Source organism: Roseateles sp. GW821-FHT03B02 (assembly GCF_059421025.1).
The window spans coordinates 384,054-549,833 of record NZ_JBWKUV010000003.1 but is presented as its reverse complement, the minus strand read 5'-3'; the positions used below and the strand labels follow the sequence as shown (position 1 = coordinate 549,833).

Below are 165,780 nucleotides of genomic sequence, written 5' to 3'. Positions count from 1 at the left end.
CGAGACGCCCCTCGGCTCAGGCTCAAGTGGCCGGTAAATGCCGATCGCAAGTGGCCGGATTACGCCGATCAATGACAGATGGAGTCCGTCGAGAAGGCGGTCACCGACTTCGTAGCGAACCATGGCCTGGTCCTTCGTCGGACCGAGCGTGAACTCTCGGCGTCCTTTGAGATTGGATGCTTTCATGCCGTGCTTACTTTCTACGAGCGCCAAGGCTATGCCGCAACGCTGTGCAATCTCGAGAGCGGGGCGTATCGGTACCTGACAGCCCCCACTGGCAACCCCGCGAACTTCTCGTACGTTGAGCTGCATGGCCATGACGGCAGCTTCGAACTTCGCCAACAAGTCAGGGTGCAGTCGCACCTGGATGCGGAAATCCGCTTCACGCCGGACATGCTTGTGCTGCGCAGCGGTGCGGCAATCGGCGGTGATAAGAACGAGGACTATGCCGGTGGCAAGCGGGCCTTCTTTGTCGTGGATAGCAAGGATGTCGTGGCTGCCCACGAATGCAAGTCGACAAATGTGTTTCCGGAGCTCCTGGTCTCCTTCATAGGCATGCTCGTGACTGCACACGCCTGGCACCCGGATGAAGCTGAGGTGACGCTCACCAACGAAGCTGGGCACTTGGCGCCGACGTTGTTCGTCGGCGGCGCGCCCAGTCGCCTTCATGCAAAGATGATTTCTGCGCTGTCAAAGAACTTCAAGATGAACGTCATCGCCGGATTGCATAGGGGAACGTGGAGCCTCACCGACGCCAAGAATCGCCTGCTCTGGGGAAAGCACGCGCTTCCCTCGGCGCCGTCCTTCATGAGCTTCTGACGCTCGAAAGTTTTCAGGCAATCGCTCCATGTTCACAACCTATCACAACGCCCCGGTCCCCGCGCCCCTTCAGCAACTGCTGATGGAAGACAGCGCTGCGACGTTCTCCCTCAAAGCGGTCTTGGTTAAAGACGTGGTGACGCAGGAATGGAGCGTTCTGGGAGCAGTGGTACGACCCGCGCCAGACGTAGTCGTCGAGCGCTCGACTCGCAGTTACCCGCAGGCGATATTGGCCTCGATGCCGATGACTGCCCAAGAAGTGCTCGAGCTGCTGAGCCCAATTTCCACCGGCTACGTCCGCCTCTTCGGCCAGCAAATCAATTTTGCAGCTGTGAAATCGAGCAGCTCGATTCAGGTCTCCATCGAGAACTACTGGATGGCGGAGGCTGGGGTCGTGTACGACATACAGGTGCATCCACAAGTCAACGTCTCGCTTCAAGAGCGGCTGGTCGGTGTCGACCAGCCTTACTACCCGGACGCGTTTGAGGCGGCACGGGATTGGCTTGGCATCCGTGAGCATCACGGTTCGTCAGATGGAAATCGTGGCCATCTAGTGGTCCTGGTCCCTGAAGCTAGGGCGTACTTCAAAGAACTGAGCTTGAAGGACGACAGGCTCGAGGTGGTGGTCGGTGGCAGCCTTTTGGGTTCCAGTGCGATTCGCATCTCCGGCGCATGGTGGGCAGGCAAGAGCATCAGCCACCTCACTGCTCGGTTGTTAGATGGGCGTGCGGCCCTGGAGATTCCTGAGCAGGCGGAACGACTCGAGCTGTTGATAGTGGACGAGGAAGGTGTCGTCTACGACTTCCACAAGGAAGAGGTCGGGTATTCGAACGGTAGTCGCTCCCTGCTCGCCGGGCGGCGCTCCAAGAAAGCGGACTCGGAGTTGCTGAAGGACGTACGAGCAGGCGAGGGCCTTCGGATTGAATTCAAGGAATTCTTGGACATTCCGAAGTCTGCAACCCCGCCTGACAAAAAGAGCAAGCTTCAGCAGGTGCTGAGGACCGTCGCTGCGTTTGCCAATACCGAGGGCGGCACGATTTACTTCGGCGTATCCGACGACTGCCAGATACTTGGCACGGCCGACCATATCGCCAAGTGGGCGAGTGAAAAGGCGGCCCCATCTGTTTTCGACCGCTACATGGGTGCGCTGCGAGCAAAGGTCCAAGATGAAGCCTATCCCGCCGTGAGCATCGAGACTCGGGCCATCTATCACAAGGACCTTCTTGTCATCGCCCTAGATGTGAAGCCATCTGGGGCCACTGTGTCCTTGCTGCACGACCCGAGAATTTTCGAGCGTCGTGGGTCAACTAACGCTGCAGTTTTACCGTCGGACTGGAAGGCCAGAGAGTCTTCAACGTTTGGACGCTAGGTGGCAGCAGCCGACCTGCGGCCTCAGCCGCCCTTTAGGCTCTTGAGCTGCTCCTGGGTTGGAGGCTGGAACTCGGTCCTTGTGCCAAGCGCCTTCAACGTCCCTGCGTCCAGCGCAAAGACGGTGGTGTGATGGAGGCAGCCGCCGAATCCGCCGAGCGACGCGCCCAGGTCCATATTTCCATAGACATTCTTCTCCCCAGCCAGAACCCAAACGGGCTCAAGGTCGGCGCTCCCAAGTTTTTCGAGGAAGTAGTCGCGAGAGGCTAGGGCAGCTCCAGCGCCGCGCGTATGAAGCGACGGGTCCTGCCACCTGACGAGACCGTTGACATCAACGTACTCGGGGACTTTTCCACTGCGCAGGTGCAGGCCCAGCGCTTTGATGGCGCCGGAAGATGGCAGGTAAAGCGAGAAGGTGGCATCGACAGAGTTGTCCTTGCCGTTGCTCTCGGCGCTAAAGGAATCCACGATGCCCGCGTATCGCGTCGTGATGCCGGCGCTGGTGTTCCTGCGCAGCTTGATGTCGCGCGCGTTTCGCCAGCCATGCTCACCTAGGAAGACCTCAAGGCTTCCACTGTCACGGAGCCGCGTGGCGTCACCTCGGTGCTCGGCAAGCAACTCTTTCGCAAGCGCTTCGCCAGTACCCTTGGCGGCGACCAGGCATGTGATGGTCGACCAAGCATCGGCGTGGTTGCGCTTGTTCTGGCCCGGGACGGACCAACGGCGTGAACCATGCACTTTCAGCCAGCGGTGGTCGTCAGGGTCGACAACCTCAATTTGATTGGCGTCGTTGCACAGGTCACTCTCGACAGCCACCCATTCAAGCAGCAAATCGGTGTTTCCGGACGGCAGCCACGGAGCTGATGGGTTCCACCAGGTGATGGGCGTCGCAGCCCAGCCGGACTCCTTTGTGCTGCGGACAAGTAGCGACGGGTCCAGGTCATCCTTCATGTCGCGCCCATGCGGGCCGTACTCGAACTCCCGCAGCATCCCTTCGTCGTCAAACGAGCAGACTGCAAGGTTGTCCGTCAGGCGTGCGACGGCTTCCGAAAGCGCGATGTATTGGTACTTCTTGCCGATGCGCTCCACACGATGGTTGCCCATGCGGTCGTGGCTGATATGCCCGCTGCTCTCAAACTCGTCGAACAACGCCTCAGTCCACCCAAGCTTGTGCGCGCGGTCGCAAATCCATCGTCTCACGGGGCCGTGGTCAACATCTCGCGGCCGGACGGTGTCCCTGCTCATGCGTGTCGACTCGAGGAAATGGTGTTCGGCGAAGGGCGTGTACTCGGCCAGCTGCTCAGCCGACAGCAGGGCCTTGAAGGCCTCATGCGCCTTACAGAATTCGCCCCACAGGTCATCGGACTCCTTCGTGCCTCCGTCGAGCCAATCTCCTCGGGGGCGCTGCCGATAATCGAGCGCCAGGCGCATCAGCTCTAGACGCGACGTCTGCTGCGGATACGTTGCCGAATCAAAGAACGCTCTTTGCCAGTGCTCAAAGAGGTCCTCGGTTGTGTTGCCAGCAAGCGCCCGGGGCACGGTGACGATGTCGTGCAGCCAGCCTCGGACGGTGTAATGGCCGAAGTCGCCGTGCTGGTCCGTTGATGAGCAGATGGCGTCCCCGTACCCCCTGCCGCTGTACTGCTTGAGGTCCTCTTCCGTGACGGTTTCCAGCGGCCATGCAGACCTGAACTTGGCCTTGCATGCATCGAGGTCAACCTCAGTGGGCAGCTGTCCAGTGGCCTTGGCGTAAGCGAGGATGCCCCACGCATAGTCGCGCGCGAGGACGTTCAGAGGCGGCAGCCGGTCGTCAGAAAAGTAGTTCTTCCAGACCGAAGCGGCCAGCACCTTGCAGTCCGCCTGGTCCATGCCCTGCATTGCCGCCCCATAGCAAGCCGCCAGCAGGCGCTCGGAGATGTACGGGTCGTCCACTTCGGCGAACTGGTCGACCAGTGCAGCAGCGTGGCCCAGTCTGTGAGTCAGGAGATTTGCCAGTGCCTTCGTCGAGCGGTCGCGCACTGCCCGGCTGCTTGTCGAGAGGAACCAGGTAAGCGTGACGGCCGCTAGCCACAGGCGCTGCTCATCAACTTCTTTGGCGTCAGCCTCTAGAGCCCAGTCCACTAGGGATTCGACGGAGCCACCCTCGCTCAAGTTGTCCTGGGCCAAGAAGACGGACCATGTCGCGTCCCTTTGCGGCATCGGGAGAGCCCAGAGGTGCTTGTGAAGCCATTTCGCGTTGAACGAGTTCTCGGGCTCAGTGCTCACCAACAGCATGAGCCCGTAGGTCGAGCGCCCAGAGAGCTTGCAGAGCGTTTCTATCCATCCAGCGGTGCGGCCCGTGAAGGCCTTAGGTGCCCGCCAGGCCAGAGAGCTCTCAAATGCGTCGCATAGCGACTGGTCTTCGATGGCCTCCTTCGGGAGCACGTCGAAAAGTTCGACCCCGAACTCTTCAGGCAGCTGGACTGCGAGCGCTTCGATGACTCCTGCGTATTGCCAGCTCTCAAACGGGTCGAAGTAGGCGGCCAGCGGTTCTCGACGGAAGGAGCCCTCGATGTCCGCCCGGTCAATCTGGCCTATCAGCCTTTCCGCACGCAGGTGGTCCGACAGCCGCTCAAAAGTGAATCTGACGATTTCCTGGTGGGTGTCGTCGTCTTGCCATTCGACATCTTGGGAAAGGACGCCCTCCGACAGGAATGCCGAGAAGAGGCTCTTATCCGCGTAGTGGCCTGAACTGTGAACGCCCTCGAGCAGCTCGATGGTGTCCTCCAGCGACAGACTTCCGCCGTCGTCGCTGGCGCTGCAGGCATCCAGAAAGCGGTTCAGCGCCTTCCGAGGAATCTTCAGCTGCGGAACCAGCCCCAGCTCCTCCTCCACCTTCTTGGCTATCGCGTTCAGGTAGAAGTCAAAGACGGCGGTGACGCCATCCATGCCCTTGGGCAGCTGCTTAAGCTTCTGTGCGTCGAGGTACGCGCAGCAGGTTCGAAGGAAGAGGGGATTCTCGAATTCGCGTGCCAGGTTAGGCGAACTTGGGCGGGCGATGCCTCTTCGGTCGAGGTACGCCTTGGCTGCGGCGCCCGCGTGACCCGCAAACCCACGGTGCGCCACCTGCTCAAGGCCTGCAAGGGGAAGGTAGTGCAGATACGTGCTGCGCACCGTCAGCACCAGCGCGAGCCGAGGAAACCTCTGGACATCGCCGACGAACCCTTGAAGCCGAGGCCTCCAGAGAGCGACGCCGTGTCTTTCGTTGAGGGCGTCGATTGCAAGCACGGCCCTGCATCCAGCGGCCTCGGCCGCGGCATCGAGCGCACCCAGAAACTCGTCGTTGGAGAGACGCGCTAGGTCCAGCTGGCCCCGAATTTGCGCCCAAGGGTCGCCGTCCGTCAGCGTGCCGCTGAGAATCAGGATGAAGGGGCGCCCGGCTTCCAACTGTTTGTGTCCAAAGTCGGCGACGAGGTGCGACTTTCCGATGCCACCAGGACCGGTAATCAACAGTTCGCGCTTATTCGTCAGCCAAAAGCGCTTGTTGGCAAGTTCCTTGCGCACATGGTCGACCTCTGAATAAAGGTCAACGAGGTCTTGGCGAACCCGGCCTCGGCTCTGCTCTGGAACCTTGTCTTTGACTTCCTTCAGTGCTTCGTAGATGACATCGAGCGCTGAAGCGGTGAGGGTCGCCCAGGTCTCCAGAGGGACTTGTGCATCCAGGGTCACTGGAGATGCGCCGAGGGCCTGCAGCAGCAATCCACAGGTTTCGCGAACCTGCGCAGCGCAAGCCGACAGCCCTTCTAGCTGCAAGCGGCCAGTCGCTCCGTCCAGCACGTAGGTAATCTCTGCCGCCCAGGCAGCCGGTCTTGTGAGCCACTCAGGGGCGCGCGCCACTGATTGCAGGGCTTCTTGGATAGGCAATTCGACGTGGCTCTCTGGGCTGTAGCGGTCACCCAGGTTGCGGCGCTGCACCTCTAGCTTGTCACGGAGCCAGGTCGTGCTGAACGTCTGCGCGTCAAACCAGTAGCGGGCCCGTCCTGAGTAGGCGGGGCTGTCGCGACCGAGCCGCTCGACGATGGTCGAATCGCTCCACAGTTGGATGTCAAGTTCACGACCGGCCTGGGCGGCAGCCGCGATGCTCCTTGCGCGCCACCGTTCGTAGCGTTCAGCTTCACTGGCCTTCTTTCCAGACCGGTTGTCGCTGAGGTTAATTGGTAGGCAAACGACGAATGTCGTCAACCGAGGATGGGCTTTGAGAGCACGCTGAAGCGATGCGTTGAGGTCGGAGGCTTGCCCTTCCCCGAAGCCGTTGATGAAGTACTTGGCCTGCCACCCGACCTCGTGCCCATCTGCGTAGGTGCGGTAGCACTCAAGGCCTTGGTCAGGCCCTGGCCCTTTTCGAAGGAAGCTCGACCCTCTCGCGGGGTCTTCCAGGGCAGCCAGCTGGCAGCAGAGTTCCTCGAAGCCGCCGTTCTGCGAGCCTCGATGCTCACGAATGTTCTTGAAGTCCAAACGCAGCGCCAAGTGAGTCTCCGTCTTATTGGCGCAACCTCGCTTCTTTTGGGCTCGCCTCCCCTTTGTCGAACACTCTAACGGACCCGCCGCTGGTCGCGCTCCTCAGCGGGGGATGTTCGGCAAGTCGTTGGCCACCACCACGACTTCGCCCACCACCGTGACGAAGCCGCAAGCTGCCCAGTATGGGTGGCCCCTTTTCTCAAGGGTGTTCAGAAGGTCTCCGTATCTCCATATTTGGCCGGACGCATCAGTCAGCCCAGCATCGAGGCCATCTCCCTGGCGGTGACGAAGCGCGCTTCACCGTCTGCCGCAATCTCCTTCGGCTCGATGACCGACAACCCGCTGAACCCAAAAAAGAGCGAGTTCTCCAGAACGTTCATCCCGTTTGGAATGGCCGAGCCCACCTGTATTGCTGAGAAGAAGTCGTAGGTGTTCGGCAAGGCAAGTAAACCCGGAGCAAGAGCGCCCTTGACCATCGCATTGGCAACAAGGACTGCGTCGTCGTCGGGCAGGTCAATTTCGAACCCAAACCCTGGCGCGTCAGGCGTCTCGATGAAACCCGCCAATCGGTCGTTTTGCGGCTGCAAGTGCAGCTTCCAGCGCTTCCGCCAAGCCCAGAGCTGCGCCAACAAGGCGACATGCATCATCGGTTTGGCCAGCTTTAGCACAAGCGTCGGAACGGCGTGCTGCCGCCGTGAGCTGTAGACCCCCACCATCGTGCCTAGGACGTCAACGTCACCCTCGAGCCAGGGCGCCTTCACGTCCTCGCTGAAGGCGATGTCTCGAACATGCCGAATAGGCAAGCCAAACAATGGGTTGAGCGTGCTCGTGTCGAAACTCTTCAATCGAACGAACGGCTGCTCACTCACGCGTGTCGCAAATAGCACCGCCCGGGCCTCGTCGGCCCAGTCCTCTGGAACCACGATGCGAGAGTCGCTGTTGCCCATGCGGACAAAACGAGGGGGGGATGGCTCGGCGAGGTTATTGCTCATGGCTGTGTCATGTAGGCAGGCAAGGTGCATGCGTCTAGCAACGGCGAGGGCACCCGGCCAGATTTCATGACCTCCACCGAGACGTCATCGAAGAATAGCGGTGTGCATTTATCCCAGTCGTGGGAGTCATCAAGCCTCTCGGTCTCGGAGAAGTGGTGCTTGTGCCGAAAACCGAAACCATGGTCGTGGCCAACGTGATATGCCACGACGCGATGCTTGCAATCTGCGGGGGCGATGGAGTCGTCGATGTAGTTGAGATTGAATTTCGGAGGACTGTCGGCGGGTTCGTCCCATTGCACATGAATTCGGCCGGGTTCCCCCTTCGCCGGGACAAAGAAGAAGTAATGGCGCAGTCCTCCATCCAGCTCGTCTGGGGCTGACTTCTTTCGACTCTTGCTCATCAGTCTAGGTCTCTGGGAACTGTGGTGCGTCAGCGCTTAGCGGCGACGGAAATTTGTGGAATGGCCACCGGGGTAGCCGTTGAGCCTTTCACACCTTTGTCGGCCCCCGTGGCGGCCGGCACCGGTGGCGGTCTTCAGCCGTCTCCCTTCACCCGTTTTCTGGCGCCTGCGGCGGCACGTCATCGGCACTTTCGTCAGGTTTCTCGGCTGGTGCTGCGGTCGGCGCTTCCGGCGCCGGCAGCTGAGCTTGGCTTCTCAGCTGCTGTTGAGCCAAAGGGGTCGACCCGACGCAATAGCGCAGGAGGAGCCACCAGGCGTAGAAGACCTCCGTGCTGAACATGGCGTTGTCCGGCATCAGGCCATGCAGGGCCTCGTTGCGCAGGTTGGCACCCAGCGTGTCGACAAACACGTCCATCATCTCGAAGACCGCGTCTTCACCGAAGGCCGTCTTTGCTTCCTCGAGTTCGAGGAGCGGCTTGAAGATGCGCTCGGGCTGCAGTCCCGTGGGACCAAGGATGGAGGTATCCGCTCCCATGCCCTCCATGATGTGACGGAGCATGGCCTCGAACTTTGGCGGCACGAGGTGCGCGACCAAGAGCATGTCACCATCGAATCCGGCGAGCAGGGCGCGGAGAAAGCTTTCGCCGTGGCCTTTCGGGATGGCGGCGCTGTATCGGATGAGCTCCGCGATGTCGTGACGCGTTGGGCGGTGCTCCTCGCAGATTTCTCGCAACGCTGGAACAAGGATGGCGGAAACGTTGAGGTCACGCTGCCTGCGCGCGTCGTGGAACATGCGGCCGCGCAGCCCGTCGTCGCTGATGTCCTGGGCGTCAGCGTCAAGCGGCGGAATGATTGCGACGGTGCGCCCGCGATAGTTCATCACGCTCAAGGGCATCATGCTTCCAAGGATGGCTACCTTGGCTGTCTCCTTAACCTGGGTTCTGAGGGAGCCAATTGTTGGCGGGCCCACAAGGCGGCAAAGGGTCAGGACGGCATCACGGAAGGGCTTCCCGCGAACGGCCTCGATGGCTCGGCGAGTCAGGTCCGTCACGTCCAGTCGCGTTGAGACCATCCCCAGCTGGGCCAGCGATTGGGTCTGCCATTCGAGCATGCGGTCGTGCATCTGGGCAGCTCGCGCGGAGCCGCCGGCCTGGCGCATGGCGGTGACGGCATCGCCCATGATGGAAGCTGCGGCTATGGCGCCTTGGCTCGGCCGCAGGAAGGCCGCCTCTGCTTCGCTGGCAAGGGCCTCCGCGGCGGCCCGCTGCTCCTGTGCGCATGAGGCGCTGTCGTCGGCTTTGGCGAAGCAATCTGCAGCCAGGGAGTGGGCGTCTTTGGCTTGGAAGAAGTGGCTTTTCGCGCTGGCTGCAGTTCCGATGGCGGCTGCGTGGTTCCCAAGCGCTGCGGGGTCGCCGTGGTTGAACTCAAGCAGCAGGCCAATGAGCCGACGCCTAAGCGGGGTGCCATCGTCTGGCTGGGCCACGACGTCACAAATCTCGGTCAACACCTCATCTTTGAGTGCGATGCCGCCCTTGCCAAGGCTCGCTGCCAAGCGAAGGCCGCGCTCGAGGCGCGCCTCGCGTTGGAACCAGTCGTCGGCGGTAGGGTGGAGCTTGGATGCGGCCACATAGGCACGGACGGCGCCCTGCGCGGCCGGAAAGTGGCGGGCCTGCATCCAGATGACGTCCAGAGTCCTGGCGCGCAGCTCTGGGTCTATGACCTTTTCCGCCCAAGGGTGGATGCGAAGCAGCATGTCCTTCGGCATGTCGGCCGGAATCCAGGACCGCTGTCCTCCGAGCACGAACATCGGCCCGTAGGGTTCGAGAGCGTTGGCATGCCTCAACACCATCTGGAGCATCCCCTGCAGGAACCCGATACAGGCGAACTGTGCAGGCTGCCAACGCTTCTCGTCCGCGAGCATTGGGGCCAAGACCGTGCTGTAGGCCAGGGCCTCCCGTTCCGTCGAGGCAGCCAAGAGCGCTTCAACGTCCAGCGATTCCAAGGCTTCGGGCGTGACCAGGGACCAGTCCAACGTCATCTTTACTCCAAACAGGGCGCGACATTTTCTAAGGGGATGCTTGGCAAGGAGCCGGCCTTCGAGGGGAAATTGACCATGGCGCTCCGTGCTATGCCCGATGTAGCGGGGTCTCCAGACCAGTTGGAAACGACTTTTTGTCCTTGGGGGCGACATCGGAATCGACTTTTTGTCACCGTGAGGCGCAAACCCGCATGGATGTTGGAGGGCACCAATTCGCTGGTGCGTGGGCTGCCTGAAAGGGGCAGTGCCGGCCGGCCGCGGCGGGTGGTGCACGTGGGTGTGCGAGGAAAGTGCTGTGAGCGACGCTGGAAGCGGCGTCGCGCTATAGCATTGACTCCCACCTCAATTCGAAACGCCTTTATTGGCAGCTCGGAGGCTTGGGCTGGCTGCCGCCGAAACGACTATTTGTCGCGCCCCGCATCGGAAACGACTTTTTGTCTGGCGAAGCGACTTTAAAGACGGCGACCAGACGGCGGCTCGGGACTGGCGACAATCGTGCCATGGACAGCCAGCAATTCCGCGCCGCCCTCGGCATGTTCGCCACCGGCGTGACCATCGTCACTGTGCGCTCCGCGGACGGCGGCCTCGTGGGCCTGACCGCCAACTCCTTCAACTCCGTGTCGCTGGACCCGCCGCTGGTGCTGTGGAGCCTGGCGCGCCGCGCCGGCTCGCTGCCGGTGTTCTCGCGCGGCACACATTACGCGATCAACATCCTTGCCGCCGACCAGATGCAGCTCGCCCAGCGCTTCGCCATGCGCGACATCGACCGCTTTGCCGGCGTGCCCTGGCGCGAGGGCGCTGGCGGCGCGCCCGTGCTGGACGGCGCCGTGGCCACCTTCGAGTGCGCCAACCGCAGCCAGTACGAGGAGGGCGACCACGTCATCTTCGTCGGCGAGGTGGAGCGCTGCACGGCGCGGCCGGGTGCCCAGCCGCTGATCTTCCACGGTGGGCGCTATTTCACCGAACTGCCGCTCTGACTGCGGGTTTGCTCGGGGTTTGCGCCGTCGAACCCGCTGCGCTCTGATCGTCGTGCAGGCAGAGGGTCGTCCTCTGCCCATCCCCCTGGAATTCCAATGAGCGCCACCCAGACCATCACCCTGCACCGCGTGCTGCGCTGCCCGCCCGAGCGCATCTGGCGCGCCTTCACCACGCCCGAGGCGTTCGCCAAGTGGCTGCCGCCGCACGGCTTTTACGCGACTGTGCATGCGATGAACCCGGTCGTGGGCGGCGAGTGGCGCATGTCCTTCACCAACCTCACCACCGGCAACTGCCACAGCTTCGGCGGCCGCTACCTGGAGCTGGAGCCGGGCCGCAAGCTGCGCTACACGGCTACCTTCGACGATCCCAACCTGCCCGGCGAGATGACCACCACGGTCTGGCTGGAGTCTGTGTTCTGCGGCACCGAGATGCGCGTCGAGCAGAGCGGCATCCCGGCCGTCATCCCGGCCCAGGCCTGCTACATGGGCTGGCAGGAGTCGCTGACGCTGCTGGCCCAGCTGGCCGAGCCGGAAATCCAGCAGTAGTTGCCTGGCGCCTGGTGTCGGCCGCGAGGGCCGCTTTCAGGCCAGCCGGCCGGCTGGCAGCGCGGTGGGCTGGGTGTCCAGGCGGCGCCAGCGCCACCTGCCCCAGAGCGCCGTGGCGGCCAGCAAGGGCAGGGCGAGGGCGGGCATGGGCAGCGCCAGCAGCACGCAGGCCAGGTGGCCGAGCCCGGCCGTCAGGTAGAAGGCCATGAGCGGCACGAGGGTGGTCAACGCCGTTGGCGCGCGCATCCGCGCCGGCGAGCGTGTCATGGTCCAGATCGCCCAGGGCATGGCCACGATGGGCAGCCACAGCAGCTGCCGCTTGTCCGTCGCCCAGCCCAGGGGCAACAGCGCCGCGCCCGTCAGCAGGGCGGCCAGCAGCGCGTGGCGCAGGCCCAGCCAGGCGACCGCCCGGTTCAGCGCCGGGCCTTGCGGCATGCCGGGCAGCAGCCGCAGCAGGGCCTGCTCGCGGCGGGTCTGCCACAGCATGGGGCGGGCCAGCGTCGGGTTGACGGCCATGCTGGCCAGGCCGATGCCCATGCCCCAGGCGCCGTGTTCGAGGATTTGGGCCAGCGAGGCCGGCGTGAAGTGAACCACCAGCGCGAGGCTCGTGGCGACCAGCACGACCACGGAGATCAGCGTCAGCAGCTGGTAGGTCCAGTGCTGGCTGCCGTGCAGCACGAGCTCGGCCCGCGCCAGCACGCTGGCGCGGCGGCTGTTGTCGGCGCGGCTCACGACATGGCGGCGCCAGGCCGACAGCAGCACGTCGAAGGGGCGGCTGAACCTTTCCAGCCAGCCGAAGGCCTGGGCGGGGGTGGCCAGCCGGCCCTCCATCTGCAGGCGCTGCGCCTGGCGCACCAGGCGCTGGCGCTCGTAGCTCTTGCGATGGCGGGCGCCGCCGCGGCCGAAGGCGGCCGCCACCAGGCCGGCCAGTGCCAGCAGAGATAGCGCGAGCAGGCCATCGGTCTGCGCCTGCCACAGGGAGCGCGCCGCTGTCAGCATGGGCGCCACGGTCTTGCTGAAGGCGCCCAGCAGCGGGAAGTAGATGGCCATGCCCAGCCATAGCCACCAGGCCCGGATCGACCACAGCAGGAAGGCCGCCATCACCGCATTGCCCAGCAGTAGCGTCTGCCATGTGAGCCCCGGCGGCAGCGTGGCCCACAGCATCAGCGTGCCCACGGCCGTGCACAGCGCCCAGCCCAGCAGGCCGGCGCATCGCAAGGCGCGCAGGTGGCCGGGCACGCAGCGCGCGGCGGTCGGGTGGTTCTGTTCCTGCAGGCTGGCGCCGACCACCATCCATGCGCCGTAGAGGACGACGAGCAGGATGGCCATCGCCACGATCCCGCGCCCCGGGCCTGGCAGCAGGATCAGGCTGGCGATGGTGGACAGGACGACCAGCGCAGCGATCAGCCAGCGGCCCCAGGGTGAGGCGCGGTCGCGCTGGCGCCAGGCGGCCAGCAGGGTCTGGGAGAGCTGGGCGGTGTTCATCAGGTCAGCTCCGTGAACAGGTCATCTAGGTTGACGCGGTCGGCCGCCACGCCGGCTGGCAGTGCCGCGTCGGCCGGCAGCCTTGCCAGCACGCGCTCGCGGCCGGCTTCCAGCGGCGTGCGCTTGAGCGGCTCGGCGCCCAGGCGACCCATCAGCGTGGCCATCTCGGTGACGCTGCCGGTGAAGGCGCGCACCTGGTCCAGCAACTCGTCCAGCGGCGCCTGCAGCGCGATGCGGCCTTGCGTGAGGAAGGCGACGTTGAAGGCCACGCGCTCCAGGTCGGACAGGATGTGGGTGGAGAACACCACCGTGGCGCCGCGGTCCAGCACCTGGCCCACCAGCTCGCGCAGGAAGTCGCGCCGGCCGGCGGGGTCCAGGCTGGCCACGGGTTCGTCCAGCACCAGCAGGTCGGGCTCGTGGGCCAGCGCGCGGATGATGGACAGGCGCTGCTTCTGGCCGCCCGAGAGCTTGCGGATGGCCTGGTCGCGCGGAATCTCCCAGCGCGACATCAGTCCCTCCACCTTGGCCTCGTTCCAGCGCGGGTAAAAGCTGCGGAAATAGGCCAGCAGCTGGGCCGGCGTGAAGCCCTCGAAGAGGTCGCTCTGCTGGGGCACGTACCCGATGCGGGCGCGCACCGCGTCGTCGAGTCGCTGGGCATCCTGGCCGAGCAGAGTCACCGTGCCGGCATCCGGCTCGCGCAGGCCCAGCAGGGTTTCCAGCAGCGTCGTCTTGCCGGCGCCGTTGCGGCCCAGCAGGCCCACCACCTGGCCGGGCAGCAGCTGCCAGTCGAGGCGGTCCAGCACCGTCGGGCCCTTGGGGTATTGCAGCGTCACGTTGTCAAGGGCGGCGCTGGCGGTCTCGGTGTGGGGGAAGTGGGCAGTCATGCTTGCGTCTCGTCGAGGAGTTGGGTGAGCAGGCCGATGACCTCGGCCGCGGGCAGTTCGAGCTGGCGCGCCTCGTCGGCCGCCTTTTGCAGCGTGGGCCGCAGCAGCTCGATGCGAGAGGCCGACGACTGGGCGCGCCGGTGCTGGGCCGCCACGATCATGGACAGGCCGCGCCGGCGCTCCAGCACGCCTTCCATCTCCAGCATGGAATAGGCCTTGGAGATGGTCATGGGGTGCACGGCCAGCGCCTGGGCCAGCTCGCGCACCGAGGGGATCTCGTCGCCCGCCTTCAGCTGCCCGGCCGCCACGCGGCGCCTGACCTGCTCGATGAGCTGGCGGTAGATGGGCTCGGGCGAGCCGGTGTTGATCTGCACGAAGTGGGTCGGGTTCATCTTTACTGCCAATGTGTACTAGTACGATAGTACACATGGGTGAGCGGCGTCAAGCGCGGCGCCGCACAATGCGGGCGTCATTGCTTTTTCTTCCTCGCCATGCGCCGCCTGCTGCTTGCCTCCGCCGTGTTCCTGTCCTTCGCCGCCCAGGCGCAAATCAAGGTCGACGACCCCTGGGTGCGCGCCACCGTGGCGCCGCAAAAGGCCACCGGCGCCTTCATGCAGCTGACCTCGGTCAAGCCGGCCAAGGTCGTGGCCGCCAGCTCACCGGTGGCGGCCATGGTCGAGATCCACGAGATGAAGATGGACGACGGCGTCATGAAGATGCGCGCCGTCGACGCGCTGGCGCTGCCGGCCGGCCAGGCCGTGGCGCTCAAGCCGGGCAGCTACCACGTCATGCTGATGGGCCTGAAGAACCCGATCAAGGCCGGCGAGACCGTGCCGCTGACGCTGACCGTCGAGGGCGAGGACAAGCAGCGCACGACCATCGAGGTCAGGGCGCAGGCGCGCTGACGCACGGCGACGTGCCGCATCGAGGCCGACTCGCCGCAGGCCCGGGGCGCCGCGGCGGGCGGCCAGCAGCGGCGTAAAAATCGCTCAAGTTCGCGGCCCGTCTGCCGATTGCACAGACGAGCCCCCGCAACCCGCCATGGTCAACGCCATCAACCTCGCCACCAATGTCCCCACCGCCTTCGGCGCGGGGAGCGGTGCTGCGCCACTGCGTCGGGCGGAGGTGGGCCAGGCGGCGGCCGTCGTCGTCACGGTGTCGGCCGCTGGCGCGCGTGCGGCCGCCTCGCAGGATTCGGCCAAGGTGGCGACGGGCATCGTTCACGCCAGCGCCGACGTCAACCGCGACGGCACCGTCTCGGCGCAGGAGCAGCAGACCGAGGCGGCTCAGGCCGCCCTGCAGAAAGCGCTGCTGGAGGGAGGCAGCAACCTGGACGAGGCCCTGCAGGCCTACCAGACGATCGCGTCTCTCGCCGACGCGCAGCGCTGAACCGGGTCAGGCCTGGCCGGCGATGGCGCCGACCGCGCCGGCCAGCCGCGGCCACAGCGGCTCGGGCAGGTCGTGCCCCCAGCCGGGGATGATCTCCAGCCGCGATCCATGGATGCGCCTGGCGAGGTCATGCGCCGCAGCCACCGGGATCAGCGCGTCGTCCTTGCCGTGGATGACGAGGGTCGGCGTGCTGATGCGTGGCAGCCGTTCCGCGCGGTGCGTGTCGGCCGCGATGGCGACGAGCTGGCGCGCCACTGCCTGCGGCCGGAAGGCCCGCTTCACGCCGCGCGCGATGCGCTCGCGCAGGGCATCGGGCTCGGGTGGATAGCCGGGGCTGCCGATGACGCCGTACAGGCTCACGTAGTGGTCGAGGATGTTCTCGAACTTCTGCTCGGCCGTGGCGGCCGGCCGGGGCCGCGACAGCATGGCGCGGCGCACCTTAAAGCTCTCCGCGGGCAGGCTGCGATGGCCGCTGGTGGTCATCATCAGCGCCAGGCTCTTCACCCGCTGGCCGTGGGCGAAGCCCAGGTGCTGGGCGATCATGCCGCCCATGGACGCGCCGCAGACATGCGCCCTGGCGATGCCCAGCGCGTCCAGCACGCCGACGGCATCGCGCGCCAGGTCGGCGATCTGGTAGGGCGCCTTGATGGGCAGGCGGAAGGTGTGCAGCAGCGCTGCCAGCGGAATGTTGGGCACGCCCAGCCCGTCGAAGGACTGCGACAGGCCCACGTCGCGGTTATCGAAGCGGATGACGCGAAAGCCGCGGTCGACGAGTTGCTCCACCAAGCCATCGGGCCAGGCGATGAGCTGCATGCCCAGGCCCATGATCATCAGCAGGGGCTCGCCGTTGGCCGGCCCCTGGATGTCGACTTCGATCTGGACGCCGTTGGCGGAGACCTGCATCAGCCCAGGTCGGTCTGCTTCTCGATCACGCGCGAGACCAGGCCGTACTCGATGGCCTCGGCGGTGCTCATCCAGAAGTCGCGCTCGATGTCCACGGCCACGCGCGACAGCGGCTGGCCGGTCTCCTTGGCGATGGTGGCGGCGATGCGCTCGCGGGTGCGGATGATCTCGCGGGCCTGGATGGCGATGTCGCTGGCCTGGCCGCCGGCGCCGCCGGCCGGCTGATGGATCATGAAGCGCGTGTTGGGCAGCGCAAAGCGGCGCTCCTTGGGCGCGGCGAGGTAGATGTGGGTGCCGGCGCTGGCCACCCAGCCGGTGCCGACGACGTTCACCGGCGCGCGCACGAAGCGGATCATGTCGTGGATGGCGTCGCCGCTCTCCACATGGCCGCCGGGGCTGGAGATCAGCAGCGTGATCGGCGCGTCGGAATCCTGCGCGAGCGCCAGCAGGCGGCGGCAGGTGGCATGGGCCATCTTGTCGTCGATCTCGCCGAAGATCATCACGAAGCGGCCCTTGAAGAGCAGCTGCTCTTCCATCTTCTCGGGGGCTTCCTTCTTGGCGGCCTTGTCTTCGGCGGCGAGGGTGTGGTGTTGCATGTCGGGTCCTTGCGGGTTCAAGCCGCAACCATACAGGCTGTTTACGCGTGGCTCTTGGGCGTGCGGTAAAACCACCTGCGCGCCCCCTTGGGCTCGAAGTGCTGCCACTCGCCTTCGGGCTGGGCCAGCCGGTCGGCCAGCGCGTACAGCGCGATGGGGTTCACGCCCAGGCCGATGTGGCTGGCCTGCACCTCGATGTTCTCGGCCAGCGGCGAGGGCTCGTTGACGCTGCAGCGCCAGGCGACGACGCCGTCGGTCCTGGAGTAGATGGACGTCGTCGGCACCGGGGGCGCCTGGCGGATGGCCTCGATCAGATCGGGGTCGTTGGACGCATGGCCGCTGACCAGCTCGAAGAAGCGCCAGGCGTTGGTGGCGCGCGGATGGCCGGTGAAGGGCGTGCCGAGGGTGATGACGCAGCGCGTCAGCTCCGGGCACTCCTTGGCCAGCTCGCGGGCGTAGATGCCGCCCAGGCTCCAGCCCAGCAGGCTGACCTTGCGGTGGTGGCGCCGGTACAGGGTCTGCAGGTCGTGCTTCATCTGCTCCAGCACGCCGGCGCGCGGGCCGAAGTTGAAGCCCTGGCCCCAGGGCTGGGTGGCGTAGCCCAGCGAATCCAGCATGGCACGCAGCGGCGCCGTCGTCAGGTCGTTGGCGCCCAGACCGGGGAAGACGAGGACGGGGTGGCCGTCGCCGTGCGGCAGCTTGCGCAGCCAGGGCGTGGCGGCCAGCAGCGCGGCGTACTCCCAGGGCGCGCGGCCCTCCAGCATCAGCAGCCAGGCGTTGGGGGCGCGCAGGTCTGACCAGTCGGGCTGGGTCTGCGCAGAGGACTGTTGCCAGCGCAGGAAACGGGAGGATGGGCGCGGCGAGCGGAGGCTGGACATGCGGAGGATGGGGTCTGGTGCAGCCCCGTCATTGTTAGCCAGGCCGGGCGGCTGCCCGGAGCGTGCTTGCCCGGGGCGGTGGTGTCGCGTGGGTGACGTTGCCGCTAGCGCGCGGGCCCCTGTTCGTGCGGCCCGCGCACCCGCTCCACCGCCCGCGCCAGGTCGTCGTTGCCCTGGGCCCAGAAGCGCGCGGTGCCGATGATGTAGCGGTGCGGATTGGCCGCGTCCTGGCGGCTTGTCCAGGCGGCGCGCAGCAGCGGCGCGTAAAGCAGGCTGACCAGCGCCAGCCCCAGCAGCAGGCGCGGCCAGCCCGCGGTGAACAGCTGCACGGCGATGACGCCGGCGAAGGCTGCGAGCACCAGCCACCCGGGCAGGGGCCTGGCGTGGCGGTCACGCAGCGGCGTGTCGCAGTGTGGGCACTGCAGCCGCATCGTCGTGGGCCGCCACCAGGGCACCTTGGGCGGCCAGGGCACCGGCGCGAGGGAGGAAAACCGGCCCTGGCAGTGCGGGCAGACGTAGCGGCCCGGCGACGAGGGCGGCGCGGACAACTCGGCCTCGCAGCGCGCGCAGACGGCATCGGCGCTGGCCAGCGCGGTGCCGCAGCCCTCGCAGCGAAGGGCGTCGCTCATGCCGCCTTGGCGGTGCGGCGCCGGGCCGGGGTGGCGGTGGATTTCGCGGCAGCCTTCCTGGCCGGTGCCTTCTTCGCCGCGGCCCTCTTCTTCGCTGCCGGTGCCGGCGCGGCTTCCACGGCCTGCGCCATCGGCAAGGCCTGGAACTCCATGAAGGCCGCCTCCACGTAGGCCGCCAGCTCGGCCGTCTCCGGCAGCGCCTCGCCGCAGGCCATCAGGCCGATGTCCAGCGACTGGTTGTAGGTCTGCACCGTCACGTTCAGCGCCAGGCCGTGCACGGCGATGGAGGTGGGGTAGTTGGTCAGCATCTCGGCGCCGGCCAGGTACAGCGGCACCTGGGGGCCCGGCACGTTGGAGATGACGACGTTGGCGATGACGGGCAGCTTCTCGGCCACCCTGGCGCGGCCGTAGAGCATGGCGCCGGCCTGCATCAGCCAGGGGATGCCCAGGGAGGGGAAGTCGGTCGGCATCAGGCTCTTGAGCTCGCTCATCTGTGCCTTCATGGCCCGGCTGGAGGCCATCACGTGGGCCAGGCGCTCGCCCGGGTTGGCGAGGTGGGTGCCCAGGCTCATGAAGGTCATCGTGGCCTGGTTGTTGGACGTGGTGTCGCCGGCCGCGCGCGTGGACACGGGCACCGCGGCGACGAGGCTCTTGCGCGGCAGCGGGCCGTGCTTGGCGAAGTAGCGCCGCAGCGCGCCGCCGATGACGAAGAGCACTGCGTCGTTGAGGCTGGCGCCGTGGCGCTTGCGGGTGCGGTTGAGCTCGGCCAGCGGCAGCGTGACGCCGGCGAAGGAGCGCGTGTCCGACAGGCTGACGTTGAAGCGCGTGCGCGGCGCCGGGCCGAGGCTGGACACGGCCTTCCTGCCGCGCACGACGGCGGTGGTCTGCTCGGCCACGCTGGAGAGCAGCGCGCGCAGCTTGTCCACCGAGGCCTCGGCCGCCGCACCGCCGAGGGACTTGACCGCCATGCCGCCGAGGATGGTGGCTGCGTTGGGCAGCGAGCGGGCCAGCTTGACGGTCTGCTTCCATTGCTGCGACACCGCCGCGCGCAGCATGCCGACGGTGCCGAGCTGGCCGCGCTTCTTGCCGCGCGCAGCGATGGTGTCGATGGCGCGCGGCTCGGGGCTAAGGTCCAGGATGACCTGGGCCAGCGCGACGGCGGCCTGCCCATCGACGGCGGCGTGGTGGAGCTGGGTGTACAGCGCCACGCGCGGCTGGCCTTCGGGGCCGGATTCCAGGCCGGTGAAGACGTGGAACTTCCACAGCGGGCGGCTGCGGTCCAGCAGCACGGGGTGCAGGGCGCCCACCTGGGCCTCCAACTCTGCCATGCCGCTGCCCTCGTGCAGCGGGATCTCGACGATGTGCTCGTCGAGGTCGGGATCGGCGTCCACCCAGCCGGGGTTGGACAGGCCCAGCGGCATGGCCAGCAGGCGACGGCGCAGGGCCGGCAGCAGCGGCATCCGGGCGCGCATGTGCTCGCGCAGGTCTTCGACGAAGTCGCCGTCGTAGCCGACGGGCAGCTGGAGCAGATGCAGGGCGCCGACATGCATCGGCATCTGCGGCGTTTCCAGGTACAGGAAGCTGGCGTCGAGGCCGGCGAGCTGTTTCATCGGGGCGTCTCCGTGTTGTCGAGGCAGCATACCTGTCCGACTTGAGGAGGCCCTACAGGGCCGACCCCTCCAGCGGCGCCCCCTTGAGGGGGCCGGCGAAGCCGGCAGGGGGTGGGCTTTACTCCTCCGGCACGAAGATCCACAGCAGGATGTAGAGCAGCACACCGCTGCCGAAGGCCAGGAAGAGCACCGTGAAGATCAGGCGCCAGACCCAGGAGTCCAGCCCGGTCGCGCGGGCGATGCCGCCGCAGACGCCGCCGATCCAGCGGTCCACGCGGGCGCGGCGCAGGCCGTTGACGGCGCCGACGTTGGGGCCGGCCGTGGCACCCGAGGCGCAGGCAGCCTGGCCGCCCAGCACGCGGGCCTTGGCCTTGGCGAACTCCTCGTCGCTCAGCACGCCACGGGCATGCAGATCGGCCAGCTTGTTGAGTTCTTCAGCGTCGTTCATGTCGGGCTCCTCTCGGTGTTGATGAAGCGAAGCCTAGCGACTGGCCGCTGGCTCGCCATCCCCTTGCGACAGTCGGTTGAAATCGTGGCATGCCGCCGCGGAAATCACCGGACAGGCTGCTTGGCGGGATCGATGTCGACGAACTGCCAGAAGTCCTGCCAGAACAGCGGGCGGCGGAATCCGCTCATCCAGGGCTGCTCGATGTCCGTCAGCAGACGATGCACGTGGATCTTGTAGGCCATGTAGGTGACGGCCAGGCGCTTGGCCTCCTTGAACAGGGCCTCGCGCTCCGGCCCGTCGGGCATGGCCTGGATGCGGTCGTAGAGCGCGTCGAAGCGGGCGTCCTTGAAGCGCGGCAAGTTCTGCGTGCCGCTGGCCGGGCCGTAGTAGCGCTGCAGCGCGCCGGCACCGTCGGGCTGCGCCGCGGTGGAGCCGACCTGCCACATCTGGTAGTTGCCGGCCTGCGCCGCCTTCAGGTTCTCCGGCCACTGCTGGATCTTGATCTGCAGCCGGATGCCGATGGCGCGCAGCGCCTTGTCCCAGAGCTCGTCGATGGAGCGGTTCAGCGAGTTGGGCTCGCTGTTGCGCACGATGACCAGGGGGCTGCCGTCGGGCAGGTCGCGCCAGCCGTCGCCATCCTTGTCGACATAGCCGTACATGTCGAGCAGGGCCTTGGCGCGGGCCGGGTCGTAGTCGCCCATCTCGCTCTTGAAGGCGGGGTCGAAGCCCGTCGTGTGCGGCACGATCGGCGCCTGCGCTGGCACGCCGCGGCCGCGACGGGCGTTGTAGATCTCGCGCTGCACGTCGTAGGCCAGCGAGATCGCGCGGCGCAGCGCCACCTTCTCGGGCGCCATGCCGCCCACCACCGGGTCCTCCATGTTGAAGGAGGTCATGGTCATGTCCGGCGCCAGCGTGAAGACGGCCTGCATGCCGCGCTTGGCGAGGTTGGGTGCGAGCTTGCCGCCGGGAGCGGCCTGGGTGATGAACTCCTCCGGCACGCGCTCGATGAAGTCGTGCTCGTTGTTCAGGAAGGCCAGCCAGCGCGGCTGGCGCTCGACGATGACGTCGACGACGACGCGATCGACCATGGGGATGCGCCGGCCCTTGAACTTCGCCAGGATGGCCTGGCCTTCGGCGTCGTCGGGGGCGGGCTGGGCCTCGTAGTGGCGCTCGCGGTAGCCGGGGTTGCGCTCGAACACCATCTGCGAGCTGCGCCGCCATTCCTTGAGCATGAAGGGGCCGGTGCCGACGGGGTGCTCCATGATCTTGTCGCCGTAGAACTCGACGACCTCGCGGGCCACGGCGCCGTAGAGGTCGTTGCCGGCGAGGATGGATTCGACCAGGCGCGGCCTGGGCTCCACCGTCTTGAACTGCAGCGTGTAGCGGTCCAGCGCGCGCGCGCCTTCGACCTCCTGCTCGTAGGGGAAGGGCTTCTTGCTCTTGATGACCTGGCTGCGCAGTTCGCCCAGGCCGACGAGGCCGGCGTCCTCGTAGCTGATCCAGCCCTGGGCGTTGTTGGCCGGGTCGGCGTAGCGCTTGATGGCGTAGACGAAGTCCTGGGCCGTGACCTCGCGCTTCTTGCCCTTGAAGGCCGGGTCGTCGGCGAAGTAGATGCCGGGGCGGACCTTGATCCTGAAGGTCTTGTAGTCGGCGCTGATCTCGGGCTCGCCGTCGGCGATCAGCGGCACGATGCGGGTCGGTCGGGCCAGCGGGTCGTAGGTGTAGAGCGACTCGAAGATGTGGGCCGTGACGGAGCGGGAGTAGATGTCGGACAGCCGTACCGGGTCGAAGCCGGTCTCGGCGACCAGGAAGGCGTAGCGCAGGGTCTTGACCGGCTCCGCGGCGCGGGCCATGGGCGTGGACAGGCCCAGGCTGAGGGCGAGGGCCGCGACGGCGGCGAGCAGTTGCTTCATCACTTGGCCTTGGGTTGGGCGGCGGGGTCGACGTCGATGTACTTCCAGAAGTCGCGCACGAAGATGTTGCGGCTGTAGCCCTTCACCCAGGGCTGGGCCATGTCGGTCCAGATGCGGTGGACGTGGAACTTGTAGGGCGCGTAGGCGACCAGCAGGCGCTGGCCCTCGGCCATCAGGGCCTGGCGCTCCGGGCCGTCGGGCAGGGCCTTCTGCTTTTCGTAGATGGCGTCGAAGGCGGCCAGCTCGAAGCGCGGCTTGTTGGCGTGGCCCTTGGCCTTGCCGGAGCCCAGGGCGAGGAAGGTGTCGCCGTCGGGCGTGGTGCCCACCCAGCCCACGCCCCACATCTGCAGCTTGCCGGCGTTGGCGGCCTTGAGCTGCTCGGGGAACTTGCCGATCTTGAAGCTCATGCGGATGCCCAGGGCCGCCATGTTCTTCTGCCATTGCTCGGCGAGCTGGCGGCGTTCGCCGTCGGCCAGCGTGGAGTATTCGATGGCCAGCGGGCTGCCGTCGGGCTGCTCGCGCCAGCCGTCGCCGTCCACGTCCTTGTAGCCGTACATGTCCAGCAGGGCCTTGGCCTTGGGCAGGTTGAACTCGGTCATCTCGGACTTGAAGGCCGGGTCGTAGCCGAACACGGTGGTCGGGATGGGACCCTGGCTCTTGAGTGCCTGGCCGCGGCGCACCAGGCGGATCTCCTTGTCCAGGTCCACGGCCAGGTTGATCGCACGGCGCAGCGCGATCTTCTGCGGCGTGTAGCCGCCGACGATCGGGTCTTCCATGTTGAAGTAGCTGACCGAGATGTCGGCGCGCGGGTAGCGCGTCATCGTGATGCCCTGCTTGGCCAGGTTGGGTGCCAGGTGGTTGCCCGGCATGGCGATGCCGGCGAAGTCGATCGGCACCTCCTCGATGACGTCGGCCTCGCCGCGCAGGAAGGACAGCCAGCGCGGCTGGGCCTCCTCGATGATGTCGATGACGACGCGGTCCACCAGAGGCAGCCGCCGGCCCTGCAGCGCGGCCACCTCGGCCTGGAGCTTGTCGCTGGCGTCGGGCGGCGCGGTCTCGGCATAGCGCACGTCGCGGAAGTTCGGGTTCTTCTCCAGCACCATGCGCGAGCTGCGCCGCCATTCCGCCAGCCGCCAGGCGTTGGTGCCGACCGGGTGCTCCATGATCTTGTCGCCGTAGAACTCGACGACCTCGCGCGCGACAGCGCCAAGGAAGCCGGCGTCGCTGAACTGGTAGACGAAGCGCGGGTCGGGCACGCCCAGCTTGATCTGCAGGGTGTAGCGGTCCAGCACCTTCAGCCCTTCGACTTCGCGGTCGTAGTCGAAGGGCTTCCTGGCCTTCATGAGTTCCTTGCGGAGCTCAGAGAGCCCGAGGATCCTGGCGTTCTCCAGGATGTAGAGGTTGCCGCTCTTGAACTTCGGGTCGTAGTGGCGCTTGACGCTGTAGACGTAGTCGGCCGCCGTCAGCTCGCGCTTCCTGCCACCGAAGGCCGGGTCGTCGTTGAAGTAGATGCCCGGCTTCACGCGCATCGTGATCGTCTTGAAGTCGGCGCTGACCTCGGGCATCTCGGCCAGCGTGGCCGGGCGCAGCCTGAAGGGGCGGGCGCCGAAGTCGTACTCCAGCGGTGCGTCGAAGATGCCGGCGGCGATGGCCTTGGAGTAGGTGTCGGTGATCTGTGCCGGATCGAAGCCCGTCTCCGCCACCTTGAAGGCATAGCGCAGCACCTTGTCCTGGGCCTGGGCGGAGGTGAACGTGCAGGCCAGCAGCAGGGCCGTCAGCAGGGCGGGAAACTTCATCGCGGTGCGAGGGGGGCGGGAAAGTCGCGGAGTCTAGTGAAACCGTCAGGGCAAAGCTGAAGTCAGCTCGCATAGACTCCGGCCCGTTTCTCGGTGTAACCCCGCACCTGCTGCGGGGTTTGCAGTTTTATGGAGCCCCGATGGCGGCCTATCTCGTCCGACGCCTGTGGCAGATGATCCCGACCCTGCTGGGTGTCGTGCTGCTGGTGTTCTTCCTTTTCAAGTATTTCGGCAGCGACCCGGCCGTCGTCCTCGGCGGCCTGAACGCCAGCCCGGAGCAGATCGAATCCATCCGCGAGCAGCTCGGCCTTACCAAGCCGGTCTGGGAGCAGCTCTACATCTTCGTCAAGCAGATCGTCACCTTCGACTGGGGCAAGAGCTGGGTGACCAACGAGTCGGTGGCCAACCTGTTCGCCACGCGCCTGCCGGCCACGCTGACCGTCACGGTGCCCATCCTGGTGCTGGAGGTGCTGCTGGCCATCCCGTTCGCGCTGGCGGTGGCCACCGTGCGCGGCAGCCTCACGGACCGCGCCCTGATGGTGTGCACGACGGTGGCCGTGTCCATCTCGCTGCTGGTCTACGTGATCCTGGCGCAGTACGTTTTCGCCTTCCGGCTGGGCTGGTTCCCCGTGCAGGGCTGGACGGGCAACCACTGGACCAACCTGACGACCTACGCGCCGCTGCCGGTGCTGGTGGCGGTGGCGGTGTCGCTGGCGCCGCAGATCCGCCTGTACCGCAGCTTCTTCCTCGACGAGATCGGTCATGACTACGTGCGCACCGCGCGCGCCAAGGGCATGACGGAGGGCACGGTGCTGCTCAAGCATGTGCTGCGCAACGCCATGATCCCCATCCTGACCAATGTGTCCGTGCTGCTGCCGGGCGTGCTGGTGGGCTCCTTCCTGCTGGAGGTCTTCTTCTCCATCCCCGGCCTGGGCCGCGAGCTGCTGCTGGCGGTGAACCGCAGCGACTACCCGGTGCTGCAGGCCTTCGCGATCTATCTCGCCGCGTTGACGATGAGCTTCAACCTCCTCGTCGACCTGCTCTACAAGCTGGTCGATCCGCGCGTGGTGCTGAAATGAGCGCGGTCTCCAACTCCTCCGGCGGTGTCTGGGCCGCCTCCTGGCGCCGCCTCAAGACCGACCGCGTCGGCATGGCCTGCATGGCCGTCGTGGCCCTGTTCCTGGTGCTCGTGCTGCTGGCGGCGACCAATCTCGTCGCCGCCGGCTGGCAGAAGGAGATCGGCGTCCCGAACGCGCCGCCGACCCTGCTCGGCCCGCAGCCGGCCGAGGACACCGGCGTCATCGCCGCGCCCAAGGGCCCCAACGTGGACCTATCCGACATCGACCCGCTCGCGCCGCGCTACGCCGAATGGGCCGAGCGGGCGAAGAGCTTCAAGACCGAGGAGCTGGTCAAGGCCGAGACGCTGCCGCTGGGCGGCGACCGCCTGGGCCGCGACGTGCTGGCCAAGGTGGTCAAGGGCGCCGAGGTGTCCATCTTCGTCGGCCTCGCCGCGGCCCTGGTGGCGACACTGATAGGCACCGTGCTGGGGGCCTTCTCCGGCTTCTTCGGCGGCAAGGTCGGCGACCTGCTGGAGTGGGTCTACAACGTCTTCACCGCCATCCCCAGCATCCTGCTGATCTTCGCGTTCGCGGCCATCTTCCCGCGTGGCATCGGCGCCGTCGTCTGCATCCTGGCGCTGACCGGCTGGACGGGCATCTACCGCCTCATCCGCGCCGAGTTCATCAAGCACCGCGTGCGCGAATACGTGCGTTCGGCCGAAGCCATCGGCGCCAGCCAGTGGTCGCGCATGTTCAAGCACATCCTGCCCAATGTGTCGCACGTGGCGCTGGTGCAGCTGTCGTTGCATGTCGTCAGCTTCATCAAGAGCGAGGTCATCCTCAGCTACCTCGGCCTGGGCGTGGGGGTCGATCAGGTCAGCTGGGGCACGATGCTGGCCGAGGCGCAGAACGAGATGATCCTGGGCTACTGGTGGCAGCTTGCCGCCGTGACGGCCTTCATGGCTGTCTTCGTCACCGCCTTCGCGCTGTTCACCGACGCGCTGCGCGATGCGCTGGACCCGAAACTGCGAGGCCTGGAGTGACCATGCTGCTCTCGATCCAGGACCTGAAGGTCGCCTTCCGCATGGGCAAGGTCGACGGCGTCATGCAGCGCCAGCTGGCCGTCAAGGGCATCAGCTTCGACGTGCCCGAGAACAGCACGGTGGCGCTGGTCGGCGAGTCCGGCTCGGGCAAGAGCGTGACGGCCATGTCGGTGCTCAACCTGCTGCCCAGCAACGCCGAGCGCGAAGGCCGCATCCTGTTCCAGGGCCGCGACCTGCTGCAGACGGGCCTTCGCGAGCTGCAGGCCATCCGCGGCAAGGAGATCGCCTGCGTCTTCCAGGACCCGATGAGCTCGCTCAATCCGGTCTTCGACGTGGCCACGCAGATCTGCGAGCCGCTGATGAAGCACATGGGCATGAGCCGCCGCCAGGCCCTGGTGCGGGCCGAGGAGCTGCTCCACGAGGTCGGCATCCCCGAGCCCCGGCGGCGCCTGAAGGCCTACCCGCACGAGATGTCCGGCGGCCAGCAGCAGCGCGTCATGATCGCCGTGGCCCTGGCCTGCAGCCCGAAGCTGCTGATCGCCGACGAGCCGACGACGGCGCTGGACGTGACCATCCAGCGTCAGGTCATGGAGCTGATGGCCCGGCTCAAGCAGACTCACAAGATGAGCCTGCTGTTCATCTCGCACGACCTCGGCGTCGTCGGCGAGATCTCCGACCAGGTCGTCGTCATGCGCCACGGCCAGGTGCGCGAGAACGCCCCGGTTGCGCAGATCTTCGCCAACCCGCAGGACGCCTACACCAAGGCCCTGCTGGCCTGCCGCCCGTCGCTGACCGAAAACCCGGCGCGGCTGATGGTCATCGACGACCACATCGCCGGCCGCGCCGCCGCCGCCGCTGTCAAGCCCAAGGACGCCGACGCGCCCGTCGTGCTGGAAGCCACCGGCCTGCGCAAGAGCTTCTGGCTCAAGGAAGGCCTGTTCGGCAAGCGCGAGTTCCAGGCGGTCAAGGGCGTCAGCTTCAAGCTGCGCAAGGGCCACACGCTGGGCGTCGTTGGCGAGTCCGGCTCGGGCAAGACCACCATGGGCCTGACGCTGCTGCGCCTGCACGAACCGACCGGCGGCCAGGTGCTGTTCGAGGGCAAGGATCTCCTGAAGATGAGCGGCCACGACTGGCAGCAGATGCGCCGCCGCATCCAGGTCGTGTTCCAGAACCCCTATGCCTCGCTGAACCCGCGCTTCACCATCGGCCAGACGCTGCGCGAGCCGATGGACATCCACGGCATCGGCAAGGACACGGCCGAGCGCGAGGCGCGTGCCGTGGCGCTGCTGCAGCGCGTGGGGCTGGACGATTCGGCGATGGGCAAGTACCCGCACGAGTTCTCCGGCGGCCAGCGCCAGCGCATCGCCATCGCGCGCTGCCTGACGCTGCAGCCCGAGGTGCTGGTGCTGGACGAGGCCGTGTCGGCGCTGGACGTTTCGGTGCAGGCCCAGGTGCTGAATCTGCTGAAGGATCTGCAGGACGAGTTCGGCCTGAGCTACATCTTCATCAGCCACGACCTGGCCGTCGTCAAATTCATCTCGGACGAGGTGCTGGTCATGCAGAACGGTGACGTCGTCGAGCAGGCGGCCACGCAGGAACTCATCAAGGCGCCGCGTGAGGAATACACGCGCCGGCTGCTGGGGGCCGTGCCGCGCGGTTACAGCGGGGCTGCCGCCCCGGCTGCCTGACCGGGCTAGCGTGCAATTTCAACGGTCTCGGGCGTGGCATCCGCGACAGGGCCGATGAACCGCGCTGAAATCTCGCCGGCGGGCGGTACAAGCACCCCGCTCTCGACCTGATGCACCCATTTCTGGCTTCACGATCCACGCTGTGCGCGGCGCTGGCCGCGCTGGCGCTGCTCTGCGCCTGCTCGCCGGGCGGGGGTGCGGACGCGCCGGCGTCGTCGGCTTCGGCGGCCCTGGATGACAGCCTGGCGCACGACCTCGAACGCATCGAACGCGCAGCCCGCGCCAAGCCGGCCCAGCTCGAACTGGAATTGCGCGCGCGCAGCCAGGCCCTGGTGGCCGGCAGCGCCGCCGCGCTCGACGTGCTGGCCCTGCGTGGCTGGCTGGCCGCCCTGGCGCGCGACCGCGCGCTGAGCGAGCAGATCGGCCAGCAGCTGCGCGACTGGCCGGCCGGCGAGCTGCGCGCGGCCGCCGTCGTCGCGGCCGCCACGGCCGGCGCGGAATACCTGCGTGCACACGGCGACCTGCGCGAAGCGCGCAAGACGCTGCTGGCCGTGGAGGCCGCCCAGGTCAATGCCGCCGCGCCGGTGTTCCGCTGGCGCTATTACGACCAGCTCGCCTCCATCAGCAGCGACACCGGCGAGCTCGACGCCTCGCTGAACTACGGCCACACGGCCCAGCGTCTGGCCGAGCAACTGGGGCAGCCCTGGCGGGTGGCGCTGACGCTGGTGGACCTGGCCTTCACCTCCGACCGCGCCGACACGCCGGCGCGCGCGCGCCAGCTCATCGCCCAGGCGCTGGCCGAGGCGCAGAAAGACCCCGACCCGATGACGTTGAACCGCGTCTACACGATGCGGGGCATCGTCTATTCGGGCGACAGCGACTCCAGCATCACGCTGCAGGCCAACACCGACGCGCTCGAGCAGGCCACGCGGGCCGGCGCCGATTCCGTGCGCGCGCTGGGCCTGGCCAACTTCGCCGACTACCACCTGCGCCAGGGCCACTGGGCGCGTGCGCTGGAGCTGGCCGAGCAGGCCCTGCCGCTGGCGCGCGCCACGCGCAACATCGGCGCGGAGAGCGTGGCCCGCTCCAACATCGGCCTGGCCAAGATCGCGATGGGCCGGTTGGCCGAGGGCCGCGACGACGTGCGCGCCGGTATCACGCTGGACGAGCAGCAGGGCGCACTGTCCTACGCCTCGGCCGGCTGGGAGGAGCTGGCCGGCTACCTGGAGAAGGCCGGCGACCTGTCCGGCGCCGTGACGGCCTACCGCGAGCACCGCCGCGTCAGCGAACGCGTGCTGCGCGACGAAACCCGCAAGCTGCTGCTGGAAGCCCAGGAGCGCCAGGACGCCGAGCAGCGCGCGCGCGACATCGAGCTGCTCAATCGCGACAACGCGCTCAAGGCCGAGCAGGTCCACCAGCGCAACCTCGCGCTTGTGCTGTGGGCGGCACTGGGCGGCTGCGTGCTGGTGTCGCTGGGCCTGCTCTACCAGGCCTTCCGCCGCGTGCGCCGCACCAACGAGGCGCTGGCCCACAGCAATGCCTCGCTGAAGCGCCAGAGCGAGACCGATCCGTTGACGGGCTTGGCCAACCGGCGCCACTTCCAGGCCGCCATCAAGAGCCTGGCCAACGGCGAGGGCCTGGCCGCCAGCGTCTTCCTCATCGACATCGACCACTTCAAACGTATCAACGACAGCTTCGGCCACGCCGCCGGTGATGCCGTCCTCGTCGACATCGCCGGGCGACTGCGCCAGGCGGTGCGCGACGACGACCTCATCGTGCGCTGGGGCGGCGAGGAGTTCCTCATCGTCGCGCGCAGCCACGAGGGGCTGTTCGCGCCCCAGCTCGCGCAGCGCCTGCTCGACCTCATCGGCAGCCAGCCGGTGCAGCAGGACGGTCGCCCCATTCCTGTCACCGCCTCCATCGGCTTCGTCAGCCTGCCGGTGCCGCCGCATGGGCTGCGCCTGTCGTGGGAGCGCGCCATCGACCTCGTCGACACCGTCATGTACATCGCCAAGGCTCATGGCCGCAACAAGGCCTACGGCGTCGAGCGCATCGACGCTGAGGACTCGCTGGCCGCTGCCCAGCTGACGGCGCGCCTGGAGGCCGCCTGGAGCGAAGGACGGGTGGGCCTGCAGGTGCTCAGCGGCCCCGGCGTCGGCCGCCCGACCGAGGTCAGCACATGACGAGGCTGCCGCTCGCCCTGCTGCTGGCCCTGTGTCTGGCCGCGGCCCGGGCGGCGCCCGTGACGGCGCCGGACCCGGCGTCCGAGGACACCCTGCTGGCCAACATCACGCGCCGTTCCTTCGATGACCCCGAGGCCATGCTGGCCGAGCTGCGCCAACGCTGGCCCACCCACGCCGAACCCGGCCAGCCGCGCGAGGCGGCCTGGCTGATGGCACGCGGCCGCGTACTGCTGAACGCCGGCCAGGTCGAGGCCGCCGATGCCGTGGCCGGGCAGCTGATGGCGCGCGAAGACGGCGTGGACCGCAGCTGGCTGCTGCGCGGGCTGGCCCAGGAGCGGGCCGGCAAGTCGGCCGGCGCGCTGGCCACGCGTGCGCTGAACGGCCTGAACAAGCGCTGCCCGACTGGCGACGAGAAGCGCGCCGTGCGGGAGCTGGGATGCGACTTCCGCAGCGCCTGGGAGGCCCTGCGCCTGCTGCAGCGCGAGCAGTATGTGCAGGGGGCCTTCGTCGCCGCCGAGGGCAGCACCCGGCGAGCCCTCGCGCTGGCCCGCGCCGGCGAGGACAAGCATCTGGTCGCCATCAGCCTGGGCATGCTGGCCTTCACGCTGCAGGCCGAGGAGCGTCTGGACGCCGCGCGCACCGAGCTGCACGCCGCCGAGGCCGAGGCCGCAGGCGATCTCGTGGCCGGCGCCCGCGTGCGCAGCTACGAGGCCGCCATCGAGCGCCGTGCCCGCGACATGGTGGCCTCCCGCAGCGCCTTCGAGGCGGCCCTGCTGCTGGCCGAGCAGGCCGATGCGCCCCACCTTGCTGCGCAGTTGCGCTCCAACCTCGTCGACTCCTACATGCACCTCGGGCTGTTGAAGGAGGCCCTCGCTGCCGGCCAGCGCGCCATGCCCGTGCTGCAGCGCTTCGGCGACCGCTTCTACGAGCGCAGCCTGCACCACAACCTCGCCGTTGCCTACATCAAGCTGCGCCAGTTCGACCAGGCGCGCCAGGAGCTGGCCCGCGTCGGCGAGTTCGGCGCCGACCCGGCCGACCTCGTCTACCGTGCCCGCGAGCTGCGCGAGCTGGCCGATACCTGGGCCGAGGCCGGCCAGTACAAGGAGGCGCTGGGCGCCCTGCACGCCGAGCGCGAGCTCAACGCCCGCGCCAACGAGCGCAACCGCGCCGCCGCCCTGGAGGAGCTGGGCCGCAAGTACGACAGCGCGGCCAAGCAGCGCGACCTCGACCTGCTGGCCCGCGACGGCCAGCTCAAGGATCAGCAGCTGGCCAACCAGCAGCTGGCGCAGAAGGTGGGTTTCGCCGTCGGTGCGCTGCTGCTGCTGTCCATCGCGCTGGTGGGCGTCACGCTGGTGCGCATGCGCCGCGCCCAGGCGCGTCTGACGGCCAACCAGAGCCTGCTGCGCGCCCAGAGCGAGCGCGACCCGCTGACCGATCTGTCCAACCGCCGCCACTTCCTGGCCGTCATGGACCAGCGTACCCGCGACGAGCCCGGCGCGGGCTTCCGCGGCGCGCTGATGATGATCGACATCGATCACTTCAAGAACGTCAACGACTGGCATGGCCACGCGGCCGGCGACGCTGTCATCGTCGAGGTGGCGCGCCGCATCCGCTCGGCGGTGCGCGACACCGACCTTGTCGTGCGCTGGGGCGGCGAGGAGTTCCTCGTCTTCTCGCCCGCGCTGCCCGGCGACGACCTGGCGCTGATGGCCGAGCGCATCCTGCGAGGCATCGGCAGTCTGCCCGTCGAGACGCCCGAAGGCCCGCTGCGCATCACGGCCTCCATCGGCTTCGCCAGCTTCCCCCTCGGCGGGGCGGGCGGGCCGGGCCTGCATCTGCACTGGGAGCAGGCCGTCAACTGGGCCGACATGGTGCTCTACAAGGCCAAGGCCGAGGGCCGCAACCGCGGCGTCGGCATCACGGCCGTCGAGGCCCCCGACGCGGATATGCTCGCCGCCCTCCTGCAAGACTTCGACGCTGCCTGCATCAACGGGCAGGTGCAACTCAGACAATTGCCCGGTCCCGCATGACCGTCCACCTGCAACGCCGCGGCCTGCTGCTCTGGCTGGCGGCATCGTCGGCGTCCGCCCAGCCCGGCAATCCGCCCTGGCCGGGGCGGCCGCTGCGCATCGTCGTGCCCTATGCGCCCGGCGGCGCCGCCGACGTCGCCGCACGGCTGCTGGCGCCGGAGCTGCAGCGCAGCCTGGGCCAGCCCGTCCTCGTCGACAACCGGCCCGGCGCCGACGGCAACATCGGCAGCGCCGAGGTCGCCGGCGCCATCGACGGCCACACGCTGCTGATGGGCAGCGTCGGCACCCACGTCATCAACCCGCTGCTGTCGCGCCGCCTGCCCTACGACGCCGTGAAGGACTTCGCGCCCGTCTGCCTGGTGGCGACGGTGCCGCTGGTGCTGGTCATGAACCCGGCCGTGGCGCAGAGCCTGGGCGTGCGCCGGCTGACCGACCTGTTGCACGCGGCCACCGCCCAGCCCGGGCGCCTGAACATCGCTTCGGGCGGCAACGGCAACCCCTCGCACCTGGCCGGCGAGCTGTTCAAGCGCCTGACCCAGACCTACATGCTGCACTTCCCCTATCGCAGCACGGCTTCGGCCCAGCAGGACGTCATCGCCGGCAACATGGACCTGATGTTCGACTCCCTGCCATCGGCCCTGCCGCAGATCCGGGCCGGCCGCCTGCTGGCCCTGGGCGTCACGAGCGCGCGGCGCAGCCCCAGCCTGCCGGAGCTGCCCACCGTCGAGGAGGCCGGCGGCCCGGTGCTGAAGGGCTACGAGGCCAGTGCCTGGATCGGCCTGTTCGCGCCCGGCGGCCAGCCGGCCGAGCAGCTCGCACGTCTGCAGCGCGACAGCCTGGCCGCGCTGGCCAGCCCCGCGCTGCGCGAGCGGCTGACGAGCCGTGGCATGCTTGCGCAAGGCAGTGGTGGCGCCGGGTTCGCCGCCCTCATCGCTGCCGAGACCGAGAAATGGGCGCGCGTGGTGCAGTTGTCCGGCGTCAAGGTCGACCGCTGAGCCGCCCGCAACGACAGGAGACCGCCATGAGCCTGAATCGCCGCCAGGTCACCGCCTGGGCCGGCAGCCTCGCGCTGCCGGCCGCCGCTCAAAGCCCCTGGCCGACCAAGCCGCTGCGCCTGGTCGTGCCTTTCACGCCGGGCGGCACGACCGACCTGCTGGCGCGGGCCATGGCCCCCGAACTGCAGCAGCGCCTGGGCCAGGCCGTCGTCGTCGACAACCGGCCCGGTGCCGGTGGCAACATCGGCTCGGCCGAGGTGGCCAAGGCGACCGACGGCCACACGCTGCTGATGGGCACCGTCGGCACGCATGCCATCAACGCAGCCCTCTACCCGAAGCTGCCCTATGACCCGGTGAAGGACTTCGCGCCCATCACGCTGGTCGCGGCCGTGCCCAACGTGCTGGTGCTCAATCCCGCCAACGCGGCGCGCTACGGCATCCACAGCGTGGCCGACCTGATCCGCGTCGCGCGCGCCAACCCGGGCAGGCTCAACATGGCCTCCAGCGGCAACGGGACCTCCATCCACCTGGCCGGCGAGCTGTTCAAGAGCATGACGGGCAGCTTCATGCTGCACTTCCCCTACCGCGGTTCGGGCCCGGCGCTGCTGGACCTCATGGCCGGCAACATGGACCTGATGTTCGACAACCTGCCGTCGGCTCTGCCGCACATCAAGGCCGGCAAGCTGCTGGCGCTGGCCGTGACGAGCGTCCAGCGCAGCCCGGCGGTGCCCGAGCTGCCGACGGTGGCGGAGGCGGGCGGTGCGGTCCTGAAGGGCTTCGAGGCCAGCTCCTGGTTCGGCCTGCTGGCGCCCGCCGGCCAGCCGGCCGAGCAGGTGACGCGGCTGCAGCGCGAGGCCGCCGCGGCACTGAACACGCCGACGCTGCGCGAGCGCATGGCGGGACAGGGCGCGGTGGCCGGTGGCGGCTCGTCGGCCGAGTTCGCCGCACTGATCGGCGCCGAGACGGCCAAGTGGGCCCGGGTCGTGAAGGCGTCCGGCGCCAAGGTCGACTGATCCGGCCGGTTTCGCTCGCCCATGCTGCCCAAGCTCCCCGCCACCTGGCGCGCCGACCTGATGGCCGGCGCCGTCGTGGCCGTGCTGCTGATCCCGCAGAGCCTGGCCTACGCGATGCTGGCCGGCCTGCCGCCGCAGGTGGGGCTGTACGCCAGCCTGCTGCCGCTGCTGGCCTACGCCGCGTTCGGCTCCAGCCCGGTGCTGGGCCTGGGGCCCGTGGCGGTGCTGGCGCTGATGATTGCCCAGGCGCTGGGCGCGCTGCCCGCGGGTGTGACGGCGACCGAAGGCGCCCTCGTGCTGGCCGCCGAGGTGGGCCTGGTGATGGCGCTGGCGGCATTGCTGCGGCTGGATGCGCTCGCCTCGCTGCTGTCGGTGCCGGCGCTGCGTGGCTTCGAGAACGGGGCGACGCTGATGATCGCGGCTGGCCAGCTGCCGGTGCTGCTGGGCAGCGCCGCCGCCGGCTTCACGCTGCCGGACCTGCTGGCCTCGGCCGTGCACTGTGGCTGGCGGTGGACGAGCGCCCTGTGGGGCGGGGCGGCCATCGTGCTGCTGCTGGCCTCGCGCCGCGCCGGCTCGCGCCTGCTTGCGCGGCTGGCGCCGCTGCTGCTGCTGGTGGCGGCGATGGGGCTGTCGGCCCTGACGCCAGCCGCCCGCGGCGTGGCCCAGGTGGGGGCGTTGCCCTCGCTGGCCCTGCCGCTGGGCCTGCCGCGGTTCGACGTGGCGCTGTGGCTGCAGCTGCTGCCGCCGGCGGCCCTGGTCGCACTGATGGGTTTCGTGTCCAGCCTCGCGGTGTCGGAGTCGCTGGCCCAGAGGCGCGGCGAGAAGCTGCTGCCGGCGGCCGAGCTGCGTGGCCTGGCGGCGGCCAATCTGGTGGCGTCGGTCAGTGGCGGCATGCCGGTGGCAGGCAGCTTCTCGCGCAGCATCCTGCTGCACGAGGCCGGCTCGCGCAGCCGCTGGAGCCTGGCCTTCGTGGCCGTCTTCATGTTCCTGGCCATGCTGATGCTGGCGGAGCCGCTGGCCCACCTGCCCAAGCCGGTGCTGGCGGCGACCATCGTCGTTGCCGTGCTGGGCGGCTTCTCGCTGCAGCCCTACCGCGAGGCCTGGCGCTACGCGCCGGCGGAAGGCCTGCTGATGCTGGCCGTCACGGCGGCCGTGCTGCTGTGGAGCATTGCGGCAGCGCTGGCCATCGGCGTCGTCGGCTCCGTGGCGCTGCTGATCCAGCGCACGGCACGCCCCCACGTGGCCCGCATCGGCCGCGTGCCGGGCACGCAGCACTACCGCAATGTCGGGCGCTACGCGGTCGAGTGCCGGCCCGAGGTGGTCGGGCTGCGCGTGGACGAGAGCCTTGTGTTCACCAACGCTCGCGGCCTGGGCGACGCGGTGCTGGCGCGCGTGCGCGAGCACCGCGAGCAGGTGGGCAGGCCGCAGCGCGTGCTGATGCTGATGGCGCCGGTCAACCACATCGACGTGTCTGGCCTCACGGCGCTGCAGGAGCTGCACTCGGCGCTGGCGGCCGAGGGCCTGCGGCTGGAGTTCTCCGAGGTCAAGGGGCCGGTGCTGGACAAGCTCAAGGCCGTGGGTTGGCTGGAGCGCTACGACGTGTCGCTCTACCTCAGCCACCACGAGGGCATCCAGGCCGGCGAACATGCCCTGAGGCCCAGCCTGGCTGACCACGACGCTCCCGGGCAGCTGTAGCCACGTTCTGCTACCGTTCCGGCCCAATCAGTGGTCCCCGGACGCCATGAACGACAAAGAGACATTGCTCGGCATCCGCCGCGGCATCGAGAAGGAAAGCCTGCGCGCCCTGCCCGGGGGCGGCCTGGCGCTGACGCCGCATCCGCTGGCCCTGGGTGCGGCGCTGACGCATCCGCACATCACGACCGACTACAGCGAGTCGCAGCTGGAGCTCATCACTGGCGTGCATGCCGGCGTCGAGGACTGCCTGCAGGAGCTCACCGAGATCCACCAGGCCGTCTACCGCGCTCTGGCCGACGAGCGGCTGTGGGTGGGCTCCATGCCCTGCGGCCTGCCGGCCGACGAGACCATCCCGATCGGCCGCTACGGCAGCAGCAACGTCGGGCGTGCCAAGAGCATCTACCGCATGGGCCTGGGCCAGCGCTACGGCCGGCGCATGCAGACGATCTCGGGCATCCACTACAACTGGTCCATCCCCGGCGTGGGCACCGACGGCTACCTCGGTGCCATCCGCAACTTCCGCCGCGAGGGCTGGCTGCTGCTGTACCTCTTCGGCGCCAGCCCGGCGCTGTGTGACAGCTTCGTCGCCGGCCGCGAGCACGGCCTGCAGCGCCTCTCGGGCCACACCCTCTACCTGCCGCACGCCACCTCGCTGCGCATGGGGCGGCTGGGTTACCAGAGCGACGCCCAGGCCAGCATCGCCGTCAGCTACAACTGCCTGGAAAGCTACGCCGCCTCGCTGCAGGCCGCGCTGAGCCGGCCCTACGGGCCTTACGAGGCCATCGGCGTGCAGACGCCGGGCGGCGACTACAACCAGCTCTCCACCAGCCTGCTGCAGATCGAGAACGAGTTCTACAGCACCATCCGCGCCAAGCGCGTCATCCGCTCCGGCGAGCGGCCGCTGCACGCGCTGCGCGAGCGCGGCGTCGAGTACATCGAGGTGCGGCTGATGGACCTGGACCCCTTCGAGCCGGTCGGCATCGGCGCCGACACCATCCGCGTGCTGGATGCCTTCCTGCTGCATTGCCTGAACAGCGACAGCCCCGACGACACGCCGGCCGAGATCGCCGCCAATGCGCGCAACCAGCACAGCGTGGCCGCGCGCGGCCGCGAGCCGGGCCTGATGCTGGAGCATTGGCGCGGCGGCGAGCGAGCCCTGTCCGACTGGGCGGCCGAGATCCTGGCTGCCTGCGCGGTGCAGGCCGAGGCCCTGGACGCGGCCCATGGCGGCGGCGCCTACCGCGCGGCGTTGCGCCGCGTGGCAGAGCGCCTGCAGCGGCCGGAGCTCTGCCCCTCGGCCCGCGTGCTGACCGTGATGGCCCAGGACTTCGACGACAGCTACGTGGGCTTCATCCGCCGCCAGAGCGACGCGACGCGGGCGGCCCTGCTGGCCCTGCCTTTCCCGGATGCGCTGCAGCAGCGCTTCGAGAAACTGGCGGCCGAGTCGCTGGCCGAGCAGGCCCGCATCGAGGCGGCCGACACGCTGGACTTCGAGACCTTCCGCCGCTTCTACGTCGCCCCCGAGCGCATGGCCGTCTGAAAGACCGGCCTCGCGCCACGCCGGGGGCCCTGTGACCGGCAAAAAAAGACCCGGTCAGCAAGCTGCCGGGTCCTGAAGCCCTCGGGGTCGAGGGCGTCGTTGGGATGAATCGACTGTAGGCCGTCGGCCCGCGATGTGGTGGGCACTATTCACGGCGCCCTGCCGATAATCCGGTCATGCCCCACCCCGCGCACCGTCCGCCCGAAGCCCTGTCCGAAGTCGACCTGGAGCGCCTGCAGGCCCTGCTCGACGCCCTGCCCGCGCCGCTGGAGCCGCTGGACGTCAGCATGGCCGATGGCTATCTCTGCGGCGTGCTGCTGCAGCCCGAGCCCGTGCCGCTGGCTGCCTGGCTGCCGCCGCTGCTGGACAGCGAGGGGCACCCGACGCCGGCGCGCGTGGACGATGAGCTGCTCGCGCTGCTGCGCCGTCGCCACAAGGAGCTCAACGTCGCCATCGCAGGCCGGCAATGGTTCGACCCCTGGATCTTCGAACTGGACGACGACGCCGAGCCCAGCGAGACGGTGCTGCCCTGGGTGGCCGGCTTTGCCCACGCGCTGGACGCCCATCCCGGCCTGATGCGCCTGCCCGAGGAACCGCTGCTGGAGCCGCTGGCGGCCATCTACCTGCACCTGGACCCGGACGACCTGGAGGATGCCGACGCGCTGCTGGAGGAGATCGAGTCCCTGGAGCCGCCGGCGGACCTGGAGGAAGCGGTGGAGGGCCTGGTCAGCGCGGTGCTGATGCTGGCCGATGTCTCTAGGCCGCTGAAGCCCCAAACAGGCGCCGGGCGTGCAAGCCCAGGCCGGTCGCGACCGAGGCAAACCGGTCGCCGCTGACGCGCGCGGCCTGCGGGAAGCCCGCCGCCATGCCGTCCACGAGCAGGCGCAGCCCGGTGGAGCCGCCGGTGAAGTAGAGGGCGTCGATCTGTCCGGGCCTGAGGCCGGCCAGTGCCACCGTCTCGTGGGCCGTGGCGATGATGCGGTCGAGGTCAGTGCGCAGCGCGTCCACGGCGGTCTTCTCGCTGAGCGGCAGTACGAGGCCGGGCTCGACATGACCCAGGTCCACCGTCGTGTCGGCACCGCCCGAGACGGCGATCTTGGCGCCCTCGGCGCGCGCGGCCAGCTCGTGGCCCAGGCGCTCCTCCAGCACCGTCATCAGCCGGGCGTGCTGGCGCACGTCGTTGAACCAGCTCTTCATGCCGCGCCACTCGGCCACGCGCAGCGGCGCGTAGCAAGTGTTGATGAGGTGCCAGGTGGCGAGGTCGAAGTACAGGCCGCTGGGCACCTCGCGCCCGCTCGGGCCGGTGGCGCGGTAGCCGAAGGCCTGCAGGATGCCGGCAAGCTCGATGTGGCGGTCGAAATCGGTGCCGGCGATGTGGATGCCGTGGCTGGCGAGGATGTCGTCGCGGCGCGCCAGGCGCTGCATGCGCTCGGGGCCCACGCGCACGATGGAGAAGTCGCTGGTGCCGCCGCCGATGTCGGCCACCAGCACGATCTGTTCGCGCGTGGCCTGCTGTTCGAAGTCGAAAGCCGCCGCGATGGGTTCGTACTGGAACTGCACGTCCTTGAAGCCCGCGGCCCGCGCGCAGGCTTGCAGCTGGTCCTGGGCGGCGGCGTCGCGCTCGGGCTCGCCATCGACGAAGAAGACGGGGCGGCCCAGCACTGCCCGTTCCGGCTCGCCGGCCAGGCGGCGCAGCCGCTTCAGATAGCCGGCGACGATGTCCGAATACCTGGCGCCGCGGCCGCCGCCGACGTCGGTGGTCTGGTCGATGAGGGGAGAGCCGAGGATGCTCTTCATGGAGCGCATCAGCCGGCCGTCGTGGCCGTCGACGTAGGAGGCCACGGCGGCGCGGCCGAAGGCGCGCGGCGGGCCGTCGGCGTCGTGGGAGCCTTCGGTGAAATAGAAGACCGCCGTGGGCATCGTGCGCTGGCCGGGCTCCAGCTCGATGAGGTGCATCTCGCCAGCGGCATCCGGCACGGCGACGGCGGAGTTGGACGTGCCGAAGTCAATCGCGCAGAAGGGGGGAGGGGCAGTCATGCAAATTACCGGCCTTGGGGCCATACCTGAGAGGGGGCGCGGATTCTAGGAACACAATCCGCGCCGACAAGGAGACCCCATGAAATCGCGCCGTGCCCTCGCCCTGATCATGCTCGCCGCCCTGGCGGCCTGCGGACAACGTTCCGAGCAGGATCTGCTTGCGTCGGCGCAGAAGCGCATGGAGCAGAAGGACGTCGCCGGCGCCGTCATCGAGCTGAAGAACCTGCTGCAGCAGAACCCCGACAACGCCACGGGCCGCTACCTGCTGGGCAAGTCGCTGCTGGACGGTGGCGACCTGGCGGGCGCGGAGATCGAGCTGCGCCGGGCCTGGGAGCTGGGCGCGCCGCGCGACGAGCTGGCACCGCTGCTGGCCCAGGCCCTGCTGCAGTCGGGTCAGTCGCGCAAGGTGATTGGCGAGTTCAGCGACCAGAGCCTGGCCGATCCGGCGGCCATGTCGACGATGCAGCGGCACCTGGCGCTGGCCTTCCTGGCCCAGGGCAATCTGAGCGAGGCCAAGGCGGCATCGACGCGCGCCCTGCAGCTGAAGCCTGATTCCGAGGACGCCGTCATCGTCGGCGCCCGCGTCAAGCTCGCCGCGGGTTTTGCCGACGAGGCGCTGGCGGCACTGGACGAGCTGCTGCTGAAGAACGCCAAGGCGATTCAGGCGCTGCAGCTCAAGGCCGAGGTGCTGCTGTCGCGCGGCAAGCTGGAGGAGGCCGAACCGCTGCTCAAGGATGTGCTTGCGTTGGACCCGAACTCCTATGAGGCGCGCTCTCTGCTGGTCCGCATGGCCTTCGGTCAGCAGAAGCTCGATGTCGCCACCAAGCTCGTCGACGAGATGCCGCCGGCGCTGGCCAAGAAGCCGCAGGGCCGTTTCCTGCAGGCCCAGTTGGCGCTGGCCAAGGGCGACGCCGCCAAGGCGCGCGAGCTGGCGCTGCCGCTGGTCAAGCAGATGCCCAACTTCCTGCCGCTGCTGAGGCTGGCCTCCGGTGCCCACCAGCAGCTCGGCGAACTGGCCGATGCGGAGAACCTGCTCAATCAGGCCCTCAAGCTCGCCCCCGAGGACTTCGCGCTGCGCCGCCAATTCGCCGGCCTGCAGTTGCAACGGCGTGCGCCGGCCAAGACGCTGGAAACGCTGCGGCCGGTGCTGGATTCTGGCAAGGCCGACGCCGAATCCCTGCTGCTGGCCGGCAAGGCGCAGCTGATGCAGGGCAATTTCGAGGCGGCCGACCAGGCCTTCGGCGCGGCCGCCAAGCTGCGGCCCGACGATGCCAAGACCGGCGCCGCGCTGGCGCTGTCGGCCATCGTGCGCGACGGCACGGCGCCCGGCGGCGCCAACCGCGCCAAGGCCGATGCCGCGGTCGCCCAGTTGCGCGACATCGCAGCCAAGGACAGTGGCAGCAACTACGACCTGATGCTGGTCAATGCGCTGATGCGCCGCAATGAGTTGCCGGCCGCACTGGCTGCCATCGACAAGCTCGCGCCCAAGATGAAGGGCAGCCCGGTGCCCGATGGCCTGCGCGGCCGCATCCATCTGGCACGCAAGGACACCGCCGCCGCCCAGGCGGCCTTCGAGGCAGCGCTGAAGGCCGATGCAGGCTATCTGCCGGCCTTGCTGGGCCTGGTGGCGCTGGACACGCAGGAGGGCCGCAGTGATGCCGCCGTCAAGCGCCTGGAGGGCTTCGTGGCCAGCCAGCCCCGCTCGGCGCAGGCCCGCCTGGCGCTCGCCGACATGCTGGCCCGGACGGGCGCGCCGGCCGGACGCATCACCGAGGTGTTGTCGGCCGGCATCCGCGAGGAGCCGACCGAGGCCGGCCTGCGCATGGCCCTGATCGACCACCATACGCGTCAGGGCGACACGCCCAAGGCGGCCCAGGCGGCGCAGGAGGCTTCGGTGGCCCTGCCGCTCAACCCGGACCTGCTGGAGCGCCTGGGGCGCAGCCAGCTGGCGTCGGGCGACAAGTCCCAGGCGGCCAAGACCTATTCGCGCCTGACGGTGCTGGCGCCGACGCGCGCTTCGGGCTGGATGGGCCTGGGCCAGCTGCGCTTCATCGAGAAGGACTACGCCGGTGCCGAGCGCGAGGTCAAGCGTGCGCTGGAGGCCGAGCCGAGTTCGGTGCTGGCGCAACGCCTGCTGATCCAGCTCGCCATCCGCCAGGGCCGCGTCGACGAAGGGCTGGCCGCGCTGCGCGAGCGTCAGAAGAAGTACCCGCAGGAGGCCTATTCGCTGATCGCGGAGGCCGATGTTGAGGCTGGCCGCCAGCATCAAGACGTCGCCGTTGCCGCGCTGCGCAAGGCCACCGCGCTGCGCGATCCGGCGGATGCCGCGCCGCGCCTGTTCACGCTGCTGCTGGCGCAGAAGAAGCGCGACGAGGCGCTTGCCTTCGAGAAGCAGTGGCTGGCGACGCATCCTCAGGACGTGGCCTTCCCCGCGGCGGCGGCCGACGTGCTGCTGTCGCGCGGCGAGTTCGAGCCGGCGCTGGCGCGCTATGAAGCCCTGCTCTTGCGTAGCCCCGACGTGCTGCCGGTCCTCAACAACGTGGCCTGGCTGCGCAGCCGGCTCGGCAAGCCCGGCGCACGCGAGCTGGCCGAGCGCGGCCTCAAGATCAACGCGGAGTACGCACCGCTGCGCGACACCTATGCCACGGTGCTGGCCAACGAGAAGGAATTCGGCAAGGCCATCAGCCAGCAGCGCCAGCTAGTCGGCGAGCAGCCCGACCAGGCGGCCTACCGCATCAACCTGGCCGAGATCCTGATCCAGTCGGGCGACAAGGCGGCCGCCAGGATCGAGCTCGAGAGCCTGGCCAAGCAGGGCTCCAAGCTGCCGCAGCAGGCGCAGGTGCAGGCGTTGCTGAAGTCGCTCTGAGCGCAGGCTTCAGCGCTCGGCCACGTCGCCGTAGAAGCCGAAGGCCATGTCCGGCCGGCGGCCGGCGATGAGCTCGGCCATTGCGTGGCCCGAGCCTGCGCCGTGCGTCCAGCCCAGCGTTCCGTGGCCGGCGTTGAGCCACAGGTTGCGGGCCTTCCTGCTGCGGCCGATGTAGGGGATATTGGTCGGCGTGCTCGGGCGCAGGCCGGTCCAGTAGTTGGGCTCGGAGAGGTCGGCCACGCCGGGGAAGAGCTCTTCGTAGCGCCGCACCAGGGCCGCGCAGCGCACCTTGGCGGTCGCGGATTCGAGGGTGAGGTCGAAGCCCGACAGTTCGGCCGTGCCGGCGATGCGGATGTGGTCACCCAGGCGCGAGATGGCGATCTTGCGCGTGTCGTCCAGCAGGCTGACGACGCTGGCGGCCTCGGGCTTCTTCAGGCGCAGCGTCGCCGAATAGCCCTTGGCGGGATAGATGTTGAGGCACTCGCCCAGCGGCTTGACGAGTTCGGGCGTGTAGGAGCCCATCGCGGCGACGAAGGCGTCGGCCTTCAGCGTCTTGCGCTCGCCGCTGCGCACGTGGGCGATCTGGACCGACTCGATGACGTCGCCCGCGCGCTGCAGGCCGAGGATGTCGTGTTCGTAGAGGAATTGCGCGCCGCGCTCGGCGCAGCGTTGGGCGAGCTTCTGCGTGAAGACCTTGGCGTCGCCGCTTTCGTCGCTGGGCGTGTAGGTGCCGCCGAAGACCTTGGGACCGAAGCTGGCCAGCGCGGGCTCGACCTTGAGCACCTCCTCGCGGCTGAGCACACGCCGGTCCACACCGTGGCGGCGCATGATTTCGGCGCCGGCCGCGCCGCTGTCGAAATCGGCCTGGCTGGAGAAGAAATGCAGGATGCCGCGCTCCAGCCGGTCGTACTCGATGCCGGTGCGCGCGACCAGCTCCTTCAGCGAGGCGTGCGAGTAGCGGCCCAACTGCACCAGCTCCTCGACGTTGCGCTCGAAGGCGGTGTTCGTGCATTGCATCAGGAAGGCCAGGCCCCAGCGCCACTGGTTGGGGTCCAGGCGCGGGCGGAACAGCAGCGGCGAGTCGTCGCGCAGCAGCCATTTCGCGACCTTGAACGGGGCGCTGGCATTGGCCCAGGGCTCGCAGAAGCTGACCGAGATCTGCGCACCATTGGCGAAGCTGGTTTCCAGCGCGGCGTCGGGCTGGCGGTCCACGACGATGACCTCGTGCCCCTCGTCGAGCAGATACCAGGCGGTGGCGATGCCGATGATGCCGGCGCCGAGAACGACGATCTTCATGGCTGTCCTTCGAGTTCTTAGAGGGGTTGCAGGAGGAGTTGTAGACCCAGGCCGGTCATCAGCAAAGCGACGAACGCATCGATGACCCGCCAGGTGTGGGCGCTGCGCAACCGCGGCGCGGCGGCCGCCGCGCCGAAGCCCAGCAGGCCGAACCACATGGCCGACGCCAGGCCTGCACCGGCGGCAAAGGCCGCGCGCAGTTCAGGCGGCTGGCGCGCGCCCAGGCCGCCGAGCAGTACGACGGTATCCAGGTAGACGTGGGGGTTCAGATAGGTGAAGGCGAAGGCGGCCGACAGCGTCGCGCCCAGGCTGCTGGCCTTGTCGGTGGCATCCAGCCCGGAGGTCGGCCGCCAGGCACGTCGCGCTGCGAGCAGGGCATAGCCCAGCAGAAACGCCGCACCACCGAAGCGGAAGCACTCCAGCAGCAAGGGCCGGCCCTGGATCAGCGCACCCAGCCCGAAGACGCCCAGCGCGATCAGCAGCCAATCCGACAGCGTGCAGACCGCGACGACGGCGCCGACATGCTCGCGCCGCAGGCCCTGGCGCAAAACCAGCGCGTTCTGCGCGCCGATGGCCAGGATGAGGCCGGCACCCATGACCCAGCCCTGCGCAAACACGGCAGGCGCAGTTGCTGGGGCTAGGGCGAAGGCGGGCATCGGCGGATTCTCCGCAGCCACCCTGGATTTAAGAAATGGCATTAATATTATTGGCAGTGCATTAAATTTACTTATGAATGAATTCGACCCCGCCGCGTTGGACTGCCTAGCCGCACTGGCTGACGAGTTGGGGTTCGAGCGCGCCGCGCAGCGCCTGGCGATCACGCAGAGCGCCGTGTCGCAGCGGCTGCGCTCGCTGGAGGCGCAGGTGGGTCAACCCCTCGTCGTGCGTTCGCGGCCTCTGCGGCTGACCGAGGCGGGCAAGGTGCTGCTGCGCTTTGCCCGCCAACTGCAGGCCCTGCGCGTGGACGTCGCCCGCGAACTGGGCGAGCGCGTGGCGCCGCAGTCGCGCCTGGCCATCGCCGTCAATGCCGACAGCCTGGCCACCTGGGTGCTGCCGGCGCTGGACGGCCTGGTGCAGCAGGGGCTGCGCGAGGGCTACGGGCTGGAACTGGTCGTGGATGACCAGGACTTCACCCACGACAGCCTGCGCCAGGGGGCGGTGCTGGGGTGCGTGTCGACCGTGGCAGAGGCTCTGCAGGGCTGCCGCGTGCAGCCCCTGGGGGTCATGCGCTATGTTGCGGTGGCCAGTCCGGGGTTTCTGGCGGCGCAATTGCCCGAGGGCCTGCATGCAGGGAACTTCGCCGATGTGCCGTTTCTCGTCTTCAACCGCAAGGACGACAGCCAGTCACAGTGGGTGTCACAGGCCTTCGGCGTGCGCTTGCCGCGCTTGCGCGAGCGCTTCGTGCCCTCCAGCGAGGCCTATGTGCGCGCAGCCACGATGGGCTGGGGCGTGGGCGTCGCGCCCGAGATCCAGGTTCGGCCCCTCGTCAAGGCCGGACAGCTGGTCGTGCTGAGGCCCGAGGTCGGCGTCGACGTCACCCTGTACTGGCATCAATGGCAGCTTCAGGGGCGGGATGCATTGCTGGACCGTATCGGTCAGGCCCTCGCGGAGGGGGCCCGCCACGCACTGACCTGATCAGCGCGCGGCGGTGGCTGGCGCGGACGCTGCGGTGGCGGGCGCGACCTGGGCAAGCATCAGGCTGGGGCTGCCCTGTTCGGGATGTATGGCGTGGGCCATCCACAACGTGCTCGCCAGCACGACGGCGATCAGGCCGCTGGCGATCCATTTCAACAGTTCTGAACTCATGCAGGAGCCGGGGGGGGCTTGGAGGTGGCGCAGCTTAAGCGGCGAACCCTCTGACCCTATCCTCAGCTCTAGGGAGCGGGGGAAAAGAATTGCAAAACAGCAACGCCCCCTCGAATTGAGGGGCGCAGGCCGGAAGGCCTTGCCACCGCTGGGAAAAGCAGGCCTTGCGCCCGTGCGGTAATGCCAGTGGAGGCAATATTTACTCACAGATAAGAGATCCGTTTGTCACATGAATCCCTCACACTGAGTCCGCGATGCCAATGTGGTTGTTGGCATCGTCAAGCCAGAGGGGTCTGCCATGCGATTCGTTCCAGCGCTGCGTTTTTTCCGCCGTGACGTCGCTGCGCGCAGCGAGCCGGATCCGGCCGACCTCGGGACCGCCTTCGGGCTTGACGCCTGCCTAGATGGCGGCGACATCAGCGAGTACCGCAGCCAGCCGCCGAGCGAGTTACTGGAGTCTCAGTCGGGTCGCATGATGCAGGAGTCGCCGCTGAGCTGGCTGTCGCGCCGGCCGGCTTGAAGATCCGGGAAGCCAGGTCAGGCTCCCTGTCGCGCGGCACATCGCCAAGGCCTGGGTCGCAGGTACGTGGCGTACCTGCCTATCGCACGTCCTTTGAACCGGAGCGCCTTTTCACCCTGATTCGGGGGGGGCGTCTGGCGGGACTCCAACTGATAATTTGAGCGCGAGCGCTTGGCTTGCACACCAAAGGCACGCAGGGGAATTGCATGAACAAGAATCGGCTCGAAGGTGATCTGGGTTCGCCGCCCAGCCAGCCGCAAGTTACCGGCGCCGCATTGGCGACGTCCGTGAACGTCGGGCGTCGGCGCTTGTTCCGTGGTGTCGGCGGCGGAGCCGGTGTGCTGCTGGCCGTCAGTGCCAAGTCGGCGCTGGGCGGCGGAGTCTGTCAGAGCCCTTCCGCCATGATGAGCGGCAACACCAGCCCGCGGCCAGGGACTGGCACCACCTGCTCCGGCGGCCTCTCGCCTGGCTACTGGGTCCAGCCTCAGCACTCGCCGAACTGGGCGATTGCCGGCGGCGTTTTCCCGCAGTTCAACGGCCAGGTCGTCCTCTGCACGACGAGCCTGAACAAGGTTGTGTTTACCGACATCACCAGCCAGGGAACGACCATCCAGAGCATCTTTACGGGCTGGGTCTCGAAGAGTTCCTACCAGGGCCCCGCGAGTATCTGGTGGGCCATCAATGCGCCCAATGACGCCATGTTCGGCGGGCCGGGCGGCGTGGGCCAGTTGTTGCGGCACCTGAGCTGCGCTTGGCTGAACGCCGGCTATTTCCAGAATTCCACCGCCAAATACCCGCTCACAAAGGCTCAGGTCGTCGACATGTGGGTGCAGCTGAACACCAAGGGCACGTACTGCCCGGGCTCCCTTACCTGCAGCAAGCCGTGGACGGCTACCGACGTGATCACGTACATCAGCAACATGTATGACGTGAATGCGCCTGTCGACAACCTGTGCAAGCAATAGCGGATCAGAGCGCTTCTGAGCCGGCTTTTTGGGCCATTCGCTCGGGGCGTCTGCTTCGTTTCGGGCCGGACTGGCCGGAGTCGAGTGACCGGTTGGCCTTTGATGCCTGCTCGGGCGACTACTGGGTGCTCGATGCCCTCGGCCATCGTGTGGTGCGGTGCCTGCTCGACGCAGGCGCTCAATCGACCGTGCAACTGCAGGTCGAGCGCGGTCAGGTGCCGGGACTCAGCAGCGACGTGGACGATCTTGAGCCAGCGCTCGCGCGGCTGTTCGAGGCGGGGCTGATACAACCGGTGCATGCATCCGCCCCTTGAGTGACGGTGTTCGACGCCACCCTGCACATTCCGCCTTTCAACGTCCGGCTCCGTTCGCCGTTGGCGGCCGTGCGCCGGCACGTGGAAACCTTCTACCCACAGGCCATCCTGCCGCCCGACCGGTCCACCTTCGTCGACTTTGACGTCGAGATTGTTCCGGGGCGAGGGTTGCGCAGGTTCTGGCGGCCCCAGGTGCGCTTCCTGCTGGACGGTACTGAACCGTTCTTCCCGCTGCCTGCTGCACAGGCTGCACCCATGTTCGAGTGGGGCATGAACTGGTGCGTCGCGCAGCGGCCGCTGGGCTGGCTCGTCATGCACGGGGCCGTGCTGGCGCGGGATGGCGCCGCGCTCGTCATGCCCGGCTTTCCGGGCGCCGGCAAAAGCACTCTGTGCGCGTCGCTGGCATTCATCGAAGGTTGGCGGCTGCTCTCGGACGAACTCACCGTGCTGGATCCCGGCGACGGTCTGCTGGTGCCTCACCCCCGGCCGATCAGCCTGAAGAACGCCTCAATCGACATCGTCGCCGCCTTCCCGGGAGCGCACCTCGGCCCGATCTACCGCGACACGCGCAAGGGAACGATCACCCACGCAGCCTGTCCACCGACCTCGATGGCGAACGCTGGGGAGCGCGCGCGGGCCGCGTGGATCGTCTTCCCGCGGTTCGAGGCAGGCGCCTCGCTGCACGTGGAACCGCTCAGCCGCGTCGAGGCTTTCACGCTGATCTCCGAGCAGTCGTTCAATGGTGAGCGCATGGGCGCACCCGGCTTCGAGGCCTTGTGCGCAATGTTCGACCACGTCACCTGCCACGAGCTGGTCTATGGGTCGACGGCCGAAGGTCTTGAGGGCATCCGACGGATCTGCGCCTCATGAGCCCGCGCATCGCGTTGCTGCAGACGCTGCGTGAGCCGCAGCGCGCGCGGATGCTCTCCCCCGCCGGCTGGTCGGATCTGGTGGCCGCTGCGCGCGACGCCAATCTGCTCGGCGCGCTGGCCAAGCGGCTGGATGCCGCCGGCGTGCAAGCCTGCGCGCAGGCCCAGCTGCATCTGGAGGGTGTGCGCAGGATGGGCGAGCGGCAGCATCTGTCGATCCGCTGGGAGGCGCATCAGCTGCAGTCGGCGCTGGGCGCGCTCGACATGCCCGTCGTGCTGCTCAAGGGCAGCGCCTACGTCATGGCCTACCCCGAGATCGGGCGCGGACGCCTCTTTGGCGACGTCGACATCCTGGTGCCGAGGGAGGCGCTGGGCGACGTCGAGAGCCGCCTGATGCTGCATGGCTGGGTCAGCGCCAAGAACGATCCCTACGACCAGCGCTACTACCGCGAGTGGATGCACGAGCTGCCGCCGATGAGCCATGTTCATCGCGGAACGGTGCTCGACGTCCATCACAACATCCTGCCGCTTACGGCCCGCAACGCGCCCAGCCCCGCAGCCATCATCGGACGGTCGCAGCCGCTGCCGGACCTGCCAGCGCTTCGCATCCCCTGCCCCGAGGACCTGCTGGTGCACTGCCTCACGCACCTGCTGCACGAGGGCGAGCTGCACAACGGACTGCGCGACCTGCACGATGCCGACCAGATGCTGCGCCGCTTCGCGGAGGAGGCGGGTTTCTGGGGCCGGCTGCAGGCCGTCGCCGCCGGCAACGACCTGGCCGGGCCGGTGGCCCTGGGACTGCGACTCGTTGCACACTTTTTTGGCACGCCCTTGCCGGCCTCTTTGGTGAGCGACCTCGAAGCCTCGCTGGCGTCGCCCAATTCCTGGAGCCGCTGGCTGCCCACCTACGAGGCCGCCCTGCTGGAGCCCTTCGGAGGTGGCGTGAGCCTGCGCGCGGCATGGGCCCGGCAGCGGATCTATGTGCGGTCCCACTCGCTGCGCATGCCCACGGGCCTGTTGATCCGTCATCTCGTGCGCAAGGCCTGGATGCGCAAGCGCGCGGAGGTGGCCGAGACCGGTGAGGCCTGACGCAGCGGCGTGACCGCCGGATTCCGGTGCCGCCCCCGGGGCGGCAACCTCCCTCAGAGCGACGCAGTGCCGAACGTGTCGCAGGCCTTCAGCTCGCCGGCCTCCAAGCCCCGCTTGAACCATCGCACCCGCTGGGCGCTGCTGCCGTGGGTGAAGCTCTCCGGCACGACACTGCCGCGCGAGCGCTTCTGCAGCGTGTCGTCGCCGATCTGGGACGCGGCGTTCAGCGCTTCCTCGACGTCGCCCTGCTCCAGCCAGCCCTTGCCGCGCTGCGACAGAGTGGCCCAGACGCCCGCGAAACAGTCGGCCTGCAGTTCCAGCCTGACGCTCATGGCATTCATCTCCCGTTCGGAGACCCGCCCGCGGGCCTGATCCATCTTGGCCGTCGTGCCCATCAGGTTCTGCAGATGGTGGCCGACCTCGTGGGCGATGACGTAGGCCTGGGCGAAGTCCCCAGGCGCACCCAGGCGCTGGCGCAGCGTGTCGTAGAAGCCCAGGTCGATGTAGACCTTGCGGTCGGCCGGGCAGTAGAAGGGGCCCATGGCCGCCTCGCCGGTGCCGCAGGCGGTGGGCTCGCTGCCGCGGAAGACGCGCAGCCTGGGCGCGGGGTACTGCTGGCCGCTGCGCTGAAGGTAGGCGCCCCAGACATCCTCGGTGTCGGCCAGCACGACCTTGACGAAGCGGTAGGCGGGATCCTGCGCATGGGAGTCGCCGGCCTGCGTCTGAACCGGCGCGCCGCCGCCACCGCCGCTCAACAGGCCCAGCATCGTCAGCGGGTTCACGCCCAGCACCCAGGAGGCCAGCAGCGCGACGACGATGCCGCCCAGGCCGAGGCCACGCCCTCCGATCGGCAGGCCCCGGCCGCCGCCGTCCCGCGCGTCTTCGACGTTGTCACTCTCGCGCTGACCTTCCCACTTCATGCTGGTTCTCCTGCTGGTCGGCCCATCCTACGGCCCATGACCGCAAAAGCGCAGTCCATCGCCTGCCGCGGGTGCAAGAGGTTGTCGCTGGCCACACTGCCGCCCCATCGACGAACCGGGAGCCCGCCATGAAGCGCCTCGCCCTGCTGACCCTTGCCGCCGCCTTCGCCACCTCTGCCGCCTTTGCCGGCGACAACGACTGGCATCTGCGCATCAAGAAGGAGTCCGACGGCTGGTCGGCACATTTCAGCGGTCCGATGGACTACGGCAGCAGCAGGAACCGCGTGCGCGGCTCGGGCGTCAAGGTCGAGAAGCAGCGCACCCTGGCGGCCTTCAGCAAGCTGCGCATCGACGGCCCCTTCGACGTGAAGCTGGCCCAGGCCGGCAGCGACCAGGCCACCGTCGTCGCCGACGACAACATCGAACCCCTGGTCGAGACGGTGGTCGAGGGCGACGCCCTCGTCATCCGCATGAAGCGCGACGCCGGCTTCACGACGCGCTCGGCGCCGACGGTGCGCATCAGCGCCCGCGCGCTGCAGGCCATCGCCATCCACGGCTCGGGCGACTTGAGCGTCGACACCTTCAAGGCCGACAGCCTGGGCCTGAACGTCGTCGGTTCGGGCGATGTTCAGTTCGGTCTCGTCGAGCTGAAGGACCTGAACGTCAGCCTCAGCGGCTCGGGCGACGTGCGCCTGGCCGGCCGGGCCGACCAGCAGAGCTGGACTGTCAGCGGCTCGGGCGATGTCGATGCGCGCGCCCTGGCCGGGCGTGTGGCCAAGGTCAATATCCACGGCTCGGGCGACGTGGCCCTGGGCGTGACGGAACAGCTGGATGCGCAACTGAGCGGCTCCGGCGACCTCAGCTACGCCGGCCGGCCGCAGTTGCGCCAAAGCGTCAGCGGTTCGGGCGAGATCCATCGCCGGTGAGCCCGGCGGCCCAGAATCGGGCCGTGGTGAACCAAGACGACCTCTGGTGGCAGACGCTGACGGCCGGCCCGCTGCTGCTGGCCCTGTTCGATGCGGACGACCGTCTGCAGCGTGCCAATGCGGCCTATCGCCAGGCCTGGGGCCTGGATGCCGACGCGCTGCCGGCCTGGGCCGAGATGGTGGAAGCGGCGCGCCGCGTCGGCATCGGCCCGGCCGACACCCCCGAGCGGCGCAGCCGCATCGCCCAGCGCGGCTACGAGCAGGCCTGGCGCGATGGCCGGCGGCTGTGGTGGGTGGAGCAGCGCACGGCAGATGGCGGCCTGGCATTGACGGGCGTGGACATCAGCGCGCTGGCCGGGCCGCGGCCATTGACGGGGCAGCTGCTGTCGGTCCAGGCGGGGCGCGAACTGCTGCAGACCTTGCTGGCCGACCCGCGTGCCTGGCCGCTGTCGGTCGCGACGTTGCCGCCCGGGTCCGACCCCGTCGAGCTGCTGGCCCGCATCCGCGGCGAGGACGGCTGCATGCGCCTGGACGACGGCCGCCTGCTCGTCATGCTGCCGGCCACCGGCCCGGCCCAGGCGGCCGCGCTCGGAGCCCGGCTCGGCGTGCTGGTGCTGACCGAGGCCGTCTGGGGCGAGACGGCGGCAGCCCTGCTCCTCAGGGCCTGAGCTTCAGGTCGCGGCCCTGGGCCTGGGCCGGCGCGGGCAGGCCGGCAATGGCGGCCAGCGTCGGGGCCAGATCGGCCACTTCCACCCGCGCCATCACCTCGCCCTGGCCGACGTAGCCCGGCCCCCAGAACAGCAGGGGCACATGGGTGTCGTAGTCGTGCGGGCTGCCGTGGGTGCTGCCGCCGGCCCGGTAGCTGAAGATCCAGTGGGGCTTCAGCACGATCTGCAGCTGAGCGGCGCGCGTCGGGTCGAAGGACTTGCGCATGGCCTCCAGATAGGGCGTCGCGGCGTCGCTGCCGAGCAGCTGCTCGCGCGTGAAGACGGCGGCGACGCCCGGCAGCTTCAGCAGCTCGTCGCGGGCAGTGGCCTGCACGTTGGCGAAGTTCAGGCCCTTGTCGGCGGCCAGCTTCTCGTTGAGCAGCAGGCCCGAGGCCGAGAAGTTCCAGGCCAGCTTGTCCACGCCGAAGCGGGCGGCCAGCGCGGCGTTCACGGCGGCCAGCGACGGCCCGTTGGTGAAGCGGCCGGCGTCGCGCCCCTGGGTGGCGGCCCATTCCGGCGTGTCGGTGAAGCCGTGGTCGGCCGTCAGCGCGAGCACGTAGTTGCCGGCCCCCACCTGCCGGTCCAGGAACTGGAAGAAGGCCTGCAGATGGCGGTCCAGGTGCAGGGTGTGGTCATGCGACAGGCGCGACTCGGGGCCGAAGGCGTGGTTGATGTAGTCGTGACTGGACAGGCTGACCGCCAGGATGTCCTGCACGCCGCGCTGGCCCAGCTTCTCGTTCTGCACGGCGGCGCGGGCGAAGGCCAGCGTCAGCTCGTCGCCGAAGGGCGAGGCCAGCAGATTGCCATAGAAGCGCGGGCCGGGCCCGTCCATCTTGTCGCCGACGACGGCCGGCAGCCGGTTGCCGTTGCCGCTGGCGATCTGCCAGGACTGGCCATCGGGCACGGATCGCGCATAGGCGGCTTCGGGAAGCAGCGGCACCCAGGTCTTCTTGAAGAAGGCGTCCGCCGGCTTCGCGGCGTTGAAGTCGGTCACCCATTGCGGATGGGCGGCCATGTAGTAGGTGCTGGAGGCGAAGCGGCCCGTCTCCGTCATGTACATATAGGCCGTGCCCTTGTGCCCGGCCGGCAGGATGGCGCCGCGGTCCTTGCCGGAGATGCCGATGACCTTGGAGGCCGGCGAGCGCGTGCGCAGCACGTCGCCCAGCGTCTCGACCTTGAGGTTGCGCGGGCTGGTGCCGGAGAGCGGCGCCGTGGGGCTGTCGATGTACTGGTAGTCGGCGTCGCCGGTGTTGTAGACCGGCTCGCCGGTGGCCGGGTTGCGCCACTCGTTGCTGATGATGCCGCTGCGCTGCGGGTAGGCGCCGCTGAGCATGACCGAATGGCCGGCGGCCGTGACCGTGTGGCCATGGCCGTAGTGGGCGTCCGCGAACCAGCGGCCGTGGTCCAGGAAGCGCGCGAAGCCATCGGGTGCGAGCTGGTCGCGGTAGCCGGTGACCTGGCGCATCGGCAGGCCGTCGATGGCGACGAGGACGAGCAGCTTGGGCGCCTGCGGCGCGGCGGCGGGCGGCGGGGTCGTCGTGCAGGCGGCGAGGAGGCTGGCGAGGGCCAGGCCCAGCAGATGGCGGCGGGTGTGCAACATGACGTTTTTGTGTCAGCGGGAGCGCGAGCTTACGTCGTCACAATGTCCGGTTTGTAAAGCCATGACCGAGCCAGAGCACTTCCATCCCGCAGCCGCCCTCGACGGCGGCTGCGCGCGCCCATGAGCAGCGGCCAGGCGCCCCTGCTGGACGTGGCCGGCGGTGTTGCGCGCATCACGTTGCGCCGGCCACGCCAGGCCAACCGCCTGGCCGTGGACGACCTTGCCGTGCTGCGCGGGCTGCTCGACGAGGTCAACGCGAACGACGCGGTGCGTGTGCTCGTGCTGGCCGGCGAGGGCCGGCACTTCTGCAGCGGCTTCGACCTCGGCGCATTGGGCGCCATCGACGCCGGTGCGCGTTTTGGCGAGCTGGCCGACGCGCTGGAAGTCGCCCGTCCAATCACCATCGCCCGCTTGCATGGCGGCGCCTACGGTGGGGCCGCCGACCTGGCCCTGGCCTGCGACTTCCGACTCGGTGCGCCGGCCGTCGAGATGTTCGTGCCGGCGGCGCGCATCGGCCTGCACTTCTATGCCGGCGGCCTGCAGCGCTTCGTCGATCGGCTTGGCCTGGCGACGGCCAAGCAGGTGCTGCTGGCCGGGCGCACGTTGGATGCCTCGGCGCTGCTCGGCTGTGGCTACCTGGACCAGTTGCTGCCTGATGTCGACACGCTTGACGCGGCGCTGCAGGCCCTGACGGGCGAACTGCTCGGCATGGCGCCTCTGGCCCTGCTGCCGATGAAGCAGCATCTGAACGCGATTGCGGCCGGTCGGCTCGATGCGGCGCAGCTCGCCGCCGACATCATTCGTGCCCGCGATTCGGCCGATCTTGTCGAGGGGCAGGCGGCCTGGGCGGGCAAAAGACCGGCGCAATTCAAGGGGGGTTGAAAGCCCTAGGCCGGGGCTTTCGCCACATCGTGGAAAATACGGGGCCTCGACGCCTGCCCGGCGCCCCCCTTTAAACACTCTTCGACAGGACCAGCGTGGCCAAAGAAACCACCAAGACCACCATCGAAGCGGATGGTCTGCGCTACCGCTCCAAAGCCCCCGGTTCGCCCTTCGCGGCAACCTCCTCCTTCGGCGCAGCGACGATGTCGTGCTTCCTCTGCGGCAAGCATCGCCCTCGCGCGATGCTCAAGTCCAAGAAGCTGCTGGGCAAGTCCCAGCCCGTCTGCTCGCCGTCCTGCAAGGAACTCGACGCCCAGATCGCAGCCAAGTGAGGCTGGCGGCCCACGCCTTGCGCGAGGGCCATGAACGACCAGGCGCCGCCACGGGTCCGATCCCATGGTGGCGCCTTCTTGTTTTCAGCCCTGGCGGAAGCAGCGGCCGCAGACGGAGCGATAGCGTGCATTGCCACCGATCTCCACCTGGGCGCCCTCGGTGACCTTGCGGTTGCTGGCGTCCACCCGCATGTTCATCGTCGCCTTGCGCCCGCAGTCGCAGATGGTCTTCATCTCGTCCATCTCGTCGGCCAGGGCCAGCAGCGTGGCCGAGCCGGGGAAGAGCTCGCCCTGGAAATCGGTGCGCAGGCCGTAGCAGATGGCCGGCAGGTTGCGCAGATGGGCCATCTCGTGCAACTGCTGCACCTGGCGCTTGGTCAGGAACTGGGCCTCGTCGACGAGGATGCAGGCAATGCCCGGGGTTTCGCCGATCAGGGCCAGGAAGTCGGTGTCGGCATCGAACTGCTCCACCTCGCGCTGCGGGCCCAGTCTCGAGGTGACGAAGCCGCGGCCGTAGCGGTCATCCAGGCGGGCCGTGAAGATGCGCACGCGGTGGCCGCGTTCCTCGTAGTTGTGGGCCACCTGCAGCAGGGCGGTGGACTTGCCGGCATTCATCGCGGCGTAGCGGAAGAAGAGCTTGGCCATGTGGGTCGTTGCGAACGGACCGGCATTGTCCTCGCTGGCCGATCCCGCGGATCGGGGCAGGGAAAGCCCGTGGTTTGACGGCTTTTCGTCAGCAACCAAGGGCTTGCGAGATGGCGCTGTCATCTTCGCCGTGCGTCAATTCTTCTTTCGTCCCGACCTGTGCCGAAGAATGAGCAAAGACACCGTCACCGCGGTCCGCCAGGATGGCTTGCGCTACCAGTCGAAAGTGGGCGGTTCGCCCTTCCTCGGCAGCGGCCATACCCGCTCCTGCTTCAAGTGCGGCAAGCACCGCGCGCCGGCCAGCCTGCAGTCCATCCGGCTGCTCGGCCGCAACGAGGTGGTCTGCAAACCCAACTGCAAGACCCTGCCCTAGCCGGCACCTCCCCGAGAAGGCCGCGTCCGTCGCGGCCGCTGTCCCGCCGCCCCTGAATTCCCGTTTTAGGTCCACCCTGGACAAGCCGTCAGTCAATGTATAGCATGGTATGCATATCGGATGACGGGAGTTGTCGTGGTCGAGGACGTTGTCAGGGAGCTGGGATATCTGAGCCTGGGTACGCGGTTCAGGCGCATCGGCGAGATGCTGCAGGCCCAGACGCAGGCGGTGCTGGCCGCGCATGGCTTCGAGCAGCCGGCGGCCTGGTTTCCGCTGTTGGCGGCACTGGACCGGCTCGGGCCGCTGAGCGTGGGCGAGCTGAGTCAGGCGGTGGGCGTCAGCCAGCCGGTCGTTACGCGTTCGCTGAAAGGCCTGGAGCATGAAGGGCTGGTCGGCTCCGAGGCCTCGGAAGCAGACCGGCGCGTGCGCCGCGTCGCCCTCAGCGGCAAGGGGCAGAAGCTGGTGGAGCGCTCTCGGCGCGAAGCCTGGCCCGCCATCGAGGCGGCCGTTGCCCAGGCCTGCGCGGGGCTGGAAAGCGATCTGCTGGCCCAACTTGCGGCGCTGGAAGATGCATTGATCGAAGCACCGCTGATGCAGCGGGTGCCGTCATGAGCGGGCTCGACCGTCCCGTCTGGGCCAGCCTGCAGCATCAGCCGCACTGGGGCATCGGCGACGAGCGCGCGCGGCGCTTCAAGTGCGACATCAATCGCTTTGCCGCGACGCCCGACGAGAGTCCAGCCAGCCTGGCAGCGCTCGCTGCGTTGGTTCAGCCGGGCGATGACGCCGTCTTCCTGGCCCAGGTGCCGCCTGTCGTCGTGCCGCCGGGTCTGCTGGCCGTGAAGGAGGCGCTGGGCGTGCAGATGGTGGCAACGCGCCCGCTTGAAGCCGATGAGAGCCTGGAAATGCTCAGCGATGCCGATGCTGCCGAGATGCTGGCCCTGGCGACGTTGACCGAGCCTGGGCCTTTCCTGCCACGCACCCACACCATGGGTCGTTTCATCGGCATCCGCATCGACGGGCGGCTCGCCGCGATGGCTGGCGAGCGCATGCGCTTTGCCGGTCATGTCGAGGTCAGCGGCGTCTGCACCCACCCCGACTTCCGCGGCCGCGGGCTGGCGCGCCGGCTGTCGGCGGCCGTGACGGCCGACATTCAGCGCCGCGGCGAGCAGCCCTTCCTGCACGCCTGGGCGACGAATACCGCCGCGATCGCGCTCTACGACAGCCTCGGCTTCGTCACACGTGCGGCGGTGAACATCGCCGTCCTCAAACGCCAGCCACCTTGACGGCCGTTGTCTCGCTCCAGCCGCCACCCAAGGCCCGGATCAGGCCCACCGTGGCCTGGTATTGGGCCGAGCGGACCTGCAAGGCGGCGCGCTTGTTGGCGAGCTCGCTGCGGCGCGCGTCCAGCAGTTCGAGCTGGCTGACCAGACCGTTGCGGTAGCGCGTGTCCGACAGCTTCAGGGCCTGGCCGGCCGCGCTGACGGCGCGGGCATTGGCCTCGCCCTGTCGCTGCAACAGCGTCAGAGCGCCGAGCTGGTCCTCCACATCCTTCAGCGCCAGCAGGAACTGCTCGCGGAAGGCGATTGAGCTGCCGTCCAGCTGCGCCTTGGCGGCATTGACGCCGGCCTCGCGTCGGCCGCCATCGAAGATCGGCAGGGCCGCCAGCAGACCGATGCCCCAGGTGCTGGCGCCACTCTTCAGCAGGTTGGACAGCTCGCTCGACGCGCCGCCGCCCTGGGCCGTCAGCGCCAAGCTGGGCCACCAGGCGGCGCGCGCCTCGCCGACGCGGGCTTGCGCCGCTTCGAGCTGGCTGCGCGCGGCGGCGAGGTCGGGGCGGCGCTGCAGCAGCTCGGAGGGCAGGCCGGCCGGCACCGTGGGCAGGGTGGTCGTCCAGTTCGTCGCCGTCAGGCGGAAATCGGAGGCCGGCTCGCCCAGCAGCACGGCCAGCGCCGTTTCCAGCTCGATGCGACGGCGGTCCAGCGACAGCGCCTCGGCCTCGTTGGCGGCCAGTTCGGCGCGCACGCGGGCCAGGTCCAGGTCCGCGACGTCGCCGGCGCGGGCGCGCTTCTCGGTCAGCGCCAGCGTCTCGGCGTAGGCCGCGACGGTGCCCTGCACGATGTCGCGCTCGGCGTCCAGCGCGCGCAGCGCCAGGTAGCCGCGGGCGACGTTGGCCTGCACCAGCAGGCGGGCGTCGGCCAGCAGCTGCTCGCGGGCCCGCAGGTCCAGCGCGGCGGCATTGCGCTCGTGCAGCAGGCGGCCGCCCAGGTCCAGCTCGTAGGCCAGGTTCAGGCCGGCGCTGTACTGCGTGATGCCTTGCGCGCCCGGGTCGGCCGCGCGGCCGGCACCCGCGGACAGGCCCAGCTGTGGCAGCCGCGCGGCCTGCGCCGAGCCCAGCGCGGCGCGCGCCTGCGCCAGCCGGCTGGCTGCGGCCTGCACGCCGGTGTTGGCGGCCATGGCGCGGGCGACAAGGTCGTCCAGCACGGGGTCGGCAAACGGCTGCCACCAGCTGGCGGTCAGCGTGGTGGTGCCGTTCGCGCCAGCGGCTTTGTAGACAGCGGGCGCCCGCGGCAGCTGGGCTGGGTCGACGCTGCCGCTAGAGGCGCAGCCCGCCAGCAGCAGTGCTGCGAAAAGTGGGGTCAGGTTCAATTTCATGATGTTCACTTGCCTCGTTGCGGCAGGGCGTCTGCGATAGGCGCGACGTGCTGCGTGGGGAGTTCGGAAGCGATCGGCGTGGCCACCTGCCCACCGTGGTGGCGCAGCGGTGCGTTGCCGGTGATGCGGCGCACGATGACGTAGAACAGCGGCGTCAGGAACAGGCCGAACAGCGTCACGCCGATCATTCCGGCGAACACCGCGATGCCCATGGCCTGGCGCATCTCGGCGCCGGCACCGGCGCTGAGCACCAGCGGCAGCACGCCCATGACGAAGGCCATCGACGTCATCAGGATGGGGCGCAGCCGCAGCCGTGCCGCCTCCAAGGCCGCCTGCATCGGCGTGCGGCCGGCGAACTCCAGCTCGCGGGCGAACTCGACGATCAGGATGGCGTTCTTCGCACTCAGGCCCACCAGCACGATGAGGCCGATCTGCGTGAACACGTTGTTGTCGCCATGGCTGAGCCACACACCCGTCATCGCCGCCAGCAGACCCATCGGCACGATGAGCAGGATGGCGATGGGCAGGGTCAGGCTCTCGTACTGCGCGGCCAGCACCAGGAACACCAGCAGGATGGCCAGCGGGAACACCCACGCGGCGGAGTTGCCGGCGATCTTTTCCTGGTAGGTCAGGTCGGTCCACTCGTAGCCGATGCCCGGGGGCAGGGTCTCGGCGGCGATGCGCTCGACAGCGGCCTGGGCCTGGCCCGACGAGAAGCCGGGCGCGGCGCCGCCGTTGATGTCGGCGGACAGGAAGCCGTTGTAGCGCAGCGCGCGCTCGGGGCCGAAGCTTGGCGTGACCTTCATCAGCGCCGACAGCGGCACCATCTCGCCCGACGACGAGCGCACCTTCAGCGCGCCGATGTCCTCGGCCCGGGCGCGGTAGGCGGCATCCGCCTGCACGCGGACCGAGTAGGTGCGGCCGAACTTGTTGAAGTCGTTGACGTACAGGCTGCCCAGGTAGATCTGCATCGTGTCGAACACGTCCGTCACGGCCACGCCGAGCTGGCGGGCGCGGGTGCGGTCGAGGTCGGCGAACAGCTGGGGCACGTTGACCTGGTAGCTGGAGAACAGGCCGGCCAGCTCTGGCGTCTTGTAGGCCTTGGCCATGAAGGCCTTGAGCGCGCCGTCCAACGCCTCGTAGCCGAGGCCGCCGCGGTCCTGCAGCTGCAGCTTGAAGCCGCCCGTCGTGCCCAGACCCTGCACGGGTGGCGGCGGGAACATGACGATGAAGGCGTCCTCGATGGCGCCGTACTGCGCGTTCAGCTTGCCGGCGATGGCGCCCGCGGACAGGTCCTTGGTCTTGCGCTCGTCGAAGGGCTTGAGCGTCGCGAACACGATGCCCGAGCTGGAGCTGTTGGTGAAGCCGTTGATCGACAGGCCGGGGAAGGCCACCGCGTGCTCGACCCCCGGCGTCTTCAGCGTGATGTCGGTCATGCGGCGGATGATGTCCTCGGTGCGGTCCAGCGTGGCGCCGTCGGGCAGCTGGGCGAAACCGATCAGGTACTGCTTGTCCTGGCCCGGCACGAAGCCGCCGGGCACGGCCTTGAACAGGCCGGCCGTGGCCGCGACCAGCGCCAGGTAGACGACCATCATGACCGTCTTGCGCGACATCAGCGCCTTCACGCCGCCGCCGTACTTGTTGGAGCCGTTGGCGAACAGCTTGTTGAAGCCACCGAAGAAGCGGCCCAGCACCCGGTCCATGCCGCGGGTCAGGGCGTCCTTGGGTTCGTGGTGGTCCTTCAGCAGCATCGCGGCCAGCGCGGGCGACAGCGTCAGCGAGTTGATCGCCGAGATCACCGTCGAGATCGCGATGGTCAACGCGAACTGCTTGTAGAACTGGCCGGTCAGCCCGGTGATGAAGGCCAGCGGCACGAAGACCGAGATCAGCGTCAGCGCGATGGCGATGATGGGGCCCGAGACCTCGCGCATCGCCTGGTAGGTGGCATCGCGCGGCGAGAGGCCGGCGGCGATGTTGCGCTCCACGTTCTCCACCACGACGATGGCGTCGTCCACCACGATGCCGATGGCCAGCACCAGCCCGAACAGGCTCAGCGCGTTGATCGAGAAGCCGAAGCCGTGCATGACCGCGAAGGTACCGATGATGGACACCGGCACGGCCAGCAGCGGGATGATGGAAGCGCGCCAGGTCTGCAGGAACAGGATGACGACCAGCACCACCAGGGCCACGGCTTCCAGCAGCGTGTGGATGACGGACTCGATGGAGGCGCGCACGAACTGCGTCGGGTCGTAGACGATGGTGTAGTCCACGCCTTCGGGCATGGCCGTCTTCAGGTCTTCCATCGCGGCGCGCACGTTGGCCGAGATGTCCAGCGCATTGCCGCCGGGGGCCTGGAAGATCGGCACGGCGACGGCGGACTTGTTGTCCAGCAGCGAGCGCAGCGCATATTCGCTGGCGCCCATTTCGACGCGGCCCAGGTCACGCAGCCGCGTGACGGCACCGCCTGAGCCCGTCTTCACGATGATGTCGCCGAACTCCTCGACCGACTGCAGCCGACCCTGCGCGTTGACGGACAGCTGCAAGTCCACGCCCGCCAAGCCCGGCGACGCGCCGACGACGCCGGCCGCGGCCTGCACGTTCTGACCGCGGATGGCGGCCACCACGTCGCTGGCCGACAGGCCATGCTCGGCCACCTTCTGCGGGTCCAGCCAGACGCGCATCGCGTAGTCGCCCGAGCCGAACATCAGCACCTGGCCCACGCCGGGTATGCGCGCGAGGCGGTCCTTGACGTTGAGCAGCGCGTAGTTGCGCAGATAGGTCATGTCGTAGCGGCCGTTGGGCGAGGTCAGGTGCACGACCATGGTCAGGTCGGGGCTGCTCTTGACCGTCGTCACGCCCAGGCGCTTGACCTCCTCGGGCAGCCGCGCCTCGGCCTGGCTGACGCGGTTCTGCACCAGCTGCTGGGCCTTGTCGGGGTCGGTGCCGAGCTTGAAGCTGACGGTCAGCGTCATCAGGCCGTCGGTGGTGGCCTGGCTGCTCATGTAGAGCATGTCCTCGACGCCGTTGATGGCTTCCTCCAGCGGCGTCGCCACGGTTTCGGCGATGACCTTGGGGTTGGCACCGGGGTACTGGGCGCGCACGACGACCGAGGGCGGCACGACGTCGGGGTATTCCGAGATCGGCAGCGCGCGGATCGACAGCAGGCCGCCGATGAAGATCAGCAGCGACAGAACGCCCGCGAAGATCGGGCGGTCGATGAAGAATTTGGAGAGATTCATGGGGGCTCCTGGCGCGAGCGCTGCGGTTTTAGGCAACAGCACGCCCCCCGCGGGCCGGTGGTGCCGGCCCGCAGACAGCGCTCGCGGGTGGGGTTTAGGCTTCTTGGATCAGGAGGTCTTCGCGGCGGCTTGCTGCGCCGCGAGTTCAGGTTTTGCGTCCATCGCGACGTCCTTGGGCGCAAGCACCGAACCCGGCCGCACCCGCTGCACGCCGCCGACGACGATGCGCTCACCGCCCTTGAGGCCGCTGGTGACGACGCGCAGTCCGTTCACGCTGGCGCCCAGCGTCACCGGCCGCCACTCAGCCTGGTTGCCCTGGCCGACGACGATGACATAACGCTTGTCCTGGTCGGTTCCCACGGCGCGCTCGTTGACGAGCAGGGCCGGCTCGTTCTTCACCTGGCCCATGCGCAGCTTGGCGAACTGGCCCGGGATCAGCCGGCCGTCCTTGTTGTCGAACACGGCGCGCACGCGCAGCGTGCCGCTCTTGGCATCCACCTGGTTGTCCACCAGCTGCAGGCGGCCGGTGAGGGACTCGCTGCCGGCGGCCATCTCGACGGGAATGCGGTCCAGGCCACGGCGATCCACCGGAAGTGACGCGAGAGCGCCGCTGACGATTTTCTCGTCGGCGTCGAAGCTGGCGTAGATGGGGCTGACGGAGACCAGCGTCGTCAGCACCGGCGCACCGGCACCGGCGGCGACGAGGTTGCCGGCCGTCACCTCGATCTTGCCGACGCGGCCTGCTACCGGGGCGCGCACCTGGGTGTAGCTCAGCGAGAGCTGCGCCGTCTGCAGCGCGGCCTGGGCGGCGCGCAGGTTGGCGGCGGCCTCGCGGGCGGCGTTGTCCTTCTCGTCGAACTCGCGTTTGGCCACGGCGCGCTCTTCCAGCAAGGCCTTGGCCCGCTGGGCTTCACTGAGCGTGTACGTCACGCGGGCCTGAGCGGCGGTCACCTGCGCTTCCATGCGGGCCACCTCGGCCTGGTAGGGCGCGGGGTCGATGGTGACGAGCAGGTCACCGGCCTTCACGAGGCTGCCCTCGCGGAAGTGCACGGCCTGCACGGCGCCCGACACGCGGGCCCGCACGTCCACGCGGTCCACGGCTTCGAGCCGGCCGGAGAACTCGTTCCAGGCCGCCACGTCCTGGCTGACGACCTGGGCGACGGAGACCGGTGTGGCCGGCGGCGCGGCGGGGCCGGAATTGGCTTGAGCCGGCTGGCCGAACTGGCCCAGGCCGACGGCACCGAGGGCCACGAGGGCGGTGGTACCGGCGATGAGGCCGAGGCGGCGATTGAAGCGGTGGGTGGATGGCATTTCGAGTTCTCTCCGAGGGACAGGCAAGGTTCAAGCAGGAAGCGACAGCGCACGGCGGGCCGCGTCGCGCAGGAATTCGTGGATGGGGTTCAGCGTCTGTTCGGGCGCGAGGGCGGTGAGCGTTAGGTCGCGGGCGCTGCCACCGTGCTCGCGCAGCGCGGCGGCATAGCGGCGGGCTTCGTCGTTCAGCGGGTGGCCGGCCAGGCTCAGCACCAGGGCGGGCGCCAGGCCCGACAGGCGGCTGGCGTTCAGCGGCGTGGCGTAGGGGTGGTCGGCGCGGATGCAGTCGCCCAGGTAGGCCTTCCAGCCCTGGGCGTAGATGCACTCGCAGCCGCCGCATTCGCCTTCGCGCATGGAGGCGCTGCCCAGCTGCGGGTCCAGCATCGGCGAGATCAGCAGCTGGCCGGCGAGGGCGGGGGCGTGCTGGTCGCGGGCCATCAGGGCGAGTGCCGCGGCGATGTTGCCGCCGGCTTCCTCGCCGCCGACGAACAGCGCCGTGTGCGTCGAGCCGGTCAGCCTGGCAGGCCTGGCGGCGATGGTCTGCAAGGCCTCGAAGGCGGCGCTCAGGCCGGTGGGGAAGGGGTGTTCGGGGGCGAGCGGGTAGTCCAGCGTCACCACGTCGGCGCCGGCATCGGCCAGCATCTCGCTGCGCGCCTGGGCAGACGCCAGCGAGCCGCTGTTGAAGCTGCCGCCATGCAGCCACAGCAGCAGCGCGCGGCGGTCGCCGTCCAGCGGGCGTCGCGCCGAGTAGACCTGCGCCACCAGGCCCGGCGCGGGGCCGAGTCGCAAGGTGGCAGGAGAGGCGATCTTGTCCATGGACCGAAAGATAGAGATTGACGGCCTAGGGATAAACGGCTCGGAAAGCGACTCACTTTTCCTTCGCGTGGAACAATGAAGTCATGGACCGCCTCCAAGCCATGCAAGCCTACGTCCGGGTCGTCGAGGCCGGCACCTTCACGAAGGCCGCCGACTCGCTGGACCTGCCCAAGGCCACCGTCACGCGGCTGATCCAGACGCTGGAAACGCATCTGCGCACCAAGCTGCTGAACCGCACAACGCGGCGCGTGACCGTCACGCCCGACGGCGCCGCCTACTACGAGCGGGCGATGCGGCTGCTCTCCGACCTGGAAGAGCTGGAAGGCAGCATGAACCAGGCGCGCGTGACGCCGCGCGGCCGCATCCGCATCGACGTGCCCGGCGTGGTGGGCCGCGAGATGATCATTCCCCACCTGCCGGACTTCTACGCCAAGTACCCCGACATCCAGATCGAGCTGGGCGTCAGCGACCGCACGGTGGATCTCATCAGCGACAACATCGACTGCGTGATCCGCGGCGGCGAGCTGACCGACCAGAGCCTGGTGGCGCGGCGCATCGCCGAGTTCCGCTTCATCACCTGCGCCACGCCGGAATACCTGCGCCGCCACGGCACGCCGGCCCACCCGCGCGAGCTGGGCGAGGCGCCGCACCGCATGGTGGGCTACTTCTCGGCGCGCTCGGGCAAGGTCCTGCCCGACACCTTCCAGCGCGGCGAGGAGAAGGTCGAGATCGTAGGCAACCACGTCATCGCGGTGAACGATGCCAACGCCTATCTGAACGCCGGCCTGGCCCACCTCGGCGTGGTGCAGGTGACCTGCTTCATGGCCGGGCCGCTGCTGCGCGGCGGCGGGCTGGTGCGAATCCTGGAGGACTGGGACGCCGACCCGGTGCCCGTCTACGTGGTCTACCCGCCCAACCGGCACCTCAGCAGCAAGCTGCGGGTGTTCGTCGACTGGGTCGTCGAGCTGATCGGCCGCGAGGCGATGGGCGGGGTGAAGCTGCGCTGCAGCGACTGAGTAACCGTCGCCGGCCTCAGGCCGGCTCGCTGCTGGCCGTGACGGCGGCCGCCTGGCCGAAGTCCTCGGCCGAAGGCACCGGCGCGCTGATCGCCAGCAACATGCCCGCCGCCAGCGCCGTGACAGCCGTCGCGGCGGTGATCAGCGTGAAAAGGGATCGGGTGTTCATGGTGACTCTCCTTGGCCGGCGCCCTTCTCCTCTTGGTGGGGATGGGGTGTGCCGACAGGTTGTCACTGTAGATATTCAGCCCGGCGCGAAAAAGCCGTCCGGATAGAACGGCGAGTTGCTGGGAGCGGAACAATCGGCGCCGTCAGAAGACGGTCGTGCCTCCCACGTTGCCGCCCAGGCTCAGCGGCATGAACTGGGCCGTGGGTTGGCTGTTGCCCTGCAGCACGTTGGCTCGCATCGTGTCGGGCGGGGGCGCATTGCCGACGAGGTGGCCGTAGCCGTAAAGCTTGTTGTGGGACAGCACGTTCTCGAACAGGTTGTTGGCGCCCTGGCTGAACAGGCCTGAGCCGAAGTTCTGCGACAGCGAGCTGTTCTCGATGGTCATGCCGTAGCCGTAGACGCCGGCAACCCCGTTGCGCACGGCCATCACGCGGCGCAGGACGGCGGGCATGGTGTCGGTCTTGACGTTTGCGGGCGGGCTGTGGCGGTAGGCACCGGCCTGGTAGTTGTCGTTCAGCGTCAGGTCTTCCAGCACCACCTGGAAGTTGGGGAAGAACACGCCGGCGTAGTCGAAGCCGCTGATGCTGCCGTTGCGCACCGTCACGTTGGCGCCGTTGATCCAGACGCCGCTGGCCTGGCCGGAGCCTGGGCAGTAGCTGCCGCAGAAGCCGGCGCCCTTGATCGCGAAGCCGTTCAGGTCGAGCACCACGTTGGAGGCGGTGATCTTGATGCCGTGCGTCTGGGCTGGCACGTTCAGCTGGGTGCCGAGGCGGTAGTGGCCCGGCTGGTCGATGACGATCGGGTAGGCACGGGGCGTGCCGATCATCGTCTGGGCTTGGGTGGTACCGGCGGCGAGAGCCAGTGCGGCGAGAAGCAGGTGGTGGCGGGGCATGACGGTCTCCTTGTTGGAAACCGTCAGTGTTGGTGGCCGCTGTTTCAGCGCCGCTTCGGCGTCGGTTTCATTTGTTGTCGGCGCCGTCTGCACGTCGCGGAGCGACCCGCCCGCGCTCTTCCAGCCAGGCTTTGGCCGTCGAGAAATGCCCGCAGCCGATGAAGGGCCGCGGTGGCTTGAGGGCCGACAGCGGCGACGGGTGGTTGGCCTTCAGCACGAGGTGGCCCTGGCGGGCCGCCTCGATCAGCGGTGCCTTGGCCTGGGCGTAGCTGCCCCAGAGCATGAAGACCTTGGGCGCCGGGTCCTCGGCAGCGGCCTTGATGAGGGCGTCGGTCAGTTGCTCCCAGCCCCGGTTGGCGTGGCTGGCGGCCTGGCCAGCTTCCACGGTCAGCACGGCGTTCAGCAGCAGCGTGCCGCCCTCGGCCCAGCGCACCAGGCTGCCGGTGGGCGGGAAGGGCTTGCCGAGGTCGCGCTCGATCTCCTTGAAGATGTTGCGCAGGCTGGGCGGGAAGGGCACGCCCTCGGGCACGCTGAAGGACAGGCCCTCGGCCTGGCCGGGGCCGTGGTAGGGGTCCTGGCCCAGGATGACGACGCGGGTGCTGGCCAGCGGCGTCAGGGCCAGCGCACGCAGCGGCTCGGGCGGGTAGATGGTGGCGCCCGCGGCGTGGCGCTCGGCCAGGTAGGCCAGCAGCTTCTGGCCCACGGGGCTGGCGGCCCAGGCGTCGACGACGGGCCGCCAGTCGGTGTCGGGCAGGCGCAGCGGGAAGTTCATCCGAACAAGTGTGCCAGTGCGGCTCCCGGGTCGGGCGCGCGCATGAAGGCCTCGCCGACGAGGAAGGCGTGCACGTTGGCGTCACGCATGCGCTTCACGTCGGTCGCGCCGAGGATGCCGGATTCCGTGACCAGCAGCCGGTCGGCCGGCACGCGCGACAGCAGGGAGAGCGTGGTGTCCAGCGTCACGTCGAAGGTGCGCAGGTTGCGGTTATTGATGCCCACCAGCGGCGTCTTCAGCCTTAGCGCGCGGTCGAGTTCCTCGCCGTCGTGCACCTCCACCAGCACGTCCAGCCCGATGGCGTGGGCGGCGGCTTCGAGATCGGCCATCTGGGCGTCGGCCAGGCAGGCGGCGATCAGCAGGATGCAGTCCGCACCCATCGCGCCGGCCTCCATGACCTGGTACTCGTCGACCATGAAGTCCTTGCGCAGCACCGGCAGCTCGCAGGCGGCGCGGGCCTGGCGCAGATAGGCAATGGAGCCCTGGAAGAAGCGCTCGTCGGTCAGCACGCTCAGGCAGGCCGCGCCGTTGCGGGCATAGCTCTCGGCGATCAGCGCGGGCTGGAAGTCCTCGCGCAGCACACCCTTGCTGGGGCTGGCCTTCTTGATCTCGGCGATGACGCCGGCATGGCCGGCGGCGATGGTGGCACGCAGCGAGCGCTCGAAGCCGAGCTGCTCGCCGCGGCGGGCCTCGGCCTCCTCACGCTGGGAGGCGAGGGAGCGCTTGACCTTGGCCGCTGCGACCTCTTCCCACTTGACCTCGACGATGCGGTTCAGGATATCGGCCATCAGCTCTTCCCCAGCTCCTGCGTCTGCTTGACGAAGGCGTCCAGCTTGGCGCGCGCGGCGCCACTGTCCAGGGCCTGGCGGGCGCGGGCAATGCCGTCGGGCAGGCTGCTTGCGACGTTGGCGGCGTACAGCGTCGCGCCGGCGTTCAGCAGCACGATGTCTCGCGCCGGGCCGGTCTGGCCGTCGAGCACACCGATCAGCATCTCGCGCGACTGCTCGGGCCCTTCCACCTTCAGGCTGCGGTTGCTGGCCATCGGGAAGCCGAAGTCCTCGGGGTGGATTTCGTACTCGCGGATGGCACCGTCCTTCAGCTCGCCCACCAGCGTCGTCGCGCCGAGGGAGATCTCGTCCATGCCGTCCTTGCCGTAGACGACCAGGGCATGCTCGGCGCCCAGGCGCTGCAGCACGCGCACCTGGATGCCGACGAGGTCGGGGTGGAAGACGCCCATCAGGATGTTGGGCGCGCCGGCCGGGTTGGTCAGCGGGCCCAGGATGTTGAAGATGGTGCGCACGCCCAGTTCGCGTCGCACCGGGGCGATGTTCTTCATCGCCGGGTGGTGGTTGGGCGCGAACATGAAGCCGATGCCGCATTCGGCCACGCTCGCGGCCACCTGGCGCGGCGTGAGCTGGATGTTGGCGCCCAGCGCCTCCAGCACGTCGGCGCTGCCGGTCTTGCTGCTGACGCTGCGGTTGCCGTGCTTGGCGATCTGCGCGCCGGCCGCGGCGGCGACGAACATCGAGCAGGTCGAGATGTTGAAGCTGTGCGCGCCGTCGCCGCCGGTGCCGACGACGTCGACGAGGTGGGGCAGCGGGCCCAGCGGCACCTTGTTGGAGAGCTCGCGCATGACCTGCGCGGCGGCGGTGATCTCGCCGATGGTTTCCTTCTTCACGCGCAGGCCGGTGATCAGGGCCGCGGCGATGACGGGCGACATCTCGCCGGCCATGATGCGGCGCATCAGCGTCAGCATCTCGTCGTGGAAGATCTCGCGGTGCTCGATGACGCGGGTCAGGGCTTCGGTGTCGGTGATCGGCATATCAGGCCTTCTTGTCGAAGAATTCGCGAGCGGAGGCGATGGCGTGGTCGATGCCGGCGGCATCGACGTCCAGATGCGTCACGAAGCGCAGGCCGATGAGGCCGGTGGCCAGCACGCCGCGCGACTTCAGGTGCTCCAGCAGCGCCGGCGTGCGGCCGCCGCTGACCTGAGCAAAGACGATATTGGTCTGCGGTGGCGTGACCGTGACACCGGGCAGCGCGGCCAGGCCTTCGGCCAGGCGCCGGGCCAGTGCATGGTCGTCGGCCAGGCGCTCGACGTGATGGGTCAGCGCATGGTCGGCCGCGGCGGCCAGCAGGCCGACCTGGCGCAGGCCGCCACCCACCATCTTGCGCACGCGGTGGGCGCGGTGGACGAGCTCGCGCGTGCCCGCCAGCATGGAGCCGATGGGGGCGCCCAACCCCTTGCTGAAGCAGACGGAGACCGAGTCGAAGTGGCGTGCCAGGTCGGCCACGGTGCGGCCGGAGGCCACCGCGGCGTTGAAGAGGCGGGCGCCGTCCAGATGGGTGAAGAGGCCGCGCGAATGGGCCAGCTCGCAGGCGTCCGCCACGTAGCTGGCCGGCAGCACATTGCCGCTCCAGGTGTTCTCCAGCGCCAGCAGCCGCGTGCGCGCGAAGTGCGGATCGTCGGGCTTGATGGCGGCGGCGATGTCGGCCAGCGCAAGCGTGCCGTCGGGCTGGTTGGGGACGGGCTGGGGCTGGATGCCGCCCAGCACCGCCGCGCCGCCGCCCTCGTAGCGGTAGGTGTGGGCCAGCTGGCCGACGATGTACTCGTCGCCGCGCCCGCAGTGCGCCAGCAGGCCGCAGAGATTGCTCTGCGTGCCGCTGCTCATGAACAGCGCCGCTTCCTTGCCCAGCAGCGCTGCGACGCGTTCCTGCAGCGCGTTGACGGTTGGGTCGTCGCCGAAGACGTCGTCGCCGACGGGGGCGCGGGCGATGGCCTCGCGCATGGCCGGCGTCGGCCGGGTGACGGTGTCGCTGCGCAGGTCGACGATGGCATCGCCACCGCCTCCCGAGGACGGGGCGTAATCGCTCATGCCCGCAGCTCCAGGAAGTTGCGCAGCATGGCGTGGCCATGCTCGCTGAGGATGGATTCGGGGTGGAACTGCACGCCCTCCATCGGCGTGGCCGTGCCGGCCAGCTCGCGGTGGCGCACGCCCATGATCTCGCCGTCGTCGCTGCGCGAGGTGATCTCCAGCGCCGCCGGGCAGCTCGCCTCCTCGATGACCAGCGAGTGGTAGCGGATGACGGAGAAGTCCTTGGGCAGGCCGGTGTAGACGCCGCGCTGGTCGGTCGTGATGGTGCTGGCCTTGCCGTGCATCTGGCGCTGCGCACGCACGATCTTGCCGCCCAGTGCCTGGCCCATGGACTGGTGGCCCAGGCACACGCCCAGCAGCGGCTTCTTGCCGATGAAATGCTGGATGGCCTCCACGCAGACGCCCGCCTCGTTGGGCGTGCAGGGGCCGGGCGAGAAGACGATGTGGTCGGGGTTGAGCGCGGCCATCTCGGCGACGGTGATCTCGTCGTTGCGCACCACCTTCACGTCGGCGCCCAGTTCGCCGAAGTACTGCACGAGGTTGAAGGTGAAGCTGTCGTAGTTGTCGATCATCAACAGCATTTAGAAGCCCTCCTCGACGAGTTCAGCCGCACGGAGCAAGGCGCGCGCCTTGGCCTCTGTTTCCTGCCATTCCATTTCCGGAATCGAATCCGCGACAACGCCGGCTGCCGCCTGCACATACAAGGTGCCGTTCTTGATGATGCCGGTGCGGATGGCGATCGCCAGGTCCATGTCGCCGGCAAAGCTCAGGTAGCCGCAGGCGCCGCCGTAGATGCCGCGCTGCACCGGCTCCAGCTCGTCGATCAGCTCCATCGCGCGCACCTTGGGCGCACCGGTCAGCGTGCCGGCGGGGAAGGTGGCCTTCAGCACATCGAGCTGGCCGACCTCGGGACGCAGCACACCCTCAACGTTGGAGACGATGTGCATGACGTGGGAGTAGCGCTCGACGACGAAGGCCTGCGTCACCTTGACGCTGCCGGTGCGGGCGATGCGGCCGATGTCGTTGCGCGCCAGGTCGATCAGCATCAGGTGCTCGGCGCGTTCCTTGGGGTCGGCCTGCAGCTCGGCTTCCAGCGCCAGGTCGCGCTCTGGCGTCGCGCCGCGCGGGCGGGTGCCGGCCAGCGGACGGATGGTGACCTTGCGGCTGCCGTCGCCGGAGTGCTCTTCACGCACGAGGATCTCGGGGCTGGCGCCGACGATCTGGAAGTCGCCCAGGTCGTAGAAGTACATGTAGGGGCTGGGGTTCAGCGCCCGCAGTGCCCGGTACAGCGCGATGGGCTCGGCCTTGTAGGGCTTGGAGATGCGCTGGCCAACCTGCACCTGCATCAGGTCGCCGGCGGCGATGTATTCCTTGGCCCTGGCGACGGCGGCCAAGTAGTCGGCCTTGGCGAAACCGCGGTGAACCGGGTGGGCCTCGCTGCGCGGCACGCGTGGCACGCTGACGGAGTAGGTCAGCTTGTCGCGCAGCTGCGAGAGCCTCTTGGTGGCGCGGAAGAAGGCCTCGGGCTGGCGCGGGTCGGCCCAGACGATGAGGTAGAGGCGGCCGGAGAGGTTGTCGATGACGGCCACTTCCTCGGACAGCAGCAGCACGATGTCCGGCGTGCCCAGGCCCTCGCCCTTGTGCTCGCGGTCCAGGCGCTTCTCGATGGCGCGCACGGCCTCGTAGCCGAAGTAGCCCGCCAGGCCGCCGCAGAAGCGTGGCAGGCCGGCGGGGACCTTGGGCTTGATGCGCTCCTGGTAGGCGGCGATGAAGTCCAGCGGATTGCCTTCGTGGGTCTCGACGACGGCGCCGTCGGTGACGACTTCGCTGAGATGGCCGGTGGCGCGGATCAGCGTGCGCGCCGGCAGGCCGATGAAGGAGTAGCGCCCGAAGCGTTCGCCGCCGACGACGGACTCCAGCAGGAAGCTGTTGCGGCCATGGCCTGAGCCGGCGCAGAGCTTGAGGTAGAGAGACAGCGGGGTTTCAAGATCCGCGAAGGCCTCGCTGATCAGCGGGATGCGGTTGTAGCCCTCGGCGGCGAGGCTCTGGAATTCGAGTTCGGTGATCACGTTTCAAACCTTGAAAAGACGGTTTTCAGGGCTTGGCGTGCAGCCCGATGGAGCACGGGCAACGCGGAAAACAGCGCGTCAGGGCGCGCCAAGCAGCATCAGTCGGCAGTGAACCAGCGACGCCAGGGCCAGGCTCCCCGGTCGCTCGACCCCGTGATGTACTTCCGCGTGATGAACATGATCGGGTCAGTGTATCAGCCGGGTTTTCGTCGTGTCGCGCCATACTTCGGCTCACGAAGATGCCGCCATCGCGGCACGACAACGGAGCGAGACATGCGCGCATTCATCGTCGCGGCCCTGGTGGCCATGGGCAGTCTGGGGGGGGCGGGGGCCTGGGCCGAAACGGTCGAGGTGGCCAACGTGAAGTACGAAACCACGATGGATCTGGCCGGCCAGAAGCTGCAGCTCAATGGCGCCGGCATCCGCTACAAGTTCGTCGTCAAGGTCTACACGGCGGGGCTCTACCTGACGCACAAGGCCGGCACCACCCAGGAGGTGCTGACGGCGCCCGGCCCCAAGCGCATTCACATCCAGATGCTGCGCGAGATCGATGGCAACGAGTTGGGCAAGCTCTTCACCAAGGGCATGGAGGCTAACGCCCCGCGCGAGGAGTTCGTCAAGTCCATCAACGGCGTGCTCAAGCTCAGCGAGGTCTTCGCCAGCCGCAAGCAGCTCAACAGCGGCGACAGCTTCTCGGTCGACTTCGTGCCCGGCATCGGCTCCACGCTGCTGCTCAACGGCAAGCCGCTGATGACGGAGCCGATCAAGGAGCCCGAGTTCTTCACCGCGCTGCTGCGCATCTGGCTGGGCGACAAGCCGGCCGACGACGGCCTGAAAGACGCCCTGCTCGGCATCAAGAAGTCGCGCCGCGGATCCTGATCTGGTCCAGCCGCCCCAGGTGCTGCAGGGCGGGCACGGCGCGGATGTCTTCGCCATGGTTGTAGCCATAGGTCACCAGCACCAGCGGGCAGCCGGCCGCGCGCGCCGCCTCGGCGTCGTTGCGCGAGTCGCCCACCATCCACGTTGCTGACGGCGGCTTGCCCAGCGCCTCGCAGGTCTTGATCAGCGGCAGCGGGTCGGGCTTCTTGCGCGGGAAGTCGTCGCCGCCGAAGACGTGGCGGAAATAGCGGTCCAGCCCCTTGCGCCTGAGCAGCTCGCGCGCCGGTGCGGCGGGCTTGTTGGTCAGCACGGCCAGCGGCAGGCCGGCGGCATGCAGCTGCTCCAGCCCCTCGACGACTCCCGGGTAGACGGCGGCGTGCGCGCCGTTCACCGCGGCGTAGTGCTGTTGGTAGAGCTTCCAGGCGTGGTCGAAGAGGCCCGGCTCGGCGCCGACGTGGGCCAGGGTCTGGCGCACAAGGTTCTCGCCGCCGCGGCCGATGGTGTGCTCCACGAATTCGCGGCTCACGCCAGGCAGGCCCAGGTCGGCCAGCGTCAGGTCCAGCACGGCCACGAAGTCGCCGAGCGTGTCCACCAGGGTGCCGTCGAGGTCGATGATGCAGGCTTGAGGCGCCGTCGTCATGGCTTCAGCACCCCATCCGCCTTGAACATCGCCTTGATGCCGCGCACCGCCTGGCGGATGCGCGACTCGTTCTCGATCAGCGCGAAGCGCACATGGCCGTCGCCGTGGTCGCCGAATCCGATGCCGGGCGACACGCAGACCTTGGCCTTCTCCAGCAACTGCTTCGCGAACTCCAGCGAGCCCAGCTCGCGGTAGGGCTCGGGGATGCGCGCCCAGATGTACATGCTGGCCTTGGGGCAGTCGACCTGCCAGCCGGCTTCGATGAGCCCTTTGTAGAGGACGTCGCGGCGGCGCTGGTAGCTGGCGGCGATGTCCTTCACGCATTGCTGGTCGCCCTCCAGCGCGGCGATCGCCGCGACCTGCAGCGGCGTGAAGGTGCCGTAGTCGTGATAGCTCTTGATGCGGGCCAGAGCGGCGACGAGGTCGGGGTTGCCGACCATGAAGCCGACGCGCCAGCCGGCCATGTTGTAGCTCTTGCTGAGCGTGAAGAACTCGACTGCGACGTCCTTGGCGCCGGGCACCTGCATGATGGACGGGGCCTCATACCCGTCGAAGACGATGTCGGCGTAGGCCAGGTCGTGCACGACGAGGATGTCGTGCTTCTTGGCCAGCGCCACGACGCGCTCGAAGAAGCCGATGTCCACGCACTGCGCCGTCGGGTTGGACGGGAAACCGAACACCATCATCTTGGGCTTGGGGTAGCTGCCGCGGATGGTCTTCTCCAGCTCGGCGAAGAAGTCGACCTCGCTGCTGACGGGGATGGCGCGGATGTCGGCGCCGGCAATCACCGCGCCGTAGATGTGGATGGGGTAGCTGGGGTCGGGCACCAGCACCGTGTCGCCGCGGTCGAGTGTGGCCAGCATCAGGTGGGCCAGGCCTTCCTTGGAGCCGATGGTGACGATGGCCTCGGTGTCGGGGTCGATGGCCACGCCGTAGCGGCGCTGGTACCAGTGCGAGATCGCGCGGCGCAGGCGCGGGATGCCCTTGCTGGCGGAGTAGCCGTGGGTGTCGGGGCGCTGGGCCACCTCGGCGAGCTTGGCGACGATGTGCGCCGGCGTGGCCCCGTCGGGGTTGCCCATGCTCATGTCGATGATGTCCTCGCCACGCCGGCGGGCCGCGAGCTTGAGCTCGGCCGTGATGTTGAAGACGTAGGGAGGGAGGCGGTCGATGCGCGCGAAGCGGCGCTTGCCACCGGAAGCGGAGGAAGAGGTCATGGCAGTGTCACGTGAGCGCCCGGAACCGTCCGAGCGACGTGGGCGGCGTGGCGCCGCGCCAGGGTTGACTCTAGCGCACGACGGCCGCGGGCCTGGCGGCGGCTGGCGTACCGCGGGGAGGTCGGCAGGGCGCGTCAGTGGCGAAGCGCGCCGCCTCATGCCATCCGGCTTGCAGGCCGCATGTCCTTCGGCAGGCGTCGAACAGCGCGCAGGCGCTGTTCTCGTTCCTGCCTCAGTGCGTGCGCTCGATGGCGCCCTGGGGGGCGAAGCTGTGGGCGCTGGCCAGCGGCCAGTAGATGCGGAAGGTGTTGTGCGTGAGTTCGCCGCGCAGCACGGCGCCGGGCTCGACGAAGGGCAGCAGGTTGGCCAGCAGCCGCACCTCGTGCTTGTCCAGCCGGTGCACGATGTGCTGGGCCGTGATCTCCTGCGGGTGACACAGGCCGGCGGCCTCCACCAGTTCCTTCAAGGCCTTCAACGTGCCCTCGTGGAAGTTGGCGACGCGCTGGGCCTTGTCGGGCACGACGATGGCGCGCTGGCGGTGCGGGTCCTGCGTCGTCACGCCGGTCGGGCAGTGGCCGGTGTGGCAGGCCTGGGCCTGGATGCAGCCCAGCGCGAACATGAAGCCGCGCGCCGAGTTGCACCAGTCGGCGCCCAGGGCCATCAGGCGCACGATGTCGAAGGCCGTCGTCACTTTGCCGGCGCAGCCGAGCTTGACCTTGTCGCGCAGGTTCAGGCCGATCAGCGTGTTGTGGACCAGCAGCAGCCCCTCCTGCACCGGCGCGCCGACGTGGTTGGTGAACTCCAGCGGTGCAGCACCCGTGCCGCCCTCGGCGCCGTCGACGACGATGAAGTCCGGCGTGATGCCGGTCTCCAGCATGGCCTTGCAGACGGCAAACCATTCCCAGGGGTGGCCGATGCAGAGCTTGAAGCCGGTGGGCTTGCCGCCGGACAGCGTGCGCAGCCGCTCGATGAACTGCATCATCTCGATGGGCGTCGAGAAGGCGCTGTGGCGGGCCGGCGAGATGCAGGCCTGGCCCACCGGCACGCCGCGCGCGGCGGCGATCTCGGCCGTCACCTTGGGGCCGGGCAGCACGCCGCCGTGGCCCGGCTTGGCGCCCTGGCTGAGCTTGAGCTCGATCATCTTGACCTGCGGGTCGCGTGCACCGGCCTCGAATCTCTCGGCGCTGAACGAGCCGTCGTCGTTGCGGCAGCCGAAGTAGCCCGAGCCGATCTCCCAGATCAGGTCGCCGCCATGCACGCGGTGGTGCACGCTGATCGAGCCCTCGCCGGTGTCGTGGGCGAAGCCGCCCGTCTTCGCGCCCTTGTTCAGCGCCAGGATGGCGTTGGCGCTGAGGGCGCCGAAGCTCATCGCCGAGATGTTGAAGACGCTGGCCGAGTAGGGCTGGGCGCGCTCGGCGCCGATGGTGATGCGGAAGTCGTGGCTGGTCAGATGCGTCGGTGCCAGCGAATGGTTGATCCACTCGTAGCCGCGCGCGCCTACATCAAGCTGGGTGCCGAATGGACGCTGGTCGGCCTCGCCCTTGGCGCGCTGGTAGACGATGGAGCGCTGCGCGCGCGAGAAGGGTGCGGCGTCGTTGTCGCCCTCCAGGAAGTACTGGCGGATCTCCGGGCGGATGAACTCCAGCAGGAAGCGCAGATGCCCGATGACGGGGTAGTTGCGCAGGATGGAGTGGCGCTGCTGGCGCACGTCGCGCAGGCCCAGCAGCGTCAGCGCTAGGAAGACGAGGGTCAGCACGCCGTCGCTGAGCCCGCCCATCCAGCCGACGGCGAAGAACAGCGCCAGCAGGCCGCACAGCATCCAGGTCAGGTAGCGCAGCGGGAAGTGCTCATTGATGCGTCGCATCCAGCCGGGCCAGGCAAGCATGCAGAGTCCTTACAAACGTGACCGACGGATGCTAAGCCCGATGGCCTCCACAATCGCCCGCATCAACCCTCGAGGTCGCCACCCATGAAGTCCCTGTTCTCCGCCATCGGCTGGTTGTTCACCAAGGCCTGGTGGCTGCTCGACGGCACGCGCCGTGCGCTGATGAATCTCTTCGTGCTGCTGCTCGTCGTCGTCTTCGTGACGGCCCTGCTGACGCGCGGCCCCAAGCCCCTGGCCGACAAGACCACGCTGGTGCTCAAGCTCGACGGCAGCCTCGTCGAGCAGTTCTCCGGCAGCCCGCGCGAGCAGCTGCTGGCCCAGGCCCAGGGCCGCGGCACACCCAAGCAGACGCGGCTGCGCGACGTGCTGGCGGCGCTCGACCAGGCTGCGAAGGACGACAAGATCAGCGCCGTGCTGCTGGACGTGGACGACCTGAGCGGCGCCGGCCTGGCAGGCCTGCATGAGGTCAGCGCCGCGCTGCAGCGCTTCAGGAAGAGCGGCAAGCCCGTGCTGGCCTATGCCGACAGCTACAGCCAGCGCGGCTACTACCTTGCGGCTCAGGCCGGCGAGGTCTATCTGCACCCCATGGGCCTGGTGATGCTGGAGGGCTTCGGCCGCTGGCGCACCTACTACAAGGATGCGCTGGACCGCCTGGGCGTCACGGCCCATGTGATGAAGGTCGGCACCTACAAGAGCTTTGCCGAGCCCTACACCGCCAACGGCCCCAGCCCCGCGACGCTGGAAGCCGAGGGCCTGGTCTACGGCGAGCTGTGGAGCGGCTTCACGACCGCCGTCGAGACGGCGCGCAAGCTGGAGGCCGGCAGCATCGGCAGGAGCATCGACCAGATCCCGCAGCTGCTCGTCGCCGTGAAGGGCGACGCCGCCCAGATGGCCCTGCAGGCAAAGCTGGTCGACGGCCTGAAGACGCGCGACCAGATGCGCGAACTGCTGATCGCCAAGGGCGCCAGGGACGAGGAGAGCAAGAGCTTCCGCCAGGTGTCGCTGGCCCAGTACCTGGCCTATGTGAAGGAGGGCAGCGCGCCGAACAAGCTGCAGCCGGGCGTGGGCATCGTCGTGGCCGAGGGCGAGATCGTCGACGGCGATGCCGGCCCGGGCCGCATCGGCGGCGACTCCACCGCCCGCTTGATCCGCAAGGCACGCGAGGACGAGGCCATCAAGGCCGTCGTGCTGCGCGTGAACTCGCCGGGCGGCAGCGCCTTCGCGTCCGAGATCGTGCGCCGCGAGCTGGAGCTGACGCGCCAGGCCGGCAAGCCCGTCGTCGTCTCGATGGGTGACGTGGCGGCCTCGGGCGGCTACTGGATCTCCATGGCCAGCGACGCCGTCATTGCCGACGCCGGCACCATCACCGGCAGCATCGGCGTGTTCGGCATCCTGCCCACGGCCGAGGGCCTGATGAACAAGCTGTCGCTGCACACCGGCGGCGTCACGACCGCCTGGCTGGCCGGCGGCTACGACCCGCGCCGCCCGCTGGACCCGCGCTACCAGGCCGCGGTGCAAGCCGGCGTGGAGAACATCTACGCCCGCTTCACCGGCCTCGCGGCGCAGGCGCGCAAGAGCACCCCGGAGAAGATCGACGGCGTGGCCCAGGGGCGCATCTGGACGGGCGCACAGGCCAGGGAACGCGGCCTGGTCGACCGGACCGGCAGCTTCGACGACGCGCTGCAGGCAGCCGTGCAGCTGGCCAGGTTGGAGGTGAAGGCCGGTGAGAAGCCGCGCGTGGCCTACGTTGAGCGTGACCTCAGCCGCGGCGAGCGCCTGCTCGCCTCTTTGACCGACGTGCTGGCGCCGCCGCTGGCCCTGGCCGTCGGGCAGTCGCTGGGGCTGGATGCTTTGCCGGCGCCTGTCGTCGAGGAGCTTGCGGTGTTGAAGGAGCTGTCCAGGGTCGCGGCGCGCGGCCAGCTCGACAAGGCCGCGGCCGTTCACTGCCTCTGCGGCGCGCCCTAGTCCAGCGTCTGGCGGTAGCGCAGCAGCGCCACGCCGCCGGCCACTGCCAGGAAAGCCAGCATCGGCCACAGCTCGGGCGCCAGCTCAGCCGCGCCCGAGCCCTTCAGCATGACGCCGCGAACGATGCGCAGGAAGTGGGTCAGCGGCAGCGTCTCGCCCAGCCACTGCGCCCACACCGGCATGCCGCGGAAGGGGAACATGAAGCCCGACAGCAGCATGGACGGCAGGAAAAAGAAGAAGGTCAGCTGCAGGGCCTGGAGCTGGTTGCGGGCCAGCGTCGAAAACGTGAAACCCACGCCCAGGTTGGCCAGCATGAAGACGCCGATCATGGCCAGCAGCAGCGTCACGCTGCCCACCATGGGCACGCTGAACAGCAGCCAGGCCGCGCCCAGGATGACGCCCAGCTGCACATAGCCCAGCACGACATAGGGCAGGATCTTGCCCACCATGACCTCGATGGGACGCACCGGCGTGGCCAGCAGGTTCTCCATCGTGCCGCGCTCGCGCTCGCGCGTCATGGCCAGGGCCGTCAGCATCACCATGGTCATCGTCAGGATGGTGCCCACCAGCCCGGGCACGATGTTGTAGCGGGTCAGGCCCTCGGGGTTGTAGCGGCGCTGGATGCGCACCTCGAAGGGCGGTGTCTGGGGCGCGCGCCCGGCCAGAGCGCCGCGCAGGTCACGGTTCAGCGCGGTCTGGCCCAGCTGGCCCAGCGCGGCGATGGCGTTGCCGGAGGCGGACGGGTCGGTCGCGTCGGCGGCGATGAGTACGGCCGGCTTCTCGCCACGCACGATGCGGGCGCCGAAGTCGGCCGGCACGATGACGAGGAACTGGATGTCGCCGCGCTGCAGCAGTGCGTCGCCACGGGCTTCCGCGATGCCGCTCTCGACGACGCGGAAGTAGCCACTGGTCTGCAGCGCCGCGACGAAGCTGCGCGCCATCGGGCTCGTGTCCTGCGCCACGACGGCCGTGGGCAGCCCCTTGGGGTCGGTGTTGATCGCGTAGCCGAAAAGCACCAGCTGCAGGATGGGCACGCCGACCGCCATCGCGAAGGTCAGCTTGTCGCGCAGCATCTGCTGCACTTCCTTCAGCGCGATGGCGAAGGTGCGCGCCAGGGCCTGCATCAGGCGGCCTCGCTGAAGTTGTCGGTGGCCTGGCCGACGAGGCGCACGAAGGCGTCCTCGAGGTCGCTGGCACCCGCGGCCTGCACGATGGCCGCCGCCGTGCCGCGCGCCAGCACACGGCCGTAGGCGATGTAGACCAGCTCGTCGCAGCGCTCGGCCTCGTCCATGTAGTGCGTGGAGACGAGCACGGTGATGCCCTCGCCGGCGAGCTGGTGGATCTGGTCCCAGAACTCGCGCCGGGCCTTGGGGTCGACGCCGGCGGTGGGCTCGTCCAGAAGCAGCAGGCGGGGGCGGTGCAGCAGGCAGGCGGCCAGGGCCAGGCGCTGCTTCCAGCCGCCGGACAGCGCACCGGCCAGCTGCTGCTGGCGCGTGGCCAGGCCCAGGCGCTCCAGCGCGGCGTCGACGGCGGCGCGGCGACGGGGCATGGAGAACAGCCGCGCGACGAAGTCCAGGTTCTCGCGGATCGACAGGTCTTCGTAGAGGCCGAACTTCTGCGTCATGTAGCCCACCTGGCGCTTGACCTCGGCGGCCTCGCGGCGGAAGTCCAGGCCCAGCACATGGCCCTCGCCGGCATCCGGCGTCAGAAGGCCGCAGAGCATGCGCAGCGAGGTCGTCTTGCCGCTGCCGTTGGGGCCGAGGAAGCCGACGATGCGGCCGGCGGCGACCTGCATGTCGACGCCGTCGACGACGCGGCGGCCGCCGTAGGATTTGCTCAGCCCCTTGACGTCAATAGCCAGCGCCGCCGCGTTTTCGGGCCGAGCGCCGGGCCGTCCCAAGCCGGCCCGGTCGGCGATGTGCTCGCGGCTCGAGGCCGCGGGCATCACCCTCCCCTCGGGGGACCGACCGGGCGAGCCCGCGTTCAGCGGGGCGGAACCGGGCGAGGGGCTTGCGTTCATGGCCTGACGTCCAGCGGCTGGCCCGGATGCAGCCGCTCCGCGTCCTCGGCCTTCACGGGCCGCGCCTCGACGAGAAAGACTAGTTTGTCGCGCTGCTGGTTGGAGTAGATGACCGGCGGCGTGTACTCCGGCCCGGCCGCGATGAAGCTGATGCGCGCCGGGATGGCGGCGCCGCAGCCGTCGCAGCGCAGGTTCACCGGCGCGTCCAGCTTCAGGCTGCCCACTACCGACTGCGGCACGTAGAAGCGCGCCTTGCGGCCGGCCGGCGGCAGCAGGGCCAGCACCGGCTGGCCAGCGCCCACCCATTCGCCGGGGCGCAGGAAGATGTCCTGCACGCGCGCCGCGACGGGCGCGCTCTGGCGCTTCTGCTCGACGCGCCAGGCCGTCTGCGTGCGGCTGCTGCGGGCGGCGTCGGCCAGCGCCCGCGCGGCGCTGCGGGCGTCCTCGCGCGCGGGCAGATGGGCTACTGCCAGCGCGGCCTCCAGCTCGGCGACGCGGGCACGTGCCTGGGCCTGGGCCGTCGCGGCCTCGTCCATGCGGGCCTTGGCGATGAAGCCCTGGGCCAGCAGTTGCTGCTGGCGCGCGAGCTCGGTGCCGGTCAGGCGCTCGGCGGCGCGGGCCTGGTCCAGCTGGGCACGGGTGACGGCCACCTCGGGGGCGCGCCGGCCCTTGTCGGCGTCGCGGGCCTGGGCGATGGCACCCTGCATGCGGGCCTCGGCTTCGCTGTCGGCCGCGAGCTCGGGCGTGGCGTCGAGCTCGAACAGCACCTGGCCCGCAGCGACGGCCTCGCCCGAGCGCACGGCCAGCATCGTCAGCCGCCCGGCCACCGGTGGCGCGATGTAGACCGGCTCGGCCTCGGCATAGCCCGTCCAGCCTGCAGGCGGCCTGTCGCTGCAGCCGGCCAGCAGGGCCGCGGTCACCAGCGTGATGGATTTCATGGGCGCGACTCCTCGGAGGCCGGCGGCGGCGGCAGGGCTTGATCCGCATCATGGCCGGGATGCGGGGGTTGGGTGATTATTGAAGCCGAGTTTGATGAGGGCCTGACCACACTTGCCAGCATTGATCGATTCATTAGCATGCCGACGAGGAGACCGCGAGTAGCGGTCCGGCAAGGAGACAAGTCCATGAATGTCGCCACCTGGATGCGCAGTTTCACGATCCGCACTCGCATGCACGGGGCCATCGCCATGGTGCTGCTGATGTTCGCGGCTCTGGGCCTGACCGGCCTGCTGGGCGGACGCCAGCTGATGGCACTCAACGTCGAGGTCACCACCCACACGACGCGCGATCTGCAGAACCTCGCCACCATCCGCCAGGCCCTGGCCGACGTGAGGCTGGAGGAGAAGGAGATGGTCATCGCCTACGAGACGCCCGAGCAGGTCAAGCAGTTCCGCGAGCGCTGGGGCGCCGCGGCCCAGCGCCTCGAGATCGCGCTGCAGGGGCTGCAGCAGGGCAAGCAGCAGGACAACAAGGCCGCCGCGACTGAGGCGCTGAAGTTCCTGCAGGACTACCGCAGCGGTGCCCAGCCCGTGCTCAACCAGATCGAGGCCGGCGGCTTCGACACCGCCAAGGTGGCCGACCGCATGCTGAACCGGCCCAAGGCGGCGATGCGCGAAATCGAGAAGCGCGTGGAGACGATTGCCGGCCTCATCGATCAGCAGGCCAAGGCGGCCGAGACCGAGTTTGACGCCGAGATGCGTCGCATCGCCTGGCGCTCCGCCATCGTGCTGCTGATCGTCGCGCTGCTTGTCGTGCCGCTGACGCTGATCAACTCCGCCACCATCACCAGCCCGATGCGCTATGCCGGTACGGTGGCCCAGTCGATTGCCGGGGGCGATCTGGAGAACAGCATCCGCATCGTCGGCCGCGACGAGGCCTCCGACCTGCTGCGGGCGCTGGACTCGATGCAGACCAGCCTGCGCGATCTGGTGCGCCAGGTGAAGACCTCGGCCCTGAGCATCGACACGGCCAGCAGCGAGGTCGCCTCCGGCAACCAGGACCTGAGCCGGCGCACCGAGCAGGCGGCCTCCAGCCTGCAGCAGACGACCAGCTCGATGGAGGACCTGACCAGCGGCGTGCGCCATGGCGCGGACGCTGCCGGCAAGGCGCGCGAGCTGGCCGCCGGCGCCGCCGACGTGGCCCGCCGCGGTGGCCAGGAGGTGTCCGAGGTGGTCACGACCATGGACGAGATCAACGCCAGCTCGCGGCGCATCGGCGACATCGTCGGCCTCATCGACAGCATCGCCTTCCAGACCAACATCTTGGCCTTGAACGCGGCCGTGGAGGCGGCGCGGGCGGGCGAGCAGGGGCGGGGCTTTGCCGTCGTCGCCGGCGAGGTGCGCGCCCTGGCCCAGCGCTCGGCCGGTGCGGCGCGCGAGATCAAGTCCCTCATCACCGCCAGCGTCGAGCGCACCGAGGCCGGTGCGCGGCTGGTGCAGCATGCCGGCCTGACGATGCAGGAAATCGTCGACAACGTGCAGAAGGTCAGCGACATGATCGGCGAGGTGGCGACCGGCGCGGCCGATCAGAGCGCGCGTATCGGCCGGGTTAACGGCGCCGTCAGCCAGCTCGACCACATGACCCAGCAGAACGCGGCCCTCGTGGAGCAGTCCGCGGCAGCTGCGGACAGCCTGCGCCAGCAACTGCTGTTGCTGACGGGAGCGGTGGCGCAGTTCCGCATCGATGAGCGCGAGGGCTGAGACGGAGCCCCTTGCCCGGCCTGGCCTGCTGAGCGCGGCCAGTCCGGCCGATCCCCCGAGGGGACGGCGATGCTCGCCGGATTGACCGGCAAGCACATCGCCTGAGCGGGCCGGTTTGGGGGCGGCCCGGCGCTCGGCCCGAAATACCCGGCCTGAGCTAAACTTCGGTCCGACAAAGCGCCGATTTGTTCCGGATTGCGGGCGCTCTATAAATGCCGCTAAACAGGACTCCGAACCAACCGGCGTCCGCAACAGTGGCGCCGGTTTTGTTTTTTGGAGTAGGGCCATGACGGGCCGTAGCGTCGGCGACGTGTCGCCGCAGAGTTTCCATTTCGACGAGCCGCTGCCGCTGCGCAGCGGCGCCAGCCTGCCGAGCTACGACCTGATGGTCGAGACCTATGGCCAGCTAAACGCCGAACGCAGCAATGCGGTGCTGGTCTGCCACGCGCTCAACGCCAGCCACCATGTCGCCGGTACCTATGCCGGCCAGGCGAAAAGCGAAGGTTGGTGGGACAACCTCATCGGGCCCGGCAAGGCGCTGGACACCGACAAGTTCTTCGTCATCGGCATCAACAACCTCGGCTCCTGCTTCGGCTCCACCGGGCCCATGCACGTGAACCCGGCGACCGGCCGCGCCTGGGGGGCGGACTTCCCCGTCGTCACCGTGCAGGACTGGGTGGACGCCCAGGCCCGCGTCGTCGAGCGCTTCGGCATCCTGAGGCTGGCGGCCGTGCTGGGCGGCTCGCTGGGCGGCATGCAGGCGCTGGACTGGGCGCTGCGCTACCCCGAGCGCGTGGCCCACTGCATTGCCATCGCCACCGCGCCCAACCTGTCGGCGCAGAACATCGCCTTCAATGAGGTGGCGCGCCGCGCCATCGTCACCGACCCCGACTTCCACGGCGGCCACTTCTATGCCCATGGGGTGGTGCCCAAGCGCGGCCTGCGCGTGGCGCGCATGATCGGCCACATCACCTACCTGTCCGACGATGTGATGGCCGAGAAGTTCGGCCGCGAGCTCAAGGGCGGTGCGCTGGGCTATTCCACGCAGGACATCGAGTTCCAGATCGAGAGCTATCTGCGCTACCAGGGCGACAAGTTCAGCGACTACTTCGACGCCAACACCTATCTGCTCATCACGCGGGCGCTGGACTACTTCGACCCTGCCTCCGAGCACGGCGGCGACCTGACGCGTGCCTTCGCCTCGGCGCGCGCCAAGTTCCTCATCGCCAGCTTCACGACCGACTGGCGTTTCTCGCCGCAGCGCTCGCGCGAGATCGTCAAGGCCCTGCTCGACAACCGGCTGGACGTGTCGTATGCGGAGATCGACGCGCCGCACGGCCACGATGCCTTCCTGCTCGACGACCCGCGCTACCACGGCGTGCTGCGGGCCTATTTCGAGCGCATCGCCGGCAGCCTGTGCCCGGCGGCCCGGCCCCTGCAGATCAAGGGGGTGGCCGTATGAGCTTCGATCCCGCGATTGCGGCCCTGGTGCCGCCCGGCTCGCGCGTGCTCGACCTGGGCTGCGGCACCGGCGAGCTGCTGGAGCACCTCATCAAGCACAGGGGCTGCACCGGCTACGGCGTGGAGCTGGACGACGCCAACCTGCTGGCCTGCGTGAAGCGTGGCGTCAACGTCATCCAGCGCAACCTGGAGGAGGGCTTGTCCATCTTCGAGGACCAGAGCTTCGACGTCGTGCTGCAGCTGGAGACGCTGCAGCATCTGCGCAATGCCGAGCAGATGCTCAAGGAGACGGCGCGCGTCGGCAAGATGGGCATCGTCAGCTTCCCCAACTTCGCCCACTGGCCCAACCGGCTGCAGGTGCTGCTGGGCCGCATGCCGGTCACGCGCGCCCTGCCCTACGAGTGGTACGACACGCCCAACATCCGCGTCGGTACCTTCGCCGACTTCGGCGTGCTGGCACGCAAGAACCAGCTCAAGATCCTGGACGCCTTCGGCCTGCAGAACGGCGCGGTCGTGCGCACCCTGCCCAACCTGCTGGCCAGCGTGGCGGTGTTCAAGTTCGAACGCGAGTGAGTGCGCAGGGTGGCGGCATAGTGCGGCCATGCGCCGCTCCCGCTTCCTGCTGACCCTGGGCGCCCTGCCGCTGGCCGCGCGCGGGGGCGGGCCGGCGCCGCTGCGGGTCGTCTACCCCAATCTCGACGGCCTGGGCGACTCGGCGCTGGGCTACCAGGTGCTGCGCCTGGCGCTGCAGAAATCCGGCCAGCCCTTTCGCCTCGCGCTGACCGAGGCGCCGACAACCCATGTGCGCGCCCGGCTGCAGCTCGAAGCGGGCGAGATCGACATGGTCGACTTCGGCGGCAACGCCGATTTCGAGCGTCGCTTCCACGCCCTGCCTTTTCCCATCGACCGCGGCTTGAACGGCTGGCGGCTCTTCGTCATCCGCGCCGCGTCCCAGCCCGACTTCGACGCCGTGGCCGACATCGCCACCCTGCGCCGCTTCCAGGCCGGCCAGGGCCATGACTGGGCCGACATCCCGGCCCTCGAAGCCGCCGGCCTGACCGTGCAGCAGGCCGGCAGCCTGACGGGCCTGTTCCGGATGCTGGCCGCGGGCCGCTTCGACTTCCTGCCGCTGGGGCTCAACGAAGTCTATGGCCTGCTGGAGCGCAACCGGGCCGATGCGCCGGCATGCGCCGTCGAGCGCCGGCTGGTGCTCGTCTACCCCTTCGCGCGGCTGATGTTCGTGCGCCGCGGCAACGAGGCGCTGCGCGAAGCCCTGCACGCCGGGCTGCAGGCCGCCTTCGACGATGGCAGCTTCGAGGCCTTGTTCAACGCCCATCCGGGCAACCGGGCGGCGGTCGAGCAGGCCCGGCTGGCCGAGCGGCGGGTGCTGCGCATCGGCAACCCGACGCTGACCGACACGGTGCGCGGCATCCCGCCGCGCTATTTCTTCAAGCCCTAGCCGGAGGCGGCTCAGGCGGACTTCTTGTGGCCCTTCTTGGCCACCTTCTTGTGCTTGGCCTTGGTGGTCTTCTTGGTGGCGGCCTTGGCCTGCACGCCGCTGCTGACGTGGCTGGCGCTGTGGTGCTTGGCCACGCGGGCCTCGGCGGCGGGAGCAGCGAAGGCGATGGCGAGGGCGGCGGCGGTGAACAAGGTTTTCATGGAGGTTTCCTGCGGTTGATGCCGACAGCGTAGCGGACTCAGCTTGCGGCTAGCTGCCTTTGCGGACGACCTGCCCGTCGTCGGTGCGCTCGTCTTCCTTGAAGACACCTTCCCAGCGGTCGCCGCTGGGCCAGTAGAACGTGCCCTGGCCATGCTTGAGGCCGCGCGCCCAGGCGCCTTCGTAGCGCTCGCCGCTCTTCCAAGCGTACTTGCCGTCGCCGTGGGCCTTGCCGGCCTCGAACTGGCCTTCGTAGACATCGCCGCTCGGGAAGACCATGCGGCCGCGACCCTGGGGCAGGCCGGCGGCCATCTGGCCCTCGTACTGGTTGCCGTTGGAGAAGCGCATCTTGCCGACGCCCTGGGGCTTGTCGTCGACCCATTCGCCGTCGTAGCGCTGGCCGCTCATCCAGACATAGCTGCCCCTGCCGTGCGGCAGGCCCTGGCGGATCTGGCCGCTGTATACGTCGCCTGAGGCATAGGTCAGCTTGCCCTCGCCCTCGGGCTGGCCGTCCACCAGCGTGCCCTCGAAGTGGTTGCCGTTGGCGAAGACCATGGTGCCGCGGCCGGTGGCGCGGTCGGCCACCCAGTCGCCCTTGTAGCGCTGGCCGGTGGCCCAGCGGATCTCGCCGACGCCTTCGCGCCGGCTGTGCGTCAGCGGCCCTTCGTAGACGTCGCCGTTCTTCCATTCGACGCGGCCGGTGCCGGTGACGGTGTCGTCGTCGTTGCGCACAAACTGGCCGACGTAGCGGGTGTCGCCCGCGATGCGGTCGAAGAGCTTGGGCTCGGGGGGCGGGGCCGGCGTGGGTGCCGCGGCCAGCGGCACGACGGGCGTGGCGGCAGCCTGGCGCAGCGGCACGGCCGCGGCAGGCGGCGGGCCGGCGGCAGGCTTGGCCAGCGCGGGTGCGGCGGCTGGCGTGCCGGGCTTGGGCGCCTGGGCCACCACCGGCGCCGGTGCCGGGGCAGGCGCCGGTGCGCCGGGCAGCGGTGTGGCCACCCAGGGCGTGCCGCGCTCGCGGGCCAGGGCCTGGGCGTTGTTCAGGGCCAGCTCCTGGGCGCTGCCCTTGCAGAGCTTGGCCGTCTCGCGCCACAGGGTCTCGCCGATCTGGCTCTGGGTCTGGCGCTCGGCCAGGGGCAGGGCGGCGCCGCTGTTGCGCAGCTTGCCGGAGAACTCGCGGGCGCGCTCGAAGGGCGGGGCGCAGAACTCGGCGTTGTGGCCGTCGATCTCGCTCTGGTCATGGCGGCGCTGGGCGATCTGCTGCTGGCTGCCGGTGCATTGCTCGGCGGCCAGCTCCCACATGCCCTCGGCCTTGCGGTAGAGGCTGGCGGCATCGGAAAAGCGGCGCTCGCCGAAGGCGGCGCGCGCCAGGTCCTGCAGCGCGCCGGCCTCGCGGTGGGCGGTCTCGCACTGGCTGCCGGCCTGCAGCTTCTCGGCCAGCGCGTCGCGCGTCTTCTGGCTGTCGGCCAGGTTGCGCTGGGCACGCTCGCGGGCGCGGCCGTCGCAAGTGGTGATGGCCGCGCCCCACTGCGCGACGGCCTCGTCCTGCAGCTTGACCAGGGCCTCCAGCGGCTGGTTCTGCGACTGGGCCGTGGCGGCGCGCAGGTCGGCTGACAGGGCGCGGCTGGTCAGCTGGGCGCAACTCGGCGGCGGCGGGGCGGGTGGCGCCGCGGGGGCGGAGGCGGCGGAATCCGGGGCCGAGGCCGCTTCGGCCGGGGCGCTGGCGGCGGGCTCGAGTGGCGTCTGCGCCTGGACGAGGGTGGCCGCGAGGAGCAGCAGGACGATGGCGGACTTCATTTCTTGCGGGCGGACTCGGCGGGCATTTCCAGCATGGCGTCGATGAGGCCGCGCGAGAAGCGGCCGGCGCCCGGGTCGTCGGGGCTGTCGAAGCTGAAGCTGCTCTGGGCCGAGGCCAGCGGCATCGCGCCGATCTCGGCCAGCAGCGCATCGGCACGGAAGCCGCCGAGGATGGCGACGACCTCGGCCTCGAAGCCGCGCGCGGCGGCGATCTTGTTCAGCGCGGCCAGCCGGTCGGCGTCGAACAGCAGGGCGTTCTGCGCCAGGCTGCGCTCAACCAGCTTCTGGTGCAGCGTGAAGCCCGCCAGCGGCGGTGCGCCGAGCGCCGCCATGCGCGTGAACGCCCAGGCGTCGGCGCGCTCGAAGGCGGTGGCGGCGATGCGCGAGATGCCCGACAGCGAGCCGCGGTTGGCGGCGGCGGCCTGCATGACGTTGAGCACCTGCTGGCGGGTCAGCTGCTGGGCGGCATCGGCCAGGCCCTCGCGGATCTTTTGCGCCGCGAGCGCCTTGCCCTGCTCGATGAGCTGCTGCTTCAGGAACTCGCTGGCGGCGCTGGCGGCGGCGCTCTTGGCCGCGCTGATGGCGGCGTCGGCGGCCAGCGCCGCGGCCTTGACGCCGGAGGCCAGCGTGGCGAGGTTGTAGAGGGTGCCGCCGATCTTGAGCGCGTAGTGGTAGGTCTTCATGCGCGCCCCGCCCTCCTCGGAGAGGCCCTGCGTCCACAGCACGGTCCACAGCGCCTCGTCGGGCGTGGGCTCGGCCTGGGTCAGCTCCAGCGGGTGCAGGCTGAGCAGCCAGTGGTAGTCCTGCAGCTGGGGCGTGTTGGGCGGCGCAAAGCGGGTGTAGCCGCGGCAAACCTCGAAGGGCTTGACGTGCACGGCCTTGGCGGCCGCCGCGCCGACGGTGAAGGGCTTGCCGTTGTCGCGCGCCTCGGCCAGCCATTCCAGCAGCCGCTCGCCGTCGTCGCTGGCCTGGCCGGCGACGTGGTTGATGCGGGCACCCATGGGCAGGGGCGAGTCCTGCGTCACGGCGATGACGGTCAGGCGCTCGTCCACCTGCAGGGCGCGCACCCAGGCGACGCGGTCGCTCTCGCTCCAGCCGGCGCTGGTGGCCACGGCGAAGGGCAGCTCCCACTGCTTGTCGCAGTCCTTGTCCTTCAGCGCGGCGCTGCGGGCGATGGCCGGGCGGATCAGGCGCTCGCCGGCACCGTAGGCGCGCATGCCGGCCAGCAGGGCCTCGTCGACCTGGCGGCCATCGTCCACGGTGAACTTGGGGCCGGAAGCACAGCCGGTCAGCAGGGCGAGCAGGAGCGTCAGCAGCAGGCGAGTCATCGTGCCGCCGAGCCTAAGCGCTGGGCATGACACGAGGCGCCGGTAGTTTTCCGGAGCGTCCTAAACTCTCCGGATGCGCCACAAGCGCACAGGAGACCGCCATGAACGCACGAGACCCCCAACTGCCCCTGCAGGCTGACGAAGCCACTGCGCTGGGCAGCTTTGCCGCACGCGTCTGGGACGAGGAGATCGTCCCCGCGCTGACCGACTACATCGCCATTCCCGCCAAGAGCCCGATGTTCGACGCCGACTGGGCGGCCAACGGCCACCTCGAGAAGGTGCTCACGCAGGCCGCCGCCTGGGTGGAGAGCAAGAAGGTTGCCGGGCTCAAGCTCGAGGTGGTGCGCATCCCGGGCCGCACGCCGGTCATCTTCTTCGAGGTGCCGGCCACCAAGTCGGGCAGCGAAGACACCATCGTGCTCTACGGCCACCTGGACAAGCAGCCCGAGTTCAGCGGCTGGCGCAGCGACCTCGGCCCCTGGACACCCAAGTACGAGAACGGCCTGCTCTACGGCCGTGGCGGCGCTGACGATGGCTATGCGGTCTACGCGTCCCTCACGGCCATCATGGCGCTGGACCAGCAGGGCATCCCGCGCCCGCGCTGCGTCGGCATCATCGAGACCTGCGAGGAGTCCGGCTCCTTCGACCTGCCGGCCTACATCGACCTGCTCAAGCCCCGGCTGGGCAATGTCTCGCTCGTCGTCTGCCTGGACTCCGGCGCCGGCAACTACGAGCAGCTCTGGCTGACCACCTCGCTGCGCGGCATGGTGTCGGGCGTGCTGAAGGTCGAGGTGCTGACCGAAGGCATCCACAGCGGCGACGCCTCGGGCTGCGTGCCGTCGAGCTTCCGCATCCTGCGCCAGGTGCTGGACCGCCTGGAGGACAGCAAGACCGGCCGCCTGCTGCCGGAGAGCTTCCACTGCGAGATCCCGGGCGCGCGCCTGGAGCAGGCGCAGGCGACGGCAGCCATCCTGAAGGACGAGGTCTACAAGCGCATGCCCTGGGCCTGCGGCGCGGACGGCGGCCCGGTGCTGCCGGTCACGACCGACCCGGTCGAGGTGCTGCTCAACCGCACCTGGCGGCCGACGCTGTCGGTCGTCGGCGCCGACGGCTTCCCCGAGCTGAAGAACGCCGGCAATGTGCTGCGGCCCTACACCGCCTTCAAGCTGAGCCTGCGCCTGCCGCCGCTGATCGACGGCAACGCCGCCGCGCTGGAGCTCAAGAAGCTGCTGGAGGACAACGCGCCCTACAACGCCAAGGTCACCTTCGTGCCCGACGGCCGCGCCGGCGCCTACGGTGCCACCGGCTGGAACACGCCCGAGCTGTCGCCCTGGCTCAGCCAGGCGCTCAACGACGCCAGCCAGGCGCATTTCGGCGCGCCGGTGGGCTACATCGGCCAGGGCGGCACGATCCCGCTGATGAGCATGCTGCAGAAGGGCTTCCCGGCCGCGCAGATGATGGTCTGCGGCGTGCTGGGGCCAAAGAGCAATGCCCACGGCCCAAACGAGTTCCTGCATGTGCCGTACGGCAAGCGCTTGACCGCCGCCGTGGCGCAGGTCATGGCCGCTCACCCCTGATCGGATGGACCAGCTCCGCGCGATCAAGGTCTTTGTCCGCGTCATCGACGAGGGCAGCTTCGCCGCCGCGGCGCGGGCGCTGGACCTGGCGCCTGCCGTTGTCACCCGGCTCATCGCCGAGCTGGAGGATCACCTCGGCACCCGGCTGCTGAACCGCACGACGCGCCGCCTGGCCCTCACCGAGATCGGCGACGCCTACCTGGAGCGGGCGCGGCGCATCCTGGCCGACGTCGACGAGGCCGCGGCGCTGGCGGCCTCGGCCACGCAGGAGGTGCGCGGCCTGCTGCGCGTGCTGTGCCCGCCGGCCATCGCCGTGCATCAGCTCGCCAAGCACCTGCCCAAGTTCCACCGCGAGTACCCGCTGGTGACGCTGGAGATCACCTCGCCCGGCCCGGTCGAGACGGTGGATGACGGCTATGACCTGACCATCTTCCTGTCCCGCGAGCTGGTGGACGGCGACTTCATCGCGCGCCGGCTGGCGCGCAGTGAATTCATCATGTGCGCCTCGCCGGAGTACCTCGACCAGCGCGGCCGGCCTCAGCATCCGCACGACCTCAGGCTGCACGACGCGCTGCTGCCGCCCACACCGGCGCTGATGCGCGGCCTGACGCTGCAGCGCGGCGACGGCTCGGAGGAGATCACGCTGCCCATCGTGCCCTCGCGCGCCGCACTCTCCACGACGCACATGGACACCAACTACGCCGCCGCCCTGCACGGCCTGGGCGTGGCGGGGCTGCCCAGCTTCATGGTGGAGGATGCGCTGTTGGAACAGGCGCTGGAGCGGGTCATGCCGCAGTGGCGCCTCTTCGGCACGACCCTGTGGGCCGGCATGCCGACGCGAAAGTACGTGCCGGCCCGCACCCGCGCCTTTCTCGACTTCCTGCTGCAGGTCTTCGGCGGCGAGGACCGCGACCCCTGGCTGGTGGCCGCTGGCTGCGCGACCTGTCCCTGACTACCTGAGGCTGAAGCCCAGCTCGAAGAACTCGGGGAAGCGGGCCTCCATGGCCCGCTTCAGCGGCCCGAAGGCGACGTAGCGGCTGGCCGTCTTGACGATGTGGGCCAGCAGGCGGCGCTCTTCTGCATGGCCCTGGCTCAGCAGCGCGAGGTGCTGGCGCAGCGCGCTCCACTCCAGCTGGCGCCAGTACTCGCCGAAATCGGCCGCCAGTTCTTCGTCCAGCTGGCCGGCGGCGCGGCAGGCCTGCCAGTGGCGCACGGCCCAATCGATTTCCTGATGCTCCTCCCAGGCCAGTTCGGGCGGTCGCAGCAGCGCGGCGATGCCGTCCGTCACGGCGCCCTGGCGCGCATCGTCGAGCAGGCGCTGCAGCACGGTGTCCAGGCCGTTGTCGGCGATGCGTGCCAGGCCGGCGCGCAGGGCCTGCGCGTCGGGGGGCGATGGCGGGACGGGGTGGGCGCACAGTTCGGCGCAGGCTGCGCGTACCAGGCGGTCAGCGTCGTCGGGGTGGGCGATCAGTTCCTGGATCAGGGCGGAGGTTGGCAGCGTCATCGGGTGAAAGCCCTCGTGGATAATCAAATTCTAAGAACCGCCGGCCCCGGCATCCTCACCGACTCCGAGCCTTCCCTGCCCGTGCCGCGCCCGTTCCGCCTCCCCCAAGCCGCCCCGCTGCCCACCCTGATCGCTCTGGCCTTGTGCGCCTGGGGGCAGGCCGCGGCTCAGCAGGCCCCTGCCGACACCGTGCTGCCCCTGCGCGGCAGCCGCGTGCTGGCCGCGCCGTCCAAGGCGGCCGGCGCCAAGCCGGCGCTGGTCATCTCGGCCGGCAAGCTGTCGGCCCAGATGGACCAGCAGGCCGAGGGCACGCAAGGCGTCGAGCTGCGCTACGGCGAGCTGGTGCTGAACACCGACCAGCTCAACTACCGCGTCACCGACGACCTGGCCCGGGCCGAGGGCAACGTCCGCATCAACCACAACGGCAACGTCTTCACCGGCCCGTTGCTGCAGATGTACGTGAGCCGCTTCGAGGGCGAGTTCCTGACGCCCAGCTTCTTCCTCGCCGCCACCGGCGGCGCCGGCAAGGCCAAGGTGCTGAAGTTCCAGGACAGCGAGCACATGAGCGCGACGGACGGCAGCTACAGCAGCTGCCCCGTGGTGGAGAACCAGGAGCCGGCCTGGCAGATCACGGCCCGGCAGCTGCGCATGGACCTGGCCGCCAACGAGGGCCAGGCCGATGGCGCCGTGCTGCGCTTCCTGGGCGTGCCCATCCTGGCTGCGCCGTCTTTGAGCTTCCCGCTCAGCGCCGAGCGCAAGTCGGGCTGGCTGCCGCCCAACATCTTCCTGGACAACCGCGGCGGCCTGGAAACCGGCGTGCCCTACTACTGGAACATCGCCCCGCAGCGCGACGCCACCTTCACGCCCTTCATCATGACCAAGCGCGGCGTGGGCCTGGACAGCGAGTTCCGCTACCTGGAGCCGGGCCACGCCGGCCGCATCAACGTCGACCTGCTGCCCGGCGACCGCGTCTTCGGCCGCTCGCGCTGGAGCCTGAAGCTGAACAACGACGGCCAGGTGTTCGGCGACTGGCGCTACCGGCTCAAGAGCGAGCGCGTCTCGGACGACGACTACTGGAAGGACATGTCGCGCCGCGTCGAGAGCCAGACGCCGCGCCTGCTGGCCAGCGACTTCACGCTGAACCGCCAGCGCGAGCTGTCCTGGGGCGTCATCGACACCTATGCCCGCGTGCAGCGCTGGCAGACGCTGCAGGGTACGGACGCCCTGGCCCGGTTCGACACACCCTACCAGCGCAGCCCGCAGATCGGCGTGCGCGTCACGACGGCGGCCGACGAGGCCGTGCTGGACAGCTTCCGCCCCTGGGGCCGCAAGGCGCGGCTGGAGGGGGGGCTGGAGCTGGAATACAACCGCTTCGACCTGCCCGGCTCGGCGCTGGCGGCCCAGGCCCGCGGCGGCCAGCGCCTGCATGCGCTGGGCCATGTGGCCGCGCCGCTGGGGGGCGAGGCCTGGTGGTTCATCCCGCGGGCCTCGTTCAACGCCGCGGCCTACGACCTGGACCAGGCCCAGGCCGATGGTCGCCGCCACATGGGCCGCGTCATCCCGACGCTGAGCATCGACCATGGCTGGGTGTTCGAGCGCGACACCACGCTGTTCGGCCGCGACTACCGGCAGAGCCTGGAGCCGCGCCTGTTCTACGTGAACACGCCCTTCCGCGACCAGGCCAACCTGCCCAATTTCGACTCGGCGCCCAAGGACTTCAACTTCGACTCCATTTACACCGACAACCCCTTCTCGGGTGTGGACCGGGTGTCGGACCTGCATGCCCTGAGCGTTGGCGCCACCAGCCGCTGGGTGGGCGCGAACTCGGGCGAGGAGATCCTGCGCCTGGGCGCCGTGCAGCGCTTCCTGTTCCGCGACCAGAAGATCACGCCGGACGGCCAGCCCGTCACGCAGCGCTTCTCCGACCTGCTGCTGGCCGCCGCCGCCCACCTGGACGAGAAGTGGTGGGCCGACGGCACGATGGAGTTCAACCCCGAAACCAACCGCTCGGTGCGCTCGGTGCTGCGCGCGCGCTACTCGCCCGGGCCGTTCAAGACGGTCAGCGTCGCCTACCGGCTGGCGCGGGCGCAGAGCGAGCAGGTCGAGCTGGCCTGGCAGTGGCCCATCTACGGCACGCCCGTCACCTCGCGCGGTGCCGACAGCAAGGCTTGCGGCGGCGCCTGGTACAGCGCCGGGCGCGTGCAGTACTCGCTGCGCGACCGCCGCCTGACCGACTCGGTCATGGGCTTCGAATACGACGCCGGCTGCTGGGTGCTGCGCTGGGGTATCGAGCGCCTGTCCACCGGCCGGGCCGAAACCAACACGCGGCTGATGCTGCAGCTGGAGCTGGTCGGCCTGTCGCAGCTGGGTTCCAACGCCCTCAAGGTCTTGAAGGACAATGTGCCCGGTTACCGAAGGCTGAGCTCCGACCGCTCGCCGAGTTCAGATTTCCAACCATGATCCATCGCCTAGCCCCCTCCATCCTTGCCGTGACGCTGGCCCTGGCCGCCTTCCAGGCCTCGGCCCAGACACCCACGCTGCAGCCGGGGGACTACATCGCCGCCGTCGTCAACCAGGACGTGGTGGCCGCCAGCGAGGTCGTCCAGCGTACCGAGCGGCTGCGCCAGGAGGCCCGCCAGCGCGGCGAGGTCATGCCCGAGACGACGGGCCTGCGCAAGCAGGCGCTGGAGGCGCTGATCGAGGACCGTGTGCTCGTCACCTACGCCCGCGAGAACGGCCAGAAGATCGACGAGGCCGAGCTGGATCGTGTCGTCGCCAACGTGGCGGCGCAGAACAAGCTGACGATGGAGCAGCTGCGTGAGCGCCTCAAGCAGGACGGCACCGACTACAAGAGCTTCCGCGAGAACCTGCGCGACCAGATGATGACCGAGCGCGTGCGCGAACGCGAGGTGCAGGGGCGCATCAAGGTGACCGACGCCGAGATCGACGCCTACCTGGACAAGAAGCGCGCCGACCTCGCCAGTGGCGGCATGGTCAACCTGGCCCAGGTGCTGGTGCCCGTGCCCGAGGGCGCCGCCGAGAGCGTCGTGGCCGAGAAGCGTGCCCGGGCCGAAGCGGCGCTGGCCCGCATCAAGGGCGGCGAGGATTTCGCCAAGGTCGCCCGCGAGGTGTCCGAGGACGGCAACAAGGCCCGTGGCGGCGAGATCGGCCTGCGCCCGGCCGACAAGCTTCCCGATGTCTTCGTCAATGCCGTCAAGGGCCTGAAGAGCGGCGAGGTGGCGCCCGAGATGCTGCGCAGCGGCGCGGGCTTCCACATCCTCAAGGTCGTCGAGCGCCAGGGCGGCGCCTCGCTGACCCAGAGCATCCAGACTCATGCCCGCCACATCCTGCTCCGACCCTCGGCCCAGCTGACGGCCGAAGTCGCCGCACGGCGCCTGGCGGAGATGAAGCGCCAGATCGAGACCGGCCAGGCCAGGTTCGAGGATCTGGCCAAGGCCAACTCCGAGGACGGTAGCGCCCCCGAGGGCGGCGACCTGGGCTGGATGGGCGCGGGCGGCTTCGTGCCCGAGTTCGAGGAGGCGATGAACGCGCTGGCACTGAAGGGCATCTCCGGCCCGGTCGTGTCGCGCTTTGGCGTGCACCTGATCCAGGTGCTGGAGCGCCGCACCGTCGAGGTCGAGATGAAGCAGCTGCGCGACCAGGCCCGCGGCGCGCTGCGCGAGCAGAAGTACGACGAGGCCTACCAGGAGTGGGTCAAGGATCTCCGCACCAAGGCTTTCGTCGAAGTGCGTGAATGGCTCGACTGAGTTCCCACATCCCGCGCAAGCGCTTCGGTCAGCATTTCCTGACCGACAAGGTGCTGATCGACGCCATCGTCGACCTCATTGACCCGCAACCGGGCGAGACCCTGGTCGAGATCGGCCCTGGCCTGGGCGCGATGACGCTGCCGCTGTTGGAGCGCATTCCCAAGGGTTCGGTGCCGCTGACCGTCATCGAGCTGGACCGCGACCTGGCCGCGCGGCTGCGCAAGCGCGACGACGTCGAGGTCATCGAGAGCGATGTGCTCAAGGTCGATTTCAAGGCCCTGGCCGCCGCCAAGGGCGCCAAGCTGCGCGTCGTCGGCAATCTGCCCTACAACATCTCCACGCCTATCCTCTTCCATCTACTTGAGGCGGTGGACGACGTGGTGGACCAGCACTTCATGCTGCAGAAGGAAGTCGTCGACCGCATGGCCGCCGGCCCGGGCGGCAAGGATTACGGGCGGCTCAGCGTGATGCTGCAGTGGCGCTACGACATCGAGTCGGTGCTGGACGTGCCGCCCGAGGCCTTCGACCCGCCGCCGCGCGTGGACTCGGCCATCGTGCGCATGCAGCCGCTCAAGCACCCGCCGGCCGTCGACCCCAAGCTGCTGGGCGAACTCGTCGCCAGCGCCTTCTCGCAGCGTCGCAAGCTGCTGCGCCACAGCCTGGGCCACTGGCTGGCCGAGCGGGGCTACACAGGCCACTTCGACCTGCAGCGACGGGCCGAGGAGGTGCCGGTCGACGAGTTCGTCGCACTGGCGCTGGAAGTCCAGAAATAGAAAACGGGACCCGCGGGTCCCGTTGTTCATCGAAGGGTCGAAATGCTCAAGCGGCGTTGAGCCACATCGAGGTATCGAAGGCACTGCACATCATCGGCATGTTCATGCCGAAGTTGGGGTTGCCAATCGTCGACTTCGCGCTTTTCGGCGCGGGCTTCTCAATCACCGGGGCCACCTCAGCAGCCCGCTCCCATGACCCGTTTTCTTGGGAGCGGGCTACTGAAAAGAATAGAAACACCGGAAGGGGATCTTCCTGTCGGCCCAGTAGTCTGCCGTGTCGCGGAAGACGTCGAGCAACTGCTCGCGGGCCTCGCGGTCGAAGCGCACGTTGTCGGGCAACTGCTCCAGCACCACGACAAAGCCCGGCTGGCTGCCGGCCTTGTGGACGAGGTCGGTCATGCAGTCATGCAGGGCGTCCAGGTTCTTGCCGAAGTGAGCAGGGAAGAGGAACGCCTGCGCGATGCCGTCGAGCACGTCCTGCTTGGACTGCGCCTCCGACAGGTTGGCGTACAGGAAATGCTGGCCCGCTTCTTGGGCGGCCTGCATCAAGTCCTCGACCCGGTAGGCCCGTATGGCCTGCACGATATTGGGACGGACGGTCTGCAAAAGCATGGTCGCGTTCCTCCTTTCAAGTCACAAAACTGCGAAACCTGGGACGCTCACCGTGCAGCCTGGGCGCGGATGCGCTTGAAGCTGGCATAGTGATCGTCGGTGTAAAAACAGACCTCGGGCGCCGTCGGGGGCGTGCCGCCGCAGATGATGCGGCGGGCGCCTCGCGTACGAGCGCCAGGGGTCTTGACCGTGTATTCGCGGTAGAAGCCGCGAGCCTTGCGGGGCAGCAGGCGCTCACGATTGCCGAACACCACGCCATCCTTGGCATAGGGAAACGGGCCGCCGGCAAAAATGAGCCGGTGCGTTTCCTGAGCCTGGGCGGGCAGCTCGCTCAGCGAAATTTCAGCCAGAGCGGGCGTTGCGGTGGGCGGGGCTTCCTTGGCTTGCGCGCCGCCGGCCAAGCCGGCAAGCAGCAGGGCGGACAGTGCCGCCGAGGCGCCTGAGCGCGCCAGCCACGAGAGCAAAAACACGGGTTTACCCTGCTTCGAAAACCATAATGGTACCGAAGCGGCCACCAAAGCTCAAGCCGGACCCCGACGCCGATGCCTGGAATTGCAGCATGTGAGCCCGTGCTCACACGCCGCTAAGTACTTGTTTTGACTTGGATCATGACGGTTGCATGACCGAGTTTTCGGTGTGAAAACTTCTGTCAATTGGGGGAGTCCGGGCGCTTTTGCCCTGTTCCCCCGTGGAACCACGAGCCGGTTCAGCCGCGCGCGGCGTTGGCGTCGGCGACGGTCAGCGCCGTCATGTTGACGATGCGGCGCACGGTGGCCGACGGCGTCAGCACATGCACTGGCTTGGCCGCGCCGAGCAGCACGGGGCCGATGGCGATGCCGCCGCCGGCCGCCGTCTTGAGCAGGTTGTAGGAGATGTTGGCAGCATCGATGTTGGGCAGCACCAGCAGGTTGGCCTCGCCAGTCAGCGGGCTGTGGGGCATCAGCTGCTTGCGGTAGGGTGCGTCCAGGGCCGTGTCGCCGTGCATCTCGCCGTCGACCTCCAGCCAGGGCGCGAGCTGCTGGATCAGCGCCAGCGTGTCGCGCATCTTCACGGCGGAGGGCTTGTCGCTGGTGCCGAAGTTGCTGTGCGACAGCAGCGCGGCCTTCGGGGTCAGGCCGAAGCGGCACATCTCCTGGGCGGCCAGGATGGTGATCTCGGCCAGTTCTTCGGCGGTCGGGTCGTAGTTGACGTGGGTGTCCACCAGCATGACCTGGCGGCCGGGCAGGATCAGCCCGTTCATGCAGGCATAGGTCTTCACGCCTGCGCGCTTTCCGATGACCTGGTCGATGTACTGCAGATGCGTGGCGGTGGTGCCCCAGGTGCCGCAGAGCATGCCGTCGACCTCGCCCTTGTGCAGCAGCATGGTGCTGATGAGGGTCAGGCGGCGGCGCATCTCGATCTTGGCGAGCTGCTGGGTGACGCCTTTGCGCTCGGTCATGCGCAGATAGGTCTGCCAATAGTCGCGGTAGCGCTCATCGTGCTCGACGTTGACGACGTCGTAGTCGCGCCCCTGCTGCAGGCGCAGGCCGAAGCGCTCGGCGCGCTCGGCGATGACCGCCGGGCGGCCCACCAGCGTCGGCCGGGCCAGGCCCTCGTCCACGACGACCTGGGCGGCGCGCAGCACGCGCTCCTCCTCACCCTCGGCGTAGGCGACGCGCTTGTTGGGCGCGCGCTTGGCGGCGGTGAAGATGGGCTTCATGGTGTTGCCCGAGGCGTAGACGAAGCTCTGCAGCTTCTCGCGGTAGGCGTCCCAGTCCTGGATCGGGCGCGCCGCGACGCCGGAGTCGGCGGCCGCCTTGGCCACGGCCGGGGCAATGCGCATCATCAGCCGCGGATCGAAGGGCTTGGGGATGAGGTATTCCGGGCCGAAGGACAGCGTGGCGCCCACGTAGGCTGCGGCGACCACCTCGCTCTGCTCGGCCTGCGCCAGCTCGGCGATGGCCTGCACGGCCGCGATCTCCATCTCGACGTTGATGGTCGTGGCGCCCGAGTCCAGCGCGCCGCGGAAGATGTAGGGGAAGCACAGGACGTTGTTGACCTGGTTGGGATAGTCCGTGCGGCCCGTGGCCATGATGGCGTCGCTGCGCACGGCCTGGACTTCCTCCGGCAGGATCTCTGGCGTCGGGTTGGCCAGCGCGAAGATCAGCGGCCTGGCAGCCATGGTGGCCACCATGTCGGCCTTCAGCACGCCGCCGGCGGACAGGCCCAGGAACACGTCGGCGCCCTTGATCACGTCGCGCAGCGAGCGCAGATCGGTCTTCTGCGCGTACTCGGCCTTGTCCGGGTCCATCAGCTCCGTGCGGCCCTCGTAAACGACGCCGGCCAGGTCGGTCACCCAGATGTTTTCCCTGGGCAGGCCCAGCTTCACCAGCAGCGAGATGCAGGCCAGCGCCGCCGCGCCCGCGCCGGAGGTGACGAGCTTGACCTGCTTGATGTCCTTGCCCACGACCTTCAGGCCGTTCAGGAAGGCCGCGCCCACCACGATGGCCGTGCCGTGCTGGTCGTCGTGGAAGACGGGGATCTTCATGCGCTCGCGCAGTTTGCGCTCGACGTAGAAGCAGTCCGGCGCCTTGATGTCTTCGAGGTTGATGCCGCCGAAGGTGGGCTCCAGCGCGGCGATGCAGTCCACGAGCTTGTCCAGGTCGTTCTCGGCCACTTCGAGGTCGAAGACGTCGATGCCGGCAAACTTCTTGAACAGCACGCCCTTGCCTTCCATGACCGGCTTGGACGCCAGCGGGCCGATGTTGCCCAGGCCCAGCACGGCCGTGCCGTTGGAGACCACGGCGACGAGATTGCCGCGCGAGGTGTAGCGGAAGGCGTTGGCCGGATCGGCCACGATCTCTTCACAAGCCGCGGCCACGCCGGGCGAGTAGGCCAGCGCCAGGTCCCGCTGGTTGATCAGCTGCTTGGTGGCCGCGATGGCGACCTTGCCGGGCGTCGGGAACTCGTGATATTCGAGGGCGGCCTGGCGGAGCTGGGCGCGTTTTTCTTCTGAGCTGGGCATGGCAAGAATCAGGATTCCGACGGGGGCTGGAATCATGCCACCGCAGCCGGCCGGGGTCGCTGTGGATGTCCACAGGGTCTAATCGCGGCATGGGCGAGTTCGATCTGATCCGGCGCTTCTTCCAGCGCCCTGTGCACGAGTATTCAGCAGCCGGTGTCGAGGTGGGCGTGGGCGACGACTGCGCCGTGCTCGTGCCCACGCCGGGCGCACGCTGGCTGGTCTCCAGCGACATGCTGGTCGAGGGGCGGCATTTCCTGTCCACGGTGGACCCGGCGCGCCTGGGCCACAAGGCCCTGGCCGTCAACCTCAGCGACCTGGCCGCCTGCGGCGCCACGCCACGAGGCTTCACATTGGCCCTGGCCCTGCCGCGCGTTGACGAAGCCTGGCTGGCCGGTTTTTCGCGCGGCCTGTTGGCCCTGGCCGACGCCAGCGGCTGCCCGCTGGTGGGCGGCGACACGACGCAGGGGCCGCTCAACCTCTGCATCACCGTCTTCGGCGAGGCGCCGGCCGGGCAGGTCCTGCTGCGCAGCGGTGCGCGGGTGGGCGACGAGGTCTGGGTGTCGGGCGCGCTGGGTGATGCGCGGCTGGCGCTGGAAATCTTCCGCGGCAACGTTTCGCTGTCCGGCGACGGCTTCGACCGCGTGCGCGCCGCCATGGAGCTGCCAACACCAAGGCTGGCTCTCGGCCAGGCGCTGCGCGGCACCGCGACGGCGGCGCTGGACATCTCCGACGGCCTGCTCGGCGACCTGGGCCACATCCTCGCCGCCTCCGGCGTCGGTGCCCGCCTCGACGTCGACGCCCTGCCGCGCAGCGCCGTGCTGGCCGAACAGCCGCAGGCCCTGCAGCGCGAATGCCTGCTGGCCGGTGGCGACGACTACGAACTCGTCTTCACCGCGCCCCCCGGCGCCCGCCTGCCGGACCTGGGCGTGGCGCTGACGCGCATCGGCCGCATCGAAGCCGAGCCGGGCCTGCGTGTCGTCGACGCGCGTGGCGCCGCGGTCGAGCATGGCCTGCGCTCCTTCGATCATTTCAAGTCATGAGCTCAGCCCCCATCCGACCGACCCCGGCCTTCATGCTGCGCCACCCCGCGCGCTGGATCGCGCTGGGCTTCGGCAGCGGCCTCGCGCCTAAGGCGCCCGGCACCGTTGGCACGCTGTGGGCCTGGCTGGTCTTCGCCGTCATCGCGCCCTGGATGGGCGACGTGGCCTGGGCCGCGCTCATCGGTGGCGGCACCCTCGTGGGCTGGTGGGCCTGCACGGTCACGGCCCGGCACCTGAACACGCCCGACCCGGGCGCCGTCGTCTGGGACGAGGTGCTGGCCTTCTGGCTCATCCTGTGGCTGATCGGACCGGCCGGCTGGCTGGGCCAGCTCATCGCCTTCGGCCTGTTCCGCTTCTTCGATGCGGCCAAGCCCGGCCCGGTGGGCTGGGCGGACCGGCTCTTCAAGGCCGAGCGCGGTGCCGCGGGAACTTACGAAATAGGCTGGGCCCAGGGCTTCGGAATCCTGTTCGACGACTTCGTGGCCGCCGGCTGTACGCTTGCCGTCATCGCGCTCTACCGCTTCACGCTGGGGTGATGCCATGTTTGCCGACGACTCCGAACTGATCCACCGCATCGCCGTCGCCCTCATCCAGCGCCGCGAGCGCATCGGCACGGCCGAGAGCTGCACCGGCGGCCTCATCGCGGCGGCCTGCACGAGCCTGGCGGGTTCCAGCGCCTGGTTCGAGCGCGGCGTCGTCACCTACAGCAACGAGGCCAAGGCCGAGCTGCTGGGCGTGCCCAAGGGCCTGATCGCGCTGCACGGCGCCGTCAGCGCCGAGGTCGCCGAGCACATGGCCCGCGGCCTGCTGGCCCATGCACCCATCGACTGGGCGCTGTCCGTCACCGGCATCGCCGGCCCGACGGGCGGCAGCGCCGACAAGCCCGTGGGCACGGTCTGGCTGGCCCTGGTGCACGCCGGCCAGCCGGCCCGGGTCTGGCGCGAGAACTTTAGCGGCGACCGTCAGGCCGTGCGGTCGCAGACGTTGACGGCGGGGCTGGCCGCGCTCTGCGAGGCCCTGGAAGACTGCGACAGCTAGCCGAGTTTCGCCATCAGGCTCTCGGCCGTGACGGCCGAGGTGTCGGGCGGCTGCCAGGTCTTGGCCCAGGCGATGAACTGCTCCTGCGGCATGGGCTTGCAGATGTAGTAGCCCTGGCCTTCGTCGCAGCCCAGGCGCGACAGCATGGCCCAGGCCTTCAGCGTCTCCAGGCCTTCGGCCACGACCGTCAGGCCCAGGTTGTGCGCCAGTTCGATGGTCGAGCGCACGATGCGGGCGTCGTCCAGGTCGCGCTCCATGGCCATGACGAAGCTCTTGTCGATCTTCAGCTCGTCGACCGGCAGGCGCTTCAGGTAGGCCAGCGACGAGTAGCCGGTGCCGAAGTCGTCGATGGACAGCTTGAAGCCCATGGCGTGCACGTGCTCCAGCGTGGACAGTGCCCGCTCGGGGTCGTCCATGATGGCGCTCTCGGTGATCTCCAGGCACAGCGAGGCCGGCGGCAGCTTCAGCGGCGCCACCATGGCCTCGATCTTGGCCGGCAGGTCCTGGTCCATCAGGTCGCGCGTGGACAGGTTGACCGACAGTCGCAGCGTGAGCCCGGCGTCCGCCGCCTCGCGCGCGAACCTGGCCGCGCCCGACAGCACCCAGGCGCTGAGCATGCGGATGAAGCCCGTCTGCTCGGCGAAGGGGATGAACTGCATCGGCGGCACCAGGCCGCGCGTCGGATGCTGCCAGCGCACGAGCGCCTCGGCGCCGATGACCCGGCCCTTCTGCAGGTCGACCTTGGGCTGCAGGTACAGGCGCAGCTCGTTGTCCTCCACCGCGCGGCGCAGCTCGGACAGCAGCGACAGGGACTCCTGGCTGCCGGCGTCCAGCTGGGCGTGGTAGATCAGGCTGCCGCATTGACGGGTCTTCGCGGCATACATCGCCAGCTCGGCGCGGCCCAGCAGCAGATTGACGTCATGGCCGTGCTCGGGAAAGAGGGCGATGCCGATGCCGGCGCCGAGGTCGATGGTCTCGTTGTCGATCTGCAGCGGGTGCTCGAAGTCCTTCAGGATGGCCAGCGCCGCCTCGCTGGCGGCATGGGCGTCGGTACGCGCCAGCAAGATGGCGAACTCGTCGCCCGACAGCCGCGCCAGCACCGAGTGGGCCGGCGCGCACAGCGCCTGCAGCCGCTCGGCCACGCTCTGCAGCAGGCGGTCGCCGACCTCGTGGCCCAGCACGTCGTTGACATGCTTGAAGCGGTCCAGGTCCAGCATCAGCACGGCGCCGGGCTGGTCGCTGTTGACGAGGTGGTGCTGCAGGAACTCGGCGAAGCGCGCGCGGTTGGGCAGCAGCGTCAGCTGGTCGACATAGGCCAGGTTGTTGACGAGGGCGTCGCGGCGGCGGATGCCTTCGCGCATGCTCTCCAGCGCGAGCGCCAGCTTGTGCACCTCGTCCAGCTTGGAGGTGGACGGGACCGGCGTGTCGTAGTCGCCGCCCTCCAGCCGCCGCGCCGAGGCGGACAGCGCCGTGATCGGGTTGCTGATGCCGCGTGCCAGCAGCACGCTCACCAGTGCGAAGACGGCCACGCCCAGCAGCGTCAGGCCCAGCAGCACGAGCTGCAACTGCTGGTAGGGGGCTAGCGCCACGTCCAGCGAGCGCAGCAGCAGCACGCCCAGCGGCTGGTCGCCGCCGATCAGCGGCACGAAGCGGGCGCGCATGCGCTCGCCAGCCAGCTCGACGACGCCATCCATCGGCGCCGTCCTGCCCAGACCCGACCGCAGCGCCGCGCCGGCCTCGCCGTCCAGGTTGTCGACGATGCTCAGCCAGGGCCTGGCCGGACTCTGCAGCAGCACCACGCTCTGCAGCTCCGACAGGGCCTTGAGGTCGTCCAGCACCTCGCGGTCCAGCGCGAAGGCCATCAGCACCCAGCCCACCGGTGCCGGCGTGCGCACCTGCACGGCGACGACCTGGTAGACCTGGCTGCCCTGCACGGCCAGCGCCGCGCCCTCGTTGCTCAGGACGATCTGGCGCAGCGCCGAGCCGAAGGCCGCCGAGCCGTCGCGCGTGGCGGCGACGAGGTGCTGCTGGTCGTCGAAGTAGGCGACGACCGAGGCGCCGACGCGCTCGCCCTGGTTGACGAGGGCGTCCTTGATGGTCTCGACCGTGCCCGCCTCGGCCAGCGACAGGCCCACCGTGCTGCGAAAGCCGTAGTCCTTGGCCAGCAGCTCGGCCGCGTCGCGCAGCTTGCCGGCGCGCTGCTCCAGCACGCGGCGCAGCACGCGCTCGCCGGTCTGCAGCTCGGCGGCCAGGGAGTCTTCGGCGTTGTGGGTGATGCTGGCATGGATGGCGCCGAAGCTGACGAGCTGAACAACCAGCAGCAGCGCCAGGAAGAGGGCGACGATGCGCCCCTCCAGGCGGCGCAGGTTCAGCCAGGCGGGCCAGCGCATCGTGCCCGGCTTACTCGGCGAGCGTCAGCGCGACGGGGCCGCCGGCGGCCGGTACGTCGAGCCTGAGGCTCTGCAGCGTCGGCGACTTCTGGCCCGCGTGCCAGGCCTTGACCCCATGCTCGCCGGCAGGCAGGTCGAACGTCGCCTGGCCTTTGTCGTCGGTGCGCGCGAAGCTCGGTGTGTCGACGACGACGATGTGGGCGCTCATGCGGTCGTGGATGTTGCAACCCAAAGCGGCCACGCCCGGCTTGTCGAAGACGATGGGCTCGGCCGGCGTGCCCGAGTAGAGCTTGATGTCGATGACCTTGATTGGCGAGAACGAGTAGACGTGATGCCGCACGGTGTCGAAGTTCGGGAAGTTCACGGCCGTGCCGGTCTGCACGATGAGCAGCTGGGGCGTGAACTGGCGGTCGCGCTGGCCCATCTCGGCCTTGGCGCCGGTCGCTTTGCCCGTGCGCCCCTTGACCTCGACGGCCACGGCGGCGCCGGCCACCGGCTGGCCATTCGGGCCGCGCAGCTGCACGGTCACGGGCACGGCCTGGGAAGCGAAGCCCGTCATCGCGAGGGCGGCGGAAATCAGCGGGCGAGGAGGGATCGTCATGGTGGCAAGGGCTCCGCCCCGACGATAGCCCAATCGGCCTCAGCGGGCAGCCAGAACAGCCCCAGTTTTGCCGCTGGCAGCCTCACCCAGCATCAGGGCCAGGCGGCGCAGCGCGGCCCAGGGGTCGGCGGGCCAGTCAGGGTGGCGCAACCCCTTGACGAGGCCGTCGCAGACCTGGGCGGCCTGCACCAGCGCACCCGCCTGGGTCGCGTCCAGCCGCGGCGCGATGCGTTCGATGAGGCGCTCCTTGGCCCCCCAGACGCGCGCTTCGCGCAGGGCCAGCGGCAGCGGCTTGCCGGCATCCAGCGCGGCGCGCACGCGGGCCAGCGCCCGGGCGTCCTCGGCCAGCGTCCAGTGCACCAGCACGGCGGCCTCGCCCTCGGCCTCCAGGCCGTCGAGCATGCGCAGCATGCGCGGCACGGCGCCCGACAGCACGGCCTCGCTGAGCTTGAAGACGTCGAAGCGTGCCACGTCCAGCACAGCGGCCTCGATCTGGGCCAGCGTCAGCTCGCCCTTGGGATGCAGCAGGGCCAGTTTCTGCAGTTCCTGGTGGGCGGCGAGCAGATTGCCTTCCACGCGGTCGGCGAAGAAGGCCAGGGCCTTCTGGCCGTCTTCGCCCTCAGGCACGGACTGGCCCTGGGCCTTCAGGCGCTGGGCCAGCCAAGCCGGCAGCAGGCGACGCTCGACCGGCTCGACGCGGATGGAGGCGCCGTTGCCGTCCAGCGCGGTGAACCAGGCGCTGGAGAGCTGGGTCTTGTCCAGGCGCGGCAGCGTCACCAGCGTCAGCACGTCATCGGGCGCTGCCTCGGCGTAGCGCTGCAGGGCCTCCGAGCCGTCCTTGCCGGGCTTGCCGCTCGGGATGCGGATCTCGATGAACTGGCGCTCGGAGAACAGGCTCATGGCCTGTGCCGCGGCCAGCACGGGGGCCCAGTCGAAATAGGCGCCGGAGACGGTGAAGATCTGGCGCTCGCCGAACCCTTGGGCGCGCGCCGCGACGCGGATCTGGTCGGCCGCCTCCTGCGCGAGCAGGGGCTCGTCGCCGTGGACGGTGTAGATGCGGGCCAGCCCCTTGGCGAGGTGGCCGGCCAGGCTTTCGGCGCGGAGCTGCATCTCAGCGCCGCACGGCCGCCCGAAGGCGCTGAAGCGCACCTGCGGGGGGCAGGATGCGAAGCAGACGTGGGGGCGTCATGACGGGAGCTTGACCGCCGCGAGGCGGCGCATGACCTGGGCGATGGCGTCGGAGTGCATGGCGCCGTAGAGGTTGGCGGCCTCCTGCTCCTTGGCCAGCGCGGCGGTTTCGGTGAAGTTCATGTCGCGCGTCAGGCGCAGCTCGACCTTGGGCACCAGCAGCTCGCCATCGGCCGTGCGGATCATGTAGTCGAACTGCAGGCGCAGCTGCCATTCACGCACCTGGCCGACGCTGGTGGAGGCCACCACCGTGCGGTCGCGGTACTCACGCAGCGCCTCCAGCACGACCTGGGCGCGGGCCGGGTCTTCGACGAGCTGCACCGGCGTGCGCCTGATCTGGCGCTTGAGCCCGGCCGCCAGCGGCGACTCGGGCGGAAAGCCGGTCAGCGCCAGCGTCTTGAACGGCAGCTCGGGTTCGCGGCGCAGCTCGAAGCCGCAGCCGGCGAGGGCCGTGAGGCCGAGAAGCGCGAAGCGGCGGTTCATCAGACGACGATGTTGACGAGTCGGCCAGGGACGATGACGACCTTCTTGGGCGCCTTGCCTTCGCTGAACTTGGCGAACTCGGGGTTGGCCAGCGCGGCGGCCTCGATGGCTGCCTTGTCGGCGCCGGCCGGCACCTTGACCGAGCCGCGCAGCTTGCCGTTGACCTGCAGCATCAGCTCGATCTCGTCCTGCACCAGCGCGGCCTCGTCCACCGTGGGCCAGGGCGCGTCGAGCAGGTCGCCGAGTTCAGCGGCAAAGCCGAGGTCCTGCCAGAGCTGATGGGCGATGTGGGGCGTGGCGGGGTAGAGCACGCGCAGCAGCACCGAGAAGCCGTCGCGCACCGCCGCGGCCTGGTCTTCCGCCTTGAAGCCTTCCAGCGCGTTGAGCAGCTTCATCGCACCGGAGACGACGGTGTTGTACTGCATGCGCTCGTAGTCGTAGCTGACCTGCTTGAGCACGTTGTGCACCTCGCGGCGCAGCGCCTTGCCGTCGCCGTTCAGCGCCGCGTAGTCGGCGCCGCCGGTCTTGATGGCATCGGCGTTGCGCGCGCCGAAGTTCCAGACGCGCTTCAGGAAGCGGTGGGCGCCTTCGACGGCGGCGTCGTTCCACTCCAGCGTCTGCTCCGGCGGGCTGGCGAACATGACGAACAGGCGGGCCGTGTCGGCGCCGTACTGGTCGATCAGGGCCTGCGGGTCCACGCCGTTGTTCTTGGACTTGGACATCGTCGTCATCTCGTACTCGAGCGGCGTGCCGTCCTTCTTCAGCTTGGCGCCGGCGATGCCGCCCTTGTCGTCGTGGATGACGTCGACCTCGTGGTCCCAGTAGTAGTCCTTGCCGCCGCCCTCGGGCTTGTGGAAGAACGCGCCCTTCAAGACCATGCCCTGGGTCAGCAGCTTCTCGAAGGGCTCTGACACGTTGACGAGCTTGAGGTCGCGCATGACCTTGGTCCAGAAGCGCGCGTACAGCAGGTGCAGGATGGCGTGCTCGATGCCGCCGATGTACTGGTTCATCGGCATCCAGTACCGCGTGCCGTCCGCGACCATCGCCTGGTCGTTGGTCGGGTCGCAATAGCGCATGAAGTACCAGGACGAGTCGACGAAGGTGTCCATCGTGTCCGTCTCGCGCCGTGCGGGCCGGCCGCAGCTTGGGCAGCCGACGTTCAGGAAGCCGGCATGCTTGTTCAGCGGGTTGCCGCTGCCGTCCGGGATCAAGTCCTCGGGCAGCACGACCGGCAGGTCCTGCTCGGGCACGGGCACGACGCCGCAGTCGTCGCAGTGGATGATGGGAATCGGCGTGCCCCAGTAGCGCTGGCGGCTGACGCCCCAGTCGCGCAGGCGCCAGGTGGTCTTCTTCTCGCCCAGGCCCTCGGCAACCAGCAGCTCGGCGACCTTGTTGACAGCGTCGACATGGCCCAGGCCATCGAGCACGCCCGAGTTGATGCAGCGCGCTTTGTGCTTGTCGCCGTACCACTCGGCCCACTGCTTGTCGTCATAGGCCTGGCCTTCGACATCGATGACCTGCTTGATGGGCAGGCCGTACTTCAGTGCGAAGGCGAAGTCGCGCTCGTCATGCGCCGGCACGCCCATGACGGCGCCGTCGCCATAGCTCATCAGCACATAGTTGCCGACCCAGACCTCGACCTGCGCGCCGGTCAGGGGGTGGATGACGAACAGGCCCGTCGGCACGCCCTTCTTGTCCTGGGTGGCGAGCTCGGCCTCGGTCGTGCCGCCGGCCTTGCATTCCTCGATGAAGGCCGCGACCTCGGGTCGGCTCTGGGCCGCGTGCGTGGCGAGGGGATGCTCCGGCGCCACGGCGCAGAAGGTCACGCCCATGATGGTGTCGGCGCGGGTGGTGAACACCCACAGCCGACCGCCGCCATCGATGGTGTGCGGGAACGCGAAGCGCACGCCCTGGCTCTTGCCGATCCAGTTCTCCTGCATCAGCCGCACGCGCTCGGGCCAGCCGCTGAGGTAGTTCGGGTCTTCGGGGTTGGCGACGGCCGACAGGAGTTCCTCGGCGTACTGCGTGATCTTCAGGTAGTAGCCGGGGATCTCGCGCTTCTCGACCAGCGCGCCCGAACGCCAGCCGCGACCGTCGATGACCTGCTCGTTGGCCAGCACGGTCTGGTCCACCGGGTCCCAGTTGACGACTTGCGTGCGGCGCTCGGCGATGCCGGCTTCCAGCATCTTCAGGAACAGCCACTGGTTCCACTTGTAGTAACTGGGCTGACAGGTCGCGACCTCGCGGCTCCAGTCGATGGCCAGGCCCATGGCCTGCATCTGGCCCTTCATGTGGGCGATGTTGGAGTAGGTCCACTGCGCGGGCGGCAGCTTGCCCTTCATCGCGGCGTTCTCGGCCGGCAGGCCGAAGGCGTCCCAGCCCATGGGCATGAGGACGTTGTAGCCCTTCATGCGCAGCTGGCGGGCCAGCATGTCGTTTATCGTGTAGTTGCGCACATGGCCCATGTGCAGCTTGCCCGAGGGGTAGGGCAGCATGGAGCAGGCGTAGAAGTGCGGCTTGCTCGCGTCTTCCGTCACGCGGTAGGCGTCGCGCTCCGTCCAGTAGGCACGGGCGGCGGCTTCGATCTCGTTGGGGCTGTAGCTGGGCGCTTCGGTCTTGGCGTTCATACGCCAAATTGTAGGTGGCGCCCTCCGCGCCACCCTTCGGTCACGGCGCGGATGCGGCGGCCTGCGCGACGAAGGCGATGCGGCTCAGCCCGGCGGCCTGCACCCAGCCGATCAGCTCGGCCACCTGGCCGTAGGGCACGGTGCGGTCGGCGCGCAGTTGCACCTCCATCTGCGCGTTGGCGCGGCCCAGTTCCGAGATGCGTTTCTGGAAGGTCTCCGGCGCCAGTTCCTCCTCGCCCAGATGCAGCTTGCCATCGGGCGTGATGGCGACGGCGATGAAGCTGGGCGCATCGCTGGGCGTGGCGGCCTCGCTCTTGGGCAGGTCCAGCCGCAGCGAGGCCGTCATCAGCGGCGCGGTGATCATGAAGATGACCAGCAGCACCAGCATGACGTCGATCAACGGCGTCATGTTGATGTCGCTCATGGGCCGCGAGCCCTCGGGCTTTTCGAGGCGGCCGAACGCCATCAGTCGTGGTCCAGCAACTCGCGCAGATCGTGCGCGAAACCTTCCAGGTCGGCCTCGCAGGCCGCCACCATCTTGCCGAAGACGTTGTAGGCCAGCACGGCGGGGATGGCGACGGCCAGGCCCGCGGCCGTCATGATCAGCGCCTCGCCGACCGGGCCGGAGATCTTCTCGATGGTGATGTTGCCGGCCGCCGAGATGCTGACCAACGCGTGGTAGATGCCCCAGACGGTGCCGAACAGGCCCACGAAGGGCGCGGTGGCGCCGATGGAAGCCAGCAGCACCTGGCCGAACTGCAGCCGGGCCAGCACCGCATGCAGCGCGTCGCGCAGGCGGCGGGTCAGGCGGGATTCGCGCTTGCCGGCGGCGTCCAACGTGGCGTTGCGGGTTTCGGCGGTGGCGGCATCCAGCAGCGGCAGCAGCAGGGCTTCGGTGTCGAAGCTCTGCAGCGCGCTGCGGCCCTCTACAACACCAGCCGCCGACCAGAAGGCCGGCACCGCCCGCACCAGGCCACGGCGGGCGCGGCGCAGCAGCCAGGTCTTCCAGAGGATCAGCGCCCAGGCGCTGACCGACATGGCCAGCAGCAGCAGAGCGACCGCGCGGCCGACCAGGTCGCTTTGGGCCCAGAAGTCCGCAAAGCCACCCATATCAGCTGCTGAATCCCAGAACGTCGTTCATGCCGAACAGGCCGGCGGTCTTGCCGCCCGCCAGGAAGCGTGCGCAGCGCAGACTGCCCTGGGCGTAGATGCTGCGGTTGGTGGCCTTGTGGCTGACCTCGATGCGCTCGCCGATGCCGGCGAACAGCACGGTGTGGTCGCCGATGATGTCGCCGCCACGCACGGTGGCGAAGCCGATGGTGGACGGGTCGCGCGCGCCGGTCACGCCTTCGCGGCCGTAGACGGCGCAGTCCTTCAAATCGCGGCCGACGGCGTCGGCGACGACCTGGCCCATCTGCAGGGCCGTGCCGCTGGGCGCGTCCACCTTCATGCGGTGATGGGCCTCGACGATCTCGATGTCATAGCCCTCGGCCAGCGCGCGGGCGGCCATGTCCAGCAGCTTGAGCACGACGTTTACGCCCACGCTCATGTTGGGCGCGAAGACGATGGCCGTGCGCTCGGCGAACTTCGCGATCTCGGCCTTCTGAACCTCGTCGAAGCCGGTGGTGCCGACGACGGCCTTGACGCCCAGATCGGCGCAGGCAGCCAGGTGGGCCAGCGTCGCCTCGGGGCGGGTGAAGTCGATCATCACGTCGGCGCCGGCCAGGCCGGCGCGGACGTCGTCGCCCTTGTCCAGCGTGACGTGCAGCGCGCAGTCGGCGGCGGCCTCGACGGCCTCGACCAGCATCTTGCCCATGCGCCCGGAGGCGCCCATGACGGCGACCTTGATCACGAGCCGGACCCTGTCCTGGCGTCCAGCGGCGGGTAGGTGCGGCCGGGCGCCGGGCCTTCGGCGGCGGCCGTGGGGGCCGCTTCGGCACTGCGCTTGGGCGGCGGCAGCGCGCCGCGCTCGGCCTCGCTCAGCTGAAGCTTGGGCTGCTTGCCGTCGGGTTTGAAGGTGTTGATGGCGGCGACGAACTCGTTCTCGGCCGGCAGGTCGTTCGGCACGTCAATGGACTTGAGCTTGTCGCCGTCGAAGATCGCGACGACCAGGCGCTGCTGGGGTGCCGTGCCCTGGCGGCGGATCGTGAAGGGGTAGTCCCAGCGCGACTCGTGGAAGACGTCGGTCAGCAGCGGCGAGCCGAGCAGATCGCGCACCTGGGCTTTGGGCATGCCGGGCTTGACGCGGGCGACCATTTCCTTGGTCAGCACATTGCCCTGCACGACCTCGACGCGATAGGGCGTCACGAGGCCCAGCACCTTGTCCCCGGTGACGGAGGGCAGCGAGGGCAGGGAATCCCAGGTGGGGAGATAGGAGCAGCCGCCGAGCAGCGCGAGCAGCGGGAGAGAGGCAAGCAGGGGACGCATCGGGCGGCTGGCTGAAGGGCGGGAAGGGGACTGGAAGCGCCGACCGGAAGGCCGGCTGGCTATGATCGGCGGATTCTAGCGGGGCCCTCCCCGGCCTCCCTGATCTCTGCCATGCCCAGCTCTTCCGCCAAGAATCAGACCAGCGACATCAAGAACAGCGGCCTCAAGGCGACGCTGCCGCGCATCAAGATCCTGGAGATCTTCCAGCGCGCGGCCCAGCGCCACATGACGGCCGAAGATGTTTACAAGGCTTTGCTCGGCGAGGGCGCCGACATCGGCCTGGCGACGGTCTACCGCGTGCTGCAGCAGTTCGAGCAGGCGGGCCTGCTGAGCCGTAACCATTTCGAAACGGGCAAGGCCGTCTACGAGCTCAATGAGGGGCATCACCACGATCACCTCGTCTGCCTGAACTGCGGCCGGGTCGAGGAGTTCTTCGACCCCGGCATCGAGGAGCGCCAGCACGCCATCGCGCGCGAACGGGGCTTCCAGCTGCAGGAGCATTCGCTCGCGCTGTACGCGAGCTGCGTGAAGGCAGACTGCCCGAACCGCAGCTAGGAAGCGGCGCGCGCGCGGATGGCCGCGAAGCTGTCGTCGACCAGCAGTCGGCCGTCCTCGTAGACGGTGCGCAGCACCTCGGTGGCGCCCGATGCGCGGGCTTCTTCGCAGCCGGGCGAGTCCAGGCGCACGGTGGCGAAGACGCCGTCCTTGTGCATCAGCGTGAGGCGCCCGGCCTTGCTGCGCTTGGTGGGGTCGGTGACCGGGGCCTTGAAGACGTCGCGCCAGTGGCCGTCGATCTGAACCGCCGAGGCCTTCATCGCGAAGCCCAGTGTGTCGCGGTTGACCTGCTGCAGCAGCGCGCCGCCCTGGCCGAAGGCGACGTTGTCGGCCGAGTAGCCGGCGGCCTCCAGCGCGTCCAGGATGCTGGCGATGGAGGCGCGCGTGATGCCGTCGCCCTGGATGACGCGCACATGCTTCAATACCTTGTAGCCCTTGGCGTTGACCTCGCTGCCAAAGGCGGCGTCCAGCGCCCGCACCGTGCGCAGCACGATGGTGGTGGGGTCGCCGCTGTCGGGGCGGATGACGACGGTGGCGCCGCTGGCGATGACTTCGTCGCGCAGCGCGCCGCCCCATAGCCGCGTGACGGCGGCGTCCAGGTCATAGGAGTCGGACACGACGGCCAGCAGCGCGCCGGGCCTGCCGAACTGGCGCAGCATGTTGCGGTAGGCCTCGGCCTCGCCCTCGCGGCCCCAGGCCGTGATGGTGCTGTGCTCGGCCGCGGGGATGGAGAAGCCGGCCATGGGTTCGCCGTAGAAGCTGCGCGCGCCGAGCAGGGCCGTCAGCGTGTCGGTGCCCTGGAAGTTCACCAGATGCGCCATGCCGCCCAGCATGGCCGATTCCAGCGACGACACGCCGCGGGCGCCGAAGTCATGCAGCTTGAAGGGCAGGCCGGCGGGGTCGCCGCTGCGCTCCAGCGCGTCGGCGATGAGGCGGCGCGTGGCGTGGCTGTGCGTCGCCACCGTCGTCGGGTACCAGACGCGCAGCAGGGCGGTCTCGACATAGCTCGTCAGCCACCAGCAGGCCGGGTCGGTGTTCTCGACGGTGACGAGGGCGTGGTTGACCGGCACGACCATGCCTTCGGGCACCGCGCGGATGCGCAGCGGCAGCCGGCCGCCGTGGGCGTCGACGATGTGCTGCCAGCCCGCGCGATTGAAGGGCACGCCGTGGGCCGCGCAGACCTCGGCGGCCAGGGCCACGTCGTTCGTCATGACCGGCTCGCTGAAGTATTCCTTGAGCAGCGCCTGCAGGCCGAAGAAGACGGTGTACGGCAGGCTGCCGCCGCGCGCCTCGATGTAGCTGAAGACGGTCTGCGTGCCCGGCGGGTACTGCAGCCAGTGGCTGGTCTTGTAGCTGTCCGTGTTCAGGACGAGCAGGCGGGCGATGTCGCTGAAGCGGTTCAACGCGTTCAATCGAGCGAGCCGTTGTCGATGGCGCGCTGGTGGCGCTCGACGAATTCCTTGTAGGTGTCGATGCCGCGCAACTGCAGGATGGTGTTGCGCACGGCGGCCTCCACCAGCACGGCGAGGTTGCGGCCGGCGTCCACGGCAATGACGACCTTGCGCACCGGCATGCCCAGCACGTCCTCATACAGCGGCTCGTAGGGCAGACGCTCGAAGTCGCGCTCCATCGTCTCCTTGCGCACCAGGTGCACGATGAGCTTGAGGCGCATCTTGCGGCGCACGGCCGTCTCGCCAAAGATGGACTTGATGTCCAGCAGGCCGATGCCGCGAACTTCCAGCAGGTTCAGCAGCAGCTCGGGGCAGCGGCCCTCGATGGCGGTCTGGGCGATGCGGAAGAAGTCGACCGCGTCGTCGGCGACTAGGCCGTGGCCGCGGGAGATGAGTTCCAGACCGAGCTCGCTCTTGCCCAGGCCCGACTCTCCGGTCAGCAGCACCCCGAGGCCCAGGATGTCCATGAAGACGCCGTGGCGGGTCGTGCGGTTGGCGAACAGCTGGGACAGATAGCCCCGCACCAGGTCGATGACGTGGCCGGCGGACTCGGTGGTGCGGAACAGCGGGATTTCGGCGCGGTCGCACATGGCGACGAGGCGCGGCGGCGGCACCGAGTCGTCGGCAATGATGATGACCGGCGGTTCCAGCGTGACGATGCGCGAGATGCGGCGGTCCTGGATCTCGGTGCTTTCCTGGCTCAGGTAGGCGACCTCACGGCGGCCGACGATCTGCACCCTGTAGGGATGGATGTAGTTCAGATAGCCGACCAGGTCGGCTGCGCTCTGGGCATCGCGCACGGCGGCTTCGTCGAAGCGGCGCTCCGGGTGCGCGTGGCCGGCGATCCATTCCCAGCGCAAGGCCTCGCGGTGCTCTTCGAAGAGGCGCTCCGCGCTGATGGAGGTCGGTTTCAAGTCAGGGGCGAATCACTAAGGGTTTACGCGAGGCGCCGAACGATGGCGTCAGGCGACGGACTTCAGCGGTTCCCAGGCGGCAATGAGCTTGTGCAGCGTGGCCGCATCCGGTTCGGCCTTGAGCTGCTCGCGCAGCTCGCGGTCCGACAGCATCTCGGCGATCTCGGACAGGATCTCCAGATGGCGCTGCGTGGCGGCCTCCGGCACGAGCAGGAAGATCAGCAGGCTGACGGGCTCGTCGTCCGGCGCATCGAAACCGATGGGCTGCTGCAGGCGCAGCACGGCGGCCAGCGGGTTCTTCAGCCCCTTGACGCGGCCGTGCGGGATGGCCACGCCATGGCCGAGGCCGGTCGAGCCCAGACGCTCGCGAGCGAACAGGTTGTCGGTGACCAGCGCCCGCGCCATCTGGTGGTGGTTCTCGAACAGCAGACCAGCATGTTCGAAGGCGCGTTTCTTGCTGGACGCATCCACATTCACCAACACGTTGTCGGCGGGCAGGATGGCGGCGAGACGGTTCATGGGCTGAGGCCTGGCTTCAGGGGCGCCTGATGGGCGCGGCCGCAACCGGGCAATGGGTCAATCAGAGCGGCAGATTATGGAACCCTGGGCTCATTTGGGGTGGGCTGCAGACCCTAGAGGCGTGGAAAACGCCCCTGCCCACCCCCGAATGCGGGTTTTTGCGGCACTGCAGCAACAACCGTTTGCTGATGATGGCGGTGCATTGCGCATCGCAAAAAAAACGAAAGCGGCCCGCAGGCCGCCGTGAGATGAGCCGGGTGGCTCAGGATGCCGAAACCTCAAGGCGCTTGGCCGAGGCGTGGTGGTGATCCTGGACCTTGTCCTTGTGGCGGCAGACCTGGCGGTCGAGCTTGTCCATCAACTGGTCGATGGCAGCGTACAGATCCTCGTGGGATTGCTCGACGAAGATGTCGCGGCCCTTGACGTGTAGCGTCACTTCGGCGCGCTGGCGGCGTTCCTTCTCCTTTTGCTTCTCTACGGTCAGCAGGACGTTGATGTCAACGACCTGGTCGAAGTGGCGGGTCACACGGTCCAGCTTGGTGAGCACGTACTCGCGCAGTGCTGGCGTGACTTCGAGATGATGGCCACTGATCGTCAGATTCATAAAGCCTCCTTTCAGAGGGATGGGACGGGAAACAAACCAGAAAACTGAGACGAAAGGGGAGGAGGGAGGAAGGGTCTTTCGGGTAGCGGAGGTGGGTGGGAGTGGGGGAATCGACGAGTCCAGTTTGCGCGCGAAGCGGCTGCGTGACAAGGGGATGACGGTGAGCTTTTGTCGCAGATCAGGTCTCGTTTTTGCGGCTTCTTTCACGTCCGGGCCGGGTGCAATAATCCACGGCTATTCCCCATCGGAGAGCCTCTTGGACAGCGATCACCCTCGGTGACCGTCCGCTCCCGCCGCTCGGGCCTGCTTTGAGGCCCGCCCGCCCGGAGTGAGACGGTTGACCTGAACCCCGCCACCCCGGACGGCTCCCCGTCGTCCTCCCGCTTGCTGCTGCCGGAGACGAGGCATGCTGAACGTATTCACGCTGGACAACGGACGCCTGAAGGGCGGCCTGTTCCAGGAAGAGATCGAGACCGCCGAGGACCTGGCCCAGTCGCGCCCGGTGTGGGTGGACCTGGAGAACCCCAGCGCGGAGGAAAAGGGCTGGATCCGGGACCGCTTCGGGCTGACCATCCCGGAGGACATCGTCGACGAGGATCTGGAGGAGTCTGCGCGCTTCTACGAGGAGGACAACGGCGAGCTGCACATCCGCTCCGACTTCCTCATCGAGGGCGACGACGGCGGCGAGGGCAAGCCGGCGCGCAATGTGCGCGTGGCCTTCATCCTGTTCAACAACGTGCTGTTCTCCGTTCACAGCGAGGACCTGCCGGTGTTCCGCCTGCTGCGACTGCGCGCGCGGCGCATCCCGGCGCTGATCGAGGACGCCAAGGACGTGCTGCTCAAGCTCTACGACGCCGACGCCGAGTACTCGGCCGACGTGCTGGAGGGCATCTACGACAAGCTGGAGGCGGTCAGCGCCCGCGTGCTGAAGAGCGACGTGACCGACGCCGAGGCCGGCGAGGTGCTGTCGGCCATCGCCCGTGAGGAAGACTTGAACGGCCGCATCCGCCGCAACGTGATGGACACGCGCCGCGCGGTCAGCTTCATGATGCGCAGCCGCATGCTGAATGCCGAGCAGTTCGAGGAGTCGCGCCAGATCCTGCGCGACATCGACTCGCTGGACTCGCACACGGCCTTCCTGTTCGACAAGATCAACTTCTTGATGGACGCCACCGTCGGCTTCATCAACATCAATCAAAACAAGATCATCAAGATCTTCTCGGTGGCCAGCGTCGCCCTGTTGCCGCCGACGCTGATCGCGTCAATCTACGGCATGAACTTCAAGCACATGCCGGAACTGGAGTCCGACTGGGGCTACCCCTTCGCGTTGGTGCTGATGCTGTTGTCCGTCGCGGCGCCCTTCATCTACTTCCGCCGCAAGGGCTGGCTCAAGTAGCCCTCAGCCGGCGCTTGAGCAGGCGCATCAGCGCCCCCAGCACGGGTAGCTTTTCGTACAACTCCTCGGCGGCATCCCAGTAGTCGCGGTGCTCCGCGACGAGGCCGGCCGCGTCGAAGCGCAGGTGGCTGGCGCCGCGGATGACGAGGTCGCCGGCGTGGAAGTCCCAGCCCAGGAAGCACTGGTCGCCCTCGGCGAACACCGCGGTGACGACGAAGCGCGGCGCGTCCACGGTCTCGAACATGTGCCCGAAGATGCGTCGCACAGCCGTGCGGCCCTGCACCTCGTTGAAGGGGTCCTTGAAGTGGCAGCCGCGGGCGTAGCGGGCCGCAAGCTCGTCGAGGTTGGCGGGCGACAACGCCTCGAACAGGCCGATCAGCGTGGCCACGCGTGGGTCTGTGTGCGTCATCGGTTGGCCTTGCCTACCAGTGGAAAGTAGAAACCATCGGGCAATTGCCGCAGCGCCTTCATGAAGCGCGTGAAGCGCTTGGGGAAATGGATTTCGAACTCGCCCGCGGCCCAGCCTGCGAGCATGGCGCGCGCGGCCTCCTCGGGGCTGATCTCGGCGGGCATGTGGAAGTCGTTCTGCGCCGTCATGGGCGTCTTGACGAAGCCGGGGTGGATGACCGACACGCCGATGCCGCGCGGGTGCAGGTCGAGGTAGAGCGCCTCGGCCAGGTGGGTGAGCGCGGCCTTGCTTGGGCCGTAGGCCAGCGCCTTGGGCAGGCCACGGTAGCCAGCCACGCTGGAGACGAGGCTGAGATGGCCGCGGCCGGCGATGAGCAGTTGCGGCAGCAGTGCGTCCAGCAGGTGCAGGGCGCCGGTGTAGTTGATCTCCAGGTGGCGGCGCGCGTCGGCGAGGTCGAAGCTCGTGGCGCTCATGGCGCGGTAGTAGCCGGCGCAGTAGACGCACAGGTCCACCGGCCCTACCTCGGCTGCCGCGGCCTGCAGCGCGGGCAGGTCTCCCACGTCCAGCGGCAGGGCGTAGCTGCCCGGGTGAGTGGCGACGAAGGTGTTCAGCAGCGCCGCCTGGCGCGCGGAGACGACGACCTTCGCGCCGGCTGCATGCAGGGCGCTCGCGGTGGCGGCGCCGATGCCGCTGGACGCGCCGATCAGCCAGGCCGTCTTGCCCTGCCAGTCGCGCTGTCGGGGGTTCAGGCTCATGGCTTGTAGAAGCTCAAGGTGACCTCGCCGAGGTCGATGCCGAACTTGCTCATGCGTGCCTTGTTGAGCATGACGTGATCGTCCATCAGGTACATCCAGTCGTCGAACTGCACGTCGTAGGTCGTGTTGTCCACCGGCAGGCGTAGCGTGTAGCTCCAGCGCAGCGCATTGCCGCGGGCCGTGCCCTGCGCCTCGCCGATGACGTCTGCTGCCGTGCCCTTGTAGCGGCCGTTGCCGAGGGCCGTGATCGTCCAGACGCGGCGCTCGGTCTTGCCGTCGCTGTAGACAAAGTCTTCCTCCAGCGTGCCGACGTCGTCCTGCCAGCGGCCCACCAGCTTCACGACGAAGCGGCGCTTCACCTTGCCGGCGCGGTCGGTGAAGAGGCCGTGGGCGGTCAACGGACCGTTGAAATAGGTCTTCAGGTCGAGCGCCGGCGTCTGCCCGGCGTAGTCTTCTGGCACGGGGGCGCTGGCGCAGCCGGCCAGCAGCAGCGAGGTCAGGAGCAGGCGTCGGTTCATGGCGTGGCGATGAAGTGGCGGTGGAGCAGCGCGGCGGCCGCGACCTTCAGGGCGCAGGGCAGCAGGCAGTAGGCAAGGGTCAGCGCCTGCAGGGCCTGCGGGTCGCGCTGGCCTGGGGCGTAGCCGAGGCCCTGCAGCAGCGGCAGGGCCAGGCCGGCGGCCAGGGCGAGGTTGAGCTTGGTGGCGGCGTTCCACCAGCCGAAGAAGGCGCCCTCGGCCCGGCCGGCCAGGCCGGCGCGCTGGATGACGCCGGCGAGCAGCGCGCCGGGGATGGCGAGGTCGGCACCGAGCGCCGCGCCGCTGGCGAGGCACACCGCCAGGAAGCCGGCCTTGTCGCCAGCACCGAGCGCGGCCGCCCATGCGAAGCTGGCGATGGCCAGCCCCATGCCCAGGCCCCAGGCGCGCGGCTGGCCGAGCCGGGCGATGACGCGCAGCCACAGCGGCAGCGAGGCCACGGCCGCGGCGAAGTAGCTGGCGAGGAAGAGGCCCTGCGAGGCGGGCAACTGCAGCCGGTCGTCGATGAAGAACAGCAGCAGCGTGGCCGGCACGGCGGCGGCGATGCCGTTGAGCAGGTAGACGGCCAGCAGGCGGCGGAACTCGGCCACCTGCCAGGCCAGCGCCAGCGGGGCGGGGGCGGCGTGGCTCGCGGTGGGGGCTGGCGCGCGGGCCAGCAGCGCCAGGCCGACCACCAGCGCCAGGGCGAGCGTTAGCGCCGTTTCGCCCAGACCCAGCGTGGACGGCAACAGGCTGGCCACGACGACGCCGAGCAGCGCAAAGCCCTCGCGCCAGGCGACCACCCGCGTCTGCCGCGCCGCGTCGCCACCCAGTCGCGCGCCCCAGGCCTGGTGCAGCACGGCGAGCAGGCTGTAGGCCAGGTAGGTGGCCATCAGCAACCCACCGGCCCAGGCCAGCAGCAAGCCAGGGTCGTGCGGCAGCGGGAAGAAGAGGCCGGCAAAGCCGCCCGCCAGCACCAGGGCGGCCAGCGGCATCTGCCAGACGAGAGCGCGCCGGCCCAGGGCACGGTCGCACAGCCGGCCGATCCAGGGGTCGGCGAGGGCATCCAGCGCGCGGGCGGCGAGCAGCAGCGCGCCCAGGCTGGCCAGCGGCACGCCGAAGCGCGTCGCGTAATGGGCCGGCAAATGCACATAGAGCGGCAGCGCGACGAAGGCCAGCGCGAAGCCCAGCGCGCCGTAGCGCATGCCGTCTCGCGGCGGCAGCTCAGCCGCGGCCATCGCCGCCCAGCAGCTGCTCGCGCAGCGCCGGCTCCGAGGTTTGCGGGCTGAGCCAGATGCCAAAGAACAGCCGCGCGAACTGCGCATCCGCGAAGCGGCGGCGCGGCTGGCCGTTGAAGAAGAAGTGGGCCGCCGCTCCGGGCTCGTACTGGCCGCTGAGGCGGTCTCCAGCCTTCACGTCGGGGAAGGTGGCGTCCATCTCCTGCAGCCAGGCCTGGGCCTGGACGTCAGCGATGGCGGCCTGGCGGCGCATCTCGGCGAGGGATCGCTTGGCGATCTCTCGGCCGGACAGGGTGCGCGCGTACTGCAGCTCCAGCGTCAGCGGCTGCGCCGCCCAGGTCGCGGCGTCCACCGGTGCGGCCGACCACAGCCGCGCGTCGTAGATGGCCAGGCCGAAGTAGCGGAAGCGGCCCTGGCCGCGCAGCTGCAGGCCGGCCAGCTCAGGCGTGCACTCGCCCCGCGCGAGCAGCGTGAGCCCGACGGTGGCGAGGGCAGCGCGGCGCAGCATCAGTCGCGCGCCAGCGTGAACTGCATGACGTCGGTGTTGCCGGCGGTGAAGGCGGCTTCGCAGTAGGCGAGGTAGAACTCCCACAGCCGCATGAAGCGGGTGTCGAAGCCCAGCTCGCGCACGCGGCCGTCATGGCGCAGGAAGGTCTCGCGCCAGCGGCGCAGCGTCTCGGCGTAATCGGCGCCAAAGGCCAGCTCGTTGACGACACGCAGGCCGGCGCGCTCGGCATGCATCCGGAACTGGCTGGGGCTGGGCAGCAGGCCGCCGGGGAAGATGTACTGCTGGATGAAGTCGGTGGAGCGCACGTAGCGGTCGAACAGGTCGTCGCGGATGGTGATGCTCTGGATGCAGGCGCGGCCGCCGGGCTTGAGTTTGGCCGCCACGGTGCCGAAGTAGCCGTCCCAGTACTCGCGCCCCACGGCCTCGAACATCTCGATGGAGACGATGGCGTCGAAGGGCTCGTCGGCGATGTCGCGGTAGTCCTGCAGGCGCAGGTCTGCGCTCAGGCCGGCGCCTGCCAGGCGTTCCTTCGCCCAGGCCAGTTGCTCGTGGGACAGCGTCACGCCGGTCAGCCGCGCGTCGAAGTCCCGCGCCGCTACCTCGGCCACGGCGCCCCAGCCGCAGCCGATCTCCAGCACGCGGGCACCCGGTGCCACGCCGGCCTCGGCCAGCGCGCGGCGCATCTTGGCCTGCTGGGCCTGGACGAGGCCACCCTGTGGCCGGCCCTCGAACCAGGCGCTGGAGTAGTTCATCGTCGGGTCCAGCCACAGGCGGTAGAAGGCGTTGCCGAGGTCGTAGTGGGCCTGGATGTTCTTGCGGCTGCCGCTGCGGGTGTTGCGGTTGAGCGCATGGCGCAGCCGGTACAGCAGCCCGCCCCAGAAGCCGCCGTAGAACAGGGTCTCCAGCGCGGTGCGGTTGCGGATCAACAGTGCCAGCAGCGCGCTCAGGTCGGGGCTGCTCCAGTGGCCGGCAACAAAGCTCTCGGCGAAGCCGACGTCGCCGGACTTCAGCGCCGCCTCGCAGACGGCCCAGTCGGTGATGCGCAAGGCCGCACGGGGCTGCTGCTGGTTGCCGAAGTGCAGCATCTCGCCGTCGGGTGTCTGCAGGTCGAGGCTGCCCTCGCGCAGATGCTGAAGCAGCGCGATCACGCGGCGCGCGGCGCGCGGCAGGCCGGGGACGAGGATGGGGTTGGAGAGGGTGGTCGTCATGGCGGTCAGCGGGTGATGAATCGCTCTGGCGGCTGGGGTTTGGAGAAGAAGGGCACGCGCTTGAGGGCCAGCTTCAGCGCCTGCCAGTGGATGCGGGCGACGACCATCAGCGTCAGCGCCGGCATGGCGAAGAAGGCGCGGCGCGCGGTGCGCGAGGTCAGGCGATGCAGGCGGCCGCTGAGGCTGGTGAGCAGCAGCGGGCCCGAGGCGTCGTCGTGGTCGACGCAGCTGACGAGGTGGTCGCCGTAGCGCATGAAGCGGAAGCGGTAGCGGCCCTCCACGCGGCAGAAGGGCGAGACGTGGAAGACCTTGGCTGCCGGCAACTCGTGGCCCCAGGCCAGGTCGGGGCCTTGCAGCAGGTAGCAGTGGCGCTCGCCGAAGGTGTTGTTCACCTCGACGACGATGGCGGCCAGCGTGCCGTCCACGCGCTCGCAGAACCAGAAGCTGACGGGCTTGAAGACATGGCCCAGCACACGTGGGTAGGTCTGCAGCCAGACCTCACCGCCGGCATCGGCGACGCCCTCGGCGGCCAGCAGGTGCTCCAGCCAGGCCAGCGCATCGGCGCCGCCATCACCGTGGTCGGCGTCGTGGAAGCTCAGCCAGCCCCGGCCGTTGCGGTTCAGCGCGGGGCTGGGCGCGTCACGCAGCGAGCGCATCGGCAGCCACAGGAAATAGCTCGGGTAGGCGAAGGCGTGCTCGCGTGGCCGCAGCCGACGGTGGAAGACCTGACCCACGCCGAGCTGGGCGAGGTTCATGCCAGCACCCTTTCGATGACCTGCTGGGCGGTGGTCAGGCCCGACAGCAGGCCGTCCTCATGGAAGCCATAACGCGTCCATGCGCCGGCAAACCAGACGCCACCAGCGCCCTGGATCTCGGGCAGCCGGGCCTGGGCGCGCACGGCACCGTCGTCGAACACCGGGTGGGCGTAGTCGTAGCGACCGAGCACGCGCGCCGGCTCAGGCTGGCGCAGCGGGTTCAGCGACACGATGACGGGCTGCTGCCAGGGCAGGGGCTGCAGCTGGTTGAGCAGGTAGTGCAGGCAGACGGACGAGCCATCGCTGCCGCTCTCGTAGTTCCAGGCCGCCCAGGCACTGCGGCGGCGTGGCAGCAGGCGGGTGTCGGTGTGCAGCACGGCCACGTTGGGCTGGTAGCGGATGGCGCCGAGCAGCTCGCGCTCAGCGGCGCTGGCGTCGGCCAGCAGGGCCAGGCTCTGGTCGCTGTGGCCGGCGAGGACGACGGCGTCGAAGCCCTCCTCGCCACGGGTCGAGGTGAGGGTCACGCCGCCGCCCGGCCGGCGCTGCACGCGCTGCACCGGCGCGGCCAGGCGCACGTCGTGGATGGCCGGCAGCATGGCCTCGACGTAGTGCCGCGCGCCGCCGGTGACCGTCCACCACTGTGGCCGGTCGTTCACCTGCAGCAGGCCGTGGTTGTGGCAGAAGCGGATCAGCGTGCGGATGGGGAACTGCAGCATCTGCGCCGTCGGGCAGGACCAGATGCAGGCGACCATGGGCAGCAGATACCAGTCGCGAAAGCCGCGGCCGAAGCGATGGCGGTCCAGGAACTCGCCGATGGGCTCGGCCAGCGCCGCCTCCTCGCCGTGCGTGGCGAGGGCGGTGCACAGGCGGTTGAAGCGCAGCAGGTCGGCCAGCATGCCCCAGAAGGCCGGCCGCAGCAGGTTGCGGCGCTGGGCGAAGACGGTGGCCAGGTTGCTGCCGCTCCACTCGATGCCGTCGGCCGGCACCTGGGCGGAGAAGCTCATGTCGCTTTTGGCAACCTGCACGTCCAGTTGGCTGAAGAGCTGGATCAGCAGCGGGTAGGTGCGCTCGTTGAAGACGAGGAAGCCGGTGTCCACGCCGTGGGTGATGCCGTCCAGCGTCACGTCCACGGTGTGCGTGTGGCCGCCGGCATGGACGCCGGCCTCGAACAGCGTGACGTGGGCGCGATCGCTCAGGCTCCAGGCGGCTGATAGGCCGGCGACGCCTGCGCCCACCACGGCGATGCGCTTGTCCACCCGGCCGCCCGGCGCGCGAGGATGGCCGCGGCCCCGCAAGAGGCCCAGCAGATCGGGCGTGGCGTGGCCGCCGGGGAAAAGGGAAGGGCCCGCGTCATCGACACGGGCCCGGGCTGTAAAAGTGGCCGCAGAACGCCTCGGAGCCAACGAGGGAGGGAGGGAGGAGGAGGAGAACGGCTCCGAGATTGCTGCTCTGAACCCAGAGAGGTTGCGCGACCCAAATTCGGCGTTGAACTCAGCAGCCCCGGGCGCCGAGGCACCCGGGTTTTCACTGTGTATGTAGCCTGAGAGGCGCTCCGAAGCATGAAGTTCCTGGGCGCTGTACCCAGTTCGGGCGACGATTGTTGTCGTCATGGTCTGGTGTTCCGCGCGGCCTCGATATTCCCGACCTCATTCGCAAACAGTGCACGAGCTGCTCACTTGCGGGGAGAATCGCGGCGTGTTGTTGATGGTTTGTCCTGGGCAAATGCCGTTTGCAGGCCTATATTAAGTCATGATTCTTCAGTTGTCTCAGTTTTGTCCAGGACAAATAAAGGTCAACCCGGCCCGCCGTTCGCGTCGATCGGGCGGCGTCTGCCATGACTGATGCCGCTGTCTACGCGGAGGGTGAGGGCCCGGATGCCGGTGCGCCGGCGGGCGGCATGGGCATCGCGGTCGTCGAGCGCGACACCGGGATCAACAAGGAGACACTGCGCGTCTGGGAGCGCCGCTACGGCTTCCCGGCGCCCTGGCGCGACGCCGCCGGCGAACGGCTCTACCCAGCCGAGCAGGTGCACAAGCTGCGCCTCATCAAGCGCTTGCTCGACGCCGGCCATCGGCCGGGGCGTGTCGTCGCCGCTTCGCTGCAGGAGCTGTCGACCCTGCTGCAGCCCTCTGCAGCCTTGTCCGGCCCGGCTGCCGCCGCGGCGCCCGAGGCGCCCGAGATCCGCGTCTGCACGGCCCAGCTGCAGGCGCACGACATCGACGGTCTGCGGCGCAGCCTGTCGCAGGCGTTGCTGCGCCGAGGCCTGGCGGGTGGCGTCACCGAAGTCATCGCGCCGTTGACGACGCGCGTGGGCGAGCTGTGGATGAGCGGCGAGCTGCAGATCTTCGAGGAGCACATCTACAGCGAGTCGCTGCAGCTCGTGCTGCGTCAGGCCATCCACGCGCTGCCGCCCCAGGCGCAGAGCGCCGGGCCGCGCGTGCTGCTGACCACGCTGCCCGGCGAGGGCCACGCCCTGGGCCTGCTGATGGCCGAGGCCCTGCTGAGCCTGGAGGGCGCGGTCTGCCTGTCGCTGGGCGCGCAGACGCCGCTGGCCCAGCTGACGGCCGCGGCCAGCGCCTACCGGGCCGACATCGTCGCCCTGAGCTTCAGCGGCCAGCTGCCCATGCGGGCCGTGCTCGACGGCTTGGCTGCGCTGCGTGGCCTGTTGCCGGCCGAGGTCGAGATCTGGGCTGGCGGCAGCAGCCGCGCGCTGCGTCAGCCGGCTTGCCCGCAAGGCGTGCGCTGCCTCGATGGCCTGGCCGCCGTAGGGCCGGAAATGGCGCGCCGGCGCGAACTTTTAGAATCCCGCCTCTAAACGAGGACTCACCATGCTTTACCCCGAACTGTTCAAGCAACTCGAAGCCGTGCGCTGGAACATGGATCGCGACATTCCCTGGGACAAGTTCGACGCCAGCCAGCTGACCGAGGAGCAGGCCCAGACGATCAAGATGAACGCCATCACCGAGTGGTCGGCCCTGCCCGCCACCGAGATGTTCCTGCGCGACAACCGGGAGGACAGCGACTTCTCCGCCTTCATGTCGGTCTGGTTCTTCGAGGAGCAGAAGCACAGCCTGGTGCTGATGGAATACCTCAAGCGTTTCCGCCCCGACCTCGTGCCCACCGAGGCCGAGCTGCACGAGGTGCGCTTCGACTTCGACCCCGCGCCCGCGCTGGAAACGCTGATGCTGCACTTCTGCGGCGAGATCCGCCTGAACCACTGGTACCGCCGCGCCAGCGAGTGGCACACCGAGCCGGTCATCAAGGCCATCTACGAAACCCTGTCGCGCGACGAGGCCCGCCACGGCGGCGCCTACCTGCGCTACATGAAGCGCGCCATGGCCAAGTTCGGCGACGAGGCCCGTGCGGCTTTCGCCAAGGTGGGCGTGCTGATGGCCTCGGCCCGCCGCACGGCCCAGGCCCTGCACCCGACCAATCTGCACGTGAACGCCAAGCTCTTCCCGCGCGACACCATCCAGAGCCGCCTGCCTGACCCCGAGTGGCTGGAGCGCTGGCTGGACACCCAGATCCAGTTCGACAGCGTGTGGGAGAACAAGGTCGTCGAGCGCATCCTGCACAACATGAGCCTGCTGATGGATCGCAGCTTCGCCACCGTGCAGGAGCTCAACCGCTTCCGCAAGGAAATGGCCGCGCGCATCGTGCCGCCCGGCTCCGACCTCAAGCCGGCCTGATCGACGGCAGTAACAGGAAGAGGCCCCGCGGGGCCTCTTTCCGTTGGGGCGTGCGAGCCGGCTCAGCCGCCGCGCGAGCGCTTCATCACTACCAGCGCAAAGCCCGCGGCGGCGACGGCGGCCCAGCCGAGGAACTGCAGCGAGGCCAGCTCCGCCAGCGCCTGGCCGAAGTCCTGCGTCACCCAGGTCCACAGGTTGACGTCCGACATCAGGGCGCTCTTCAGGCCGTTGCCGTCGTGGATGATGGCCGTGTTGACCTGGGCGTTCCAGTCGGCCAGTGCGCGCAGCGGCCAGTCGATCGCGTAGACCTTTTCGAGCACCAGCACGGCCACCAAGCCGCCCACCAGCACCAGCGGCACGCCCAGGCGCTTGAGCCAGGCCGAGGCCGCCATCAGCACGAAGATCAGCGGCGCCAGCCACAGGAGCATCGGCAGCGTGCCGGCCAGGCCGCGCAGCAGCAGCGGCGCTGCGGCGGAGACGACCTCGGCCCAGTTCACGGCGGCCACCGCTTCGAAGCCGTCCTGCCGCCCGAGCACCGACATCGCGATCGGCAGTCCGAACAGCGTGCCGACGACGGCGCCGCCCAGCGGGGCCAGCCAGGCATGCGCCAGCACCGTTGCAGCCACGCTCTCGCTCGGCCGCCCGGGCAGGGACAGCCAGAACTCGATGGAGCGGTCCTGGGCATCGCGGCGCGCCAGGCCCGGCAGCTGGAACAGCGCCACCAGCAGGCAGATGCCGAAAACGGCCGCCGCGCTGATCAGCAGGATGGCCAGGGCCAGCAGTTCGCGGTGCTTTTCCGGCAGGCCCTGCACGTTGCCGAAGGGCAGCATGGCCAGGAAGAGGAGGGGCGGCGCGAAGGCCGCGATCAGCCAGCCGCGCTTGTGCTGCATCCATTCGCGCAGCAGCAGGGTGGGGAGATGGTTGTTCATGGCAGGTCCTTCAGGCTTGCTTACTGTTCAGCGCCGGGTTGCGGGTCAGCGCCATGAAGAGGTCGACGAGGCTGGGGCGCACGCGCTGGCCCAGGCTGGCCACATGCTCTGGCGGCGCGCCGTCGAACAGCGAGGTCGTGCGGCCCTGCTCGCGGTAGCGCAGCAGCGGGTGGGCGGCGGCCATCGCGTCGGCGGCGGCCGGGTCGTGGTTCAGCGCGACGAAGCGGCGGTCGATGTCCTCCAGGCTGATCGACAGCGCCACGCGCCCCTCGTCCAGCATGATCACGTCGGAGAGCAGCGCCTCCACCTCCTCGACCTGGTGCGTCGAGATCAGCACGCTGCGCTCGCCGTCGCACCACTCGTCGATCAGCATCTCGTAGAAGCTCTTGCGCGACACCACGTCCAGGCCCAGCGTCGGCTCGTCCAGGATCATCAGCTTGGCGTCGATGGCGGCGATCAGCGCCAGGTGGGTCTGCGCCACCATGCCCTTGGACAGGCTCTTCACCTTGTCCCCCTCGCCCACGCTCGTGCGCTTGAGCAGGGCGCGGGCCCGCTCGGCCGAGAACCTGGGCTGCAGCCGGCTCATCAGCGTGATCAGCTCGTGCACCCGGGCCCAGCGCGGCAGCACGGCCACGTCGGGGATGTAGCTCAGCTGCTCCAGCAGCTTCTGGCGGTCGTGCGTCGGGTTCAGGCCCAGAACCGTCATCTCGCCCTGCACCGGCAGCAAGCCCACGAGGGCCTTCATCAGCGAGGTCTTGCCGGCGCCGTTGTGGCCCAGCAAGCCCACCACGCGGCCCTGGGGCACCGTGAGGGACACGTCGTTCAGGGCGGTCTTCTTGCCGTAGCGCAGCGTCGCGTTCTTGACTTCGATGAGGTTCATGTCGACTCCCAGTTCAGATCCTTGGCGTTCAGCCCCAGGCGCTTGAGCTTGGCGCGCAGCGCGGGCCAGTCCTTCTGCAGGAACTGCTCGCGCTCCTGGCGCAACAGCCGCTCGCGGGCGCCGGCCATCACGTACATCCCCAGGCCGCGGCGCGACTCGATCAGGCCGTGGTCGCTGAGCGCCTGCAGCGCCCGCGTGACGGTCAGCGGGTTGATGACGTACTGGCTGGCGAGTGCGCGCACCGAGGGCAGGGCCTCGCCTTCGGGGGGGCTGCCGTCGAGCAGCTGCACGGCCAGACGGTCGGCGAGCTGCTGGTAGATCGGCGCCTGGTCGGTCCAGGTGGGAGTCATGGGCGCTCCGGGGTGTGTTGCTGATGTAGCACACCATATCTCCACCTCCCCGGCCGCCCCAGCGAGGCGCGACGAACTGCAGATCCGGGGGCATGGGCTGCACGGGAACGAAATGGCCGCGCCTCGCGTCCAATGGACAGATCAACCCCTTGCGCCCACCACCGATGAAGCCCCTGACCGCCCCTGCCTTGCCGGCCGACCCTGGCGCCTGCAGCGACGCCGAGCTGGCCGCCCTCTGCGGCCAGGGCCTGCCGGACGCCTTCGAGCTCATCATGCGCCGCCACAACCGCCTGCTGTTCCGCACCGCGCGGGCCATCCTGCGCAGCGACGAGGATGCCCAGGACGTGCTGCAGGAGGCCTATCTGAAAGCCTGGCACGGGCTGGCGCGCTGGCGCGGCGAGGCGCGGCTGTCGACCTGGCTGGTGCGCATCGTTGTCAACGAGGCTGTGTCGCGCCAGCGCCGCCCGGCGGCCGAGGTGCTGCCGCTGTTCACCGCACCCGCCGAGGATGAGCCGGAGGAGACCCCGGCCCTGCCAGGCGATGCCGACGCCGGCCCCGATGCCGCGCTGCTGCGCGGCCAGCTGCGCGCGCTGATGGAGAAGCGCATCGATGCGCTGCCCGAGACCTTCCGCACCGTGTTCATGCTGCGCGCCGTCGAGGAGCTCAGCGCCGTCGAGGTCGCCGAGCTGCTGTCGCTGCCCGAGGCCACGGTGCGCACGCGCTACTTTCGTGCCCGCGCCGCGCTTCGCGAGATGCTGGCGCAGGACCTCGACCTGGCCACGGCCGACGCCTTCGCGTTCGCCGGCGCGCGCTGCGACCTTGTCGTCGCCCATGTGATGACGCGCCTGCGGCGCTGACCGCCACCCTTCCCGTTTCGCCTCACGCCCCCGTCGACACCGGAGTCGACGGGCGGAGCCCTGCCGGCTGCGCGGCCGGCCCTTCCGGTTCTTCAGGAGTTGCCATGTCCTTCCTCACCACCCCCATCGCCCCTGCCCGCCGCGGCTTTCTCGGCCAGTCCGGCCTGCTGCTGTCCGGCGCCGCCGTGGCGCTGCTGGCCGGCCGCGACGCTCTCGCCGCCCAGGCCGACGCCGCCGCACCGCGCGACGTGCAGATCCTCAACACCGCCCTGGCCGCCGAGCTGGAGGCCATCGCGGCCTACCAGGCCGGCGCCGAGAGCCAGCTGCTGCGCAAGCCGACGCTGGAGCTGGCCCTCGCCTTCCAGGGCCATCACAAGGAGCATGCCGAGCTGCTGGCGCGCACCGTCGGGCAGCTCGGCGGCAAGCCGGCCGTGGCCAGGGCGCAATACAACTTTCCGCTCGGCCAGCTGAAGTCGGAGGCCGACGTGCTGCGCTTCGCGGCGCGGCTGGAGCAGGGCGCCGTCAGCGCCTACCTCGGCGCCGTGCCGCTGTTCGGCAACCGCGAGCTCGCCAAGGCCGCCGCCAGCATCCTGGGCGACGAGGCCATGCACTGGGCCGTACTGCGCCAAGCGCTGGGCGAGGCGCCGGTGCCGTCGGCCTTCATGAGCTGAAGGCCATGCGCGGCCTTCGCCAGCTGCTGCTGTGCGGTGCGGCCTTGAGCGGCACCGCCCTGGCCCAGCCCGCGGCCGTCGTGCGCGGCGAGCAGGTCTACGCCCGCTGCGCCGGCTGCCATGCGCTCGCGCACGACAGCGTGGGCCCACGCCACTGCGGCCTGCTGGGCCGCCGCGCGGGCAGCCTGCCGGGCTACGACTTCTCCGCGGCGATGAAGCGCTCCGGCATCGTCTGGGACGAGCGGGCGCTGGACCGCTTCCTCGCCGCGCCGATGCGCGTCGTGCCCGACACGACGATGACCTATGCGGGGGTGCCCGAGGCGCAGGAGCGCCGCGACCTCATCGCCTATCTGCGCGCTGCCAGCCAGGGCGATGCATGCCGTCCGCCCCCGGCCGCCGCCGCGCGGCCCTTTCCGGAGAAGCCCCGATGAACAAGCTGACCCTGGCCACCGCCTTGGCCGCCTGCGCTGCCGCCCTGCTGATGTCGGCCTGCGGCGGCAGCGACGACGCCGAGACGCCGCCCTCCGCCGCCCTGCTCGACGAGGGGCGGCAGATCTTCCGCCACGACACCTTCGGCGACGAACTGCAGTGGACCGAAACGCTGCGCCTGCACGAGGTCATCGCCACCTCGGTGGCGCCGGCCACGGCGCTGGCCGTGGGCCTCAAGGTCGACGTGGACGCCCTGCCGGCCAGCCTAGTGGATGCGCTCAAGCGCGGCGCCGTCGACCTGCAGGACCCTGCCACGACGGTGGCCCTGCTCAAGCTCGATGCCGTCGTCGGCCTCAAGGCCGGCGTGGAGACCGTCAACGGCCGCGACGTGCTGCGCCGCGTGGGCATCACCTGCGCGCTCTGCCACTCCACCGTCGACGACTCGCTGGCCAAGGGCATCGGCCGGCGCCTGGATGGCTGGGCCAACCGCGATCTCGACCCCGGCGCCATCCTCGCGCTGTCGCCGGCCGTGGACGCCTCGATGAAGGCGGTGTTCCGCAGCTGGGGCAAGGGCCGTTTCGACCCGCGCCACAACATCGACGGCAAGAGCGGCCCCGTCGTCATCCCGCCGGCCTACGGTCTGCAGGGCGTGCACAGCATCACCTACACCGGCGACGGCGCCGACCTGGCCTACTGGAACCGCTACGTCGCCGTCGCCGAGATGGGCGGGCAGGGCAGCGTCAGCGAGCCGCGCCTGAATCTGTCGATCACGCGTGGCAGCCAGGACCTCGTCAGCGGCAAGCTCGCCGCGCTGCAGGCCTACCAGCTCAGCCTGAAGGCACCGCCCGCACCGGCTGGCAGCTTCGACGCCGCCGCGGCGGCGCGCGGCAAGCTCGTCTTCGAAGGCGCGGGCCGCTGCGTAAGTTGTCATGGCGGCGCGCAGTTCAGCGACGCCTTCACGCGCCTGCACCCGCCGGCCGATTCGATGGCCGAGCCCGAGTCGCCCAGCTATGCCGCGCGCTCCGCGACGCGGCTGTACCGCGCCACGCCGCTGCGCGCGCTGTGGCAGCGCGCGCCCTATTTCCACGACGGCTCGGCCGCCACGCTGGAGGACGTGGCCGCGCGCTACAACCGGCGCCAGGGCCTGGGGCTGGACGCGCAGCAGATCGGCGACCTGGCCCAGTACCTGAGGTCGTTGTGAGCGCCGCCCGCGGCAGGCTTGCGGGCCTGCAGCGGTGGCATCAGCGTGGCAGGTTCTCGATGGCAGCCAGACGGCCCAGCTCGCCACGCGCCCGCTCGCGCGCCTCGGCCAGCCGGGCGGTCAGCCAGCCCACGGCGAACCAGGCTGCCGGATCGCTGGCCACCAGGGCCTGGTAGCGGTTGCGGGCGACGACGAGGTCGTTGATCTCGCCCAGGGACTCCTGGGCACCGCCCAGGGCTTGGAGATGGCGGGCGGCGTGCCCTTGCGGCAGCAGCGGCGCGAAGAACTCCAGCGAGTAGCGCTGGCGCTTGGCATGCTTGCGCAGCGCGTGCAGCGCCGCCTCGTCGAGTTCGTCGAAGGAGCGGCAGGCGTCGGCCAGGTCCCGGTGCCAGCGGCGCAGCCGCTGGCGGGCCAGGCGCTTCAACCGCTCCCGGGCCTCGACCTGCGGCTGCAGGCCGGCACGCCAGGCGATCCAGCCGAGCAGCAGGCGCTGCGTGGCGTCGGCGCGGATCAGCGCGGCAACAGCCGGTGCGGCGGCTTGCGCGGGCAGCGTGAGGAGCGGTGCGCCCACGCGGGCGAGCTCGGCAGCGACGCCGCTGCCGAACACGTCGCTTTCGCGTGCCCGGCCGAGCTCGGCGAACAGCGCGCGCAGGCCGTCGACCAGTTCGGCCGGCGGCGCGTCCACCCAGCCGCGAAAGGCGCGCAGCGCGCTGCGCAGCCGCCGGATGCCGACGCGCATCTGGTGCACCTGCTCGACGCGCAGCCCGGGGTCGCCGTTGGCCAGGCCGACGGCGTTCAGGCAAACCTGGGCCAGGCATTCGTCGAACGCGGCGCCGAAGGCGTCGAGAGCGCCCGCGTGCGCGTCGTAGCGCGGCGTCCTGGCCTTGCGAAGCGGCGCCTGGGGCGAGCCGGCGGCGAGCTGCTGACCCTGCTCGGCGTCGCCGCGCGGGTCGTGGACGAGGCGGTGCCGCCGGCGCCAGCGTTCCACCAGTGCCAGCATGGCCACCGGCGACCCCGACACGAGGCCAAACCTGACCACGCGGATCTTCTGCACCGCGTCGCCGGCCGTCAGCCGGCCCTCGTCCAGCGCGACGGAGACGACGGCGCCCCGTGTGCGCACGCGGCGCTCCAGCCGCAGCACCCGGCTCTGGAAGCGGATGCCGGCCTCCACGCCCTCCTGCCGCGCCTGCGCCAGCAGTGCAGCCAGCCGCCGGCCCGCGGCGCTGTCGGCGTGGGCTGCGGCGTCGGGGCTGGCGTGGAGACCGGCATCGGGGTGGACGGTCTCGTGCTCGACGCGCTGCGCGGCGCCGCCGCGCGCGGTCTTCAAGCCCTGCACCCAGCGCCCGTCTGCGCGGCACATGCGCCAGGCCAGCCCGGCGCCGGCCAGGCGCTGGTCGGGGGTGTCCAGATGGACGGTCGTCAGCCAGACGCGCCGCGGGCTGCCCCGGCCCGCCAGCTCCGCCGCCAGCGCCGCGCGCCCGGTGGCGGGCACGAGGAACTTCAGTTCGAGATCGGTGTGCGCGGAGGTCAAGGCACGCAGCCTAGCCCTGGGCGCGGTTGGCCGCCAGCGAGCGATCCTGGTCGGCCTTGCGGTCGGCGGCCACCTTGATGGCGTGCGGGCGCTCGCCGATCAGCCGGGCATAGGGCTTCCAGTCCACGCCGCCGGCGGCCAGCAGGTCCTCGCCGTAGATGGTCTTGGTGGCCAGGGCCACCAGCGGCAGGCTGACCCAGCCGGCGCAGTCGGCCATCGTGAAGCTGTCGCCCGCCAGGTAGGGGCCGAACTTCGCCAGGCGCTTGAAGGCGGCGATGTTCTCCGGCAGCACGCGGGCCACGCGCTTCTTCGTGCCCTCGCTGACCTGGCCGCCGAAGAAGGCCTCGGCGTACAGCTCGCGCGCGACCAGCTCCAGGTGCAGCTCGACATAGGTGATCAGCTCGCGCACCTTGGCGGCCTGCCAGGGATCGGCGGGAATCAGGCGCGGCGTGTCGGGGTAGGCGGCCTCCAGGTAGTCGACGATGACCTGGCTCTCGCACAGCCCGCCGTGCAGGGTCTTGATGAAGGGCACCTTGCCCAGCGGCGTGAAGCTCAGTACGGCCTCGTCGTGGGAGTGCGTCTTGACGTACTCCTCGGTGAAGGGGACGCCCTTCTCCAGCAGGGCCAGCTTGACCTTGTTGTAGTAGTTCGAGAGCGGGATGCCGCAGAGGGTGATCATGGGTGTCTCCTGGTGGGAAGCGGGCAGTCTATGCAGGGCGGCGGGCCGGCTCTGGCGCGCCGGTGACATCAGCGGTTCACCAGCACGATGCCTGCCGCCAGCGCCACCAGCGCGCCCACCAGCCGGGCGCTGATGCCCTCGCCCAGCAGCAGCGCGCCGGCCACCAGCCCGAACAGCGGCGTGCTCAGCGTGAAGACGGAAAGCTTGGTGGCCGCGTAGTGGCGGACGAGCCAGAACCAGGCCAGGTAGCTCGCGAAGGTGACGATGACGGCCTGGAAGCCGAACAGGCCGAGGAGACGCGGCGACCAGTGCAGCGGCAGTGCCTCGCCCGACAGGGCGGCCGCGGCGCACAGGGCCAGGGCCGAGATGCCGAGCTGGTAGAGCAGGGTCTTCTCAGCCGGTGCGGCGCTGAGCCGGGTGGCGCGGATGGCCAGCGTCGTGCCGCCCCACAGCACGGCGGCGGCCACGCCCAGCGCGTCACCCCACCACTGCCCCGGCGTGCCGGGCGCCGAGAAGCCTTCCGCGAACGCAAAGGCCATCGCGGCGAAGGCCAGCACCAGGCCCGTCCACTGCCGCGACGACAGCGCCTCGCCGTGCGCGATCCACGGCATGCCCAGTGCGACGATGAAGGGCGCGAGGTAGATGAACACGACCATGCGCGAGGCGCTGGTGTACTGCAGGCCGACGAAGATGCAGGCGAACTCGCCCGCGAACAGCAGCCCGGCCAGCAGCCCGCCGCCGAGGCTGCCATCGCGCTCGAACAGGCGGATGCCGCGCGACAGGGACCACAGCCACACCAGCGTGCCCGCCACGGCCGAGCGCAGCCCCGCCTGCCACAGCGGGCCGATCTCCGTCAGCGCCGCCTTGGCCGCCACCTGGTTGATGCCCCACAGCAGGCAGCACAGCAGCAGCAGGGCGATGGCACGGGGGTCGAGATGGGTCTGGCGGCTGGATGGGCTCATGGCCTCTATGCTGCCAGCATGCTCGAAGTGACCATCGTCGGCGGCGGCGTGATGGGCGCTGCCACCGCCTGCTTCCTGGCCCGCGACCATGGCGCCCGCGTGACCGTCGTGGAGCGCGACCCGTCCTACGCGCAGGCGTCGAGCTCGCTGTCGCTGAGCTCCATCCGTCAGCAGTTCTCGCAGCCGGTCAACATGGCCTTGTCGCGCTGGAGCGTGGAGTTCCTGCGCCGAGCGGCGGACGAGCTGGCGACGGCGGACGACCGCCCGGCCATCGGTCTCGTCGAGCCGGGCTACCTCTACCTGGCGACGGAGGCGGGCGCGGCCACGCTGCGCGGGCTGAACGCCGTGCAGCGCGCCGATGGCGTGGACGTCGCGATGCTTGAGCCGGCTAAGCTAGCGGCCCGCTTCCCCTGGCTGGCCGTGGGCGACCTCGCGCTCGGCTCGCTGGGCCTGAGCGGCGAGGGCTGGTTCGACGGCCCGGCCCTGCACCGCGCCTTCCGGCGCAAGGCGCAGGCCTGCGGCGTGCGTTTCGTTGCGGCCGGGGCGGTGGGCTTCGACACCCGGGGCGAGCGCGTGCGCGGCGTGCGCTGCGCCGACGGCTCAGCCGTGGGCGGCGACGCCTTCGTCATCGCCGCCGGGGCCTGGAGCGCGCCGCTGGGCACGGTCCTCGGTGTTGCGCTGCCGGTGAGCGCGAAGAAGCGCGACGTGTTCGTGCTGGAGACACCGGCCGTCTTGCCCGGCTGCCCGCTGGTCATCGACCCGAGCGGCCTGTGGTTCCGCACCGAGGGTTCGCTGATCCTGGCCGGCGGCCCGCCGCGGGGCGAGGATGCCGACGACCTGCCGCTGCAGGACATCGACCATGGCCTCTTCGACGAATGGCTCTGGCCCCTGCTGGCGGCCCGCGTGCCGGCGCTGGAGGCGCTGCGCGTGCGCTCGGCCTGGGCCGGCTACTACGAGATGAATGCCTTCGACCACAACGGCCTGGCCGGCCGCCTGCCCGGCTGGGCCAACGCCTTCACAGCCTGCGGCTTTTCCGGCCACGGCATGCAGCAGTCGCCGGCCGTAGGGCATTCGATGGCGCGGCTGATCGCGGGCCTGGACGCGCCGTTGATCGATGCGCTCGCGCCGCAGCGCCTGCTCGACGGCCGGCCCCTCGTCGAGGCCAACGTCATCTAGCGGTTGCGGACGCGTTTCTTGGCCGGCGGCGCGCTGCGCACATAGCGCGTGGCGGTCAGCGCGTCCGACACGGCGCTGGTCTTGTTGTCCACATAGCCCCAGCCGCGCATCGCGATGCGCACCACGGCGTCCGACGGGTCGGCCTCCGGACCCTTGGGGTGCACCACCCAGACGGTGTTGCAGATCATGTCGGCATGGAACTCGGCCATGCGCGGCAGCTCCGCCGCGTTGCTCAGCACGGCCACCAGCATGCGTGCCTCGCGCATGTTGGTGGTGATGCCGCCGGCCAGCGCCTCGGCCAGCGCCGGGTCCAGCGCGCCCTGGGTCGGGCCGATCAGCAGGGCCGGGTTGTCGGCGCTGACGCCCAGCTTGGCGGCCAGCGTGGGCGGCGGCGTCTGCAGCTTCTTCAGCCAGCGCTCGCCTTCCTTCTGACCCAGCCCGAGGGCGACGGCCTCTTCGCCGATCTCGAAGCGCAGCTCCTCGCCGTCGAGCCGCAGGTTCTGCAGCGCGGCGATGTCCCATTTGCGCTTGATCGCGCCGCGCAGCACGACGGTGGTGGATTCGAGCAGGGCGGCGACCTCGGCGGTCTCCGCGCCTACGCGGGCGGTGCAACTGGCTTCACGTCCCATGGGGCGTCCTCAGGTTTCTTTGTCGGATCGACGCATTGTCAGCCGCCAGGCGAGCACACCCGCGACGGCGCCGGTGAGGTGGGCGAAGGGCGCGACGGGGAAGTCGAAGCCGGGCGTGGCGCGAAGCACGGGGCCGAGGGGAGATTCGAGGGCGAGCTTGGCTGCCAGGCCCAGCGCGATGCCGGCACCGATGAGGCGCTCCCGGCCGCCGCGCGTCAGCAAGGTCAGCGCGGCGATGGCGGCGAGCGCGTGCAGCTCGCCCGACAGGCCGGCGTAGCGCTGCAGCTCCGGGCGCAGCAGCAGGCCGAGTTGCGTGAGCGGCAGCGCGGCCAGGCCGGCAAGGCTCTCACGCGAGCCCAGCGCCGCACGCCAGCCCAGCAGCGCCAGGACGGCGCAGCCGGCGAGGTTGGCGGCGAGATGGAGGGGCGTCCAGTGCACGAACGCCGCCATGACGGCGCGCCAGGGCTGCCAGGCGACCAGGGCCGGCTGCCAGTCCAGCGCCTCGCGGGGCAGCGGCCACGCCAGCAGGGACAGCGCGGCCAGCGCCGCGCAGAGCATCAACCAAAGACGGCGCGCCACAACGCCTGCACCGCTTCACGATGGCCGGCCAGCGGCGCGGCGGCCTCGGCGTCCAGCGCGGTGGACTGCTCGTCTAGCCGGGCCTTGTGCTGCACGCGTCGCAGCTCGCGGTAGGCGTTGGCCGCGCCCGTGCCCACGCCGGCCGGCAGCAGGCCGACCAACTCGCAGCGCTGCAGCAGCGCGATGTTGCCGAGGTTGTCCAGCAGCTCGGGGTGGTCTGCGCCATTGGCCAGCACCAGGGTCTGCAGCGCGAACTCGGCGTCCATCATGCCGCCCTCGCTGTGCTTCACGTCGAACAGGCCGTCCTTCACCGGCCGCGCCGCGCGCACCTTTTCGCGCATGGCCTGCACCTCGCGCCTGAGCGCCTCGGCGTCGCGCGGCGCCGTCAGCACCTGGCGGCGCACGTTCTCGCAGCGCGCGGCCAGCTCGGCATTGCCGGCGCAGAAGCGCGCACGGGTGATGGCCTGGTGCTCCCAGGTCCAGGCGGTGTTGCTGCCGCGGCCGGTCTGGTAGGCCTCGAAATGCGCCAGCGACGTGACAAGCAGCCCCGAGTTGCCGTTGGGCCGCAGCGCGGTGTCGATGTCGAACAGCTCGCCGGCGGCCGTCCGCAGCGTCAGCCAGGTGATGAGGCGGCGCACGAAGGCGCCGTAGATCTCGCTGGCGTTCTCGTCCTCGTCGTCGAAGACGAACACCACGTCCAGGTCGCCGCCATAGCCCAGCTCCTTGCCGCCGAGCTTGCCGTAGGCGATGACGGCCAGGCGCGGGTCGGGCCGGTGGGCCTTGCCGAACAGCGCCCAGGCCCACTGGATGGCGATCTGCAGTACCGCGTCGGCCAGCAGCGAGAGGTCGTCGGCCACCTGCTCCACCGTGATGCGGCCCTCGACGTCGCGCACCAGCGTGCGGAACACCTCGGCATGGTGGGCGCGGCGCAGCGTGTCCAGCAGCGCCTCCTCATCGGCCTCGCCGCTGCGCATCCAGCCCTGCTGGCGCTCGCACAGGTCGGCGATGAAGGCCGCGCGGTCGAAGCGGGCGGTCAGCAGCAGCGGGTCGGCCAGCTCGTCGATGACGCCCGGGTGCTGCATCAGGTAGCGCATGGGCCAGCGCGCCAGGCCCAGCAGCCGCAGCAGGCGCTGCTGCACGGCGGGGCGCTCCACCAGCAGCGCCAGGTAGCTCTCGCGGCGCAGCAACGGGCCCACCCAGTCGACGAAGCGCAGCGCCGCGTCCAGCGAGCATTCCTCGGCCGCCACGGCCTGCGCGGCGCGGTGGAAGAGCTTGGCCAGGCGCTGGCGCGATTCCTCGCGCAGGCCCTGCACGCGCGGCGTCTCGGCCAGCGCGCGCACGGCGGCGGCGAGCTGGGGCGGCAGGCCGTTGAGGAAATCCTCGCCGTCCACGGCCGGCTTCGGCCCGCCGCACTGGCCGCCTTTGCAGCCGCCCTGGGGCTTGCCGCCCTCGTGCAGCAGCGAGTCGAACTCGGTGGCCACCAGTTCGCGCACCTCGCCGAGCTGCTCGAAGAGTTCGCAGGCCTCGCGGCTGCACTTCAGGCCCATGGACGCGGCGATCCAGGCCAGGTCGGCGTCGCCCTGTGGCAGGCAATGCGTCTGCTGGTCGTCGAGGAACTGGATGCGGTGCTCGACGCGGCGCAGGAAGACATAGGCCGCGCTCAGGCGCTGCGCCGTCTCCGGCTTCATCAGGCCGCGCTCGGCGAGCCGGCCCAGCGCCTTGACGGTGGAGCGGGTGCGGATCTCCGGGAACTGGCCGCCGCGCACCACCTGCAGCAGCTGCACGATGAACTCGATCTCGCGGATGCCGCCGCGCGACAGCTTCACATCATTGGCGCGCTCGGGCCGGCCGGCAGCGCGCGCCTTGGCCTCGCTGCGGATCTTGCCGTGCAGCTGGCGCAGGCCCTCGAAGACGCCGTAGTCCAGGTAGCGCCGGTAAACGAAGGGGGTAACGAGGTTGCGCAGCTGCAGCGTGCGCGGGTCATTCGGCGCGCCCAGGCCGGCCAGCGGCGCGACGACGCGGCTCTTTAGCCAGGCGAAGCGCTCCCACTCGCGGCCCTGCACGAAGAAATACTCCTCCAGCATGCCCAGGCTCACGACCGGCGGGCCGCTCTTGCCGTTGGGCCGTAGTGCCAGGTCGACGCGGAAGACCTGGCCGTCGTCCGTCACGTCGCCGATCAGCGCGTAGAGCCGCTTGGCGACGTTGGCGAAGTATTCGTGCGCCGAGATCGGCCGCGGGCCGTGCGTGGCGCCATCGTCCTCGTAGACGTAGATCAAGTCGATGTCCGACGACACGTTCAGCTCGCGGGCGCCGAGCTTGCCCATGCCCAGCACCCAGAAGGCGATGTCGCTTCCCTCCGCGCTGCGCGGAGCACCATGGATTTCGTCCAGCTCGGAGCGGGCGGCGGCCAGCGCCCGGTCCAGCGTCACTTCGGCCAGGTGGGTCATGGCCAGCGTGACGTCTTCCACGCTGGCGCCCATTTCGATGTCCAGCACCGCCAGGCGCTCCAGCACCAGGTGGCGGGCCACGCGCAGGCTGCTAGCCAGCGACCGGTTCGTGAGCAATGTCTCGATCAGCGCCGCAATGACGGCCCGGTCGGGCTGCCCCGGGGGCAGCAGCGCCAGCTCGGCCGCGTAACGGCGGCGAACGCGCTGCACATAGCGGCTGTGCTCGGCAAAAGCGGGAATCGCTGCGTTCATGACCCTGTGCTAGATTGCCTGCCGGCCGGTTCCCACGTGCCCCAAGACAACGTGTCTGACTTCTTCTCGGCCGCCCTCCACCATTGCAACCGCGCCACGCGCTGGCCCCTGCGCCTGTGCTGGCAGGCTTTGCGCTGGGCGCTGCTGATTCTGGCCCTGGTGTGGGCGCTCGGTGTGGCGGCTTGGGCTGTGTTGCACTGGGCCATTCTCCCGCACGCCAATGACTGGCGCCCCTGGCTGGAAAAGGAAGCCTCAAAGACTCTGGGGGTGGAGTTGCGCATCGGCCGCATCACGGTCGAATCCGGCGGCTGGATGCCGCGCATGGAGCTGGGCGACGTGCAGGTGCTGGACCCCGCCGGCCGCCCGGCGCTGACGCTGCCGCGCATCGCGGCCGTGCTGTCGGCCCAGTCGCTGCTCGTGCTGGAGCCGCGTTTCTCGCAGCTGCTGGTCGATGCGCCGGAACTCGTCATCCGCCGCGACGCCGCGGGCCGCATCTTCATCGCCGGCCTGGGCCTGGATGCCGCCGATCACGCCGACGCCGGCACCACCGAGGCCGGCATGGACTGGCTGTTCAGCCAGCCCGAGCTGGCCATCGTCAACGGCCGTGTGCGCTGGGTGGACGAGAAGCGCGCCGACGCCCGGCCGCTGGAGCTGTCCGGCCTGAACTTCATCATGCGCAACGGCCTGCGCCGCCACGCGCTGCGTTTGGATGCCACGCCGCCGGCCGACTGGGGCCAGCGCTTCACGCTGCGCGGCCGGTTCACGCAGAGCCTGCTCAAGCGCCCCGGCGAGTTCCAGCACTGGAGCGGCGAGCTCTTCGCCGAACTGCCGCGCGCCGACCTGCGCCAGCTGCGCCGCCATGTGGACCTGCCCTTCCAGCTCAGCGAGGGCGACGGCGCCGTGCGCGCCTGGGGCCAGATCAAGGACGGCCAGCCCGTGGCCGCCACGCTGGACCTGGCGCTGCGCGCGGTGCGGCTCAAGCTGCTGGAGTCCGCCCCCGAGCTGGACCTGGACCACATCGAAGGCCGGCTGGACCTGGCGCGCTCCAAGGACCGGCTCAGCCTGCAGGCGAAACAGCTCGGTTTCGTCAGCCGGGACAACGACGGCGGCGTCGTGAGCTGGCCGCGCTCGGACTGGGGCGTGGCCCTGCAGGTCGGCAAGGGCAGCAACGGCGAGGAAACGGTGCTGGGCGGCGAGGTGAACGCCCAGCGCCTGGACTTCGCGCTGATGGCCCAGATCGCCCGGCGCCTGCCGCTGGGCGAACGCGCCCACCAGTTGCTGGCCGAACTGGAGCCGCGCGGCGTGCTCACGGCCCTGAGCGGTCAGTGGCAGGGCGCGCTAGACGCGCCGCGCAGCTACCGCGTCAAGGCCCAGCTCGACGGCCTGGGCCTGGCGGCCAAGCCGAGCGAACAGGAGGGCCGCATCGGCCGCCCCGGCCTGCGCGGCGCCAGCCTGGAGCTGGATGCCAGCGAGCGCGGCGGTTCGGCGAAGCTGGCCGTGCACGACGGCGAGGTCGAGCTGCCGGGCCTGTTCGAGGAATCGCGCCTGCCCATCACGCGACTGTCCACGCAGATGCTGTGGAGCCTGCCGCAGCCGGGCGGCAAGACGGCCGGCGACGTCGAGCTCAAGCTGCGCGAGCTGCAGCTGCAGACGCCCGACCTCAACGGCGAATTCGACGTGACCTGGCGGCGCCCGGCCGGCGCCACGACGCCGGGCTTCCTCGACCTCAGCGGCCGCGCCCCGCGCGTGGAGGCCACGCGGGTGGCCAAGTACATCCCGCTCGGCCTGCCCAACACGCGCAGCTATGTGTCGCGCGCCATCCTCGGCGGCGAGGCGCGCAACGTCAGCGTCAGGATCAAGGGCGAGCTGGCCGACTTCCCCTTCGATGCGCCCAAGTCCACCGGCATCTTCCGCGTCGCGACGCAGGCGCAGGGCGTCACGCTGGCCTATGTGCCGCCCAGCGACGTCGGCACCAACTGGCCGGCGATGGAGGGCGTGGACGCCGAGCTCGTCTTCGAGCGCGCCGGCATGGCCATCAAGGACGGCCGCGCCAAGGTGCTCGGCTACGAGCTCAGCGGCGTCAACGGCGGCATCAAGGACCTGGCCCATGGCCGCCTGCTGCAGCTGGACGGCAGCGGCCGCGGCGCCGGCGCCGACCTGCTGCGCTTCGTGCGCGGCTCGCCGCTGGACGAATGGCTGGGCCATGCGCTGGGCACGGCCACGGCCCAGGGCCCGGTCGCGCTCAAGCTCGGCATCGGCATCCCGCTGGACGACGTGAACCAGACCACGCTGAAGGGCCAGCTGCAGTTCGGCGGCGTGGACCTGAAGCTGCGCCCCGAACTGCCGCCGATGGGCGGCGTGCGCGGCCGCCTCGATTTCGACCGCCGCGGCCTGCAGCTGGCCGGCGTGACGGCGCGCCTGCTCGGCGGCGACGCCGGCATCGAGGGCGGCACGCAGCCAGGTGGCGGCCTGCGCTTCGCCGTGCAGGGCCAGGCCACCGCCGAGGGCCTGCGCCGCGCCACCGAGCTCGGCGCCGTCACCCGCCTCGCCCAGGCCGCCAGCGGCCAGGCGGCCTACCGCTTCCAGCTCGCCATCCCGCAGGGCGGGCAGCCCGAGCTCAGCGTCAGCAGCAACCTGCAGGGCCTGGCCCTGGACCTGCCGGCGCCCGGCCGCAAGGAGGCCGACGCGGCCCTGCCGCTGCGCCTCCTGATGACGCCCACGGCCACAGGCCGCGACGAGCTGCGTCTGGAAGTGGGCGCGGGCGCCACCCCGCTGCTGCAGGCCCAGCTGCAGCGCGACGTGTCGGGCACCAGCTCGCAGGTGCTGCGCGGCGTGCTGGCCGTGCAGGACAAGCTGCCCGCGCTGCCGGCCAGCGGCGTGCTGCTGCAGGTCAACGTGGCGGCGCTGGACCTGGACGCCTGGCAGCAGCGCCTGGGCGCGCTGGCCGCCGGCAACGGCAATGGCAATGGCAGCGACACCGACGACGCCGGCCTGATGCCCAGCCAGATCGCGCTGCGCAGCCAGGCGCTCAAGGTCGGCGGCCGCCAGCTCGGCCGCGCCTCCGCCCTCGTCGCGCGTGACGGCGCCAACTGGCGCGTCAACGTCGATGCCGAGCAGATCGCCGGCCGCATCGAGATCAAAGGGTCGATGGGCGTGCGCGGCAGCCAGATCGACGCCGTGCAGGCGCGCCTGGCGCGCCTCTCGCTGCCGCGCCAGGAGGTCGACTCCGTCACCGAACTCATCGCCCCCGACAAGGTCGACGCCGGCAGCGGCCCGCTGCCCTCGCTGGACATCGAGGTCGACGACTTCGAGCTGCGCGGCAAGCGCCTGGGCCGCCTGGAGGTGCTGGCCCAGGCGCCGGCCGCCGCGCGCGACTGGAAGCTGGAGAAGCTGCAGATCCAGTCGCCCGAGGCGACGCTGCATGCCACGGGCCGCTGGGGCGGCGACACGAGCGCAAAGCGCCGCACCCAGCTCGACTGGAAGCTGGACATTGCCGACGCCGGCAAGCTGCTGGAGCGCCTCGGCCAGGGCCAGGTACTGCGCGGCGGCAAGGGTGTGCTCGCGGGCCAGGTGGGCTGGGACGGCTCGCCGCTGGCGCCGCACTACGCCAGCATGGCCGGCATGCTCAACGTGCAGCTGGACACTGGCACCTTCCTCAAGGCCGAGCCCGGCGTCGGGCGGCTGCTGGGCGTGCTGAGCCTGCAGTCGCTGCCGCGCCGGCTGCTGCTGGACTTCCGCGACGTGTTCGCCGAAGGCTTCACCTTCGACGGCGTGACCGGCGACGTGAAGATCGCCGCCGGCGTGGCCCGCAGCGACAACATCCGCATCCGCGGCCTGCAGGCCGCCGTGCTGGTGGAAGGCAGCACCGATCTGGCCGCCGAGACGCAGAAGCTGCGCGTGGTCGTCGTGCCCGAGGTGTCGGCGGGCGGTGCGTCGCTGGCCTACGCGGCCATCAACCCGGCCATTGCCCTCGGTGCCTTCCTGGCCCAACTCATCCTTAGCCGGCCGGTGGCGGCGGCCAACACGCGCGAGTTCCACATCACCGGCAGCTGGGACGACCCCAAGGTGGAGAAGGTCGAGGCGCTGCCGGCGAAGGCGGCGAGCGCGCCCTAAGCCTTGCGGTCCGGCGCGTCCTTCAGCTCGACCATGTAGGCGCGTGCACCGCTGCCGCCGATGTTCTCGACGGAATGCGTGACAGCCTCCTCCCAGAACACGTCGCCGGCCTTGTTCTCGGCCGTGACGCTGCGCCCGTCGGGCAGGTGCACGCGGGCCTTGATCGCGGTCAGCGCGATGTTCAGGTGGGCCGGGTGCGAGTGCACGCCCTGGCCGCAGATGCCAAAGCCGGGGCGGCTGGTGAATTCGAGCAGGCGCAGCCTGTCGTTCTCGAACAGCACGGCGAATCCGCGAGGGTTCGCGCGTGCGGCGTCCTGTGCCAGCGCGTCGGCCGGCACGCCCAGGGCCGACAGCAGCGCCAGCGCGTGGCGGCGGTCTAGCGGGATCGAAGGCAGCTTCATGTGGACTCTCCCTACATCTGCCTGAACAGCGACTGGTAGGGCGCTGAGACCGGCAGCAGTTCGCGGCGCCCTTTCAAGCGTATCTGCATGTTTCCGCGGGCATCACGCAGCACGCGGTCGATGGCATGCACATTGACGATGGACGCACGGTGCACGCGCCAGAAGCAGGTCGGGTCGAGCTCGTCGCCCAGCTCCTTCAGGGTCTTGCTGATCACCGACTCGTCCTCGGCCGTGACCACGAGCGTGTATTTGCTGTCGGCGCGGAAATACAGGATCTCGTCGACGGTGATGATCTGCACGGTCTGGCCGCGCGAGACGTTGACCCAGTGCAGGTGGCGCCGCGGGTCCGCGGCGGCACCTGCGGCGATCCGCTGCAGCGTGCGCTCCAGGTCGTCCGGCCGGGCAGTGATGCGTTCGCGCAGCCGCTCGACCGTCAGCGCCAGCCGCGCGGTCGACAGCGGCTTGAGCACGTAGTCCACGCCGCCGGCCTCGAAGGCCTCGATCGCGTGCTGGTCGTAGGCGCTGATGAAGGCGACGTGGCAGTGGCCGGCCGCGCGCCGCGCCACCTCCAGCCCCGACAGGCGCGGCATGTGGATGTCGAGGAAGGCGATGTCGGGATGCTGCTCCTCCAGCGCCAGCAGCGCCTGCACGCCGTCGCGCACGCTGGCGACGATGCGCAGCTGCGGCCACAGCTGGGCGAGCTGCTCGCGCAGCTCCGCTTCGAGCAGCGGCTCGTCCTCCGCGATCAGGGCCGTCGGTGCCCGCGGTTCAGGGCTGTTCATGCGGAACCTCGATGCGCAGTTCGAAGGGACCGGCCGGCAGGCCGCTGCGCCACAGCCTGGCCCGGTCGCCGTAGAGCAATGCCAGCGATCCTTGCGCCTGCTGCAGCCAGTCCTCGGAAGGCGGGTGCGGCGCGATCAGGCGCAGCGTCCTGCAGGCGGCGCAGCGGTCGCCGTTGCTGTCGTCATCGCCGACAAGTGCCAGCTGGCCTGGGCCGGCCATGCCGGCCAGCGCGCCGCTGACCAGCGGCAGCAGCACGCCGGGCGGGAACTCGCCGCCCTGGCGATCGAGTCCGGTATCGACGTCCAGCGTGATCGCGTGGCCGCGGGACAGCGCATGCACGCGCACGCAGGCCACCGCCAGCGCGATCTCCTGCGGCAGCGTCGAGGTGCGGCTGTCCACCCGCGGCATGGCCGCGCGCAGGTACAGCACCAGCGCGTCGAACAGCGCGTCGGCGCGTGCGCTGTCGGTGCGCTGCAGCCGCTCGATCGTGTCCAGCGCGTCGAACAGCTGGCCGGGGTTGACGCGCGCCTGCACCGCGCCCAGCTGGGCGTCGACGAGCTCGCGGCGTGCCGCCAGCTGGGCCTGCTGCACCTCGCGCAGCTGGCCAGTGGAGCGGGCGTGGCGGACGGTGCCGGCGCGCGCCCAGGCGAGGAAGGCGGCGCTCATCAGGCTGGTCCAGCCGGTCAGCAGGAAGGCATTCGTGCCGTCGGCGAGCAGGCCGAGGCGGGTCGCGTAGAGGTCGGGCAGCGGGCTCAGCAATGGCGTGACGGTCGCGCCGACGACGGCCGCGACACCGAACTGCGCGAGTGGCCGGGCGAAGCGGCGGCCGGCGGCCCGCAGCGCGGCCAGCTGAAGGGCGGCGATGACGGCGTAGGTCTGAAGGTGGTACAGCGCGAACAGCAACAGGTCGTGACTCAGGCGCCCGCTGACCAGCCAGGCGCCCGGCAGGTAGAGCACGGCGGCGGCGCCGACCACGGCCGCCGCCAGCAGCAGGTCGTCGCGCAGCGCCGGCGGCACGTCGATCGACGGATGAAGCGCCGCCTTCATGCAGCCGCCGTCGGCAAGGTGATGACGGCCTCGACGCCCGGCTGCCGGGGCAGCAGCGCGAGCCGGGCCCGGGGGCCGAAACGTGCGCGCAGCTGGCTGCGCGCGTTGGCCAGTCCGATGCCGGTGCCGGCCACCTGCGCGGCGCCCAGGCCGACGCCGCTGTCGCGCACGCGGATGCTCAGCCAGCCGTCCTGCGCCTGTGCGCTCACGTCGACGCGGCCGCCGGCAGGCGAGGGCTCGATGCCGTGGCGGATCGCGTTCTCCACCAGCGTCAGCACCACCATCGGCGGGAAGGCCAGCGCCGCGCAGTCGCCAGCGTCATCGACGTGCCAGTCCAGCCGGGTCGGCATGCGCATCGAGATCAGCATCAGGTAGGACTGCACCAGGGCCAGCTCGTCGCCCAGCGTCGCGTCGTCGCGGCGCAGCTGCGGCAGCGCGGCGCGCAGATAGCGCTTGAGGCTCTGCATCATCGGGCCGGCACGGTCGGGCTCGGTGCGGTAGAGGCGGCGCATGTTGGCCAGCGTGTTGAACAGGAAGTGCGGCTCGAGCTGGGCCCGCAGCAGCTGCAGCCGACGCTGGCGCGACTCGCGCTCCAGCGTCGCGGCCGCCAGCCGTGCCTGCTGCGCCCGCGCCTCGGCGTCGCGGGCGCGCAGCCAGAGCGTCTGCACGCCGACGAGATAGATCGCGACGACGGCCAGGCGCGCGGCCAGCACGGCGGCGAAGCCCAGATCGGGCGCCACCGCGAAGCGGCTGCGCCACAGTGTTCCGAACAGCGTGTAGACCAGCGTGAGCCCGTAGAAGGCCAGCGACATCCAGGCCAGCCGGCTCCAGCGGCCTGCGCCCCGGCGGATGCAGGCCGCGTCGATGACCAGGTAGGCGCCGTACAGCAGCAGCGCCAGGGCGGCCAGCTCGCCGAGGTATTCGACCCAGGCCACGGCGATCTCCCACGGCGTCCAGAGCTCGAAGAGCGTGGCCTGCAGCAGCATCTGCAGGGACAGGCAGACCGTGGTGAGCGCGGTCAGCGCCAGCGCACGGCGATGACGACGGGCCTGCCATCGGCTCAGTCCTGGCCAGGCGCCGGCAGCGGCTGGAACCTCTGGCTCAGCACCCATGTGCTCACGTCCTTGCCGAGCGTGGCGCCGGCGACGGTGGCGCTGCGGAAATGCATGCCGCCGAGGATGCGCGCGGCCCTGACGTCGGCGACCAGCGCGTCGGTGCTGTCGTAGTGCTGCGAGCTCGCGCTGGCCTTGCTGTCGAAGTCATAGGCGATCTGCGTCGTGCCGTAGGTGGCGGCCAGCGCAGCGGCGGCGGCGCCGGCCACGCAGGCGTGCGCGGCAGGGTACTCCGGGTGTGGCGGCGTCGGCAAGAACGAGGTCCAGGTCGGGTCGGCGACGGTGGCGTCGTTGCCGTCGCTATCGCCGAGATTGATGGCACTGAGGGGGCGCCATGACAGGTAGTGGTACTTGGCCTCGAAGCAGGCGATGGTGGCGTCGGCATGGGTGACCCACAGCAGCGCCCCCAGCCGGGCCTGCTCGGTCGGCGAGTTGCGGTGCGCCGGCATGAAGCGGCCCAGGTTGCGCGGCCAGAAGGTGAACGGCGGCTCGGTATGGAAGCGCGCCTGCGTGGCCTGCTCGGCCGTGCGCGCCGAGCTGGCGGCGCCGCCGAGCAGGCGGGTCTCGTCGTAGTCGGCCGCGTAGGCGGCGCTGCCCAGGGCCGGCGGGGCGGCCGGGCGGAACTGGGCCGCGCTGCTGAGCGCGAACGGGCGGATGAAGGGATAGCTGCGCCCGACCAGGGCCGGCCCGCGGAACTCGCCCGGCGCGCTGCCGGCGACGAAGGGCGCCAGCGCGGTCGCTCGGCCGTCGTTGGCGCGCGCCGCCAGCACGCGCCGGGCGATGTCACTGCCCAGCGCCAGCCCCTTGGCCGTGGTGGCGCCGCCGGGCAGCCGGGCCAGCTGCTCGTCGTAGAGCGGCTGGTAGGTGGCCACGCGGCTCGGGAACAGGCCCTTCAGCACGCCATAGGCCGCGGCCGCGATCGCGGCGTCGGTCGAGGCGCCGTTGGTGACCGAGGGCGGGGAGGCGTAGAAGGGCTGGTGGGTGCGGGAAATCGCGACGGCGGCGTCGTACATGGCGACGTGCAAGGTGGCCAGGTCGACCGAATAGATGGACTGCATCTCCTCGGGCGTGCCGCTGGCCGCATTGGGCTGGTTGATGGTGGCCGCCCCGACGGTGGCCCAGGCCGAGACCACGTCGGGCACGGTGGCGCTGCCGGACAGCGCCTGGGCCACTGCGGCGGGTTCGTCGAACGCGGGGCCCGAGCCGCCGCAGCCGGCGATGAGGGCGAGGGTGCAGGCCGCGATCAACGTGTGCGCGGCACGGAGTTCAGGCATGTGGTGCATGGCAGTTCTTCCCTGAGTGCGGGCGCGGCGGCGAGGGATTCGCGCACCGGAAACACACCGCGGGGCCGACTCTGGCCAGTCGCTCCTGCGGCAGGGAGCGGCCCACGACGAGCGCGCCCGCAAGGGCGACGAATGCGGGCCTCGCGCGACAGGCACCGCGCCCGGGCGCCGGCCTGCTGGCTTGGCCTAGCATTGCAGCCATGAAGATCGCTGCGCTGCAAATGGTTTCTGGCCCCGACGTGGCCGCCAACCTCGCCTCCGCCCGCCGCCTGCTGGAGGACGCCGCCCGGCGCGGTGCCCGGCTCGCGGCCCTGCCCGAGTATTTCTGCCTGATGGGCATGCACGACAGCGACAAGCTGGCGCTGGCCGAAGCCGAGGGCGAAGGCCCAATCCAGGCCATGCTGGCGGGCGCCGCGCATGACCTGGGCCTGTGGATCATCGGCGGCACGCTGCCGATCAAGTCCGCGACCGCCGAGCGCGTGCGCAACGCGACGCTGGTGTTCTCGCCTGCCGGCGAGCGCGTCGCGCGCTACGACAAGATCCACCTGTTCGCCTTCGACAACGGCCGCGAGAGCTACGACGAGGGCCGTGTGCTGGAGCCGGGCAGCCAGCCGACGCGCTTCGACGCGGAGGGCCTGCAGGTCGGCCTGTCGGTCTGCTACGACCTGCGCTTCCCCGAGCTCTACCGCGCCTACGCCGGCTGCGACCTGCTGGCCGTGCCGGCCGCCTTCACCTACACCACCGGCCAGGCCCACTGGGAGCTGCTGCTGCGCGCCCGCGCCGTCGAGAACCAGTGTTATGTCGTGGCGCCGGCCCAGGGCGGCCAGCATGCCAACGGCCGGCGCACCTGGGGTCACAGCATGGTCATCGACCCCTGGGGCCAGGTGCTCGGGCTGCTGGCCGAGGGCGAGGGCGTTGTCGTCGCCGAGGTCGATCCGGCCCGGCTCGCCCAGGTGCGCCAGCAACTGCCCGCTCTGGCCCACCGCAAGCTCTGAGCGCGTAGACCCCGATGCGCTGCGCCGCGGGGTGAGCCGAGAATCCGCGCCACTCCGTCTCCCGGCCGATCCCGGGCGGCGTCTGCAAAGGATTCCCCATGACTGAAGCAACGGCCGGCCGCACGACGGCCTGGCTGGTGGGGGCGCTGGTCGCGCTCTCGCTGTACGGCAATTTCTACGTGTACGACTCCATCGGCCCCGTGGCCGATCTGCTGCAGCAGCAGCGGGGTTTCAGCGACACCCAGGTCGGCCTGCTGAACGCGATCTACAACCTGCCCAACGTCGTGCTGATCCTGGTCGGCGGCGTGCTGGTGGACCGCTTCGGTGCGGCGCGCATGACGCTGATCACCGCCGGCATCTGCTTGGCCGGCGCCTTGCTGACGGCCTTCAGCCCCGGCTTCGCCGGCATGGCCGCGGGGCGGCTGCTCTACGGCATCGGCGCCGAGACCTTCAACATCGCCACGCTGGCCGCCCTGGCCCAGTATTTCGCCAGCGGCAGCATCGCCTTCGTCATGGGCCTGACGCTGGCCATCGGGCGCCTCGGTTCCTACAGCGCCGACATGTCGCCCACCTGGTTCGCCACCGCCTACGCTCAGGGCTGGCAGCCGCCGCTGGTCATTGCCGCCGTCATCGCGGCGACCTCCTTCGCCGCCGCTGCCGCCTACTGGTGGGTGGACCGCGGCCGCTCCGGCCAGAGCGCGGTGGCGCCCGTGGCCGAGCGCTTTGTGGCGCGTGATCTGCTGCACTTCGGCAAAGCCTACTGGTATCTGCTGGCGCTTTGCGTGCTGTGGTACTCGGTCATCCTGGCCTTTCGCAGCACCTTCTCCATCAAGTATTTCCAGCACACGCACGGGCTGGACCTTGCCACGGCCGGCGAGATGAACAGCTATGTCTTCCTGGCCGCCGTGTTCGCCACGCCGGCCTTCGGCTGGATGTGCGACCGGCTGCACCGTTATGCCCCCTTCCTCGCCTTCGGCGCGCTGCTGCTGCCCATCGCGCTGGCCGTGCTGGCGCTGACGTCCTGGAGCCTGTGGCTGCCGACGGCGCTGATCGGCATCAGCTACTCCCTGGTGCCCGCCGTCATGTGGCCGCTGACGAGCCGCCTCGTCGCGCCGGCGCGCTTCGGCACGGCCATCGGACTGATGTGGGTGGTGCAGAACGCCGGCATCGGCGGCGCCAACATGGTGGCGGGCTGGCTCAACGACCAGGCCGGTGCCAGCGCCGCCAACCCGGCCGGCTACGCGCCGATGATGGCCTTCTTCGGGCTGACCAGCGTGGCCGGCGTCGTGTTCGCGCTGCTGCTGTGGTGGACGGCCGGGCAGGGCCGGCACGAGCAGGCCGCTACGGCCTGAGCGTGACCAGGTCGCGCAGCATCAGCTCGATGTTGGCGCGCAGCGCGCGCTCGTTGGCGATGCGCAGCCGCTCGTTGGGCGACAGGATGGCTTCGCCCAGGCGCGCCTCGTCGGTGTTGGCGATGCGCCGCTGGTAGACGACGCGGCCGTCGGCCGCCATGTCCACCAGCGTGTAGCGCACCGCCACGCCCACCGTCACGCCGACCGCGGGCACCAGCGGCTGGTCCAGCGGTGCCAGCTCCGCCTGCAGCTCGAAGCGGGCGGCCGGCAGCGGCGCGGGCGGCTTCATGCCGACGGCGTGGAGCGACTCGTCCAGCGCCAGCTGCAGCGCCATGGCGCTGACCTTGGAGCCCCACCAGCGGTTGGTCTCCTGGCCGCCCCTGACCGGGGCGACGGCGACCTGCGCCTTCAACGCGTCCGGCACCCAGCCACGGATCTGCAGCGCATCCGCGGGGCTGACGACCATGGGCAGGGGCTGGCTGGGCGTGCCGCAGCCGGCCAGCAGCAGGGCAAGCAGGGCAAGCAGGGCGGCGGGGATGAGGGCGGCGCGTGGCATGGGTGACCCATGCTAGGCCGCTGCGGGCCCGGCATGGCGCGCAAAAGCGGGGCTGGGACCGGCTTATTCGGCGTCAGGGCGCCGTCGGCGCGCGCAGCGCCTCGATGACTTCCAGCATGCCGCGCACCTTGAAGGGCTTGAGCAGCAGGCGGCAGACGTCGAGCTCCTTCAACCGCATGGCCAGCTCCACGTCGCAGGCCGCGGCCGTGGCTGCCACCGGCATGCCGGGCGGCTGCGAGGTGTTGCCGGCGCGCAGCCGGCGCAGCAGGTCCAGCGACTCGCCCTCCTCGTCGATGGCGATCAGCAGCGCATTGAAGCGGCGCTCGAACAGCAGGCGTTCGGCGATGGTGGCGTTGGTCGCCTCCTGCACGTCGGCCAGGCCCATGTCGCGCGCCATGACCGACACCGTGCGCCGCAGCACGAACTGCGGCTCCAGCAGCAGCAGGCGGCCGCCGGGGGTGACGACGGTGCTCATGCCTCGCCCTCGCCCTGTCCCGTCAGCTCGGCGACGACCAGATCGCGCAGCGTGCCGAGGATGGCGCGGTCCATTGCGTCGAACTGGCGCGGCCGGGTGTCGATGAGGCAGAGCGTGCCGATCGCCGCGCCGCCCGGCAGCGCCAGCGGCGCGCCGACGTAGAAGCGGATGAAGGGCGCCCCGACGACGAGGGGGTTGTCGGCGAAGCGCGGGTCCAGCGCGGCGTCCATCACCTCGAAGAGATCGGGCTGCACGATGGCATGGCCGCAGAAGGAGATCTCGCGCGAGGTCTCGCAGGCCGCCAGGCCGACGCGGGCCTTGAACCACTGGCGCTGCTCGTCGACGAGGCTGATCAGCGCGATGGGCACATCGAACTCCTCGGCGGCAAACGCGACGATGCGATCGAAGCGTTCCTCGGGGGGCGTGTCGAGGATGAGCAGCTCGCGCAGCGCGCGCAGGCGTTCGGCGTCGTTGGCGGGAATGGGCGCGGGAATCATGCGTGGGGCGGCGGCGTTGGCCGGAGTCTAGGCTGTGCTCCCTCCGGCTGTCACCGCACGTCGAGGGTGTAGGTCACGGCCTGGGACAGGGCGGGCAGGATGCCGCCGAAGTTCAGCGTGTAGCGGCCCGGCTTGAGCGGCCCCAGGGCCACGTAGTAGCCGTTGCCGGCGGCCGGCGCGTCGTCGTCCGGCGCCACCAGGAAGCAGCCGCGCGTGGCCTGGCGGTGGGCGGCCAGGCCACCGAAGCGCTTGCCGTTCACCTCCAGCACCAGGGCCGCGGGAGCCTCGGTCTGGTCCTCGGCGCGCAGCATCAGCGAGGCGCAGGCCTCGCGCTCGTCGTCGGGCGGGAAGGCGATGAAGTTGATCAGCGGGAAGAAGATCGTCTTGCCGGCGGGGACGCGGCAGCTGCGCACCGCGCGCCGCGTGTCGTAGGTGCCGGCCAGGAACCACACCGGGCCGGACTGCCCGTTGGCGCAGCGGCTGCCGTCGGCATCGCCCACGGGGCTGTCCTCGTCCTCGAAGGACAGGGCCCAGTGCCACCAGCGCTTGGACCATTCCTCCTGCGAGGCGCCGGCAATGGGCTTGGCCGGCGGAATGAGCTGGGCCTGGGCGGAGGCGGCCAGCAGCAGGGCGGCGAGAGCGAGGGTGGGGCGCAAGCGGTTCTCCAGATCAGCGGCGCTGGCCGGGGCGCTCCATGGCGACCTCCGACACGCGAAAGCCCAGTTTTTCGTAGAAGGCGGCCACGCCGTCGCGGCCGGCGCGCAGCACCCAGGTCATGCGCTCGTTGCTGCCCATGGCCGTCTGCACGAGCTGAGTGCCGATGCCGCGCCCGCGGTGCGAGGCGGCGACGATGACCATGGACATGTAGCCGTTGAACAGGCCGTCGGTGATCGCCCGCAGGAAGCCGACGACCTGGCCTTCGTCCACCGCGACCAGGGCGAGCTGGGACTGGGCCAGCAGCTGGCGGAACACGACGGGGTCCTGCACGCGCGGCCCCCAGCCGTTGTCGACCATCAGCAGCCGCGCCGCTTCGATCTCATCGGGCTGGATGGGTCGGATCTGCATTCATCCTCCGAACATCATGCGGCGCGCCAGGGCCGTCTTCAGCGGCGTGGCCAGCTCCAGCCCGGCCAGGGCCAGGCCGCGCAGCGCCGGCAGGCCCGGCAGGCGCCAGGCGAAGCTGCGGGCGAGGAAGTCGGTGGCGGCGATCATGGGCCAGCGATCGGGGGCGCGCTGCCAGTCGACACGGGCCAGCGCGGCGTCCAGCCCCTGGCCGGTCTCGGCGGCCCGTTCCTGCCATTCACGCAACGCGTCCACCAGCGCCTGGGCGTCGCGCAGGCCCAGGTTGAGGCCCTGGCCGGCGACCGGGTGCAGCGTCTGCGCGGCATTGCCGATGCGCAGCGCGCGGCCCTGCAGCAGCCGGGTCTCGGCGTTCAGGCCCAGCGGGAAGCATTTCAGCACCGAGATGGCGGTCAGCCGGCCGGCCACGGCAGGCAGCTGCTGCTGGATGACGGTCAGGCGCTGGGCATCGCCGAGCGAGGCGATGTCGTCCTCGGCCTGGGGCAGGCACCAGACCAGCGCCGCGCGCGGTCCCTGCGCGTCGTCTGGCAGCGGCAGCAGGGCCAGCGGGCCGTTGCGCGTGAAGCGCTCGATGGCCAGGCCCTGCAGGCCCGGTGCGGCCAGGCGCACGGTGCCAACCCAGGCGTTCTGGTGGTAGTCGCTGGTGATGCTCTTGCGGTCCTGCTCGGCGAACACGCCGCCCTCGGCGACGACGGCGAGATCGAAGCGGTCGACGATGGGCCCTTCGCCGCAGTCCAGTTCCACGCCGCCTGCCTGCGAGCGGATGGCGTGCACGGCGGTGTCGAAGCGGGTGAACAGGCGTTGCGGCGCGGCGGCCGCCAGCGCCAGCCAGCGCTGTTGCAGCGGCGCGACGAGGGCGCCGTAGGGCAGCACGGCGCCGAGCTGGGGCAGACCCTGCTCGGCCGCGCTGATGCGCACCTCGCCGGCGATGGGCGCGGGTGGCGCCTGGCTGACGTGCACGGCCCGGATGGCCTGGGCGGCATCGGGCCGCCAGGCCGACAGGCGCTGCAGCAGCCGGATGCTGCCGAGGTTGAGCGCCAGCGTGCGCGCATCGCCGCTGATGTCGCGCTCCAGCGGGCGGGTGTCGAAGAGGTGGATTTCGGTGTCGCCCAGGCGCTGGGCGGCCAGCAGGGCGAGGGCGAGGCCGGCAGGGCCTGCGCCGATGACGGCGAGCTTCATGCCCTCAACGATAGATCATCGATAGCGTTCGACGATGCGCGCCAGGCTGCCGTCGGCCTGCATGGCGGCCAGCGCGGCGTCGAGATCGGCCAGCGCCAGCGTAGCGTGGGGCGACAGCGCGCAGGACGTGCGCCAGTGGGCCACCGGCAGGGGCGGGTGCAGGGCCAGCGGCACCTCGCCGCGGCGCAGCAGGTAGTCGAAGCTGGCGCGGCCGACGAGGGCGTGGTCGACGCGGCTGACGGCGAGCTTGCGCAGCAGGCTGTCCAGGCCGGGGCCGTCGTCGCGCAGGAAGCCTGCGCCAAGCACGGCCTTCACCTGGGCGTACTCGAAGCCGGCGATGGTGCCGATGCGCTGGCCGGCGACGTCCTGCAGGCGTGCCGGCGCAGGTTGCCGCTTCGTGGTGATGAGCAGCTCGCCGTCGTCCAGGAAGGGGCGGCTCCATTGCAGCGACCCGGGCAGCCAGGCTGGCAAGTAGGTGCAGATCAGGTCGGCTTCGCCGGGCGTCAGCAGCAGCGAGGCGACACGCCGGCGCGGCACGACGCGAAAGCGCAGGCGGCGGGCGAGGCGGCGGCCGAGCTCCACGGCGATGTCGTGCTGCAACCCGTCGACGACCTGGCCGTCCCGGATCAGAGCCTGGGGCATCTGCACGGCGCTGTCGATCAGCACCACCAGCGGCGCATCGGCCGCGGCCGCCGACGCGGTGGCGGGCAGGGCCAGCAGCAGGTGGCGCCGTGTCAGCTTCATGGGGTTCAGCGCAGCCGCTCGACGATGCGCGCCAGGCTGCCGTCGGCCTGCAGGGCCGCGAGGGCGGCGTCGAGCTGGGGCAGCGCGAGGCTGCTGCGCGGCGACAGCGCGCAGGCCGTGCGCAGCCGCGCGATGACCAGCGGCGGGTGCAGGGCCAGCGGTACCTCGCCGCGGCGCTGCAGGTAGTCGAAGGTGACGCGGCCGACGAGGGCGTGGTCCATGCGGCCGGAAGCGAGCTTGCGCAGGTTGGCGATCAGATTCGGTGCGTCGTCGCGCACGAAGCCGGCGCCCAGCGCCGTCTCGGTCTCGGGATAGAGGAAGCCCGCCACCGTGCCGACGCGCTGGCCCGCCACGTCCTGCAGCTGGGCCGGCGCGGGCCGGCGTGCGGCGGTGACGAGCATGTCGGCGTCGTCCAGGTAGGGGCGGCTCCACTGCAGCGGACCGGGCAGCCAGCCGGGGAGGTAGTTGCAGACGAGGTCGGCGTCCTGGCCCCGGTCCAGCAGCGCGGCGATGCGCCGGCGCGGCACGAGGTGAAAGCGCACGGCGCGGCCCAGGCGCTGGCCGAGTTCGAGGGCGAGGTGGTACTGCAGGCCGTCGACGGGCTGGCCGTCCCTGAACAGGGCCTGCGGCATTTCGAGGCTGCCGTCCATGAGCACGTGCAGCAGCGCCTCGTCGGCGCGCGCCATGCCGGCACCGGCCAGCGCCACCATCAGCAGGTGGCGCCGTGTCGGGCATCCCACCATCGTTCCCCCGTCATGCGCCCCGCCCCCGGCGCGCTCGGGGGCATTGTGGCGATGTGCCGGCGCCCCGGCCGGGGCGCGCTTAAGCTGTCGCTTTTCCGCACCTCAGCCCCAGGACATCTCCATGCAATACCGCCGCCTCGGCCGCGCCGGCCTCCAGGTCTCCGAACTCTCGCTCGGCTCCTGGGTCACGTATCACAACCAGGTCGACACCAAGGCCGCCACCGAGATGCTGGCCGCCGCCTTCGACGCCGGCATCAACTTCTTCGACAACGCCGAGGTCTACGCCCAGGGCGAGAGCGAGGTCGTCATGGGCCAGGCCTTCAAGGCGCTGGGCTGGAACCGGTTGGACTACATCGTCTCCAGCAAGTTCTTCTGGGGTCTGCAGCGCGACGGCGTGACCGTGAACCGCAAGGACACGCTGAACCGCAAATACCTGATGCAGGCGGTGGACGGCTCGCTCAAGCGCATGCAGCTGGAACACCTGGACCTGATCTACTGCCATCGCCCCGATCCCAACACGCCCATCGAGGAAACCGTCTGGGCGATGAGCGACATCATCCGCCAGGGCAAGGCGCTGTACTGGGGCACCAGCGAGTGGAGCGCCGCCGACATCCGCGCCGCCTGGGACATCGCCGACCGCCACCACCTGCACAAGCCGGTGATGGAGCAGCCGCAGTACCACCTCTTCCACCGCAAGCGCGTGGAGCAGGAGTACGCGCGGCTCTACGAGGACATCGGCCTGGGCCTCACGACCTGGAGCCCGCTGGCCTCGGGCCTGCTGACCGGCAAGTACCGCCACGGCATCCCCGCGGGCAGCCGCGGCGCGCTGGAGAACATGAGCTGGATGCGCGAGCAGCTGCAGGACAAGGCCCGCAACGACGCCGTCGGCCAGCTGGCCGAGATCGCCGCCGAGCTGGGCTGCAACACGGCGCAGCTGGCCATCGCCTGGATCAACCGCAACTCGCGCGTGTCCACCGTCATCCTGGGCGCCAGCCGCATCGAGCAGCTGCAGGACAACCTCGGCGCGCTGGCGGTCACGCCCAAGCTGACGGCCGAGGTCGTCGAGCGCATCGAGGCTGTCACCGCGCCGCTGGCGCGCTGAGGCTCAGGCGGCCGGCCCGGCCACGGGCACCCAGACGCGAAAGCGCGTGCCCGCGCCGGGGGCGGACTGCACATCGATGCGCCCGCCGTGCTTCTGCGCGATGGAGAAGGCCATCGACAGGCCCAGGCCCGTGCCCTGGCCCACTGGCTTGGTCGTGTAGAAGGGCTCGAAGATGCGACGCTGCACCTCCGGGCTCATGCCGCAGCCGTCGTCCGCCACCTCGACCCAGGCCCAGTCGCGCCCATCCTGCTGCTGCAGGCCGGTGGCCAGGACGATGATGCCGCGCCGCTCGGGCGCCATCGCGTGAGCGGCGTTCACGATCAGGTTCATGAACACCTGGTTGAGCTGGCCGGCCAGGCAGCGCACGGGCGGCAGCGAACCGTAGGCGCGGCGCACGTCGGCGCGGTACTTGACCTCGTTCATGACGACGTTGAGCGTGGACTCCAGGCCGGCGTTGAGGTCGGCGTCCTGCCAGTCGGCATGGTCCACGCGCGAGAAGTCCTTCAGGTCCTGCACGATCTTGCGCACCCGCGAGAGGCCGTCCTCGCTCTCGTCGAGCAGGGTGGGCAGGTCCTCGGTGATGAAATCCAGGTCGGCGGCCTGCCTCAGCGCGGCCAGCTCGGCGTCGGCAGGCCCGCGCTCGCGGCAGGCGTAGGCCTGGATCAGGCCCAGCAGCTGCTCGACGTAGCGGCGCAGCGTGCCGAGGTTGGAGTTGACGAAGGCGATGGGGTTGTTGATCTCGTGCGCCACGCCGGCTGCCAGCTGGCCGATGGAGGCCAGCTTCTCGGACTGCAGCAGCTGGTTCTGCGCCTCCTCCAGCCGCGCATTCGTCATCTGGATGTTGCGGTAGTTGCTGACCAGCTCTTCCTGCGCGCGCATGACCTCGCTGCGGTCCTGCAGCAGCCACCACATGCCCGGCGAGCCGCCGGCGGCGTGGGAGGCGTAGGCGATGAGCTGCACCCAGATGCGCCGGCCGTTCCAGGTCTGCAGCCACATCTCGTGCACGAGGGACGTGCCGGCCCGCCGCGCGTTGTCGGCCAGCCGGCCCAGGTCGCGCAGATCCGCGTCGTCGAGAAAGAAGCGCCGCAGCGGCTGCTCGCAGGCCTGGGTGCCGGTCGGCAGTTCGAGGATCTCGGCGAACTGCTTGTTGCTGCGGCTGATGCGCAGGTCGCGCGTGGCGACGATGCCCACCGAGGCGTTCTCCATGAAGGCTTCCAGCTCCCGGTGGGTCCGCCTGAGCTCGGCGGTGCGCTGCGCGACGATGGACTCCAGCCCGGCCTGGTGGTTGCGCAGGATGTCCTGCACTAGGTGGATGTCGCTGAGGTCCTGGCAGGTCAGCAGCACCAGCGGTACTGCGGCAGCCTCGCCGCCCAGGCGACGCGCGGTGATCTCCAGCTGGCGGCGGGTGCCGCTGGCGCTCAGCGCCTCGATCTCGATGGCGGGCAGGGGGGCGTCGCTGTCCAGGCAGCGGCGGCCGTAGTCGCGCAGCCGGTCCTGCTGCGCCGGCGCGGCCCAGGCCTGCGGTGCCAGTTGCAGCAGTTCGTCCGCCGGGCGACCCAGCAGGCGCTGCATGGCGTCGTTGGCGAACAGGATGCACTCGCCGTCATGCGCCAGCAGTGCGGTGCTCACGGCCTCCAGCCCAGTGCGCAGGCCGGGCGGTAGCGGCCGGGCCCGGCAGGGCTGGATGCGCGCGTTCATCGCCAGGCCACGCGCGCGTCGACGGGGTCGAGCAGATAGGCGCCGTCGCTGCTCCGGCGCACCTGCGTGATGCCCGGCTCCATGCGCTCCAGGCGCCGGCATTCCACCTCCTGCGGGCTCAGCTCGCCCAGGGCCAGGCGCTGGCGCTCGGCCAGCAGCTCGACCGCCAGCTGCTGGCGGTGTTCCTCCAGCTGCTCATGCACGGCGGACAGCAGTTCTGGCTCGTTCCAGGGCTTGGACAGGAAGAGCGAGATGCGGGCCGAGTTGATGGCGTCGGCCAAGCCTTCGAAGTCGGCGTGGGCGGACAGGATGACGCGCCGGCAGTCCGGCTGGCGCTCGCGCAGGTGGGCCAGGAATTGCGCGCCGTTCATGCCCGGCATGCGGAAGTCGCTGATCGCCAGCGCGAAGGGCTGCTCGCTGGCGCGAGCCAGGGCGGCGGCGGGATCGGTGAAGGCCTCGGTGCGCAGCGGCATCCACAGGCCGTCGGTGGCGCCGCGGCGCAGCGTGCGCACGAGTGCGTGGAGGATGGCGGGCTCGTCGTCGACGAGGAGCACATGCGGGGGCGCGGAGGCGGTCAGCGGGGTGTTCATGAGGGGCTTTCGGCAGGCAGGTCAGGGCAGGGCGGGCGTGGATTGCGGGCGGGTGTCGCGGATGCGGAAGACGATGCCGAGGCCTTCGCGGGCCACCAGATCCCGGATGGTGGCGATGACGCCGGCGTCGAAGACAAAGCCCGCCGCCAGCAGCAGCGCGCCGTGAGGGCTCAGCAGGTCCTGCGCCATCACCATGCCCGGGCGCAGCTCGGCCGCGCTGAGTTCGCGATCGCGCGGCGCCGGGCCGGGGGCGGCGCTCATGAGGCGCTCGAAGGCCGCCACGACGGCCGGCGAGTAATGCGAGCCGGCCGTGCCGCGGATCACGGCCCGGGCCTGGGCTGCGTCGTGGCGGCGCTCGGACAGCCGGCCCGCCTGCAGGCCCTCGCAGGCCGCGGCCAGGCCGACCACCTGGGCCGCCAGCGGCAGTTCGGCCCCGCCGAGGCCGTCGGGGAAGCCGTGGCCGTCCACCCGCTCCTGGTGAGCGCGCACGAGGCGGGCGGCGCCGCGCAGACCCGACAGCGGCATCAGTGCCGCTTCGCCGAGCAGCGGGTAGCGGCGGTACAGCGCCAGATCCTCGCCGCCCATGACGGACACGGGCTTGCGCAGCAGCGCGTCGGGCAGGCTGATCTTGCCCACCTCGTGCAGCAGGCCCGCGGCGTAGCAGTCGTCCTGCTCGGTGGGGGAGAGGGCGAGGGCGGCCGCCAGGCGGCGTGCCAGCTGGCCCACGCGCTCCGCATAGCCGACCTTGCCGGCGTCGCGCAGCTCCACCAGCCCGGCGAAGACCTTGATCGACAGCAGGAAGTTGTCGCGCAGCTCGGCAAAGGCCCGCTCCAGCATGCCGTTCACCTGCGACAGCTCGGCCGTGCGCGCCGCCACGCGGCGCTCCAGTTCCTCGTTGTGCCGCTGCGTCTGCGCCAGCAGGTGGCGGTTCTCCTGGCGCAGCCGGTGGCGCTCCAGCCCGTCGCGCACGGCCAGCAGCAAATCCTGGTCGTCCCAGGGCTTGGCGATGTAGCGCTGGATCTCGCCCTGGTTGATGGCCGCGATCGTCGAGTCGATGTCGGCATAGCCGGTCAGCAGCAGGCGCGCCACGTCGGGCCAGCGCCGGCAAACCGTCTGCTGCAACTGCGCGCCGTTCATGCCCGGCATGCGCATGTCCGACAGCACGAGATCGACCTGTTCCTGTGCCAGGATCTCCAGTGCCGCGGCCCCGCTCTCGGCCAGCAGGATGCGGTGGCCCTGCGGCCGGAACAGGCGCCGCAGCGCACTGAGGATGGCGGGCTCGTCGTCGACGAACAGCAGGGTGGCGGGTGCCGGCGCCGGGGACGGATGGGCAGACAGGGCGGACAGGGCGGGGGGCGCGAGGGGTGCATCCATGAGGCAGGAACTCCGGCAGCCCCGGCGGATGGCTGTGTTGGGGCTCGGCTGCTAGTTTCTGCTTAAGTGATAGAAGCAACCAGATGTAATTGATAAAAACATTCTCTGACGCCGACTAATTCACGTTCCTGGGGGTGTCCGGCCGGCCGGTGGATGGCAGCCGTGAGTTTTCCCGTGAGGGCTTGTGCCGGCATGCCGGGCCTGCGGCGTGGCTGAGAATGCCGCGCATGAGGGTGTCCATAACAAAAGGGTGTGCAGCCCTGTTGCTCGTCTTGGGGCTGGCGACTGCGGCGCAGGCCGTCGTGCCGCGCTTCGAGCCGATCGGCGAGCCGGGGGCGGTGCGGGACAACGTGGTCTCCGCCCTGGCCCTGGACGCCCGCGGCCTGCTCTGGGCCGGTTCGCCCGAGGGCCTGTTGCGCTTCGATGGCTATGCCTTCCGCCGCTACCCGCTGAGCGGCCCGGACGGCCAGCTGCTGCCCGAGCAGTTCGTACGCTCCATGCTGCCCGACCCGCGCGGCTGGATGTGGGTGGCCGCCGGCAACAGCGGCCTGGTGCGCATGGACATGGCCACCGGCCGCTGGGACCGCTGGGCACGCGACGGCAAGTCCGCCGACGAGACGGCGCCCGCCGCCAACACCGTGCGCACCCTCGCGCTGGAGACCGACGGCACGCTGTGGATCGGTGGCAGCGGCGGCCTGGACCGCTTCGACGTCAAGAGCCAGCGCTTCACCCACCACCGCGGCCGGGAAGATGGCCTGCCCGACCCGCGCGTGCAGACCCTGCTCGTCGACCGCCAGGGCACGCTGTGGATCGGCACCTGGCGCGGCCTGGCGCGCAAGGCGCCGGACGGCCCCATCGAGACGCTGGACGTGGACGTCGGCGACCAGCTCGTCACGCTGCTCAGCGAGACGCTGGACGGCCGCATCATCGTCGGCACGGCCCAGGGGCGGCTGCGTGCGCTGTCGCCGCAGGGGCAGCCCCTGCCCTTCAGCCCCGGCGCCCAGCCGGGCGCGACCGCGGGCGCGTGGCCCGTCATGGCCATGGCCCAGCCGGACGCCGACGAGCTGTGGTTCGGCGACGCCTCGGGCCTGTCGCGTCGGCGCGCCACCGACGGCGCGCTGATCGAGCGCCTGCCCGCCACCGGCGCCGGTAGTGCACCGCGAAGCGACGTGCGCGCGCTGCTGCGCGACCCCTCGGGCACCCTTTGGGCCGGCAGCTACGGTGGCGGCCTGATGCGCCACGTGCCGCCGCTGCCGGGCCTGTCCATGGTGCGCGAGGCCATCGGCGCGGTGTCCGGTGGGCTGGACGTGCGCAGCGTGCTGCAGCTGGACAACGGCGAGATCTGGCTCGGCACGCTGGCCGGCGGCATCGAACGCCGCGACCGCCAGCTGCAGCCGCTGGGCCTCATCGCGCCCGGCGCGGGCGGCCTGCCGCCGGGGCGCATCAACGCCCTCGGCCAGAGCCGGGACGGCTCCGTCTGGGTCGCCATCGACACCCAGCTGCTGCGCTTCGACACCCAGGGCCGCTGGAAGGAAACGCTGCGCAGCGGCAACGCCGTGCCGCGGCGCTTCCACGCCACCGACGATGGCGCGCTGTGGATCGCGACGCTGGACGGCGTCATGCGCTGGACGCCGTCCAAGCCCGTCATGCGCGCCATCCCGACGTCCGGGCTGGTGGGCGGCACCGGAGAGGTCAACGCCTTCGCCACGCTGCCCGACGGCAGCCTGTGGGCCGGCGGTGCGGCCGGCCTGTTCCGCATCGCCAAGCCCGGCGCGGACGAGCCCGTGGCCGAATGGGTGGAGCCCAAGGGCCTGACCGGCCAGACCGTGCTGGGCATGGCCGTCGACCTGGCCGGGCGGCTGTGGGTGGACACCGGCACCGGCCTGCATCGCCTGATCGACAGCGACGGCAAGCGCGCGCGCTTCGAGGTCATCGGCGCCTCCGACGTCGGCGGGGCCTTCGGCGCCAACCTGCTGTTCGACAAGCAGGGCCGCATCTGGTCGCAGCGCAACATGTACGATCCGCGCAGCGGCGAGCGCCGCGAGCTGGGTGCTGCCGACGGCGCCGACCTCGGCACCGGCTGGTTCCGCAGCTACGCCAGGCTCGACGACGGCCGCCTGCTGTTCGGCGGCGCGCGTGGCCTGCTGGTCATCGACCCCGAGCGCTTCATGCCCTGGACCTACAGGCCGCCGCTGGTCGTCTCCGAGCTGCGCGTGGACGGCGAGGAGCGCCCCCTGCCGACCGGCGCCGCCCCCATCGTGCTGGCCCCCGGCGAGCGCGGCCTGAGCCTGGGGTTCGCGTCTCTGGACTACAGCCAGCCCGGCCGCAACCGCTACCGCTACCGCCTCGAGGGGCTGGACGCCGGCTGGATCGACGCCGGCGGCGCCATCGGCCGCGCGGCCGCGTACACCAACCTCTCGCCGGGCCGCTACCAGCTGCGCGTGCAGGGCAGCAACCGTGACGGCGCCTGGAGCCCCAACGAACTCAGGATCGGCGTGGACGTGCGCGCGGCCTGGTGGCAGACACGCTGGGCCCTGGCCGGCGTCGTCCTTGCCGCCGTGCTGCTGGTCGCCGCCATCGTCAACATGCGCACGCGGCTGCTGCTGCGCCACCGCCGCGTGCTGGAGGCGCGCGTGCGCGAGCGCACCGAGGCGCTGGAAGTGGCCACTGCCGAGCTGCACCGCAAGTCCGTCGAGCTGGAGGAAGCCAGCCTCACCGACCCGCTGACCGGCCTGCGCAACCGCCGCTTCCTGGACCGCCAGATGCCGGCCGACGCGGCCCTCACCGTGCGCCACTACGAGGCCTCCATCACCGAAGCCGAGAGCGAGCAGGACCTGCTCTTCTTCCTCATCGATATCGACCACTTCAAGCGCATCAACGACGCCCACGGCCACATGGCCGGCGACGCGGTGCTGGAGCAGATGCGCGGCCGGCTGGAGCAGGTCTTCCGCGCCACCGACTACCTGGTGCGCTGGGGCGGCGAGGAGTTCCTCATCGTCGCCCGCGGCACGCCGCGCGGCCGTGCGGCCGAACTCGCCGAACGCGCCCGCCAGGCCGTCTCGGCCCAGCCCTTCGAGCTCGACAGCGGCCTGCGCGTGGCGCAGACCTGCTCGGTCGGCTTCTCCGCCTTCCCGCTGTGCACGCGGCTGCCGCGCGCGCTGGACTGGCGCGCCGCCATCGACCTGGCCGACGCGGCCCTCTACGACGCCAAGGAGACCGGCCGCAACGCCTGGGTGGGCTTGCTGCAGGCCGAGGCTGACAGCGAGAACGAGCTGCGCCAGGACATCCGCCGCCCGCTCGACACCTGGGCTGCCAGTGGCAGGCTGACGTTGCTGCGCTCCTGACGCACCATTTGCAGGCACACAGTCGTTTGCCGGGCCTCAACACTCAGCAAACTTCCGCTCGCGGCCCGGCAACGCGGCGTCGGCAGACTCGCCGGCGATGTCTGCCGACCGCCTGTTCTCCGCCCTCCCGCCCGCGCGTGCCAGCGTCCTGGCGGCCCTCGTCTTGCTGCTCTGGACCGTCGTGGGCACCAGCTGGTTCCTACGCGCCTACCTGGGCCTCGTGACGGCCGACCAGGTGCTCTTCCACCTGCAGAACGGCGGCCTGGACTACGCCGACCCGCGCATGCTGTGGCGCGCCTGCCGCTGCCTGCTGGCGGTCATCGCGCTGACGGTGCTCAGCCTCTTCCTGCTGCGCCGCATGAGACGCTGGCATGGCCGCGCGCTGCTGGCGCTGCTCGGCACGGGGGCGGTCGTGTCCGTCAACGCGACCGTGTCCGACCCCTGCCAGCCCGAGCCCGATGGCGGCGACTACCTCGCGCGCAACTACGTGGACCCCGGCCGCGTCGGCGTGCAGGCGCCCGAGGCCAAGCCCGACGTGCTGGTCGTCTTCGTCGAGTCGCTGGACGAGGGCTACACCCGCCCGCGCGAGCCGCATGCCGCCCTGCTGCCACAGCTCACGCGCATGCAGGACGACTTCCAGACCCTGGGCGAGCTGCGCAACCTCAGCGGCGCGAGTTGGACGGTGGGCGGCATGTTCAGCGCGCTGTGCGGCGTGCCGCTGCAGCCCGTGGGCCTGATGAGCCACAACTCGCTGGAGTACAGCCGCCGCTTCTTCGAGGGCGGCCAGTGCCTGACCGACCTGCTGGCCGCCCAGGGCTGGGACATCAGCTTCTACGGCGGCGCCTCGCTGAAGTTCGCCGGCAAGGGGCGTTTCCTGGAGGATCACCACGTCGCGCGCCGCTTCGGCGCCGAGCAGTGGCGCCAGCGCGGCGTGCCGGTGCCGCACGAGGGCTGGGGTCTGCTGGACAGCGACCTCGTCGAGCTGGCCTGGGCCGACATGCAGCGCCCGCGCCGGGGCGACGAGCCGCGCCTGAGCCTGCTGCTGACGGTGGACACCCATGGCCCCTCGGGCGCGCACGACCGCGGCTGCATCGCCGATGCCGTGGCAGACGAGGACGACGACGAGCCCGCCGACGTCATGCGCGAGGCGCTGCGCTGCACGGACCATGTCGTGGCCGGCCTCGTCGAGCGCTTCATCGCCCAGCGCGACGGCCGGCCCAAGGTGGTCTGGATCATGGGCGACCACCTCAACCCCGAGCCGCTGCTGAACGGCGAGCTGCA

The 165,780-nt window shown here is 69.9% G+C and carries 152 protein-coding genes, 1 pseudogene and 1 riboswitch (1 of these 154 cut by a window edge); of the genes and pseudogenes, 60 read left to right on the top strand and 93 right to left on the bottom strand.

Translation table 11 applies throughout. The features are described 5' to 3' along the window. Positions 1-78: 78 nt before the first annotated feature. A complete protein-coding gene (locus tag AC07VX_RS12330; protein WP_493165023.1) occupies positions 79-819 on the top strand; it encodes a hypothetical protein in 741 nt (246 codons plus the stop codon). Between the two features lie 28 nt (positions 820-847). Beyond that, positions 848-2,188 carry an AlbA family DNA-binding domain-containing protein gene (locus AC07VX_RS12325; protein WP_493165022.1) on the top strand — a complete coding sequence of 447 codons (1,341 nt, stop codon included), beginning with the start codon at positions 848-850 and terminating at the stop codon, positions 2,186-2,188. Positions 2,189-2,211: 23 nt separating this feature from the next. Here AC07VX_RS12325 and AC07VX_RS12320 read toward each other — a convergent pair whose 3' ends face one another. The 4 genes from AC07VX_RS12320 to AC07VX_RS12305 all read right to left on the bottom strand — a co-directional run bounded on the left by AC07VX_RS12320 (position 2,212) and on the right by AC07VX_RS12305 (position 10,109). Then, entirely contained in the window at positions 2,212-6,681 is a 4,470-nt protein-coding gene (locus tag AC07VX_RS12320; protein ID WP_495122012.1) for an NACHT domain-containing protein, read from the bottom strand. Between the two features lie 254 nt (positions 6,682-6,935). Next, positions 6,936-7,676, bottom strand: coding sequence for a hypothetical protein (locus AC07VX_RS12315; RefSeq protein ID WP_493165020.1), 741 nt, complete (start codon positions 7,674-7,676; stop codon positions 6,936-6,938). Continuing rightward, a complete protein-coding gene (locus AC07VX_RS12310; protein ID WP_493165019.1) occupies positions 7,673-8,077 on the bottom strand; it encodes a hypothetical protein in 405 nt (134 codons plus the stop codon). Before AC07VX_RS12310 ends, AC07VX_RS12315 begins: the two co-directional genes overlap by 4 nt. Positions 8,078-8,225: 148 nt before the next feature. Then, positions 8,226-10,109, bottom strand: coding sequence for a DUF7380 domain-containing protein (locus AC07VX_RS12305; protein WP_493183886.1), 1,884 nt, complete (start codon positions 10,107-10,109; stop codon positions 8,226-8,228). Positions 10,110-10,615: 506 nt separating this feature from the next. On the opposite strand from AC07VX_RS12305, the gene AC07VX_RS12300 reads away from it, so the two are divergent. Together AC07VX_RS12300 and AC07VX_RS12295 are read left to right on the top strand one after the other, a co-directional pair. Next, positions 10,616-11,092: a flavin reductase family protein gene (locus AC07VX_RS12300; RefSeq protein ID WP_493165017.1), complete on the top strand. Its 477-nt coding sequence runs from the start codon at positions 10,616-10,618 to the stop codon at positions 11,090-11,092. A gap of 96 nt (positions 11,093-11,188) precedes the next feature. Beyond that, complete coding sequence (locus AC07VX_RS12295) at positions 11,189-11,638, top strand: SRPBCC family protein (protein ID WP_493165016.1); 450 nt, start codon at positions 11,189-11,191, stop codon at positions 11,636-11,638. A gap of 36 nt (positions 11,639-11,674) precedes the next feature. On the opposite strand, the gene AC07VX_RS12290 is transcribed toward AC07VX_RS12295, so the two are convergent. From AC07VX_RS12290 to AC07VX_RS12280, 3 genes are read right to left on the bottom strand one after another with little or no spacing between them, the layout of a single operon-like run. Then, the gene (locus tag AC07VX_RS12290) at positions 11,675-13,123 is read right to left on the bottom strand and encodes a hypothetical protein (RefSeq protein WP_493165015.1); all 1,449 of its coding nucleotides are present in this window, start codon (positions 13,121-13,123) and stop codon (positions 11,675-11,677) included. Beyond that, positions 13,123-14,007 (bottom strand): ABC transporter ATP-binding protein, encoded by an 885-nt coding sequence (locus AC07VX_RS12285; RefSeq protein WP_493165014.1) that lies wholly within the window; start codon positions 14,005-14,007, stop codon positions 13,123-13,125. The genes AC07VX_RS12290 and AC07VX_RS12285 overlap by 1 nt, the downstream gene beginning before the upstream one ends. Then, positions 14,004-14,399: a GntR family transcriptional regulator gene (locus tag AC07VX_RS12280; RefSeq protein ID WP_493165013.1), complete on the bottom strand. Its 396-nt coding sequence runs from the start codon at positions 14,397-14,399 to the stop codon at positions 14,004-14,006. The genes AC07VX_RS12285 and AC07VX_RS12280 overlap by 4 nt, the downstream gene beginning before the upstream one ends. A gap of 99 nt (positions 14,400-14,498) precedes the next feature. Between AC07VX_RS12280 and AC07VX_RS12275 the strand changes: the two genes are divergently transcribed. After that, the gene (locus tag AC07VX_RS12275; protein WP_493165012.1) at positions 14,499-14,912 is read left to right on the top strand and encodes a copper chaperone PCu(A)C; all 414 of its coding nucleotides are present in this window, start codon (positions 14,499-14,501) and stop codon (positions 14,910-14,912) included. A gap of 136 nt (positions 14,913-15,048) precedes the next feature. Next, positions 15,049-15,396, top strand: coding sequence for a hypothetical protein (locus AC07VX_RS12270; protein ID WP_493165011.1), 348 nt, complete (start codon positions 15,049-15,051; stop codon positions 15,394-15,396). A 6-nt stretch (positions 15,397-15,402) separates the two neighbouring features. Here AC07VX_RS12270 and AC07VX_RS12265 read toward each other — a convergent pair whose 3' ends face one another. From AC07VX_RS12265 to AC07VX_RS12230, 8 genes are all read right to left on the bottom strand, one after another. Then, positions 15,403-16,299 carry an alpha/beta fold hydrolase gene (locus AC07VX_RS12265; RefSeq protein WP_493165010.1) on the bottom strand — a complete coding sequence of 299 codons (897 nt, stop codon included), beginning with the start codon at positions 16,297-16,299 and terminating at the stop codon, positions 15,403-15,405. Further along, positions 16,299-16,895 carry an ATP-dependent Clp protease proteolytic subunit gene (locus tag AC07VX_RS12260; RefSeq protein ID WP_493165009.1) on the bottom strand — a complete coding sequence of 199 codons (597 nt, stop codon included), beginning with the start codon at positions 16,893-16,895 and terminating at the stop codon, positions 16,299-16,301. Before AC07VX_RS12260 ends, AC07VX_RS12265 begins: the two co-directional genes overlap by 1 nt. A 41-nt stretch (positions 16,896-16,936) precedes the next feature. Further along, on the bottom strand, positions 16,937-17,773 hold the full coding sequence (locus AC07VX_RS12255) for an esterase/lipase family protein (protein ID WP_493165008.1): 837 nt from the start codon (positions 17,771-17,773) through the stop codon (positions 16,937-16,939). 104 nt (positions 17,774-17,877) lie between these two features. Then, a complete protein-coding gene (locus tag AC07VX_RS12250; protein WP_493165007.1) occupies positions 17,878-18,402 on the bottom strand; it encodes a hypothetical protein in 525 nt (174 codons plus the stop codon). Continuing rightward, on the bottom strand, positions 18,399-20,012 hold the full coding sequence (locus AC07VX_RS12245) for a wax ester/triacylglycerol synthase family O-acyltransferase (RefSeq protein WP_493165006.1): 1,614 nt from the start codon (positions 20,010-20,012) through the stop codon (positions 18,399-18,401). Before AC07VX_RS12245 ends, AC07VX_RS12250 begins: the two co-directional genes overlap by 4 nt. 118 nt (positions 20,013-20,130) lie before the next feature. Further along, positions 20,131-20,460 (bottom strand): PspC domain-containing protein, encoded by a 330-nt coding sequence (locus tag AC07VX_RS12240; protein WP_493165005.1) that lies wholly within the window; start codon positions 20,458-20,460, stop codon positions 20,131-20,133. A gap of 104 nt (positions 20,461-20,564) precedes the next feature. Then, positions 20,565-22,373 (bottom strand): ABC transporter substrate-binding protein, encoded by a 1,809-nt coding sequence (locus AC07VX_RS12235; RefSeq protein WP_493165004.1) that lies wholly within the window; start codon positions 22,371-22,373, stop codon positions 20,565-20,567. Beyond that, positions 22,373-24,169 (bottom strand): ABC transporter substrate-binding protein, encoded by a 1,797-nt coding sequence (locus tag AC07VX_RS12230; protein WP_493165003.1) that lies wholly within the window; start codon positions 24,167-24,169, stop codon positions 22,373-22,375. Before AC07VX_RS12230 ends, AC07VX_RS12235 begins: the two co-directional genes overlap by 1 nt. Before the next feature lie 140 nt (positions 24,170-24,309). Between AC07VX_RS12230 and AC07VX_RS12225 the strand changes: the two genes are divergently transcribed. The 10 genes from AC07VX_RS12225 to AC07VX_RS12180 all read left to right on the top strand — a co-directional run bounded on the left by AC07VX_RS12225 (position 24,310) and on the right by AC07VX_RS12180 (position 38,250). Further along, positions 24,310-25,248, top strand: a complete 939-nt coding sequence (locus tag AC07VX_RS12225; RefSeq protein ID WP_493165002.1) for an ABC transporter permease — start codon at positions 24,310-24,312, stop codon at positions 25,246-25,248. Continuing rightward, the gene (locus AC07VX_RS12220; protein WP_493165001.1) at positions 25,245-26,270 is read left to right on the top strand and encodes an ABC transporter permease; all 1,026 of its coding nucleotides are present in this window, start codon (positions 25,245-25,247) and stop codon (positions 26,268-26,270) included. The genes AC07VX_RS12225 and AC07VX_RS12220 overlap by 4 nt, the downstream gene beginning before the upstream one ends. A 2-nt stretch (positions 26,271-26,272) precedes the next feature. Then, positions 26,273-27,958, top strand: a complete 1,686-nt coding sequence (locus tag AC07VX_RS12215; protein WP_493165000.1) for an ABC transporter ATP-binding protein — start codon at positions 26,273-26,275, stop codon at positions 27,956-27,958. Between the two features lie 110 nt (positions 27,959-28,068). Then, positions 28,069-30,141, top strand: a complete 2,073-nt coding sequence (locus tag AC07VX_RS12210; RefSeq protein WP_493164999.1) for a GGDEF domain-containing protein — start codon at positions 28,069-28,071, stop codon at positions 30,139-30,141. Continuing rightward, a complete protein-coding gene (locus tag AC07VX_RS12205) occupies positions 30,138-32,171 on the top strand; it encodes a sensor domain-containing diguanylate cyclase (RefSeq protein WP_493164998.1) in 2,034 nt (677 codons plus the stop codon). The genes AC07VX_RS12210 and AC07VX_RS12205 overlap by 4 nt, the downstream gene beginning before the upstream one ends. Continuing rightward, entirely contained in the window at positions 32,168-33,166 is a 999-nt protein-coding gene (locus AC07VX_RS12200; RefSeq protein ID WP_493164997.1) for a Bug family tripartite tricarboxylate transporter substrate binding protein, read from the top strand. Before AC07VX_RS12205 ends, AC07VX_RS12200 begins: the two co-directional genes overlap by 4 nt. A gap of 26 nt (positions 33,167-33,192) precedes the next feature. Continuing rightward, entirely contained in the window at positions 33,193-34,179 is a 987-nt protein-coding gene (locus tag AC07VX_RS12195; protein WP_493164996.1) for a Bug family tripartite tricarboxylate transporter substrate binding protein, read from the top strand. A 21-nt stretch (positions 34,180-34,200) separates the two neighbouring features. Then, on the top strand, positions 34,201-35,874 hold the full coding sequence (locus AC07VX_RS12190; RefSeq protein ID WP_493164995.1) for a SulP family inorganic anion transporter: 1,674 nt from the start codon (positions 34,201-34,203) through the stop codon (positions 35,872-35,874). Between the two features lie 46 nt (positions 35,875-35,920). Next, on the top strand, positions 35,921-37,414 hold the full coding sequence (gshA, locus tag AC07VX_RS12185; RefSeq protein WP_493164994.1) for a glutamate--cysteine ligase: 1,494 nt from the start codon (positions 35,921-35,923) through the stop codon (positions 37,412-37,414). A gap of 176 nt (positions 37,415-37,590) precedes the next feature. Continuing rightward, complete coding sequence (locus AC07VX_RS12180; protein ID WP_493164993.1) at positions 37,591-38,250, top strand: YecA/YgfB family protein; 660 nt, start codon at positions 37,591-37,593, stop codon at positions 38,248-38,250. On the opposite strand, the gene AC07VX_RS12175 is transcribed toward AC07VX_RS12180, so the two are convergent. Next, positions 38,171-39,451 (bottom strand): Hsp70 family protein, encoded by a 1,281-nt coding sequence (locus AC07VX_RS12175; protein ID WP_493164992.1) that lies wholly within the window; start codon positions 39,449-39,451, stop codon positions 38,171-38,173. The genes AC07VX_RS12180 and AC07VX_RS12175 overlap by 80 nt on opposite strands. Positions 39,452-39,530: 79 nt before the next feature. Between AC07VX_RS12175 and prsT the strand changes: the two genes are divergently transcribed. Continuing rightward, positions 39,531-42,317 (top strand): XrtA/PEP-CTERM system TPR-repeat protein PrsT, encoded by a 2,787-nt coding sequence (gene prsT, locus AC07VX_RS12170; RefSeq protein WP_493164991.1) that lies wholly within the window; start codon positions 39,531-39,533, stop codon positions 42,315-42,317. 9 nt (positions 42,318-42,326) lie between these two features. On the opposite strand, the gene AC07VX_RS12165 is transcribed toward prsT, so the two are convergent. Then, on the bottom strand, positions 42,327-43,613 hold the full coding sequence (locus AC07VX_RS12165; protein ID WP_493164990.1) for a D-amino acid dehydrogenase: 1,287 nt from the start codon (positions 43,611-43,613) through the stop codon (positions 42,327-42,329). A 17-nt stretch (positions 43,614-43,630) separates the two neighbouring features. Further along, entirely contained in the window at positions 43,631-44,269 is a 639-nt protein-coding gene (locus tag AC07VX_RS12160; protein WP_493164989.1) for a LysE/ArgO family amino acid transporter, read from the bottom strand. A 73-nt stretch (positions 44,270-44,342) separates the two neighbouring features. Between AC07VX_RS12160 and AC07VX_RS12155 the strand changes: the two genes are divergently transcribed. Next, positions 44,343-45,248, top strand: coding sequence for a LysR family transcriptional regulator ArgP (locus AC07VX_RS12155; protein ID WP_493164988.1), 906 nt, complete (start codon positions 44,343-44,345; stop codon positions 45,246-45,248). Here the strand turns inward: AC07VX_RS12155 and AC07VX_RS12150 are convergent, their stop codons facing one another. Beyond that, positions 45,249-45,419: a hypothetical protein gene (locus AC07VX_RS12150; protein WP_493164987.1), complete on the bottom strand. Its 171-nt coding sequence runs from the start codon at positions 45,417-45,419 to the stop codon at positions 45,249-45,251. Between the two features lie 298 nt (positions 45,420-45,717). Between AC07VX_RS12150 and AC07VX_RS12145 the strand changes: the two genes are divergently transcribed. From AC07VX_RS12145 to AC07VX_RS12125, 5 genes are all read left to right on the top strand, one after another. Then, a complete protein-coding gene (locus AC07VX_RS12145) occupies positions 45,718-45,939 on the top strand; it encodes a hypothetical protein (protein WP_493164986.1) in 222 nt (73 codons plus the stop codon). A 206-nt stretch (positions 45,940-46,145) separates the two neighbouring features. Further along, positions 46,146-46,904 (top strand): hypothetical protein, encoded by a 759-nt coding sequence (locus AC07VX_RS12140; protein ID WP_493164985.1) that lies wholly within the window; start codon positions 46,146-46,148, stop codon positions 46,902-46,904. Positions 46,905-46,996: 92 nt separating this feature from the next. Beyond that, positions 46,997-47,218 carry a hypothetical protein gene (locus AC07VX_RS12135; protein ID WP_493164984.1) on the top strand — a complete coding sequence of 74 codons (222 nt, stop codon included), beginning with the start codon at positions 46,997-46,999 and terminating at the stop codon, positions 47,216-47,218. 6 nt (positions 47,219-47,224) lie between these two features. Continuing rightward, on the top strand, positions 47,225-48,088 hold the full coding sequence (locus tag AC07VX_RS12130; RefSeq protein WP_493164983.1) for an HprK-related kinase A: 864 nt from the start codon (positions 47,225-47,227) through the stop codon (positions 48,086-48,088). Then, positions 48,085-49,176 (top strand): nucleotidyltransferase domain-containing protein, encoded by a 1,092-nt coding sequence (locus tag AC07VX_RS12125; RefSeq protein ID WP_493164982.1) that lies wholly within the window; start codon positions 48,085-48,087, stop codon positions 49,174-49,176. Before AC07VX_RS12130 ends, AC07VX_RS12125 begins: the two co-directional genes overlap by 4 nt. Positions 49,177-49,229: 53 nt before the next feature. Here AC07VX_RS12125 and ypfJ read toward each other — a convergent pair whose 3' ends face one another. After that, positions 49,230-50,096, bottom strand: a complete 867-nt coding sequence (ypfJ, locus tag AC07VX_RS12120; RefSeq protein ID WP_493164981.1) for a KPN_02809 family neutral zinc metallopeptidase — start codon at positions 50,094-50,096, stop codon at positions 49,230-49,232. Positions 50,097-50,224: 128 nt separating this feature from the next. Here ypfJ and AC07VX_RS12115 point away from each other — a divergent pair, with 128 nt between their 5' ends. Further along, on the top strand, positions 50,225-51,022 hold the full coding sequence (locus AC07VX_RS12115) for a head GIN domain-containing protein (protein ID WP_493164980.1): 798 nt from the start codon (positions 50,225-50,227) through the stop codon (positions 51,020-51,022). A gap of 23 nt (positions 51,023-51,045) precedes the next feature. Continuing rightward, the gene (locus AC07VX_RS12110) at positions 51,046-51,690 is read left to right on the top strand and encodes a hypothetical protein (protein ID WP_495122011.1); all 645 of its coding nucleotides are present in this window, start codon (positions 51,046-51,048) and stop codon (positions 51,688-51,690) included. Here the strand turns inward: AC07VX_RS12110 and AC07VX_RS12105 are convergent. Beyond that, positions 51,680-53,329, bottom strand: coding sequence for an alkaline phosphatase family protein (locus AC07VX_RS12105; protein WP_493164978.1), 1,650 nt, complete (start codon positions 53,327-53,329; stop codon positions 51,680-51,682). The genes AC07VX_RS12110 and AC07VX_RS12105 overlap by 11 nt on opposite strands. Positions 53,330-53,449: 120 nt before the next feature. On the opposite strand from AC07VX_RS12105, the gene AC07VX_RS12100 reads away from it, so the two are divergent. Both AC07VX_RS12100 and AC07VX_RS12095 read left to right on the top strand, forming a co-directional pair. Continuing rightward, positions 53,450-54,211: an enoyl-CoA hydratase/isomerase family protein gene (locus AC07VX_RS12100; protein WP_493164977.1), complete on the top strand. Its 762-nt coding sequence runs from the start codon at positions 53,450-53,452 to the stop codon at positions 54,209-54,211. A gap of 95 nt (positions 54,212-54,306) precedes the next feature. Beyond that, positions 54,307-54,543, top strand: a complete 237-nt coding sequence (locus tag AC07VX_RS12095) for a hypothetical protein (RefSeq protein WP_056266878.1) — start codon at positions 54,307-54,309, stop codon at positions 54,541-54,543. Between the two features lie 84 nt (positions 54,544-54,627). Here the strand turns inward: AC07VX_RS12095 and AC07VX_RS12090 are convergent, their stop codons facing one another. After that, positions 54,628-55,188, bottom strand: coding sequence for a thymidine kinase (locus AC07VX_RS12090; RefSeq protein WP_493164976.1), 561 nt, complete (start codon positions 55,186-55,188; stop codon positions 54,628-54,630). Here AC07VX_RS12090 and AC07VX_RS12085 point away from each other — a divergent pair. The 3 genes from AC07VX_RS12085 to AC07VX_RS12075 all read left to right on the top strand — a co-directional run bounded on the left by AC07VX_RS12085 (position 55,187) and on the right by AC07VX_RS12075 (position 56,844). Then, positions 55,187-55,561 (top strand): hypothetical protein, encoded by a 375-nt coding sequence (locus AC07VX_RS12085; RefSeq protein WP_493164975.1) that lies wholly within the window; start codon positions 55,187-55,189, stop codon positions 55,559-55,561. The two genes, AC07VX_RS12090 and AC07VX_RS12085, sit on opposite strands and share 2 nt — an antisense overlap. 120 nt (positions 55,562-55,681) lie before the next feature. Continuing rightward, positions 55,682-56,173 (top strand): MarR family winged helix-turn-helix transcriptional regulator, encoded by a 492-nt coding sequence (locus AC07VX_RS12080; protein ID WP_493164974.1) that lies wholly within the window; start codon positions 55,682-55,684, stop codon positions 56,171-56,173. Next, positions 56,170-56,844, top strand: coding sequence for a GNAT family N-acetyltransferase (locus AC07VX_RS12075; RefSeq protein WP_493164973.1), 675 nt, complete (start codon positions 56,170-56,172; stop codon positions 56,842-56,844). Before AC07VX_RS12080 ends, AC07VX_RS12075 begins: the two co-directional genes overlap by 4 nt. Here AC07VX_RS12075 and AC07VX_RS12070 read toward each other — a convergent pair. From AC07VX_RS12070 to AC07VX_RS12055, 4 genes are all read right to left on the bottom strand, one after another. After that, the gene (locus AC07VX_RS12070; protein WP_493164972.1) at positions 56,825-58,213 is read right to left on the bottom strand and encodes an efflux transporter outer membrane subunit; all 1,389 of its coding nucleotides are present in this window, start codon (positions 58,211-58,213) and stop codon (positions 56,825-56,827) included. The genes AC07VX_RS12075 and AC07VX_RS12070 overlap by 20 nt on opposite strands. Positions 58,214-58,218: 5 nt before the next feature. Further along, positions 58,219-61,452: an efflux RND transporter permease subunit gene (locus AC07VX_RS12065; RefSeq protein WP_493164971.1), complete on the bottom strand. Its 3,234-nt coding sequence runs from the start codon at positions 61,450-61,452 to the stop codon at positions 58,219-58,221. 108 nt (positions 61,453-61,560) lie between these two features. Then, a complete protein-coding gene (locus AC07VX_RS12060) occupies positions 61,561-62,763 on the bottom strand; it encodes an efflux RND transporter periplasmic adaptor subunit (protein WP_493164970.1) in 1,203 nt (400 codons plus the stop codon). Between the two features lie 30 nt (positions 62,764-62,793). Next, positions 62,794-63,579: an alpha/beta hydrolase gene (locus AC07VX_RS12055; protein ID WP_493164969.1), complete on the bottom strand. Its 786-nt coding sequence runs from the start codon at positions 63,577-63,579 to the stop codon at positions 62,794-62,796. 83 nt (positions 63,580-63,662) lie between these two features. Here AC07VX_RS12055 and AC07VX_RS12050 point away from each other — a divergent pair, with 83 nt between their 5' ends. After that, positions 63,663-64,595, top strand: a complete 933-nt coding sequence (locus AC07VX_RS12050) for a LysR family transcriptional regulator (RefSeq protein WP_493164968.1) — start codon at positions 63,663-63,665, stop codon at positions 64,593-64,595. Between the two features lie 16 nt (positions 64,596-64,611). On the opposite strand, the gene AC07VX_RS12045 is transcribed toward AC07VX_RS12050, so the two are convergent. From AC07VX_RS12045 to trpE, 8 genes are all read right to left on the bottom strand, one after another. Beyond that, positions 64,612-64,764: a hypothetical protein gene (locus AC07VX_RS12045; protein ID WP_493164967.1), complete on the bottom strand. Its 153-nt coding sequence runs from the start codon at positions 64,762-64,764 to the stop codon at positions 64,612-64,614. 142 nt (positions 64,765-64,906) lie between these two features. Beyond that, positions 64,907-65,656 (bottom strand): right-handed parallel beta-helix repeat-containing protein, encoded by a 750-nt coding sequence (locus tag AC07VX_RS12040; RefSeq protein WP_493164966.1) that lies wholly within the window; start codon positions 65,654-65,656, stop codon positions 64,907-64,909. Between the two features lie 67 nt (positions 65,657-65,723). Continuing rightward, positions 65,724-66,428 carry a uracil-DNA glycosylase gene (locus tag AC07VX_RS12035; protein WP_493164965.1) on the bottom strand — a complete coding sequence of 235 codons (705 nt, stop codon included), beginning with the start codon at positions 66,426-66,428 and terminating at the stop codon, positions 65,724-65,726. Then, positions 66,425-67,216 (bottom strand): indole-3-glycerol phosphate synthase TrpC, encoded by a 792-nt coding sequence (gene trpC, locus AC07VX_RS12030; RefSeq protein ID WP_493164964.1) that lies wholly within the window; start codon positions 67,214-67,216, stop codon positions 66,425-66,427. The genes AC07VX_RS12035 and trpC overlap by 4 nt, the downstream gene beginning before the upstream one ends. Next, positions 67,216-68,250: an anthranilate phosphoribosyltransferase gene (gene trpD, locus AC07VX_RS12025; protein ID WP_493164963.1), complete on the bottom strand. Its 1,035-nt coding sequence runs from the start codon at positions 68,248-68,250 to the stop codon at positions 67,216-67,218. The genes trpC and trpD overlap by 1 nt, the downstream gene beginning before the upstream one ends. A 1-nt stretch (position 68,251) precedes the next feature. Beyond that, entirely contained in the window at positions 68,252-69,304 is a 1,053-nt protein-coding gene (ltaE, locus tag AC07VX_RS12020) for a low-specificity L-threonine aldolase (protein ID WP_493164962.1), read from the bottom strand. Beyond that, complete coding sequence (locus AC07VX_RS12015; RefSeq protein ID WP_493164961.1) at positions 69,301-69,885, bottom strand: anthranilate synthase component II; 585 nt, start codon at positions 69,883-69,885, stop codon at positions 69,301-69,303. Before AC07VX_RS12015 ends, ltaE begins: the two co-directional genes overlap by 4 nt. Next, positions 69,886-71,373, bottom strand: a complete 1,488-nt coding sequence (trpE, locus tag AC07VX_RS12010; RefSeq protein WP_493164960.1) for an anthranilate synthase component I — start codon at positions 71,371-71,373, stop codon at positions 69,886-69,888. A gap of 273 nt (positions 71,374-71,646) precedes the next feature. Between trpE and AC07VX_RS12005 the strand changes: the two genes are divergently transcribed. After that, on the top strand, positions 71,647-72,252 hold the full coding sequence (locus AC07VX_RS12005; protein ID WP_493164959.1) for a chalcone isomerase family protein: 606 nt from the start codon (positions 71,647-71,649) through the stop codon (positions 72,250-72,252). Here the strand turns inward: AC07VX_RS12005 and gph are convergent. The 3 genes from gph to AC07VX_RS11990 all read right to left on the bottom strand — a co-directional run bounded on the left by gph (position 72,227) and on the right by AC07VX_RS11990 (position 75,991). Then, complete coding sequence (gene gph, locus AC07VX_RS12000) at positions 72,227-72,892, bottom strand: phosphoglycolate phosphatase (protein WP_493164958.1); 666 nt, start codon at positions 72,890-72,892, stop codon at positions 72,227-72,229. The two genes, AC07VX_RS12005 and gph, sit on opposite strands and share 26 nt — an antisense overlap. After that, complete coding sequence (gene alaC, locus AC07VX_RS11995) at positions 72,889-74,106, bottom strand: alanine transaminase (RefSeq protein WP_493164957.1); 1,218 nt, start codon at positions 74,104-74,106, stop codon at positions 72,889-72,891. The genes gph and alaC overlap by 4 nt, the downstream gene beginning before the upstream one ends. 232 nt (positions 74,107-74,338) lie before the next feature. After that, the gene (locus AC07VX_RS11990) at positions 74,339-75,991 is read right to left on the bottom strand and encodes an FMN-binding glutamate synthase family protein (RefSeq protein WP_493164956.1); all 1,653 of its coding nucleotides are present in this window, start codon (positions 75,989-75,991) and stop codon (positions 74,339-74,341) included. Positions 75,992-76,075: 84 nt separating this feature from the next. Between AC07VX_RS11990 and sppA the strand changes: the two genes are divergently transcribed. Then, a complete protein-coding gene (gene sppA / locus AC07VX_RS11985; RefSeq protein ID WP_493164955.1) occupies positions 76,076-77,956 on the top strand; it encodes a signal peptide peptidase SppA in 1,881 nt (626 codons plus the stop codon). Here the strand turns inward: sppA and AC07VX_RS11980 are convergent. From AC07VX_RS11980 to AC07VX_RS11970, 3 genes and pseudogenes are all read right to left on the bottom strand, one after another. Further along, a complete protein-coding gene (locus AC07VX_RS11980) occupies positions 77,953-79,080 on the bottom strand; it encodes an ABC transporter permease (RefSeq protein ID WP_493164954.1) in 1,128 nt (375 codons plus the stop codon). The genes sppA and AC07VX_RS11980 overlap by 4 nt on opposite strands. 71 nt (positions 79,081-79,151) lie before the next feature. Beyond that, positions 79,152-79,901 (bottom strand): annotated as a pseudogene (gene ccmA, locus AC07VX_RS11975) (heme ABC exporter ATP-binding protein CcmA); the annotation flags it as partial. A 71-nt stretch (positions 79,902-79,972) separates the two neighbouring features. Further along, the gene (locus AC07VX_RS11970) at positions 79,973-80,914 is read right to left on the bottom strand and encodes an HlyD family secretion protein (protein ID WP_493164953.1); all 942 of its coding nucleotides are present in this window, start codon (positions 80,912-80,914) and stop codon (positions 79,973-79,975) included. Positions 80,915-81,100: 186 nt separating this feature from the next. Here AC07VX_RS11970 and AC07VX_RS11965 point away from each other — a divergent pair, with 186 nt between their 5' ends. The 4 genes from AC07VX_RS11965 (at position 81,101) to AC07VX_RS11950 (ending at position 85,595) form a co-directional block, all read left to right on the top strand. Continuing rightward, a complete protein-coding gene (locus AC07VX_RS11965; protein ID WP_493164952.1) occupies positions 81,101-82,675 on the top strand; it encodes a methyl-accepting chemotaxis protein in 1,575 nt (524 codons plus the stop codon). Between the two features lie 167 nt (positions 82,676-82,842). After that, positions 82,843-82,918: riboswitch (SAM riboswitch) on the top strand. Positions 82,919-82,961: 43 nt separating this feature from the next. Next, entirely contained in the window at positions 82,962-84,137 is a 1,176-nt protein-coding gene (gene metX / locus AC07VX_RS11960) for a homoserine O-succinyltransferase MetX (protein WP_493164951.1), read from the top strand. Next, positions 84,134-84,709 carry a methionine biosynthesis protein MetW gene (metW, locus tag AC07VX_RS11955; RefSeq protein WP_493164950.1) on the top strand — a complete coding sequence of 192 codons (576 nt, stop codon included), beginning with the start codon at positions 84,134-84,136 and terminating at the stop codon, positions 84,707-84,709. Before metX ends, metW begins: the two co-directional genes overlap by 4 nt. A gap of 28 nt (positions 84,710-84,737) precedes the next feature. After that, on the top strand, positions 84,738-85,595 hold the full coding sequence (locus AC07VX_RS11950; protein WP_493164949.1) for a hypothetical protein: 858 nt from the start codon (positions 84,738-84,740) through the stop codon (positions 85,593-85,595). Positions 85,596-85,606: 11 nt separating this feature from the next. Here AC07VX_RS11950 and AC07VX_RS11945 read toward each other — a convergent pair whose 3' ends face one another. The 3 genes from AC07VX_RS11945 to AC07VX_RS11935 are packed head-to-tail and all read right to left on the bottom strand — an operon-like array spanning position 85,607 to position 88,915. After that, entirely contained in the window at positions 85,607-85,795 is a 189-nt protein-coding gene (locus tag AC07VX_RS11945; RefSeq protein WP_493164948.1) for a hypothetical protein, read from the bottom strand. Positions 85,796-85,844: 49 nt separating this feature from the next. Beyond that, positions 85,845-87,587 (bottom strand): MORN repeat-containing protein, encoded by a 1,743-nt coding sequence (locus AC07VX_RS11940; RefSeq protein ID WP_493164947.1) that lies wholly within the window; start codon positions 87,585-87,587, stop codon positions 85,845-85,847. Continuing rightward, positions 87,584-88,915: a hypothetical protein gene (locus tag AC07VX_RS11935; protein WP_493164946.1), complete on the bottom strand. Its 1,332-nt coding sequence runs from the start codon at positions 88,913-88,915 to the stop codon at positions 87,584-87,586. The genes AC07VX_RS11940 and AC07VX_RS11935 overlap by 4 nt, the downstream gene beginning before the upstream one ends. 101 nt (positions 88,916-89,016) lie before the next feature. On the opposite strand from AC07VX_RS11935, the gene AC07VX_RS11930 reads away from it, so the two are divergent. Beyond that, entirely contained in the window at positions 89,017-90,492 is a 1,476-nt protein-coding gene (locus AC07VX_RS11930; RefSeq protein WP_493164945.1) for a M20 family metallopeptidase, read from the top strand. 4 nt (positions 90,493-90,496) lie between these two features. Beyond that, on the top strand, positions 90,497-91,444 hold the full coding sequence (locus tag AC07VX_RS11925) for a LysR family transcriptional regulator (protein ID WP_493164944.1): 948 nt from the start codon (positions 90,497-90,499) through the stop codon (positions 91,442-91,444). Here the strand turns inward: AC07VX_RS11925 and AC07VX_RS11920 are convergent, their stop codons facing one another. Beyond that, on the bottom strand, positions 91,445-91,996 hold the full coding sequence (locus AC07VX_RS11920; RefSeq protein ID WP_493164943.1) for a hypothetical protein: 552 nt from the start codon (positions 91,994-91,996) through the stop codon (positions 91,445-91,447). A gap of 15 nt (positions 91,997-92,011) precedes the next feature. Between AC07VX_RS11920 and AC07VX_RS11915 the strand changes: the two genes are divergently transcribed. The 3 genes from AC07VX_RS11915 to rsmA are packed head-to-tail and all read left to right on the top strand — an operon-like array spanning position 92,012 to position 96,536. After that, positions 92,012-94,456: an LPS-assembly protein LptD gene (locus tag AC07VX_RS11915; RefSeq protein ID WP_495122010.1), complete on the top strand. Its 2,445-nt coding sequence runs from the start codon at positions 92,012-92,014 to the stop codon at positions 94,454-94,456. Beyond that, positions 94,453-95,763 (top strand): peptidylprolyl isomerase, encoded by a 1,311-nt coding sequence (locus AC07VX_RS11910; RefSeq protein ID WP_493164941.1) that lies wholly within the window; start codon positions 94,453-94,455, stop codon positions 95,761-95,763. Before AC07VX_RS11915 ends, AC07VX_RS11910 begins: the two co-directional genes overlap by 4 nt. After that, positions 95,751-96,536 (top strand): 16S rRNA (adenine(1518)-N(6)/adenine(1519)-N(6))-dimethyltransferase RsmA, encoded by a 786-nt coding sequence (rsmA, locus tag AC07VX_RS11905; protein WP_493164940.1) that lies wholly within the window; start codon positions 95,751-95,753, stop codon positions 96,534-96,536. The genes AC07VX_RS11910 and rsmA overlap by 13 nt, the downstream gene beginning before the upstream one ends. Positions 96,537-96,752: 216 nt before the next feature. Here rsmA and AC07VX_RS11900 read toward each other — a convergent pair whose 3' ends face one another. From AC07VX_RS11900 to AC07VX_RS11890, 3 genes are all read right to left on the bottom strand, one after another. After that, positions 96,753-97,148 (bottom strand): barstar family protein, encoded by a 396-nt coding sequence (locus tag AC07VX_RS11900; protein ID WP_056873061.1) that lies wholly within the window; start codon positions 97,146-97,148, stop codon positions 96,753-96,755. A gap of 47 nt (positions 97,149-97,195) precedes the next feature. Then, complete coding sequence (locus AC07VX_RS11895) at positions 97,196-97,549, bottom strand: guanyl-specific ribonuclease (protein WP_493165027.1); 354 nt, start codon at positions 97,547-97,549, stop codon at positions 97,196-97,198. Positions 97,550-97,854: 305 nt separating this feature from the next. After that, complete coding sequence (locus AC07VX_RS11890) at positions 97,855-100,152, bottom strand: NADP-dependent malic enzyme (RefSeq protein ID WP_493164939.1); 2,298 nt, start codon at positions 100,150-100,152, stop codon at positions 97,855-97,857. A gap of 89 nt (positions 100,153-100,241) precedes the next feature. Between AC07VX_RS11890 and thiL the strand changes: the two genes are divergently transcribed. From thiL to AC07VX_RS11875, 3 genes are read left to right on the top strand one after another with little or no spacing between them, the layout of a single operon-like run. Then, complete coding sequence (gene thiL, locus AC07VX_RS11885) at positions 100,242-101,192, top strand: thiamine-phosphate kinase (protein WP_493164938.1); 951 nt, start codon at positions 100,242-100,244, stop codon at positions 101,190-101,192. Then, a complete protein-coding gene (locus tag AC07VX_RS11880) occupies positions 101,189-101,728 on the top strand; it encodes a phosphatidylglycerophosphatase A family protein (protein WP_493164937.1) in 540 nt (179 codons plus the stop codon). Before thiL ends, AC07VX_RS11880 begins: the two co-directional genes overlap by 4 nt. A gap of 4 nt (positions 101,729-101,732) precedes the next feature. Then, positions 101,733-102,230, top strand: a complete 498-nt coding sequence (locus AC07VX_RS11875) for a CinA family protein (RefSeq protein WP_493164936.1) — start codon at positions 101,733-101,735, stop codon at positions 102,228-102,230. Here AC07VX_RS11875 and AC07VX_RS11870 read toward each other — a convergent pair. From AC07VX_RS11870 to AC07VX_RS11830, 9 genes are all read right to left on the bottom strand, one after another. Continuing rightward, positions 102,227-104,620: a putative bifunctional diguanylate cyclase/phosphodiesterase gene (locus AC07VX_RS11870; protein ID WP_493164935.1), complete on the bottom strand. Its 2,394-nt coding sequence runs from the start codon at positions 104,618-104,620 to the stop codon at positions 102,227-102,229. The two genes, AC07VX_RS11875 and AC07VX_RS11870, sit on opposite strands and share 4 nt — an antisense overlap. Positions 104,621-104,630: 10 nt before the next feature. Beyond that, entirely contained in the window at positions 104,631-105,221 is a 591-nt protein-coding gene (locus AC07VX_RS11865; protein ID WP_493164934.1) for a methylamine utilization protein, read from the bottom strand. A gap of 39 nt (positions 105,222-105,260) precedes the next feature. Beyond that, a complete protein-coding gene (holA, locus tag AC07VX_RS11860; RefSeq protein ID WP_493164933.1) occupies positions 105,261-106,331 on the bottom strand; it encodes a DNA polymerase III subunit delta in 1,071 nt (356 codons plus the stop codon). Between the two features lie 75 nt (positions 106,332-106,406). After that, the gene (locus tag AC07VX_RS11855) at positions 106,407-106,892 is read right to left on the bottom strand and encodes an LPS-assembly lipoprotein LptE (RefSeq protein WP_493164932.1); all 486 of its coding nucleotides are present in this window, start codon (positions 106,890-106,892) and stop codon (positions 106,407-106,409) included. Beyond that, positions 106,892-109,519 (bottom strand): leucine--tRNA ligase, encoded by a 2,628-nt coding sequence (leuS, locus tag AC07VX_RS11850; protein ID WP_493164931.1) that lies wholly within the window; start codon positions 109,517-109,519, stop codon positions 106,892-106,894. Before leuS ends, AC07VX_RS11855 begins: the two co-directional genes overlap by 1 nt. A gap of 40 nt (positions 109,520-109,559) precedes the next feature. Further along, on the bottom strand, positions 109,560-109,985 hold the full coding sequence (locus AC07VX_RS11845) for an ExbD/TolR family protein (RefSeq protein ID WP_493164930.1): 426 nt from the start codon (positions 109,983-109,985) through the stop codon (positions 109,560-109,562). Continuing rightward, a complete protein-coding gene (locus AC07VX_RS11840; protein ID WP_493164929.1) occupies positions 109,985-110,629 on the bottom strand; it encodes a MotA/TolQ/ExbB proton channel family protein in 645 nt (214 codons plus the stop codon). Before AC07VX_RS11840 ends, AC07VX_RS11845 begins: the two co-directional genes overlap by 1 nt. Before the next feature lies 1 nt (position 110,630). Continuing rightward, positions 110,631-111,371 (bottom strand): 4-hydroxy-tetrahydrodipicolinate reductase, encoded by a 741-nt coding sequence (gene dapB / locus AC07VX_RS11835; protein WP_493164928.1) that lies wholly within the window; start codon positions 111,369-111,371, stop codon positions 110,631-110,633. Continuing rightward, positions 111,368-111,946, bottom strand: a complete 579-nt coding sequence (locus AC07VX_RS11830; RefSeq protein ID WP_493164927.1) for an outer membrane protein assembly factor BamE — start codon at positions 111,944-111,946, stop codon at positions 111,368-111,370. Before AC07VX_RS11830 ends, dapB begins: the two co-directional genes overlap by 4 nt. Before the next feature lie 111 nt (positions 111,947-112,057). Here AC07VX_RS11830 and fur point away from each other — a divergent pair, with 111 nt between their 5' ends. After that, positions 112,058-112,501, top strand: a complete 444-nt coding sequence (gene fur, locus AC07VX_RS11825) for a ferric iron uptake transcriptional regulator (RefSeq protein ID WP_493164926.1) — start codon at positions 112,058-112,060, stop codon at positions 112,499-112,501. Here the strand turns inward: fur and AC07VX_RS11820 are convergent. The 4 genes from AC07VX_RS11820 to hpf all read right to left on the bottom strand — a co-directional run bounded on the left by AC07VX_RS11820 (position 112,498) and on the right by hpf (position 115,989). Then, positions 112,498-113,913, bottom strand: a complete 1,416-nt coding sequence (locus tag AC07VX_RS11820) for a nicotinate phosphoribosyltransferase (protein WP_493164925.1) — start codon at positions 113,911-113,913, stop codon at positions 112,498-112,500. The two genes, fur and AC07VX_RS11820, sit on opposite strands and share 4 nt — an antisense overlap. Then, entirely contained in the window at positions 113,910-114,866 is a 957-nt protein-coding gene (gene hprK, locus AC07VX_RS11815) for an HPr(Ser) kinase/phosphatase (protein ID WP_493164924.1), read from the bottom strand. Before hprK ends, AC07VX_RS11820 begins: the two co-directional genes overlap by 4 nt. A gap of 48 nt (positions 114,867-114,914) precedes the next feature. Beyond that, on the bottom strand, positions 114,915-115,385 hold the full coding sequence (ptsN, locus tag AC07VX_RS11810; protein ID WP_493164923.1) for a PTS IIA-like nitrogen regulatory protein PtsN: 471 nt from the start codon (positions 115,383-115,385) through the stop codon (positions 114,915-114,917). Positions 115,386-115,647: 262 nt separating this feature from the next. Beyond that, positions 115,648-115,989 carry a ribosome hibernation-promoting factor, HPF/YfiA family gene (gene hpf / locus AC07VX_RS11805; protein WP_293500614.1) on the bottom strand — a complete coding sequence of 114 codons (342 nt, stop codon included), beginning with the start codon at positions 115,987-115,989 and terminating at the stop codon, positions 115,648-115,650. A 406-nt stretch (positions 115,990-116,395) separates the two neighbouring features. Between hpf and corA the strand changes: the two genes are divergently transcribed. Further along, positions 116,396-117,385 (top strand): magnesium/cobalt transporter CorA, encoded by a 990-nt coding sequence (gene corA, locus AC07VX_RS11800; protein WP_493164922.1) that lies wholly within the window; start codon positions 116,396-116,398, stop codon positions 117,383-117,385. Here the strand turns inward: corA and AC07VX_RS11795 are convergent. Genes AC07VX_RS11795 through AC07VX_RS11760 form a run of 8 tightly spaced genes read right to left on the bottom strand, consistent with a single transcriptional unit; the run spans position 117,378 to position 124,026 of the window. Then, complete coding sequence (locus tag AC07VX_RS11795) at positions 117,378-117,794, bottom strand: nuclear transport factor 2 family protein (RefSeq protein ID WP_493164921.1); 417 nt, start codon at positions 117,792-117,794, stop codon at positions 117,378-117,380. The genes corA and AC07VX_RS11795 overlap by 8 nt on opposite strands. Further along, positions 117,791-118,549, bottom strand: coding sequence for an SDR family NAD(P)-dependent oxidoreductase (locus tag AC07VX_RS11790; RefSeq protein ID WP_493164920.1), 759 nt, complete (start codon positions 118,547-118,549; stop codon positions 117,791-117,793). Before AC07VX_RS11790 ends, AC07VX_RS11795 begins: the two co-directional genes overlap by 4 nt. Then, positions 118,546-119,067 (bottom strand): DUF3833 domain-containing protein, encoded by a 522-nt coding sequence (locus AC07VX_RS11785; protein WP_493164919.1) that lies wholly within the window; start codon positions 119,065-119,067, stop codon positions 118,546-118,548. Before AC07VX_RS11785 ends, AC07VX_RS11790 begins: the two co-directional genes overlap by 4 nt. Continuing rightward, positions 119,064-120,299 carry an MFS transporter gene (locus tag AC07VX_RS11780; protein ID WP_493164918.1) on the bottom strand — a complete coding sequence of 412 codons (1,236 nt, stop codon included), beginning with the start codon at positions 120,297-120,299 and terminating at the stop codon, positions 119,064-119,066. Before AC07VX_RS11780 ends, AC07VX_RS11785 begins: the two co-directional genes overlap by 4 nt. Further along, positions 120,286-120,807, bottom strand: a complete 522-nt coding sequence (locus AC07VX_RS11775; protein ID WP_493164917.1) for a chalcone isomerase family protein — start codon at positions 120,805-120,807, stop codon at positions 120,286-120,288. The genes AC07VX_RS11780 and AC07VX_RS11775 overlap by 14 nt, the downstream gene beginning before the upstream one ends. Beyond that, positions 120,807-122,015, bottom strand: a complete 1,209-nt coding sequence (locus AC07VX_RS11770; protein ID WP_493164916.1) for a class I SAM-dependent methyltransferase — start codon at positions 122,013-122,015, stop codon at positions 120,807-120,809. Before AC07VX_RS11770 ends, AC07VX_RS11775 begins: the two co-directional genes overlap by 1 nt. A 5-nt stretch (positions 122,016-122,020) precedes the next feature. After that, positions 122,021-122,770: a DUF1365 domain-containing protein gene (locus AC07VX_RS11765; RefSeq protein WP_493164915.1), complete on the bottom strand. Its 750-nt coding sequence runs from the start codon at positions 122,768-122,770 to the stop codon at positions 122,021-122,023. Further along, on the bottom strand, positions 122,767-124,026 hold the full coding sequence (locus AC07VX_RS11760) for an NAD(P)/FAD-dependent oxidoreductase (RefSeq protein WP_493164914.1): 1,260 nt from the start codon (positions 124,024-124,026) through the stop codon (positions 122,767-122,769). Before AC07VX_RS11760 ends, AC07VX_RS11765 begins: the two co-directional genes overlap by 4 nt. A 578-nt stretch (positions 124,027-124,604) precedes the next feature. Here AC07VX_RS11760 and AC07VX_RS11755 point away from each other — a divergent pair. Next, positions 124,605-125,585 (top strand): MerR family transcriptional regulator, encoded by a 981-nt coding sequence (locus tag AC07VX_RS11755; RefSeq protein WP_493164913.1) that lies wholly within the window; start codon positions 124,605-124,607, stop codon positions 125,583-125,585. 13 nt (positions 125,586-125,598) lie between these two features. Next, the gene (locus AC07VX_RS11750; protein WP_493164912.1) at positions 125,599-126,459 is read left to right on the top strand and encodes a ferritin family protein; all 861 of its coding nucleotides are present in this window, start codon (positions 125,599-125,601) and stop codon (positions 126,457-126,459) included. Positions 126,460-126,521: 62 nt separating this feature from the next. Here the strand turns inward: AC07VX_RS11750 and AC07VX_RS11745 are convergent, their stop codons facing one another. Genes AC07VX_RS11745 through AC07VX_RS11735 form a run of 3 tightly spaced genes read right to left on the bottom strand, consistent with a single transcriptional unit; the run spans position 126,522 to position 128,618 of the window. Beyond that, positions 126,522-127,388: a hypothetical protein gene (locus tag AC07VX_RS11745; protein ID WP_493164911.1), complete on the bottom strand. Its 867-nt coding sequence runs from the start codon at positions 127,386-127,388 to the stop codon at positions 126,522-126,524. 10 nt (positions 127,389-127,398) lie between these two features. After that, positions 127,399-128,268: an ABC transporter ATP-binding protein gene (locus AC07VX_RS11740; RefSeq protein WP_493164910.1), complete on the bottom strand. Its 870-nt coding sequence runs from the start codon at positions 128,266-128,268 to the stop codon at positions 127,399-127,401. After that, complete coding sequence (locus AC07VX_RS11735; RefSeq protein WP_493164909.1) at positions 128,265-128,618, bottom strand: GntR family transcriptional regulator; 354 nt, start codon at positions 128,616-128,618, stop codon at positions 128,265-128,267. The genes AC07VX_RS11740 and AC07VX_RS11735 overlap by 4 nt, the downstream gene beginning before the upstream one ends. 164 nt (positions 128,619-128,782) lie before the next feature. Here AC07VX_RS11735 and AC07VX_RS11730 point away from each other — a divergent pair, with 164 nt between their 5' ends. From AC07VX_RS11730 to AC07VX_RS11715, 4 genes are all read left to right on the top strand, one after another. After that, positions 128,783-129,475, top strand: a complete 693-nt coding sequence (locus AC07VX_RS11730; protein WP_493164908.1) for an RNA polymerase sigma factor — start codon at positions 128,783-128,785, stop codon at positions 129,473-129,475. A 104-nt stretch (positions 129,476-129,579) separates the two neighbouring features. Next, positions 129,580-130,146 (top strand): ferritin-like domain-containing protein, encoded by a 567-nt coding sequence (locus AC07VX_RS11725; protein WP_493164907.1) that lies wholly within the window; start codon positions 129,580-129,582, stop codon positions 130,144-130,146. Continuing rightward, the gene (locus tag AC07VX_RS11720; RefSeq protein WP_493165026.1) at positions 130,143-130,577 is read left to right on the top strand and encodes a c-type cytochrome; all 435 of its coding nucleotides are present in this window, start codon (positions 130,143-130,145) and stop codon (positions 130,575-130,577) included. Before AC07VX_RS11725 ends, AC07VX_RS11720 begins: the two co-directional genes overlap by 4 nt. Further along, positions 130,574-131,776: a c-type cytochrome gene (locus AC07VX_RS11715; protein ID WP_493164906.1), complete on the top strand. Its 1,203-nt coding sequence runs from the start codon at positions 130,574-130,576 to the stop codon at positions 131,774-131,776. The genes AC07VX_RS11720 and AC07VX_RS11715 overlap by 4 nt, the downstream gene beginning before the upstream one ends. Before the next feature lie 40 nt (positions 131,777-131,816). On the opposite strand, the gene AC07VX_RS11710 is transcribed toward AC07VX_RS11715, so the two are convergent. The 3 genes from AC07VX_RS11710 to AC07VX_RS11700 all read right to left on the bottom strand — a co-directional run bounded on the left by AC07VX_RS11710 (position 131,817) and on the right by AC07VX_RS11700 (position 134,948). Continuing rightward, complete coding sequence (locus AC07VX_RS11710) at positions 131,817-133,307, bottom strand: CYTH and CHAD domain-containing protein (RefSeq protein WP_493164905.1); 1,491 nt, start codon at positions 133,305-133,307, stop codon at positions 131,817-131,819. A gap of 10 nt (positions 133,308-133,317) precedes the next feature. After that, entirely contained in the window at positions 133,318-133,986 is a 669-nt protein-coding gene (locus AC07VX_RS11705; RefSeq protein WP_493164904.1) for a glutathione S-transferase family protein, read from the bottom strand. 68 nt (positions 133,987-134,054) lie between these two features. Beyond that, positions 134,055-134,948 carry a DMT family transporter gene (locus AC07VX_RS11700; RefSeq protein WP_493164903.1) on the bottom strand — a complete coding sequence of 298 codons (894 nt, stop codon included), beginning with the start codon at positions 134,946-134,948 and terminating at the stop codon, positions 134,055-134,057. 18 nt (positions 134,949-134,966) lie between these two features. On the opposite strand from AC07VX_RS11700, the gene AC07VX_RS11695 reads away from it, so the two are divergent. Then, on the top strand, positions 134,967-136,124 hold the full coding sequence (locus AC07VX_RS11695; RefSeq protein ID WP_493164902.1) for an NAD(P)/FAD-dependent oxidoreductase: 1,158 nt from the start codon (positions 134,967-134,969) through the stop codon (positions 136,122-136,124). On the opposite strand, the gene AC07VX_RS11690 is transcribed toward AC07VX_RS11695, so the two are convergent. From AC07VX_RS11690 to glnE, 3 genes are read right to left on the bottom strand one after another with little or no spacing between them, the layout of a single operon-like run. Continuing rightward, positions 136,121-136,753 (bottom strand): hypothetical protein, encoded by a 633-nt coding sequence (locus AC07VX_RS11690; RefSeq protein WP_493164901.1) that lies wholly within the window; start codon positions 136,751-136,753, stop codon positions 136,121-136,123. The genes AC07VX_RS11695 and AC07VX_RS11690 overlap by 4 nt on opposite strands. A gap of 9 nt (positions 136,754-136,762) precedes the next feature. Further along, a complete protein-coding gene (gene rrtA / locus AC07VX_RS11685) occupies positions 136,763-137,332 on the bottom strand; it encodes a rhombosortase (protein ID WP_493164900.1) in 570 nt (189 codons plus the stop codon). Continuing rightward, the gene (gene glnE, locus AC07VX_RS11680; RefSeq protein ID WP_493164899.1) at positions 137,311-140,031 is read right to left on the bottom strand and encodes a bifunctional [glutamate--ammonia ligase]-adenylyl-L-tyrosine phosphorylase/[glutamate--ammonia-ligase] adenylyltransferase; all 2,721 of its coding nucleotides are present in this window, start codon (positions 140,029-140,031) and stop codon (positions 137,311-137,313) included. The genes rrtA and glnE overlap by 22 nt, the downstream gene beginning before the upstream one ends. 51 nt (positions 140,032-140,082) lie before the next feature. On the opposite strand from glnE, the gene AC07VX_RS11675 reads away from it, so the two are divergent. Beyond that, positions 140,083-144,144 carry a YhdP family protein gene (locus tag AC07VX_RS11675; RefSeq protein WP_493164898.1) on the top strand — a complete coding sequence of 1,354 codons (4,062 nt, stop codon included), beginning with the start codon at positions 140,083-140,085 and terminating at the stop codon, positions 144,142-144,144. On the opposite strand, the gene AC07VX_RS11670 is transcribed toward AC07VX_RS11675, so the two are convergent. Genes AC07VX_RS11670 through AC07VX_RS11650 form a run of 5 tightly spaced genes read right to left on the bottom strand, consistent with a single transcriptional unit; the run spans position 144,141 to position 148,761 of the window. Continuing rightward, positions 144,141-144,545 (bottom strand): hypothetical protein, encoded by a 405-nt coding sequence (locus tag AC07VX_RS11670; protein WP_493164897.1) that lies wholly within the window; start codon positions 144,543-144,545, stop codon positions 144,141-144,143. The genes AC07VX_RS11675 and AC07VX_RS11670 overlap by 4 nt on opposite strands. Before the next feature lie 11 nt (positions 144,546-144,556). After that, a complete protein-coding gene (locus tag AC07VX_RS11665; RefSeq protein WP_493164896.1) occupies positions 144,557-145,327 on the bottom strand; it encodes a LytR/AlgR family response regulator transcription factor in 771 nt (256 codons plus the stop codon). Continuing rightward, complete coding sequence (locus tag AC07VX_RS11660; protein WP_493164895.1) at positions 145,314-146,375, bottom strand: histidine kinase; 1,062 nt, start codon at positions 146,373-146,375, stop codon at positions 145,314-145,316. Before AC07VX_RS11660 ends, AC07VX_RS11665 begins: the two co-directional genes overlap by 14 nt. Beyond that, positions 146,372-147,487 (bottom strand): sensor histidine kinase, encoded by a 1,116-nt coding sequence (locus AC07VX_RS11655; RefSeq protein ID WP_493164894.1) that lies wholly within the window; start codon positions 147,485-147,487, stop codon positions 146,372-146,374. The genes AC07VX_RS11660 and AC07VX_RS11655 overlap by 4 nt, the downstream gene beginning before the upstream one ends. After that, on the bottom strand, positions 147,436-148,761 hold the full coding sequence (locus AC07VX_RS11650) for a vanadium-dependent haloperoxidase (protein ID WP_493164893.1): 1,326 nt from the start codon (positions 148,759-148,761) through the stop codon (positions 147,436-147,438). The genes AC07VX_RS11655 and AC07VX_RS11650 overlap by 52 nt, the downstream gene beginning before the upstream one ends. A gap of 209 nt (positions 148,762-148,970) precedes the next feature. Between AC07VX_RS11650 and AC07VX_RS11645 the strand changes: the two genes are divergently transcribed. Next, on the top strand, positions 148,971-149,765 hold the full coding sequence (locus AC07VX_RS11645; RefSeq protein ID WP_493164892.1) for a carbon-nitrogen hydrolase family protein: 795 nt from the start codon (positions 148,971-148,973) through the stop codon (positions 149,763-149,765). A 98-nt stretch (positions 149,766-149,863) separates the two neighbouring features. Further along, positions 149,864-151,117 carry an MFS transporter gene (locus tag AC07VX_RS11640; protein WP_493164891.1) on the top strand — a complete coding sequence of 418 codons (1,254 nt, stop codon included), beginning with the start codon at positions 149,864-149,866 and terminating at the stop codon, positions 151,115-151,117. Here the strand turns inward: AC07VX_RS11640 and AC07VX_RS11635 are convergent. The 8 genes from AC07VX_RS11635 to AC07VX_RS11600 all read right to left on the bottom strand — a co-directional run bounded on the left by AC07VX_RS11635 (position 151,107) and on the right by AC07VX_RS11600 (position 156,391). Next, a complete protein-coding gene (locus tag AC07VX_RS11635) occupies positions 151,107-151,673 on the bottom strand; it encodes a hypothetical protein (protein ID WP_493164890.1) in 567 nt (188 codons plus the stop codon). The two genes, AC07VX_RS11640 and AC07VX_RS11635, sit on opposite strands and share 11 nt — an antisense overlap. Positions 151,674-151,746: 73 nt before the next feature. Continuing rightward, positions 151,747-152,148 carry a response regulator gene (locus AC07VX_RS11630; RefSeq protein ID WP_493164889.1) on the bottom strand — a complete coding sequence of 134 codons (402 nt, stop codon included), beginning with the start codon at positions 152,146-152,148 and terminating at the stop codon, positions 151,747-151,749. Further along, a complete protein-coding gene (locus tag AC07VX_RS11625) occupies positions 152,145-152,645 on the bottom strand; it encodes a GAF domain-containing protein (protein ID WP_493164888.1) in 501 nt (166 codons plus the stop codon). The genes AC07VX_RS11630 and AC07VX_RS11625 overlap by 4 nt, the downstream gene beginning before the upstream one ends. 50 nt (positions 152,646-152,695) lie before the next feature. Continuing rightward, positions 152,696-153,301, bottom strand: coding sequence for a hypothetical protein (locus AC07VX_RS11620; protein ID WP_493164887.1), 606 nt, complete (start codon positions 153,299-153,301; stop codon positions 152,696-152,698). A gap of 13 nt (positions 153,302-153,314) precedes the next feature. Further along, the gene (locus AC07VX_RS11615; protein WP_493164886.1) at positions 153,315-153,710 is read right to left on the bottom strand and encodes a GNAT family N-acetyltransferase; all 396 of its coding nucleotides are present in this window, start codon (positions 153,708-153,710) and stop codon (positions 153,315-153,317) included. Continuing rightward, positions 153,711-154,904 (bottom strand): FAD-dependent monooxygenase, encoded by a 1,194-nt coding sequence (locus AC07VX_RS11610; protein WP_493164885.1) that lies wholly within the window; start codon positions 154,902-154,904, stop codon positions 153,711-153,713. Between the two features lie 15 nt (positions 154,905-154,919). Continuing rightward, positions 154,920-155,648, bottom strand: coding sequence for a hypothetical protein (locus AC07VX_RS11605; RefSeq protein ID WP_493164884.1), 729 nt, complete (start codon positions 155,646-155,648; stop codon positions 154,920-154,922). A 5-nt stretch (positions 155,649-155,653) separates the two neighbouring features. Next, positions 155,654-156,391: a substrate-binding periplasmic protein gene (locus AC07VX_RS11600; protein ID WP_493164883.1), complete on the bottom strand. Its 738-nt coding sequence runs from the start codon at positions 156,389-156,391 to the stop codon at positions 155,654-155,656. A 121-nt stretch (positions 156,392-156,512) separates the two neighbouring features. On the opposite strand from AC07VX_RS11600, the gene AC07VX_RS11595 reads away from it, so the two are divergent. Next, the gene (locus AC07VX_RS11595; RefSeq protein ID WP_493164882.1) at positions 156,513-157,493 is read left to right on the top strand and encodes a potassium channel beta subunit family protein; all 981 of its coding nucleotides are present in this window, start codon (positions 156,513-156,515) and stop codon (positions 157,491-157,493) included. 3 nt (positions 157,494-157,496) lie between these two features. On the opposite strand, the gene AC07VX_RS11590 is transcribed toward AC07VX_RS11595, so the two are convergent. The 3 genes from AC07VX_RS11590 to nosR all read right to left on the bottom strand — a co-directional run bounded on the left by AC07VX_RS11590 (position 157,497) and on the right by nosR (position 161,155). Beyond that, positions 157,497-159,122, bottom strand: a complete 1,626-nt coding sequence (locus AC07VX_RS11590; RefSeq protein ID WP_493164881.1) for an ATP-binding protein — start codon at positions 159,120-159,122, stop codon at positions 157,497-157,499. Positions 159,123-159,187: 65 nt separating this feature from the next. After that, a complete protein-coding gene (locus AC07VX_RS11585; RefSeq protein ID WP_493164880.1) occupies positions 159,188-159,781 on the bottom strand; it encodes a response regulator in 594 nt (197 codons plus the stop codon). A gap of 21 nt (positions 159,782-159,802) precedes the next feature. After that, entirely contained in the window at positions 159,803-161,155 is a 1,353-nt protein-coding gene (gene nosR, locus AC07VX_RS11580; protein WP_493164879.1) for a response regulator c-di-GMP phosphodiesterase, NosR family, read from the bottom strand. Between the two features lie 263 nt (positions 161,156-161,418). On the opposite strand from nosR, the gene AC07VX_RS11575 reads away from it, so the two are divergent. Both AC07VX_RS11575 and AC07VX_RS11570 read left to right on the top strand, forming a co-directional pair. Beyond that, on the top strand, positions 161,419-164,499 hold the full coding sequence (locus AC07VX_RS11575; protein WP_493164878.1) for a ligand-binding sensor domain-containing protein: 3,081 nt from the start codon (positions 161,419-161,421) through the stop codon (positions 164,497-164,499). A gap of 97 nt (positions 164,500-164,596) precedes the next feature. After that, on the top strand, positions 164,597-165,780 hold the 5' portion of the coding sequence (locus AC07VX_RS11570) for a sulfatase-like hydrolase/transferase (RefSeq protein ID WP_493164877.1). 298 nt of this gene lie beyond the right edge of the window; 1,184 of the gene's 1,482 nt are visible here — the first part of the coding sequence; the start codon lies at positions 164,597-164,599; its stop codon lies beyond the right edge, outside the window.

Coding starts and splice junctions, on each gene's coding strand:
- fur (WP_493164926.1), top strand. CDS start 112,058: ATGCCCAGCTCTTCCGCCAAGAATCAGACCAGCGACATCAAGAACAGC.
- AC07VX_RS12165 (WP_493164990.1), bottom strand. CDS start 43,613: ATGAAGATCGTCGTTCTCGGCGCCGGCATCATCGGCATCGCCACCGCC.
- AC07VX_RS11660 (WP_493164895.1), bottom strand. CDS start 146,375: ATGAAGGCGGCGCTTCATCCGTCGATCGACGTGCCGCCGGCGCTGCGC.
- AC07VX_RS12195 (WP_493164996.1), top strand. CDS start 33,193: ATGAGCCTGAATCGCCGCCAGGTCACCGCCTGGGCCGGCAGCCTCGCG.
- AC07VX_RS11750 (WP_493164912.1), top strand. CDS start 125,599: ATGCTTTACCCCGAACTGTTCAAGCAACTCGAAGCCGTGCGCTGGAAC.
- AC07VX_RS12070 (WP_493164972.1), bottom strand. CDS start 58,213: ATGAAATTGAACCTGACCCCACTTTTCGCAGCACTGCTGCTGGCGGGC.
- sppA (WP_493164955.1), top strand. CDS start 76,076: ATGAAGTCCCTGTTCTCCGCCATCGGCTGGTTGTTCACCAAGGCCTGG.
- AC07VX_RS11655 (WP_493164894.1), bottom strand. CDS start 147,487: ATGGGTGCTGAGCCAGAGGTTCCAGCCGCTGCCGGCGCCTGGCCAGGA.
- AC07VX_RS11775 (WP_493164917.1), bottom strand. CDS start 120,807: ATGCTGCGCCGCGCTGCCCTCGCCACCGTCGGGCTCACGCTGCTCGCG.
- AC07VX_RS11610 (WP_493164885.1), bottom strand. CDS start 154,904: ATGAAGCTCGCCGTCATCGGCGCAGGCCCTGCCGGCCTCGCCCTCGCC.
- AC07VX_RS12060 (WP_493164970.1), bottom strand. CDS start 62,763: ATGCCATCCACCCACCGCTTCAATCGCCGCCTCGGCCTCATCGCCGGT.
- AC07VX_RS12125 (WP_493164982.1), top strand. CDS start 48,085: ATGAGCCCGCGCATCGCGTTGCTGCAGACGCTGCGTGAGCCGCAGCGC.
- ptsN (WP_493164923.1), bottom strand. CDS start 115,385: ATGAACCGTCTCGCCGCCATCCTGCCCGCCGACAACGTGTTGGTGAAT.
- AC07VX_RS11920 (WP_493164943.1), bottom strand. CDS start 91,996: ATGACGCTGCCAACCTCCGCCCTGATCCAGGAACTGATCGCCCACCCC.
- AC07VX_RS12180 (WP_493164993.1), top strand. CDS start 37,591: ATGCCCCACCCCGCGCACCGTCCGCCCGAAGCCCTGTCCGAAGTCGAC.
- AC07VX_RS11625 (WP_493164888.1), bottom strand. CDS start 152,645: ATGATTCCCGCGCCCATTCCCGCCAACGACGCCGAACGCCTGCGCGCG.
- AC07VX_RS11990 (WP_493164956.1), bottom strand. CDS start 75,991: ATGCTTGCCTGGCCCGGCTGGATGCGACGCATCAATGAGCACTTCCCG.
- AC07VX_RS12275 (WP_493165012.1), top strand. CDS start 14,499: ATGCGCCGCCTGCTGCTTGCCTCCGCCGTGTTCCTGTCCTTCGCCGCC.
- AC07VX_RS12080 (WP_493164974.1), top strand. CDS start 55,682: ATGACGGGAGTTGTCGTGGTCGAGGACGTTGTCAGGGAGCTGGGATAT.
- rsmA (WP_493164940.1), top strand. CDS start 95,751: ATGGCTCGACTGAGTTCCCACATCCCGCGCAAGCGCTTCGGTCAGCAT.
- AC07VX_RS11785 (WP_493164919.1), bottom strand. CDS start 119,067: ATGAACCGACGCCTGCTCCTGACCTCGCTGCTGCTGGCCGGCTGCGCC.
- AC07VX_RS11890 (WP_493164939.1), bottom strand. CDS start 100,152: ATGCCCAGCTCAGAAGAAAAACGCGCCCAGCTCCGCCAGGCCGCCCTC.
- metW (WP_493164950.1), top strand. CDS start 84,134: ATGAGCTTCGATCCCGCGATTGCGGCCCTGGTGCCGCCCGGCTCGCGC.
- AC07VX_RS11635 (WP_493164890.1), bottom strand. CDS start 151,673: ATGCCACGCGCCGCCCTCATCCCCGCCGCCCTGCTTGCCCTGCTTGCC.
- AC07VX_RS12220 (WP_493165001.1), top strand. CDS start 25,245: ATGAGCGCGGTCTCCAACTCCTCCGGCGGTGTCTGGGCCGCCTCCTGG.
- AC07VX_RS12315 (WP_493165020.1), bottom strand. CDS start 7,676: ATGAGCAATAACCTCGCCGAGCCATCCCCCCCTCGTTTTGTCCGCATG.
- nosR (WP_493164879.1), bottom strand. CDS start 161,155: ATGGATGCACCCCTCGCGCCCCCCGCCCTGTCCGCCCTGTCTGCCCAT.
- AC07VX_RS11795 (WP_493164921.1), bottom strand. CDS start 117,794: ATGACGCACACAGACCCACGCGTGGCCACGCTGATCGGCCTGTTCGAG.
- AC07VX_RS12100 (WP_493164977.1), top strand. CDS start 53,450: ATGAGCAGCGGCCAGGCGCCCCTGCTGGACGTGGCCGGCGGTGTTGCG.
- AC07VX_RS11725 (WP_493164907.1), top strand. CDS start 129,580: ATGTCCTTCCTCACCACCCCCATCGCCCCTGCCCGCCGCGGCTTTCTC.
- AC07VX_RS12175 (WP_493164992.1), bottom strand. CDS start 39,451: ATGACTGCCCCTCCCCCCTTCTGCGCGATTGACTTCGGCACGTCCAAC.
- AC07VX_RS11770 (WP_493164916.1), bottom strand. CDS start 122,015: ATGACGACCACCCTCTCCAACCCCATCCTCGTCCCCGGCCTGCCGCGC.
- thiL (WP_493164938.1), top strand. CDS start 100,242: ATGGGCGAGTTCGATCTGATCCGGCGCTTCTTCCAGCGCCCTGTGCAC.
- AC07VX_RS11855 (WP_493164932.1), bottom strand. CDS start 106,892: ATGAACCGCCGCTTCGCGCTTCTCGGCCTCACGGCCCTCGCCGGCTGC.
- AC07VX_RS12075 (WP_493164973.1), top strand. CDS start 56,170: ATGAGCGGGCTCGACCGTCCCGTCTGGGCCAGCCTGCAGCATCAGCCG.
- AC07VX_RS12045 (WP_493164967.1), bottom strand. CDS start 64,764: ATGAACACCCGATCCCTTTTCACGCTGATCACCGCCGCGACGGCTGTC.
- corA (WP_493164922.1), top strand. CDS start 116,396: ATGCTGAACGTATTCACGCTGGACAACGGACGCCTGAAGGGCGGCCTG.
- AC07VX_RS12035 (WP_493164965.1), bottom strand. CDS start 66,428: ATGAACTTCCCGCTGCGCCTGCCCGACACCGACTGGCGGCCCGTCGTC.
- prsT (WP_493164991.1), top strand. CDS start 39,531: ATGAAATCGCGCCGTGCCCTCGCCCTGATCATGCTCGCCGCCCTGGCG.
- metX (WP_493164951.1), top strand. CDS start 82,962: ATGACGGGCCGTAGCGTCGGCGACGTGTCGCCGCAGAGTTTCCATTTC.
- AC07VX_RS11615 (WP_493164886.1), bottom strand. CDS start 153,710: ATGCAGATCCGACCCATCCAGCCCGATGAGATCGAAGCGGCGCGGCTG.
- ypfJ (WP_493164981.1), bottom strand. CDS start 50,096: ATGAAGTGGGAAGGTCAGCGCGAGAGTGACAACGTCGAAGACGCGCGG.
- AC07VX_RS12245 (WP_493165006.1), bottom strand. CDS start 20,012: ATGAAACAGCTCGCCGGCCTCGACGCCAGCTTCCTGTACCTGGAAACG.
- AC07VX_RS12260 (WP_493165009.1), bottom strand. CDS start 16,895: ATGCAACACCACACCCTCGCCGCCGAAGACAAGGCCGCCAAGAAGGAA.
- AC07VX_RS12085 (WP_493164975.1), top strand. CDS start 55,187: ATGTGGGTCGTTGCGAACGGACCGGCATTGTCCTCGCTGGCCGATCCC.
- AC07VX_RS11765 (WP_493164915.1), bottom strand. CDS start 122,770: ATGAACCTCGCCCAGCTCGGCGTGGGTCAGGTCTTCCACCGTCGGCTG.
- ltaE (WP_493164962.1), bottom strand. CDS start 69,304: ATGAGCGATTACGCCCCGTCCTCGGGAGGCGGTGGCGATGCCATCGTC.
- AC07VX_RS11945 (WP_493164948.1), bottom strand. CDS start 85,795: ATGAAAACCTTGTTCACCGCCGCCGCCCTCGCCATCGCCTTCGCTGCT.
- AC07VX_RS12005 (WP_493164959.1), top strand. CDS start 71,647: ATGCGCGCATTCATCGTCGCGGCCCTGGTGGCCATGGGCAGTCTGGGG.
- AC07VX_RS11845 (WP_493164930.1), bottom strand. CDS start 109,985: ATGGCGTTCGGCCGCCTCGAAAAGCCCGAGGGCTCGCGGCCCATGAGC.
- glnE (WP_493164899.1), bottom strand. CDS start 140,031: ATGAACGCAGCGATTCCCGCTTTTGCCGAGCACAGCCGCTATGTGCAG.
- AC07VX_RS12150 (WP_493164987.1), bottom strand. CDS start 45,419: ATGAGTTCAGAACTGTTGAAATGGATCGCCAGCGGCCTGATCGCCGTC.
- AC07VX_RS12155 (WP_493164988.1), top strand. CDS start 44,343: ATGAATGAATTCGACCCCGCCGCGTTGGACTGCCTAGCCGCACTGGCT.
- AC07VX_RS11640 (WP_493164891.1), top strand. CDS start 149,864: ATGACTGAAGCAACGGCCGGCCGCACGACGGCCTGGCTGGTGGGGGCG.
- AC07VX_RS11865 (WP_493164934.1), bottom strand. CDS start 105,221: ATGACGATCCCTCCTCGCCCGCTGATTTCCGCCGCCCTCGCGATGACG.
- AC07VX_RS11745 (WP_493164911.1), bottom strand. CDS start 127,388: ATGAACAACCATCTCCCCACCCTGCTGCTGCGCGAATGGATGCAGCAC.
- AC07VX_RS11925 (WP_493164944.1), top strand. CDS start 90,497: ATGGACCAGCTCCGCGCGATCAAGGTCTTTGTCCGCGTCATCGACGAG.
- AC07VX_RS12105 (WP_493164978.1), bottom strand. CDS start 53,329: ATGTTGCACACCCGCCGCCATCTGCTGGGCCTGGCCCTCGCCAGCCTC.
- AC07VX_RS11735 (WP_493164909.1), bottom strand. CDS start 128,618: ATGACTCCCACCTGGACCGACCAGGCGCCGATCTACCAGCAGCTCGCC.
- AC07VX_RS11585 (WP_493164880.1), bottom strand. CDS start 159,781: ATGAACACCCCGCTGACCGCCTCCGCGCCCCCGCATGTGCTCCTCGTC.
- AC07VX_RS12240 (WP_493165005.1), bottom strand. CDS start 20,460: ATGAACGACGCTGAAGAACTCAACAAGCTGGCCGATCTGCATGCCCGT.
- AC07VX_RS12040 (WP_493164966.1), bottom strand. CDS start 65,656: ATGCCCCGCCACCACCTGCTTCTCGCCGCACTGGCTCTCGCCGCCGGT.
- AC07VX_RS11970 (WP_493164953.1), bottom strand. CDS start 80,914: ATGAAATCCATCACGCTGGTGACCGCGGCCCTGCTGGCCGGCTGCAGC.
- AC07VX_RS11980 (WP_493164954.1), bottom strand. CDS start 79,080: ATGCAGGCCCTGGCGCGCACCTTCGCCATCGCGCTGAAGGAAGTGCAG.
- AC07VX_RS12015 (WP_493164961.1), bottom strand. CDS start 69,885: ATGCTGTTGATGATCGACAACTACGACAGCTTCACCTTCAACCTCGTG.
- AC07VX_RS11690 (WP_493164901.1), bottom strand. CDS start 136,753: ATGGGACGTGAAGCCAGTTGCACCGCCCGCGTAGGCGCGGAGACCGCC.
- AC07VX_RS11630 (WP_493164889.1), bottom strand. CDS start 152,148: ATGAGCACCGTCGTCACCCCCGGCGGCCGCCTGCTGCTGCTGGAGCCG.
- AC07VX_RS11595 (WP_493164882.1), top strand. CDS start 156,513: ATGCAATACCGCCGCCTCGGCCGCGCCGGCCTCCAGGTCTCCGAACTC.
- AC07VX_RS11840 (WP_493164929.1), bottom strand. CDS start 110,629: ATGGGTGGCTTTGCGGACTTCTGGGCCCAAAGCGACCTGGTCGGCCGC.
- AC07VX_RS11790 (WP_493164920.1), bottom strand. CDS start 118,549: ATGAGCCTGAACCCCCGACAGCGCGACTGGCAGGGCAAGACGGCCTGG.
- AC07VX_RS12160 (WP_493164989.1), bottom strand. CDS start 44,269: ATGCCCGCCTTCGCCCTAGCCCCAGCAACTGCGCCTGCCGTGTTTGCG.
- AC07VX_RS11600 (WP_493164883.1), bottom strand. CDS start 156,391: ATGGTGGGATGCCCGACACGGCGCCACCTGCTGATGGTGGCGCTGGCC.
- AC07VX_RS11730 (WP_493164908.1), top strand. CDS start 128,783: ATGAAGCCCCTGACCGCCCCTGCCTTGCCGGCCGACCCTGGCGCCTGC.
- trpD (WP_493164963.1), bottom strand. CDS start 68,250: ATGCCGATCACCGACACCGAAGCCCTGACCCGCGTCATCGAGCACCGC.
- AC07VX_RS12205 (WP_493164998.1), top strand. CDS start 30,138: ATGACGAGGCTGCCGCTCGCCCTGCTGCTGGCCCTGTGTCTGGCCGCG.
- AC07VX_RS11695 (WP_493164902.1), top strand. CDS start 134,967: ATGCTCGAAGTGACCATCGTCGGCGGCGGCGTGATGGGCGCTGCCACC.
- AC07VX_RS11665 (WP_493164896.1), bottom strand. CDS start 145,327: ATGAACAGCCCTGAACCGCGGGCACCGACGGCCCTGATCGCGGAGGAC.
- AC07VX_RS12255 (WP_493165008.1), bottom strand. CDS start 17,773: ATGTCCAGCCTCCGCTCGCCGCGCCCATCCTCCCGTTTCCTGCGCTGG.
- AC07VX_RS11880 (WP_493164937.1), top strand. CDS start 101,189: ATGAGCTCAGCCCCCATCCGACCGACCCCGGCCTTCATGCTGCGCCAC.
- AC07VX_RS12230 (WP_493165003.1), bottom strand. CDS start 24,169: ATGAAGTTTCCCGCCCTGCTGACGGCCCTGCTGCTGGCCTGCACGTTC.
- AC07VX_RS12300 (WP_493165017.1), top strand. CDS start 10,616: ATGGACAGCCAGCAATTCCGCGCCGCCCTCGGCATGTTCGCCACCGGC.
- AC07VX_RS12050 (WP_493164968.1), top strand. CDS start 63,663: ATGGACCGCCTCCAAGCCATGCAAGCCTACGTCCGGGTCGTCGAGGCC.
- AC07VX_RS11900 (WP_056873061.1), bottom strand. CDS start 97,148: ATGCTTTTGCAGACCGTCCGTCCCAATATCGTGCAGGCCATACGGGCC.
- AC07VX_RS12090 (WP_493164976.1), bottom strand. CDS start 55,188: ATGGCCAAGCTCTTCTTCCGCTACGCCGCGATGAATGCCGGCAAGTCC.
- AC07VX_RS12290 (WP_493165015.1), bottom strand. CDS start 13,123: ATGAACACCGCCCAGCTCTCCCAGACCCTGCTGGCCGCCTGGCGCCAG.
- hpf (WP_293500614.1), bottom strand. CDS start 115,989: ATGAATCTGACGATCAGTGGCCATCATCTCGAAGTCACGCCAGCACTG.
- alaC (WP_493164957.1), bottom strand. CDS start 74,106: ATGACCTCTTCCTCCGCTTCCGGTGGCAAGCGCCGCTTCGCGCGCATC.
- AC07VX_RS12210 (WP_493164999.1), top strand. CDS start 28,069: ATGCACCCATTTCTGGCTTCACGATCCACGCTGTGCGCGGCGCTGGCC.
- AC07VX_RS11940 (WP_493164947.1), bottom strand. CDS start 87,587: ATGAAGTCCGCCATCGTCCTGCTGCTCCTCGCGGCCACCCTCGTCCAG.
- AC07VX_RS11650 (WP_493164893.1), bottom strand. CDS start 148,761: ATGCCTGAACTCCGTGCCGCGCACACGTTGATCGCGGCCTGCACCCTC.
- AC07VX_RS11935 (WP_493164946.1), bottom strand. CDS start 88,915: ATGACTCGCCTGCTGCTGACGCTCCTGCTCGCCCTGCTGACCGGCTGT.
- AC07VX_RS12190 (WP_493164995.1), top strand. CDS start 34,201: ATGCTGCCCAAGCTCCCCGCCACCTGGCGCGCCGACCTGATGGCCGGC.
- AC07VX_RS11875 (WP_493164936.1), top strand. CDS start 101,733: ATGTTTGCCGACGACTCCGAACTGATCCACCGCATCGCCGTCGCCCTC.
- AC07VX_RS11780 (WP_493164918.1), bottom strand. CDS start 120,299: ATGGCCGCGGCTGAGCTGCCGCCGCGAGACGGCATGCGCTACGGCGCG.
- AC07VX_RS11670 (WP_493164897.1), bottom strand. CDS start 144,545: ATGAAGCTGCCTTCGATCCCGCTAGACCGCCGCCACGCGCTGGCGCTG.
- AC07VX_RS12225 (WP_493165002.1), top strand. CDS start 24,310: ATGGCGGCCTATCTCGTCCGACGCCTGTGGCAGATGATCCCGACCCTG.
- AC07VX_RS11740 (WP_493164910.1), bottom strand. CDS start 128,268: ATGAACCTCATCGAAGTCAAGAACGCGACGCTGCGCTACGGCAAGAAG.
- AC07VX_RS12295 (WP_493165016.1), top strand. CDS start 11,189: ATGAGCGCCACCCAGACCATCACCCTGCACCGCGTGCTGCGCTGCCCG.
- AC07VX_RS11715 (WP_493164906.1), top strand. CDS start 130,574: ATGAACAAGCTGACCCTGGCCACCGCCTTGGCCGCCTGCGCTGCCGCC.
- AC07VX_RS12115 (WP_493164980.1), top strand. CDS start 50,225: ATGAAGCGCCTCGCCCTGCTGACCCTTGCCGCCGCCTTCGCCACCTCT.
- AC07VX_RS11700 (WP_493164903.1), bottom strand. CDS start 134,948: ATGAGCCCATCCAGCCGCCAGACCCATCTCGACCCCCGTGCCATCGCC.
- trpC (WP_493164964.1), bottom strand. CDS start 67,216: ATGGCCGATATCCTGAACCGCATCGTCGAGGTCAAGTGGGAAGAGGTC.
- AC07VX_RS12270 (WP_493165011.1), top strand. CDS start 15,049: ATGGTCAACGCCATCAACCTCGCCACCAATGTCCCCACCGCCTTCGGC.
- AC07VX_RS12215 (WP_493165000.1), top strand. CDS start 26,273: ATGCTGCTCTCGATCCAGGACCTGAAGGTCGCCTTCCGCATGGGCAAG.
- AC07VX_RS12200 (WP_493164997.1), top strand. CDS start 32,168: ATGACCGTCCACCTGCAACGCCGCGGCCTGCTGCTCTGGCTGGCGGCA.
- AC07VX_RS11930 (WP_493164945.1), top strand. CDS start 89,017: ATGAACGCACGAGACCCCCAACTGCCCCTGCAGGCTGACGAAGCCACT.
- AC07VX_RS12310 (WP_493165019.1), bottom strand. CDS start 8,077: ATGAGCAAGAGTCGAAAGAAGTCAGCCCCAGACGAGCTGGATGGAGGA.
- AC07VX_RS12065 (WP_493164971.1), bottom strand. CDS start 61,452: ATGAATCTCTCCAAATTCTTCATCGACCGCCCGATCTTCGCGGGCGTT.
- leuS (WP_493164931.1), bottom strand. CDS start 109,519: ATGAACGCCAAGACCGAAGCGCCCAGCTACAGCCCCAACGAGATCGAA.
- AC07VX_RS11705 (WP_493164904.1), bottom strand. CDS start 133,986: ATGATCACCCTCTGCGGCATCCCGCTCTCGAACTACTACAACAAGGTC.
- AC07VX_RS12265 (WP_493165010.1), bottom strand. CDS start 16,299: ATGCAGGTCTCCGCCAACGGCGTCCAGATCGAAGTCGACATCCAGGGG.
- AC07VX_RS12250 (WP_493165007.1), bottom strand. CDS start 18,402: ATGAGCGACGCCCTTCGCTGCGAGGGCTGCGGCACCGCGCTGGCCAGC.
- AC07VX_RS11605 (WP_493164884.1), bottom strand. CDS start 155,648: ATGAAGCTGACACGGCGCCACCTGCTGCTGGCCCTGCCCGCCACCGCG.
- AC07VX_RS11645 (WP_493164892.1), top strand. CDS start 148,971: ATGAAGATCGCTGCGCTGCAAATGGTTTCTGGCCCCGACGTGGCCGCC.
- AC07VX_RS11870 (WP_493164935.1), bottom strand. CDS start 104,620: ATGCGCTGGCCCGCCTGGCTGAACCTGCGCCGCCTGGAGGGGCGCATC.
- AC07VX_RS11950 (WP_493164949.1), top strand. CDS start 84,738: ATGCGCCGCTCCCGCTTCCTGCTGACCCTGGGCGCCCTGCCGCTGGCC.
- AC07VX_RS12330 (WP_493165023.1), top strand. CDS start 79: ATGGAGTCCGTCGAGAAGGCGGTCACCGACTTCGTAGCGAACCATGGC.
- AC07VX_RS12285 (WP_493165014.1), bottom strand. CDS start 14,007: ATGACTGCCCACTTCCCCCACACCGAGACCGCCAGCGCCGCCCTTGAC.
- AC07VX_RS11965 (WP_493164952.1), top strand. CDS start 81,101: ATGAATGTCGCCACCTGGATGCGCAGTTTCACGATCCGCACTCGCATG.
- holA (WP_493164933.1), bottom strand. CDS start 106,331: ATGCAGCTCCGCGCCGAAAGCCTGGCCGGCCACCTCGCCAAGGGGCTG.
- AC07VX_RS12325 (WP_493165022.1), top strand. CDS start 848: ATGTTCACAACCTATCACAACGCCCCGGTCCCCGCGCCCCTTCAGCAA.
- AC07VX_RS12145 (WP_493164986.1), top strand. CDS start 45,718: ATGCGATTCGTTCCAGCGCTGCGTTTTTTCCGCCGTGACGTCGCTGCG.
- AC07VX_RS12280 (WP_493165013.1), bottom strand. CDS start 14,399: ATGAACCCGACCCACTTCGTGCAGATCAACACCGGCTCGCCCGAGCCC.
- gph (WP_493164958.1), bottom strand. CDS start 72,892: ATGACGACGGCGCCTCAAGCCTGCATCATCGACCTCGACGGCACCCTG.
- AC07VX_RS12235 (WP_493165004.1), bottom strand. CDS start 22,373: ATGAAGCAACTGCTCGCCGCCGTCGCGGCCCTCGCCCTCAGCCTGGGC.
- AC07VX_RS12140 (WP_493164985.1), top strand. CDS start 46,146: ATGAACAAGAATCGGCTCGAAGGTGATCTGGGTTCGCCGCCCAGCCAG.
- gshA (WP_493164994.1), top strand. CDS start 35,921: ATGAACGACAAAGAGACATTGCTCGGCATCCGCCGCGGCATCGAGAAG.
- AC07VX_RS11830 (WP_493164927.1), bottom strand. CDS start 111,946: ATGCGTCCCCTGCTTGCCTCTCTCCCGCTGCTCGCGCTGCTCGGCGGC.
- AC07VX_RS12055 (WP_493164969.1), bottom strand. CDS start 63,579: ATGGACAAGATCGCCTCTCCTGCCACCTTGCGACTCGGCCCCGCGCCG.
- AC07VX_RS11755 (WP_493164913.1), top strand. CDS start 124,605: ATGACTGATGCCGCTGTCTACGCGGAGGGTGAGGGCCCGGATGCCGGT.
- AC07VX_RS11910 (WP_493164941.1), top strand. CDS start 94,453: ATGATCCATCGCCTAGCCCCCTCCATCCTTGCCGTGACGCTGGCCCTG.